The 230,686-nt window shown below is 44.5% G+C and carries 202 protein-coding genes, 3 tRNA genes, 2 pseudogenes and 1 riboswitch (2 of these 208 cut by a window edge); of the genes and pseudogenes, 94 read left to right on the top strand and 113 right to left on the bottom strand.

Annotation, left to right across the window (positions count from 1 at the left end; genetic code table 11):
• Together pstA and K5L93_RS17315 are read right to left on the bottom strand one after the other, a co-directional pair.
• A protein-coding gene (pstA, locus tag K5L93_RS17320) for a phosphate ABC transporter permease PstA (protein ID WP_220720943.1) crosses the window boundary here: on the bottom strand, positions 1-533 show its 5' portion. 1,123 nt of this gene lie to the left of the window's left edge; only the first 533 of its 1,656 coding nucleotides appear in the window; it begins with the start codon at positions 531-533; its stop codon lies beyond the left edge, outside the window.
• A gap of 22 nt (positions 534-555) precedes the next feature.
• Complete coding sequence (locus K5L93_RS17315) at positions 556-2,766, bottom strand: ABC transporter permease subunit (RefSeq protein WP_220720942.1); 2,211 nt, start codon at positions 2,764-2,766, stop codon at positions 556-558.
• A gap of 323 nt (positions 2,767-3,089) precedes the next feature.
• On the opposite strand from K5L93_RS17315, the gene K5L93_RS17310 reads away from it, so the two are divergent.
• Entirely contained in the window at positions 3,090-3,593 is a 504-nt protein-coding gene (locus K5L93_RS17310) for a glycine cleavage system transcriptional repressor (protein ID WP_220720941.1), read from the top strand.
• A 36-nt stretch (positions 3,594-3,629) separates the two neighbouring features.
• The gene (gene ppk1 / locus K5L93_RS17305) at positions 3,630-5,717 is read left to right on the top strand and encodes a polyphosphate kinase 1 (protein ID WP_220720940.1); all 2,088 of its coding nucleotides are present in this window, start codon (positions 3,630-3,632) and stop codon (positions 5,715-5,717) included.
• Positions 5,718-5,803: 86 nt separating this feature from the next.
• On the opposite strand, the gene K5L93_RS17300 is transcribed toward ppk1, so the two are convergent.
• A complete protein-coding gene (locus tag K5L93_RS17300; protein ID WP_220720939.1) occupies positions 5,804-6,442 on the bottom strand; it encodes an HD domain-containing protein in 639 nt (212 codons plus the stop codon).
• Between the two features lie 580 nt (positions 6,443-7,022).
• Between K5L93_RS17300 and K5L93_RS17295 the strand changes: the two genes are divergently transcribed.
• Both K5L93_RS17295 and K5L93_RS17290 read left to right on the top strand, forming a co-directional pair.
• A complete protein-coding gene (locus tag K5L93_RS17295) occupies positions 7,023-7,832 on the top strand; it encodes a glycoside hydrolase family 11 protein (protein ID WP_220720938.1) in 810 nt (269 codons plus the stop codon).
• Between the two features lie 73 nt (positions 7,833-7,905).
• Positions 7,906-8,913, top strand: coding sequence for a hypothetical protein (locus K5L93_RS17290; RefSeq protein WP_220720937.1), 1,008 nt, complete (start codon positions 7,906-7,908; stop codon positions 8,911-8,913).
• A gap of 6 nt (positions 8,914-8,919) precedes the next feature.
• On the opposite strand, the gene K5L93_RS17285 is transcribed toward K5L93_RS17290, so the two are convergent.
• From K5L93_RS17285 to K5L93_RS17275, 3 genes are all read right to left on the bottom strand, one after another.
• A complete protein-coding gene (locus tag K5L93_RS17285) occupies positions 8,920-11,034 on the bottom strand; it encodes an alpha-galactosidase (RefSeq protein WP_220720936.1) in 2,115 nt (704 codons plus the stop codon).
• A complete protein-coding gene (locus tag K5L93_RS17280; RefSeq protein WP_220720935.1) occupies positions 11,031-14,162 on the bottom strand; it encodes a beta-galactosidase in 3,132 nt (1,043 codons plus the stop codon). Before K5L93_RS17280 ends, K5L93_RS17285 begins: the two co-directional genes overlap by 4 nt.
• Positions 14,163-14,402: 240 nt before the next feature.
• Positions 14,403-15,350: a hypothetical protein gene (locus K5L93_RS17275; protein ID WP_220720934.1), complete on the bottom strand. Its 948-nt coding sequence runs from the start codon at positions 15,348-15,350 to the stop codon at positions 14,403-14,405.
• 297 nt (positions 15,351-15,647) lie between these two features.
• Here K5L93_RS17275 and K5L93_RS17270 point away from each other — a divergent pair, with 297 nt between their 5' ends.
• Positions 15,648-16,133, top strand: a complete 486-nt coding sequence (locus K5L93_RS17270; protein ID WP_220720933.1) for a GNAT family N-acetyltransferase — start codon at positions 15,648-15,650, stop codon at positions 16,131-16,133.
• Between the two features lie 315 nt (positions 16,134-16,448).
• Here K5L93_RS17270 and K5L93_RS17265 read toward each other — a convergent pair whose 3' ends face one another.
• The 7 genes from K5L93_RS17265 to phoB all read right to left on the bottom strand — a co-directional run bounded on the left by K5L93_RS17265 (position 16,449) and on the right by phoB (position 25,754).
• Entirely contained in the window at positions 16,449-17,324 is an 876-nt protein-coding gene (locus K5L93_RS17265) for a Dyp-type peroxidase (RefSeq protein WP_220720932.1), read from the bottom strand.
• Positions 17,325-18,298: 974 nt separating this feature from the next.
• Entirely contained in the window at positions 18,299-18,745 is a 447-nt protein-coding gene (locus K5L93_RS17260; protein ID WP_220720931.1) for a tetratricopeptide repeat protein, read from the bottom strand.
• A gap of 583 nt (positions 18,746-19,328) precedes the next feature.
• The gene (locus K5L93_RS17255; protein ID WP_220720930.1) at positions 19,329-20,303 is read right to left on the bottom strand and encodes a PstS family phosphate ABC transporter substrate-binding protein; all 975 of its coding nucleotides are present in this window, start codon (positions 20,301-20,303) and stop codon (positions 19,329-19,331) included.
• A 246-nt stretch (positions 20,304-20,549) separates the two neighbouring features.
• On the bottom strand, positions 20,550-22,013 hold the full coding sequence (locus K5L93_RS17250; RefSeq protein ID WP_220720929.1) for a polysaccharide lyase family 7 protein: 1,464 nt from the start codon (positions 22,011-22,013) through the stop codon (positions 20,550-20,552).
• Positions 22,014-22,176: 163 nt separating this feature from the next.
• The gene (locus tag K5L93_RS17245; protein ID WP_220720928.1) at positions 22,177-23,643 is read right to left on the bottom strand and encodes an MltF family protein; all 1,467 of its coding nucleotides are present in this window, start codon (positions 23,641-23,643) and stop codon (positions 22,177-22,179) included.
• A gap of 113 nt (positions 23,644-23,756) precedes the next feature.
• On the bottom strand, positions 23,757-25,055 hold the full coding sequence (phoR, locus tag K5L93_RS17240) for a phosphate regulon sensor histidine kinase PhoR (RefSeq protein WP_220720927.1): 1,299 nt from the start codon (positions 25,053-25,055) through the stop codon (positions 23,757-23,759).
• Positions 25,056-25,061: 6 nt separating this feature from the next.
• Positions 25,062-25,754, bottom strand: a complete 693-nt coding sequence (phoB, locus tag K5L93_RS17235; RefSeq protein WP_137671459.1) for a phosphate regulon transcriptional regulator PhoB — start codon at positions 25,752-25,754, stop codon at positions 25,062-25,064.
• Between the two features lie 318 nt (positions 25,755-26,072).
• Here phoB and K5L93_RS17230 point away from each other — a divergent pair, with 318 nt between their 5' ends.
• From K5L93_RS17230 to K5L93_RS17210, 6 genes are all read left to right on the top strand, one after another.
• On the top strand, positions 26,073-26,954 hold the full coding sequence (locus tag K5L93_RS17230; RefSeq protein WP_220720926.1) for an HAD-IIB family hydrolase: 882 nt from the start codon (positions 26,073-26,075) through the stop codon (positions 26,952-26,954).
• Between the two features lie 2 nt (positions 26,955-26,956).
• A complete protein-coding gene (locus tag K5L93_RS17225) occupies positions 26,957-28,168 on the top strand; it encodes a glycosyltransferase family protein (RefSeq protein ID WP_220720925.1) in 1,212 nt (403 codons plus the stop codon).
• A gap of 137 nt (positions 28,169-28,305) precedes the next feature.
• Complete coding sequence (locus K5L93_RS20215) at positions 28,306-28,431, top strand: hypothetical protein (protein WP_281422575.1); 126 nt, start codon at positions 28,306-28,308, stop codon at positions 28,429-28,431.
• A 36-nt stretch (positions 28,432-28,467) separates the two neighbouring features.
• Positions 28,468-28,608, top strand: coding sequence for a hypothetical protein (locus K5L93_RS17220; RefSeq protein ID WP_220720924.1), 141 nt, complete (start codon positions 28,468-28,470; stop codon positions 28,606-28,608).
• Between the two features lie 87 nt (positions 28,609-28,695).
• Complete coding sequence (locus K5L93_RS17215) at positions 28,696-29,154, top strand: PilZ domain-containing protein (protein WP_246615123.1); 459 nt, start codon at positions 28,696-28,698, stop codon at positions 29,152-29,154.
• A gap of 169 nt (positions 29,155-29,323) precedes the next feature.
• Positions 29,324-31,447 carry a methyl-accepting chemotaxis protein gene (locus K5L93_RS17210; protein WP_220720922.1) on the top strand — a complete coding sequence of 708 codons (2,124 nt, stop codon included), beginning with the start codon at positions 29,324-29,326 and terminating at the stop codon, positions 31,445-31,447.
• Between the two features lie 50 nt (positions 31,448-31,497).
• Here the strand turns inward: K5L93_RS17210 and K5L93_RS17205 are convergent, their stop codons facing one another.
• The 3 genes from K5L93_RS17205 to K5L93_RS17195 all read right to left on the bottom strand — a co-directional run bounded on the left by K5L93_RS17205 (position 31,498) and on the right by K5L93_RS17195 (position 35,493).
• The gene (locus K5L93_RS17205; RefSeq protein WP_220718135.1) at positions 31,498-32,808 is read right to left on the bottom strand and encodes an IS4 family transposase; all 1,311 of its coding nucleotides are present in this window, start codon (positions 32,806-32,808) and stop codon (positions 31,498-31,500) included.
• Between the two features lie 141 nt (positions 32,809-32,949).
• Complete coding sequence (locus K5L93_RS17200; RefSeq protein ID WP_016401771.1) at positions 32,950-33,510, bottom strand: outer membrane beta-barrel protein; 561 nt, start codon at positions 33,508-33,510, stop codon at positions 32,950-32,952.
• A gap of 264 nt (positions 33,511-33,774) precedes the next feature.
• A complete protein-coding gene (locus K5L93_RS17195; protein ID WP_220720921.1) occupies positions 33,775-35,493 on the bottom strand; it encodes a sugar phosphorylase in 1,719 nt (572 codons plus the stop codon).
• A gap of 421 nt (positions 35,494-35,914) precedes the next feature.
• Between K5L93_RS17195 and galU the strand changes: the two genes are divergently transcribed.
• Positions 35,915-36,739, top strand: a complete 825-nt coding sequence (gene galU, locus K5L93_RS17190) for a UTP--glucose-1-phosphate uridylyltransferase GalU (RefSeq protein WP_220721548.1) — start codon at positions 35,915-35,917, stop codon at positions 36,737-36,739.
• A gap of 17 nt (positions 36,740-36,756) precedes the next feature.
• Here galU and K5L93_RS17185 read toward each other — a convergent pair whose 3' ends face one another.
• Positions 36,757-37,248: a GNAT family N-acetyltransferase gene (locus K5L93_RS17185; RefSeq protein ID WP_220720920.1), complete on the bottom strand. Its 492-nt coding sequence runs from the start codon at positions 37,246-37,248 to the stop codon at positions 36,757-36,759.
• Positions 37,249-37,549: 301 nt separating this feature from the next.
• Here K5L93_RS17185 and rdgC point away from each other — a divergent pair, with 301 nt between their 5' ends.
• The 5 genes from rdgC (at position 37,550) to K5L93_RS17160 (ending at position 42,475) form a co-directional block, all read left to right on the top strand.
• Positions 37,550-38,458: a recombination-associated protein RdgC gene (gene rdgC, locus K5L93_RS17180; RefSeq protein ID WP_016401780.1), complete on the top strand. Its 909-nt coding sequence runs from the start codon at positions 37,550-37,552 to the stop codon at positions 38,456-38,458.
• A gap of 177 nt (positions 38,459-38,635) precedes the next feature.
• Entirely contained in the window at positions 38,636-40,003 is a 1,368-nt protein-coding gene (trhP, locus tag K5L93_RS17175; RefSeq protein WP_016401781.1) for a prephenate-dependent tRNA uridine(34) hydroxylase TrhP, read from the top strand.
• 2 nt (positions 40,004-40,005) lie between these two features.
• Entirely contained in the window at positions 40,006-40,278 is a 273-nt protein-coding gene (locus K5L93_RS17170) for a YfhL family 4Fe-4S dicluster ferredoxin (protein ID WP_152781432.1), read from the top strand.
• A 278-nt stretch (positions 40,279-40,556) separates the two neighbouring features.
• On the top strand, positions 40,557-41,786 hold the full coding sequence (locus K5L93_RS17165) for an ISL3 family transposase (RefSeq protein ID WP_220718231.1): 1,230 nt from the start codon (positions 40,557-40,559) through the stop codon (positions 41,784-41,786).
• A 221-nt stretch (positions 41,787-42,007) separates the two neighbouring features.
• The gene (locus K5L93_RS17160; protein WP_220720919.1) at positions 42,008-42,475 is read left to right on the top strand and encodes a hypothetical protein; all 468 of its coding nucleotides are present in this window, start codon (positions 42,008-42,010) and stop codon (positions 42,473-42,475) included.
• A gap of 392 nt (positions 42,476-42,867) precedes the next feature.
• On the opposite strand, the gene K5L93_RS17155 is transcribed toward K5L93_RS17160, so the two are convergent.
• Positions 42,868-44,022, bottom strand: coding sequence for an IS110 family RNA-guided transposase (locus tag K5L93_RS17155; RefSeq protein WP_220720918.1), 1,155 nt, complete (start codon positions 44,020-44,022; stop codon positions 42,868-42,870).
• A gap of 117 nt (positions 44,023-44,139) precedes the next feature.
• Between K5L93_RS17155 and K5L93_RS17150 the strand changes: the two genes are divergently transcribed.
• Positions 44,140-44,532, top strand: a complete 393-nt coding sequence (locus K5L93_RS17150) for a hypothetical protein (RefSeq protein WP_220720917.1) — start codon at positions 44,140-44,142, stop codon at positions 44,530-44,532.
• 75 nt (positions 44,533-44,607) lie between these two features.
• Here K5L93_RS17150 and ltrA read toward each other — a convergent pair whose 3' ends face one another.
• The gene (ltrA, locus tag K5L93_RS17145; RefSeq protein WP_246615080.1) at positions 44,608-45,939 is read right to left on the bottom strand and encodes a group II intron reverse transcriptase/maturase; all 1,332 of its coding nucleotides are present in this window, start codon (positions 45,937-45,939) and stop codon (positions 44,608-44,610) included.
• Between the two features lie 655 nt (positions 45,940-46,594).
• Between ltrA and K5L93_RS17140 the strand changes: the two genes are divergently transcribed.
• Complete coding sequence (locus tag K5L93_RS17140) at positions 46,595-46,930, top strand: hypothetical protein (protein ID WP_220720916.1); 336 nt, start codon at positions 46,595-46,597, stop codon at positions 46,928-46,930.
• 119 nt (positions 46,931-47,049) lie between these two features.
• On the opposite strand, the gene K5L93_RS17135 is transcribed toward K5L93_RS17140, so the two are convergent.
• From K5L93_RS17135 to K5L93_RS17125, 3 genes and pseudogenes are all read right to left on the bottom strand, one after another.
• On the bottom strand, positions 47,050-47,328 hold the full coding sequence (locus K5L93_RS17135; protein ID WP_220720915.1) for a type II toxin-antitoxin system RelE/ParE family toxin: 279 nt from the start codon (positions 47,326-47,328) through the stop codon (positions 47,050-47,052).
• The gene (locus K5L93_RS17130; RefSeq protein ID WP_220720914.1) at positions 47,325-47,609 is read right to left on the bottom strand and encodes a type II toxin-antitoxin system RelB/DinJ family antitoxin; all 285 of its coding nucleotides are present in this window, start codon (positions 47,607-47,609) and stop codon (positions 47,325-47,327) included. The genes K5L93_RS17135 and K5L93_RS17130 overlap by 4 nt, the downstream gene beginning before the upstream one ends.
• A 320-nt stretch (positions 47,610-47,929) precedes the next feature.
• A pseudogene (locus K5L93_RS17125) lies at positions 47,930-48,334 on the bottom strand (transposase); the annotation flags it as partial.
• Between the two features lie 185 nt (positions 48,335-48,519).
• Between K5L93_RS17125 and K5L93_RS17120 the strand changes: the two are divergent.
• Entirely contained in the window at positions 48,520-48,774 is a 255-nt protein-coding gene (locus K5L93_RS17120) for a type II toxin-antitoxin system Phd/YefM family antitoxin (RefSeq protein WP_005526636.1), read from the top strand.
• Positions 48,767-49,036 (top strand): Txe/YoeB family addiction module toxin, encoded by a 270-nt coding sequence (locus K5L93_RS17115; RefSeq protein ID WP_220720912.1) that lies wholly within the window; start codon positions 48,767-48,769, stop codon positions 49,034-49,036. The genes K5L93_RS17120 and K5L93_RS17115 overlap by 8 nt, the downstream gene beginning before the upstream one ends.
• Positions 49,037-49,130: 94 nt before the next feature.
• Here K5L93_RS17115 and K5L93_RS17110 read toward each other — a convergent pair.
• From K5L93_RS17110 to K5L93_RS17085, 6 genes and pseudogenes are all read right to left on the bottom strand, one after another.
• Positions 49,131-49,605, bottom strand: a pseudogene (locus K5L93_RS17110) (group II intron maturase-specific domain-containing protein); the annotation flags it as partial.
• 227 nt (positions 49,606-49,832) lie between these two features.
• Positions 49,833-51,143: an IS4 family transposase gene (locus K5L93_RS17105; protein WP_220720911.1), complete on the bottom strand. Its 1,311-nt coding sequence runs from the start codon at positions 51,141-51,143 to the stop codon at positions 49,833-49,835.
• 125 nt (positions 51,144-51,268) lie between these two features.
• Positions 51,269-53,434, bottom strand: a complete 2,166-nt coding sequence (katG, locus tag K5L93_RS17100; protein WP_220720910.1) for a catalase/peroxidase HPI — start codon at positions 53,432-53,434, stop codon at positions 51,269-51,271.
• Between the two features lie 418 nt (positions 53,435-53,852).
• A complete protein-coding gene (locus K5L93_RS17095) occupies positions 53,853-55,469 on the bottom strand; it encodes a methyl-accepting chemotaxis protein (protein WP_220720909.1) in 1,617 nt (538 codons plus the stop codon).
• A 271-nt stretch (positions 55,470-55,740) separates the two neighbouring features.
• Positions 55,741-56,418: an LrgB family protein gene (locus K5L93_RS17090; protein ID WP_220720908.1), complete on the bottom strand. Its 678-nt coding sequence runs from the start codon at positions 56,416-56,418 to the stop codon at positions 55,741-55,743.
• Positions 56,418-56,834: a CidA/LrgA family protein gene (locus K5L93_RS17085; RefSeq protein WP_220720907.1), complete on the bottom strand. Its 417-nt coding sequence runs from the start codon at positions 56,832-56,834 to the stop codon at positions 56,418-56,420. The genes K5L93_RS17090 and K5L93_RS17085 overlap by 1 nt, the downstream gene beginning before the upstream one ends.
• A 92-nt stretch (positions 56,835-56,926) precedes the next feature.
• On the opposite strand from K5L93_RS17085, the gene K5L93_RS17080 reads away from it, so the two are divergent.
• Positions 56,927-57,937 (top strand): 2-hydroxyacid dehydrogenase, encoded by a 1,011-nt coding sequence (locus K5L93_RS17080; protein ID WP_016401791.1) that lies wholly within the window; start codon positions 56,927-56,929, stop codon positions 57,935-57,937.
• 91 nt (positions 57,938-58,028) lie between these two features.
• Here K5L93_RS17080 and K5L93_RS17075 read toward each other — a convergent pair whose 3' ends face one another.
• From K5L93_RS17075 to ushA, 4 genes are all read right to left on the bottom strand, one after another.
• Positions 58,029-58,295: a hypothetical protein gene (locus K5L93_RS17075; protein WP_220720906.1), complete on the bottom strand. Its 267-nt coding sequence runs from the start codon at positions 58,293-58,295 to the stop codon at positions 58,029-58,031.
• A 198-nt stretch (positions 58,296-58,493) separates the two neighbouring features.
• Positions 58,494-58,877 (bottom strand): nuclear transport factor 2 family protein, encoded by a 384-nt coding sequence (locus K5L93_RS17070; protein ID WP_220720905.1) that lies wholly within the window; start codon positions 58,875-58,877, stop codon positions 58,494-58,496.
• 57 nt (positions 58,878-58,934) lie between these two features.
• Positions 58,935-59,300, bottom strand: a complete 366-nt coding sequence (locus K5L93_RS17065; RefSeq protein ID WP_220720904.1) for a cupin domain-containing protein — start codon at positions 59,298-59,300, stop codon at positions 58,935-58,937.
• Between the two features lie 466 nt (positions 59,301-59,766).
• Positions 59,767-61,425, bottom strand: a complete 1,659-nt coding sequence (gene ushA / locus K5L93_RS17060; protein WP_220720903.1) for a bifunctional UDP-sugar hydrolase/5'-nucleotidase UshA — start codon at positions 61,423-61,425, stop codon at positions 59,767-59,769.
• 227 nt (positions 61,426-61,652) lie between these two features.
• Between ushA and hutW the strand changes: the two genes are divergently transcribed.
• Positions 61,653-63,017: a heme anaerobic degradation radical SAM methyltransferase ChuW/HutW gene (gene hutW / locus K5L93_RS17055; protein WP_220720902.1), complete on the top strand. Its 1,365-nt coding sequence runs from the start codon at positions 61,653-61,655 to the stop codon at positions 63,015-63,017.
• Between the two features lie 78 nt (positions 63,018-63,095).
• A complete protein-coding gene (locus K5L93_RS17050) occupies positions 63,096-64,166 on the top strand; it encodes an acyltransferase family protein (protein WP_220720901.1) in 1,071 nt (356 codons plus the stop codon).
• On the opposite strand, the gene K5L93_RS17045 is transcribed toward K5L93_RS17050, so the two are convergent.
• From K5L93_RS17045 to K5L93_RS16965, 17 genes are all read right to left on the bottom strand, one after another.
• Positions 64,163-65,572 carry an O-antigen ligase family protein gene (locus K5L93_RS17045; protein WP_220720900.1) on the bottom strand — a complete coding sequence of 470 codons (1,410 nt, stop codon included), beginning with the start codon at positions 65,570-65,572 and terminating at the stop codon, positions 64,163-64,165. The genes K5L93_RS17050 and K5L93_RS17045 overlap by 4 nt on opposite strands.
• 65 nt (positions 65,573-65,637) lie before the next feature.
• Entirely contained in the window at positions 65,638-66,360 is a 723-nt protein-coding gene (locus tag K5L93_RS17040) for a tyrosine-protein phosphatase (protein WP_220720899.1), read from the bottom strand.
• Positions 66,350-66,781, bottom strand: a complete 432-nt coding sequence (locus tag K5L93_RS17035) for a VanZ family protein (protein ID WP_220720898.1) — start codon at positions 66,779-66,781, stop codon at positions 66,350-66,352. The genes K5L93_RS17040 and K5L93_RS17035 overlap by 11 nt, the downstream gene beginning before the upstream one ends.
• Positions 66,759-67,466, bottom strand: a complete 708-nt coding sequence (locus tag K5L93_RS17030) for a hypothetical protein (RefSeq protein ID WP_220720897.1) — start codon at positions 67,464-67,466, stop codon at positions 66,759-66,761. Before K5L93_RS17030 ends, K5L93_RS17035 begins: the two co-directional genes overlap by 23 nt.
• Positions 67,467-67,498: 32 nt before the next feature.
• Complete coding sequence (locus K5L93_RS17025) at positions 67,499-68,566, bottom strand: glycosyltransferase family 4 protein (protein ID WP_220720896.1); 1,068 nt, start codon at positions 68,564-68,566, stop codon at positions 67,499-67,501.
• Positions 68,563-69,777 (bottom strand): polysaccharide pyruvyl transferase family protein, encoded by a 1,215-nt coding sequence (locus K5L93_RS17020; protein WP_220720895.1) that lies wholly within the window; start codon positions 69,775-69,777, stop codon positions 68,563-68,565. The genes K5L93_RS17025 and K5L93_RS17020 overlap by 4 nt, the downstream gene beginning before the upstream one ends.
• On the bottom strand, positions 69,770-70,828 hold the full coding sequence (locus K5L93_RS17015) for a hypothetical protein (protein WP_220720894.1): 1,059 nt from the start codon (positions 70,826-70,828) through the stop codon (positions 69,770-69,772). Before K5L93_RS17015 ends, K5L93_RS17020 begins: the two co-directional genes overlap by 8 nt.
• On the bottom strand, positions 70,815-72,050 hold the full coding sequence (locus K5L93_RS17010) for a hypothetical protein (RefSeq protein WP_220720893.1): 1,236 nt from the start codon (positions 72,048-72,050) through the stop codon (positions 70,815-70,817). Before K5L93_RS17010 ends, K5L93_RS17015 begins: the two co-directional genes overlap by 14 nt.
• Positions 72,047-74,266, bottom strand: a complete 2,220-nt coding sequence (locus K5L93_RS17005; RefSeq protein ID WP_220720892.1) for a GumC family protein — start codon at positions 74,264-74,266, stop codon at positions 72,047-72,049. Before K5L93_RS17005 ends, K5L93_RS17010 begins: the two co-directional genes overlap by 4 nt.
• 74 nt (positions 74,267-74,340) lie before the next feature.
• On the bottom strand, positions 74,341-74,916 hold the full coding sequence (locus tag K5L93_RS17000; protein ID WP_246615078.1) for a polysaccharide biosynthesis/export family protein: 576 nt from the start codon (positions 74,914-74,916) through the stop codon (positions 74,341-74,343).
• Between the two features lie 23 nt (positions 74,917-74,939).
• A complete protein-coding gene (locus K5L93_RS16995) occupies positions 74,940-76,349 on the bottom strand; it encodes an undecaprenyl-phosphate glucose phosphotransferase (protein WP_246615077.1) in 1,410 nt (469 codons plus the stop codon).
• 497 nt (positions 76,350-76,846) lie between these two features.
• Positions 76,847-76,937, bottom strand: a tRNA-Ser gene (locus tag K5L93_RS16990).
• 53 nt (positions 76,938-76,990) lie between these two features.
• Positions 76,991-77,081: transfer RNA gene (locus K5L93_RS16985), tRNA-Ser, on the bottom strand.
• A gap of 183 nt (positions 77,082-77,264) precedes the next feature.
• The gene (locus K5L93_RS16980; RefSeq protein WP_220720891.1) at positions 77,265-78,254 is read right to left on the bottom strand and encodes a Gfo/Idh/MocA family protein; all 990 of its coding nucleotides are present in this window, start codon (positions 78,252-78,254) and stop codon (positions 77,265-77,267) included.
• A 157-nt stretch (positions 78,255-78,411) separates the two neighbouring features.
• A complete protein-coding gene (locus tag K5L93_RS16975) occupies positions 78,412-80,493 on the bottom strand; it encodes a TRAP transporter permease (RefSeq protein WP_220720890.1) in 2,082 nt (693 codons plus the stop codon).
• Positions 80,494-80,551: 58 nt separating this feature from the next.
• On the bottom strand, positions 80,552-81,556 hold the full coding sequence (locus tag K5L93_RS16970; protein ID WP_220720889.1) for a TAXI family TRAP transporter solute-binding subunit: 1,005 nt from the start codon (positions 81,554-81,556) through the stop codon (positions 80,552-80,554).
• Positions 81,557-81,717: 161 nt separating this feature from the next.
• Positions 81,718-82,437, bottom strand: a complete 720-nt coding sequence (locus tag K5L93_RS16965; protein WP_220720888.1) for a substrate-binding periplasmic protein — start codon at positions 82,435-82,437, stop codon at positions 81,718-81,720.
• A 287-nt stretch (positions 82,438-82,724) separates the two neighbouring features.
• Between K5L93_RS16965 and K5L93_RS16960 the strand changes: the two genes are divergently transcribed.
• Together K5L93_RS16960 and K5L93_RS16955 are read left to right on the top strand one after the other, a co-directional pair.
• The gene (locus K5L93_RS16960; RefSeq protein ID WP_220720887.1) at positions 82,725-83,273 is read left to right on the top strand and encodes a L,D-transpeptidase family protein; all 549 of its coding nucleotides are present in this window, start codon (positions 82,725-82,727) and stop codon (positions 83,271-83,273) included.
• A gap of 48 nt (positions 83,274-83,321) precedes the next feature.
• Complete coding sequence (locus K5L93_RS16955) at positions 83,322-83,714, top strand: hypothetical protein (RefSeq protein ID WP_220720886.1); 393 nt, start codon at positions 83,322-83,324, stop codon at positions 83,712-83,714.
• Here K5L93_RS16955 and K5L93_RS16950 read toward each other — a convergent pair.
• The 3 genes from K5L93_RS16950 to ubiT all read right to left on the bottom strand — a co-directional run bounded on the left by K5L93_RS16950 (position 83,711) and on the right by ubiT (position 87,408).
• Positions 83,711-85,630 carry a sensor histidine kinase gene (locus K5L93_RS16950; RefSeq protein WP_220720885.1) on the bottom strand — a complete coding sequence of 640 codons (1,920 nt, stop codon included), beginning with the start codon at positions 85,628-85,630 and terminating at the stop codon, positions 83,711-83,713. The genes K5L93_RS16955 and K5L93_RS16950 overlap by 4 nt on opposite strands.
• Positions 85,630-86,796 (bottom strand): sugar ABC transporter substrate-binding protein, encoded by a 1,167-nt coding sequence (locus tag K5L93_RS16945; protein WP_220720884.1) that lies wholly within the window; start codon positions 86,794-86,796, stop codon positions 85,630-85,632. The genes K5L93_RS16950 and K5L93_RS16945 overlap by 1 nt, the downstream gene beginning before the upstream one ends.
• 123 nt (positions 86,797-86,919) lie before the next feature.
• Positions 86,920-87,408, bottom strand: a complete 489-nt coding sequence (ubiT, locus tag K5L93_RS16940) for a ubiquinone anaerobic biosynthesis accessory factor UbiT (RefSeq protein ID WP_220720883.1) — start codon at positions 87,406-87,408, stop codon at positions 86,920-86,922.
• Between the two features lie 404 nt (positions 87,409-87,812).
• Between ubiT and ubiU the strand changes: the two genes are divergently transcribed.
• Entirely contained in the window at positions 87,813-88,811 is a 999-nt protein-coding gene (gene ubiU / locus K5L93_RS16935) for a ubiquinone anaerobic biosynthesis protein UbiU (RefSeq protein ID WP_220720882.1), read from the top strand.
• Between the two features lie 13 nt (positions 88,812-88,824).
• The gene (locus tag K5L93_RS16930) at positions 88,825-89,697 is read left to right on the top strand and encodes a U32 family peptidase (RefSeq protein ID WP_220720881.1); all 873 of its coding nucleotides are present in this window, start codon (positions 88,825-88,827) and stop codon (positions 89,695-89,697) included.
• 19 nt (positions 89,698-89,716) lie between these two features.
• Here K5L93_RS16930 and nlpI read toward each other — a convergent pair whose 3' ends face one another.
• The 6 genes from nlpI to hemA all read right to left on the bottom strand — a co-directional run bounded on the left by nlpI (position 89,717) and on the right by hemA (position 95,644).
• Positions 89,717-90,586, bottom strand: a complete 870-nt coding sequence (gene nlpI, locus K5L93_RS16925) for a lipoprotein NlpI (protein WP_220720880.1) — start codon at positions 90,584-90,586, stop codon at positions 89,717-89,719.
• A gap of 122 nt (positions 90,587-90,708) precedes the next feature.
• Positions 90,709-91,566: a 3-deoxy-8-phosphooctulonate synthase gene (gene kdsA, locus K5L93_RS16920; protein ID WP_220720879.1), complete on the bottom strand. Its 858-nt coding sequence runs from the start codon at positions 91,564-91,566 to the stop codon at positions 90,709-90,711.
• A 10-nt stretch (positions 91,567-91,576) separates the two neighbouring features.
• Positions 91,577-92,341, bottom strand: a complete 765-nt coding sequence (locus K5L93_RS16915) for a SirB1 family protein (protein ID WP_220720878.1) — start codon at positions 92,339-92,341, stop codon at positions 91,577-91,579.
• 51 nt (positions 92,342-92,392) lie between these two features.
• Positions 92,393-93,232 (bottom strand): peptide chain release factor N(5)-glutamine methyltransferase, encoded by an 840-nt coding sequence (gene prmC, locus K5L93_RS16910; RefSeq protein ID WP_246615076.1) that lies wholly within the window; start codon positions 93,230-93,232, stop codon positions 92,393-92,395.
• Between the two features lies 1 nt (position 93,233).
• Positions 93,234-94,325 carry a peptide chain release factor 1 gene (gene prfA, locus K5L93_RS16905; protein WP_220720877.1) on the bottom strand — a complete coding sequence of 364 codons (1,092 nt, stop codon included), beginning with the start codon at positions 94,323-94,325 and terminating at the stop codon, positions 93,234-93,236.
• 68 nt (positions 94,326-94,393) lie between these two features.
• Positions 94,394-95,644: a glutamyl-tRNA reductase gene (gene hemA, locus K5L93_RS16900; RefSeq protein WP_220720876.1), complete on the bottom strand. Its 1,251-nt coding sequence runs from the start codon at positions 95,642-95,644 to the stop codon at positions 94,394-94,396.
• Between the two features lie 204 nt (positions 95,645-95,848).
• Between hemA and lolB the strand changes: the two genes are divergently transcribed.
• From lolB to K5L93_RS16805, 19 genes are all read left to right on the top strand, one after another.
• The gene (gene lolB / locus K5L93_RS16895; protein ID WP_220720875.1) at positions 95,849-96,442 is read left to right on the top strand and encodes a lipoprotein insertase outer membrane protein LolB; all 594 of its coding nucleotides are present in this window, start codon (positions 95,849-95,851) and stop codon (positions 96,440-96,442) included.
• Positions 96,423-97,301: a 4-(cytidine 5'-diphospho)-2-C-methyl-D-erythritol kinase gene (gene ispE, locus K5L93_RS16890; RefSeq protein WP_220720874.1), complete on the top strand. Its 879-nt coding sequence runs from the start codon at positions 96,423-96,425 to the stop codon at positions 97,299-97,301. Before lolB ends, ispE begins: the two co-directional genes overlap by 20 nt.
• Positions 97,302-97,369: 68 nt before the next feature.
• Complete coding sequence (locus K5L93_RS16885) at positions 97,370-98,311, top strand: ribose-phosphate pyrophosphokinase (RefSeq protein ID WP_220720873.1); 942 nt, start codon at positions 97,370-97,372, stop codon at positions 98,309-98,311.
• 564 nt (positions 98,312-98,875) lie between these two features.
• Positions 98,876-100,090, top strand: a complete 1,215-nt coding sequence (gltS, locus tag K5L93_RS16880; RefSeq protein WP_220720872.1) for a sodium/glutamate symporter — start codon at positions 98,876-98,878, stop codon at positions 100,088-100,090.
• A 555-nt stretch (positions 100,091-100,645) separates the two neighbouring features.
• Entirely contained in the window at positions 100,646-101,470 is an 825-nt protein-coding gene (gene phnC / locus K5L93_RS16875) for a phosphonate ABC transporter ATP-binding protein (protein WP_137672766.1), read from the top strand.
• Between the two features lie 26 nt (positions 101,471-101,496).
• Complete coding sequence (gene phnD / locus K5L93_RS16870; RefSeq protein ID WP_220720871.1) at positions 101,497-102,504, top strand: phosphonate ABC transporter substrate-binding protein; 1,008 nt, start codon at positions 101,497-101,499, stop codon at positions 102,502-102,504.
• Between the two features lie 69 nt (positions 102,505-102,573).
• Positions 102,574-103,362, top strand: a complete 789-nt coding sequence (gene phnE, locus K5L93_RS16865; protein WP_016401278.1) for a phosphonate ABC transporter, permease protein PhnE — start codon at positions 102,574-102,576, stop codon at positions 103,360-103,362.
• 11 nt (positions 103,363-103,373) lie between these two features.
• Positions 103,374-104,072 (top strand): phosphonate metabolism transcriptional regulator PhnF, encoded by a 699-nt coding sequence (phnF, locus tag K5L93_RS16860; protein WP_220720870.1) that lies wholly within the window; start codon positions 103,374-103,376, stop codon positions 104,070-104,072.
• Entirely contained in the window at positions 104,069-104,539 is a 471-nt protein-coding gene (gene phnG, locus K5L93_RS16855) for a phosphonate C-P lyase system protein PhnG (protein ID WP_220720869.1), read from the top strand. Before phnF ends, phnG begins: the two co-directional genes overlap by 4 nt.
• Entirely contained in the window at positions 104,539-105,138 is a 600-nt protein-coding gene (gene phnH, locus K5L93_RS16850) for a phosphonate C-P lyase system protein PhnH (RefSeq protein WP_220720868.1), read from the top strand. Before phnG ends, phnH begins: the two co-directional genes overlap by 1 nt.
• Positions 105,138-106,259: a carbon-phosphorus lyase complex subunit gene (locus K5L93_RS16845; RefSeq protein ID WP_220720867.1), complete on the top strand. Its 1,122-nt coding sequence runs from the start codon at positions 105,138-105,140 to the stop codon at positions 106,257-106,259. The genes phnH and K5L93_RS16845 overlap by 1 nt, the downstream gene beginning before the upstream one ends.
• Entirely contained in the window at positions 106,246-107,145 is a 900-nt protein-coding gene (locus tag K5L93_RS16840) for an alpha-D-ribose 1-methylphosphonate 5-phosphate C-P-lyase PhnJ (RefSeq protein WP_220720866.1), read from the top strand. Before K5L93_RS16845 ends, K5L93_RS16840 begins: the two co-directional genes overlap by 14 nt.
• Positions 107,129-107,953 carry a phosphonate C-P lyase system protein PhnK gene (phnK, locus tag K5L93_RS16835; RefSeq protein WP_220720865.1) on the top strand — a complete coding sequence of 275 codons (825 nt, stop codon included), beginning with the start codon at positions 107,129-107,131 and terminating at the stop codon, positions 107,951-107,953. Before K5L93_RS16840 ends, phnK begins: the two co-directional genes overlap by 17 nt.
• A gap of 24 nt (positions 107,954-107,977) precedes the next feature.
• On the top strand, positions 107,978-108,679 hold the full coding sequence (gene phnL / locus K5L93_RS16830; RefSeq protein ID WP_220720864.1) for a phosphonate C-P lyase system protein PhnL: 702 nt from the start codon (positions 107,978-107,980) through the stop codon (positions 108,677-108,679).
• A gap of 4 nt (positions 108,680-108,683) precedes the next feature.
• Positions 108,684-109,820 (top strand): alpha-D-ribose 1-methylphosphonate 5-triphosphate diphosphatase, encoded by a 1,137-nt coding sequence (phnM, locus tag K5L93_RS16825; protein ID WP_220720863.1) that lies wholly within the window; start codon positions 108,684-108,686, stop codon positions 109,818-109,820.
• Positions 109,820-110,422 carry a ribose 1,5-bisphosphokinase gene (gene phnN, locus K5L93_RS16820; RefSeq protein ID WP_220720862.1) on the top strand — a complete coding sequence of 201 codons (603 nt, stop codon included), beginning with the start codon at positions 109,820-109,822 and terminating at the stop codon, positions 110,420-110,422. Before phnM ends, phnN begins: the two co-directional genes overlap by 1 nt.
• A complete protein-coding gene (gene phnP / locus K5L93_RS16815) occupies positions 110,419-111,171 on the top strand; it encodes a phosphonate metabolism protein PhnP (protein ID WP_220720861.1) in 753 nt (250 codons plus the stop codon). Before phnN ends, phnP begins: the two co-directional genes overlap by 4 nt.
• 16 nt (positions 111,172-111,187) lie before the next feature.
• A complete protein-coding gene (locus tag K5L93_RS16810) occupies positions 111,188-111,841 on the top strand; it encodes a DapH/DapD/GlmU-related protein (RefSeq protein WP_220720860.1) in 654 nt (217 codons plus the stop codon).
• Entirely contained in the window at positions 111,841-113,085 is a 1,245-nt protein-coding gene (locus K5L93_RS16805) for an MFS transporter (RefSeq protein WP_220720859.1), read from the top strand. Before K5L93_RS16810 ends, K5L93_RS16805 begins: the two co-directional genes overlap by 1 nt.
• On the opposite strand, the gene K5L93_RS16800 is transcribed toward K5L93_RS16805, so the two are convergent.
• From K5L93_RS16800 to K5L93_RS16780, 5 genes are all read right to left on the bottom strand, one after another.
• Complete coding sequence (locus tag K5L93_RS16800; protein ID WP_220720858.1) at positions 113,058-113,669, bottom strand: porin family protein; 612 nt, start codon at positions 113,667-113,669, stop codon at positions 113,058-113,060. The genes K5L93_RS16805 and K5L93_RS16800 overlap by 28 nt on opposite strands.
• Before the next feature lie 190 nt (positions 113,670-113,859).
• Complete coding sequence (locus tag K5L93_RS16795; RefSeq protein ID WP_220720857.1) at positions 113,860-126,081, bottom strand: VCBS domain-containing protein; 12,222 nt, start codon at positions 126,079-126,081, stop codon at positions 113,860-113,862.
• A 12-nt stretch (positions 126,082-126,093) separates the two neighbouring features.
• Positions 126,094-127,419 carry an HlyD family type I secretion periplasmic adaptor subunit gene (locus K5L93_RS16790; RefSeq protein ID WP_220720856.1) on the bottom strand — a complete coding sequence of 442 codons (1,326 nt, stop codon included), beginning with the start codon at positions 127,417-127,419 and terminating at the stop codon, positions 126,094-126,096.
• A gap of 2 nt (positions 127,420-127,421) precedes the next feature.
• A complete protein-coding gene (locus K5L93_RS16785; protein WP_220720855.1) occupies positions 127,422-129,473 on the bottom strand; it encodes a peptidase domain-containing ABC transporter in 2,052 nt (683 codons plus the stop codon).
• A 1-nt stretch (position 129,474) separates the two neighbouring features.
• A complete protein-coding gene (locus K5L93_RS16780) occupies positions 129,475-131,127 on the bottom strand; it encodes an ABC transporter transmembrane domain-containing protein (protein WP_220720854.1) in 1,653 nt (550 codons plus the stop codon).
• A 246-nt stretch (positions 131,128-131,373) separates the two neighbouring features.
• Between K5L93_RS16780 and K5L93_RS16775 the strand changes: the two genes are divergently transcribed.
• From K5L93_RS16775 to putP, 4 genes are all read left to right on the top strand, one after another.
• Entirely contained in the window at positions 131,374-132,141 is a 768-nt protein-coding gene (locus tag K5L93_RS16775) for a helix-turn-helix domain-containing protein (protein ID WP_220720853.1), read from the top strand.
• Between the two features lie 420 nt (positions 132,142-132,561).
• Positions 132,562-135,714 carry a bifunctional proline dehydrogenase/L-glutamate gamma-semialdehyde dehydrogenase PutA gene (putA, locus tag K5L93_RS16770; RefSeq protein ID WP_220720852.1) on the top strand — a complete coding sequence of 1,051 codons (3,153 nt, stop codon included), beginning with the start codon at positions 132,562-132,564 and terminating at the stop codon, positions 135,712-135,714.
• A gap of 1 nt (position 135,715) precedes the next feature.
• Positions 135,716-136,414: a hypothetical protein gene (locus tag K5L93_RS16765; RefSeq protein WP_220720851.1), complete on the top strand. Its 699-nt coding sequence runs from the start codon at positions 135,716-135,718 to the stop codon at positions 136,412-136,414.
• An 80-nt stretch (positions 136,415-136,494) separates the two neighbouring features.
• Complete coding sequence (gene putP, locus K5L93_RS16760) at positions 136,495-137,991, top strand: sodium/proline symporter PutP (RefSeq protein WP_220720850.1); 1,497 nt, start codon at positions 136,495-136,497, stop codon at positions 137,989-137,991.
• Positions 137,992-138,103: 112 nt separating this feature from the next.
• Here putP and K5L93_RS16755 read toward each other — a convergent pair whose 3' ends face one another.
• The 3 genes from K5L93_RS16755 to cra form a co-directional block, all read right to left on the bottom strand.
• Positions 138,104-138,433, bottom strand: a complete 330-nt coding sequence (locus K5L93_RS16755) for a YggL 50S ribosome-binding family protein (RefSeq protein ID WP_220720849.1) — start codon at positions 138,431-138,433, stop codon at positions 138,104-138,106.
• Between the two features lie 233 nt (positions 138,434-138,666).
• The gene (locus K5L93_RS16750; protein WP_220720848.1) at positions 138,667-140,103 is read right to left on the bottom strand and encodes a right-handed parallel beta-helix repeat-containing protein; all 1,437 of its coding nucleotides are present in this window, start codon (positions 140,101-140,103) and stop codon (positions 138,667-138,669) included.
• A gap of 733 nt (positions 140,104-140,836) precedes the next feature.
• Positions 140,837-141,817 (bottom strand): catabolite repressor/activator, encoded by a 981-nt coding sequence (gene cra, locus K5L93_RS16745; RefSeq protein ID WP_220720847.1) that lies wholly within the window; start codon positions 141,815-141,817, stop codon positions 140,837-140,839.
• Positions 141,818-142,111: 294 nt separating this feature from the next.
• On the opposite strand from cra, the gene fruB reads away from it, so the two are divergent.
• Genes fruB through fruA form a run of 3 tightly spaced genes read left to right on the top strand, consistent with a single transcriptional unit; the run spans position 142,112 to position 145,984 of the window.
• Positions 142,112-143,245, top strand: a complete 1,134-nt coding sequence (gene fruB, locus K5L93_RS16740; RefSeq protein ID WP_220720846.1) for a fused PTS fructose transporter subunit IIA/HPr protein — start codon at positions 142,112-142,114, stop codon at positions 143,243-143,245.
• A 15-nt stretch (positions 143,246-143,260) separates the two neighbouring features.
• Positions 143,261-144,205, top strand: a complete 945-nt coding sequence (gene pfkB / locus K5L93_RS16735; protein ID WP_220720845.1) for a 1-phosphofructokinase — start codon at positions 143,261-143,263, stop codon at positions 144,203-144,205.
• A gap of 45 nt (positions 144,206-144,250) precedes the next feature.
• Positions 144,251-145,984 carry a PTS fructose transporter subunit IIBC gene (gene fruA / locus K5L93_RS16730; RefSeq protein WP_220720844.1) on the top strand — a complete coding sequence of 578 codons (1,734 nt, stop codon included), beginning with the start codon at positions 144,251-144,253 and terminating at the stop codon, positions 145,982-145,984.
• A gap of 518 nt (positions 145,985-146,502) precedes the next feature.
• On the opposite strand, the gene K5L93_RS16725 is transcribed toward fruA, so the two are convergent.
• From K5L93_RS16725 to K5L93_RS16705, 5 genes are all read right to left on the bottom strand, one after another.
• Positions 146,503-147,462, bottom strand: coding sequence for a GGDEF domain-containing protein (locus tag K5L93_RS16725; protein ID WP_220720843.1), 960 nt, complete (start codon positions 147,460-147,462; stop codon positions 146,503-146,505).
• Positions 147,463-147,723: 261 nt separating this feature from the next.
• Positions 147,724-148,404 (bottom strand): tetratricopeptide repeat protein, encoded by a 681-nt coding sequence (locus K5L93_RS16720; RefSeq protein WP_220720842.1) that lies wholly within the window; start codon positions 148,402-148,404, stop codon positions 147,724-147,726.
• 201 nt (positions 148,405-148,605) lie between these two features.
• Complete coding sequence (locus tag K5L93_RS16715) at positions 148,606-149,778, bottom strand: glycerophosphodiester phosphodiesterase family protein (protein WP_220720841.1); 1,173 nt, start codon at positions 149,776-149,778, stop codon at positions 148,606-148,608.
• Between the two features lie 425 nt (positions 149,779-150,203).
• On the bottom strand, positions 150,204-150,851 hold the full coding sequence (locus K5L93_RS16710) for a tetratricopeptide repeat protein (protein ID WP_016402810.1): 648 nt from the start codon (positions 150,849-150,851) through the stop codon (positions 150,204-150,206).
• A gap of 211 nt (positions 150,852-151,062) precedes the next feature.
• Positions 151,063-152,058 carry an AraC family transcriptional regulator gene (locus K5L93_RS16705; RefSeq protein WP_220720840.1) on the bottom strand — a complete coding sequence of 332 codons (996 nt, stop codon included), beginning with the start codon at positions 152,056-152,058 and terminating at the stop codon, positions 151,063-151,065.
• A 166-nt stretch (positions 152,059-152,224) separates the two neighbouring features.
• Here K5L93_RS16705 and K5L93_RS16700 point away from each other — a divergent pair, with 166 nt between their 5' ends.
• Positions 152,225-152,794, top strand: coding sequence for a lipid-binding SYLF domain-containing protein (locus tag K5L93_RS16700; protein ID WP_220720839.1), 570 nt, complete (start codon positions 152,225-152,227; stop codon positions 152,792-152,794).
• A gap of 61 nt (positions 152,795-152,855) precedes the next feature.
• Here K5L93_RS16700 and K5L93_RS16695 read toward each other — a convergent pair whose 3' ends face one another.
• The gene (locus tag K5L93_RS16695; RefSeq protein ID WP_220720838.1) at positions 152,856-153,536 is read right to left on the bottom strand and encodes a helix-turn-helix transcriptional regulator; all 681 of its coding nucleotides are present in this window, start codon (positions 153,534-153,536) and stop codon (positions 152,856-152,858) included.
• An 87-nt stretch (positions 153,537-153,623) separates the two neighbouring features.
• Positions 153,624-154,007, bottom strand: a complete 384-nt coding sequence (locus tag K5L93_RS16690; protein ID WP_016402805.1) for a VOC family protein — start codon at positions 154,005-154,007, stop codon at positions 153,624-153,626.
• A 493-nt stretch (positions 154,008-154,500) separates the two neighbouring features.
• Here K5L93_RS16690 and K5L93_RS16685 point away from each other — a divergent pair, with 493 nt between their 5' ends.
• The 3 genes from K5L93_RS16685 to K5L93_RS16675 are packed head-to-tail and all read left to right on the top strand — an operon-like array spanning position 154,501 to position 156,380.
• Positions 154,501-155,325 (top strand): AraC family transcriptional regulator, encoded by an 825-nt coding sequence (locus K5L93_RS16685; RefSeq protein ID WP_220720837.1) that lies wholly within the window; start codon positions 154,501-154,503, stop codon positions 155,323-155,325.
• Positions 155,326-155,358: 33 nt separating this feature from the next.
• The gene (locus tag K5L93_RS16680) at positions 155,359-156,081 is read left to right on the top strand and encodes an AzlC family ABC transporter permease (RefSeq protein WP_220720836.1); all 723 of its coding nucleotides are present in this window, start codon (positions 155,359-155,361) and stop codon (positions 156,079-156,081) included.
• The gene (locus K5L93_RS16675) at positions 156,078-156,380 is read left to right on the top strand and encodes an AzlD domain-containing protein (RefSeq protein ID WP_220720835.1); all 303 of its coding nucleotides are present in this window, start codon (positions 156,078-156,080) and stop codon (positions 156,378-156,380) included. The genes K5L93_RS16680 and K5L93_RS16675 overlap by 4 nt, the downstream gene beginning before the upstream one ends.
• Here the strand turns inward: K5L93_RS16675 and K5L93_RS16670 are convergent.
• On the bottom strand, positions 156,377-156,757 hold the full coding sequence (locus tag K5L93_RS16670; RefSeq protein WP_220720834.1) for a SpoIIAA family protein: 381 nt from the start codon (positions 156,755-156,757) through the stop codon (positions 156,377-156,379). The genes K5L93_RS16675 and K5L93_RS16670 overlap by 4 nt on opposite strands.
• A gap of 121 nt (positions 156,758-156,878) precedes the next feature.
• Between K5L93_RS16670 and K5L93_RS16665 the strand changes: the two genes are divergently transcribed.
• Positions 156,879-157,283 (top strand): ribosome recycling factor family protein, encoded by a 405-nt coding sequence (locus tag K5L93_RS16665; RefSeq protein ID WP_220720833.1) that lies wholly within the window; start codon positions 156,879-156,881, stop codon positions 157,281-157,283.
• Between the two features lie 16 nt (positions 157,284-157,299).
• Here the strand turns inward: K5L93_RS16665 and K5L93_RS16660 are convergent, their stop codons facing one another.
• The 3 genes from K5L93_RS16660 to K5L93_RS16650 are packed head-to-tail and all read right to left on the bottom strand — an operon-like array spanning position 157,300 to position 160,657.
• Positions 157,300-159,249 (bottom strand): RecQ family ATP-dependent DNA helicase, encoded by a 1,950-nt coding sequence (locus K5L93_RS16660; RefSeq protein WP_220720832.1) that lies wholly within the window; start codon positions 159,247-159,249, stop codon positions 157,300-157,302.
• Between the two features lie 33 nt (positions 159,250-159,282).
• The gene (locus tag K5L93_RS16655) at positions 159,283-160,023 is read right to left on the bottom strand and encodes a hypothetical protein (protein ID WP_220720831.1); all 741 of its coding nucleotides are present in this window, start codon (positions 160,021-160,023) and stop codon (positions 159,283-159,285) included.
• The gene (locus K5L93_RS16650; protein WP_220720830.1) at positions 159,995-160,657 is read right to left on the bottom strand and encodes a nucleotidyl cyclase domain-containing protein; all 663 of its coding nucleotides are present in this window, start codon (positions 160,655-160,657) and stop codon (positions 159,995-159,997) included. The genes K5L93_RS16655 and K5L93_RS16650 overlap by 29 nt, the downstream gene beginning before the upstream one ends.
• Positions 160,658-161,235: 578 nt before the next feature.
• Here K5L93_RS16650 and K5L93_RS16645 point away from each other — a divergent pair.
• Positions 161,236-162,651, top strand: a complete 1,416-nt coding sequence (locus K5L93_RS16645; RefSeq protein WP_220720829.1) for a polysaccharide lyase family 7 protein — start codon at positions 161,236-161,238, stop codon at positions 162,649-162,651.
• 431 nt (positions 162,652-163,082) lie between these two features.
• Here the strand turns inward: K5L93_RS16645 and K5L93_RS16640 are convergent, their stop codons facing one another.
• From K5L93_RS16640 to K5L93_RS16615, 6 genes are all read right to left on the bottom strand, one after another.
• Positions 163,083-164,291, bottom strand: coding sequence for an MFS transporter (locus tag K5L93_RS16640; RefSeq protein ID WP_220720828.1), 1,209 nt, complete (start codon positions 164,289-164,291; stop codon positions 163,083-163,085).
• 13 nt (positions 164,292-164,304) lie between these two features.
• A complete protein-coding gene (locus tag K5L93_RS16635) occupies positions 164,305-164,496 on the bottom strand; it encodes a hypothetical protein (RefSeq protein ID WP_220720827.1) in 192 nt (63 codons plus the stop codon).
• Positions 164,497-164,729: 233 nt separating this feature from the next.
• On the bottom strand, positions 164,730-166,223 hold the full coding sequence (locus tag K5L93_RS16630; protein ID WP_220720826.1) for a sensor histidine kinase: 1,494 nt from the start codon (positions 166,221-166,223) through the stop codon (positions 164,730-164,732).
• Positions 166,213-166,914, bottom strand: coding sequence for a response regulator transcription factor (locus K5L93_RS16625; protein WP_220720825.1), 702 nt, complete (start codon positions 166,912-166,914; stop codon positions 166,213-166,215). Before K5L93_RS16625 ends, K5L93_RS16630 begins: the two co-directional genes overlap by 11 nt.
• A gap of 82 nt (positions 166,915-166,996) precedes the next feature.
• Positions 166,997-167,704, bottom strand: a complete 708-nt coding sequence (locus K5L93_RS16620) for a spondin domain-containing protein (protein ID WP_220720824.1) — start codon at positions 167,702-167,704, stop codon at positions 166,997-166,999.
• 13 nt (positions 167,705-167,717) lie between these two features.
• Complete coding sequence (locus K5L93_RS16615; protein ID WP_016402777.1) at positions 167,718-168,416, bottom strand: spondin domain-containing protein; 699 nt, start codon at positions 168,414-168,416, stop codon at positions 167,718-167,720.
• Positions 168,417-168,852: 436 nt separating this feature from the next.
• Here K5L93_RS16615 and K5L93_RS16610 point away from each other — a divergent pair, with 436 nt between their 5' ends.
• The 7 genes from K5L93_RS16610 to K5L93_RS16580 all read left to right on the top strand — a co-directional run bounded on the left by K5L93_RS16610 (position 168,853) and on the right by K5L93_RS16580 (position 174,201).
• A complete protein-coding gene (locus tag K5L93_RS16610) occupies positions 168,853-169,641 on the top strand; it encodes a transporter substrate-binding domain-containing protein (protein WP_016402776.1) in 789 nt (262 codons plus the stop codon).
• An 11-nt stretch (positions 169,642-169,652) separates the two neighbouring features.
• Positions 169,653-170,321: an amino acid ABC transporter permease gene (locus K5L93_RS16605; RefSeq protein ID WP_016402775.1), complete on the top strand. Its 669-nt coding sequence runs from the start codon at positions 169,653-169,655 to the stop codon at positions 170,319-170,321.
• A gap of 12 nt (positions 170,322-170,333) precedes the next feature.
• Positions 170,334-170,984: an amino acid ABC transporter permease gene (locus K5L93_RS16600; RefSeq protein WP_220720823.1), complete on the top strand. Its 651-nt coding sequence runs from the start codon at positions 170,334-170,336 to the stop codon at positions 170,982-170,984.
• Positions 170,977-171,699, top strand: a complete 723-nt coding sequence (locus K5L93_RS16595) for an amino acid ABC transporter ATP-binding protein (RefSeq protein ID WP_281422609.1) — start codon at positions 170,977-170,979, stop codon at positions 171,697-171,699. Before K5L93_RS16600 ends, K5L93_RS16595 begins: the two co-directional genes overlap by 8 nt.
• A gap of 40 nt (positions 171,700-171,739) precedes the next feature.
• The gene (locus K5L93_RS16590) at positions 171,740-172,567 is read left to right on the top strand and encodes a MurR/RpiR family transcriptional regulator (protein ID WP_016402772.1); all 828 of its coding nucleotides are present in this window, start codon (positions 171,740-171,742) and stop codon (positions 172,565-172,567) included.
• Positions 172,568-172,692: 125 nt separating this feature from the next.
• Complete coding sequence (alc, locus tag K5L93_RS16585) at positions 172,693-173,700, top strand: allantoicase (RefSeq protein WP_220720821.1); 1,008 nt, start codon at positions 172,693-172,695, stop codon at positions 173,698-173,700.
• 9 nt (positions 173,701-173,709) lie between these two features.
• A complete protein-coding gene (locus tag K5L93_RS16580) occupies positions 173,710-174,201 on the top strand; it encodes an ureidoglycolate lyase (RefSeq protein WP_220720820.1) in 492 nt (163 codons plus the stop codon).
• On the opposite strand, the gene K5L93_RS16575 is transcribed toward K5L93_RS16580, so the two are convergent.
• Positions 174,193-175,077, bottom strand: a complete 885-nt coding sequence (locus K5L93_RS16575; RefSeq protein WP_220720819.1) for a LysR family transcriptional regulator — start codon at positions 175,075-175,077, stop codon at positions 174,193-174,195. The genes K5L93_RS16580 and K5L93_RS16575 overlap by 9 nt on opposite strands.
• A 106-nt stretch (positions 175,078-175,183) precedes the next feature.
• On the opposite strand from K5L93_RS16575, the gene K5L93_RS16570 reads away from it, so the two are divergent.
• The gene (locus K5L93_RS16570; RefSeq protein ID WP_220720818.1) at positions 175,184-175,798 is read left to right on the top strand and encodes a class I SAM-dependent methyltransferase; all 615 of its coding nucleotides are present in this window, start codon (positions 175,184-175,186) and stop codon (positions 175,796-175,798) included.
• Here K5L93_RS16570 and K5L93_RS16565 read toward each other — a convergent pair.
• On the bottom strand, positions 175,795-176,337 hold the full coding sequence (locus K5L93_RS16565) for an NUDIX hydrolase (RefSeq protein ID WP_220720817.1): 543 nt from the start codon (positions 176,335-176,337) through the stop codon (positions 175,795-175,797). The two genes, K5L93_RS16570 and K5L93_RS16565, sit on opposite strands and share 4 nt — an antisense overlap.
• A 280-nt stretch (positions 176,338-176,617) precedes the next feature.
• On the opposite strand from K5L93_RS16565, the gene K5L93_RS16560 reads away from it, so the two are divergent.
• Both K5L93_RS16560 and K5L93_RS16555 read left to right on the top strand, forming a co-directional pair.
• On the top strand, positions 176,618-177,859 hold the full coding sequence (locus K5L93_RS16560; protein ID WP_246615075.1) for a nidogen-like domain-containing protein: 1,242 nt from the start codon (positions 176,618-176,620) through the stop codon (positions 177,857-177,859).
• A 55-nt stretch (positions 177,860-177,914) separates the two neighbouring features.
• Positions 177,915-178,373 carry an invasion associated locus B family protein gene (locus K5L93_RS16555; RefSeq protein WP_220720816.1) on the top strand — a complete coding sequence of 153 codons (459 nt, stop codon included), beginning with the start codon at positions 177,915-177,917 and terminating at the stop codon, positions 178,371-178,373.
• A 97-nt stretch (positions 178,374-178,470) separates the two neighbouring features.
• Here the strand turns inward: K5L93_RS16555 and K5L93_RS16550 are convergent, their stop codons facing one another.
• Both K5L93_RS16550 and K5L93_RS16545 read right to left on the bottom strand, forming a co-directional pair.
• A complete protein-coding gene (locus K5L93_RS16550) occupies positions 178,471-179,559 on the bottom strand; it encodes an alkene reductase (RefSeq protein ID WP_220720815.1) in 1,089 nt (362 codons plus the stop codon).
• Between the two features lie 49 nt (positions 179,560-179,608).
• Positions 179,609-180,280, bottom strand: a complete 672-nt coding sequence (locus K5L93_RS16545; protein ID WP_220720814.1) for a glutathione S-transferase family protein — start codon at positions 180,278-180,280, stop codon at positions 179,609-179,611.
• 157 nt (positions 180,281-180,437) lie between these two features.
• Here K5L93_RS16545 and K5L93_RS16540 point away from each other — a divergent pair, with 157 nt between their 5' ends.
• A complete protein-coding gene (locus K5L93_RS16540) occupies positions 180,438-180,806 on the top strand; it encodes a winged helix-turn-helix transcriptional regulator (RefSeq protein WP_246615074.1) in 369 nt (122 codons plus the stop codon).
• 1 nt (position 180,807) lies between these two features.
• Here the strand turns inward: K5L93_RS16540 and K5L93_RS16535 are convergent, their stop codons facing one another.
• Positions 180,808-182,175, bottom strand: coding sequence for an aminotransferase-like domain-containing protein (locus K5L93_RS16535; protein WP_220720813.1), 1,368 nt, complete (start codon positions 182,173-182,175; stop codon positions 180,808-180,810).
• Positions 182,176-182,341: 166 nt separating this feature from the next.
• Between K5L93_RS16535 and K5L93_RS16530 the strand changes: the two genes are divergently transcribed.
• The 3 genes from K5L93_RS16530 (at position 182,342) to K5L93_RS16520 (ending at position 184,874) form a co-directional block, all read left to right on the top strand.
• A complete protein-coding gene (locus tag K5L93_RS16530) occupies positions 182,342-183,031 on the top strand; it encodes a hypothetical protein (RefSeq protein ID WP_220720812.1) in 690 nt (229 codons plus the stop codon).
• A gap of 189 nt (positions 183,032-183,220) precedes the next feature.
• Positions 183,221-184,108 carry an NAD(P)-dependent oxidoreductase gene (locus K5L93_RS16525; RefSeq protein WP_220720811.1) on the top strand — a complete coding sequence of 296 codons (888 nt, stop codon included), beginning with the start codon at positions 183,221-183,223 and terminating at the stop codon, positions 184,106-184,108.
• Positions 184,109-184,496: 388 nt separating this feature from the next.
• Entirely contained in the window at positions 184,497-184,874 is a 378-nt protein-coding gene (locus K5L93_RS16520) for a hypothetical protein (protein ID WP_220720810.1), read from the top strand.
• A 78-nt stretch (positions 184,875-184,952) separates the two neighbouring features.
• On the opposite strand, the gene K5L93_RS16515 is transcribed toward K5L93_RS16520, so the two are convergent.
• The 3 genes from K5L93_RS16515 to K5L93_RS16505 all read right to left on the bottom strand — a co-directional run bounded on the left by K5L93_RS16515 (position 184,953) and on the right by K5L93_RS16505 (position 186,867).
• Positions 184,953-185,615, bottom strand: coding sequence for a cation efflux transmembrane domain-containing protein (locus tag K5L93_RS16515; protein WP_220720809.1), 663 nt, complete (start codon positions 185,613-185,615; stop codon positions 184,953-184,955).
• A 149-nt stretch (positions 185,616-185,764) separates the two neighbouring features.
• Positions 185,765-185,983 (bottom strand): DUF6500 family protein, encoded by a 219-nt coding sequence (locus tag K5L93_RS16510; protein WP_220720808.1) that lies wholly within the window; start codon positions 185,981-185,983, stop codon positions 185,765-185,767.
• A gap of 8 nt (positions 185,984-185,991) precedes the next feature.
• Positions 185,992-186,867 (bottom strand): WYL domain-containing protein, encoded by an 876-nt coding sequence (locus K5L93_RS16505; RefSeq protein ID WP_220720807.1) that lies wholly within the window; start codon positions 186,865-186,867, stop codon positions 185,992-185,994.
• Positions 186,868-187,261: 394 nt separating this feature from the next.
• Between K5L93_RS16505 and K5L93_RS16500 the strand changes: the two genes are divergently transcribed.
• The gene (locus K5L93_RS16500; RefSeq protein WP_220720806.1) at positions 187,262-188,641 is read left to right on the top strand and encodes a glycosyl hydrolase family 8; all 1,380 of its coding nucleotides are present in this window, start codon (positions 187,262-187,264) and stop codon (positions 188,639-188,641) included.
• A gap of 34 nt (positions 188,642-188,675) precedes the next feature.
• Here the strand turns inward: K5L93_RS16500 and K5L93_RS16495 are convergent, their stop codons facing one another.
• From K5L93_RS16495 to K5L93_RS16480, 4 genes are all read right to left on the bottom strand, one after another.
• A complete protein-coding gene (locus K5L93_RS16495) occupies positions 188,676-189,686 on the bottom strand; it encodes an MBL fold metallo-hydrolase (RefSeq protein WP_220720805.1) in 1,011 nt (336 codons plus the stop codon).
• A gap of 36 nt (positions 189,687-189,722) precedes the next feature.
• Positions 189,723-190,556, bottom strand: a complete 834-nt coding sequence (locus K5L93_RS16490) for a BUD32 family EKC/KEOPS complex subunit (RefSeq protein ID WP_220720804.1) — start codon at positions 190,554-190,556, stop codon at positions 189,723-189,725.
• Complete coding sequence (locus K5L93_RS16485) at positions 190,553-191,014, bottom strand: hypothetical protein (RefSeq protein WP_220720803.1); 462 nt, start codon at positions 191,012-191,014, stop codon at positions 190,553-190,555. The genes K5L93_RS16490 and K5L93_RS16485 overlap by 4 nt, the downstream gene beginning before the upstream one ends.
• 303 nt (positions 191,015-191,317) lie before the next feature.
• Positions 191,318-194,497, bottom strand: a complete 3,180-nt coding sequence (locus tag K5L93_RS16480; RefSeq protein WP_220720802.1) for a diguanylate cyclase — start codon at positions 194,495-194,497, stop codon at positions 191,318-191,320.
• A gap of 292 nt (positions 194,498-194,789) precedes the next feature.
• Between K5L93_RS16480 and K5L93_RS16475 the strand changes: the two genes are divergently transcribed.
• Positions 194,790-195,788: an oxidoreductase family protein gene (locus K5L93_RS16475; protein ID WP_220720801.1), complete on the top strand. Its 999-nt coding sequence runs from the start codon at positions 194,790-194,792 to the stop codon at positions 195,786-195,788.
• The gene (locus K5L93_RS16470) at positions 195,781-196,758 is read left to right on the top strand and encodes a 3'(2'),5'-bisphosphate nucleotidase CysQ family protein (protein WP_220720800.1); all 978 of its coding nucleotides are present in this window, start codon (positions 195,781-195,783) and stop codon (positions 196,756-196,758) included. Before K5L93_RS16475 ends, K5L93_RS16470 begins: the two co-directional genes overlap by 8 nt.
• A gap of 220 nt (positions 196,759-196,978) precedes the next feature.
• On the opposite strand, the gene oppF is transcribed toward K5L93_RS16470, so the two are convergent.
• The 5 genes from oppF to K5L93_RS16445 form a co-directional block, all read right to left on the bottom strand.
• Entirely contained in the window at positions 196,979-197,968 is a 990-nt protein-coding gene (oppF, locus tag K5L93_RS16465) for a murein tripeptide/oligopeptide ABC transporter ATP binding protein OppF (protein ID WP_220720799.1), read from the bottom strand.
• A gap of 1 nt (position 197,969) precedes the next feature.
• Entirely contained in the window at positions 197,970-198,944 is a 975-nt protein-coding gene (oppD, locus tag K5L93_RS16460) for an oligopeptide ABC transporter ATP-binding protein OppD (RefSeq protein WP_220720798.1), read from the bottom strand.
• Positions 198,945-198,959: 15 nt separating this feature from the next.
• The gene (oppC, locus tag K5L93_RS16455) at positions 198,960-199,868 is read right to left on the bottom strand and encodes an oligopeptide ABC transporter permease OppC (protein WP_220720797.1); all 909 of its coding nucleotides are present in this window, start codon (positions 199,866-199,868) and stop codon (positions 198,960-198,962) included.
• Positions 199,869-199,877: 9 nt separating this feature from the next.
• Entirely contained in the window at positions 199,878-200,798 is a 921-nt protein-coding gene (gene oppB / locus K5L93_RS16450) for an oligopeptide ABC transporter permease OppB (protein ID WP_220720796.1), read from the bottom strand.
• 99 nt (positions 200,799-200,897) lie between these two features.
• The gene (locus tag K5L93_RS16445) at positions 200,898-202,526 is read right to left on the bottom strand and encodes an ABC transporter substrate-binding protein (protein WP_220720795.1); all 1,629 of its coding nucleotides are present in this window, start codon (positions 202,524-202,526) and stop codon (positions 200,898-200,900) included.
• Positions 202,527-203,094: 568 nt separating this feature from the next.
• Here K5L93_RS16445 and adhE point away from each other — a divergent pair.
• Both adhE and K5L93_RS16435 read left to right on the top strand, forming a co-directional pair.
• The gene (gene adhE / locus K5L93_RS16440) at positions 203,095-205,767 is read left to right on the top strand and encodes a bifunctional acetaldehyde-CoA/alcohol dehydrogenase (RefSeq protein ID WP_220720794.1); all 2,673 of its coding nucleotides are present in this window, start codon (positions 203,095-203,097) and stop codon (positions 205,765-205,767) included.
• A gap of 123 nt (positions 205,768-205,890) precedes the next feature.
• Positions 205,891-206,643, top strand: a complete 753-nt coding sequence (locus tag K5L93_RS16435; protein WP_220720793.1) for a DUF3108 domain-containing protein — start codon at positions 205,891-205,893, stop codon at positions 206,641-206,643.
• Between the two features lie 49 nt (positions 206,644-206,692).
• Here K5L93_RS16435 and K5L93_RS16430 read toward each other — a convergent pair whose 3' ends face one another.
• Positions 206,693-207,655, bottom strand: coding sequence for a LysR substrate-binding domain-containing protein (locus K5L93_RS16430; RefSeq protein ID WP_220720792.1), 963 nt, complete (start codon positions 207,653-207,655; stop codon positions 206,693-206,695).
• 95 nt (positions 207,656-207,750) lie between these two features.
• On the opposite strand from K5L93_RS16430, the gene K5L93_RS16425 reads away from it, so the two are divergent.
• From K5L93_RS16425 to K5L93_RS16395, 7 genes are all read left to right on the top strand, one after another.
• Positions 207,751-207,969 (top strand): DUF1127 domain-containing protein, encoded by a 219-nt coding sequence (locus K5L93_RS16425; protein ID WP_220720791.1) that lies wholly within the window; start codon positions 207,751-207,753, stop codon positions 207,967-207,969.
• Between the two features lie 373 nt (positions 207,970-208,342).
• Positions 208,343-209,011 carry a PilZ domain-containing protein gene (locus tag K5L93_RS16420; protein WP_220720790.1) on the top strand — a complete coding sequence of 223 codons (669 nt, stop codon included), beginning with the start codon at positions 208,343-208,345 and terminating at the stop codon, positions 209,009-209,011.
• Positions 209,008-209,841 (top strand): SDR family oxidoreductase, encoded by an 834-nt coding sequence (locus K5L93_RS16415; protein WP_220720789.1) that lies wholly within the window; start codon positions 209,008-209,010, stop codon positions 209,839-209,841. The genes K5L93_RS16420 and K5L93_RS16415 overlap by 4 nt, the downstream gene beginning before the upstream one ends.
• A 327-nt stretch (positions 209,842-210,168) precedes the next feature.
• Positions 210,169-211,044 carry a TraB/GumN family protein gene (locus K5L93_RS16410; RefSeq protein WP_220720788.1) on the top strand — a complete coding sequence of 292 codons (876 nt, stop codon included), beginning with the start codon at positions 210,169-210,171 and terminating at the stop codon, positions 211,042-211,044.
• 68 nt (positions 211,045-211,112) lie between these two features.
• Positions 211,113-211,256 (top strand): DUF3149 domain-containing protein, encoded by a 144-nt coding sequence (locus K5L93_RS16405; protein WP_152779542.1) that lies wholly within the window; start codon positions 211,113-211,115, stop codon positions 211,254-211,256.
• 72 nt (positions 211,257-211,328) lie between these two features.
• On the top strand, positions 211,329-211,904 hold the full coding sequence (gene smrA / locus K5L93_RS16400; RefSeq protein ID WP_220720787.1) for a DNA endonuclease SmrA: 576 nt from the start codon (positions 211,329-211,331) through the stop codon (positions 211,902-211,904).
• Positions 211,905-211,917: 13 nt separating this feature from the next.
• Positions 211,918-213,405: a carboxypeptidase M32 gene (locus K5L93_RS16395; protein ID WP_220720786.1), complete on the top strand. Its 1,488-nt coding sequence runs from the start codon at positions 211,918-211,920 to the stop codon at positions 213,403-213,405.
• Positions 213,406-213,483: 78 nt separating this feature from the next.
• Here K5L93_RS16395 and K5L93_RS16390 read toward each other — a convergent pair whose 3' ends face one another.
• On the bottom strand, positions 213,484-213,804 hold the full coding sequence (locus K5L93_RS16390) for a hypothetical protein (protein WP_220720785.1): 321 nt from the start codon (positions 213,802-213,804) through the stop codon (positions 213,484-213,486).
• Between the two features lie 259 nt (positions 213,805-214,063).
• On the opposite strand from K5L93_RS16390, the gene K5L93_RS16385 reads away from it, so the two are divergent.
• The gene (locus K5L93_RS16385; protein ID WP_220721540.1) at positions 214,064-215,158 is read left to right on the top strand and encodes a ketoacyl-ACP synthase III; all 1,095 of its coding nucleotides are present in this window, start codon (positions 214,064-214,066) and stop codon (positions 215,156-215,158) included.
• Positions 215,159-215,243: 85 nt separating this feature from the next.
• Here K5L93_RS16385 and K5L93_RS16380 read toward each other — a convergent pair whose 3' ends face one another.
• From K5L93_RS16380 to cobT, 4 genes are read right to left on the bottom strand one after another with little or no spacing between them, the layout of a single operon-like run.
• The gene (locus tag K5L93_RS16380; RefSeq protein ID WP_220720784.1) at positions 215,244-215,678 is read right to left on the bottom strand and encodes a lysozyme inhibitor LprI family protein; all 435 of its coding nucleotides are present in this window, start codon (positions 215,676-215,678) and stop codon (positions 215,244-215,246) included.
• Positions 215,659-216,243, bottom strand: coding sequence for a histidine phosphatase family protein (locus K5L93_RS16375; protein ID WP_220720783.1), 585 nt, complete (start codon positions 216,241-216,243; stop codon positions 215,659-215,661). Before K5L93_RS16375 ends, K5L93_RS16380 begins: the two co-directional genes overlap by 20 nt.
• Positions 216,240-217,043, bottom strand: a complete 804-nt coding sequence (locus K5L93_RS16370) for an adenosylcobinamide-GDP ribazoletransferase (protein ID WP_220720782.1) — start codon at positions 217,041-217,043, stop codon at positions 216,240-216,242. The genes K5L93_RS16375 and K5L93_RS16370 overlap by 4 nt, the downstream gene beginning before the upstream one ends.
• A complete protein-coding gene (gene cobT / locus K5L93_RS16365; RefSeq protein WP_220720781.1) occupies positions 217,030-218,070 on the bottom strand; it encodes a nicotinate-nucleotide--dimethylbenzimidazole phosphoribosyltransferase in 1,041 nt (346 codons plus the stop codon). The genes K5L93_RS16370 and cobT overlap by 14 nt, the downstream gene beginning before the upstream one ends.
• Before the next feature lie 140 nt (positions 218,071-218,210).
• Here cobT and K5L93_RS16360 point away from each other — a divergent pair, with 140 nt between their 5' ends.
• The 3 genes from K5L93_RS16360 to purU all read left to right on the top strand — a co-directional run bounded on the left by K5L93_RS16360 (position 218,211) and on the right by purU (position 221,113).
• On the top strand, positions 218,211-219,692 hold the full coding sequence (locus tag K5L93_RS16360; protein WP_220720780.1) for a DUF3369 domain-containing protein: 1,482 nt from the start codon (positions 218,211-218,213) through the stop codon (positions 219,690-219,692).
• A gap of 94 nt (positions 219,693-219,786) precedes the next feature.
• A complete protein-coding gene (locus tag K5L93_RS16355) occupies positions 219,787-220,248 on the top strand; it encodes a YchJ family protein (protein WP_220720779.1) in 462 nt (153 codons plus the stop codon).
• 28 nt (positions 220,249-220,276) lie between these two features.
• Positions 220,277-221,113, top strand: a complete 837-nt coding sequence (purU, locus tag K5L93_RS16350; RefSeq protein ID WP_220720778.1) for a formyltetrahydrofolate deformylase — start codon at positions 220,277-220,279, stop codon at positions 221,111-221,113.
• On the opposite strand, the gene K5L93_RS16345 is transcribed toward purU, so the two are convergent.
• Positions 221,110-221,640 (bottom strand): VC2046/SO_2500 family protein, encoded by a 531-nt coding sequence (locus K5L93_RS16345; protein WP_220720777.1) that lies wholly within the window; start codon positions 221,638-221,640, stop codon positions 221,110-221,112. The two genes, purU and K5L93_RS16345, sit on opposite strands and share 4 nt — an antisense overlap.
• Positions 221,641-221,804: 164 nt before the next feature.
• Here K5L93_RS16345 and K5L93_RS16340 point away from each other — a divergent pair.
• The 4 genes from K5L93_RS16340 (at position 221,805) to bamJ (ending at position 225,784) form a co-directional block, all read left to right on the top strand.
• A tRNA-Tyr gene (locus K5L93_RS16340) sits at positions 221,805-221,888 on the top strand.
• Positions 221,889-222,176: 288 nt separating this feature from the next.
• A riboswitch (cyclic di-GMP riboswitch) is annotated at positions 222,177-222,260 on the bottom strand.
• A 169-nt stretch (positions 222,261-222,429) separates the two neighbouring features.
• Entirely contained in the window at positions 222,430-224,082 is a 1,653-nt protein-coding gene (locus K5L93_RS16335) for a response regulator (protein WP_220720776.1), read from the top strand.
• Between the two features lie 134 nt (positions 224,083-224,216).
• On the top strand, positions 224,217-225,197 hold the full coding sequence (locus tag K5L93_RS16330) for an ion channel (RefSeq protein WP_220720775.1): 981 nt from the start codon (positions 224,217-224,219) through the stop codon (positions 225,195-225,197).
• A 107-nt stretch (positions 225,198-225,304) separates the two neighbouring features.
• A complete protein-coding gene (bamJ, locus tag K5L93_RS16325) occupies positions 225,305-225,784 on the top strand; it encodes a BamJ family beta-barrel-assembly machinery protein (RefSeq protein ID WP_220720774.1) in 480 nt (159 codons plus the stop codon).
• A gap of 63 nt (positions 225,785-225,847) precedes the next feature.
• On the opposite strand, the gene K5L93_RS16320 is transcribed toward bamJ, so the two are convergent.
• The 6 genes from K5L93_RS16320 to K5L93_RS16295 form a co-directional block, all read right to left on the bottom strand.
• On the bottom strand, positions 225,848-227,083 hold the full coding sequence (locus K5L93_RS16320; RefSeq protein WP_220720773.1) for a cystathionine gamma-synthase family protein: 1,236 nt from the start codon (positions 227,081-227,083) through the stop codon (positions 225,848-225,850).
• Between the two features lie 87 nt (positions 227,084-227,170).
• Positions 227,171-228,319, bottom strand: a complete 1,149-nt coding sequence (iadA, locus tag K5L93_RS16315) for a beta-aspartyl-peptidase (protein WP_220720772.1) — start codon at positions 228,317-228,319, stop codon at positions 227,171-227,173.
• A gap of 49 nt (positions 228,320-228,368) precedes the next feature.
• Positions 228,369-229,088: an ABC transporter permease gene (locus K5L93_RS16310; RefSeq protein WP_220720771.1), complete on the bottom strand. Its 720-nt coding sequence runs from the start codon at positions 229,086-229,088 to the stop codon at positions 228,369-228,371.
• Between the two features lie 10 nt (positions 229,089-229,098).
• Positions 229,099-229,797, bottom strand: a complete 699-nt coding sequence (locus K5L93_RS16305) for an ABC transporter permease (RefSeq protein ID WP_220720770.1) — start codon at positions 229,795-229,797, stop codon at positions 229,099-229,101.
• 57 nt (positions 229,798-229,854) lie between these two features.
• On the bottom strand, positions 229,855-230,619 hold the full coding sequence (locus K5L93_RS16300) for a transporter substrate-binding domain-containing protein (RefSeq protein WP_220720769.1): 765 nt from the start codon (positions 230,617-230,619) through the stop codon (positions 229,855-229,857).
• Positions 230,620-230,678: 59 nt separating this feature from the next.
• Positions 230,679-230,686, bottom strand: the end of a protein-coding gene (locus tag K5L93_RS16295) for an ABC transporter ATP-binding protein (RefSeq protein ID WP_016403704.1). The gene runs 763 nt beyond the window's last position; 8 of the gene's 771 nt are visible here — the last part of the coding sequence; its start codon lies beyond the right edge, outside the window; the stop codon is at positions 230,679-230,681.

Genomic DNA, 230,686 nt, shown 5'->3' with positions numbered 1-230,686 from the left:
TGCAGCGAGTCGGCTTGATCAATAATGCCATTAGAGCGTTCTAATAACGCAAACAGCTTTTGGTGATCAGCATCATCAGCAGCATTAATGGTGGTGTCACCTTTAACAATACCTTCAACGTAGCCGTAAAAGTTACCGTTGGTGCGACGCTCAACCACCGCAATGCCTTCAGGCTGCTTCTTCGATAAGATTTCATTCTCAGTTAACCAACGAAAATCTAAGTTTACGTATTCACGGTTACCAGTCTTAATCAAAAAGCGCTCTACAAAGTCGCCGTCTAAGCCTTCCAAATTTGCACCAGAGGCTTTTAAGCGCTCAATAGGCACAAGCTCGGTGTCATACAACTCGCCAATCACAGTTTGCGTTTCACCAAACTGTTTGACTTCCATTTCAAGTACCGGACTTGGCCAGAAATAGACCAGACCGCGTGCGGCGATTAATAGCAGCAAGCCAATCACTGCTACTAAGCTTATGCTTACCGCACCCGCCGTCATCCATATCCACGGGTTACCTGATTTAAACCACTTATTCATCGGTTAGTTCCCATATCCCTATTTACAGCGAGCTGTATTTGTCGCGCAGACGTTGGCGCACAAATTCAGCAATGGTGTTAAATGCAAAGGTAAATACAAACAATACAAAGGCTGCTAGGAACAGCACTCGGTAGTGTGAGCTTCCCACTTCAGACTCTGGCATCTCTACCGCAATGTTTGCCGACAAGGTACGCATGCCTTGGAAGATACTCCAATCCATTACTGGGGTATTACCGGTGGCCATAAGTACAATCATGGTTTCACCCACTGCACGGCCAAGGCCCATCATTACCGCCGAGAAAATACCGGGGCTAGCAGTTAAAATCACCACTTTAGTGAGGGTTTGCCAAGGCGTAGCACCCAATGCTAAAGAGCCATTACTCAAATGCTTTGGCACCGAGAAAATCGCATCTTCTGCAATAGAGAAAATCGTAGGAATAACCGCAAAGCCCATGGCTAAACCCACCACCATAGAGTTACGTTGGTCGAAGTTAATGCCTAGCTCGTTAGTTAAGTATAAACGTGCATCGCCGTCGAACATCCATTGCTCAAGCGCTGGACTAATTTGGATACAGCCCCAGCCAATAAACAACACTACTGGAATAAGTACAATTGCATCCCAACCTTCTGGCAGCAACTGGCGTACTTTCTTGGGCATTTTTGACCAAGCAAACGCAGTGAGCAAAAAGCCTACCGGTAGCAACAACATAATGGCAATTACGCCAGGCAAGTTGTCTTCAATTAATGGCGCTAACCATAAACCCGCCAAAAAGCCCAAAATTACCGTGGGTAAAGCTTCCATAATTTCTACGGTTGGCTTAACCACTTTGCGCAGTGGCGCTGACATAAAGTAAGCAGTGTAGATAGCTCCAGCTAAAGCGATAGGCGCAGCAAACAACATTGCGTAAAAAGCAGCTTTAATGGTACCAAAAGAAATTGGCACTAAGCTGAGCTTAGGCTCAAAGTCATCACTGGCTGAGGTTGATTGCCATACATATTGCGGCTCAGGGTAACCTTCGTACCAAATTTTGCTCCACAAGGCGCGCCACGTTACTTCTGGGTGCTCATTATCTACGTGATAAAACTCAAGACCATTTTCGGTCTCAGTGAGTAGACCACTGGCTCGCGGAGAGAAAGCTAAACTAAAGGCTTTAGCATCGGTCATCTCACGGACTAAACGGCCACCGCCGGTTGTGTGGAATATGGTTATAGAACCATCATCTCCGCTTACAGCAAAGCCTTTACGGAAGTACTCAACACCAATTTCGTTTACTTTAGCGCCTGCATCAAACTCACGAATTTTGGTAAGCTTACGCACCCCATCTTTTGCCACATCAAACCACTGGCTTACTTTGCCATTGTCGTTTGCAACAATTAATGAACTTGCACCGGTTAGTAAGGCAATATCGGTAACATTGCTGTCGGTGCTATTAATAAAGTCCACTGAATTTAAGCGCACATTGTCAATATTTTGGATATTGTAGTTAGCCAACTGATTGCCGTTACGAATGTATAAACGGCGTAAGTCTGGCGTTACCAAAATTTGATCGATGTTACTTGGCAAACTAGGAATGTTAGCCGTCTCGGGCAGCCATTCCAAAGACTCGCTAAACATGTCTTCTTCAGCTTCGTAGCGTACCAACAAGCCTCGGCCATCGGCGGTAACTGCTGCCACCACTGCCGACTCTTCTTGACGTTCAAAAGCCAACTGCTCAATGGCTTGGCCTTGTGGGTCAATCACTAGCGCTTGCTCACCCATCGGGTAAGCTATGCCAGGCGTAATTAAACGCTTGTCGTTAGGGTAACTAATACCAAATTTAGGTGAAACTATATAAGCCAAGCCATCACTGGTACCGTAAGCCACCAAACCTTGGTTTGGCACTGTGCGGTCTGACGCAGTAATGTCTGCTTCAACTTGATAGTCTTGAAACTCGCGCTGGCTATCGATTAGGTTAAAAAAGCGTAACTGCCCGTCTTCATTAAAGCGGTAGGCAATTTCGTTTTGCTCTTCAACACCAATAGCCACTGTGGCACTGCTATCTTGTAACGGAATCGTTTTAGATTTTTCTAAACTCGCGCCGTAGAAGATAGGTGCAACTACATATAATAAATAGAAGAAAATTAAGATCAGTGCTAAAAGAACAACAATCCCGCCAGCACTTACACTGTAGCGGGTTAGTCGGTCCTTAATTAGCCGCTGAGCACTACTATTAAATGACACTGACTGCGTCATATATCCCTCACAATTTAATAGGTCTGGCGAAAGTATATGGCAGTTTTATGACAGTATTGTTACAGGGTGAAATACTAAAAAAAAAGTCACAATTGGGTGGGATAAAAAACCTTCACCAACTATGATTAACAAGTGTATGTTACATTTGTATGTACCTAATATTACAAAGAAATTATATTGCATGCTTGGCTGGATTTTTATCCAAGCGCAGCTTTTAGTAGCTTCCTAATTACTTAAAAGCTATGCATACTTTAAACCCTCGGAAATATCGCCAATAGTTTGCTGTCATAAAACTATTGTGCGCTAGGCTATGGAGTAACAAGATGAAACAACTCGTAGTAAGTGTAATTGGCAAAGACCGACCTGGTATCGTTGATCAATTATCCTCATTAGTGGTTCAACACCAAGGTAACTGGCTGGCCAGCAGCCTAACCGAACTCGCTGGTCAATTTGCCGGAATATTGCACTTAGAAGTTGATGAACAGCACCTCAACGCACTTAGCCATGATCTACTTAACCAAGAAAACCTGTTGGTAAATATTGCAGAGGGCGATAGCAGTAACAGTGAAGAACAACAGCAAGTAGCAATAACCGTTACCGCGAATGACCGCGTGGGCATCGTGCAAGAGGTGACTCAGGCGCTAAATACACTGGGTGTAAGCTTAAGCGAGATTAATACTCATGTTGCTAGCGCTCCCAACTGGGGAGGCCTAATATTTACCGCTAACCTAACAGTGCCATGCGCCAACGATGAACAACTGGGAGCAATTCAAGAGTCTTTAGAGTCACTAGCCGACGATCTCATGGTAGATATCGAACAAGACTAGTTTCCTACTTTAAGAAATCAGTACCAAAGGTGAACAATGAGCGACAGTCTATATATAGAAAAAGAGTTAAGTTGGCTTTCGTTTAACCAACGGGTCTTGCAAGAAGCCCAAGACCATTCAGTACCAATTATCGAACGCGTTCGATTCTTAGGTATTTTTTCCAACAACCAAGATGAGTTTTATAAGGTAAGGGTTGCCGCCTTAAAGCGCCGTATCATCCTTAACGAACTTAAATCTAAAGATGATGGCTCAATCCAACTGCTCAATGACGTGCAGGCCAAGCTGGCCGAATTACAGCAAGATTTTGACGATACCTATCGCGAAATCATTCTCACTCTTGCCCGTCGAAACATCTTCTTAATTAATGAAGACCAGCTTAGCGATAACCATCAAAACTGGGTAAGAAAATACTTTAAAGACAAAGTATTGCGTCATATTACGCCGATCGTATTAACCAAACGGACCGACTTAGTTCGCTTTTTAAAAGACGAATACACCTACCTTGCTGTAGAAGTGAAAAAAGCAGATAAAGAAAGCCACTTATTAATTGAAATCCCAACCGACAGCCTACCGCGCTTTGTTGTACTGCCGCCCGATGGCTCAAAAACCCGTAAAACCTTGATAATATTGGATAACATCATCCGTTTTTGTTTAGATGATTTGTTACGTGGTTTCTACGAATACGACTCAGTGGCAGCCTACTCAATTAAAATGACCCGAGACGCTGAGTACGACCTTACCGACGAAGTAGACCAAAGCCTGTTAGAAAAAATGTCTGAGGGTATTAAGCAGCGTTTAACCGCCGAACCAGTGCGCTTTGTTTACGATAGAGAAATGCCCAACAGCATGGTCAAGCGTTTAAGTAAAATGCTGCACATTTCTAAACTTGACCACAGCGTAAGTGGTAGCCGCTACCATAACTTTAAAGACTTCATTGGTTTTCCAAATGTTGGCAGAAAGTACTTAGAAAACCCTAAGCTGCCTGCTCTAAACTGCCGTGACTTCGACAGCTTTGATACGGTATTTAATGCCATTAGCGCGCAAGATATTTTGCTCTACTACCCATATCATAAATTCCGTTACATTTCGGAGTTTGTGCGCCAAGCGTCTTTTGATCCCAAAGTCACCAGCATCAAAATCAATATCTACCGCGTGGCGAAAAAGTCTCACTTAATGAACTCGCTAATTGACGCCGCTAACAACGGCAAGCGAGTTACCGTGGTTATTGAACTACGCGCTCGTTTTGATGAGGGAGCCAACATTGGCTGGGCACAAATGCTTACCGACGCTGGTGTAAAAGTTGTCTTTGGTGTTCCTTCGCTAAAAGTACATTCAAAGTTATTATTGGTAACCCGCAAAGAAGACGACCAACGGGTGTATTACAGCCATATTGGTACCGGAAACTTCCACGAAAAAACGGCCAAAATTTACACCGACTTTGCTCTGTTCACCAAAAACCAAGAAATTGGCCAAGAGGTGGAAAACGTATTTCGCTTTATTCAACAGCCCTATCGTCGTTTTAAATTCCAGCACCTTATTGTATCGCCCAACGATACACGCCGACGCTTGTTTAGCTTAATAGATTACGAAATCAATCAAGCTAACGCCGGTAACCCTGCGGCAATCACAATTAAAGTGAACAACTTAGTCGACAAAGGCGTGGTCACTCGCTTGTATGCGGCCAGTAAAGCTGGGGTTAAAATCCGTATGATTATTCGGGGTATGTGTTCATTAGTGCCAGGGCTTGAAGGCAACAATGACAATATAAAAATCATCAGTATTGTTGACCGCTTCCTTGAACATCCTCGAGTGTTCCACTTCCATCATAGCGGCGAAGATCAGGTTTATATTGCCTCTTTTGACTGGATGACCCGTAACATTGAAGAGCGTGTTGAAGTTGGCGTGCCCATCTACAATGAGGAGCTAAAACAACGGGTGATTGACCTGTTAGACCTACAGTTTGCTGACACCACCAAAGCGCGCATAATCGATGCCAAACAACAAAACAAATACGTTCAGCGTGGTAACCGTCGTAAGATCCGCTCCCAAGTTTGGACTCACGATTACCTAAAAGCGATTGAATCTAAGCCGCGACGCAAGGTTCAAGAAGAAGACAGTAACTAAGAGTATTGTTACCGAAAAGGCCGCTAACTAGCGGCCTTTTTTATTGCGCAAAGCCGCTAGTTTTATTAACAAGCCGAAATTGAAACTTAGTGCGGTGGTTCTAGTTCGTTGCTTAACTGGGCTAAATACGCCCTCATAAATTGACTACGTTTTTCAGCCTCGCGCTTAGCCGCTGTGGTGTGCACCGTATCTGCAATGTTCAGTAATTTAGCAAAGAAATGGTCGATGGTGTATTGACTATCATCAGGCACTCTTGATTCACACATTGGGTCATCACGATGATAAAGTGGGCGTTGTAAGCCAGTTCCTACTTGAATACAGCGACTAATACCAATGGCGCCTAGCGCGTCTATACGGTCTGCATCTTGGACTATCTTTGCTTCAAGACTGATTGGCTTAATATCTGCGCTGTAACTATGGGCTTCTATTGCATGATGAATTTCACTTAAATACTCAGCTGGATAAGCAATTGACTTAAGAAAATCAATTGCCTTATCTGCCGCTAAACTAGAGGCCAGCCTGCGCTGAGGGTGATTTTTAGGCAATGATACACAATCGTGTAACCAAGCGGCTGGGACCACTACTTCAAGCTTGCCCTCTTCTTGTTTACACAGATAGGTAGCCAACTTAACCACTCTTTCAATGTGGTTGATATTGTGGGCAGCATCGCCGGTTTTCAGCCCCTGCAAAAACTGCTGGCACTGAAACTCTAAATTCTTAATCATAAAACCTGGCTGATAAAAACAGATAATTTAGGCACGCTAACTAATAAGACTTGACCAGTCAAAAGCGAAACAAGCATATAACATGATGAAAGTGGCTAAGTCACAAATATAATGAAACAGCAAAGCCAAGGTGGTTAAAAAAAACCCCAAAACCAAACAAGTACAGAGTCTTAAGTGCATTGGTATATTAATAATTACTACCATATCAATTTAGTACGAATCTCCTCTTAAGCCTCACTGAGCAGTATAAAAACGGGGCAATAGGTAAACCAAAGTTCACAATTAGAACATTCCCAATAGTATTATCATTAGGTAAACAACACTAAAATCAACCATGTTTTTTCACTGTCAAGTTCACTTTTTACCAAGCTATTGAATTTCTTGGTTTAATTTGACCAATTCTTGAGTTTTCACTATTCGATTTGACCTAAAAATTATATCAATCCAATACTAAGGCGTAACAAAAAATACACATTAGAATCACGTTGATAAACGTGCTCTTAACGAGTGGTATAGTCACGCTACAGGAAATCATGTGTGACTAGTTCGTTGGTAACTTTAACGGAATAGGGACACCTAAATGAAAACTCCATTGTTAGCGCTAACATTAACGCTAAGCTCTTTACTTTTAACCGCTCCAAGCACGGTAAGTGCGGCAAGCATAGGCAAAACCATCTGCGACCCAGCGGCAGACTCCGGCAACGGTTATGGCTCTGGTTACTACCGAGGTAACTTCTACTCTTGGTTTGAATTGAGTCAAAACGATATTAAAACCTGTAAAGTGAAGCTTGGTTTATATAACGAAGCCGGCCGCCACTATCGCGCTGAATGGGATATGGCAAAATCTTGGGGTGAAGATGCCATTGGTGGACTTGGTTGGGATAAAGGGGCGAGATATCGCAAAATTGGTTACAACGTTGGCGAGCTCACTAGTAACTCCAATATTCAAAAAGCCTTAGTAGCACTATATGGCTGGTCATGTAGCGGCAGTACCTCACAGGAATACTATGTTGTAGATACCTGGAAAGGACCAGGCAAATTTGTACCTTGGGACGAAACCGCTGGCGCGCCAGCAAAAAGCAAAGGTACCGTTAAAGCCAACAACGCCACCTACGACGTATACTTAGTTGATCGGGATGGCGCACAATTTTGCGGTAGCGGAAACAGTCGTAAATTCAAACAGTTTTGGAGCGTACGCCGCTCTCCTACTGCTAAGGGTAACAACCATAACTTGGATTTTGGACCTCACGTAAATCGTTGGGACAACTCAGATTTAGGTTTTAAAGCTGATGGAATATCGAACGGTTACCAAATTCTCGCTATTGAAATATTTGGTGACGCTAACATCAATCACAAAGGCGCTGTAGATATCTCTCTTTGGCCACGATAACGCTTAACCTAAAATGAAATAAAGCCAAGTGTTGAATAACACTTGGCTTCAAAAGGAATAGTAGGAAGCAACGATGAAAACTTATGGATGGGTACTCTCTTTAGCTGGCACCTTTATCGCAGGCTACCTCGTTGCTGTTATCTACCATCCAAAACCGAGCACTAGGGCTTTCTATCATGAAAACTCACAAACAGATTTAGCAACACTGGAAAACCCTGTAAATAGCAGTGCTAAAAATACAGATTTATTATTTAGAAATAATCACTTAGAAGATAATTTCGCCAATCAGCCTGTTAGCAAACCAGCACAGGTTCTCGTTAAACACACTCCAGATAACATAGAGCTAAGCAACAAAGCACATAATGAAGCTATACCAAATAAAGCAGCGCAGTTCGATGCACTAAAGCACGCTATACAAAATAATCCTACAAGCTTAGCGAACTCAATTGAGCAACTAGCAGCGCTTAACGTAGACCACCCTGATTTTGATTTACTACTCTCTGCTATTCAAAGCAGCGCCAACCCAAGCAGTAAACAAGCCTTGCTGGGCTTAGCAGAGCAGTACGCCATGCTCAGTGATGTCCAGTCTCAGCAGAAGTTTCTTTCGCTGCTAAGCAGCGCTTCGGACATTCAGTCCCCGCTGCTGGTACAAGGCTTAGTAGACCTAGCAACACTAGAACAAACCGGTACCAATACACGAGTAGAAGCCTTAAGTTTGTTAAAGCCTTATAAAATCTCAGATCCAGAGCGACAAGTAATTACCAGTGAATTGGAACAGCAAGTATTAACAGCCGATGCTGATGAAGCAGAAATGTTACTGTCTCAATTAATGCGCTTTAGCCATAATCAACAGCGCTCTGCCATTGCCAGTGATATGCTTTACAACAGTTCACAACCAGTCCAACTAGCAGTACTAAACAACATTAATAGCGGCAGCATTCCTGCAGCGGATGACTTGAAAACCAAGCTATTAGATATGGCCAGCGATCAACAAGATTCCTTGTGGTTTGAAGCACAACAAACCCTACTCACCTCTTTTGATTTAAGCCAACAAGAATACGCACGCCTTAGCGCTAACTAACTTAGCTTAAGCTTGGCGCGTTACTTTAATCAACATCGCGGTTTCTGGATCCATAATGGGTAACTGTAAGCCTAAGTTCATTAAACTCTCACCGCTAAGCAGACATGTTTTCTCAAGCCAGTTAGGAAACTTTTTCATAATGTGTTTAAAGTCTGGTTTATCCAGTACTTCAACTTTATAAAGGGCTTGAGACTGTAAGTTTATTAGCTTTAGTCTGCCCGGCAAGGTGTAAGCTGGCATAGATAATTGCACCGCCCAGTAGACGCCTTCGCCTTTATCTTGGTCTAACACGCCATAAGCTTGCCAGCTATTATCACTAGCATTTAACTGATGAAAAGTGCCGGAGTGCAACAAGGGCCTTAGTGATTTATGTAAGGCAATATAGTTCGCAAATTGCTGTCGCTCTTTGGCATCAACCGCAACTGGATCTAGCTCTACCCCCATATGTCCAACCAATGCGGTTAGCCCCCTAAACCCAATGCTATGTTGTCGATAGGTGGTGTGGCTATGAGCAGGGCCAATGTGTGAGCCCATCACCTCTGGTGGGAAAAAGTACAACATCGCTGGCTGCATAATTTGCCGCTCTAATGCGTCATTGCTATCTGAGAGCCAGAATCGGTGGCTGCGCTTAAGCACTTCGTAATCAATCCGACCGCCGCCCGAAGAACAGCTTTCGATTTCCAGCTCGGGGTGGCGTTTAGCCAGTTCGTCCACCAAAGCATAAAAGGCTTGAGTTTGACCATGCACTGCCGCTTCACCTAAGTGGCTTGGTTGAACTAGCTCGCGGTTCATGTCCCACTTAATATAGGCAATAGCATACTCACTTAACAGGCTATCTAAGCGCTCAAGCAAATAGGCAAACACCTGAGGATTTTGTAAATCGAGTACATATTGATAACGACCCGTTTTTTGTTGATAACCGGCCTGCCCCAATACCCATTCAGGGTGTTTGCGGTACAAATTTGAGTCAGGGTTAACCATCTCTGGCTCAAACCACAAACCAAACTCCATGCCTAGTGCATGCACATGGTTTATCACCTCTTCTAAGCCTTGCGGATACTTTTGGTTATCTAAAAACCAATCCCCCAAACCGGCTTTATCGTGCTCTCGACCAATAAACCAGCCATCATCAATAATAAAGCGCTCTACGCCAATATCTGCTGCTAAGCTGGCCATTTGCTTAATATAAGCGGGGTCGTGGTCAAAATAGATCCCTTCCCAGGTGTTAAGGTGCACTGGTCTCGCTTTAGCTGCTTCAGGAAAGCGAAGAATGTGGCTACGCACATAATGGTGAAAGTTAGCGCTCATCGAGTTTAAGCCAGTGCTGGCATAAGTCGCCATCAACTCAGGGCTTTGGTAACTTTCGCCTTTAGCCAAGCGAACTTCACCACTAAGCAATAACTCTTCGGCTTGTAACCAACGTCGGCCATCGGTTTTAACACCGCTTTGAATACGGTGATTACCACTCCAAGCGAAATGAAATCCAAACACTTCTCCCACTTGGTGAGAAAAACCTTTGCTGCCGATAATCGCTCCCGGAAAATACTGGTGAGAAGTACGCCCACGACGATTCTCTTGGCTAATGATTCCCCGCTCCAAGGGCTGACGGTGTTGCTGAAACTCTTTAGTCCAGCGGCCATGTAATGATAACAGTTCATCACAATAGGCTGGCAAAGGCAGAGTAAGCGCCAAGCGCTGCAAGTTATAAACTTGTTCACCATGGTTAGTTACCTTACTTTGCAAGGTAAGCACATCACTCGCCTCATCAAGGCTTACGCTCAAGCTAAGCGCTAATTCAGCGCGGCTATCTACGGCTTCTACAGTTACCTTGCTATGACCTTCAAGGGTAACGTTAGCGGTAAAGCTTGGGCACCAATCTTTACCGGCGCGGTTTCCCTCAAGGCCTGGGCTAGAGAACCACCCTTCGCTGGCCTCTGGGCAAAGGGTTAACGGCACGTCTTCATCTAAGCTTGCTTCAGGGACTGGTCGGCTAATAGCATCCTGCAAGGCTTCATCAATGGGACCATTAAGCTTTGCGCCCCAATAAATGATTTCTGGTAGGCTGTTAGTTTGCTTTAACAGCAAGCTACTGCTTCGCCCGAATAAATGAAACAAGCTCATAGCAACGATCCTTGTGCGGTAAAATCAATGTGGTAACTAAAGTAGTTGTCTAATACCTGATGTTTAGGGTGTACCGAAGGACTCCAAGAGTCATCTCCCCCCACTCCTTGATGGGCAACATCTAAATGTACAAACACACTGCCACTGTCTTTAAGCTGATAATTATGTGTTGCGTCGCTTAAGTCTTGCTGGCTAAAACGACTCGCTGTCATTTGCAAACTAGGTTGGCAGTGCAGCTCTACATTCAACTGCTGTTCATGCTTAAGAGACAACTGCCTGACCTCTCCCCTCCCGCCATTTTCGCTAGGGAAAATATAGGGGGTATGCAAGTTGTCGACAGTTTCACTATAGCGGCTGACGGTAGCAGCGGCTAAACGGTCTCGGTAATTTTCATGTGGTCCCAAACCAAACCACGACAACTCACTAAATTGTTTGTCTAGACTTAAGCTAAGCCCTACCCTTGGCAGAGGCGGCAAGTAAGCTGCGGCGTGCACCTCACAATCAAAAGCTACCTTGTCGGCGCTAATCACATAGCGGTGTAACACCTTAAAAGCAGTTTTCTGTTGATGGCGATACTCGCTGCTGCATTCCACAAGCCAGCATCCGTTACTAAGTTGAGAGAAACTAAAATCTAAAGCTTCACGTTTGAGTTGATGAAGTCCAGCGCTTTGCCAACGGGCAATCCACGAGTTGGGATCCATTTGGCTGGCTTCGCTTACGCCAATATCATTATCGAGCGGAGCACGGTAAAAATTATCAACCGGTGCAGCGGTAAATAACTGCTTTTCATTTACCGTCCAAGCTAGCCATTGCGCGCTAACACAATCAAATTCAAGCAGCTGTTTTGGGCTCTCAAAGCGTATTATGCGATCTTGCTGCGTGCATTTAACTTCGGCTTTATTTATAGGTTTAGGGCTATTTAAACCACCAAAGGCTAACTTAAACTGCTGTTTTGCCAAACTATGGCCAGCCGGTGCCCAAGCAGTAGCCTGTTGCAATTTAATGTTTATAGTTAGCCAGAACTCACCACTAGTTTGGGTAGTTAAACCTTGCATGGCTGGCTTTGGCAAACATATTATTTGCTGCTCGCCAGCTTGCAAACTTAAGCTAAACTCGCCTTGGCTAAATAGCTCACCATTGCGCTCTATTCGCCACTCCCCTGCGGTGTTGCTACTATCGTTTACTAAGTGCTCATTACTAATTAACAGCTCGCCCTTGGCTAGATTTTTCGCACTTATCTGCCAGTATTGCTGCAAATACTTAATCTCATACAAACTGGGGTGTGGGCTGCGATCGGGGAAAACCAGCCCGTTAATGCAGAACTGGCGATCATTAGGATTGTCGCCGAAATCGCCCCCATAGGCCCAGTAAGTTTCTCCAGAGTCGTTTTGCTTGGTAATACCTTGGTCAACCCAGTCCCAAATAAAACCGCCCTGCAAACGAGGATGCAAACGAAACGCTCGCCAGTACTCTTCAATACTTCCCAAGCTGTTGCCCATAGCATGGGCATACTCACACAAAATAAGCGGACGCTGTTCCTTAGGATCGGCAATATGCGCGGTAATCGCTCGCTTAGGGATCCCCTCTCCTGCGGTGTCCCAACCTACTCGGGCATACATAGGACACAAAATATCTGTAGCGGGAGTATCGGCCCCACCACCTTCGTATTGAATCGGGCGACTTGGATCTGCCTGTTTCAACCAGCCATACATAGCATCGTGATTACAACCATAGCCAGACTCATTGCCTAAAGACCAAATAATGATCGACGGATGGTTTTTGTCGCGCGCCACCATGCGAGTCACCCGTTGCATGTAAGCGTGCATCCACTGCGGATCGTCCGACAAACGTTTCATTGGAAACATGCCATGGGTTTCTAGGTTAGTTTCATCAACTAACAATAATCCGTATTCATCACAGAGTTCATACCAACGTGGGTGGTTAGGGTAATGTGCGGTGCGTACAGCATTAAAGTTATTTTGCTTAAGTAACTTTATGTCTTGCAACATGCTGGCTTCGGTCATTACATGACCAAGTTCAGGATCATGTTCGTGACGGTTTACCCCACGAATTAACACCGGCTTGCCGTTGAGTTTTAATAAACCCTCGCTAATTTCTACGCAGCGAAAGCCCACCGAGCTTTGCTCCACTTCCAGCAAGGTTCCTTGAGCATCCAATAAACTTAAGACCGCTCGGTACAAATTAGGTTGTTCGTCACTCCATAGCTTAGGCGCAGCAACATCGGCATTTAAAAACACCCTATCAGCAAAGCCGCCTTTTTCATCCACCGACAAATTGTTGGTGGATTCTCGCACTGGATTAGCTAACACCGCGCTGTCACCGTCATAAAGCTGCAACTCTATTTGGTAGCCGTCTAACTGGGCTAAACTAGCACCAGCCAGTTGTACCTCTACTTGCAACTGCGCATCTCGATAGCAAGCGTCCAGTTGGCTATTGATGTGAAAATCTGCAATATGAATTTGCGGTTTAGCGTAAATGCTCGCGTCACGAAAAATACCGCTTAACCACCACATGTCTTGATCTTCTAGGTAACTGCCGTCACTCCAGCGATAAACAATCACACACAGCTGGTTGGCCCCTGCTTGTAAAAAAGGCCCAATATCAAATTCGCTGGCTAAACGGCTGTCTTGTCCGTACCCCACTAACTGCCCATTTATAACAACGTGAAAAGCAGAGTTAACCCCGTCAAGACGCAAGCGTACTTGTTTATTGGCCCAAGCAGCTTGGTAGTTAAACTGAGTACGATAAACCCCCGTTGGGTTATCACTAGGCACGTAGGGAGGATTCACTTCGAAGGGATAAATTACATTGGTATAAATGGCTTTATCAAAGCCCTGCAACTGCCAATTACCAGGCACAGCTATACTTTTCCAACTACCCTTGCTGCCTGCAATCAGCGCATCACTCAATTGCTCAGGCTGTTTTAGCAAACAAAAATTCCACTGCCCATTTAAACTGAGATGATGCTCTGCCTGCTGTAGACTTAAGGCTGCATCTAAACTGCTATATGAGGCTAAAGGGACATGCGAGGGTAAGCGATTACGCTCAGTAACAGAGGGATTTTCCCAATCCTTTTGGGTTAACAGTGTGGCGCTTACTCGCGTCATTCTTATCTCCATAAACCAAGTAGTACATTGTAGGCGCTTGTTATCTAACTACTAAGCTCTAGCAAGCAGATATACCAGTTACAGTGATAACAAGTTTATTGGCTGATTTTAGTTGGGCTACCTCAGCAAAAATGAGAGCGTACTCACGAAAGCAGGAAAACGTTTACACAAAAGTAAATGAAATGTAACCACTAGCGAGTAGTTACATTTGGTTTAGCAGAAAAACAAAGCGTAAAGCGCTTAGGAAACTTGAGTATTTTTGCGTGCTAGTCGCGCACTAATCACACCAAGTATGGCCAATATGAATATGCCAAAGGTACTTGGTTCATTGATATGCGTAATAGAAGGATCGGAAGGGTCTCGCGCCCAAACGTTTAAGTGCGATATGGCCTGTGTACTATTCCCATTCGGATTAAGAAAATCCCCAGTATTTAAACTACCAGATAGCTTATATGGGGTATTAAAGTTTAAACTTGAAGCGGGATAGTCACTTAACTCCTGGGCAAAAATATCAATAAAGTCGAAGTCGTAAAGGATAAAACCATTACCTGCTTTTATCGAGAACACAAGGTGGTCGAAAGTCGCCTCACCTAACAACTGAGAGACTTGGTCAATAATACTTGGATCGGTTTCTATAACCCAATCTACTGCTTTGCACTCGCCGTTATCATCATCCACACAAGTAAACGTCATGTTTAGCAGAGCGTCGATATCAAGGAATAATCCACCACTGGTAACTGGCCCTGCCTGATCGTAGTTCACCGCTAATTGGTCATTCTGCCCTATCGCGCCACCTACACTAGCCAAGTGAATCCAGCCGGGATCATCGGCAATGCCAGCAGGAAAGTCATCTAAATTTTGCAGCTCTTCTGGTTCAATAAAAAACAAAGAGTCATCAGGCCCATACTTAGTATTGAGCAGACCATCGTCTTTTTGCCCAATATTCACCTGAGGATCGTTCGCATTGCCGTCATCATTTCCATCAAACACCAAACAAGCGCTGGCAGAATAAGATGGATTAACGCCTCCCAACAATTCACTTGCCTCTCCTGATTCCATAATAGAATTTAAGGTAGCACGAGAGGTGTCGCACACTCCGCCCACCACGAAGCTGGTTACCGGTGTAGCCCAAAGGTTGAAGGAAGATAGAATGGCAAACAAGCCGGCCACAATAGGCAAAGTTTTCATAAAACTAACGCTCTTTTTGGTATAGCCAATACTGATAACGATACCAATAAAGTCCCATTATTAGTGATATCTATGTAAAAGCATAAACTAAGCCACCAGTTATAAATAACTTCATTTCAATAACTTGAATTATCCAATAAAAAACTAAATTATCAGCATGTAAAAAACTTAGACAGTTGTAACAACTATTTTACACTGATAATTTTATCTAATAATCAGTTGCTTACTAATGAGATTTAGATAGAGCGCTACCACTGCAATTGCTACACTGCGCAAACAATTGCAATAGGAAAAACAATGACCACCGTATACTACCTACAACAAACTCAGCTTGAGCAACTCAAGGCTAAGCCCCTTCCTGAACATCTAAGAATTGAAGAAATAGCAACAAATCAGGCTGAGCTAAGTCGCCAGTTTTATAGCGAAGTAGGAAAACACTGGCAATGGAACGATAAGCTTGTGTGGACCGAGCAACAATGGGTCGACTATACCCAGCCAGCAAACCTACGGACCTTTGGCGCTTATTCAGGTGAACAATTTGTTGGTTACTTCGAGTTAAATAAACACCGAGATAACAGCGTAGAAATCATCTACTTTGGTCTAGCTAAAGCATTTTATGGCCAAGGCTTGGGCGGCGGTTTACTCAGCCAGTGCATTAAAACAGCATGGCAATGGCAAGCAACACGTGTATGGGTACACACCTGTGATTTAGACCACCCGGCAGCACTTGCTAACTATAAAGCTCGAGGTATGGCGCTTTATAAAACCGAGCTTGAAGAATAAAAATGACGCTCATCCTGTTTCGATGAACGCCAACTAGGGTCTGTTGATCTTTGGTGTTGAAATTTTGTTCGAGATAAGCGGGCTTTAATCGCGGCGAGCACTTAGAAGCCTAGGGGGCTAAGCAAGAAGTGCTTAACAAAGAGTAAAGTTCGCTTATCCGAACCCTTCGGGCAGCATTTCTTAGCCATTTATTCAGCGTTAGTGAGTGATTATTAAGCCCACTTAACTGCACACTCACTGCCTTGCCTAAATGGCTAATAAATTGCTGCAAAAACCATCAGCAAAGATCAACAGACCCTAATAAGCTTGGTTAAACTAAAGCTGTAGGTAGCTTAAATCTAGCTGCTCACCGTCTACTGGTGGGCACCAGTAATAAGCAGTGCTTAGTGGGCGGCTAAATTCAAACAAGCCATCTTCAATACCATCTTCACAGCCCAGCATTCGTTTTAGCTGCGCCTCAAAAGGGTAAAAGCTGTTAGCAAAACACACAAAGTTTAAACCACAATCTTGCTGCTCTATCCAAGGTAGGCTGCGGCGTAACATAAAGGCTTCTGGAGTAAAACTCTCTTGAGCCGTACGACGCACGTGAGCTGAAGGTGGCGACTCTGGAAATTCAACATTATCACTTTTGCGACGACCAATAATATCGTCTTGATGTTTGCTAGGCAGACTATTGAAATGTTTAAGCTGATGTTGCCATTTTTGTACTGCCAGCATGCTTGAACCAGCAATACCCTTCTCGCCCGTTAAGGCTACCACTTGCTCAGCGTTGTCTTCTGGATTTTCGGTGCCATCTACATAACCCGATAGATCTCGTCCTTCTCGGTGACAAAAACCATTTACTTGTTCATTTAAACTAAAGCTTGGCACTAAAACATCTAACCACTCTTGCACACGCAGCATCACTTCACCCGGATCGCTGCCACTCACTCGCAGCCATAAATCATCTTGGTTAGCTGGACTGGTGCGTTTTGGCCCTTGAATGCTCTCGGCACTTTTTACACCTTCTACCACAGTATTATTCATAGCGAGCAATGGCTGGCCAAAACCAATCACCGTATCTTGCGCGCGGTAAAGAACTTGGATTTGACTTAAACAATCAGCAAGGGCTTCACGGTCAACGAGACTAAAGCGCAAAAAACTAGCATGATGCTGTTGAGACTCGAGAATAAGAGGTTGAACTAACGACATAAAAATTTCTCATTTAACAATCACTGCCTAGCAGTATAAGTAATTTTGTCGGGAAGTAATTTGATGCGGGGTAATTATTTTTTAAACGAAAAATGCCTGATGCTTTAAAGCTATCAGGCATTTTAGAACATTTGACTCATAGTGTATTCTCGCTCAGTTTACTGTCACGCTCTCGGCATTGCGAAAGGCTAAGTGCTAAGCCCACATGTTCAAATGTGAGGATTAACGGTGTAGATTGTTAGAATCTGTTGCTTTGTAATCCGCAGCTTTAGTGAAATAGTAAGTTGTATATAAAGAACCAAAGTAATCAAACATAGTGTTTCTCCTAGAAAACATAAAAGTGTGAACCAGCTCACGAAAAGAATAATAATGTGACATACATCACATTGCAAGCGTGTTTTAGATTTTTTGCTAAAAAAATTTGTTCAAGAAACGAACAAGACGGGAAGCGCGGGGAAAAGAATAAAAAATGCCTGAAGGAGCAAGCTCGTTTCAGGCACTGGGGTTAACTTGATTCATTACAATTATCTCTGCTGTCGTTTACCTTGCTCTAAGCACCCGAAACGAACATAAGTTGATAATGCTGAACCAATGATCGGATGAAGAACCATATATCCACCTTTAACTTATATTATCGGTGAATATCTTTGCGAGTTTCGCAATAAAAGTTGTAATCATCAGCTTTAGTAAAATAATACGATGAGTAAAGTGCACCAAAGTAATCAAACATAATCTTTCTCCTAAGTATTTAATATCATTAGTGTCTCAAATCGAATGTGATCCAAGTCACACCTATAATTTAATGTGACATCAGTCACATTTCAAGTGACATTTTGATTAAAATCAAAGTTCACCTAGATATGTTGCTGAAAGGATTTTCACCACTACTAAATCGCTATAAATCACTAAATAAACTGCATTCTCAAAATTTACCACCAAAGCTAACACGTCGCCGATTAGCGACAAAATCTATATTATTCAGAAAGATAGCGAGAAATAGCCGATTCTAACTGTTGCTGTTCTTGGCAGTTCCCACAATATTGCTCTAAACGCGCTAAGTTTTGTTCCGCTCGCGCTAGCTCTTGCAAACTCAAGTAAAGTTCCCCTGAATACTCTAAAGCGCCGAGATGGGAAGGTTTGATAGATAAGGCTTGTTGATAAGCATATAAAGCCTGCTGATAGTGGCCTTGCTTACGTAAGCTAAAGCCTAGTAGGTTCCAAGCATCGGCTGAGCGGCGACCCTTTTTGCTTTGCAAATAGTCACTGAGCCATTCGCTAGCTTGAAGATAGTTTTGCTCACTAAGCATGGCTTCAGCAGCGCTAAGCGGCTTACTGCTCTTTTGAGATTCATATCGGCCACTTCCAGCAGCATTCACTTGTGAAGCCAAAAACAGACCAAGCAGCAAAATAACAAGTTTCATAGTTATTTCCTTTTTTTATACCAACCGTACTAAATAACGGGTCATTCAATCTGCTTAGAAAACTCGATAACTGCGCTAGAATTTTTGATTGTAGAATAACTACTTATCGAAAATTTCTGTCTTATTATCGAGTATTTTTGCTGCGCTATTTCTGATCACTTACTTAGTCTGATGGACATTAGAGATGTATCTAAAGTACGGCGGCAAGGCTTGAGAAGTTCAATAAAATTGCTTGCAGGTAGCGCTGATGGCGAGCTTTTGTGGAGACTTAAAAGCAAAAAACCCCGCCGCAGCGAGGTTTTATTTAGGGTCTGTTAATCTTTCGAGCTGATTTTTGCAGCAGTTTGTAGTTTATTTATACAAGGCAGAGGCTTTGACGTGTACTTACCTACATGAGAAGCCGATAACGCAGTAGAAATGAACTACAAACGCTGCCCGAAGGGTTCGGCTAAAATCGTTTTATGCTTTGTTAATGAGTGTTTCCCTAAACTGCTAGGCTACACACTCCTTGCCTCACCTAAAACGATTTTATCTCGAACAAAACTTAACCGCGAAAGGTTAACAGACCCTAGCTACTCTCAGATTATAGAGAGATACCTAACTTTTCTAGGTCAGCCATAACTACTTTTGAAGGTAGTGGTACGTAACCGTCTTTAGCAACAATTGTTTGACCTGTTTTAGACAGAATCATTTTTAGGAACTCACGCTCCATTGGTGCTAATGGCTTGTTAGGGTGCTTGTTAACGTAAACGTATAAGAAGCGAGATAGTGGGTACTTACCAGAAGCAGCGTTATCTAGGCTAGCTTCGATGTAGTCGTTACCTTTCTTAGCTAAAGCAACCGCTTTAACACCAGACGTTTTGTAACCGATACCTGAGTAACCGATAGCGTTCAAAGAAGAAGATACTGACTGAACAACTGAAGCAGAACCAGGCTGTTCGTTTACAGTGTTCTTGAAGTCACCCTTACAAAGTGCTTTCTTCTTGAAGTAACCGTAAGTACCAGATACTGAGTTACGGCCGAACAATTGAATGTCTTTATCAGCCCAAGAACCTTCTAGGCCAACTTGGCTCCAACGGTCAACAACAGCGTTCTCACCACACTTAAGGGTAGAAGAGAAGATAGCGTCAACTTGAGCTAGGTTTAAACCTTCGATTGGGTTGTCTTTATGAACAAATACAGCCAATGCGTCGATAGCTACGCGAACTGGAGTTGGCTTGTAACCGAAGCGCTTTTCAAAAGCTTCTACTTCTTTGCTCTTCATTTGACGGCTCATTGGGCCGAACTGAGAAGTACCTTCAGTTAACGCTGGAGGAGCAGTAGAAGAACCAGCAGCTTGAATTTGTACGTTTACGTTAGGGTATTCACGCTTAAACTCTTCAGCCCACAAAGTCATCATGTTGGCTAAAGTATCAGAACCTACAGATGAAAGGTTACCTGAAACACCAGTTGTTTTCTTGTATTCAGGAAGAGTGGCATCCAGGCCAGCTGCAAGTACGGTAGTTGTTACCAATGAGGCAGAAATAGCTACTGCACTAAGCAATTTTTTAAATGTCATCTTTATCTCCATAAATGACGCGTTGAGTTATTTTCGTCATGTAGTATTGGTGAATTCGATGACAATTATATTTCTACAGTGTGACAGTTATATGTCAGTCTATTATTTTCGTAAAAAAACTGTCTTTTTTACCAGACATTGAAAATAAGTGATTGAATTAGCGAATAATTAAATACAGAAAATAATAGCGTTTTTTTGTTCAAGCAGCTGGAAAAGCTCGGTAGATAGTCTACCGAGCCTCTACTTTTAAGGATTATAACCTTGGTGAGAATTACTCAAAGCATAAAAAGTGGCTTGCACGTAGTCGTCAACATCGCCAGATTTATTTTGATTGTATACCCCAGCTTTAAAGTACATATATTGGTCTGGGTCGTCGTAAGCGCTGTCGCTCATATCATAGCTAGCAGAAACATCAGCTTTCCCCTCACGAAGAATGGTAACGCTTAGGGTATTAGCGACAACTTTAATCCGATAGCTAAATTTCTCATCTAGCGCGATACCATCGGAAGGATTGCTCGCGGTATCACTTCGGCTACCAATCATTTCCACCCAATCATCATCAGATTGATTTCGTGACTCGTGAGCAAAATAGATAGCCCCTTTATCATTGTTAGGCAACTTACGGTAATAAAGACGAATCGGTTCATCATCATTAGCATGAATTTGACCAATGATTACTCGACCAATTTGATAATCTTCCCCGGTAGTGGTGACATGGTTTACCGCTAATGTGGCAAACAGTTCACCGTTCACTCCACCCGCATTATTTTGCGCGCTGCTAGGCGCACTAGAAAATACCCAGTTATTTTTATTTACACCTTGGGTACTAATGCTGGTATCACCACGTCGTAGCATTTCACGTAACTCGGTACGAACATAAGTAGTATTAGCGGAGGTTTTATAACCATAGATAGGGGTTTTGAATACCATGCCACCATCGGATCCGGTGTAGAAATACTCACTGTTCTCATAACCGTTGTTTAGATCAGACTCTTTAATCGAGTCTGCTGTGCCAGAGTTATCGGTATCAGTAGGTATGCTCAAGTACCAATCTTGTAAGTCAAAGTTGCCTGATGGCGGTAAAGATGGGTTAAGATCTTCAACCGGTTCGGCAATGACTTCGTCATTACAGCCTTCTGCAGTCACTTCAATAATACTATTCCAATTACTCTCTGAGTTGCCGTTACCGGTTAAGCGTAAGTATTGAACGTTTTCAATTAACTCTTCTGTAAGCGTAATTACTTCTGCACTGCCGGTAGCTTTGTCAGACATTCCGCCTGTCACCACATCCTGCCACAGCAGATTATCGGTAGAAATCGCTAAGTCATAATAGGCAAACCGACTGGTATTGTTCAGCCAATAAAGGTTGATACTCGTAACAATTGAAGGACTACTTAGGCTGTAGGTTATTTGCTTACCAATCCCTTGCGACGACCAACGCGACTCGCTGTCATAGCTACCGTCAATAGAGTTCTCCGGCCCATAGCCCACTTTATGGTTTCCATCATCACTGGCTTTGCTAATGCTTAACACTTTAGGACTAAGGCAACTTGGATCTATTGGGTCAGTGGGTGGCTCAGGAGCCGTTGGCTCTTCGGGCGTACTTGGCTCATTGCCAGGATCAGTCACTCCAGCGGTATCCGCAGAACCACCACACCCGGCCAAAGATAACAGCAACACCAAGCCAAGGGGCTTTCCAATCAACTTCATACTAAGTATTGTCCATAACAACTTCAAATGTATTACAATACTATATTTATGAAATAAGATTGGCAATCTACTCGCTAAAACAATTATCCAGCTTGTGAACCAGCTAAAAAAAGCGAGCATTTCTGCTCGCTTTCCGATTAACTCACTCACCCAAAAGCAGGCGCTACTCCTCTTTTCTGTCGCCCTCTAAATCTAAGGCTAAGGTATAGGCGATGTAATACTTGTAAACGTTGGAGACATAACGCACTGTTTCTCTACCAATAATACGCCCTGCTGCTATTTCCACATTGCCAAACCATAGGTTGGGATCCAAGTTCATTTCTTTAGTGAGTCGGCGCATTTTGTTCATTTTAGTGGGCCCAGCATTGTAGGCCGCCCAAATGAGGGCCATGCGCTCACTGTCTTCTATCCCTTCTTCATTAATATAATGTTTACGTAACCAGTCTAAATATTTAATTCCAGCGGCAATGTTTTGCTCAGGATCACTTAAATCGTTATAGCCCATCTGTTTGGCAGTAGAAGGTAGCAACTGCATAATGCCTCGCGCCCCACGATGGCTAACTTTTGAATTATCTAGACCTGACTCTTGATAACCTTGAGCAACAATCGCTAAGTAATCAAAGTCATACTCATTGGCGTACTTTTTAAAAAATGGTACATAACGATTAAAACGCCTTCGATCTTCAGAATTGGCTAAGCGATTGATCCAAGCGGTATGGTCGAAATAGCGATTAAGCAAAGTATTACCTAGCAAGCTTCCCTGCTTAACTTGTTTATCTACAAATTCTTGTAAGTTTTCTTGTAGCTTCGGATTGGTTTTTCTTACCGCCCAACCTAAGCTTTGATTGCGACTGGTAGTAAGTTGCTCATTTACCCGAATGTCTTTAAACACCTTTTCCCACAAGTGTGCTTTGTAATCATCAATAATGGTATAAGGCATCACTCCCGCGTTCACCAGCTCCAAAATATCTTCAGACAACAAGTTACCATCGGCTTCAACTACTTTAATCGGTTTAACGCCGCGCAGCTTTAAGGTGAAGTTAAGGGCTTTCAAATGCTCGGCATAACTACTACCATCCATCACGTAAACCTTTTTACCCGACAGTTCTTCCCAGCTGTTTACCTTAGGTGCATCTTTATTGCTCACTAATACTTCACTCACCCCTTCTGCATTACCTAAGGCAAAACGCAGTTGTTTCTTACGCTCGGGTGTTGCGGTTAAAAACGCGGCAACCACATCTCCTCGGCCCGCTTCTAACGCGGGAATAAGCTGGTCAAAATGCACTGGTACAATTTTAACTTTGGTTTTATCTACATCACGCCTAACACCTTGATTGAGAAACTTCTCGTACAAATGCAGCAACTCGATTTGAATGCCAAGCGGACGACCATCGGCTAAATGAAAATCTGACTTTCCGTAGGTGACCAGAGCACGAATGATTTTGCGCTGCTTAATTTCAGGCAAATCACCAACAAAAGGCTCGCGGATGAAAAAAGGAAATTGCAGTAAATCGCTACTCTCTGGAAGCTCCACCTCGTCTTCCACCGCTGCACTAGGCAAGGTGAATAAGACGAGCCAAGCCATGCTCAGCATTAAGATAAAATTGCGTAAAAGACCCTGTAATTTCAAAGGAATACCATTACAAATCAAACTTATACTTCAGTATAAGATCAATTGTTCAAAAAGTATCTGCAGAATTGAAAGCTGTGAAGCCAAACAATTTGCTGGCTTCACCAAGTGGATTATTGCTGGATAAACAGTTTACGAGGAATGATAAAACTAAAGGTACTGCCCTTGCTCACGCTGCTCTTGATTTTAAGCTGGCTATCATGGTGTTGCAGCGCATGTTTAACAATAGATAAACCAAGGCCAGCACCACCAGTATCGCGAGAACGCGCTTTATCTACACGATAGAAACGCTCGGTAAGGCGTTGTAGGTGTTTACGTTCAATACCCGGGCCTGAGTCTTTAACCAAAAACAACGCGCCCTGCGGAATCAACGATAAACTTACTTGGATTTTGCCGGGTTGCCCGCAGTACTTAATGGCATTACTCACTAGGTTGCCGCAAGCACTACGCAACTGTTCACGATCACCTTTTATCTCGATCTCTGGGGCAATATCAAAACTAAAACTTAACTGTTTACCTTTTGCCAAACCGGCCACTTCTGCCTCTAGGTTAGCCACCATGCTCGAGAAGTTGATGGTCTCTTGATTATCTTCCACTGAGGCTGATTCGATTTTGGCCAGAGTAAGCAGTTGATTAACCAAGTTCTCCATGCGGCAACTTTGGTCCAACATGGTGTTGCGCGCTTTGCCCCAAATCATTGGGTCAACTTCATCTTGGTCGAGCATCTCTAAATAACCACGCATTACCGTTAATGGTGTGCGTAACTCGTGGCTAACGTTAGATACAAAACGTTTACGCATCTTTTCAAGTTTACGTAACTGGCTTACATCCCGAATCACCAAAAGCAACTGTTGTTGGCTATAGGGCATGGCGCGAAATTCTAACCACACATTACTTTGCACAGGACTAACTATTTCAAGAGGTTGGTCGAAACGGGCGTTACGCAGGTAATTAACAAACTTTGGAGTACGAACAAGGTTGGTTAGGTGCTGCCCAGCATCGGCTGGCCACTTTAAACCAAGCATGCCTTGGGCTAACTGATTACACCACAAAATGGCGCCATCTTGATTAATCACAACAATGGCATCGGGTAAAGCTTCGGCGCCCAAACGAAAGTACTTCATCAATTGGGCTAGCTCTCGTTCACGGCCTAAACGGCGTTTAAGCATGTTATAAATGCCGTGGAACACCGGCTCCCAGCTGCCTGAACCATGCGGAGGGGATAACTTTCGTTGGTTATATAACCAATCAAGCAATTTATGCTGTTGGGTGTACATCCATACAATATGAATGACCGCTGCCAACAAACACATTTCTAGGGTATAACCGGTAAACATACCCAGAACAAATAAAGGCGAGTACACCAAGGCCACTCGCCACATTACTCGTTGCCAAGAGAAAGGCACAAACATCCGTATTTACTTCACCCTAGTTGAAAAACGGTAACCGGAACCTCGTACAGTTTGAATTAAACGGTCATATCCTTGAAGGCCAATAGCTTTACGCAAGCGACGAATATGCACATCCACTGTCCGATCTTCCACATACACGTTAGTACCCCAAACGTTGTTGAGCAACTGCTCACGACTATAAACACGCTCAGGGTGAGTCATAAAGAAGTGCAGTAGCTTAAACTCTGTTGGCCCCATATCCAAGGGTTCATTTTCAACGCTAACACGGTGAGAAACCGGATCAAGGCGTAAACCTTGTACTTCAATGGTTTCTTCTAATGAAGTAGGTGATATGCGGCGAATTACCGCTTTAACACGCGCCATTAACTCTTTAGGCGAAAATGGCTTAGTTAAATAATCATCTGCACCAGCTTCTAAACCTTGAACCTTGTCTTCTTCTTCACCTTTGGCGGTAAGCATAATCACCGGAATTTGACGAGTAAGGTCGTGGCGACGCATGTGCTTAATAATTGAAATACCACTGCCACCTGGCAACATCCAATCTAACAGTGCTAACTCTGGGTAAGGTTCTGTTAGTTTAGCTATAGCTTGGTCATAGTCGGCGGCTTCAATCGGCTCATAACCATGCTGCTCTAATACAAAGCATAGCATTTCGCGGATTGGAGCTTCATCTTCTACAACGAGTATCTTCCTGGGCATCACATTCATCTCAATCTAAGAAACTGTGGCAATTATGCGACGTATTAATGACAGATTTATGACAACAACAAGTGTAAATCAAAGGCTTAACTAAATACAGCAGCTAGCCATATTGGTGCAAAGTAGCAACAAACTCTTAAGCTTGCACCAACAAAGGGCGGTGAGCCACTGCCTCTCAGCTAAAATGATGAACACAAAAGCCTTAACAACCTACTGATAAATATGAGTTTATACAGTTAAAGGTATAACTTTTTTACCTGTCTGGCATTGCTCGTGCTTCGTTTAATGAAAATTCACTCAGTTAAATTTAGGGGCAGCATGCAGTATTTAGCAAAGCAACTATCGTCAACAGAGCTATACACCACTGCCAGTAGCTTACTGGTTTTTACGGATTTAGATGGCACCTTGTTAGACCATGATAGTTATAGTTTTGAGGCTGCGATACCCAGTTTAAATCAGTTAAAACTTTTAAAAGTGCCGGTAATTTTTAATACCAGCAAAACCTTTATGGAAGTATTAGAGCTTCAGAAGAAAATGGCTTTACAGCAACCTTTTGCCATCGAAAACGGCTCTGCTGTATGTATTCCTGCTGATAGCCCAATTCAACACGAACAGTTAACCCCGATCAATGTTGGTAAACAGCATTGGAAAATTAAGACCTTTGGCCCTAGCTACCCAGATATTTGCCAATATCTGAGCGTTTTACGTCAGCAATATCACTTTCGCTTTCAGGGCTTTAACGATATGAACCTAAGTGAAGTACAGCTTAATACTGGTTTGGCAAAATACGAAGCGCAATTAGCAAAACAACGAATGGCCTCAGAACCATTGTTGTGGAACGACAGCGATGCTCAGTTAAAAGTATTTACCGAAAAGCTTGCCGATCACAATCTGGCGGTAGTAAAAGGCGGTCGTTTTTATCACGTAAAGGCCAAGTTTGATAAGGCTGATGCCATGCACTGGCTAAACAAGGTTTACCAAAGCCATTTTAATCGTAATTTCACCAATATTGCTCTCGGTGACAGCGAAAACGACCTAAGCATGCTAGAACAAGCCGACATCCCAGTTGTCATCCCTCGTAAACATGTTCAAGCGCTAGTAATTAATCACCCCAATTCTTGCCTAGCACCTCACCCAGGTCCGCATGGCTGGCATCAATCAATGCAACAAATTTTAAATTCCTTACTTAATGGAGCATAACCATGGCTGATTTTTATCAAAACGGTATTGTGACTACCTTGCATAACCTAACTGACCGCCCACTTGAAGAGTTAGAACAGGAGCTCATAGCGTTTTCAAAAGTTAGACCTATGAGTTTGGTTCTACCTTCGTTGTTTTCGGAGTTGGAACGCCCGGCATTGGCAACCATTGTTGAAGAATTGGCAAAGGTGCCTTACCTAAGCGAAATCATCATTGGTTTAGATTGTGCCACCGAAGAGCAATTTGCTTACGCTAAAGAATACTTCTCGGGCTTACCGCAGCACGTGCGCATCTTATGGAACGATGGCCCTCGCCTACGCGCCTTAGACGCCCAACTGGCTGAACATAACCTCGCTCCTAAAGAGCCAGGTAAAGGACGCAATGTATGGTATTGCTTCGGTTACGCCCTCGCCTCGGGTAAAAGCAAAGCAGTAGGTCTGCACGACTGTGACATTATTACCTACGACCGAAGCATGCTAGCTCGCCTGATGTACCCGGTAGCCAACCCACTATTTAACTACGAGTTTTGCAAAGGCTTTTATGCCCGACATGCAGACGGTAAACTAAATGGCCGCGTAGCTCGCTTATTAGTGACTCCACTATTAAAAGCTTTGAAGAAAATTGAAGGTTACGACGATTATTTAGAATACCTTGATAGCTTCCGCTACTCTCTAGCGGGTGAGTTTTCGATGCAGTCAGACGTACTAAATGATTTGCGTATTCCATCAGACTGGGGATTAGAGATAGGCGTGTTATCTGAAATTTACCGCAATCACTCCACCAACCGAATTTGTCAGGTAGATATTGCGGATGTTTACGACCATAAGCACCAAGACTTAAGCCTAGACAACTTAGACGCAGGCTTAGCTAAAATGGCTACCGATATTAGTAAAGCGGTGATCCGTAAACTAGCAACCCAAGGACATACATTCAGCCCCGGCAAACTACGTACATTAAAAGCGACTTATTACCGTATGGCCTTAGATTTCATTGAGAACTACCATGCAGACGCATTAATCAACGGTTTAACCCTAGATCGCCACTCAGAAGAAGATGCGGTAGAACTGTTTTCCAAAGCGGTAATGCAAGCCGGAGAAACCTTCTTAGAAAATCCTTCAGCCACACCATTCATTCCAAGTTGGAACCGAGTACAAAGTGCAGCGCCAGACTTTTTGGAACGTTTATACCAAGCCGTTGAAGCTGATAACTGCTAGATTTTCAGATTAACGCTTAATAAAAAAGCTTGTTCTTTGAACAAGCTTTTTTATTGCCCCCGCATTCGTAAAAAGTCAATTTAAAATCCTATCCCTTATTACAATCACTACAGATAAACACTCTGGAAGTAATGAAAATGAATCGTAAACGAATGGCCGCAATGATCGTTTTTTTAGCCACAGTATTAGCGCTAGATTTTGAGATTATGACTGAAGAATGGTTAAACACGCGCAGTAGCCAAAGTTCGCAATTTAATCAGTAAAGTAACGCATAGGGCAATAACAAGAGGGTTCACAGCTTGAGTAGGCATCAAATCACCAGTGATAGAACAACCGTTGTAAATACCCTAACTAAGTTAAGTCCTGGCGCAATGGTCGACATTCAATGGTCTGCAAACAAGCAACAACGTGTTAAGGCCAAATTGGTGGGTTATCAATAAGGCGCTTACTTTGCTTTTTCGCTGCCTCAACGCATTTATGCCCAGCAACAAGATCGTATATTTGAAGGTAAGAGCTATGTGATAAGAATGATCGTAGAGGGTGATGCAGGCTTATGTGTGGCCTTTAAAACCAAGCTCATCACCATAAACAAAAAGCCACAAATTATGTTATTTGTTGAATACCCAGAGCAGATCGAGTTTATTCAGCTTCGCCACGAAAGCCGTATTAATACTCACCTACCAGTAGTTATTAGTGAGCAGCAAGCATCCAGCAATATGTTGGAAGGCGTGGTACTAGATTTGTCGGAAGGAGGCTGCCGCATAGAATTAGCAGCGCCATCTCAAAGATTAAGCATGGTATTTGTACAAATAATCTTACGTTTCCCACTTACCCCAGAAAAGCCAATAGTGTTAAACGGCGCCATTAAAAGCCAGCAGCAAACCAGCGACAAATTGAGAGTGGGCATTCAATTTGATGCCAATAAACAGCTAAAAGCGATTTTCAACAAGCTTAATATGTTTAATCACCCAAGCTTTGCCGTCTAGAGGGTTGCACCAAATGGGCACGCCCGCACCACTTTACGGCGTGAAATTTTTCGTAATTAGCTTAGTAAGCCCCCGTCACACCACGAGCACCAGTATAGAGCCCCATATTTATGCAAAGGCATTATTCTTGCTTAAACATGCAAAAATAATATAAATGGACTTAGACTCTATGCAATTAACACAACAAGAAAAACACTGGTTACCAATTTTTGGTAACAGCGGAAAGCTAGCGATGCGTAAAGCGAGCTGGTTAAACCGAAAACGCAAACCACAACTAAAACAAACCTTTGAAAGCATCTCGAATACACGAGTAAAACTCTTACAAGGCTGGGCTAATACCCAATGGGACTTTCTTCAAGATGCTATGTTTTATCTCGCCACCAAACCCTTAGAACAACAACCGGAAGTTCTGTCTCAGTTACTAAGCCGCAATAGTGACTTCTCTGAACTGTTTATTGTTGATTCTCAAGGCAAGGTTAGCGCCAGTAGCTATAAGCCACATACCGGACAAATAGCCGCCAGCAAACAAGCCCTAGAGCAAGGCCTTAGCCAGCAATTTTTGCACGGCCCTTATCAAGATCCACGCACCTTGGCCCCTGGCCCGTCTAGCTCAAAATTTCATGACCAAGTTACCTTAATGTTCTACCAGCCTTTGGAGGTTAACGGTGAAGTGGTGGGCTGCTTATGTGGCCGAGTGCCTAACGATGTATTAGGTGACTTAATTCAGCGTGAAGCAGGCCATATATATAGTGAGTCGGGTGACAATTACATCTTCATGGTGGATGCTAATTTTGACCAGACTATTAAGCCAGGTACCGCATTGTCTCGTTCACGCTTTGAAGACAATACTTTTTCTCATGGAGAAAACTTAAAGTCTGGTGTGAGCACCGACTGGGGCACAGTAAAAGTAGCCAAACATACCGAATTTGAAATTAGATTTACTGATCCAGCCACTAATGAGCTCCACCCAGGCGTGAGAGAAACCATCAAAAATGGCAGTAACCTGTTTATTGATTACCCCGGCTATTCGGATTACCGACACATTCCGGTCATTGGTAAAGGCACTACCTTTCAGCTGCGCGGTTCGCTTGATCGCTGGGGTATGATGTGTGAAGCCGACCTTGAAGAAGTATATCGCCACCGCTCACTAAGCCATAAGTTAAGCAACAAATACTTAATAAGCTCACTCTTTAGCCTTGTACCTCCTTTAGTGATAGCTCAACAATTCGCCCTTAGCTTTAATCAACTTGCTGGGCTACTGGTGTTATTTTCAGCCCTTAGCTTCTTTGGTTTTAAACAAGTCGTAGCCAAACCCTTGGCGAGACGTTTAGAAAACATGAGTGGGGTGATTCAAACCATTGCCGAAGGTGATGGCGACTTAAAACGTCGCTTAGATGCTAATAAGTTTAAACCCGACGAAACTGGCGATTTAGGCCGTTGGATTAACAGCTTTATTGATAACCTTGAAGGCGTAGTTGGCGGTATCATTTATGCCTCTAACGAGGTTAAACAAGTGAGCAGTTCCATGTTGCGTCGCTGTGGAGTGGTTGATAATTGTACTCAACAAACGTCTAATTCCATCGACTCACTGCTTAGCTTAGCGCAACACCAACAAAGCGATATTGTTAAAGCCACTCAATCTGCTGAAAACCTACAGCAAGTAATGACCGACATGGTAGAAAACGCCGAAACCGAATACCAGCATGCCGTAGAAAACACGCAAGAAATCAAACGCATTGTTGAGGCTTCAGCCAAAAGCGTTAACCAAGTTAACGATGAAATGAAGCAAATCGAAGACATAGTGAAGCTAATTACCGAGATCACCGAGCAAACCAACTTACTAGCGCTAAATGCCGCCATTGAAGCAGCACGCGCTGGTGAACATGGTCGTGGCTTTTCGGTCGTGGCCGACGAGGTAAGAAATCTTGCCACGCGAACCTCAGAAGCTGCCAAACACATTGGCAACACCATGGGTAAACTGCGTGTTAAAACTGAAACGGCAGTCGATTACATGGAACAAGGCGTTAAAAATGTAGACCAAAGCTCTGCCCTGCTAGACTCTGGCAGCCGCAGCGACGAACTACAACAAGCGGTGGAAAGCATGTTCACCATCATTAATATGATTGCCGGCAACAGTGAACGCCATAGCGAAACAGCAGAACAGGCTCAAGTGACGACCTCTTCCTTAGAACTATCATCACAGCAACTAACTCGCCGAACCACGCTAGTGAAAAACTCAATTATTCGCCTGCATCAACTGGTCGAGCGCTTTGAAGTAACCAAAGCCGCATAAGCAACCATCATCCCTAAACTAAAAAACCAGCGCTTGGCGCTCAATGCCGTTCACTTAAGGTGAACGGCATTTTTGTTTCTAGCGTATCGCTGCGGTCTGGGCTTTACGCATCTTGGAAAGGTTCGTTCTCGCCTTGGCGGAAGAATGAGGCTTTCTGCCATCCCATAAAAATGCTTGAGCTGCCGAGGAATTGCCCCTGGGCTGGAATAAGGCAGTCCTACCAATAACCTCATGACATGCGCTAACGCGCCATTGAAACTCAGCTGGTAAGGTAAGTAGCTCCCTTTCAACACAAAGCACATTTCAACCATTTGATACCGTATCAAATTATAGCTCAGCAAAATGCCCCATAGCTCTTGGCGCACCAGCTCCGGTTTACGGCTTCTGAGTGTCAAACGCCTTCCCAACATAAACTGTTTTTGCTCTCGGTATCCCAGTTCGATTTCCCAACGGTGTCCATACAATGAACCAATATCTGCTGCTGGAAAGCGCATCGGGTCAATCATGGAGGTGAGTACCTCAAATGTCTTGCCATTGATTTTGCGGGTCACGAGACGAGCTGTCATCGTTTCGGATAGTTCTGGCCATAACTTACGCGCTCTAGGATTACTAGTAAGGGTGACAAGTTTATCGTTACGCCCAAAGCTTCTCTGCACGGTATATTGAGTGTTTTTCTTTAATGGCAGAAGCCAGTGGCGCTCTGTACCTGCACTCTGCCAAGCATGCAGTAACCCCATCGAATAAAAGCCACGGTCGAACATCGTTAGGCTATGGTCTGGCGTATCTTTAATCAGCTTTTCGGCTAACACCATTTCGTTGACGTTGTAGTCGTCGAAAGCACTGGCGGTGATGAGATGTGTGCTTAACTCCATCTGACACACCATGCGCACTTGTGGGTATTGTGTGCCTTTAGGTCGAGAAAATGCATCGCTGTTCTCTTTAGAATCATCAGTACGCCAAGTGACACCATCAACACCGAGTAATGTTAAACCATTCCAGTGAGCGAAGTTGGCTTGTTGGCACCAGCGCTTTGACATGAGTTGAAAGACATCGTGTATCGCTTGTTCGCCTAGCTGTTTACGCCGTTGCGTGAGTGCACTTGGCGCAACGAAAGGCTTACCTTCACGGTCAACAATATCGAGCTGATTCACGATATTGGCTATCGATTTGTCATTATAAAGCGCCATTCCAACAAGCAACCAGACCAGTGACTCAAGCGACAGCTTGCGTTTTCTCAGCGTAACCGTATCGGACAAAGCATAGGCATCATTGATGAGCTCAAGGGGTAACAAATCAGCCAGTGTTTCAATTTGATTGGGCTTCCAGTCATTGATGATGTTGAGTGCTTGTGAGACGTCCATAAACGAAAAAATCCGATGCCATTAATGACATCGGATTTTGCTATACCTAGAAAGATCGTCAATGGATCTGTCTTAACTGATCGGCATTAGCGCTTGGCGCTGGTTTTTTATTTAGCTAAATATTTTAAACTAAGCCCAAGCCTAGAACTTGTATTTAGCGCCAAAATAAAAGCTAGAGTAATCAACTGATAGACTATCTATATCTGCAGCAACATTTTTATAGCCTAGCGCTAAACCGAATCTGTTTGCATCGTAACCCGCTTCAAGACCGTAGGTAAAACCTAATCCATCATCTTCAGCTTTAATAGAGCCTTGGTCGTCTCTAACTTCAAGTTCTACGCTATATGAGCCTACACCGACCAATCCAGCTAGGTACAAGCCACTATCTGAAAACTTGTAAGTAGGTTTTACATTTAACGACAAGCCTGAACCAGTTGTTTCCATGCTAAGACCATTATTACTCATCGTGTTGCTTCCCATATATAGGTATTCGATTTCGCCGTCGATAAGCCAACCGCCATCCAAATCGAAGCGCTTACCGAAAGCGAACGATGCCCCTAAATCAAGATCTTGACTCAGAGCGTCAATGTCAATTGTACCAGTAGGAAGTAAGTTTAGACCTACGTAAAAATCTCGAGGAGCATCAGATGCATTGGCGCCAAATGCCAACAAACTTAGGCCAATTAATGCTGCTTTTTTCATTGCATATCCTTATACATAAATTGCAGAAATCGTTTTGCGAAGTCTTAGGCCTTTCATACTTTAAAAGTAAAATAAGGCAAAAGAACAACGGCGGATTAAACAGCAAATTGGTGAACCAATCAAGAGTGAGATTTATCTTTTTGTAGACAAATCCCTCATCTTTGATAAAAGATTCAATAAAGTATAAAAACCATACAAAACAAACAAAAGGAATGAAAAATTTAAGCAACACAATAGTAAAGAAACAACTATTGGTATACCAATTTACAAATCTGGCACTAACCACAGCACCTGATAAGGTTTGAGCTTATAGTCAGCCAGTATCACTTTTTCATCACTGAGTAAGTCTTCACATTGTTGCTGGTAGGCGTGCGGAAGCTGTGCATAATGCTCAAGTTGTTGAGGGTGTTTAGTAAGATTAAACACTGCTAACAAGCCATTGTGCTTAGCGCAATCGGCTTCTCTAGGCGCGTCGCCTCGCTGCAATACAAATAGAGAATCACCGCAATCATATACTCGTTGGGCCGATTCGGGGTGAAAAGCGGGAATGGTTTTACGTAAAGCCAGTAAATCGCGGTAGCGCTGAAAAACCAAAGCTTGCGAGCTATGCTCTTGAGCTAACAATGTTTCAAACTCTTGACGATCCCAGCGATGACGGTTAATCGAGCGAGTTCGACCTGTTTGCTCTACCAAAGACTGATCATTTTCGGTAGCAGTTAAACTGTGGATATAGATTCCAGGAATACCTCGCAAGCTCAACAACAGTTTTTGGCTACATAAAAAGCGCTCAACTTGCCATTGGTCAGAGCCAGTACGCGTGCCCTGCAGCGCATCAAATAAAGAGATGTTTAACTCGTAAGGGTTTTGTGTACCGTCTCCGTTAGACTTCATGCTTACAAAGCCACCAAAATTGTGTACCGATTCAGCTAAGTCTGCAATTTCATGTTTAGGAATAATTTGTTCAACCGCCCTCACCCCAATACCATCGTGCGACGCAACAAAGTTGAAGTAGTTACAGCCTTTAGGCAAAGCCACTAAATCCCTAGCCCATGCTGTTAGGTAATGGCCATTGCCGCGGTTTAAAGCGTGCAGCAACAAAGGCGGTAGCGCGAACTGATAGACCATGTGTGCCTCATCGCCTTCACCAAAATAGCTAATGTTTTCTTGGTGGGGCACGTTGGTTTCGGTAATCAACACCATATTGGGATCCAGCTGCTCCATCACCCAACGTAGCAATTTAACAATGGCGTGAGTTTGTGGCAGGTGAATACAGTTTGTACCCAGTACTTTCCAAACAAAGGCCACGGCATCTAAACGAATAAAACGAGCACCATGCTTCAAATAGAACAAGAAAATATCCACAAAGGCTAACAGCACTTTAGGGTTAGCAAAATTTAAATCTATTTGATCATCGCTAAAGGTAGCCCAAACATGTTTTAAGCCTTGGCGGGTATAAACATCAACAATTAAAGGGCTAGTTCGCGGCCGGGTTACAGCGCTGTAATCAAGCGAAGGATCGGACTCAACAAAATAATCCAAGCCCTCTCCAGATCCATTTACAAAATCATTAAACCATAGGCTTTGCCGTGAGCAGTGGTTCATAACTAGATCGAACATCAACTCAAAGTCTTGATTTAACTTGGCGATATCGGTCCAGTCACCAAGGTTATAGTTAACTTGATAGTAATCAATCACCGAGAAACCATCGTCGGAACTAAAGGGAAAAAATGGCAAAATATGCACCGAGCTCACTAAGCCCGATAAGTACTCGCGTAAAAACTGATGCAAACTTTGTAAAGGCAATTGCTCTTTACTTAACACGCTATCACCGTAGGTGATTAATATCACATCTTGTTCAGACCAAGCCTGATAGCGGGGAAAGCCCGCTTTGGCTTGTTCAATCTTTTGGAGGATGTCTTCGCTTAAATTGGGATCTAGGGATGTTCCATATACTTGCTTAAGTAATAACTCGAGTTCTTCCATATAGGCTCCCACCGTGGCTTGCTTAGCATTATGTTAATAAAACATTTCCAATAACTGTGCCAAGGCTTGTGAAATAAGACACTCTATTCCATTCCAAAATAAGCGTTTGTTTTATATAGACAAATACTTATAAAAATTCTAGATACTTTCTTATTGCTAAATAGCAACGCTAAAAATCGCGCATTAGCAATGTGCCATTTTAAAGCAGCATTAAGCTAGTCATCATAAATTCGCACCAAAACAGTGCAAGGCGAATAAGATCCGTGGGGTAACAAAGTCAAAAATAAACCCATTATTTATAAACAAAACAATAATTTAGCTACGATGTAAGCATTCACGGCATCGCTCTTGCTCTAGTTATTACAGGTTTTAACCAACCACATTCAACAAGATTGTAGGGTTACAAGGAGTTCCAATGACCATAATTAAGAAATGCTTATTTCCTGTTGCAGGCTATGGCACCCGCTTTCTACCCGCTACTAAGTCTATGCCTAAAGAAATGTTGCCCGTAGTAAACAAACCTCTAGTTCAATATGGCGTAGAAGAAGCAGTAGCTGCTGACATGAGTGATATGGCTTTCATTACCGGCCGGGGTAAACGTGCCATTGCCGATCACTTCGATATTAGTTATGAACTGGAGAACGAAATTGCAGGTACAAGTAAAGAGGCTTACTTAAAAGAAATTCGTCACTTAGTAGACAATGTAAACTGCACCTTTACTCGGCAAAAGAAAATGATGGGCCTTGGTCACGCAGTGTTATGTGGCGAAACCTTAATTGGTCAGGAACCCTTTGGCGTAGTGCTAGCCGATGACTTATGTTTTGGCGATGATGGCGGCGTGCTGGCTCAAATGACCAAACTTTACGAGCAATTCCGCTGCTCGATTATTGCAGTAATGGAAGTACCACCAGAAGAAGCTCACAAATATGGGGTGATTGAAGGCGAAGCGCTGCGTGATGACTTATTCCGAGTCACCTCAATGGTAGAAAAACCAGCCAAAGGTGAAGAGCCATCCAACCTTGCGGTAATCGGTCGTTATATTTTAACGCCGGATATTTTCAGCCTAATTCGTGATACCAAGCCAGGCAAAAATGGCGAAATTCAACTTACCGATGCACTCCTTACCCAGGCCCAAAACGGCTGTGTTATGGCCTACAAATTTAAAGGTAAGCGATTTGACTGCGGTAGTGTTGAAGGTTTTGTTGAAGCGACCAATTACTGCTTCGAGAACCTTTACGGCAAGTAACTAACTCACTGCGTCAGTTAAGCGACTGGCGCAGTATTTTCTACAAACATAGGCTGCGGGTTAAAACCCATAAATACCAAAGGGTACCCTGTGTAGCGTTCTGGCCGTTTCCACAACACTTCAAAACGATGCCTTAAATAGAAGTTAAACGCTTTAGCATTATCGGCAAATAAGTGCAGCTCTAATCGCGAACGTAAGCTCTTTGCCAACTCCAACAGTTGCGAGCCAATTCCCCGGCGCTGCCAGCACGGCGCAACAAACAAAGCAATAAGCTTGCTTTCTACCAAGGCTAAAAATCCACATACTTGGCCCTCTACTTCCGCTACCCACACTTCTGATTTATATTGATACAAGCGTTGCAAGGCATCTTGGCGCTCCCACCAATATTTACTGGGTAAAAAATCATGAGCACGCAAACTGGCAGAAAGCCAAATCTCACCAATATCTTCGTAATCACCTAGCTCTGCTTTACGCAGGGTTAAGCCCGCAGCATTAGTAAAAGAGTTCAATGAGTAAAACCATCGCCATAAACACCAGACCATCAGTATGGTAATTAACACAAATTCTCGGTGTGAATTAGATCGTATTTTGTCCGCTTATGCTGGACATGGCTCACAAGGTATTAACAAAATTTATTGCGTGTAAATGTTAAACAGTAGTTTTAATATGCCGACTGACGCAATATTCACCACGCAGCAGTATTTTAATTGGCTGAGCTTACGACAGCTTCAAAAAAACGTAATTGCCGCCTGACAAGTCAAACAGTTTTGGTAGAATAGCGCCCCAAATTTATTAAAGAGCTATTCCGTTATGTGGTTTAAAAATCTAATGTTGTTTCGTATTACTAAGGAACTAGAACTCGAGCCAGAGAAGCTAGATGCAACCTTAGGCGAGCTAAGCTTTACCCCTTGCGGAAGCCAAGACTTAAGCAAATTTGGCTGGGTGACTCCCATGGGTAAATTTGGTCAAAGCCTTACGCATGTGATTGGTAACGAATACTTGGTATGTGCTAAAAAAGAAGAGAAGATGCTACCTGCATCGGTTATTCGCGACACCTTAGCCGACAAAATTGAGCTGATTGAACAAGAGCAACAGCGCCCATTAAAAAAAGCCGAGAAAGATGCCCTTAAAGAAGAAATCGTGATGACTCTTCTACCTCGTGCTTTCTCACGCACCAGCCTAACCTACGCTTGGGTAAGCCCAGATAACAACTTAATTGCGGTTGATGCCGGTAGTGCTAAAAAGGCTGAAGAAGTGATTTCTTTATTACGTAAATCTTTAGGCAGCCTGCCTGTTACACCAATTAAATTGGCTAATCAGGCTGACGTAACCATGACCGACTGGTTAAACGAAAAAGCCATTCCAGCCAACTTTGAATTAGGTGAAGAAGCCGAGCTACGCAGTGCCTTAGAAGGTGGCGGTATTATTCGTTGTAAAGAACAAGATTTGTTTAGCGACGAAATTAAAGTGCACTTAGATGCCGATAAGTTTGTGACCAAGCTAGAGCTTACTTGGGCTGACTCAATTCGCTTTTTAATTAGCGAAGACATGAGCATTAAAGGGGTTAAGTTCACCGATACCATCACCGAACAAAATGAAGACATTGATAAAAGTGATGTAGCAGCACGTTTTGATGCTGACTTTGCCCTAGCCAGTGGCGAACTCACTAAGATGATCCCCGATTTAATCGCAGCCTTAGGCGGCGAATTAACCAGCTAAGTCCTCACAGTTACTTACCTATTTCACCAACCATTAACAAAGTTTCAGATACTTGCTAAAGGTTGGTGATTTTTTAAGCAAAACCATTGCAAGCCCCGCTCGCTACGCGTAAAATGCGCGCCCTTATTGTGCTGCTCGCAGCCTTCCTCAATGATTCGACTAAGACCCGGAGCTTTGATGTTTACACCTGAACTACTGTCACCTGCTGGCACCCTAAAAAACATGCGTTATGCCTTTGCCTATGGCGCCGATGCGGTATACGCGGGCCAACCTCGTTACTCGTTGCGTGTACGTAATAACGAGTTTAACCATGAGAATCTTGCACTAGCGATTAACGAAGCGCATGCGCAAGACAAAAAACTCTACGTGGTAAGCAATATTGCCCCGCATAACGCTAAGTTAAAAACCTACCTGCGCGATATTGAGCCAGTGATTGCCATGAAGCCAGACGCCTTGATTATGTCTGACCCAGGCATGATTATGATGGTGCGCGAAGCCTTCCCCGATCAAACTATTCATTTATCGGTTCAAGCCAACGCAATTAACTGGGCTACGGTTAAATTTTGGCAGCAACAAGGTGTAGAGCGAGTGATTTTGTCACGCGAGTTATCGCTAGACGAAATCGAAGAAATTCGTATGCAAGTGCCAGAAATGGAACTTGAAGTGTTTGTACATGGCGCATTATGCATGGCCTACTCTGGCCGCTGTTTGCTGTCGGGCTACATTAATAAGCGCGATCCAAACCAAGGCACTTGCACTAACTCGTGCCGCTGGAAGTACAACGCGCACGAAGCCAAAGAAAACGAAGTGGGTGATATTATCGCTGCCCAACCGCAAGTAGTTGAACCTACCTTGGGTGCAGGCGCGCCGAGCGACCAAGTATTCTTATTGCAAGAGCAAGGCCGCCCTAACGAGTACATGCCAGCCTTTGAAGATGAGCACGGCACTTACATCATGAACTCAAAAGACTTACGTGCTATTCAACACGTAGAGCGCTTAACTAAAATGGGGGTGCACTCACTTAAAATTGAAGGCCGTACTAAGTCTTTCTACTACTGTGCGCGTACTGCTCAAGTGTATCGCCAAGCAATTAACGATGCAGTAGCTGGCAAACCCTTTGACCCAAGCCTAATGGGTACCTTGGAAAACCTAGCCCACCGCGGTTATACCGAAGGCTTCTTACGTCGCCATACGCATGATGAGTACCAAAACTACGACTATGGTTATTCGGTAAGCGATACCCAACAATTTGTGGGTGAAGTGGCAGGGCGCAACCAAGCAGGCCTTGCCGAAATCACTGTAAAAAACAAATTTGTACTGGGTGATACGCTGGAGCTTATGACACCGCAAGGTAACCTTAACTTCAAACTAGAGCACCTAGAGAACAAAAAAGGTGAGCTAATTGACGATGCTAAAGGCAGCGGCCATACGGTATTTTTACCGGTGCCAGAAAATGTAGATTTAGAGCACGCACTTATAATGCGCAATCTTCAATCTGGCCAAGATACCCGCAACCCGCATCAAGCTGCAGAAGTTAAGGCTTAAACATGGCCTTGCTAATCAGCAAAAAATGCATCAACTGTGATATGTGCGAGCCAGAGTGCCCCAACCAGGCTATCTCTTACGACGGCATTATCACAGTGATTGATCCAGAGCGCTGCACCGAATGCAAAGGCCATTACGACCGCCCTACTTGCATAGATGTTTGCCCAATTGACTGCATTGCCGTAGACCCAGCGCATAAAGAAAGCGAAGAGCAACTGTACGATAAGTTTGTTGCCTTACATGGCGACATGCTAATTGCCAAAGGCTCCGCTTAGCGCTTTAAAGCCCGATGCTAAAACTAACAAGCCGCAGCCACAAACTGCGGCTTTTGTTTATCAACTACACATGGCAGACAATAGACTCACTTCCACGTTTCTAACCCTTTACGTATTAAAAAGCTGAACTAACCCACCTATCTGCCCATGATTTTTCTATCTTTGGCTGGGTAAAAAACACTGTAATGATATGGCTCTTCACCGAATGTAGTGGAAACACTTTCAACAAACATTAATGAGCGCGATAATCAGTAAACGTTCATCAATGCCCCGCCACTATGCAAGACACGATGCTTTATCAATCCATTCTTGGATTAACTCATCCTTGGGCTGTTTCATCGGTTGAACTCAATGAGTCTACCCAAACCATCACCGTACGCGTTGACTATGACCGAGCGTCATTAACGGCTTGCCCCTCTTGCGATAAGGCTGTACGTCGCCACGATACTCGGCGGCGGGTTTGGCGACATTTAGATACCTGTCAGTTTGAAACACGCATTGAAGCTGAAGTACCTAGGGCTGATTGCCCAGAGCATGGAGTACAAACATTTCAAGTGCCTTGGGCAACGAGTAACAGTCGCTACACAGAGTTGTTTGAGACTCACGTTATAGACATGCTTAAAGTCAGTTCCTTATACGCGGTGAGTAAAACCTATCGGCTTAGTTGGGGAGCTATTGACCGCATTATGGCGCGAGCCGTTCAACGCGGCCTGACAGCCAGAACCACCATTAACCACCAAGACCTGTTGGTCGATGAAACGGCATTTAAGAAAGGCCATGACTATGTCACGGTATTATCCAATCGTGATGGCCAAGTGATATCGGTTGAAGACGGGAGAGCAGGCCTAAGCCTATCTGCTTGCTTTAAGGCATTGCCCCTTGAATCAAAAGGGGCTACGCGCTCTATATCAATGGACATGAGCAGAGCGTATATAAGCGCAACCTATGACTATTTTGGTGAGCGGGCTAAGCAGATGATAGCTATAGACCATTTTCATATCGCCAAGGTCCTCACTAAAGCGGTAAATGAAGTGAGAAAAAGCGAACTCATGGATTTACCCCACCAATTGAAAAGAGAGTGCCACCAAACACGGTATGGCTGGTTAAAAAGAAATAGTTATCTACAAGGGACATTGAGAGAAAGAGTGAATGCATTGGCTAAAGTGATGCTAAAGACAGGGCTAAGCTGGATATTTAAAGAACAAGCCAGAGCCATTTGGTATGGCAATGCAGGACAGGCCAAAGCAGCTTGGAATGATTGGTTAGCACTGGTAGAGGTCAGTCAAATCAGGCCGATGATGATAGCAGCAGAAACCGTGAAAACGCACTTAAACGGCATCATCAATGCGATGCGTTATAGGGTATCAAATGGCTTGGCGGAAGCGATAAACGGAAACATCCAGCGCCTAAAAATACGTGCAATGGGCTTTAGAAATAAAGAGCGCTTTAAGCGAGCCATTCTATTTCACTTTGGAGGGCTTGATATGACTTTCCACCAAGAACGGTGAAGAGCCAATGATATACAGGAACCTGTGATTCCTACTTTCTACATGTGATTGCATACTTTCATGCTGATGTTTTTGTTATTTTTCGAGCTAGGTGGCTGATGTAGCGTAGGAAAGATGATAGCCTTGGTTTTATCAAATGTATGATAAGAGGAAAAATTCCGTGTTTAAACAAGGAAATTTTCCTATTAATAAACTGTTAGCTTTCTAATCGAATCGAGCGTATGGAAACAGTCTACCAAATTTCTTTTTTACCTAGTTTTGAACAAGTGAACGTCCTTTTAATATTTTCAGTGTTAGGACCAGCGGCACTGTTTTATGCATATAAAAATAAAAATTATGCGAAAAGACGTTTTACTATGTTTTGGGGTGGTACAGTCTCAGTTACGGCTCCAATTATTTTGCTTTATATCATTATTAATCATGTTTCAACTTACATGTCTTTTCAGTCAAAAGAGTTTGAGATCATAAGAGGAAAAGTTAGTGTGCTACGCACCCAACCAAAAGAAGGACATGCTCCTGGCGATTTGATTAAAATAGCTAACAAAGAAATCGAAATTGATTATTACGTTAATTCGCCTTGCTACCACCAAACAATTTCAAATGGTGGCGTTTTAAAATCAGGCAAGTTAGTGGCTTTATACGTATCGAATAATTGCATTTTAAAAGTCGAAGTTAGTAAAGAAAGCTAACAAGGCCATCATGGCAATTGGACGCAAAACGCTTGGCTTGCGCTCCTTCGTCGCTAAGTTTAGCCAAGCATTTTCGCGCCCCATATGGCGGCGTTGGTATGACTCCCCATGTCAAGTTGAGCGCCTAAATCCCTAGCTCGTGTGAACCATTGCTCTTTGCCTAAAGGGCGAGTTAATGCATGAGCTTGAAGCAAGTAAGTTCGTCGGTTTTCATGCTGATATCCGTAGATTACCCAAACTGCGGGTAGCGCTAACCTTACTTATTCCGTCGTGGCACCTGTCTTCAGTCTATGCTCGTGGGTCAATTACCTGTCGATAACTGCCATCCTAACGCCGTCGGTGGTTGTGCCACAGCCGATGCTTAAGCACATACATTAACTCTATTCTTGTCATTATGCGGGGACCCTAGCTAAACGATGTTTGGGGTTAACGTCTATTAACACCACTTGCTTTGCTATTGCCCAGATATAGGCAATCATTTCACGTGCAATGGCGGTGACTACCACATTGTAATGTTTACCTTTGTGCATTAAACGCTGGTAACGGCGGCATAAACGTAGTTGAGCTTGCCACGCCTTATCAACAATGGCTTTGGGTAAACCTTCTTGCCTTAGCTGTAAATCGGTAGAGATGTTTGCCGGATAACGGTAGCTATGGGCCCCTTCAATCAGTAAACGCCTTGCTCTGCCATTACCACACTTAGTGATGGCACCTATGCGCCGCTTATCACCAGTTGAGTGTTCCCTAGGCACTAAACCCACATAAGCCATGAGCTTACGCGGATGGTCAAACCGACGTATATCACCGAGCTCTGCTATCAAGCCAGTAGCCACTAATAATCGAACCCCACGCATGGCTTGTACGGCTTTCACTACTGGGTAATAACGCCATGCTTGTACCTGATGCGCTAATTCATTATCAAGACGCTTTAGGCGAGCAATACGTTCATTAATAGTGTGTAAGTATTCTTGTAGCGCAATTTGTTGTGCTGGGTGGGGGAGCACCAACTCGGTGAGCCAGCGTAAGTGCTTAGCCGACCAATTGGCAGTGCCCGCATAGTTAATGTTATTACGTAGTAGCAAGGCTTTTAACTGATACTTAGCATCTTTTAAGTCTTTCATAGCGGTCTCACGCGCACGTGATAAATCCCGCACAGCTTCATCTTCAGGCTCTGGGACGTAAATAGGTGTTAGGTCTTCGGTTTTTAGTAATTTGGCAAGTTTGAGTGCATCACGCTTATCGGTTTTTATCTTATCGCCTGGCTTTTTAGGGATAAGTGATGGGGCGACTACATAGCAACAATGGCCAAGGCTAGTGAGCAGGCGGTATATCCAGTAACCGCAAGGCCCTGCTTCATAGACAAAATGTAAGGTGGCTTGTGGGTATTTAGATTGAAACTGTTTGGCCAGTTTCACAATGGCGGTTTTAGCGCTAGATATTCTGCCAAAGTGCACCGCTTGCGCACCCCGTTGGTCTTCAATATAGGCGACTTCAACAAATTCTTTGTGAGTATTTAGGCCGATAAAAAGTATGTTATGTTTATTCATGCTGATCTCCAATCTAGTTTATTATCATTAACTATTATGGCTCTGGCTTTCAGCTAACCCACGAAGTTGGAGATCAGCACTTTCTTGGGGAGTCATTATGTCTATGTTTGAGAACCTATGAACTACCACATTGATCGATCAAAATGGCAAAAACCTTCATATGGTGGTCACTACGATGAGCGTGCCACTGAATATGAAGGTATTAGGTGTAAGTGCCAAAGATGCGAGGTTTCGTTCGTATTTGAGCCTGAAGAGCAAAAAAGACAATTTGAATCGCTTGGTCGTTTTCCGTTTTGGGTGCCTGGATTATGTGCTAGCTGCCAAAGCGAGTGGGAAAAAATTGGCCCTAAATTAAAGCGTTTCGAAGCGGCATGGCAGAACAAAAAATTGGAGGCATCAGATCAAGATGAACTCAAAGAATGGTTAAAGTTAATTGAGCAATCCACCAGTTACCGTAAAAAAGATTACGGCTCTAGAGCAAATATGCTTAGGAAACTATTATCAAACTAAAACATAATCGGGTAGCCGGAGGTATCTAGCCTCCAGCCCCCACAACACCCTGCATGCGGCTCCGCACAGGGCGTTTCACTTAGAATGATGAAGCTTTATCCATCCATCTCGTAGCGCAAATAGACCTTGGGATTTCAAGTAAGCATTCGATAATGCCTGTTGTATCCCCGGTGTTTTTGAGCTCCTCCATGGGCCTTTACTGGTGATACCACACGCCACTGCGGCTTGAACATGTACCCCTCGGCGCATGAGATTCCTCACTTTGGTTCTAGGCTTACGCCATTGTCGCCAATAGGCCATTCGTACTCTGCGTCTTATCCAGTGATCTAGATCGACGCACAGTTGGTAGCAATTGGCGATCCCAAAGTAGTTTATCCAGCCTCGGAGGTATTGACTCACTTTAGCGAGTTGATAAGTCATCGAGACGCCCCAGTTCCGGTTGGTAAGGCGCTTTAGCTGTTGTTTAAAACGGAGTAGCGTTTTTACGTGAATTTGTAGCCGTCCCGCTTTGAAGGTAAATCCTAAGAACTTACTCTTCGCCGTTTTAACTACCTGACTTTTGCTTGTATTAACTACAAGTTTTAAGCGCCGTTGCAAGTATCGACTAATGCTGGTTAGCACCCGTTCGCCCGCACGCTGACTGCTCACCAAAATGGTAAAATCATCGGCGTAACGAGCAAACTTGTGCCCTCGCTCTTCCAGCTCTTTGTCTAATGGGCCGAGCATGATATTGGCCAACAAGGGCGATAATGGTCCCCCTTGCGGTACACCTTCTCGACTTTGCTGATAGCACTGGTTATGGATAAAACCCGCTCTCAGGTATTTTCCAACCAGTGTCAGTAGCCGTTTATCTTGCACGCTTTGTCCCAGTTGACTCATTAATAGATCATGGTTAACTCGGTCAAAGAATTTAGATAAATCGACATCAACCGCAAAACCTCGGCCTTGCTTGATGATGCTTTGCACTTGTTTCACCGCTTGTTGCCCATTCTTGTTTGGCCTAAATCCAAAGCTGTTCGCTGAGAAGCTAGGGTCAAAGATAGGCGTTAGCACTTGGGCAATGGCTTGCTGGATGACACGGTCGAGCACGGTTGGGATCCCCAGTAGGCGCTTCCCGCCATCGGGTTTATCTATCTCAACACGGCGTACCGGTTTAGGTTGATACTGGCCGCAGCGCAGTTCCGCCGCCACCTGTTTCCAGTGTGCTTTTGCCCAAGCAGGGAAGGCGTCAATGGACATGTTATCTACGCCAGCCGCCCCTTTATTGGCTCGAACACGCTGCCACGCACGCAGAATATTTTCACGTTGTAGCATGTGTTCAAATAGATGTTGGCTAAAGGCTGGCTGCGGGTTAATACGCTGAATCTCATCTACGCCGGCCGGCGAATGGGTGTTCAAGTTTAACAAGGCTCCTCCTTTATTCTAAGTGTTCAGGCCTTCACCGTGTCCCAACCATTACGATGGGCGTTGGGCTACTATGCCGTCTGCTGACTTCTGCTTAATCACCAATTGAGTTGTCCCAACTAGCGCTATCGTTGTTCATCGAGTTTGCTCACTTAAGTTGATGAGGCTTAAGCGCCGGGCCTGTTGAACTAGCGGCCAAGCTAGTGAGTTAAACGATCGCAAGTTAAGCAGAGCTCCCCACTCTTTGTTTATAAGAAGTAGAACATGCACTTTCTCTTTTCTCTGCACTGCTGCATCATTTACGGTGGCCGTTAGATCACATGGCTTCGTTGTCTTGTGCCAACTCGCCTCCAGCCTACGCCTCATATGATGTTCTTGTTCATCAGCTCGCCCTCTCTTTAAATAAAAAGGCGTCCGGCTTCCTTCAGACATTCCCTCGCAGTTATGCCCTTGCCATTCGCTAGTAGTTAGCGTTTAATCATCAAAGTGTTATTAATCGGTGACCTTCCTACAGAGGACTTTCACCTCATTAGTTCATGCCCATGCTGGGCGTACACAAGCGCATGAAATATCGCGCGTTTAAAGACACCGCTTCGCGGTACGCGCTGGACTCGCAACAAGTTGCTCGCCATTTATGCGGGCGTTACATGTCACCAGTATGAGAAAGATCGCTAAAGTAGTAGGCAACGAAGAAGTGAAACGTATTATGCTCTACGAGTGTGAAGATGGCGTTTATCTCTTCGAGTACAACAAGGAAGTTGATTCATCAGCTACAGCTGACTATCTGCAAGATACAGCTGAAATTGTCTATGAAATAGCGGAAGAAGATTATGGAGTTAAAGCTAGTGATTGGGAAGAAATTTCTGACCCAATGGAGTTCTGCCAACATGATAGAATTGAACGGGTAAGAGTGGTTGGCAGAAACACTGGTAATCCACAATGGGGTAACTTAGAAAAGCTAGTTGCCGGTAGCTGGGTGCCATTAATTGAGTAAAACATGTAACAAGCCCAGTAAGGCTCGCCAATGCGCGGCTGGACAAATTTAAACGCAGCTTCGCTGCTAAAAACTAAATTTGCCCGCTGCGTCGGGCGTTAGTTGCCCACCGTTTACAATCAGTCGGTAGGAAATTTCTGCTTCTGGTGTAGCACTCGCATTACACGGATTATTGAACCGTCAACCCAGTAGGAAATGATCATTGAGATTTCGGGGATAATTAGTAACCGCCCTCGAATACCATCACGTTGAACGCCCATAAGTGGTTGCTCAAGTAAATTGTCTACTTTTTCTTCGATGATTTCGTCAGTTTTCTCAGCAGCGTCAGGGTTGAAGTCATAAAGAAACTCAAAGATCTTCTCGCGATCATTCAGTGATTTTTCTTCCCATAAAATCATTGTTGACCTTGGCTACGAATCTTAGCTTTTCGTTCTGCCATTCGTTCTTTTGCAGAGTCATGGTCAACAAATGAGGCTTTTCCTGAATCAAACTTCTCAAATGCTAAGTTTACTTGTTCAGTTAACCATGTGTCGTGAGATAATGCTTTTCGTTGTTGCTCAGCCATTTGCTCGGTAAGTTCACGGCATGCATCGCTAAGTGTGCGTCCTTGGCTCTCTGCCATTTGTTGAGCCAAGCGTTTAGTTTCGTCATCAACACGAAATTGAATTCTAGTGTCCATGAGTAACCCCAAAAAACCAATGTGTGCACAAATGTTAGCACTAGCATTGGGCAAGGGCAACTAACAAATAAGAATAGGTGTCGCGCAGCCGACACCTTATTCGGGTGTTGAACAAGCCCGATGCTCCCTTCTATAGTAAATAACGGTGTTGATGTTGGCGGGGCCAAGGTCCTGTTACTTTTTACAAGACGAGTTTGGCTAAGACGAGGTCAACGGCGTTAAGCCCTTACCCGTTTGGCGTAGCGCTAAGTTGTTATTTTTTCTGTGTTTTCATCCTCGTGTGAAGCCCTGCCATTTTCCTTATACTGTTCGCCTTTCGGCTAGCTCGTTCGGCTAATGCCTGTGCAGTGCATGGGGTGTTGGCAGCAAGGGCATGGCCGGGTCGTGTTTTTATCGGTTTGGAGCGCGGCGAGGTTAACGCGTTGAGGCACCCGCAGGAGTAACTGAATGCGCCGCAATACCTGTTTGGCGTTGCCCCGTAAGAAACCATAATCTCTCACCCGCTGTAATCCCTTGGGTAATACATGCTGCAAGATAAGCTTTAAGAATTGCAAGGTAGGCAGGGTGCGGATTTTGGTGGTGTGGCTTTGGCTATCTTGATACCTAAAACTCACTTGGCCGTTATGAGTACTGATGATGTCCTTATCGGGCAAGACCCCTCGATACAAGTAGCGAGATAAGTACTGTAGCGCGGGCAGTCTAAAACCTACGCTACGACAATCTAATTTAGTTTAATGCCATTAACTATTATGGCTCTGGCTTTTAGCTAACCCACGAATGTTGGATATCAGCACCTTCTTAGGGAGTCATTATGTCTAGTTGCCTTATCAATATCGCATGTTCAACTTACTGTACATGTAGAGTGGTGAAGACTATACTTGTTCCATAAATTGTACATGTGGAGATTCTTATGAGAATCGTATCTTTTACTGAAGCTAGAAATGGTCTTAAAGCTGTTTTAGACGGTGTAGTTAATGATGCTGATACAACAGTTATTACACGCCGTGATTCTGAGGATGCAGTGGTTATGTCTTTAGACTACTACAATAGCCTTATGGAGACAGTTCACTTACTACGCTCTCCTCAAAACGCTGAACACCTAAACCGTTCGATAGCACAGTACCGTGCTGGTAAAACAACAGCACGAGAGTTAATTGATGAGTAGTAGCCAACGTTTATTGTCGTGGACAGATGACGCTTGGGATGACTACCTGTATTGGCAAACTCAAGACAAGAAAACACTCAAGCGCATCAATAAACTCATCAAAGATGTTAAGCGCTCTCCATTTGAGGGTATCGGTAAACCAGAGCCATTAAAAGAACACTTATCTGGTTTTTGGTCTCGTCGTATTGATGATACTAATAGGCTTGTTTACGCAGTCGATGACCAAGCGATAACAATAATTTCCTGTCGTTACCACTACTAAATCAGGTTCAGCGATCTGGCAGCTAATCGGGTAGCCAGAGGTATCTAGCCTCCAGCCCCCACAACACCCTGCATGCGGCTCCGCACAGGGCGTTTCACTTAGAATGGTGAAGCTTTATCCATCCATCTCGTAGCGCAAATAGACCTTGGGATTTCAAGTAAGCATTCGATAATGCCTGCTGTATCCCCGGTGTTTTAGAGCTTTTCCATGGGCCTTTACTGGTGATACCACACGCCACTGCGGCTTTAACATGTACCCCTCGGCGCATCAGGTTTCTCACTTTGGTTCTAGGCTTACGCCATTGTCGCCAATAGGCCATTCGTACTCTGCGTCTTACCCAATGATCTAGATCGACACACAGTTGGTAGCAATTGGCGATCCCAAAGTAGTTTATCCAGCCTCGGAGGTATTGACTCACTTTAGCCAGCTGATAAGTCATCGAGACGCCCCAGTTCCAGCTTGTTAAGCGCTTTAGCTGTTGTTTAAAACGGTGTAGCGTTTTTGCGTGAATTTGTAGCCGTCCAGCTGAAGGTAAACCCTAAGAACTTACTCTTCGCCGTTTTAACTACAGGCACGGCTCTTTACGAGAAGCATTAGCTCGAGTTGGTAGACCATGCAGACTATATACTTTTCAGGAAAATCGAGTAGCGAGGCGATTTTATGAAAAGCAAGGGTTTGAAGCGATTGAATTTAGTGATGGCTCGGCGAACGAAGAGAACGTTCCCGATGCTTTATATGAACTTGTTTAGGACGGTACACATCAAATAAAAAAGCAGCGCCTAAGCGCCAATGCCGTTCACTTAAGGTGAACGGCATTTTTGTTTCTAGCGTATCGCTGCGGTCTGGGCTTAACGCACCTTGGAAAGGTTCGTTCTCGCCTTGGCGGAAGAATGAGGCTTTCTGCCATCCCATAAAAATGCTTGAGCTGCCGAGGAATTGCCCCTGGGCTGGAATAAGGCAGTCCTACCAATAACCTCATGACATGCGCTAACGCGCCATTAAAACTCAGCTGGTAAGGCAAGTAGCTCCCTTTCAACACAAAGCACATTTCAACCATTTGATACCGTATCAAATTATAGCTCAGCAAAATGCCCCATAGCTCTTGGCGCACCAGCTCCGGTTTACGGCTTCTGAGTGTCAAACGCCTTCCCAACATAAACTGTTTTTGCTCTCGGTATCCCAGTTCGATTTCCCAACGGTGTCCATACAATGAACCAATATCTGCTGCGGGAAAGCGCATCGGGTCAATCATGGAAGTGAGTACCTCAAATGCCTTGCCATTGATTTTGCGGGTCACGAGACGAGCAGTCATCGTTTCGGATAGTTCTGGCCATAACTTACGCGCTCTAGGATTACTAGTAAGGGTGACAAGTTTATCGTTACGCCCAAAGCTTCTCAGCACGGTATATTGAGTGTTTTTCTTTAATGGCAGAAGCCAGTGGCGCTCTGTACCTGCACTCTGCCAAGCATGCAGTAACCCCATCGAATAAAAGCCACGGTCGAACATCGTTAGGCTATGGTCTGGCGTATCTTTAATCAGCTTTTCGGCTAACACCATTTCGTTGACGTTGTAGTCGTCGAAAGCACTGGCGGTGATGAGATGTGTGCTTAACTCCATCTGACACACCATGCGCACTTGTGGGTATTGTGTGCCTTTAGGTCGAGAAAATGCATCGCTGTTCTCTTTAGAATCATCAGTACGCCAAGTGACACCATCAACACCGAGTAATGTTAAACCATTCCAGTGAGCGAAGTTGGCTTGTTGGCACCAGCGCTTTGACATGAGTTGAAAGACATCGTGTATCGCTTGTTCGCCTAGCTGTTTACGCCGTTGCGTGAGTGCACTTGGCGCAACGAAAGGCTTACCTTCACGGTCAACAATATCGAGCTGATTCACGATATTGGCTATCGATTTGTCATTATAAAGCGCCATTCCAACAAGCAACCAGACCAGTGACTCAAGCGACAGCTTGCGTTTTCTCAGCGTAACCGTATCGGACAAAGCATAGGCATCATTGATGAGCTCAAGGGGTAACAAATCAGCCAGTGTTTCAATTTGATTGGGCTTCCAGTCATTGATGATGTTGAGTGCTTGTGAGACGTCCATAAACGAAAAAATCCGATGCCATTAATGACATCGGATTTTGCTATACCTAGAAAGATCGTCAATGGATCTGTCTTAACTGATCGGCATTACTCCACAAGGAGCCCTTAGTTAGTTATCGTTTGAGCTTATACATCGAAGCGATCGGCATTCATTACTTTAGTCCAAGCGGCAATAAAGTCTTTGGCGAACCTTTCTTTATTGTCGTCTTGAGCATAAAACTCAGCATAAGAACGTAATACCGAGTTAGAACCAAACACCAAATCAACCCGTGTTGCTGTCCATTTAACTTCTCCACTAACACGCTCACAGATATCGTAAGAGTTTCTGCCCGTTGGCTTCCAGGTGTTAGCCATATCGGTAAGGTTTACGAAGAAATCATTGCTTAGTGTGCCAACCTTGTCGGTAAACACTCCCGCTTCAGAACCCGCATAATTGGTGCCCAATACTCGCAAACCACCAATTAGCACGGTCATTTCTGGCGCACTTAAGCCCATTAACTGAGCGCGGTCGAGCAGTAACTCTTCTGCGGTAACCACATAGTGCTTCGGCAAGTAGTTACGAAAACCGTCTGCTTGTGGCTCCAATACTTCAAAAGACTCCACATCGGTCATCTCTTGGCTTGCGTCACCGCGGCCAGCCGTAAACGGTACAGCCAAATTTAAACCCGCTGCTTTAACGGCTTGTTCAACACCCACATTACCAGCAAGTACAATGACATCGGCAAGGCTTGCACCTGTATCTGCAGCAATCGCTTCCAATACACTTAATACTTTTGCCAGTTTCTCAGGCTCGTTAGCCTGCCAATCCTTTTGCGGAGCTAGGCGGATCCGCGCCCCATTGGCTCCACCACGTTTATCAGAGCCACGATAAGTACGGGCGCTATCCCAAGCGGTAGTCACCAATTCAGCTACGCTTAGGCCGCTAGCAGCAATGCGTTGTTTTACTGCATCTGCATCATAAGATGTTGAACCTGCAGGAATAGGATCTTGCCAAATAAGATCTTCAGTTGGAATATCTGGCCCAACATAAACAGACTTAGGCCCCATGTCGCGATGGGTTAATTTGAACCAAGCACGCGCAAAGGTTTTAGAGAAGTACGCTGGATCATTCTTAAAGCGCTCAGAAATCTTGCGATACTCTGGGTCTACTTTAAGCGCCATATCCGCGTCGGTCATTACTGGGTTATAACGAACACTTGGATCTTCAACATCGGTAGGTTTGTCTTGCTCTTCTATATCTACAGGCTCCCATTGAACAGCGCCTGCAGGGCTTTTTGATAACTGCCATTCATAACCAAACAGCAACTCAAAATAGCCATTATCCCATTGGGTTGGATGGGTAGTCCACGCACCTTCGATACCGCTAGTAACGGTATCTCTGCCGATGCCACGCTTGCTATGGTTATTCCAGCCTAAGCCTTGTTCTTCAATGCCCGCGCCTTCTGGCTCTGCACCCAACAAAGAAGCATCGCCGTTACCGTGACACTTACCGACGGTATGACCACCAGCAGTTAAGGCAACAGTTTCTTCGTCGTTCATCGCCATACGCGCAAAGGTAGTACGCATATCTTGAGCGGTTTTAAGTGGGTCTGGCTTACCATCTACGCCTTCTGGGTTTACGTAGATCAAACCCATCATTACTGCAGCCAATGGGTTTTCTAAGTCGCGTTCACCGGAGTAACGCGACCCTTCTCCGCCACTTTCTGCTAGCCATTCTTTTTCAGCACCCCAATAAATGTCTTTTTCTGGGTGCCAAACATCTTCGCGCCCAAAAGCAAAACCAAAGGTTTCTAAGCCCATTGATTCGTAAGCCATATTACCAGCTAGCAGCATTAAGTCGGCCCAGCTAAGTTTGTTGCCGTATTTCTTCTTGATTGGCCATAATAGGCGACGCGCCTTATCTAAATTGGCATTATCTGGCCAAGAATTTAACGGTGCAAAACGCTGGCTACCACTAGCACCGCCCCCGCGGCCATCTGCCACACGATAGGTACCAGCCGAGTGCCAAGCCATACGAATCATCAAACCACCATAATGCCCCCAATCTGCTGGCCACCAATCTTGGCTGTCGGTCATTAAGGCTTTTAAGTCTTTTTTTAAGGCTTCTACATCAAGGGTTTTGAGCGCTTCGCGATAACTAAACGCCTCACCAAAAGGGTTGGTTTTAGTATCATGCTGATGAAGAATATCTAGGTTCAGTGACTTGGGCCACCAATTCATATTTGCCGCTTGTGGGGTGGTTGCTCCGCCGTGCATCACCGGGCACTTTCCAACAGAACTATCGTTGTTCATATTCATTCCTTAATTATCGCGTTTACATTATTTTTGTATCGGCTTTACAAAAAGCCGTAGACTAATTTTCAACTCAAGAATAAGCGTATTACCTTATCGTTGAGCTAGCCAATTTGTATTAACTATCGCAGCGATAAGCCGCATTAACCCTTAAAGAATATATGGTTATTATTTGTTTTAACGTAAAACAAATAGGGAGAGCTAAGAACTTTACAAAACTTTACTTTATGGAGGGCTTGGTAATGGATTGGCGGCTAGCTTGCTTCTAGAATAATTGCGTCCGATAACTGGGCATGGCCGTAACAGAATTTAACAACAACTGAGGCGGCTGTAAGGCCAAGCGTATGAGTAAAACAATCAGTCCAGAGCAAAGCCACCTACTTTTGCAATGGTTAATCAATCAAACAAATTTATAGTGTTACACCTTGTAACTGTTAACCATGCTTCTTAATTGGGCAGCTAACGCCACTACTCGGTCGGCTATCACACTATCTTCTCCAGCGTCTTTGGCGGTCAACTCAGCGATATCTTGAATATTAGTCACATGCACATTTACTTCACTAACCGCCTGATTTTGTTGTTCTGCTGACAGTGCCATTTGCGAATTTAACTGCGCAATTTCTGCACTATGGCTGGCAATGTTATCTAAGATATTGCACAACTCAATAATGTGGTCTTCCGAGTCGTGCGCTGAACGATTAGCTTTGTCCATCACATCAACCACTTTATTTTTCTGAACATTTAGCTGTTCGTTAATCGCTTTAATTTCATCGGTAGACTGACGGGTTCTACTTGCCAAAGAACGAACCTCATCTGCCACAACGGCAAAGCCCCTTCCTTGCTCTCCGGCACGGGCTGCTTCAATGGCTGCATTTAAAGCCAACAAATTGGTTTGTTCGGCTATGGCTGAAATAGTATCAACCATCAGGTTTACTTTTTCGCTTCGCTCACCCAGCTCTACCAAACTTTGGTTAGCCTGATTAACAATACCAACCAAGGCTTGCATGTGGGTCATAATTTGTTGGGCTTTATTAGCACCAGACTCCACTTCTAAGTTAGCTCCCTGAGTACGCTCAGTGGTGTAATTAGCATTTTGCTTAACCTCATTAGAAGACGCTTCAATCTCCAATAAAGTTGCAGCGACTGAATCGGTCCCTGATTTAAGATTAACCACCGACTTCTCGGTTGACTCAGCAACACTTTTTACTCGCTCTGCCGCATGATGCAACTCTTCACTGCTACTAGATATTTGCACCAGATTATTTTTAAATGATGTGATTAAACTTTGAATAGAGGCATACACGCCACCAATTTCATCATGCTTTTGGTCTGAGAAATCGACACTTAAATCTGAGTGAGTAGCAGCCTCTAGCAGGCGACTTCGCAACAGGTTTAAACGTTTTGCCACTGCGCCACGGAATATAAGCCCAAGCATTAACATGCCAACGAAAAACACAACAGCTAACAATCCAGCCTGTTTAAACAACGCACTATTAATCGCTTGTTGCGCATTTGCCAAGGAAAACTCCACTTGAATAACAGCAGCGACCTCTCCTTCTTTGCTGGTAGCGTGACAAGATAAACAATCTATTCCGCCGTGGTCAGTACTCATAAATACTGGTTGTAGTGCTCTTATAATTGGCTGGTCGTTAACACTAGTCGCTATTGAAAAGCGCTCACCATTAAAAGCCTGCTGCTGTATATCAGTTAAAGTCGGCAATGGCTCATTGGGATGAAACATGCTTTGAATAGCTGGTGCGGGGATTAAGCGGATATCAATGATATTATCTTGACTTAACATCTTCTTATGAAGCAGTTGCTTATTAGCCATTGCGCCCGATAACATCAGGGTATTTAGGGCTTCGAAATAACTATCGCTTAAGGATGTAATCTGTTGATTAGCCATATTTCGAACCAATGCCTGTTCGTGGCGGTAAGTGAAACTAAGGGTAATAATCAACAGTGATATACCAACAATAACCATAGTGATATATAGTTTTGTAGCAATCGACCAACGATGAAAAATCGCCTGCATAGATATCTCCATATCGCAGATGTGAATCCATTCAAAACCTCTATTTAACAATAGTTTAAAAATGTCGAAAATAAACTGACAATATTAATTAAATAATACCGGCGAGGCTCTCTCGTTGATTAGAGAATTCTACAAGGAGTTTGTCTAAGTCATCGACTGACTCATTCTAATGGACTGCTCTTCGTCTTTCCAAAGCAATAAACGAAGGACTAGAACGGCATAGTTTCAAGCCAAAGGTGATCATCAGCACCGCTAAAAGCTGCGGTTAACTTCAAGTAAACAGCGGCACAATGAGTGGACAAAGCATTGCACTAAAAGTAGCGCTGAGCACTAGGGCTAGCGCGCCATAAGCACCTTGCTGATGCCCCTCTTCAGCAATACGAGCAGTCCCCAAAGCGTGACAGGCGGTGCCCATGGCAATGCCTTGCGCCTTAACTGAGTGCACCCCACATAATTTAAGTACCGGAATTCCTGCCACCGCCCCCACTAAGCCAGTTATCAATACAGCAATAGCCGTTAATGCAGGCTCCCCAGCCACTTGTTCACTAATTAGCACCGCAATAGGCGTAGTGACTGATTTAGGCGCTAAAGACGCCGCAATTTCAGGCGATGCCCCAACCACCAGCGCCAAGCCAACTGTAGTAGCAATAGCCACAACTGCCGCAACAACAATAGTAATAGCAATACGTGGTAGTTCTGCTTTTATATCGTATAACTGCTTATATAAAGGAACACCTAAGGCAACCACTGCTGGCTCTAGTAGCTTACTTAGCCACCCACTATATTGATTGTAATCGTCAAAAGAGATGTCAAAAGCCAACAAACTAACCACCAATATGCTCAAGGTAATTAGAACGGGATTAAGCCAGGTAACCGAAAAACGTTGTTGCAGATGTTTTGCGGCAATAAATAATCCAATGGTTAGTGGCAGGTAAAGAAAATTCACCATTATTTTGCCTCTCCATCTAAAGATTGTGGCTGAGTAGCCTTAAGTTCGTGCTTTCGCTCCCAGTGTTGGTAAGCTTTGCCAACCACTACCAGTAAAATCAGAGTCGCCAAAGCACAAGTAAGCAACATTGCAGGCAAAGCCTGTAATAAAGTTTCAATATGCTCTACTAAACCAATACTAATAGGTACAAACAAAAGTGACATCCAGCGGACAAATTGATTAGCAGTTTGCTCTACCCAAGCCAGTTTAATCCAGCGAAACTGTAAGGCCATGGTTAACAGAAGCATACCTACAATACTTGCAGGGAGAAGGTTTCCGCTAATTTCACTTAACCAACGACCAGCCCACAACGCAGCGTAAATCACCGCTAATCCAGAGGCCATTTCTAGAACAACTGATTTCTGAAACTTTCTCATAACTCTTGTCGACTTTTGTTATTCAATGACGCTATTATGTAATAAAATTACAAAACAAGCTATCGTTAGCTAACATTGTTTTAGGAGACGCTATGAAGATTAGTTTTTTCAGCGCTAAGCGCTACGACCGCGAACATTTTGATGCCCAAAATACATCTTCAGCTTTTAGCATCGAGTATTTCGATACCGCCCTCTCGGCAAAAACTGCCCGCTTAGCCCATGGCGCTGATGCGGTATGTGCCTTTGTAAATGATGACTTGTCTGCCGCAACTTTGGAAGCCTTAGCCGAACACGGGATCCAACTTATACTGTTACGTTGTGCAGGCTTTAACAATGTAGACCTCGCCAAAGCAGAGCAACTAGGTATTACCGTTTCACGCGTACCGGCTTACTCGCCGGAAGCAGTGGCCGAACATGCCATCGCGTTGATGATGACTTTAAACCGTCGTATTCACAAAGCCTACCAACGTACCCGCGATGCCAACTTCTCTTTAGAAGGTTTAACTGGCATGAACATTTTTGGTAAAACCGCTGGAGTAATAGGCACCGGGAAAATCGGCTTAGCCACCGCGCGCATACTCAAGGGTTTTGGTTGCCGAGTAATTGCTTTTGACCCTTACCCCAATGACGCAGCTAAAGAGCTAGGCATAGAGTACGTAAGCATGGCAGAGCTACTGGCGCAATCAAACATTATTACCTTGCACTGCCCGCTTACCCCTGAAAATACTTACTTAATTGGTAAATCGGCCTTTAGCCAGATGAAAAAAGGCACCTTGCTGATCAACACCAGTCGCGGCAAACTGGTAGATTCTACGGCCTGTATTGAAGCACTAAAAGACGGGACATTAGGCGGCTTAGCTTTGGATGTGTATGAACATGAGAAAGAATTGTTCTTTGAAGATTTATCCGCCGAAGTCATTCTGGATGACGTGTTCCGCCGTTTGTCGGCTTGTCACAACGTTATCTTTACTGGTCATCAGGCCTTTTTAACCCAAGAGGCCTTGCAAAGCATTGCTGATACCACCTTGCTAAACGCCAACGCATTTAGCCAAGGACAACGTAACGGCAATGAAGTAACCGCTGAAGTGGTAGACAACAGCTAATCTAGATCTTGGTTAAAAACCAAAACAAGCCATAAACTAAAGGCAGCATAAAAATGCTGCCTTTTTAGATTTAGAGTGAAATAGCTAGATCTTAACCTGCTGTGCGCTCACTTTTACGTTTTCCGCTATATATACACATGGCCGAGTTGTAGTCGTTGTAAGCCACTGCATAATTAAAATCACAATAGTAAGTCGGCTCTTTAGTAGCAATAGCGTCACCCGCCTTACATTGCCCGTCTAAACCTTCTACAAGGGAGCCACCACGTGCTCCCATGCAAGCCTGCCCGGTAGGCTTAGCTTGAGAATTGCATCCGCTTATTGCCAAAATACTAATGATTAATAGTACTGCTTGTTTCATTAAAATCCCTATTTATCAAATAAAGCAAAGCTACTTTAGCAACAAAAAAGATATGCCAAAATGTGCTAAATCAACGAGTTAACGCAAAGACCAAAGAGTGTTCAATTCTCTTAATAATGCCCCGACAACAAACACTGCTCTCAGAAACAATAAAGCCGACTTTTAGTCGGCTTTATACCCAATGCAGCTCCTTTTTGATTAGAACATACTATTGCTATTAGCACTGCCTTCTGGCACTTCTTGAATACTGTCCCAATGCTCTACAATTTTGCCATTCTCATCAAAGCGGAAAAAATCCATGGTGACATATTGGTCATTTTCCGGCCAAATTTGGTGAGTATGTAACGCCACCATGTCGCCCTCGGCGATACAGCGTAGAAACTTAATTTGTTTGTTGGGATAGTCGCGCTGCATTTCATCGAAATAATTAATAAAACCTTGTTTGCCATTTGCGACCACGGGGTTATGTTGAATGTATTCGTCACCAACAAACATCTCTACAGCTTTGGCTGGCTCACCCAAATAAGCCATTTGATAAAATGCCACTGCGTTAGCTTTATTCTGCTTTAACTGGCTGGCCATATTTGCTCCCAAGCAATCAAATGATGTTATCTCAATAGTAGAACAAACTAGCCAGCATTAGCTTAACGCTTGGCTTGGATAAGACACTTCCAACACCAAACACTCTTGCTCACACTTAAATGGGCCATGAACCTCGCCCGGTGGACGGCTAGCGTAGTGCCCTGCTTCCAACCACAGGTCAAAAGCCGCGTCATACAAACGGCCAGAGATAATGTAGATCTCCTCTGGATAAGTATGTGATTTAGCGCCAAAGGCGTCGGTATTTGCTCCAGCTTTAAAGCGAGTTAGGCGTGTATAGTCACCGGTGCTGTCATCTATGGCTAGGGTAAGCTGATGTAACTGCCCATCACTGCCCTCTATCTCTTCCCATTGGTTAGCACTATTTGTAGCTAATACATTCCAGTATTGCGCAGTGGTTTTCATTAGCATCCTTAACAATTAAGTACTTAATGAACATAAACTAAAAGATAGCGAGCTAATACAATTTCGCAATCAACATCTAGTAAATTACAGCCACCAAAACCAAGTATTTGATTGAAGATTTATCAGGGGTGTAGCTAGGGTCTGTTGATCTTTGCTGATGGTTTTTGCAGTAATTTATTAGCCATTTAGGCAAGGCAGTGAGTGTGCAGTTAAGTGGGCTTAATAAACACACGCTAACGCTGAATAAATGGCTAAGAAATGCTGCCCGAAGGGTTCGGATATGCGAACTTTACTCTTTGTTAAGCACTTCTTGCTTAGCCCACTAGGCTTCTAAGTGCTCGCCGCGATTAAAGCCCGCTTATCTCGAACAAAATTTCAACACCAAAGATCAACAGACCCTAACCACTAATCCTCAAATACAGCCAATAAAAAAAGCCTCTTAAAGAGGCTTTTCTATATCGTGCAACTACTGGTAGCTAATCTCACCTTTATCATCATAATCAGCGGCATTAACTGGGCTTTGCTGCTCTAAGTAAGCCTTAAGCACTTCGGCATCGACAAAGCCAGTATCAACAAAGCCACTATGGTCAGTGATTGTAGGATAACCATCACCGCCAGTCGCATTAAAGTTTGGAACGGTGAAACGGTACATACTGGCTTCATCTAAGGGTTTGCCTGCAATCACTACATCGCTGACCTTGCCATCAATTACTTTCATGCTAATGCCAGCAAATTGCGCGTAAGCACCGGTATCCACAGGCATAGCCGCAACTACCGATAAATACTCCATCACTTCTGCACCATTCATATCAACATAGGTAATGGTGTTAGAAAAAGGCTGTACGGTAAGCACGTCTTTATAGCTGATATCCCCTGCCTCAATAGAGGCTCGAACACCGCCAGAGTTCATTACTGCAAAATCAGCATTTACGCGTTCTTTATGGGCAGACGCAATTAATCGCCCTAGATTGGTTTGGCCAAAACGTACTTTGTCACGGTCACCCACTAAGCGGCCGTTTAGTTCAGCAACCTTAACATTAAGCTGCGCTTGGCCTTGTTCTTGGTAAGGGGTTAACAAAGCCAGAACTTCGGGATTGTGGGCAATTTCCTCTTGCACAAACACCCGCTGTTTTTTGCCGTCTACTTTGATTTTTTTCTTTAAGTTAACCGGGATGAGTTTGTAGCTGTCTAAAGTAAACTCGCCGTTTTTAAAGGTGTAATCGGCGCGCCCTACATATTTACCCCATTCATAGGCTTGGACGATCCAAGTGCCATTTTGTTGATCGGGTTTACATTCATCACCAGGCTTAAAAGTTTGGGTGTACATATTAGGACCTTCCATGCACACCGGCTCTTGCGAGTGGCCACCCACAATTAAATCTAACTCACCTTCGTTAAGTGACCGCGCTAAACTTACATCTCCCGGCGCATTAACGCCATGTTTAGCATTGGCATAGTGGCCCATATGAGTAACCGCAAACACTAAGTCGGGTTGGTGCTGCTGGTTAATCTCGGCAATCACTTTTTTAGCTTCTACTTTAGGATCTTCAAAGACTAAATCGGCAACAGTATCTGGCAGTACCAGTTTATAGGTGTCTTCGGTAGTGAAACCGATCACCGCCACTTTCACGCCTTGCAAGTCAAACATTTGATAGGCTTGAAACTTACGTTCTCCAGTGGATTTTGAATAAATGTTGGCGGACAAGAATGGAAAATTAGCCCACTGTTGCTGCTTGGCTAACACTTCTAGGCTGTTATCAAACTCGTGATTACCTATCGCCATGGCATCATATCCCAACATATTCATGCCTTTGAAGTCTGGCTCAGCGTCTAATAAGTCAGACTCAGGCACGCCGGTGTTAATGTCACCTCCGGATAACAACAACACACTGCCCCCTTCGGCGGCCACTTCCTCTCGAATACTATCAATTAAGGTCTTCCGCGCAGCTAAGCCATACTCACCATATTTGTTGTGCCAAAAGCGGCCATGATGATCGTTAGTATGTAGTACGGTGATTTTATAGCTTTGATCGACTTGCCAAGTTTGCTCGGGGCTTGAGCTACAGGCTGCGAGTAAGCCAGCCAATACAGAGGGAATAAATACGCGATAAATGAAAGGCTTCATCTTTCTTCCTTGATTCGATGGTTAGTAGGCTAATCATAGTTCAATAACAATCACTTACAAACATAACAACCAGCATTAAAATGCCTAATTAGTGGCCTTATTTTGCATCTTAGCCAAAGGTGTTGATAACAAACATTTAAAAGATGAGAAACGCAAACTTGGCTTAGATCAAACAAACGCAAATGATAATGATTTACATTAAGGTTAAATAGTTATTTGAGTACAGCATGTCTACCATTGATCTCGCACCACCACAGCAATTGCCCGAAGCATTAACCGGCCAAGCCAGCCCTTCTCCATTACAATTTGCCTTCACCAAAAAAACTGGCGCGCATGCAAACCATGGCAAGCGTGAGTCTTTAAATGGCGAGCAAGCACACCAGATGCTAAGCAAGCAATTAAGCCAAAGCAAAGCGAGTCAGTTACCTCGCGCTATTTACATTCACATTCCGTTTTGTCGAGTTCGTTGCACCTTTTGTAACTTCTTCCAATACGCCAGCAATCAACAGATGATAGATGATTATTTTACTCTGTTGGAACAAGAGCTGATTGCTAAATCTCACTACCCTTGGACACAAGCAAGAAGCTTTGATGCAGTCTATGTAGGTGGTGGAACACCCACTGATTTAAACCCAGATCAACTTAACCAGCTTGGGCAGCTTATTCATCGTTATTTTCCCTTAAGCGACAGCTGTGAAGTAACCCTAGAGGGTAGATTAAATCGCTTTGACGATAACAAGTTTGAGGCCGCTCTTGCCGGTGGTTTCAATCGTTTTTCTTTTGGTGTACAAAGCTTTAACTCCAAAGTTCGCCGTGCTGCTAAACGCCTTGATAAGCGAGACTACATTGTAGAGCGCTTAAGCCAACTAACAGCCAGTAATCGCGCGACCATTGCGATAGACCTTATCTATGGTCTCCCCTTCCAAACGCCAGAGAACTGGCAGCAAGACTTACAAGATGTGTTAGATACAGGCGTGCACGGTGTAGATTTATATCAATTGCTTACCTTTGGTGGCAGCGGCTTACAACGCAATATTGATGCGGGCCGTGAAGCCGTTCCATTGAGCACCAGCGACAAAGCGTTAATGTACCAACAAGGGCATCAGTTCTTCGCCCAAAACGCTTTCCGACAGCTTAGTTATTGCCATTGGGCAAATGGAGAACAAGAGCAGAGCCGCTATAACTCCTTAGCCAAACAGGGAGCCGAAATTTTGCCGATTGGCGCAGGAGCCGGTGGCAACATCAACGGTTACGCCTTAATGCAAACTCGAGATATAGATACTTGGCGCGCAGGCATAACAGAGAACTACTGGGCTTTTGAGCAGCTAAGTTTGCCCGCTAACAATGCCCAGCTAAAAGCAGCAATCACCAGTGCTTGTGATCAGGGGCTGATTGATGCAGATAAACTTCCCGATGGAAGAACGCTTTTTGAACATTGCCAACCCTTGTTTAAAGCTTGGCAAACAAATGGTTTAGTCAGTTTAACTGGCCAACAAGCCGCATTAACCATAGCGGGGCAGTTTTGGTCGGTGAATTTAGCCAATGCCATGACCCAGTATATGCAGATGTACCCTTTATCTAACGGCCAGTAAACTATTAATTTGTTACTAGCTTGTTATTAACCATTTAAGCTGCCAAGCTGTTTGTTCTAACATTTTACGAGTAGCAATATGTTTGGCACGGTAAGGACACTGTGGGCATTAATGGTAGTATTTGGGCACTTGTTTTGGCTTAGCGACTTCGGTCGCTTTGCAGTGTTTGGCTTCTACATTCTTAGTGGATATTTGATGACCTATGTAATGCAGCAGCGTTACGGTTATCAAGCTTCAGGCAAGAAGCGATTTGCCCTTAATCGATTTTTACGCCTTTATCCAGGGTATTGGTTTGCTTGCCTATTAAGTTTGCTTTTGTTGCTGGTCTTTAATCGCTACTTTCCTCTAGCGGGCTTTTCAACCATTGCGATACCAAGCAATGCCGCTAGTTTGTTGGGTAACCTCACCATGGTTTACCCAAGCTGGCTACCCCACTCTATTACGCCACGTTTATCTCCAGCGGCATGGGCACTTACCGTAGAAATATTCTTCTATTGCGCCATTTGCTTGGGCATATCTAAAACATTACAACGCAGCCTTATTTGGTTAGCCTTATCGGTGCTGTATGTTGTTGCTAGCTACATCGGCGACCTATACTGGCATGCCCGTTACTTTTCCATTCCAGCAGGCTCACTGCCATTTTCCATTGGGGCCATTATCTATTTTGTCGTACAACAGAATAAAGTGCCGATTAGCTGGCAAGTTATACTAAAAAAACCAGCATTGATATTGCTGGTTATGGTCACTATTTCTGGTTTTACCGCCTGGCAAATTAATCAAGGTTTGCACTTAATTACCGCTGAGATACTGTTTTATACCAATATGCTAATTAGTGCGATGCTAGTATTGAGTTTAGCCTTGGGGCATAGCCTAAATAACAAAATGTCTGCTGGCTTCGATAAGTTTGTTGGCGACTTTTCCTACCCAATTTACCTACTTCATTACCAAGCGAGCATCATCGCAAGTGTGCTGCTGTTAGGCGAAGTAAGTAAATTTAAACAACACTTCAGCTTTGCGGCCTTGCTGCTGGTAGGCCTAATACTGGTAGTGCTTTCGCTATTGGTTATCAAATGTATCGACCTACCCGTTGAGCGCTTACGCAAGTCAATTCGCGATAAAGCCAGCGGCCAATATAAAGCCGCTAGCTAAACCACTTGATAGCCTTGTTTAGGCATTTTGCTGGCAATTAGAGCTAAGCTTAACACCACCACAAACGTGGCTGCGTTAGCGGGCGCTTGCAAGTTAAAATCAACACTTATGTGTATCAGCATGGCGGTGATGGCCATAAAGCAACCTAAGGCTGTGCCTTTCATTAAGGGGTCGTTACGTTTTCGCAAAGTACGTAAGCAGCGATAGGCTACCCATAAAACCGCTGCTCCTAAAAGCAAAGTAACAGGCAAGCCTGACTCAATGGCGAACTGTAAATAGTCGTTATGGGTATGGTCGAAAAAAGCACTGATAGGCTGAGGTAAATAGGCTTGAAACACCGAATAAAAGCTGCCGGCACCACTGCCCCAAATCGGGAAATCTTTGAGCATGTTCAGCGCCCAATCGAAGATATAAATACGCCCTTCGTCTACCAATACCGTAGAGCTCAAACGCTCTCTTACCTTACTTAATCCAAACAGTGAACTCACAATCAACATGTCGATAATAAGAATACTCACCATTAATATGGTAAGGCTTTTTGGCCGCTGCTTATAAAGCAATAATGCCAATATACCGCCAATAACAGTAGTTGCAAAAAACGCACTATTGCCCATGCGTGAACGCGACATAACCAAGCCAATAACCATAATAATCATGCACATGCGTACTAGCATTTTGGGGCTTAGAGCAGCTTCTAGCAAACCGGAAAGACGGGCCTGCCAAGTCTCTGCTCCCGTTAGTTTTAAGTCGGCGACAATCAGTGCTAAGCCCATCATCAAGCTGAGTAACAAGTAGTTAGCAAAGTGGTTTTTATAGATGTAAGAGCCTGTAGCCACCGGACCAATATCGGTACCAAACACTGGGCTTTGCTCAACATTACTTAATAACAGCATCGCTCCATAAAAGGCCTGAAAAGTACCACTTACCACAATAGCAATTAACACTGCACGAATACGTTCTGGGCGGTTCACCAGCAGCAAGGTATTCAATGCCAGCAACAAATAACTCACACCTTTTAATAAGCTAATTTTACTTTGCTCTGGATCTAGCGAGAGCGGTGCAAAGCCTTTGACTGCTTCGCCAGATAAACTAGCAACGCCGCGCAACTCAGCATTTTGCGGTGCAAGCCAAGCCAGTAAACCGGCAGGTAACGGCACCAATTGCAGCAAAGTAAAAAGTTGAAATATTGCCAACGCTGCTAATAACCACCAACCAGGGCGCAGATACTGCCAAGGGATTTTTGCTCTAAAACAGTACACCAAGCCAATACTTTGTAAGGCAATGATCACTTCCATTATTGACCATGCCCAAGGGCGATTACTGCCTAAGGGGATGGGCAACCAAACTAGTAAAAAGATAAAGCTGGCAAAGATTATCGCTTCTAATCTTCCCGTCGATACTCGCATAGTCGGCGCTTCCTTGTCATTTCAGGGCAAAGCCCGGAAAAATCTAGTGATTAAATTGCTGCTTGTTAGTGTTTGCCTAGCATTTGCGCCGGGTTATCCCATAGCAAACGTTTTGCGTGCTGTTCACTGCTTAGTAGGCTTATCTGTTCAAAGGCTTCACGTAAATCGGGGGTACGTTTTTCCAAATCATGGGCATCACTAGCTACAATGTGAATCGAATCTGCCTTAAGTAAACTCTCTGCAATATTCTGTGCTTGTTGGCGAAAGCGCCCTAAAAATGAATCAGCGGTCACTTGAAACAAACACCCTAATTTGAGTAATTGAGAGAGCTGGTAAGGATTCTTCCAAATACCATGGTTACGCTCTGGATGAGCAATCATGACTTGAATATTGTTGTTGTGTAGCCAGCGCACTAAACTGGTTGTTCCCTGAGGGACACTGCTATGTGGTAGCTCAAGTAACAACAAAGACTTATGTTGATACTCTCCAATAAAAGGCAGCAGGCCTTTTTCTGCCCACAGCATCACCTCTGGGCATAAATGCACCTCAGCTGCACTGCGAAGCTCGATGTCTAGTTCGCGCTGAGTTACCGCATGTTTAAGCGTGTTATAGGCGGCCTCTATGGTAGCAGGATTATTGTTGTAAATTCCTGGGTGCATGTGTGGTGTAGCCACCATCACTTTGGTTCCACTAGCTATTGCCATCTCTACCATTGCAATGGCATGTTTTAGGTTTTGCGCGCCATCATCAATTCCTGGCAATATATGACAATGCAAATCAATGAACATTTTCTTCTCCTGCTACTTGCCATACATGTGGTCGCCGCAAGCGCCAAACTAGAGCGCCAGCGCAGATTAACCCTGCATAGTTAAAACCCAAGTCGCCCCAGGAAAACTGCCGATGAACAGAAAACAACTGCAACCCTTCATCAACCGCAAACACTAAGCACAACATGACAAATACCAGTGGCAATTTAACTAGTTTTAAGCGATACAACTTGTCACTCACCGCCATCATCACCAAGGTGCTAACAATAAATGCAGCAGCAAAATGCACCACGCTATCGCCACCTAACAAAATTTCTAACTCAACAAAAAACACGCGGTTATTACCTAGGCTCTTTAAGCTACTCGCAAGTAATAACAACACTGCAAAGATGCAGCAAGCGATACGCCAATATCGCTGTTTAGGTATTGGCACAAGCGACATAATCTATCCCGGCTAACAAATACAAAGCACAGGCGCGTTGTTTAAATTGCGCTTGCCTCATCGCTTGGCTTAAACCTTTATGCATAAAGGAGTGTTGTTCAATTTTAAGTAAGGCTTTAGCCACCGTTGTACGCTGTTCAATACTTAGCTCGGGCCACAAACTTAAACCAATCTCTACATAGGCAAATAAAGTCACGGGGGCGTTCTCGCCCACCTTTGCAGCAAGCTCCAAATAAGCCATCGCCTCTTGGCTACTGGCTTGGCGATAAAGGGCGTTTTTAGCTAAATCAACGTAGGTATTTGGCCAAGTTGGCCTAAGTTCAGCAGAGCGTAGATAGAACTGTTGAGCTTTAAGCAAGTTCTGCTTTTTTAACAGGGACTTGTTCGCAGTATCGGAGCTAATAACCAAGCTGTAAAAATTACTCCATTCTACTTGTTTGGCAGCCAATACTTGATAATGAGGGTGATTGGCTTGCCAAGCTAACATGTCGCGAGTGACGTGCTCGGCTACCGCTAAATTAGTTTGCGTGAGTTGCTGATTAAGATCTTTCTGCCAACGTTGATGCCAAGCGCCAACCGCATAGCTGTTTGCATTGGCTAAACCATATTGCACCGCAACAACAGCTACCCATAGTGCGGTGCCTAATAGCCCAAATAAAAATAGCTTATGTTTAACTTGGCTCATCAATGCTGTCCTCCCGCACATTTATACATAAGCTAATCGGCCGCTGCATACAGATCGGTTAATTGAGTATTTAAACGTTTAGCCTCGAAGCGGCTTACAAATACTTCACGACATTGTTTAGACATTGCGCTAAGCGTTGCTCTATCGAGTTGGCCAATGACTTTGGCAAGAGCATTGCTATTACTGTTTTCAAACACATAACCGGTGCTTCCCTCGGCGACTAGACTGGGCAAAGCACCTGCATCACTCACGACAACCGGCAAACCTTGGCGGAATGCTTCTATTACCACCAAACCAAAACCTTCCCAGCGTGAAGGCACAACCAGCGCATCTACACTGGCATACAGCTCACGAAGTTGTTCTTGGCTACACCAACCATGTTGAATCACTCGGCAATCAGATAAATTAAGTTGTTGCTTAGATACCACACTGGCTCCGGCGATGTGCAGTTCTACTTCTGTTTCTACTTGGCGAATGGCTTCAATGAGTAAATCTACGCCTTTTTGTTTGTCTAAACGCCCGACAAACAACAGCTTTAACATGCCTTGGTTTTCGGCTCGCTGTATGTCTTGATCCAAATCATCTAAAGCGTTCTCAAACACCACCATTTTATGCTCAGGAATTTTTTGCTGGCGGGCACTTTCAAAATCATGATGAGAAATATTAATCACCGAGCTGACTCGGTAGGCCAATACCTTTTCGATTAGTGAGAACACCTTAGCTTTAATGCCGCTGTAACCATCAAAGCACCAGCCATGGGAACAATACACCACCTTCCGGTGACTACGTTTGTTAATTAGGCCTGGGATCCGGCAAACCACACCAGCAAAAGTACTGTGGATATGAATTACGTCGGGGTCAAAATCGATAACCGCTTGCTTAAACAACTTAGCTAAACTTGCACATGAACCTAGGCTGCGGCTTGGGCGATCAAAGCAGCGATAATAGGCCTTTAAGGGCGCGTCTTCCGCTACGTGTTGCTGCGGCGCTAACACCAAAATATTGTCGGTGCCATAGCACTCTGCTTGGTAAGGGATAATGGTGTTTAAGTAAGTTTCTACGCCGCCAACCAAGGTTTCGGTTACATGTAATATCTTCATGATAACTGGCTCTCCGCTTGATACTGCTCTAAGCGTTGCAGCATATCTCTAAACTCTACATCCCAAGCGTTTACTACCTTGTGACGAGCTTGAGCAACTTGTTGCTGCAGCTCGGGCATGTCGGCTAATTGAATGGTTTCGCTATGTTGTTGCATGCCTTCGCGGCTAAAATCAAACAGCATTGAAGTGGGTAATTTCACCGCTTCAACAAAGGCGCTCACTTTGCTGTCCCAGCTCATTACGGTAAACGGTACCGAAAAAGAAAAGGCACTAATTGCCGAGTGAAGCCTAGTAGCAAATACACATTGCGCCTGGCTAACTACTTTAACCAAATCATCGACTTGCTCTACACTTACTATCTTTGCATCGGGCAAGCTGCTGGCAATGTCTTGCATATATTGCTGGTCTTCTTGGGCGCCATTGGTATAAAGCACCGGTAACAAACCAGCAGCCTTAACCTTAGCCACACACTGGCTGATCCATTGCTGGTAGTCTTGCTCGTTAAAACTCACATCGTTGTCAGAATTAACCATTAATACCACCGGGTTCACAATGTTAATGGCGGCGTATGCTTGTTTACTAAGATCGGAGTGTGGCGCTTCACTGTAACTAAGGTTCAGGTTCACAGCGGGGTCTATGCTCACCACCACCTTGTCGGCAATCTGCGCGCCAAACAAGTAAGCGATATTGTCTTTACTGGCAGCATCGCGTACCGAAATATACAAACACTGCTTAGCCGCAAACAACCGCTTGAACAGCCAGCGCCCTGGACCAGACATACGCTTAGCCACCCCAACATACACTACCGCGTAGTTGGTATTAGCGAAGTAGCAAAACAGTGATAGAAAATAAAGCTTAAGCGGGAAGTTAAGATAAACATCGCTAATTAGGTTACCGCCGCCCATCAACACCACATCAGCGGCCTTCACTTTACTCATCCAATTACGGTAGTTTTTAACGGCCACCAGCATACTATTGAGAGGGATAAATAGCTGGCGTACCCATTCAAAACGGCTTTTCAAGATCTTGTCTTTAATTGCATTTTGCTGAGCACTGCGCTCAAAGTTATGCCTTCCAGCAATATCTAAGGCCTCACTGGAGATATCATAATTTTCTAGCTTCCATGCCAGCGAATTATGAATTAATGCATCACCAAAATTATCACTATAAGGAACTGCAGCAATAAGGTAATGGGTGTCCTTTTTAGTCATCTAAGACTCCTTGTCGAGAACTACCAAAAATAAGTGAATAAGCGGGGAGTAAATAAATAGCTGCCGATAAAATATGCCTAAAGTAACTTCCCTGATCTGGCTCGAATAGCAGCAGTACAAACATGTGAGAGCAAAACAAGGTAAGTAACAAGTCTCCCTGTTTACGCTTAATCATTTTTCCGCAAATCATCAAAACGCCCACGCTAAACAACAGCAGTAACAGTTGATTAAGGCCTTGGGCAAAAATCAGCGGCAAGCTCAGTTGTAACAAGGCCCAGCCAAAATTAATAATAAAGGGCAAACCACGTGCTACATCCACTAAATTGTCGAAAGCAGTTACGTTAAAACTACCCTCTAACTTGGCGTAGTTATTGGAAATATCTCGCTGGCCTTGAGACATTTGATAAAAGGCATCAGGCAACAAAAAGGCTAAACAAACAAAAAAGGCAAGAAAATACCAAGCAGGTTTAAAACTAGCGAGTTTAAACGCAGTTCGATTAAGGCTATTACGCATAGGAAAGCCCTTATCGCTAAAATACTGCATGACATAGCCAGCTAGAAATACCCCTAGAATAAGAAAATAGTAGGAGCGAACCTGCATCGCGTAACTCACGTAAAGCACTACAACGCTTAAGATAAAAGCTTTACGGCTAAAATAAGTGGAATAAAACACCAGCAGACAAAGCGCCATTACAATGGTTTCTTTAGCTGGCCAAATAACATTGAGCAGCATACTAGGCAGGGTAAATAAGCTCACTACCAGTAAATCTTTAAGTGTTACTACATACTTTGAAATAACCAGAAGCCACAAAAACCCAATGGTAGCGGTGCTCAGCACTGCGCTTTCACGTCCTAAAAAATAGAGTAATTCACGGGTGGCTAAAAAGGAGCCGTCTAGTTCAAAAAATACAAAGCGCCCTTCTATCTTCATTGCATCGTAGCCCCATTTCCAGGGCAAAAAATCTTTACCAACAGTCATCAGCAATAACAGCATCAGCGACCAAAATAGTAGGTAGCAAACACCGAGTTTAGTGCGTTTAAACTCGACCATAGTGCCCACCTAAAGACTGGCTATCGGCATAAATTAGAGAGACTAGCCAAGTAACTAGGTAACACGCTGCTAAACCTAGAGCGCCAGTTGATAATGACAAAGCAAGGCCGGAACAAAGCACGCAAACTAACACCGTTAGCACACAGTTGGTATATACCTGCTTGTCGGCCGAGAATTTCACAAAAATGTGGTAAACCGGACCAAAATACAAACGAACACAGGCCGCCAAAGCAAACAGCGACCAAATTACCAAGGTGTTTGAATCTAAGTCTGCAACAACATACACCACTACTACAGCCAGTGAAGACACAATCAAGCCAGCCACGCTTAAAGGCACGCTGTCTTTACGGACTTTGAGATAGCTTTGCTTGATATCTTGTGAGGCTAAAATCTCCGGTACTTGCACGCTGTTGCGAATAGCCAAGATAAATACAAACAACTGGAAGATCCGCCCACCCCAGGCAATAACGCCAGTATCGTATTCGCTAAGGGTATAACCACTAATTAAAATGATGCCCCAAAACAATACATATTCACTCAAAGTAAAAGCTAAAAACTTAGAGTCTTGTTTTAAACTCTGGCTAAGCTTTATGCCTTCGCTTTCATCTGAAAGCTTAAAACCCTGCAGCAACTTTTTATTACCAAACAGGCTAAATAAACAAAAGTAAGCGAGTAAACATGCGCTTAACACCACAAATACATCGTTAATATTGCCCAACAAGGCCAGCACTAAGAAGATCAGCGAGCTGAAGACAAAAAACACACCCGCTTCAAACAAATAGGACCGGTAAAACTCTTTGATCACTCGGTGAGACAAAGACACCATTTGAATAATCGCAAAGCCAACAATATACAAAAAACAAAATACGATTATCTCGATGCTACTAAAGCTTAAGGGCACGACTACAACAGCTAGGCTTAAACTTAAAATCAGTGACAAGCGACACTTTTCAAACAATACGCGCGCCGCTTTATCAGTTTCGCCTTGGCTTGATAAGTCGAAATAGCGGCCAAAAAATGAATACTCAGATCCGTAACGGCCAATCACCAAAATTAAGTTGGCAATTGAAATAGCAAAGGAAACCTGACCAAAACTGTCCATGCCATAAAGCCAAGTGATTACCGACGAAAACAAAATTAAGCCGGTCGCACTAAAAGCTCGCAGCAGGGTAATGCTGCCAAAGCGCTTAACTAAGGACTCTATGCGCTTTAGCCCACTCATGCGCTTACTCCGTATTCACGGTAGTAACCATAACGTGTTTCGTTTTTGGCGTTTACTCGATTCAAGATAACCCCATCGACCACTACTTTGTGATTAATCATCTGCTGCAAGGTATGTTCAATTTGATTTACCTTGGTGCGCCCAGCATTTACAACCACAATGCTTGATTTGGTGATTTGACCAATAATCAAGGCATCACTTACCGCCGCAATTGGCGGGGTATCGATAATAATTTTGTCATAATGCTCGCTGAGCTCTTCGATAAGTGCTTTAAACTTTGAGCCTGCCAATAGCTCTTGAGGGTTAGCGGTTTGCATACCCGCAGGTAATAAATCAAGGCCAGAACGCTCGTGATGAACAACACAATCATCTAACTCAGCATCCATCACTAACAAGTTACTTAAGCCCGGATGAGCGCGGTTAAGATTAAAGCGTTCACCCAACGAGGGTTTACGTAAATCACCGTCAATCAACAGAGTTTTCTCCATACTGGCCATAGCAATCGCAAGGTTGAGCGCGGTTGTGGTTTTACCTTCATTAGGTACCGATGAGGTCACCGACAAAAGCTTACGCTGTTGGTTCATCATGTTCAGCATTACTGAGGTACGAATGCTGCGTACCGCCTCACTAAAGTTAAGCTGTTTCTCATCAAAGAACTGTTCTAGCGGCAAATTATCTTTATTAAAGCGAGAGCGTTTAACCAAAGGAATAACCCCTAGCGGAGTAAGACGTAACTTGTCTTCAATGCCACTCGCGCTTTCAATAGTATTATTTAGCGATTGGCTGACTAAGGCGAGCACAATGGCAAGAGCCAAGCCAAAGGCTGCAGCCAGCACAATGATGATGCCTTTCTTTGGTTTGGCTGGAAATAGTGGCGTAACAGCCCTGTCAGCAAAGCGTGCTACAGCGGCTTGAAAATCACTGGTGGCAGTGGTTTCTTTTTGGCGTGTCACAAATAGATCATAGAGATTTTGGTTGCTGTCTACTTCACGCTTCAAGGCATCATAAGTTGCCCGCTTAAGTGCAATATCTTGAAACTCAGCCTTTTTGTTTTCCATCTCGGTGCGGATCGCGTTTTCTTGAGCACGAGCGCTACGCAACTCTTTTTCAACACCTGAAGCGAGCACTCTAAGCAGTACTTCGGAGCGCTCTTTCACCGAAGCCAACTGAGCTTGAGCACGGATCATCTTGTCGTGTTTAGGCCCATAGCGTTTGCTAAGCTCAGAAACCAATCGCTCTGCTTCAATTTGTGCTAAACGCACATCACGTAGTTGCGGGTGGTTAGAGATTGCCGTTACCGAAGATAGCTCTGAGATAGCGGTATTTTTATTGTCTTGCAGTAAGTAGTAAATAGACTCAGAAGCTGTGCGGCGATCTTGCGCATCAGCTAAACGGCGGCTTAAATTGCCAAGCTCAGAGCTCGCCAAACTATCGATACCGCTTACATCAACAAGTTGTTCACGCTGCAAGAAGTCGCTTAAGCGTCCTTGTGACTCCATTACCGCAGCCTTTAATACACCGATTCTATCAGCTAACCAATTGGTGGCTTCTTGGTTAGCAATAATACGACTTTCACGGTTAGAGTTGATGTAAGTTTCTCCTACCGCATTGGCAATTTGGGCCGCTAGTTTAGGATCCCTAGAGTCAAAACTAATATTTACTAACTGGGTCTTTTTAACCGGATTAATGTGTAGATTACGCTGAAAGGTTTTCATTACTTTTTGGCGCGCAATTTCTTGCTGCTGCTCTAAATCTGGAAGCTCTTCTACGGGCATAAAGCTTTGTATAAGAGGCACCGAGCGCAGCAAACTTTTAAGGCCAGCGGCATTAAAGCCCTTACCATCGTTTGCGCCGTTAAACTCAGGGTTGTCATAGAGCTGAAATTCGTCAATCACTCGTTGAGCAATGCTTCGCGATTTAAGTAACTCGAACTGCGTGAGGTAATACTCCTGCTTCGAGGTGTCGATGCCAATCACATCATCAATCGACACCGCTTTACGCTGCTCAGCTTCAATCAGTAATACCGCAGTTGCCTGATAGGTTGGCTTAATCGCAAAAACCAGCAATATGGCCAGCAAAACACTGATAAATGTAAAACCCAAAATCATCAGCCAACGCGACTTCAAAATCGACAAATATTGCATGATGTTAATAAACTCATCATCTGCATTATTGCCGTTGCGTATTAGAGCTGCATTATTCACTGTTGTTGTCATTAACTAAACACTTCCCTGTTAGCAAACTTACGGAGTATTACTGTTGGCACCCTTGCCGTAAAAGAAGCTAGGCCTTAAAAGAAACTGGCCTTAACCACAATAATGTCTCCCGGAGCGATGCGGTGCTTTAACGCTGCTTTCACTAAGTCATTAGTGCCATTTCCGGGAGTAATATTGATATTTGTTTTCGACGCTCGCTCGGTAAAGCCACCCGCTAAAGCTATCGCCTTTTCAACCGTGAGACCGGGTTGGTAAGCGTAACCACCAGGGTGTTCTACCTCACCGTTAATAAAGATTTGTCGGTAGCCAATAATGTTTACCGCTACCTTAGGGTTAATCAGATAATCACCGCGTAAACCCTGCTCAATGTTATCTCTAAGTTGCTGGGCAGTAAGGTTAGTAACCGGAATACGCCCCAAGTAGGGATAGTCGATTTTGCCGCTATTGGTCACTAGCAACTCCATCGACAAATCACTCTCGCCGTATACCACTATTTGGATGCGATCACCTGCGCCTAAACGGTAGCTTTGCTCTAGGTCATTGGCCTGAGAAGCAGCGCTAAATCCGCCGCACATCAACACCACTATTAGCAAATACCAGGCGTGTTTGGTGTTACACAATCTAGCCAAGAGAGAACCATCCCTATTCATCACAACTCCTTGAACAGCTTTACTTAATAGGCAGTTTTACCTACAAATCCTTTAAAGATAGTGAGGAATACAATCTTGATATCCATCCAAAGCGTCCACACACGAATGTACTCAAGATCGTATTGCACCCGCTTTTCCATTTTTTCTAAAGTGTCAGTTTCACCACGGTAACCATTGATCTGCGCCCAGCCGGTAATACCAGGCTTCACTTTATGACGCAGCATGTAACGGTTAACGATTTGACGATATTCTTCGTTGTGAGATACCGCATGAGGGCGCGGCCCAACAATAGACATGCTACCCATCAACACATTGAAGAATTGAGGTAACTCATCTAAAGAAGTGCGACGAATAAAGGCGCCAAACTTAGTCACACGCGGATCGTTTTTGGTTGCTTGCTTCACAACAGCACCATTATCTTGGGTGCTCATTGAGCGAAACTTCCAAACACGGATTTTCTTACCGTCTAGGCCATAGCGATCTTGCTTAAACAAGATGGGACCAGGAGAAGAGCGCTTAACACCAATCGCCACCGCCAACAAAATTGGGCTAATCAATAAAATGATAATCGATGACAATACAATATCTTGGATGCGTTTAACCAACATGCTGCCGCCACGGAATGGACTATCAAATACGCTGACGGTTTGAATATCACCCAGCGAACTCCAACGTGAATGCAGTAAGTTGTAGGTAAAGAAATCTGGCACGATAAAAGTGGTGGTAGTGGTATCTGACAGTTGTTGCAAATAAGCTGTGATACGGTCTTTTGCATGCATAGGCAACGCAATATACACGTGATCGACTTCACCGCGTTTAGCCATTTCAAGGGCGGTATCAACCTTGGCAACAGGCCCAGTATAGCCACTATCTTCTAAACGAGAAACATCCCTATCATCAAAAAAGCCAACAAACTGAATACCTAGCTCTTCTGAATTTTCGAAGGTTTCTTTTAGTTGTACACCATTGGGTGAGACCCCAATAATGGCAGCTCGGCGAGTGTTATAACCAAAGCGGCGCATTACAGCCAAGCTCTCGCGGAATACCAGACGCCAAGTGATAAGTAACATCGGCGTAGCCACCACCCACGAACCAACCACCACCCGCGAGTAGGTTGCCGAGATTTTTAGGAAGTAATTAACAGCGAACAACAAGGCAATGCTGATAATCCAAACCCATAGGTTAACCATGGCTTGTTCCTTGAGAGAAGAAACCCGCCACGAACGGTATAAGTTGAAGGATTCCGCTACGACCAAGTAGATGGCTGAGAGGCCAACACCCATTAGCTGAAAGGCCAAATCGAAGGAACCGTTTTTAAGCCAAGACAAGCCAGCTAAAACGGCAATAATGATAAATACATCTGAAATTCGGTAGACAACAGCAAGTTCAAATTCGTTAGAACGAACTACGCCATTTTGTTTCTGCATATCCATTGCACACCCCTAGTATCAAGCTTAAAAATTCCATGTATTGCTTGTATATCTCTGTATCTTACGGGTGGTTACTAAACCAAAATTTGGCGTTTACCGCTCTTAATTTTGATTCTTCATAAACAAAAAAACTAACCTGACAAATATCACAAAATTTAATTGGTAATATAAATTAAAGGTGACACAAGCCTCAAAACAAGAAAAAACATTACTCATTTATAAGTAGCTGAATAGTGTTTGTCAACACAAAACAATCAACAAACTCAACTATTTTTCAGCTGAAAAGTTGACATATTTTTTAGCAAAAACTGAGCTTAAGTAGAATCAATTTCATTTGTATTACGCTGGCGTTTCAATAAAAAGATCTAAGATGAGAAACAGAAAAACAACAGAGAGAGCTTAAGGGATTGATATTTTAATTATTAATATCAGCAACTTAAGTTTTGAGTATTGTCTAGGATATAAAACGAAAAAAGCCACGCTAAGCGTGGCTTTAAAAATGGCGGAGGAGGAGAGATTTGAACTCTCGAAGGGCTATTAACCCTTGCCGGTTTTCAAGACCGGTGCATTCGACCACTCTGCCACCCCTCCGCAGGGGTGTTGCTGCGATTAAAAAAACCATGCAGTGCATGGCTAAGTTAATATGGCGGAGGAGGAGAGATTTGAACTCTCGAAGGGCTATTAACCCTTGCCGGTTTTCAAGACCGGTGCATTCGACCACTCTGCCACCCCTCCGCAGCGGTGTGAATATTACGTTTATGATTTTCGAATGTAAAGACCCATTAAGTTTAACCGCTCGCAAATCAGACAATTATCCACAACTTTTTTAAGGCAAGATGATAATTTGTCCAAATCTATAAGCTTTGAGGAAAGCGATTAAGCACTAAAAACCCTTTTTACAGCAAAAAACCAATAACTTTACTCACCTAAAAAAGGATATCTCACACCTATTTGGGAGCGAATTTCATCCATAATCTGCATGGTTTCAATACTCTCTTGCCAGCTCATCACTTCACTTTGTAATTTACCAGCAGCAACACAACTCATCACTTCTTCTATTTGGTACTCAAAGCCCGATGCACGAAATGGAAAATCTTCAACTATATCTGGCTCGCCATGCACACTCAGACAAGCTTGTGTCCCAACCCAGAACATACTCGGTACGCGAATATGCCCTTTTGAACCAAAAATGGTGAAGCTGTTTTCTGTATTAGCCAAAAAGTTACAGGTAAATTGGCTGGCGCAATGACCATAATTCATAATCACACTGCTGCGCTCGTCTACACCGGTGCTACCAACAAGGCCATCAGCTACAATTTTATTAGGTTTGCTTTGGGTAACAAACTGAGACATAGATACGTTATACACTCCCATGTCTAATAGGCTACCACCGGCTAACTCGCGGTTAAGCAAACGATCATCTTCATCACGTGGGATGTTAAAACCAAAACTGGAACTGATAAGTTTAATCTCACCAATTTTTTGCTGCTCAAGCCAAGATTTTACCTGCTGCCAAGCGGGCTGAAAGCGAGTCCATAATGCTTCCATAAGGAACACATCGTTAGCCTTTGCTAAGGCGACTAGCTCTTTAGTTTGCGCCGCGTTTACAGTGAGTGGTTTTTCACACAACACCGGCTTGCCTGCTTCTAGGCACATTTTAATACTGTCGAAATGAAACCGATGAGGGTTGGCAATATAAATTGCATCCACCTTAGGATCGTTGGCTAACTGTTGATAATTATCCAGCGCTATTTGGCCATCAAACTCCTCAATAAAGTCCTGCGCGCGTTGCAGATTAGAGCTAGCTACAGCATATAAAGTAGCTTGAGGAATAACCGCTAAGGCTTCAGCAAAGTTACGCGCAATACGACCAGGAGCAATGACTCCCCAATTAAACTGTTCTGTCATTTTTATTCTCTAAGGCGTTGTCATTTGATTCATAGTAACCCGATTGAAAAGACATTCTAGTGAGATATTCAGAGACAATTCACTTCCATTTCAAACTGTGAGCTGGATCTAAACCTGATTGATAACAATGAAATTATTTATAATGTGCAACTAAAAATCACAAAGCTAACTCACTGGTTTGCTTACTGCTATGTCCAATATAAAACACTGCTGCCAACAAGCAAACTAAGGCAGCTACCTGCCAAGCCATTGGCACAGGGCTTAACAATACAAGCGCTATTACCGCCAGGGCTGCCCGCTCCCAATGCTTAAGCAGGCGTTTTTGCCAACCCTGCATGACCAAAGTAAAGGCATATAAACCCGGTAAAGCAAAAATAAACACCTGAAAAGCGGCTAGCCAGTCTCCTTGAGCAAGCGGTGTATAAGCAAACAATATCGGAATAATGTACAGGCCTTTAGCAATTTTCCATGAGGTGAAGCCGGTTGCCATTGGAGGAGACTTAGCGATCGCAGCAGCGGTAAAGGTACACAAACAAACTGGCGGGGTAACGTTACTGTCTTGAGAGAGCCAGAAGATAACTAAATGTGCCGCTAATAGCAGCATAGACAACTGATTTTCATCAAGTAGCATTGGCCGCAGTAAGGCCATCATTTCATCTGGCATATCGTTTATTAATGCTTGGGCTTGGGCAACACTCATCGCACCTTGCTCTGGACTAACCCCAACCAACATTAGAATAGCTTGCACATCTGCACTCAAAGCACCAGAGCTTAAAGCGTTCACTAGCTCTACATTCGCCATTAATTGTAATAGCGCCGGAGCAGACAAAGTAGCCAACACGATATAAGAAGCGGTTACTGGCAGACCCATGCCTAGCACTAACGATGCTACAGCAACCAGCAGCAGCGCCACGAGCAAACTCCCACCAGACCATTCGGTAATCATCAAAGAAAAAGTATTGCCAATACCAGCAGTGGCAATCACATTAACAATCAAACCTACTGAACATAACAGTACTGCGGTTACCACCATATTGCGCGAACCGAGCGCGAAGGCATCAGCAATTGCCGTTAGCCCCATTTTGTTTGGGGTAAACCATGAGCTCACAATCACCGCGATTATTGCAATAACAGCTGCGTAAGTGGGTGTGTAGCCCATTACCAGCAATACAATCAATAGTGTCACCGGCACAATAAACGACAAGCCCTCACGCATCACCATCGGTAGCAGAGGAGGAGCTTGTTCCATGGTTCGGGTTAACCCCGCTTTGTAAGATTCTGTTCTCACATAAAAAACCAGCGATGCAAAATACAAAATGGCTGGAAGAATACTCACCATTACAATGGTGCTATAAGGAATTTGCGTATAACTAGCCATGACAAAAGCCCCTGCCCCCATTATTGGCGGCACAATTTGCCCACCAGTAGAAGCCGACGCTTCTACCGCAGCGGCAAATCGCGGGCTAAAGCCTGCGTTTTTCATCAAGGGAATCGTCACAACGCCAGTAGACGCAGTGTTGGCGACAGCGCTGCCAGAAATAGTGCCAGTAAGTCCAGATGCAATAATGGCCACTATTCCTGGCCCGCCAACCAAGCGGCTAGCAATGCTTTTAGACAAATGAATAACAAAATCACCCGCGCCAGAGCGCAGCAAAAAAGCGCCGAACAGGATAAACATGAAGACAAAACTTGCAGAAATTCGTGCGATATTGCCAAAAATAGCATCATCGCCATAAATGCTTCTAAACAGCAGTGTCTCTAAGCTCAGCCCCTTGAACTGAAAGACCCCCGGGACAAAATTTCCCCACCAGGCGAGATAGGAGATGGCCGTTACAATTAAAATAGGAATCACCCAGCCAGTGGCGCGACGGGTCATATCAATTGCCCCCAAAATCACCAACGAGCCACATAACCAATCTAAGGGGACTAAGCGCACGCCTCGTTCATAAATGAGGTCTTCAGCGAACAATAGATAGATCGCCGAGAAGGCAATAGCCAGCACCCACAATTTGTCCATAATGGCCAAATGGCGCTGCGAACTTAATGGTTTTAATAAGCCACACAACAAAATAAAACCAGCAAAATGAAGAATGTTTTGCTGTAGCACGGCAATATCCGCAAAAATATTGAAGTAGACATGCGCCAAACTAATAATAATGCCTAAAACGTATATAAGAGGTACAGCACGAGTATCTTCAATTTCTTGGCGAATACTGTCAGGTACGGCATTCCATTGCATAGTGATGAATCCTGAGGAGAATAAAGGAGACCTAGACCCGAAGGCCTAGGTAAAAAAACTATTGTGCAACTAAGTTATCGGGAATGTTTAAACCTGCTTCACGGTAGTAACGTGCAGCACCAGGATGCAATGGAGCAGGTAAACCTGCCAAAGCTTTATCTAGGGCCATTGCATTGGTCGCTTTATGAATAGCTTGTAAAAAGCCTAAGTTTTCATAAATGGTTTTGGTAAGCAAATAGACAAATTCCTCGTCTACATCTGCATGTACTGCCAAAAAGTTAGGCTGCGCCATGGTGTTCCAATCTTTATCAAGATTTGGATAAGTACCCGCAGGGATAACATAACGGGTCCACAGACCTAAACCACCATTAGCTTGTTCCATTTGCTCATCGGTTACATCTAATGGGCTCACATCCTTTGCCGCTGCGGCAAACAGTTTGGTTACTGCGCCAGTTGGCGCACCGGCTGGAGTATTAATGGCTTCTACTTGCCCATTTTGTAGCGCTTCTGCGGAAGGACCATAACCAGCAGAAAACAGCTCCATTTGTTTATCAATGTCTACGCCTAAGTTACCTAATAAAAAGCGGTTAGAACCAATGGTGCCAGAGTTCTTTTTACCAAAAGCGACTTTTTTACCCGCTAAGGCCATTAAGTCACTTAAATCACCATTTTTAGCATGCTCATTTTTAACCACAAACTGCTCTACGTTTTGCCACAACATGGTGATTGAACGTAAATGAGTTTGCTTGCCTTCTTTCTCTAAGGGGCCACTGCCATTCACCGCATAAGAACCATATAAACCTTGAAGAATGGCGAATTGAGCTTCTTTATCACGTAGCAATTTAATATTTTCGCCCGAACCAGCTGAGTTTATCGCAGACACACTCACCTTGTGTTTTGGCTGAATTTTCACCTTAGTTAATGTTGCCAGCGCAACACCAACCGGATAGTAAGTTCCGCCAGTGCTGGCGGTAGCCAAAAGGTAGTTTGTCCCCGTGTCGGCCTGTACTGAAAAAGATAAAGCACTAGTGATTAGCGCAACCTTGCATAACCAATGACGCATGATGTTACTCTCCTTAGTAAACAGCCCTGCTAGCGCGAGAGCCAAACAAATAGGCAATTAGCCAATCGTAATGATTTTATTGAATTTTCATCCTAGACACAGTTACGGACATTAACAAGTTATTAACAAGCCTAGTAAGACTAAAGTTGCAGCCTTGAGGCTTAATAGAAGTATTTTTGATAGAGCTGTTGAAAAGCTTCGGTTTGTCTTACCTGCGTCAGTGCATGTTGAAACCTTGCTAATTCTTGCTGGCTAATTGAACGATTGAAAGCAAAGCAGTAATCATTTTCAAACAGAGTATATAAAGGCTTAAAGCTAGACAGATGTCCTTCCAAACTTTGTTCAGTTAACGCTATTAAATCCACTCTTCGCAGCGCTAACAACTTAAAAGCTTGCTCAACACTCTTCACCGGCACCAGCTCAGCGGCAAAATCAGATTTAGTTAAAAATCCGTCAATGGCTTGTCCCTTCATAATCGCAATTTTCAAGTTTTCAGCATCCTTTAAAGAGCTGATCTCAAGCTTGCTATCACTTAAACCATAAAACTTTCCGCGACTCACGTTGATCGGGCACGCCCATTTAAACTTATTTTTGCGCGGCTCAGTTTTAATTGTTGAAAATAAAACGGTATAGGCTTGTTGTTGCAAGATGGCGTAACCGCGCGTCCAAGGCACAATTTTCACCGTTGGCGCGGGACTATTTAGCTGGGCAAAAATAAGTGTCAGTAATTCAACAGAAAAACCAGCCGCTTGTCCGTCTTCAACATAGTTATAAGGAAAAAATTCTTCACTGTAATAGTCTAATTGCTCAAGCGTGCGGGCGCTCAGTTGGCTAAAACAAAGCAAGCTAACGGTGAATACAACAAGCTTAAAACCTAGCAAATAAAGTCCTCCTCTTGAGATATAGATTGAGTAAGTATCACGGCTTTCATTCACATTAAAGCGTCAACTATGGCGCTCACCAGCAACTACAAGTACACTTCTCTCTCTCTTAATCGATAGAGTATTAACTTTTGCGTTTTTATCGACTGTGCAGCACTGCACTTATGGCTTGCTGCAGCTTTTCACTGTTTGCTAGCAATTGGTCTGAGCCGTCTTCTCTGCCATCGAGCAAACGGTCGATTAAACAAGTAATTAACACTTACCATAACGATAGTCTAAAGCGACTTTTGCCGCTATTTGTGGCGGCAAAAGTGGATTACCCGCCACAAAAAATCACCTTGTTAGCCAGCAAGCACTCGCGAAGATTAGAGTTATGGGCCGATTCTGGAGAGGGATATAAGTACATTCATACTTATTGGATACGCCATGCAAGCGGAACCGCGGGCCCAAAATTACGTGAAGGTGATTTACAGGTCCCAGAAGGTATCTATGAAATTGAAGCCCTAAACCCTAACAGCAAATTTCATTTATCGATGAAACTTAACTACCCTAATAGCTTTGATTTAGCCATGGCCAAAAAAGAGCAACGCCATCAACCCGGTTCCAATATATTTATTCACGGTAAAACATCCTCGGTCGGCTGTTTAGCTATGGGGGATCAAGCTATAGAAGATTTGTTTGTATTGGTTGAGCGCATTGGTCCGGGCAACAGCCAAGTTGTTATTGCCCCACATGACCCTAGACTATTACCGCTTTTCCCGGTACCAGATCATCTCCCAGAGTGGACCGCTGAGCTATATCAACAAATTCAACAACAATTTGAACAATTTAAGTAATGCGTTAGGCTAGAGGAAAGTAATAACAAACAGTGGGAGAAGCTGTAAATGCCAATCGTGCATATTCGCTCCTTAGCCTTACCCAACGCCATTGATATGCCTAGCCTACTAAACAAGCTAGCCAATGCTTTTGCCCAACAAGCCAAAATTCAACTGGAGCATATCAGCATAGAATGGAATTACATTCAGCCGGGTCACTACTTTGTAAACCAACAAGTTCATCACCAGCAACAAGCTAATCAGCCGCCGCTTATGGTTGAGCTGCTTATCCCTGATGTACATAGCGATAAGCGCCAACAACAACTAATTAGCGTTTTAGCTAAGGTAATCCATCAACATAGCCATATCGCCTTAGATAACATTTTTGTCTCTTTGAGGGTCGCTCAATCAGGCAGCATTTTTGATAACGGGCGCATTGTCACTTGGCCTAAGAAAGGTTAACCAGGGTGAGTATTCCCATACTCACGCGGTAAGCGAATAGTAAAACCCAAACCTTGAGGTTCAGCATTAAAGGTTTCTACGCTACCTAACAGGTGTTGATGAACCAAGTTGTATACTTGATTTAGGCCTAAGCCCACATTTCCAGAACTACGGCCGGTGGTATAAAAGGGATTGAAAATAAGGTTTATATCTTCATTAGAAACGCCGCTGCCATTATCTTGATAGTTGATTTCTACCATTTCTTGGTTAGATTCAATATCTACCTTTACATGCGGATAGCTATGGCTGGCAAAACCATGTTGAATGGAGTTGTCAATAAGGCAAGACAACACCAGCTCTAGCGCCCGTTGGTTGACTAACATACTTGGGTTACTACCAGAGACGGTAAGCTGTATATGTAAATCGGTAAAAGGCTGTAAAAACATCTGTAACTGCTGCTCCAGCCACGTTTTTAAATTAAGTCGTTGTAGACTAGAGTCAATATCACTGCCCGCCAGTGCTTTAAAGGTATTTACCAATGCCGCAGAGCGTTGCAAACTACTCTCTAATAATTTTCCACCTTCAACTCCTTGCTGGAGCATACTTTCAAGCTCAGTACGCGCCAAGGTGCCGTTTTTAAGTTGTAGTTCAATGGTTTGATAATTATTGATTAACTGTGATGCTGCTGTTATACCCACACCCAAAGGCGTATTAAGTTCATGGGCCATGCCCGCAACTAAGCCCCCCAGCGCCGCCATCTTCTCTTTTTCTACAAGCTCAAGCTGAGTATCGTTTAATTTCGCTAAAGTATGCTGCAAGGTAGAGTTAGTCTGCTCTAACTCCTGAGTTCGCTCTGCTACCCGTTGCTCTAACTGTTCTTGGTCTCGGATAACCTTCTCAGCCATGCTTTCAAGTAATCCACCAACCTGATTAAACTCATCGTAGGCTAGCGACGGTACTTTTGTATCGTAACGGCCCTTCGAATAGTTACTCACCAAGTGACTTAAATGCTCCAAAGGTTCAATAATCCGTCGCGTCATCGCCACCGCGATAATAGCCACCAGAACAAACACCACCAATAGAACGATCACCACATTTGATTGTCGTTCCACCAACAGTCCCCACAGAGAACGACTTTGCGCACTTAATGACAGCGAGAGAGGCTCTGCCATATTAGCTAAATCCAAATCGACATCGATATAAAAGCGTCGCTTAGGTTGCTCGCCTTTGGTTCCTTTAAACAATAAACGTTGCGAGTGGAATAACTCTAAAGACCCTTGATGAGAGATCCGCGAGGCAGCTTCTCGCCATATTGACTGCATCGGCAAAAAAACCACCAAAGCACCGACTTGCTGGCTATCTTCAATAGCATTCAAATTCTTCTGTAACAGCGGCTGCATCAATAACAAACCCGAATCACTATCTATACCATCAATGTTCGCAACCAGTTGAGCAAACTCCGAATCTTGATAAACTTCGATTAGTGCTTCTTTATTACCTTGTTTAACCTGTTGGTTTAAACGTTGAATTGCCGCGTAATGCACCTGTAAATCTAATATCTCCGCCTGAAGCGGCGCACCTTCAATAATTTGCCCCTCTAAATCAACAATATAAATAGCCGAAGCCCAGCTATTTTGCTGCAGTACTTCACTAATTAGCTGGTTAGAATGGAAGCCAAAAATGGCAGAGGTAGGAGTAAGCACCACGTCATTAACTTGCGCAAGACTATGTAAATCGAGCAATAACTGCCTTACTTGATATTGAATGCTTTGCGCAATATTGTTGGCTTTAAGATACAAAGTTTGCGTAACTGCTTGCTGATCCTGTGCCGAGATTTGCTTCAGAAGAAAAGAGCCAATCAAAATACTGGGCAATAAAGCCCCTAATAATATACTAAGCGCTAAAGTGGTTCTAAGCTGGTTAGCCTTTATCATCATTACTTTTGGGTCTGCCTATAATCTCTCTCAGCAAATTGCTGCATATATTCGCTGGCTTTAGCTGCATCTAATACCCCTTTGCTAAACAATTCAAAGCCTTTACGCAAGCCTAACCATGCACTAGCTTGAGCGGCCTCTGCCGACATAGGAACAGCCTGATCTAACTGAGCTAACATCGCGGCTTCATTAGGGTTTGATTGTTGTTTTACTTGATTCAGCAAATTTGTATTTACTGGCAAAAATCGTGCTTCTTGATATAAACGGCGCTGCACCGCTTCGCTTTGTAAAAACCTACTAAGATCTTGCAACGCTTCTGCCTTTTCTGACGCTAAACTATTGTTAGGAAATATCAATACTAGGCTTGAAGAAAGTGGCTTAAATGCGCGACTACCAATGTTCGGAATTAAGGCAATGCCTAAATCATCTCCTAGGTGTTGCTCAAAGTCAGCCACTGCCCATTCGCCATTAATTGCGTAAGCTACCTTACCCTCGATAAAGTCTTTGTAGCCGCAATCATAAGTACATTCAGCACTGACTAAACTACGTTTGGCTAAACTCTTATAAAAATTTAACGCATCTTGCATAGCTGTTTCTTCAAGCGTTATTTGCTTTCCTCGTGTCATTCTACCACCGAAGGTATTGTAGAACCCTGCAAACCAGTACATCTCAGAGTAATTCCAGCCAATAGTTGCAATACCAAGCTTATCAAAGTGTTTTTTTTGCTCTAATAATTGTTGCCAAGACTTAGCCGGTTGGTCAACTAAACGACGGTTATAAAAAAGCATGAGGTGGTTTCCCTGCAAAATAGGGATCCCGTGTAACTGTTCGTCGATGGTCGCAGTATGCAGCAAAGTACTACTAGTGTATGGGTCGATTAACTCTTCTGGAACGGCCGACAACTTCGCTTGCTCTGCAATGCCAATAATATCGGAAGGGGCAAAAACGATATCTGCTGCAGAGCCTTGCAACACTGACTTAATAAGGGCAGGTTTTAAGCTTTCGGAAGTTATTTGATAAAGGCTTACTTGATGCTGACTTTGTGCTGAAAACTCATCCATCAAGCTTTGAAAAATCGCCTTCCCTTGCTCTCTATAATAAAGAAAGCTTAATTGCTCAGCCTTAGCATTTGCCGTCACTATCACTATCAATAGCAGCAAAACTCGCATGCAACCCCCTCCATCATCTACCTTGTTTTCAGTGTAGTTCAAAAGTACTAAGTTGCGCTTAAAACGCGTTTAGTATTCGGGAGATAGCATGCATTTAAGCCATTGAATTTTTATAAATAAGGTCTACGCTACACGATATTCAGATACCATTGCAGCTCCGTGCTTCAGCGGCTCGCTCATCCAGCTTGGTAGATCATCAATATCAAGGTTATCCAAGAGGTTTTTTAACTCTAAACCTAGCTCAGTATCACCTTCAATCTTTAAGCGACGCTGAAAAAACAGTGTATCGGGGTCTTCTTGACGCCCCATCATCAGCACAAAGTCATTGAGCTCACCAGAGAAACTCACATCAACTTGCGGTGCGTTGGCTTGCACTTTTAAACGCTCATCATCAAAAGTGATATACCAGCTCGCGGCTAAATCACTCACGGTAAGTTTTAACCAACGCTGTTCTAAAAAATCTAAATCACCCTCTTCAATCGCTTCTGAAAAACTTAATGCCAGTGCTTTTTCCATGGCCTTGCCTTGCAGCACAAAGGGACACATTTTAACTGGCAAACTTAACAAACGTGGCATGTCTTTGACTAAAGATTGTTTTAAGCGAGTAAGCACTAAAGACCTCATAAAATTAACAAATAAAGCTAGGGTCTGTTGATCTTTGCTGATGGTTTTTGCAGCAATTTATTAGCCATTTAGGCAAGGCAGTGAGTGTGCAGTTAAGTGGGCTTAATAATCACTCGCTAACGCTGAATAAATGGCTAAGAAATACTGCCCGAAGGGTTCGGATAAGCGAACTTTACTCTTTGTTAAGCACTTCTTGCTTAGCCCACTAGGCTTCTAAGTGCCCGCCGCGATTAAAGCCCGCTTATCTCGAACAAAATTTCAACACCAAAGATCAACAGACCCTAGTAAGTGACTCAGTTTACGCAGTTTTCCCTTGCGCAAAGCTGCGCTGAGTCAATATCCCATCTAACTAAGCCCAGTAGAATGACAAAAAATCTCGAGTAGAGGGAAATATGGAATTACTTTGCCCAGCAGGCTCTTTGCCTGCAGTTAAAGCGGCGGTGGATCATGGTGCCGATGCCATCTATATTGGCTTTAAAGATGCCACTAATGCCCGTCATTTTGCTGGTCTCAATTTTGACGGGAAAAAGCTCGATAAAGCAGTAGATTATTTAAAAAAACACCAACGTCAATTACACATAGCAATCAATACCTTTGCTCACCCAGACCAGCATCAATTATGGTATTCAGCCATCGACAGAGCGGTAGCAATTGGTGCAGATGTGGTTATTTTGGCTGATATTGCTTTGTTAGAGTACGCCAAAAACACCTACCCAGATTTAACCGTTCATTTATCGGTTCAAGCTTCTGCCACCAATGCTTCAGCAATCGCATTTTATCAGCGAAACTTTAATGTTAAGCGAGTGGTATTACCGCGCGTTCTCTCTATTCATCAAGTTAAACAATTGTCTCGAGCTTGCCCTGATATGGAACTAGAAGTATTTGCCTTTGGTAGCTTATGCGTAATGGCTGAAGGGCGCTGCTACTTATCGTCTTATCTTACTGGAGAGTCCCCCAACACCGTAGGTGCTTGTTCACCCGCCTCATTTGTTCGCTGGCAAGAAACTGAACAAGGCTTGGAATCTCGTTTAAACGATATACTCATCGACCGCTATGGCCCCAGTGAAACAGCTGGTTACCCGACACTATGTAAAGGCCGTTTTGATGTTGATGGGCAACGCTATCACGCGCTCGAAGAACCTACGAGTTTAAATACCCTTGAATTACTGCCCGAATTATTTGCCGCCAATATTTCTGCGGTAAAAATTGAAGGTCGCCAACGCAGTCCAGCCTACGTTGCTCAAGTCACCCAAGTATGGCGCGAAGCGATTGATAGCTATCAAGCGCAGCCGGAACAGTACACCGCTAAACAACAATGGATGGGGCAACTCGCTAAATTGTCAGAAGGTAGCCAAACTACATTGGGTGCTTATCACAAAGCTTGGCAATAACTATAGGTAGATTATGAAGTACTCACTTGGGCCAATCTTGTATTATTGGCCAAACCAACAAATTGAAGAGTTTTACCATTTAGCCAAAGCCAGCAGTGCCGACATTGTTTATTTGGGCGAAACGGTGTGCAGTAAGCGCAGAAACATGAAGGCGCAAGATTGGATAGACCTAGGGCAACAATTGTCTCAAGCAGGCAAGCAAGTGGTTATTTCCACTATGGCTTTGCTAGAGGCACCCTCAGAGATCCGTAACTTAAAAAAACTCATCGACAATGGTGATTTTACCATTGAAGCCAACGACTTTAGTGCGGTAGAAGAAGCCCATAAAGCGAAACTGCCTTTTGTGTGCGGCCCAGCAATTAATATATATAACGCTTATGCCCTTAAAGTATTGCTCGACCAAGGCATGCAACGCTGGGTAATGCCAGTGGAGCTGTCTCGTGATTGGCTGCAAAAGCTGAGTAATGAATGTTTAGAGATGGGCATAAGAGAGCGTTTTGAAATAGAAGTATTTGCTTATGGTCACCTACCACTTGCCTACTCAGCTCGCTGCTTCACTGCCCAATCAGAAGGCAAAAGTAAAGACAACTGCGAAACCTGTTGTATTAACTATCCAACAGGCCGAGTGGTAAATAGTCAAGAAGGTCAGCCATTGTTTGTACTAAATGGTATTCAAACGCTTTCTGGTGAATGCTACAACTTAATTAATGACCAACAAAGCATGAAAGGGCTGGTTGATATTGTAAGAATAAGCCCTTTAGGTGAAGAGAGTATTGAACACTTAGAGGCATTTCGCTTGAGAAGTAACACTAACGAGCATTTTCCAACGCCCGATAGTGTGAATGGATATTGGCATCAAATTGCTGGCATTCGCCAGCAAGATTAACTTAACTTGCGAGAGCCAACTAAATCTGGCTCTCGTAACGATTTAGTTCAAACAAAGCCAAACGGTGCTCAACAAAGTCATATACGTTATTGGCCAGTGAAAGCTTAAAGTAACTACTGGCTAATTGTGGGTCGCCAGCACGCTGCGCTAACTTCGCCATATAGAAATACGCTTCACATAGTCGCTCAGCCAAGGCGCGGTTATCCCCTTGCACATCCATAGTGGTAGCTAGGAAAGTTTGTTGGTCAATCTCGCCAGCGTATAAACGCACAATCTGCCAACCCCAATCTTCATTGCGGTAGGTTTTTAAAGCTTCAACCAGCTCATTCTGGGCTTCGGGCTCACCCGCCTCTAGCTGAATAAGATAACGCCACAGCACTCGGTATGGGTCGTTAGGCGCTTGGTCGGCATAATGATTTACATCGGCCATAGCAAGCTGCGGCTTGTTGGCGTAATTAAGCGCTATACCACGGTAGAAATAAGCAAAGCTATAATCCGGCGCCAGTTCAACGGCGGAGTCAAAGGCTTCAAAAGCGCTATCGAATTCTTCCGCTAGGGTGAAATACACACCCAAAAAGTTGTAGGCTTCAACAAAATCTGGCTTTAACTGAATTGCTCGATTAAAGTCAAAACGCGCTAAAGCGCGCAAGCCTACTCGGTCAAAAACAATGCCGCGCTCATAATACAATTGCGCCATTTGCTCTTGATTGTACTCACCAGAGTTAAGCATTTGCCCAAGGCGAGCCAAAGCAACTTCGGATTGATAATTAACTTGCAGAGGTTTTGCCAACACCACGGTTTGTGGAGCTTGACTCGAAGTGCTAGCACAAGCGCTAAGGTAACCAAACGTTACTAACATGCACCCTGTGCGCAAGGCTTTTATTAACATATCACTTCCATTTTTCTTCTAGCTTGAGCCAAAGCAAGGCTTACCTTGGCTCATCATTGTTATTAACCCTAACAAGAGTGCTGGCTTAGGGAAACCTAAACTTAGCATTATCGATAAAATTCTTATTTTGAGTGGGTATCTAGTTCAGCAAAGGACTTAACCAAATCATCCAAGGCTTTAATTTGAGTAAGAAATGGTTCTAACTTAGATAAAGGCAAGGCACTTGGACCATCACACTGCGCGTTATCTGGATCAGGATGAGCTTCCAAGAACAAGCCCGCAAGGCCAGTTGCCATGCCAGCCTTTGCTAACTCACCAACTTGCTCACGGCGGCCACCCGATGCAGCACCCAGTGGATCACGGCATTGCAGAGCATGAGTTACATCAAAAATAACCGGTGAACCTTTGCTTACTTTTTTCATGGTGCCAAAACCTAAGGTATCTACCACAAGGTTATCGTAACCAAAGTTACTACCACGCTCACATAAGATGATTTTTTCGTTGCCACATTCTGCAAACTTATCAACGATATTGCCCATTTGCGAAGGGCTTAAAAACTGAGGTTTCTTAACGTTAATTACCGCACCGGTTTTTGCCATTGCTTCCACTAAGTCAGTTTGGCGCGCCAAAAATGCAGGTAGCTGAATAACATCGGCAACTTCTGCCACGGGTGCAGCTTGCGCAACTTCATGCACATCGGTGATAACCGGAATTGAGAACTGTTGTTTAATCTCTTCTAATAAACGCAGGCCCTGCTCCATGCCTGGACCACGATAAGAATGAATAGAAGAGCGATTGGCTTTATCAAAAGACGCTTTAAAAACGTAGGGAATGCCTAGCTTGTTGGTCACTTCTACAAAGTGCTCGGCAATGCGCATTGCCAAATCACGAGATTCCAATACATTCATACCAGCGAATAAGGTAAATGGCGCATCGTTAGCCACATTTATTTTGCCGATATTAACGATTTTTTGCTGCATGCTTTTCCTCTTAATGCAAAATTGCAGGCTGCGAGTCCATCGAGTGGATCTGCACCTTTAGTATCTTCGATAAGGGGTCATCGGGACACTGTTCAATAAAATATTCAAAGTCGTTAATTGCCACGTTGTTGCAATCTAACTGTTGATAAATAAAACCACGGTCGCGCATTTCATGCGGGTCACCAGGCTTTAAGCGTAGTAATACTTGAGAAACCCGCAACGCTATTTCAAAGTCATCTTCACGTAAACAAGCACTCTTAAGCTCTGCCAACCAACGCTCGGTCATTTGTGCGGAAGAAATAGGTTCTAAGTCATCTTGTGATAAACGAGCCAGATTACCTTTGTGACCTCGATGAATAACTTCGAGTTGAGCTAAGCTGCACTCTTCACCATTACAGGCATCAAAATAAACAAAGCGCTGCGACATTTTAAACACGAGGATAGTTTGGGCGGGAAATGCAATAGCATGACATTCAATATCTAACTTGCGAGCAAAGTAATGCAATAACATCGCAAGGCTGGTTGCATTGCCGCAACGTCGACTAAGCGACTCACCAATCAATAAATTTTTACTGTGATAGTATGCTTGCCAATCACTGGTAAAGCCGAGATCAACATAAAACAGCTTTTTAAGCTGTTCAAAGCGCAGCTCAACCTTCTCTTCAAGAGGGTTAAGTTTGAGCCAATCTAACCATAGTCGATGCAAGGTTTTACGCACCAGCACCATAGGCTGCCCAGAGATTTCTTCTTCAATACCTAAAATTCGAAAAATCACTCAAGCTTTTCCTTTACAATCTTGTACTAACAACACACCTCGTGTATTGCCTTATTCTTTAATACGGCCACCGGTAACCCGATCCATACCGCCATAGTCTTGCTCGGTAAACACCTCAACAAACCCCTTGGCAGTGAGCAGCTGTTGTACTGCATCCTTTTGGTCGAAACCGTGCTCTAGCAATAGCCAACCACCGGCTTTTAAATAGCTTGGTGCCTGACTCACAATATGGTCGATATCGGCTAAGCCATGCTGCTCTGCCGTTAATGCTGAGCTTGGCTCAAAGCGCACATCGCCCTGCGACAAATGCGGGTCAGCCGGATCGATATAAGGCGGATTACTCACCACTAAGTCAAACGTTTGCCCAACAAAAGGGCTAAACCACGATCCTTGTTTAACCTGAACCCGTGATAAACCTAACTCACTCGCATTGTACTTCGCCAAGTTTACTGCATCTTCGTGCAAGTCGCTGGCAAATACTTCCGCTTTTGGAAGTTCGCTAGCTAAAGCCAGCGCTATTGCTCCAGTGCCGGTTCCTAGGTCAACTATATGGGTATCGGCGTGGTTAAGCACTTTCTTTAGTGCTTGCTCAACTAAAACTTCAGTATCTGGGCGCGGGATCAAAGTTGCAGGAGACACTTTTAATGATAAAGACCAAAACTCTCGCTCACCAATAATGTAAGCCACCGGCTCACCCGCCACACGTTTAGTCACTAGCGCTTGGTAAAGCTGCCATTGTTCTGCACTTAAGGCCCTTTCGGGCCAAGTGAGCAAATAGGTTTGGTTGCATTGCAATACATGTTGCAGAATAACCTTAGCATCAACCTTGGGCGATTCACCACCTGCAAGTTGCTGCTTAGCCCAATGCTGAGCCTCGACAATGCTGGGCAACTTAGCCTTCACCTTCTGCTAAGGCGGCAAGTTGGTCGGCTTGGTATTCTTGCAAGATTGGATCAAGCAAGGCCAGTAACTCACCTTCAAGGATGTCGTTTAAGCGGTACAAGGTTAAGTTGATGCGATGGTCGCTCACGCGCCCTTGTGGGTAATTATAGGTACGAATACGCTCACTACGGTCACCACTGGCTACCAACTCGCGGCGCATACCAGTTTCTTCTGCGCGGCGTTTTTCGTCTTCTGCAGCTTGTAAACGAGATGACAATACCGACATCGCTTTAGCGCGGTTTTTATGTTGCGAACGCTCTTCCTGACACTCAACCACTACGCCACTTGGAATGTGGGTAATACGAATTGCAGAATCAGTTTTGTTTACGTGCTGACCACCCGCGCCCGATGCACGGAAGGTATCAACCCGTAAATCACCCGGATTAATTTCAATTTGTTCGGCTTCTGGAATTTCTGGCATCACGACCACAGTACACGCCGAAGTATGAATACGTCCTTGCGACTCAGTTTCAGGTACTCGTTGTACACGGTGACCACCTGATTCAAACTTCATCAAACGGTATACGTCTTCACCGTCAATTTTAGCAATAAGCTCTTTATAGCCGCCTTGCTCACTCTCGTTACACGACATAATAGTCATTCGCCAACCTTGGCTCTCAGAGAACTTGCTATACATTCTGAATAGGTTACCTGCAAAAATGGCAGCTTCATCGCCTCCTGCACCGGCACGGATTTCTAAGAAAACACTGCGCGAATCGTTAGGGTCACGAGGTAACAATAAAAGCTGAAGCTCTTCTGATAAGGTCTCCATGCTTTGTTTAGCTTCGTCAATTTCCATCTCAGCCATTTCACGCATTTCAGGATCATCGTCCTGTAGCATTTCATTTGCTGACTCTAAATTCTCTTGAGCTTGTTGGTAGGCAGTAAAACAATTTACTACTTCTTCAAGCTGAGAGTATTCCTTGGTTAATCCGCGAAACTTGTCTTGGTCAGAAATAATGTCTGGCTCGCCCAGCAAAACCTGAACTTCTTGATAACGCTCTTGCAAGGTTTCAAGTTTGGATAAAATTGACGCTTTCATGCTTTCTCTCTGTTAAACGCAACACTTCGCTTGCTAACGCTAGCAACGAAGTATCGACCACAATCGGGTTATTTTCTAAGGCCAATGGCCTCTCGTATTACCGCAAGCTCTTCAAATCGGCCATCTCGACCAGCTTTATTAATGGCTTCGGTAGGAGCGTGAATAAGTTTGTTGGTAAGCTGAAACGCAGTTTCGCGGATCACCGTGGCGGGATCTTTACCATTTGCCAAAGACTCAAGGGCCTTTTCAACAGCAGCGTCGCGAACGCGCTCGCTATGGCTACGATAATCTCGAATGGTGGTGACCGACTCCAAAGAGCGTAACCAGCCCATAAAGTCTTCACTTTGCGTTTCTACTATAAACTCAGCTTGTTCAGCTGCTTCTTGGCGTGATGCAATGTTTTGTTCAACAATTCCTTGCAAATCATCCACCGTGTAAAGGTAAGCATCGCGCAGCTCACCTACTTGTTCTTCTATATCTCGTGGCACTGCAATATCAACCAAAAACATCGGTTGAAAGCGGCGTTTTTTAAGTGCGGTTTCAACCATGCCTTTACCAATAATCGGTAACGGGCTAGCGGTAGAGCTAATTACAATGTCTGACTCGGCCAAATGATTAGGTATTTCGTTTAGGGTTATCACTTCAGCGCCAAAACGGTCGGCCAAAGTTTTAGCCCGCGACACGGTGCGGTTAGCCACCATTAGTTTGTTTACGCCTTGGTCTACAAGGTGTTTAGCAACCAGTTCTATGGTTTCACCAGCTCCCACTAACAATACCTTTGAGTGAGTTAAATCATCGAAAATTTGTTTGGCTAAACTTACCGCGGCAAAAGCCACCGACACCGCGTTTACTCCAATATCGGTATCTGTTCGCACTTGCTTAGCAACAGAAAACGCGCGTTGGAAAAAACGTTCCAATACACTCCCCACAGACCCCGCTTCGCGTGACTCAGTATAGGCTTGTTTTATTTGCCCCAGAATTTGCGGCTCGCCTAAAATCAACGAGTCCAAACCACTTGCTACCCTCATCAGATGAGCCACAGCTTGCTGCTGTTGGTATTTATAAAGGCAAGGTAATACTTCTTGCTGATTTAAGCCCTTATAGCTAATCAACCATTGCACAACATCATCGCAACTTACTTCACCTAAGTTACAATAAAGCTCGGTACGATTACAGGTTGATACGATCACCATCTCTACGCCAAGCTGAGTACTAGCATGGCTTAAAGCCTGGTTAACCTGTTCTGGACTAAACGCGACTTTTTCACGCAGGCCAACGGGAGCCGATTTGTGATTGATTCCTAAGACTTGCAGAGTCATCGTAGTGGGGCTTTGTTGCGCCTTTTCCTAATGGGGTAAAAAAGCAAATTGTACGGGAATATAGGGCTAAATAAAAGAAACTCGCACGTTAAGCCGCGCCTGATTAGCTAATATTTATCGCCTAAAGCGACACATCTTTGCTTTTAAGCAATTTACAGCCGCTACCTTGAACTTTTATACTGCAAAAAAACAATCGGAATTGCTGTGCGTCATCTAGCTGCTCTATTCATTTTGGTACTTGGCCTAAGCGCATGTACCTCTCCTCCGCCCATTACTACGCAAAACAGTGAATGGGGCCAGCACTTAAGCGAACTTCAACAGATAAAAAATTGGCAGCTAAGCGGCAAGATAGCCTTTATTAATGACAATGAAAGGCAAGCCGCCAACCTATTCTGGCAACAAAACAACAATAAAAGTGTGCTGCGTATTAATGGGCCACTTGGCATGCAAGGTATCGAGTTGCACTACCAACCAGGCAAAGTATGGGTAAAAACCAAAGATGAAGAGTACCAAGGCAGCGATGCGCAATTGTTGGTATACCGTTTAACAGGTTGGCAAGTACCGGTAGAACAACTTCCCTCTTGGTTGCTTGGCATTCCAACTCAAAATGATTACCAGCTTAATGCTCAAAACCGTTTAGCCGAATTCACCACTAAAGAGCAATGGAAGATTGATTACTTAAACTATGGGCAATATAACCAACATACCCTGCCCCGTCAGCTAACACTTCGCTCGGCCGACAACCTACTAAAATTAAATATTCACAAGTGGCAAATTAATGACTCAACACCCCATTAGCGGCCCATGGCTCTCACCAGCCAAGTTAAACCTGTTTCTATACATCACAGGTCAGCGCGACAATGGCTACCATGATTTACAAACCCTGTTTCAATTTATTGACTGTTGTGACCAGCTTTATTTTCAGCTAACAGACGATGGCGTAATTAATTTACAAAGCCAACTAGATTTCCCAGCCGAAGATAACTTAATTGTAAAAGCTGCGCGTTTGCTACAGCAACACTGCGCTATTAGCCAAGGCGCGAATATTAAACTAGACAAACAACTACCAATGGGTGGCGGTATTGGCGGTGGCTCTTCAAATGCTGCAACGGCCTTATTAGTGCTAAACCGCGTATGGCAATGCGATTTGAGCTTAACCGAGTTAGCCCAGCTAGGTTTGCAACTTGGCGCCGATGTGCCTATTTTTATTCATGGCCATAGTGCATTTGCCGAAGGTGTAGGAGAACAAGTTAAAGCAGTAGACATTGATGAACCTTGGTATGTTGTTTTGCATCCCGAGGTGCATGTTTCTACGCAAAGTGTATTTGGCCACCCAGAGTTGCCAAGAAATACGCCTAAAAGAACATGGCAGCAGCTTTTGAACGATAATTGGCAAAATGATTGCCAAGAAATTGTGGCTAAAGTTTATCCGGAGGTTGCACAAGCTCTTAGCTGGTTGGTAGAATACGCGCCGTCGAGGATGACAGGAACAGGTTCATGTGTTTTTGCCGCCTTTGCAACAGAGCGTGAAGCCTTGTCAGTGCTGAATCAACGCCCTAAAAATATTTCTGGTTTTGTGTGTAAAGCCTGTAACCAGTCGCCGCTTCATCGGCAATTGGCTAACGAAAAAACACTCGTAAACACAGCAGGTTTTTAAGAAATTTCATTCTTTCAAACTTAAAAAACGTAACGCTCTTTTGACCCGATAAATCTGAGGTTTCCATCGTGCCAGACATGAAACTCTTCGCCGGTAACGCCACGCCCGAACTTGCCCAGCGTATTGCTGACCGCCTCTATACCACCCTAGGTGATATATCTGTAGGTAGATTCAGTGATGGCGAGATTAGTGTACAAATCAATGAAAACGTTCGTGGTGGAGACATTTTTGTTGTCCAATCCACTTGCGCTCCAACTAACGACAACGTGATGGAGCTGATTGTTATCGTTGATGCTCTACGTCGTGCCTCTGCGGGTCGTATTACTGCAGTAATTCCTTACTTTGGCTACGCTCGTCAAGATCGTCGCCCGCGCAGTGCGCGTGTGCCAATTACAGCAAAAGTAGTGGCCGATTTCCTATCAAGTGTAGGTGTTGACCGTGTACTAACTGTTGACCTTCATGCGGAGCAAATCCAAGGCTTTTTCGACGTACCTGTTGATAATGCATTTGGTAGCCCAGTATTGCTACAAGACATGCTTGACAGAAACTTGGAATCGCCAGTTGTAGTATCACCCGACATCGGCGGTGTGGTGCGTGCTCGCGCAGTAGCTAAAATGTTAAACGACAGCGATTTAGCAATTATCGACAAACGTCGTCCTCGCGCAAACGTGGCTCAAGTTATGAACATTATTGGTGATGTTGATGGCCGTGACTGTATCATGGTTGATGATATGATTGATACTGGCGGAACACTTTGTCAGGCAGCTGCAGCACTTAAAGCAAAAGGTGCTAAACGTGTGTTTGCTTACGCTACTCACCCAGTATTTTCTGGAAATGCTGCAAACAACATTACCGAATCAGCATTAGACGAAGTAATTATTACAGACTCTATTCCGCTTAGTGAAGAAATGCGTAACGTTGAGAAGGTTCGTCAACTATCTCTAGCGCCAATGCTTGCTGAAGCTATTCGTCGCGTAAGCAACGAAGAATCTATTTCTGCAATGTTTTAAACAACATTGGCAAAGATAAATAAAAAGCGAACCAAGTGGTTCGCTTTTTTGTTTAATGCACATTATTTATAAATAACTCGAGCAAATGACTACACTTAAAGCTAGCGTGAAAATTCGGCTTTTGGCGAATATGCTCGTTATATTGCAAGTTACAAGGTCCTACCACAAACACTTCAAAAGATTCTATCACTCTCAAACGCCCTGTATTAGCTCTAGCAATTTTTTAGCGCATATCATTTCTCATTAACCAACATTTAAAACAATATGCAAGTGCTTGAAATAGCCTCTCATCTCGTTTTATACCAATGATCACTCTGCTATTTTAATTAATAGCTCTAAGTTCTTGTAAATAAGGATTTTAAGACTAGTCTAACCATGGCAATGATCTTCAGCAGCAGTCAACCAATGGACTAATGGTAGATATTGTATAAAATAACAATTAAACACCCGCAGAATAAAAGCAATAGACAGACTTAGTTCAACTCTGTCTTAGACAAAAACAACAATTAAGATGTATGGATACTCTTTTATTTAACAGCTTCAAATCAGGAAGATAATTTCGTTATGACAGAAACTCTTGTACCACCATTGCTCTCGTTTACGATTGCTATCTCACTTCTTTTTGTCGGTAAAGGCTTCATTGAGCGTTCAGCCGTGCTGCAAAAATATTCCTTACCAGAACCTGTCATTGGAGGTTTTGTATGCGCAGCAACTGTCGCAGCACTTTATTATCTGTTTGATATTCAAATAACATTTAGCTTAGATGTAAGAGATTTTTTGCTCCTCTATTTCTTTGCCGGTATTGGTTTACAAGCCGACTTTAAAACGCTGATAAATGGTGGGCGACCACTCTTCATTTTGCTCTGTTTAGCCGCCAGCTTCATTGTAATTCAAAATTTGGTTGGCATGGCGGTCGCCTCTGGATTTGGAATGGACGCAAAAGCAGGCCTGTTATCTGGCTCAGTGAGTTTAATTGGTGGAGTAGGTACAACCTTAGCTTGGGCACCAACGTTTATAGAAGAATTCGGGATCAGTAATGCACTTGAACTAGGTGTTGCTTCCAACACGGTAGGCTTAATTGCAGCCTGTGTTATCGGCGGACCTATAGCCAATTACTTATTGGCAAAACACCGTATAGCTCCGTCTAATGAGAATGACGTGACCATTGGCTCTTTTCATGAAAGTGAAGAACGTGTTGAATTGAGCCATTATGGAGTGCTTTGGGCATGGCTTTGGCTCAACGTTACACTCATGCTTGGATATAGCGTAAGTGAAGCTATTGAGGCAATTGGTTTGAAACTCCCCATGTTTGTTAGTTGTCTTATTGCCGGTATTTTGGTCGGTAACATTGGTCGCGCACTGTTTTCTAAACGTCGTACACAAATAAAAATTGAGCAAGGTCGCAAAGGCTTAGCGATGATCTCGAACATTTGCCTAGGTATGTTTTTAACAATGGCACTGATGGGACTTCGCATTTGGGATTTAGATGGCTTATTTACCTACATCTCTGTGATTATGGCTATACAGATCCTAGTCTCTTTATTATTTACAGTACTGGTTGTTTATTACCTTATGGGGCGTAATTATGACGCTGTTGTTGTGTGTTCTGGCTTTGGAGGAATCACACTAGGTTCAACGGCAACAGCTATTGTGAATATGACCGCTGTAACCAATCGCTATGGCGCCAGCCCTCAGGCTTTCATCGTTGTGCCATTAGTATGTGGCTTCTTTGTTGATCTAATTAATGCTTTAGTGATTAGTTACTTTGTAGGAATGTAAATTGAGGGACACTGTTTGGTTAAACTCTGTTTATTATTTTATAGTAAAACTATCAACTCGAGGCTGTTTCTAAACAGCTTCAAGCTATAAACATCTTTACGATCTGATCGCTTAAGGTAATTAACTAAGCGTTCAGATCGTGGGATATAAAAAATCCCAATTAGTAGCAAATCACAAGGCTTGAGCTAACTGAGGCGCAATTGCCTTGGAACAACCGATGTTGTGACTCAAACTTGCTGTTCCAATGATCACAACCTTAAATAAAGCAAAGCTAAACCACATCTGAAAACGTTGGTGATTAGAGCCAACGCAAACCAAGACTAGCTTCCTCACTAGCCAAACAGTACAAAATCGCTTATGAGGAAATACACCATTATTAATAACTTAACACTCATACAGTTATCCTGAACAATCATCTAGCCCGCATTGCTAGTAAGCCCTGAACGCTTTGTAACCAAATCGCCACAAATAAGTCACCCAACTGACATGTCTAGATAAGCTAACTGTCACATTACAAGCCTAAGTTATTGTTCAAAACAACGGCAGGATCCTGTAATGAACAATCAAGTAATCACAGTCAAGCAGCTGAACAAACACTTTGAAAACAACCACGCCCTTAAAAGCGTAGATTTAAGTGTTCAGCAAGGTGAAATGGTGGCATTACTTGGGCCGTCAGGCTCAGGAAAATCAACTCTATTACGCCACTTAAATGGCTTGGTTAGCAGTGACAAAAACAGCAAAGGCTACATCGAAGTTCTTGGCATGCCAGTGCAACGTGACGGCAAGTTTTGTAACACTGTGCGTAAAAGCCGCAGCCAAACAGGTTACATCTTCCAGCAGTTTAATCTGGTTTCACGCCTTAGCGTTTTGCAAAATGTTTTGATTGGCGCACTAAGCGCAACTCCTAGCTGGCGTAGTCTTACTGGCCGTTTTACTTTTGAGCAAAAGCGCCAAGCCTTAGCGGCCTTAAAACGCGTAGGCCTTGAGCAATTTGCTTTACAGCGCGTTTCAACACTATCTGGCGGACAACAACAACGCGTAGCGATTGCTCGCGCCTTAATGCAACGCGCCAAGATCATTTTAGCCGATGAGCCGATTGCTTCCTTAGATCCAGAGTCGTCGCGCATCGTGATGGAAATACTCACCGACATCAATAAACAAGAAGGCATCGCAGTAGTGGTGACCTTACACCAAGTTGACTACGCCAAACGTTATTGCCCACGTGTTGTGGCGCTAAAACTTGGCGAAGTATTTTACGACGGACCTAGCGAGCAATTAAACGAAGCCAAACTTGCAGCGTTATACGGCTCGCAAGCTCAACTAACAACCACCGAAAACCAAGACCAAGCAGTACCACAACTTTGGCCACAGATGGCCTAAACCCAACTAACAAGGAGATAGATGGCATGTTAAAGCTAATCAAGCAGACAGCCTTTGCAACCGCAGTTGTTGCGACAGCGTTAAGTTCAACCATGGTTTCAGCTGCTGAAAAAGCGATGGACACCATCAACTTTGGGATTATTTCTACTGAGTCTCAGCAAAACTTAAAAACCACTTGGACACCGTTTTTAAAAGCGATGGAAGAGAAAACCGGTTACAAGGTAAAAGCATTTTTTGCTCCAGATTACGCAGGCATCATTCAAGGCATGCGTTTCGATAAAGTAGACGTAGCTTGGTATGGCAACAAATCAGCCATGGAAGCAGTAGACCGCGCCGGTGGCGAAATCTTCGCCCAAACCGTTGATGCTACAGGTAACCCTGGCTACTGGAGTGTATTAGTTACGCATAAAGATAGCCCGCTTAACAGCCTTGAAGATGTTATCGCCAAACGTGCTGACCTTACTTTTGGTAACGGCGATCCAAACTCAACCTCTGGCTTCTTAGTACCTTCGTACTACGTGTTTGCGCAAAACAACATTTCAGTGTCTGACTTCAAACGCAGCATGAACTCTGGCCACGAAGCGAACGCTTTAGCCGCTGCAGCGAAACAAGTAGATGTAGCAACCGGCAACACCGAAAACATGGACCGCTTAAAAATTACTGCACCTAAAAAGTTTGAGCAGTTAAAAGTTATTTGGAAGTCACCACTTATTCCTTCAGACCCAATTGTATGGCGTAAAAACCTACCAGAAAGTGTGAAAGGCGAAGTATATGACTTCTTCATGGAGTACGGCACCACTGGTGATGCTCAAGAACTAGCAGTATTAGAAGCGTTACAGTGGGCCCCGTTCAAAGCCTCTAGCGATTTGCAACTACTACCTATTCGTCAATTGGTACTGTTCAAAAACCGCATTGTTACTGAAAACGACACCAAGTTGTCGAAAGCCGAAAAAGCCGCTGAGCTAGCAGTAATTGACGCCCAACTTGCTGATTTAAATCGCCAGCAAAGCGCCATTACCGCAATGGCCCAATAGCGAACGATAAGCTGGGTGCAAACCCAGCTTTTCTTTAGGCTACTTATCTAGACATGTTGAGAACCTTAAATGACTACCGAAGCCGCAATTCTTAACCAAAACTCCAAACCATCTTGGTTAAGCCTACTTTTTTGGGCCATCGCCATCGCCGGTTTAACTTGGAGCTGGCAAGGCGCCGAAATTGCCCCGATGAAGATCTATAACGATGCTGGCAACATGGCCGAGTTAGCCAGTGATTTCTTTCCACCAGATTTTACCGACATTAATTACTACCTCGAAGAAATGTTAGTGACCCTGCACATCGCCATTTGGGGCACCATTTTCTCAATCTTTTTATCAGTTCCTTTTGGTTTGATGTGTGCCGAAAACATGGTTCCAGCTTGGGTATATCAGCCTATGCGTCGACTAATGGATGCAGCCAGAGCAATTAACGAAATGGTATTTGCCATGCTGTTTGTGGTTACCGTTGGCTTAGGCCCCTTTGCTGGTGTAATGGCCTTGTTTATCCATACCACGGGCGTGCTGGCTAAATTGTTTTCGGAAGCTGTAGAAGCCATCGATCCCGGCCAAGTAGAAGGGGTAAGAGCTACTGGCGCAAACAAGCTGGAAGAAATTGTTTATGGAGTCATTCCGCAAGTACTGCCACTGTGGATTTCATTTTCCTTATACCGCTTCGAATCGAATGTTCGCTCGGCCACCGTTGTAGGCATGGTAGGCGCTGGCGGCATTGGGGTAATTCTGTGGGAAAGTATTCGCGGCTTTATGTTTCCCCAAACCTGCGCAGTGATGATCATCATTGTCGTCACCGTAAGTCTGCTCGACTTTATCTCTCAACGCGTTAGAAAACTGTTTATTTAAGCGAGCTTAAGATGCCCCGTTACCAAGAAATCGCGCTAAGCCTAGAAAAAGAAATTAGCCACGCTTACCAAGCAGGCCAATACTTGCCGCCCGAGCAACGCTTGGCAGAACGCTACCAAGTAAATCGCCACACCTTGCGTCGCGCCATCGACGAACTCGTGCTTAAAGGTTGGTTACTGCGCCAGCAAGGTAAAGGGGTAATGGTATTAAGCAAACCGGTTCGCTACCCACTTCATGCCGGATCCAAGTTTACCGACAACTTGCTAAATGCCGGAGCAAAACCGATTAGCCGAGTACTAAGCTTTGGCCGCGCCAACGCCAATCAGCAGGTGGCTAAAGGATTAAACATTGAATTAGCCAGCCCCATTTTGCAGCTCAAAACATTGCGTTTCATCGACCAAATGCCCATTAGCATTGTTTTTCACCACTTGCGCATGGGCGAGCATGAAAATCACTTAAGCCAATATCAGCAGGGCTCACTGCACGGTTTTTTACAACAGCATTGCCAGCTTGAATTACGCCGACACCACACGGTAGTGGGTGCGCAAATGGCTAATCGAGAAGACTGCGCCTGTTTGCAAATTGATGGCAGCACGCCCTTGTTAACCCTACAAACGGTTAACGTAGACCAGCAGCAACAGCCTTTCGAATTTTCAATCTCCCATATTAGAGCCGAGCTCGTAGAGCTAAGCTTGGAGCACCCCCAATGACTACCCAACAATCTACCCAAACGGCAGATGTAGCCGCGCGCCAACACTGGATGGCAGTATTAGCCAAGGCTTCTTATCAAGACTTATCTAGTCGCTGGCAACAGCTAAAGCTAGATCCAGAATGTGAAATTATTCGCCAACCAGAGATCGGTTTAGCCAAATTGCAAGGCCGGGTCGGTGGCAATGGCGAACGCTTTAACTTAGGTGATACCACCATCACTCGCGCTGCTGTGCGCTTAAGCGATGGCACCTTAGGCTACGGCTATTTACGTGGACGGGCCAAACAACACGCCCTGCTTTCAGCCTTAATTGATGCCTTAATGCAAAACGGCGAGCATGCGCCCAGTTTACACGAAGCGGTGATTCAGCCTTTGGCTGAGCAACAACAAGCTGAACAAGCAAAAACTGCCGCTCAAGCAGCAGAATCAAAAGTAGATTTCTTCACTGTGGTTCGAGGAGAAGACTAATGCAAACAATTGAAGCAGGCTTTCCAAACAGCGTACACAACGCTCAACAGTGTTTTAGACAAATACTCAAAGCGCTTAGTGAACCAGGCAGCCAAATAACACTTGAACACCACTTAGGTTTTGCGCCGCTTAATGCCGCTGCTAGCCAAGTTATTATGAGTTTATGTGACCAGCAAACTGCGCTTTACCTAAGCGCTGCTTTAGCAAAAAACTCAGAACAGCCAATTGAACAAGCCTTACACAACTTAGCCTTTCATAACGGCCTTAGCCCGGCGCCCATTAATCATGCCGATTTTGTTGTAGTTGACGCCCAAGAAGAGCTGGATTTAAGCCAGCTAAAAGCCGGTACAGATTCCAGCCCAGAACAAAGCGCAACCGTGTTAATTCAAACCAACAGTTTGCGCACCGGGCCAGTCTTTCAACTATCTGGGCCAGGCATCAAACATAAGCTTGACCTGCAGTTAGGCGAGCTAAGCACCAGCTTAGTTGATTACCTGCTAAAGCCGAGCCACCGCTTTCCACTGGGTCTCGATTTTATGTTTTGTCATCAACAATCACTGGTGGCGATTAGTCGCACCACTAAGCTGGAGTTACGCTAATGTATGTAGCAGTAAAAGGTGGCGAAAAAGCCATTGCCGCAGCCCATAAACTGCAAGCTAAACGTCGCCGCGGCGACATCAATGTTGCCGAGCTTAGCGTTGAGCAAATAAGCCAACAACTTAGCTTAGCGGTAGAGCGAGTTATGACCGAAGGCGGCATTTTTGACCGTGAGTTGGCGGCCCTGGCAATCAAACAAGCCAGCGGTGACCAAATAGAAGCCATTTTTTTACTTCGCGCCTATCGCACTACGTTACCGCTGTTAGCCACTTGTCTCCCTTTAAACACCGGCAACATGCAGGTACAACGGCGAATTTCGGCCACCTATAAAGATTTACCGGGCGGGCAGCAGTTAGGCCCAACCTACGACTATAGCCACCGCCTATTAGATTTCAGCTTATTGGCCGAGCAACAAGCGGAGCAAGGTCAACCAAACCAACACTCAATCTCGCAACCAACCCCAAGCGAAGATGAAGCCTTAACTAGCAACAAGCAGCAAGCGTTTAGCAAGGTGTTTTCGTTGCTAGAACAACAAGGTTTAGCCGAGCCTGAATCAGACAGTGGCGCAGAACCCGCCGACATTACTCAGCAAGCCATTAGTTACCCTTGCTCACGGGCTGCGCGTTTACAACAACTAAGCCGCGGCGACGAAGGTTTTTTACTCTCTATGGCCTACTCCACCCAACGTGGATATGGGCGTAACCACCCCTTTGCTGGCGAGATTCGTAGCGGCGAAGTAGCCATCGAAATCTGCCCAGAAGAGTTGGGATTTGAGGTTGAAATAGGCAGCATTACCCTCACCGAATGTGAAATGATAAATGGCTTTGTTAGCCCACAAGATAAAGACGCTCACTTCACCCGAGGTTATGGCTTAGCCTTTGGCTTTAGCGAACGCAAAGCTATGGCGGTTGCCCTACTCGATCGCTCATTGCAAACCGAGCGCTATAACGAGCCAGTAAGCAGCCCTGCGCAAGATGAAGAGTTTGTGCTAGCCCATGCCGACAACGTAGAAGCCGCCGGCTTTGTTTCTCACCTTAAATTGCCCCATTACGTCGACTTCCAATCGGAACTTGAACTGCTACGAAAAATGCGCCAGCAAGGAGCCAGCCATGACCAGCTTTAGCCAACAGGCTACTGCACTAGATGATAGTAGCCAGCAATACAATTTTGCTTACTTAGACGAGCAAACCAAACGGATGATCCGCCGCGCAATCTTAAAAGGTGTCGCCATTCCTGGTTATCAAGTTCCCTTTGGTGGACGCGAAATGCCAATGCCTTACGGCTGGGGAACCGGCGGCATTATGCTTAGTGCCTCGATTCTCGGCCAGCAAGACGTACTTAAAGTGATTGACCAAGGCGCCGACGACACTACCAATGCGGTATCTATTCGTCACTTTTTCAGCAAAGTTTGCGACATTGCCACTACCGAAAAAACCGAACAAGCCAGTGTTATTCAAACCCGCCACCGCATTCCAGAACAAGCCCTAAGCAATAACCAAATTCTGGTTTTTCAGGTGCCTATTCCCGAGCCGCTGCGCTTTATTGAACCGCGTGAAACCGAGACCCAAAAAATGCACGCTTTGGAAGAATATGGATCGATGCAGGTAAAACTGTACGAAGACATTGTGAAGTATGGCTACATCGCCACCAGCTACGCTTATCCGGTAACGGTGCATGGGCGCTACCTTATGGACCCATCGCCAATTCCTAAATTCGACAATCCAAAGCTACATCAATCGGAAGCCTTAATGATTTTTGGCGCTGGGCGAGAAAAACGCATTTACTGCATTCCTCCCTACACCGATGTGCACAGCCTCGATTTCGACGACCACCCCTTTAGCATTCAGCAGTGGGATGAGCCTTGCAGCCTATGTGGTAGCCACGACACCTTTCTTGATGAAGTGCTGATCGACGACCAAGGGCAACGCATGTTCATTTGCTCAGACACCGACTACTGCCAAAAGCAACAAGCCGCGCAACTAGGAGCTGAACATGACTCAGTTAGCTAAGCAACTTGAAGAACCTCGCGCAAACGCCGCGAACCAAGCCGAGCCTGCCCTACTCCAAGCCCAAAACTTGAGCATGCTGTACGCGCCAGGCAAAGGCTTTGAAGACGTGAACTTAAGCCTTTATCCCGGAGAAGTGTTGGCCATTGTGGGTGAATCGGGCTCTGGTAAAACGACCTTGCTCAAAACCTTATCGGGTCGCCTTGCTCCACAAACCGGTAGCATTAGTTTTCAAAGCGATAGCAACACTGCAGAGCTATACCAAATTAGTGAAGCGGAACGTCGCAGCTTAATCAGACAAAACTTTGGCATTGTGCATCAACACCCACTAGATGGGCTTCGCCCAAGGGTGTCGGCGGGCGGCAACATTGGCGAGCGTTTAATGGAAAACGGTTGGCGCAATTACGCCGAGATCCGCCAGCAAGCACTCACTTGGCTAAAAGCGGTAGAAATAGATCAAAGCCGAATTGACGACATGCCTCTTACCTTCTCCGGCGGCATGCAGCAACGCCTGCAAATCGCGCGCAATTTGGTTACTCATCCGCGTTTGGTATTTATGGACGAACCTACTGGCGGCTTAGATGTATCGGTGCAAGCGCGTTTATTAGATTTAATTCGTAATCTCGTCACCGAACTGCAACTCGCAGTGGTTATTGTTACTCACGACCTAGCGGTAGCAAGGTTGTTGGCGCACCGAATCATGGTGATGAAGCAAGGCCAAGTGGTAGAAAGCGGCCTTACCGACCGAGTATTGGATGACCCTAGTCACCCCTACACGCAATTGTTGGTTTCATCGGTTCTTCAACAATAAACGCCTAGCTTACAAGGATTCATCATGAAACCCGTCATGATCGCTAAAAACATCAACAAAACCTTTGTATTACACAATCAAGGGGCTGCGCGTTTACCAGTTTTACGCCAGCAAAATCTAGAGATTTTTGCCGGAGAGTGTGTGGTGCTTAACGGCAGCTCAGGCTCTGGTAAATCTAGCCTATTACGTTCCCTTTATGGCAACTATCAAGTTGATGAAGGTGAACTGCTGATTAGCCAAGGTGAGCAGTGGCTAGATTTAGCTACCGCTCAAGCAAGAGAAATTATTGCGTTACGCCGCAATACCATTGGTTGGGTAAGCCAGTTTTTAAGGGTTATTCCACGTTTATCGGCCTTAGATATCGTAATGCAACCGATGTTAGAAAATGGCATTAGCGATAGCCAAGCCAAAGCTAAAGCCGAAACCTTATTAAGCCACCTAAACGTGCCTGAGCGCTTATGGAGTCTAGCACCCGCGACCTTCTCTGGTGGCGAACAACAACGGGTCAACATTGCCCGCGGTTTCGCCCTCGATTACCCAATATTGTTGCTAGACGAACCAACCGCCTCACTAGACAAACACAACGCCCAGCAAGTGGTTGAATTAATATTGGCCGCCAAGCAACACGGCGCAGCCATTGTTGGCATATTTCACGATGTTTGGGTGCGCGATTTAGTCGCAGACCGCTTACACAACATGCAACAAGCAGCACAATTAGCAGGATAGTGTGATGATTATTACCAATGTAAATATGGTTCTGGAACATGAAGTAGTAACAGGGTCACTAGAAGTTCGTGAAGGCCGCATCGTGGCGCTTAGTGATACCCGAAGCCAGCACAGCAGTGCCATAAATGGCGACGGCGCTTACCTGCTGCCAGGCCTTATTGAATTGCATACCGACAACTTAGAGAAGTTTTTCACCCCACGGCCTAAGGTTAGCTGGCCCAGTGGTTCGGCCATGGCCAGCCACGACGCCTTAATGATTTCCAGCGGTATCACCACCGTGCTTGATGCCATTGCATTAGGTTACATTAACGACCACGGCACTCGCCTTGCCAACCTTGAGCGGATGCTACACACCATTGTGAATAGCCAGCAACGCGGCGTTAATCGGGCCGAGCACATGCTGCACTTGCGCTGCGAACTGCCGAATGCTGATACCGCCAACATATTCGAAACTTTGGTTGAACAGGGGCCAGTAGCCATGGTGTCGTTAATGGATCACACACCTGGCCAACGCCAATTTGTAGACAGCGAAAAGTATCGCACTTACTACATGGGCAAATACGGCTTAAACGATAAAGAAATGGCAGCATTTGAAGCCGAGCAAACTGCTGCGTCCGAGCAGTGGTCAGACGCTAATCGCAAACACATAGCGGCCTCTGCCCGCGAGCGAGGCATTGCCTTAGCCAGCCATGACGACGCCACTCTTGAACACGCCCTAGAGTCTGCATCATTAGGTTGTGCCGTTGCCGAGTTCCCTACCACTGTTGCTGCGGCTAAAGCCTCGCATGAAGCGGGTTTACAAGTAATGATGGGCGGACCAAATATTGTGCGTGGCGGCTCTCACTCTGGCAACGTAGCCGCGGCAGAGCTGGCTCGCGAAGGTGTGCTGGATATTTTGTCGTCTGATTACTACCCAGCCAGTTTACTCGATGCCGCATATATGGTGGCTAACATGGAAGATAACAACTACGATCTTTGTCAGGCCATTCAAATGGTTAGCCTAACTCCAGCCCATACCTTAGGCATGGACGACCGAGGCAGTATTTGTGAGGGTAAACGGGCCGACTTGGTATTAGCCAAACCCAATGATGAGCGCTTGCAAGTACTGCAAGTATGGCGTGAAGGAGAGCGAGTATTTTGATGACTTCGCTAACTGCCAGTGAACTAAACGGCGAAGCCAAGTTGTTTTACTTGGTGGGGCCTTCTGGCTCAGGTAAAGACAGCATAATTAATGGCTTACGTAGCCAGTTGCAAGCGGACAGCAACCTGCTGATTGCTCATCGCTACATCACCCGCGCGGTAGATGATAGCGGTGAAAATCACATTGCCTTAAGCGTGCCAGAGTTCACCCATCGTAAACACAGCGGCTTATTTGCGATGGACTGGCAGGCCAATGGCTGCAATTACGCAGTGGGTAACGAAGTAAATACTTGGTTGAGCATGGGGTTCTCGGTGCTTTTCAACGGCTCTCGCCAACAGATCCCCTTAGCTGAAGAGTTATTTGGGGAGCGCTTGCGAATAATCGCCTTAGAAGTAGACCCCAGCATATTGGCCGAACGCCTGCGCAAGCGCGGTCGTGAATCTGAACACGATATCTCAGCACGGCTGCACCGCAGCGAACAATATCAGGCTTCTCTACCAGAAAAGTGTTGGCGCTTAGACAACAACCGCAATCTAGACAGCACAGTGAGCAAACTGCTCAAATACATTGAAACCGAAACTACCGAGTTATATATCCAATGAAACTAACCCTACTTGGCACCGGTAATGTAACAGGCTGCCCAGTTTACGGCTGCGATTGCCTCGCCTGCCAGCGAGCAAGCTTAGACCCCAGCAAAGCAAGATTGCTTTGCTCAGCGGTGCTAGAGGTAAACGGCCAACGAATACTCATCGACGCCAACCATCCGCAGTTACAAACCCGCTTTCCAGCTGGGTCTATTGATGCCATGTTACTCACCCACTTTCACATGGATCATGTACAAGCTTTATTTGAATTACGCTGGGGAGTGGCCGAGCCAATTCCGGTTTATCACCCAGATGATCCCTTAGGGTGTGATGACCTATTTAAGCACCCTGGTTTACTAGATTTTCAGCCAGCTAGGCAGGCCATACATAGCTTTTCCTTAGCAGGTATCAACATAACTCCCCTAGCGTTAAATCACTCAAAACCTACTCTAGGCTACTTGTTTACCAGCGAAAATGGCCGGATTGCCTACTTAACCGATACCTTAGGGATCCCAGACCAAAGCTGGCAACAATTGCTGCGCCAGCCGCCAAAATATGTAGTGATTGATTGCAGCAACTCTCCCCTGCATCGTTCGGGCAATCACAATAATCTTAGCGACGTACTTGAGTTAGCGCATGCTCTGCCAGACAGCACTTGGGTGCTCACTCACATTGGCCACGATTTAGACGAATACCTCATGCAACACCCCAACTGCTTATCCAGCAATGTGCTGGTTGGGCATGATGAATTATGCCTAAGCCTATAACTTCAAAGGAATAACCATGGCGATAGTAGACCCCGGCGCAAATTTAAACAGCCAGCCCAGCGTAGCTAATAGCAGTAAAATAACCAGCTCTGAGCTAGGCAGCTGGACTGAAATTGGCGAGCGCTGCCTATTAGACAACGTGCAATTTGGAGATTACAGCTACGCCCAAAACGACGTAGATATTGCTTTATGCGAAGTAGGAAAGTTTGTCTCTATTGCTTCAAGCGTAAGGGTAAATCCCAGCAACCACCCGTGGTGGCGGCCAAGCCTGCACCACTTTAGCTACCGCCCGCAAAAGTATGGAATGGCAGCAACGGTAGACAAACAAGTATTTGATTGGCGCGCAAATAACAAAGTGCAGATTGGTCACGACGTATGGATTGGTCACGGCGCGATTATTATGCCGGGTGTAAACATTGGTAATGGCGCCATTGTTGGCTCTGGCAGTATTGTTACTAAAGATGTACCCGCTTGGCACATCGTAGTGGGTAACCCTGCCAAGGTATTAAGGCCGCGCTTTGATGAACCAAGCACTGGCGAGCGCCTAGAAAAACTCGCCTGGTGGGATTGGTCGCATGAAAAGCTTGCCGAGGCTCTACCCTTGTTCCAAGAAGACTGCTTAAGCTTTCTAGAGCATTATGAGAAACAACTGTTAAGCGAAAGCGTTTAGTGGCACTAGCCCAAACGAAAGTTCGCTTAGCCACTCATGGAATGGCCATTGCCCAAACACTGCTTTGGGCATGCCTTTACTATAGCTTTCCTGCCATGCTGCTCACTTGGCATCAGCAGCTTACTTGGTCGATTGCTGATGTTTCATTAGCATTCACGATTTGCTTAGTCGCCTCTGCACTTTGCTCGCCATTTATTGGCCGGTTAATCGACAAAGGGTTTGGCCCAAGGGTTTTAAGCTGCAGCGCTCTGCTGGGCGGAATAGCTTTGCTGGCGATTAGCCAGGTGCAGAGCTTATGGCAGTTTTATGTTGCTTGGTTAGTGCTAGGCTGCGCTAGCGCAGGGTGTTTATACGAACCTTGTTTTGCTTTTCTTACCCGTTATCGCGGGGACAACGCTAAATCGGCGATCACCAAGGTCACCTTATATGCTGGCTTTGCAGGTACCCTAAGCTTTCCACTTTGCCATTACCTTATCGACCTCTTAGGCTGGCGAATAACGTCCGTGAGTTTGGCCTTGATTGTTTTGCTCATCGCTACTCCATTGCTGTTTATTAGCGCCAAGTTAATTCAAGGGGCCCAAAGCTCAGCGCTTCGCAAAACGAAAGCCATCGCAGGCACTCAGCAATCGAGCGCGCCAAATGCTCAGCTTAAAAACGCAGTGTTCTGGTTTATTGCCTTAGCCTTTTCACTTAGCGCACTTAACCATACGGTATTAGTCAACTTTTTGTTACCAAGCATGCACGCTCTCAACTTTAGCGCAGATAATGCCGTATTAGTCATGGCGATGATTGGCCCAATGCAAGTACTTGGGCGCATCGCCATGATCAGTGTAGATAAACGACTATCGAATACCCTTATAACCATGCTGTGTTTTGGCAGTTTGCTCGTTGCCGCCGGTTTGTTGTGGCAACTCGAACAACTTCAGCACCTTATTTGGCTGTTTGTCGTGTTACAAGGGAGTGCTTATGGCGTGACCAGTATTTTGCGGCCAGTGTTAACCAAACAATTACTCGGTGAACAAGGTTTTGGAGCGATATCGGGAATGTTGGCCGTGCCCTATTTACTCGCCAGCGCAAGTGCCCCGTTTCTTGGTGCTTTTGCTTGGCAGTTAAATCAGCAGCAGGGTATTTTTGGTTTAGTCAGCCTTAGTGCAGGCCTAGGGTTTGTAGCAATGGCAGCCTGTTGTTTGCAACAAACTGCCAAAATAACTCGCTATCAGAAGTTAACAGCTAAACCTAAGTAAGCGCCGCTATTACTGGTGCTGTAGCTACGTGTTGCAATATCTTCGTACTGGTAACCCGCAGAGATATCAATGGTGCTCGCCACTAAATCAAACAGTTCGTAGTTAACACCCGCGCGGAAACGGTTAGCTTTGTAATCTTCATCGGTAAGCGACAGTTTTAAATCACTTTCCAAACCTAAGCCAGAACCAGGGAAACGCCAAGCCACACGCCCTACAGCGTATACTTGCTCACCGTCATCAGAGCCAGCTAAGGCAGTGTTGGCACTGTCCCAACGCTCGTAACCCGCACCCAAATCTAGATAAAGGCCTGCAGTATCAAACAAGTTGTAATACAACTCACCTTGGTAGCTAGAACCATCTGCCGCATCACCTTGCTTACGTTTGTTAGCACCTACTGCCACATTTGGAATTAGCGGGATAGGATGCTTAAAACGCAGCTCTAAATCACCTTGCCAAGCCGACGAGGCTTTTGGGTCAGTATTGGTTTGAGCGATATGGCTAGCCAGTGTTAAACCTAGTAGATCGGCTTGAGCAGGAAGAGCAGCGAACATAGCAGCGCCAACAACAGCGAGGCGTAATTTCATGTTGAGTCCTTTAACTAAACAACTTCTTATGAGGGTAAGGCGGCATTTTGCCACGCCACTTAGTGAACACCAAGAGAAAAAACTAAATATGCAACCCTATTCAGTTTATTTTACTAAAATAAACTGAATAGCCACATTTAATCTAAATTCAAAGCAAATAGCCATGAAAGATTAAGCATAAACTCAATATTTACCACTGATTATGCATATCGTTTAAAGCTTGATGTAATAAGTCATCATCATTATCTTGATTCACCTGATGCTGAACGAGTGTGTCATCGTGTATGACTTGCTCATTAAGCTTATGTTGCTCATGTTTATCTTCATCTAGTGGATTTTCAAACGCGTCGATAGGCTGACTATCAAACAATTCTTCATCTTGGTTAATCTGTGTTGCTGCCATATCAGGTAAGTCTGTCGTCAAAGGTACCTCAGAAGCCGGCGTAATATCGGCATGACTTACGCCAACCATTTGTAAATAGTGATCGATGGGCGAGCTGGCCTCCGACTGATTTAGCGGGTCTAAATGCACCGACTGGTGAGGAGTACTTTCATCGGCAGCGCCAATATCTGATACTACATGGTCAAATGATGATTCATCTTCAGTGATGCTTGCGCTAAAAGCCATTATGTCGTCAGGTGCGTCGTGCATGTCCGCTGCAGGTGGCATAGCCACAGACGTGTCAGGTGTGACGGTCATAGCAACAAGATGAGTAGACGTTTGATTATGACCGCTATGTCCATGAACATAAGTCACATCTAGATTAACTTTGACATCGACATTTGACGCATGCGCATCATGATAAACAACTTGAAATACATCATGATGCTCTTCTGATACTGTTTGCCCTGCCCAATGGCTGCCTCCAGCAGCCTTGTTTCCTGGGGTTGGCGCTTGACTATAAACATAATCAACGTGACCGGTATCAGGGTCGATAGTTAAGGTGCCATATTGGCCATGTAGGCTGGTTGAGGTATGACCCTTACCATCTGTAATTGCCCAACCTCCGCTGGGTAAATTAGGGGTGAGTTGTTGTATTAACGGGGGGACGACCAAATCGCCAGATATGTGCGAGCCAATACTGCCACCGCCTGTAGGTGTCGGTGGCGCTTTAAAGCTCAAGCTCGGTACTGGATTAGCACTATCTCCAACGAATAAAGGACTGTGTATGGATGCTAAGTTACCAGCAAGATCGTGAACCGAGGCGGTAACATCAACCGTGCCTCCCGGCAGTGCTTGCACCTCTACTGCGGTTAAGGAAGTACTCCAGGCGCCATGAGCCACAACAGCTTGGTAGTGATGACCGCCAATGGAGACTGTAACCACTTGTCCATCTTCAACCCCAGACACGGTACCAGCGATATCAATCGCTTGGTGGTGTTCACTCGCTTCAATAATATTGTCTCCGGAAATGGGGTTAACCCGAATGCTTGCGCCTGTATCTATGCTGTAGTGATGGTTATCTGTCGCGGTGGCACTGTTTCCGGCTTCATCGGTTATAGTGATTGATGCCATGATATTGGTGTGACTGCCCAGTTGGTCGGCGGGAACGTCAATAGAGAATTGATGATTAGCATCAACTGCACCGGTGTATGTGCGTGCCCCCAGCGTAAGGGTAACCTTATCTCCTACATTGACCTCGCTGCTCACTGTCCCAGTGACCGCTAGATTAGCACTAAGCTCTGTTTGATTAAGCACGTTATCGGCGGTAACAGGATCAAGACTAATATGTGGCGAAGGTGATTGGGTGTCTAGGGTGAAACTAAGACTGCTGGCTGCTGAAGCATGCCCAGCACCATCAGTCTGTCTCACCTGTAGCTGATTGACCCCTTCAATTGGCGAAAATTGAGTAGTCCAATTTTTGCCGCCGTCAATAGAATACTCTACCTGCATTCCCGCTGTTTGGCCTGAGATGCTAAGCGTCCCATCCTGAGTGACTAAATCTGTAGCCGAGCTACCGGTATCATTTGCCAGTGCTACCGTTAACGGTGCAATAAAGGGAGGCTGGTATGGATCTATATGAATACTCAAGGTGTTCTGGCTATTATCCGCATAATCACCGTGCGTGTCTGTTACTCGATAGATAAGAGAAGGCACTTGCCCACTAAAAGAGTTGTTTGGAGTAAAGCTGTAGTCGCCATTGGCTGAAATCGCAATCATCCCAACACCGCTAATGTTGTGAGTTTGCCCCGCTTGAACCGTCACGTAGTGCTGCGTTACAGGATCTTTATACTGCACATCATGAAGCTCTAAGTGTGCACCATCATCCACATCTGTTGCGCCTTGGAGTAGATTCCCTGTAACCGGGCCATTGTTTTGTGGCGAATGCGGGCTAAAGCTGTGAATAATCGGTTTGTCGCTGGTGCCAGTGATAACTACTCGTGCTTGCTGCTGCGAGGCTTGTAGGTTGCTGCCCGCGCTTTGTTGTAACTGATACTTAATGTCAATGGTTGAGGCAATGCCGTTAGCTAAGTGGTTGTAGCTATTGTGGGCGGGGTCGACCTGCAAGGTATGCCCGTCTCTGGCAAGCATAAAACCATCGGGCACCCGATTAGAAAAGTGGATACCGTCAGTTGAAAATTGCAATTTTCTCACGCCCGTAGCATTAAGCCCGCCAAAGAGATCGAGTGACTGCTGTGCTTCCCCTTCGTTGAGGCTGAGGCTAGGGCGATCATCATGGCCGTGAACTTGAATGTTGATGGTGTGGCTAGCGGTGCCGTCGGGTGAACTAAAGGTAAAGCTATCGGTGACCATTTGGCCTGCCTTTAAGGCATTGGTTGCGGCTAAGTTGTTGTTTAGGCTATATGCCCAGTGGCCATCTGCTTCTAAATTTATTTCACCATATTGCCCCAGTAAATGAGCTTGTGGCACAAAGTTGGCTTCGCCACTATCGACATCGGTCAGTGCCAGCAGCCCCGTAAGGCGGTTTGTAGCGCTATCTTCGAATATATTGACGTTCGATGATGCTTGTGACTGACCATTGATATGGGCCGCATCATTCACCGCCATTAAGGTTGTACTTGCGCTGGTATGGGTGACACCGCCATGACGATCGGTGACGTCATAACTAAAGTGAACATCGCCGTTAAAGTCTTTCTCAGGGGTAAAGGTGAAGCTGCCATCGGCATTGGTGCTGATTGTCCCATGATCGGCTGTTAAGTGGGTGGCGCTTAGCCAGCCTTGATCGTTGCGGTCACTATCACTGGCATGGGCTAACAAATCCTGTTGGGTTAATATAACCTGTTTATCTTCACTGCCTTGGGTCAACACAAGTCCACTTGTCACAGTTGGAGCATCGTTACTACCGTGCACGACGACAGTGACCGTTTTACTCACTTTGCTCCCATCAGTTGATAGCGATTCAATGGTGAAATGCTCGTTCCACTCATCACCTTGCCCCAAAGCACCTGCTTTTGCTTCATCTACCACGTAGTGCCAGTGACCATCGGTATCAACTGAAAACTCACCATATTTACCAGCAGTTTGGGTAATGGCCCAGCTCACTGAATCATGAGTATCACTATCATGGGCCTGTAGCTGACCACTGACTTGTGCGCCTGTTGATTGATGCTCAATCACATCGCCAAGATGATTGGGGGCATCAATAATCACATGATCTTCTGTGCCTTTTATCTCTACAGACAGTGCTTGGCGGGTGCCGTCTGGCGCAACTAAAGTGATACTTTCGTGTAAAGATTCCCCTTCTTTTAAACCTTGAATCGATGGGTTGCGATTATCACCGTTATACAACCAAACTAGCTCGCCCTTGTGCGGGCCATGGGAATATGTTGTTAGTTCGAACTTGCCATAATTGGTTTGGATATCAAGAGGCGACCCGACTTGCCAAGTAACAGTTTTTCCACCAAACTCAATGTCGATTTGATCAACCTTACTGTCTGTATCCGTAATCGTTAGTTGATGCCATTGGGTACCAGCAAAACGGCTGCCACCAAAGTTGCCATAAGAGTTGGCACCAGGGTCGATGTCTTCTTTAACAGAGTCAGTTGTAACGCCGCCAAATACAGTTTTGTCGTCAACTGCAGCTAGGTTGATGGATGCACCTGTATGTGTAATACCACCGTGGGCATCTTTCACATTGTAAGTAAAATGCACCTCGCCGTTATAGTCTTTTTCTGGCGTAAACGTAAAGGTGCCATCGGTATTTAACGCAATAGCGCCATGATCAGCCTGTAGGTTTTCAATGGATAATTTTCCAATATCGTTGTCATCAATGTCGGTAGTATTGGCAAGCAATTGTGCAGAGGTGAGAACAATTTTGCTATCTTCTAATCCATTCGCTAAACGTACTTCAGCTGTTGCGACGGGGGCATCATTGGTGCCGTGAACGGTCACTGTGATATCTTTATGTGCACTACCATCGATAGATTCCACGTTAAATATTTTTTGATAGCTTTCGCCAGCACCTAGATGTTGTAACTTGTCATTATCAATCGTGTAAGCCCAATGACCTTGTGCGTTGATATTGAAATGTCCACCATCGGCGGTAGTGATATTTTGCGCGATAAAACCGGCTTGGTCATGATCTGGGTCGATCACCTGTAACGTGCCGCCTGCACGAACTTGGTTAGGCGTACTTCCTGGTGAAAGCTTGTCTTCATAAGCATTTTCATTAAAGCTTGAATATTTGCCAACTTCTATTTTTGCTTTATCATCTTCACCAATCACTTTAACCATTATGGTGAGTTTTTGACCATCGCTAGTAATAAACTCATAAGGGATTTCCATCGACTCACCAGCATGTAGGCTACTAATGAGATCATCTGCATGGCGATTAGTGCCTGCATTTAACATGAATTGATAAGAGCCATCAGGCCAGATATTAAGATGCCCAGGCTCAAATCCTTGGCCTAAATAAGTACCGCTAAACTGAGAGAACTGTGTGTGATCACCACTATCAGGATCGATAAGCTGAAGGTTGCCTTTATAGGTTGTAAACTGACTATCGATCGCTTGTGTTTCGGTTAATTGAATAACATTAGATACCAGTGTGGCCTTATCATCAGTACCTACTATAGTGAGCGTAGCGGTTTGCTGTGTACTCCCACCATGACCATCTTCTACTTGATAGGTGATAGCCACCTTTTGCGACTGACCATTTGCTAAATGATTAAATGCGGCATCAGTGGAGTCAACAATCAACGTATGCCCATCAGCGCCTAAGGTAATGCCCGTTGGAAGTTGGCCCGACTGAGGCTGACCATCAATAGCATATTCCAGATGGCTGATGGTTAACGCGTCGCCCTCTTTATCTGTGGCACCTAATAGCAGATTCAAGGAATGGTGGTTGTCAGTACCTTCAGTAACACTGTCAGTTAGAGGCGTCACATCCGGGTTATCGTTAACCGCCGCAAGAGTCGTACTCGCGTTGGTGTGGGTTATTCCGCCGTGGGCATCTTTGACGTCATAGCTAAAGTGCACCGCGCCGTTGTAGTCTTTCTCTGGTGTAAAGGTGAAACTGCCGTCTTGATTATGCTTAATGGAACCGTGGTCGGCACGCAGGTTCTCAATGCTCAGCAGCCCAGCATCATTTTTATCTACATCAACCGTGTTTTGTAGCAATTGCGCGACTGTAATAGTTTGGCGAGTATCTTCAGTGCCTGCATTAAGTTGCACTTCTGACGAACAATAGGGGCGATCATTACTGCCATGAATGGTGATAACAATGTCATGAGAGGTGCCATCTTTTGAATAAACTGTAATGGTATCGGTCAGGCTCTGTCCTTCACCGAGCTGGTCAATTGTCGATCCTCTGTGGGACGCGTAGCCACCTTTAATGCGCACACCGCCAGCATCAGCATAATAGGACCATTGACCATTTTCTTGCAGCAGTAGATCACCAAATTTACCCGAGTAGGTAAAGCCGACCCCGTGAGTGTTGAAGGCTGCTTCGCCGGAATCCAAGTCCGAAATGGTTAAGGTGCCACTGGCATACAGCGGGTTACGGCCAAGGTGAGCCATACCCGGTTGCGCATAGTCAGGTGACATATCTTTACCGGCGGAATTTTCGGTAACACTGCCGATATCGACACCGCCAATGACAGCGGCGTTATTAACTCCAGTAATACTAATAGTAAGGTTTTGAGTAGAGCTGGCATTATGCTCATCGGTTACAGTGACCGGGATGGTAAGGTTTTTTGTGACGCCAGATGCTAAGGATTGATAACTTGAGTTGCTCGGATCGAAGCTATAGCTGCCATCAGTGTTAAATATCAGTCCATCAATTTTGGGAGTTGAGTAATGCAGTGTTGCGCCAGTATCAATATCTTGCCCACGCATTTGCCCATATATGAGGGCACCACCTTCAATAACCGTATGCGACTGTGCAGCAATCGTGGGTCTGTCATTTGTACCGTGAACCGTCATTTCAATGGTATGAGTGGTGCCATCCGCTGAGCGAATAACAACCGAGTCTTTTATCGCTTCTCCCTCTGCCAGGTGTTGAATGTTTCGATTGTCCAAGGTGTAGGTGTAATGACCATTTTGCATTAGCACCACATGGCCGCCTAGCTTAGTGTCATAACCAATACCTTGGTTGGTTTGTGGGCCAATATTTGGATCAAATTTAGCTTCACCGGCATCTGGGTCTTGGATGTTCAGTTGGCCGTTATAATTAAGTTTGTAGTGAGTATCGATATAGCCGCGATCTTCAGTGACACCCCGTAAGTTCGGGTTTGTTTGGGCGTCGGTAATAACTGCATTATCGGGAGATGCTGCTAGGTCAAATTTGGCTTGGGTACTAACACTGCCACCTTGCCCATCTACTACGTTATAGCTCAAGCGAACTTCACCATTAAAATCCTTATCTGGAGTGAAGGTGTAGCTGCCATCGTTATTGTTTATGAGGTGACCATGGGAGGCTTGCAAGTTCTCGACTCGCAGAGTATCAGTGGTATCAATATCGCTTGCGTGTCTGAGTAGATCTGCGATTTGAATTATGACAGGTTTGTCTTCTGTTCCGGCTGCTAGTTGAGCCCAGGCAGTGACAATAGGCTTATCATTACTCCCCGTTACATCAACAACAACTTTATGTGGTATAGCCACTCCTGAAGAGTCAGTTGCCGTTACCCAAAATGTCTCTTGTTGCTGTTGACCTGCAGCCAGCTTATCTGTCGTGCCACCTGTTGAATTATCTAACTGATAACGCCAGTTTCCTTGCTGATCGATTGATAAATTACCAAATTGACCTTGAGGTTGACTAATCGCCCACTGAATACTGTCAGTTGAGTCAAGATCAGTCGCAATAAGGGTGCCAGTCGCATTCGCTTTCCCAGTAATATTTTCTCCCTGTTCAATAACGTTTCCTGAGGATACTCCTGAAATAACGGGTAAGTCGTTAGAGCCGTTAATGGTGACAGTGATCTTTTGCTCGGTGCCATCGATACTATGAACGACTAAGGTATCTGTAACCGATTCACCAGTTTTCAGCCCTTGAATAACGGTTTGAGAATTATCGGCAGTGTAAGTCCAATGGCCTAATTGATTAATCGACAAGGTACCAAATTGGCCTTGCAGTGTTGTGGCCGCAAACTGGTTTTGCCCTGCATCGGGATCGGTAACAGTGAGTGCACCTTCGACACGAAGTAGGCCATTATGAACCTCTTTATCTTCTGTGAGGTTTGCAGTAGAAGCGCCTGCAATTTGAGCTTTATCATCAGTCCCGTTAATTGTGACAGTGACTTGTTGTTCAGTGCCATCCACAGAATGAACCAGCAGGGTATCAGTTACTGACTCACCGCTTTTAAGGCCTTGAATTGCAGTCTGAGAATTATCGGCAGTGTAAGTCCAATGACCCAGATTATTGATACTCAGCGTACCGAATTGACCTTGCAATACACCTGCTTGGAATTGGTTTTCTCCAGTATCAACATCGGTAACAGTCAGCGCCCCATCAACACGAAGTTGACCCTGATGAACCTCTTTATCTTCTGTGAGGTTTGCAGTAGAAGCGCCTGCGATTTGAGCTTTATCATCGGTGCCGTTAATGGTGACAGTGATCTTTTGCTCGGTGCCATCGATACTATGAACGACTAAGGTATCGGTAAGCGATTCACCAGTTTTTAAACCTTGAATAGTCGCTTGTGAATTTTCGGCGGTGTAAGTCCAATGACCTAATTCATTGATTGAAAGAGTACCAAACTGCCCTTGTAATGAGGTCGCGGTAAATTGTGCCTGACCATTATCCGCATCCGTTACCGTCAGCGCCCCATCGACTCGAAGCTGCCCCTGATGAACCTCTTTCTCTTCAGTTAAACTTGCTGTTGCTGTGCCAGCAATCACGGCTTTATCATCAGTGCCGTTAATAGTGACAGTGATTTTTTGCTCGGTGCCATCGACTGAATGAACGACTAAGGTATCGGTAAGCGACTCACCGCTTTTAAGGCCTTGAATTGCAGTCTGAGAATTGTCAGCAGTGTAAGTCCAATGACCCTGATTATTGATACTCAGCGTACCAAACTGCCCTTGTAAAGATGTTGCTTGGAATTGGTTTTCTCCAGCATCAACATCACTGACAGTCAGCGCACCATCAACGCGAAGTAGACCACTATGAACATCTTTATCTTCTGTGAGACTGGCGGTTGCAGTACCTCCTATCACAGCTTTGTCATCGGTGCCGTTAATCATAACAGTGATCTTTTGCTCGGTGCCATCAGCAGAGTGGACTAGCAGCGTGTCGGTGAGTGACTCACCCGTTTTAAGTCCTTGAATAGCAGTTTGTGAGTTGTCAGCTGTGTAAGTCCAATGGCCTAATTGATTAATCGACAAGGTACCAAATTGGCCTTGCAGTGTAGTGGCCGCAAACTGGCTTTGCCCTGCATCGGGGTCGGTAACAGTAAGTGCACCTTCGACACGAAGTAGACCACTATGAACCTCTTTATCTTCAGTGAGGTTTGCAGTAGAAGCGCCTGCGATTTGAGCTTTATCATCGGTGCCGTTAATGGTCACGGTGACTTGTTGTTCAGTGCCATCAGCAGAGTGGACTAGTAGCGTGTCGGTGAGTGACTCACCCGTTTTAAGGCCTTGAATAGCAGTTTGTGAGTTGTCAGCGGTGTAAGTCCAGTGACCCAGATTATTGATACTCAGCGTACCGAATTGACCTTGCAATACACCTGCTTGGAATTGGTTTTCTCCAGTATCAACATCGGTGATAGTCAGCCCCCCATCAACGCGAAGCTGTCCGCTGTGAAGATCTTTGTCTTCGGTTAATGTGGCGGTTGCAGTACCTCCTATCACAGCTTTGTCATCGGTGCCGTTAATCGTAACAGTGATCTTTTGCTCGGTACCATCCACCGAGTGCACAAGCAGGGTATCGGTGAGTGACTCACCCGTTTTAAGTCCTTGAATAGCAGTTTGTGAGTTGTCAGCTGTGTAAGTCCAATGGCCTAATTGATTAATCGACAAGGTACCAAATTGGCCTTGCAGTGTAGTGGCCGCAAACTGGCTTTGCCCTGCATCGGGATCGGTAACAGTGAGTGCACCTTCGACACGAAGTAGACCACTATGAACGTCTTTATCTTCAGTCAGGCTTGCGGTGCTGGTGCCTGCTATCACGGCTTTATCATCAGTGCCGTTAATCGTAACAGTGATTTTCTGTTCGGTGCCATCGACGCTGTGCACCAACAATGTATCGGTAAGTGACTCACCGCTTTTAAGGCCTTGGATCGTAGGCTGAGAATTATCGGCAGTGTAAGTCCAATGACCTAATTCATTGATTGAAAGAGTACCAAACTGACCTTGAAACGAGGTAGCAGCGAATTGGTTTTGGCCTGCATCGGCGTCAGTGATAGTCAGCGCACCATCAACGCGAAGTAGGCCATTATGAACCTCTTTATCTTCTGTGAGGTTTGCAGTAGAAGCGCCTGCGATTTGAGCTTTATCATCAGTGCCGTTAATGGTGACAGTGATTTTCTGTTCGGTGCCATCGACGCTGTGAACCAATAACGTATCCGTTAATGATTCACCAGTTTTAAGGCCTTGAATTGAACTTTGTGAGTTGTCTGCGGTGTAGATCCAGTGACCCAGATTATTGATACTCAGCGTACCGAATTGACCTTGCAATACACCTGCTTGGAATTGGTTTTCTCCAGTATCAACATCGGTGATAGTCAGCACCCCATCAACGCGAAGTAGATCACTATGAACCTCTTTATCTTCAGTGAGGTTTGCAGTAGAAGCGCCTGCGATTTGAGCTTTATCATCGGTGCCGTTAATGGTGACAGTGATTTTCTGTTCGGTGCCATCGACGCTATGCACCAACAATGTATCGGTAAGTGACTCACCGCTTTTAAGGCCTTGGACCGTAGGCTGAGAATTATCAGCGGTGTAGGTCCAATGACCCAGATTATTGATACTCAGCGTACCGAACTGGCCTTGCAATACTTCTGCTTGGAATTGGTTTTCTCCAGCATCAACATCGGTGATAGTCAGCACCCCATCAACGCGAAGTAGGCCACTATGAACCTCTTTATCTTCAGTCAGGCTTGCGGTGGTGGTGCCTGCTATCACGGCTTTATCATCAGTGCCGTTAATGGTGACAGTGATTTTCTGTTCGGTGCCATCGACGCTATGCACCAACAATGTATCGGTAAGTGACTCACCGCTTTTTAGGCCTTGGATCGTAGGCTGAGAATTATCGGCAGTGTAAGACCAATGACCCTGATTATTGATACTCAGCGTACCAAACTGCCCTTGTAAAGATGTTGCTTGGAATTGGTTTTCTCCAGCATCAACATCAGTGACAGTCAGCGCACCATCAACGCGAAGTAGACCACTATGAACATCTTTATCTTCTGTGAGACTGGCGGTTGCAGTACCTCCTATCACGGCTTTATCATCAGTGCCGTTAATCGTAACAGTGATTTTTTGCTCAGTGCCATCGACTGAATGAACGACTAAGGTATCTGTAACCGATTCACCGCTTTTAAGGCCTTGAATAGCAGTTTGTGAGTTGTCAGCTGTGTAAGTCCAATGACCCAGATTATTGATACTCAGCGTACCGAATTGACCTTGCAATACACCTGCTTGGAACTGGTTTTGACCACTATCCACATCAGTAACTGTTAATACACCATCTGCATGCAGTTGCCCTTGATGAACATCTTTGTCTTCGGTGAGAACGCCACTATACCCTCCGCCAATGATCGCCTGTTCATTAGTGCCAAGAACTTGAATGGTTAAGTCTTGCTTAACTACTTCACCAGCACTGTCGGTAACACTAACAACAAAGTGCTCAACCCCCTGTTGCCCTTCGGTTAACGCAAGGGTTGCTGGTTGCTTGTTATCAAGCTGATATTGCCACTGCCCATTATCAGGGTTAATAGTTAATCGGCCATATTGGCCTTGAGAGTGGCTAACTGCCCATTGTAGTTGCTCACTATGGTCTGGATCTTTAGCAAATAACTGACCATCAACTTCTGAAAGTGCAGACATCTCAGTAACGTTGGCGTGGTGCAAACCAGAGATTTGGGGTTTATCATTACTGCCCTCCACCTCTATTGAAACCACCATCTTGATTTGATGCTGCAGATTATCTTTAACTACAACAACAAATTGCTCACTATGGTGCTCTCCTTCAGCCAAAGCATTAGTCGTATCTAGTGTATTATCTAACTGATAACGCCACTGCCCGGTATGAGAGTCTACAACCAGCTGGCCATATACCCCATTTCCTGACTCAACTGCCCAGCTTACTTGGTTAGCGTCAACACCAGAAACATGCAACTGACCGCTCACCTCGCTCACTTTATCTTCTTTTACTGATCCGCTTTGTTGCTGTGCCCCTTCAGCATGAATAACCGGTACTTGCTGCTGATCAGTTTGAGAGTGATTAACTTTAGTAAGCTGTTGTACTGTCACACTGGGCTTATAATGATTACCCTCAACATTTGCCAACTGGTTGCTCGTTAAACCCTTAACCCCAACATGATTAAGAAGTGAATGTGTAGCAAACCAATGAGAGTTGGCACTGCTACCCCCTCCTTTACCCACTCTTGCTGTCGCTTTGCTGCCATCAATTAAGGGAGCTTCCACCAAGGCAGCGCCAGCAACGGCTTTTGAAGTGTCATCGGATTCGGAGGATTTAGCATTAGCAGATTCCCCACCTCTACCAGTTTCCGAAATTGTCTCTGACGGATTTGTGGCTTCTGACAATAACCCCTCATCTGGTATAGCCTGCTGCTCACTTAGCAGTTGCTGATGAGATTTATCAGCAACTAAATCTTGATTGCTTAAACCTGCGGTTTTTACATCCCGTAACTCTTTTGCCTTAAGCCGTGCTACATCTTCATCAATACGCTTGGCTTTTTTTATGCCTTTATCTTTGTCGACACTGTTACTGCTTTTAGTAAGTTTACTTTTCGCTTTTAGGGATGATTTGTCTTGCTGCTTAGTCATAACAAACCTCTCTTAACGTTCACCAAAGGCAGTGGTTATGTTGGTAAATACCGGTTTCCATAAGTATTGAAATACCGTTTTATCACCCGTCACAATATCTACCTCACCTGTCATCCCAGGAATAAGCCCAAAGCGCTCGGGATCATCGTTAAAATAGGGTTTTTCTATGCTAATTTTTACCTTGTAGAAAACGCCCCCCTTTTCATCGGTATCAGTAGAAGGAGAAATCCTTTGCACAATCCCATCTAAAGCCCCATAACGACTGTAATCAAAGGCATCTATTTTTACTCTTGCCGCTTGGCCTTCTGTGACAAAACCAATATCACGCGGAGATAACTTTGCTTCAATGAGCGCTTCTTTGGTGGTTGGTACAATCACCGCAACCGTTCCGCCGGGAGCAATAACGCTGCCAGAAGAGGTTGTAGGAATAGATTGCACAATCCCGTCAACCGGCGCTAAAACGGTAGTTTGAGAAACTTGAGAACCGGAAGATTTTAAGCGAGCCTCAATGCCTAACAACTCAGCTTGCGCCTCGGCACGTTTTTCCCCCACTTGGTTAAACAAGGCTGCGTTCTTTTGCTCTAATTGCTTATTTAAGTTTGTTAGCGTTTTACTTAATACCTGCTCTTTGCCTTCTAACGATTTTAATTCTCGCACGTAAGAATCTAGCTTTTGTTGAGCCTCTAAAACTTGAAGCTTAGACACCACTTGAATGCCACCAGGAGACTTCATCATGTTAATCGTTTTACGCGACGCGGCAATTTGGTCGCTCAAGGCTGGCACCTCATTTTCAACCGCGGTTAATTCTGCTTTTGCTTTCGCTATCTCTGATTCAGTAAGTGCTGAGGTTGCCTCTAACTCATTATTCATTCTTTTTAGCGCTGATTGATGCTGCTGCACTAATTTAGGGTATTCACTTTCAAACGCGGAGAAATCAGCAGCGCGCTGCTCAACAAAAGCGTTGTAGCGCTCTATGCGCAACTCTAAATTAGCTTGCTTACTCGATAGTTCTTCTTCTAAAGACTGGCTGTCGATAGCAACAAAATTAGCGAGAATATCTCCTTGCTTGACCACATCACCTTCTTCAACACTCACCGACGCCAATGTTCCACCAAGTTGGCTTTGGATCACTTGCCTATGTCCGAGCGGAACAACCTGTCCTTTTGCTTTAGCAATTTCTTCAACGGTAGTAAAAATTGACCACAACAGCATCCCCAATACTGAAACAGCGATAAACCAAGTAATGCGACGAATAAGTTTGCGTTCAGCTGGGGCTTCAATAGCATCAGTAAACTCATGCTCTGGCCAAACTCGCTTAGCCAATTGACGTTGTTCCATACTTACTGCTCCGTTTGGTTATTAGCTTGAGGTTGTTGCGAAGGAATAGGACCGACATAAACCGCAGCGCCCTTGTCTAAAATAATGACTTTATCTGCCAATTTTATTAATTCTTGGTCGTGACTAGAAAACACTATAGTAGCCTTACCTCGCAGGCCTTCTAGTGTGTTAATTAGCTGGTGCTTAGCAGCCGGGTTTCGATTTGCTAAAGGCTCATCAAGTAATAGGTAAGGAGAGCCTTTTAGCAATGCTCTCGCTAGGCTAATATAGCTTCCCTCTACCGCAGAAAGCATTGCGCCATCTCCGCTGGTTAATGGGGTATCAAGCTGCTTATTTAATGTATTAAACAACGCCTCCCCTCCAGCCGCATACAAGGCATCAATGAGTTGCTGGTCGCTAGCTTCAGTATTTGCAATACGCAGATTGTCAGCTAGAGAACCTGGGAATAAATCTGGCTCAGCCGGGCAATAAGCAGCCCAAGATCGCACTAGCTCAGGATCGTACTGGCGAATGTTTTTGTTGTTTATCGCTACATAGCCAGCTTGAGGTTCAATTACCCCTAAAGCGGATAGCAACAATGAGGTTTTACCACAACCATTAGGACCTATAACCGCCACCATATCCCCGGCGTCTATATCGGCATTCACAGCCGACAACGCGGGCTCCATGTCGGCACTGTAACGCAGGGTTAAATGCTGGAACGACAAACTGGGAGGGCGTGTCATATCCGGCACATCTAAACGCAATTCACTGTTTTCGGTTTTAACCTGCATGAACCGGTCAAATTGCTCAGCGGCCCCCTTTAGCAAGGCGAACTTTTGCGTGGAACTAAACGCCAATTGAGCGGGGCCAGTGATTCGCCATATCAGCATGACACAGGCAATCAACGCCCCGGCTGATATTGCTTGATTAAGCACCAAGAAGATACCGCAAAACACGGTCACTAAAGCAGTAGATAAGCTCAAAGCATGAGCAACAGCAGCCAGTAGCCCATTGCGCGCGGCATAACGAAAGTTCTGCCGGCTATTCTCTCGGCATAAACGAGCAAACTTAGTAGTCCAAGCACCTACTTGCCCGGCCGCTTTTAGCTGAGTGAGATTTTTTGCTAATTCGTTAAGCGCATTTTGATATTCACCGGATACTGTAGGAGACGCGCTTTGAATATAGTTATGCATTAGGCGCATAACTAAATAAAACACCAGTAACATCAGCAGCGGCACCAGTACTAACCAACCACTTAACAAGGTAATGGTAGCTAGGGCAATAAAGGTAAAAGGTAAATCGATTAAACCGCCTGCGGCAGGGCCAGATAACACCGTGCGAACTTTTTCTGCATTACGCATACGCGCCACATGGTTAGCGATACCCACTCGCGACAACACCATTAATGGCATGTTTAGCAAACGTTGAAAGGTAACTTCAGATAAGTCCCTGGCCATGTGGTTACTCGCTGCAGACATCACTTTGGCTCTAATCAAGCGTGATGCAACTAAAATACTTAAGGCTAACGCCGCACCTAAAGCAATACTGGGCAATACCTCAGGTGTTTGACCGCCAATTACACGGTCATAAACTGCCATTGTAAATAGCGGCACGGCTAATCCCATCAAGCTAGACAATAAACTGAGCCAAAATACCGGCCGATACCATTTACTTCGCTTGCTCACTTGCTCAGCAAAAGCTTTCGCAGATGAGCCCTGCTGAGGCAAGCGCTCAATCATTATTAAGTGGGCATCTTCGCCAATAAATGCGGGATCACAGGCTTGCCAACGCTGATCGAACTTTTCAAGCTGTTCTCCATGACGCCGCAATAAAACGGGTGCTTGTTGTTCTGATATCAGCACAAAAGGGTGGGCACTTTGTTCTACCAAAGAAGGTAGATGACGATGAACTGAAAAGCCTACATGATGCTTTTTGAGTAACTCGGTAAACGCCAACACCCCAAGCGAGTCCAAACGCTGATCTTCGGCAACATTGTTAGCCTGAGAATACAAACCTAGCTGTTGCAGCAAAGTGATTAATAAAGGTCTTAAATCAATAGCTTGATCTTCCATATCAAGCCTCCTTAGCTAGCTTTTGTAGGTTTAACGAACCATCTTCCGCAACATTAATTAGCACATCGCTATGCGCTTTAACCTCTTCGAAATGCGAAGCAATCAACACCGTCATATCATCACCTTGCTTACTCAGCAAAGCCAGTAAACGCTGTTGAGCATCCGCATCTAAAGACAGCATCGGTTCATCAAGTAGCAGAATAGATGGTTGCTGCGCTAACGCGCGCACCAAGGCGATAAGTTTAATCGCTCCCTTGTTAAGCATTTGGTTGCCACTGTCCCCCACACGAGTTTGGTAACCCGCTGGCAACAAAGCAATAGCAGCACTTAAACCCAACTCTTCTGCTAACACCATGGCATTGGCTTCTAGTTCAGGTCGAAACAGGGTCATGTTTTCCATCAAACTGCCAGCAAACAAGGTAGGCCAAGGTGCTAAATACACTACAGATTGTCGATACTCATTTGCGTCATGCTGGCCAAGTTCAACACCCGCAATATCAATACGGCCTTGCTGTGGCTGATGAAAGCCAGCTAGCATACTTAACACTAAACTGGCATGACTAAGAGGATTAGATTGCAGCACTGCAATACTGCCAGCCGGCACAGAAAAATCCCCCTGATGAATACGCGCCACAGAAGTTTCGGCACTGACCTGACTAAAACAAATTGGTCCTGTCGGTAACTTTTGTTGATAGCAATGCTCAGCGCTAAATCTTTCGCTTTCTAGATCGACAAGTTGTTTTACTTGCTGCATAGCAGACTTGGCGGTCAACATTCTAGAACGCAAACTAATAATGGCACTTAAAGGAGCAACTGCTCGACCCGCCAGAATAGAGCATGCTGCTAACCCCCCTGTTGTTAACTGGCCATCCAGCACCATTAAACACCCCAATAAAACCAACACCAAGGTTGTCCCTTGCGACGCACCTTGAATCAACTCTTGTAACTTGGCAGATAACCAATCAACGCGCTGTTGTTGTTGTAGGCGTTTGTAGTTTATCTCTCGGTAATAATTGGAGATGCCCTGTTCCATCGCTAACGCTTTTGTTGTAGTAAGGCCTGATAACACATTAAGTAGTAAACGAGAGCGCTCAGCTTCACTTAATGCCAACTCCTGAGTAGCCAGGGCAAGTTGCTTACCGATTAACGCGACCAATAAGCCAATTAACGCCCAAACTACGATAGGAATAAAAACCAAAGGCCCACCGATATAGGCAACCAAAGCTAAAAAAATAACAACAAATGGGAAGTCAATCAGGGCCAAGGCCGCCTGACCAGAATATAGGTCTCGCATACCAGCTATTGAACTTAAGCCATTAAATACCCCGCCCCTGCCAAGTTTCGCGATAGGTTCAAAACTGCTGGCGAGTAAAGCTTTCACCGCGTCAATAGTGGTATGCAACTCAAAGTTAGCGGCTGCCGAAGCCAATAACCAGCTACGTATATATCGCAACACTAGCTCTAGTATAATAGCCACCGCTACACCGAGCATAAGAACCGTAGCCGTGCCGTAGCCTTGGTTAGGTAATATGCGGTCGTAAATCTGCAACATAGCAAAGGGCAACGCGAGGGAAAGAAGGTTAATAAACATAGAAGAAAGCAATACATCGATTGCTGACCGGTTTCGAAACAATAGGCTTAACGCATACCTCATTTAGCTGGCTTCCTTTCTCAATAAACACTGCGATGAGTTATTGATAAGCCTAGCAAATAATCGAAGTTTTTCTTTTTTGGTGAGTTTTTATTTAAGCCTGCGAATAGGGCTCAACATATTAATTAACAAAATTGACACAAATACAAAACTAATTCACTATCAGTGAGCGTTAATCTAGCTCATAATTTCAGCATTACTGTATATGTTGTCATTTAAATCTATTTATTACTTTTTAAACAAACAGATATGAATGAATCAGCCAACTTAGCTCAAGTGCTGGCATTACCCAGCCACTCTCATCACCATAGCCATCAGTATTTTCAGGTGGTGATTGGCGTGCAAGGACAAACCGAGTTTGACATTCAAGGTCAAGCTAATTTGGTTGGGCCAGGTCAAGGTTGCTTAGTGCCCGCTTCTGCAGATCATGCTTTTACCGGGGTAGGCAGAAATCAAATCTTGGTTATTAATCTGGCCGATACACAACATGCTAGTTTGCAGACCAAAATCGAGCTGTTGTTCGAACATCAATCCTACTTCAAGCTAGCCAACCAATCGCAAGTTCTCGTCAATGCACTTTGTCAGGAAATGCTAACTAAGCCGCAAGACACCATGCTAGCCGAGGCCTGCGCCAATACCCTGTTGTGTGTACTGCAAAATCACCTAGCTCAAAGCAAACAACACCAAGCTAAGGTCACCCGCCTGCAAATGGAGCATATCGACCGCTACATTCAACAACACTTGCAGCAAAAAATTACCGTTGCGCAACTTGCGGGTTGCGTGTTTTTAGCCGAAAGCCAATTTCATTTATTGTTTCGCCAACAAACTGGATTAACCCCGCACCAATATTTGCTACGCAAACGTTTTAACGCGGCTAAACAGCTTTTAGCTACACCGCAATTAAGCATTGAGCAAATATCGCATCGCTGTGGTTTTGCTAGCCAAAGTAGCTTTACCAGTGCCTTTAGCACTTTTTATGGCATCACGCCTGCTCGCTACCGCAAACAAGCCAGCTAAAGCTAACTCGCCCCGCCTAGGCTGACTACACTATAAATAAGCAACATGAATAACCTGAGCTCGGGAAAATAAACCAGTTTGTAAGGGCTGTTTTTACTTATTTAGGTGTCGAAGCCACTTGCAATAGGCTAGAGATTGGCGCGCAGCTTCGCCTAGAACTAAGCAAAACTATCTCGCTAGAAACATGAAGCTAGATTAAGTACTGGGTAGTAGAGTTATCGTCACTCTCTCATCCCAAGTTCAGGTTAAATAGATTGTTAAACGCTTGCTTCGCTTTTTGTTCATCAACAGAGAATTTCGAAAAAAACGCGGAGTTTTTCGAAATACGCGACGCCCAAAGCGCTCTACAATCGGCCTCTAAATAACAAAGCCGTAACATCCTCTGTCCCCTCGCAGAGGATGGCAACACGAGGATCCAGCATGCACAACACTATGCAACTCGATGCTAAGGCCATGACCCAAGCTTCGTTTATTGAGCAGCCTTTAACCAAAGTTTGGCAATACATTTCGCCGCTTTACGCTGTAAACGAGTCAAGCTGGTTAAGCCAACTTATCCCACTCGCTAAACCTAGCCCAAGTGAGTTAACCCAAACTACGGTGTTGGCCACTCAACTTATCGAACGGGTTCGCGCCGACAAAAATGCCGTGCAAATGATCGACGCCTTACTGCTTGAATACAGCCTAGATACCCGCGAAGGTATTCTGCTTATGTGCTTGGCAGAAGCGCTAATGCGCATTCCCGATAGTGCCACCGCCAACGCGTTAATTCGTGACAAAATGAGTGTGGCAGATTGGAAGTCTCACCTTAGAAACTCAGACTCACTGTTTGTAAATGCTTCTACCTGGGGCTTGATGCTAACCGGTAAAGTAGTGAGTTTAGATACCCCGCAAGATGGCCAAGCCAGCAAGGTGCTCAACAAGCTAGTAAACAAATTCTCCGAGCCAGTGATACGCCAAGCCATGCATCAAGCCATGAAAATAATGGGGCATCAGTTTGTACTAGGCCGCAATATTCAAGAAGCCTTAAACAATGGCGAGCCTTTGCAACAACAAGGCTTTGCTTATTCTTTTGATATGCTGGGCGAATCGGCCCTTACCCGCCAAGATGCTCAAAAGTATTTTAACGACTATCACCAAGCTATTAGCGTTGTGGCTAAGCAACGTTCAAGTACTAGTGAAGCTCACCCTGCGGCCTCGGTATCAATCAAGCTCTCGGCCTTGCATCCTCGCTACGAAGCAGCCAACCACGAAAAGGTACTACAAGAGCTATTTGATACGGTTTTGGCATTGCTAAAACATGCCCGAGCACAGGATGTTGCCATTACCATTGATGCCGAAGAAGCCGGCCGCCTAGAAATTTCCTTAAAGCTATTTGCCAAGCTCTACCAGCACCAAGCAGTTAAAGGCTGGGGCAAATTTGGTTTAGTGGTACAGGCCTACTCGAAACGGGCATTAGCGGTAATTGCTTGGTTGGCAACACTGGCCAAGCAGCAAGGCGATATCATTCCCATGCGCTTAGTAAAAGGCGCCTATTGGGACAGCGAGTTAAAGTTGTCTCAACAACATGGCCACCGCGGCTACCCAGTATTTACGCGCAAAGAAGCCACCGACGTGAGCTATTTAGCCTGTGCGCGTTTATTGCTTAGTGAGCATATTCGTGGGCTTATTTATCCGCAGTTTGCTAGCCATAACGCACAAACTATTGCCGCGGTGTCGGCCATCGCGACTCACCAAGACTTTGAGTTTCAGCGCTTACACGGCATGGGCGAAGCGCTATATAGCCATGCCAAACAACTGCTAAATAGCGAAGTACGCATTTACGCCCCAGTGGGCAGCCATAAAGATTTGCTGCCTTATTTGGTGCGCCGCTTATTAGAAAATGGCGCTAATAGCTCGTTTGTTCATCGCTTAGTAGATGCCCGTTGTCCGGTCACTGATTTAACCGTGCATCCGGTAGATTTATTGCAATCACGCAGCTGCTTACATAACCCCAAAATAGCCCTGCCGCCACAATTGTTTGGTGAGCAAAGGCAAAACTCCCAAGGCATTGCCACCGACATAGAAAGTGAATGGCAGCCCTTTGAACAACAAGTCAGCCAGTTTTTGGGCAACCACCAATGGCAAGCCAGCTCAATTATTGAAGGGCAAGCTCAAAGTGGCGAACGCCATCTTATAACAGCGCCTTACCAGCGAACTCGGCAGGTTGGAGAAGTAAGGTGGGCCAATGCAGAACAAGCCTTGCAAGCGATTAATGTAGCAGAACAAGGCTGCCAACTATGGCAACAAACGCCAGTAAACCAGCGTGCCAACTACTTGCTGCAATTAGCCGATAAGCTTGAAAAAAACATGCCTGAGCTTGTGGCCTTGTGCCATCGCGAAGCGGGCAAAACAGTATTAGACAGCATTGACGAAATTCGCGAAGCGGTAGATTTTTTACGCTACTACCCACAGCAAGCCATTCAACACTTTAGCTCGCCGATGCAGCAACGCTCGTTTCGCGGTAAAGCGCAGCAAGTAAGTTACCAAGGGCGCGGCATATTTGTGTGTATAAGCCCGTGGAATTTCCCCTTAGCCATTTTTATCGGCCAAGTATCGGCCGCCTTGGTTGCCGGCAATTGCGTCATCGCCAAGCCTGCCGAGCAAACCAGCCTTATCGCTGCTCGCTGTATAGAATTGCTACTAGAAACAGGCATTCCTAAGCAAGTTATCCAACTCATACTGGGCAATGGCGCGTTGCTAGGTCAAACCTTATGCAGCGATAAACGTATCGCAGGTGTTGCCTTCACCGGCTCAACGCCAACTGCGCAAGCCATTAACAAACAGCTGGCTAAACGCGATGCCTTACCTGTGCCGCTGATTGCCGAAACTGGCGGCCAAAACGCCATGATCGTAGACAGCACCGCCCTGCCCGAGCAAGTAGTAAGAGATGTACTACGCTCAGCTTTTGCCTCGGCGGGCCAGCGCTGCTCGGCGCTGCGAGTATTATTTATTCAAGAGGATATTGCCGAACGCGTCTATTCGCTGATTGCTGGTGCTATGCAAGAACTGGCCATTGGTAATCCAGAAAAACTAAGTACCGATGTAGGCCCGGTGATAGACCCACAAGCTCAAACAAAACTGCTGGCTCATGTTAGCTGGTTAGAAAAGAATGCTCAGCTCATTTACCAAGTAGCGCTTCCGGAAGATTGCAGCAAAGGCAGCTTTGTTGCGCCGTGCGCTTATCAAATCGAAGACATTGCTCAATTAACACAAGAACACTTTGGCCCTATTTTGCATGTGATTAAATATCAATCAAATCAACTTGATAGGGTGATCGATCAAATAAATCAAAGTGGATTTGGTTTAACCTTGGGCGTGCATAGTCGTAATGAAAGTACCTATCGGCATATCGAGCAGCGTGCTCGAGTGGGTAATTGCTACGTAAATCGAGATCAAGTAGGTGCCGTTGTAGGGGTACAACCTTTTGGTGGTCAGGGTCTTTCAGGCACTGGTCCTAAAGCGGGTGGCCCGCACTATTTGTACCGTTTTGCTAAGGCGAACATAAGCACCACCCTTGCCCAGCAGGAGCACTAATATGACCACGACTAACAAAGTATTAAAACAAAGTCTTGCAATGCAAGATGCTTGGCAGCAACACACGGTGGCTCAACGTAGCGAGTTACTGCTCGCTTGGGCGCAACTGCTTGGCCAACGAGACCAAAGCTACCACGAATGTGCAGCAATGATCCGTTTTCAATGCCAACAAGCCCTAGCGCTTATTGCTAACGAGCATGAGCTACAAGGGCCTACGGGCGAAAGCAACCAGCTATATACCGCTGGCCGTGGCTGTTTTTTGTTGGTGGCCGATGAAACTGCCAGCAACGAAGCCCTAGTAGGTTTAATGGCCGCAGCGTTGGTGGCTGGTAATACCGTTATTTGTTGTGCTGCAAATAGCCCTATAGACGAAGTACTGAGCGACCTACTGCGTGCCGGCTGCCCAGATAGAGTGGCACAGCCCTTGGCTTATACCTTGGGACCGCAACTTGCACAAAACAGCCTGGTTGCGGGCATTGCATTAGCAGGCACTAAGCAAAATTGCATCCACTACAACCAGTTGGCAGCAGAACGAGATGGCCAACTTGCGCAGTTCATATATGAAACCGATATGTGTAACCTTAGCCAACTCAGTGAACCAACACTTTGTTTGCGCTTTATAACCGAGCGCACACGAACCATAAACATTACCGCCGTTGGTGGTAACGCCAGCTTGCTTGAGCTAGGCAGCGGCGAATAAACCTAAGGGCCTGGTTAGCCATTAGCAGCGACAACCCAAATAAACCAACATGCTGAACTCAGCAATAAAAGGAAAAAGGAATGATTGAAAATAGCTTTGCTATCAGTGCTACATTTATAGCCTATCTAATCGTTATGCTATCAATTGGCATTTACGCCTATAAACGCACCGCCAACTCAGAAGATTACTTCTTAGGTGGTCGCTCACTAGGCCCATGGCCCGCAGCCTTATCGGCTGGTGCATCAGATATGAGTGGTTGGTTACTGCTTGGTTTACCTGGCTACGCATACGCAGCCGGTATCGAGGCCATTTGGTTGGCCGGCGGCTTACTCGTTGGCACCTGGTTAAACTGGCTTATTTGCGCCAAACGCCTACGCACCTACTCCATCGTGATGGATAACGCCTTAACCATTCCTGAGTTTTTTGCGCGCCGTTTTGAAGATAAATCTAAATTACTGCAATCAATCTCTGCCTTCTTTATCTTGCTGTTTTTCTTGTTCTATACCAGCTCTGGCTTAGTGGCTGGCGGCAAACTGTTTGAAACAGTGTTTGGTTTAGACTACACCACCGCAGTTATTGTCGGCACCATTTGTGTGGTGTCTTACACCTTATTTGGTGGCTTTTTAGCAGTATCTTGGACCGATTTAGTGCAAGGTTTATTAATGGCCGCCGCCTTAATGATCGTGCCAATTGCCGCAATGGAAGGCTCTTTTGGAGACTTAAGCCAAGCCCTCACCCTTAAAAACCCAGAGCTACTAAACCTATGGACCGACGTTAAAGGCGAGCCTTTATCGGCCATTGCCATTATCTCGCTAGTGGCTTGGGGTTTAGGTTACTTTGGTCAGCCACATATTTTGGCGCGTTTTCAGGCCACTCGAAGCAACAAAGACATCGGCACCGCCCGTCGCATCGCAGTAAGCTGGACAGCTCTTTCTATGGCTGGCGCGCTGCTTATTGGTGTAGTAGGTATTTTGTATGTAGATTCTCACCTAGGTGGCGATATTAAAGATGGCGAAACCATCTTTATGCTGTTGGTAAATGCTATTTTCCACCCAGTAATTGCCGGCATACTATTAGCAGCTATTTTGGCTGCGATTATGAGTACCGCCGACTCACAATTATTAGTATCGTCGTCTGCCTTAGCCGAAGACTTCTACAAACAAGTCTTTCGCCCGCAAGCCAGCCAACAAGAGATTGTTAAGGTTGGCCGTATCGCCGTAGTCGCATTGTCGATAGTAGCTTTAATTCTGGCTATGAACCCAGAAAGCTCGGTACTAGGTTTGGTGTCTTACGCATGGGCAGGATTTGGCGCAGCCTTTGGCCCTGCACTACTACTTAGCTTGTTCTGGAAAGACATGAACCGCAACGGCGCTCTAGCCGGCGTAGTGTTAGGTGGCGTAACCGTAGTAGTTTGGAAACAACTAGGTGGCGGCTTGTTCGACATTTATGAAATTGTTCCCGGCTTCCTGTTCGCCAGCATTGCCATTATTGCAGTGAGCAAAGCCACAGGTGGCGCAACACCAGCAATTCATAGCATTCACGCTAAATACGAAAAACAGCTGGTAGAATTAGACTAAGCCGTTAACCGCAAGGCAGTTAAATACAGCTAAACAAAAAGCCGTTTACCCAAGGGTAAACGGCTTTTTTACAGCAATGCGATTTGGCTGTTAATACCAATTACAACTCCTGCTACATACCGTAGTTCGCATCAACTAACTCACCCACTACAACCTTAGAAGTACCCTCTTGGGCACCTAACCATTGCTCAACAGCCTGTCGGTCTTCTTCAGTAGCCGAGCCATAGCGTTGCTGCGAAGCCACAAATGCTGCGAATTCCTTAGCAGAACCACCACCGCCAATAATAAGCCCGCGCGCTTCAACCACTTCGACAAATTCATCTAAAAACACATCAAAACCAGCTTCTGTTTCATCTAACTCGCAAGCGCATTCAAATCCAAATACTGCGAACTCTTCAAGATATAGCTTCTTGCGCAATCTGCGACTTGTTGTTTTATTCATGATGTTCCTTAGGTGTAATGCCTAACATAAGTTGCGCCCTATTTAACCAACTAAACGCACCGAACTCCACACCAAAAATGCACAGTAAAAAGTGTCAACTTGATGTTTTTGTTATATGTATTCAAACAACCTATCTGGTGCATAATAGAAAAGGCCAGCTACTGGAGCTGGCCTAAAAACTTTCAACTTACCTTAAGATGGAATAAACCTATCTTACGACGGGTCAACTAAGCCTATTGGCAAGTATAACCTGATACAACGTTACCGTTTTTGTCGTAGTACTGCGGCGCATTGCCGGTACCGTTAAACGAGCTTTGGTTGTAACGAATATTGTTGTTAGTACCACGTGCAGTGCTGGTACTTAAACCACAAGGCACATTGTAAAAAGACGCCGTTACTTGGTAAGGGTTACGCGTGGTAAACTGCGAGGCATTGTTGTCTTCAACCACTAAGTTAGAGAAGCCAAAGGCTAAAATGGTGTTCTCACCCGTTCCTTTAAAGATGTTTCTAACCAAAGTAATGTTGCTGCTAGCTTGAGCATGATTTAGCGGCGCGTGGTGATCTTGAAAGGCCAATACGTTAATACCCGTAGCAAAGTTGCCTGAAGCCCCCACGGTAATAGTATTGCTATCTACCACAATATCGCGGCTATTATGTTCAACATTGATGCCTGCTGTGAAGTTGTTCTCGATATCGTCAGACGAGTTAATATCATCTTCCGTTGTACTCACTGTGTTACCCGCCACAGTAACATTAGCCACAGTAGCTAAAGCAATGCCAAACTCGTTGGCCCCCTCTACAGTGTTTGAGTTAATTTGCGAACCATTGGCAAACACCACCGGTTTATCACTAAACTGAGCGCGGGCTGCTGCATCATAAAACGGAATATTGGTAAAGCTTGGCGGTACGTAAACCCCGTCGTTACCCGCATCTACAGAGATCCCTAAACGCACTCGATTACCACGAATCCGGTTATTTGAAATGTTTAGTGTTCCGCCGTTAAGCACTACGTTGTTGGCACTTACATTCCACACGTTGTATACCCGGCCAACATCTCGTAGCAGTTCTACACTGCGATTCACTTTAATAAAGTCATTGTTGGTAATCGACAAATTACGTGGAATTAAACCCGAAGACGCCACACCAACAGCGGTGTTTTCAAAGGTATTGTTTTCGATGGTGATGTTAGCAATTTGCTGGTAAGCGTCTTCGTAAGGAATGTTAATTAAGCGCGCATTAGAGTGGTCGTTACCTGCTTCACTGGCCACTTGGGTATTAGTATTTTGGCCCTTCTCGTCAATAAGCAGCAAATTACGAATAGTCACATTCGAGCTTTGAATATTAAACAAAGGTTGAAAACCGTCGTCAGAAGTACGAATGATACGGCTTACGCGAAACCCAGCTGCACCTTGAATAGTTACCGGAGTTTGAATATCAATTTGCTGGTCGGTAAATATGCTGCCTTGAATGGTAATAACATCTACGCCGTTGCCGTTGTTGGCTGCATCTTGCAAACGAGCACTTAGCTGGCTGGCATTGCTGGCCGTATAGTTAGCGGCATTTGCACCGCTAGCCAAAGCAACGGTTGCTAGAACCGCAATGGCCGAAGGCTTTAACAAAGCCACTAATGATGATGAAACCTTCCTTGAAGCTTGGTGGCGCTTTAACATGAACTGCATCTCCTTGAGTTAAATTCAAGGCAAAGCTAACACCACACATCAACAAATAAAACACAATTGGATTACCAATTTTATCTTTTGTTAACCTGTCTGCATAAATTTTTATTTGTCTATTGCATTAAAAAACCTGAGACAAGGATCACTATAAAAATCTAAAAACAATGCCAAGAAAAGCCTTTCTTTGGCAATTAAAACTGCATTAAGCCAGCTTTAAAACAATAACACTTTACATTTTTAAGAGGTAATACCAGAGGAGTAACCTTAGCGGTCGACAAAATATTCAAACATATCGATTTAACAAAAGCCGAATATTTAACAATTAAACAAGAAATTGGTTAACCGTGAGGATATTTCTAGCGCTGGCAACTTTTATGACGATACATTAACTGATCAGCTTGCTCTAACGCACTGTCGATAGAGCCATAACGCTTAAAATCTACTTCGAGTAGCCCAAAGCTAAAGTACAAGAAGTTAGCCAAGCAAATTGGTTTACTAACTCACCCGCCTCTGAACTTCATAGCTATAGCGTTACTCTCTCCCAAGCGTTCGCCTTTGCGGAAAAGCTCATCTTTTAATTGAAACTTTTAACGAGTCCCTTTCCAACAATACCAATCTAAACATATACGGCAAATGAGTGTATTGATAAGCCACCACAGATAGCAAGGTGATATAAGTAGCGACTACTATGATGCTATTTACTGCCTTGTTTGCCAAATCGAGCTTGCTATCTCCTGAAGTTAACCTTTCGAGGGATCATTTCGACTCCTGGATTGTAACGCTTTGCAGTAGCATTTAAGGCTAGCTCTAAGGCACTGTCACAAATTTGCTCAAATTGTTGGGGCAAGGAATTAACTTTAATCGGCAAGAAATCAAGTAAGCGATTATCACCAAATGTCGCCAGTTTAATCTTGCTCATCAGCTCTGGCTTATCAATCAGTACGTCCAATAAGCCTTCCAACAGTGTATACGACGTTGTCACGACAGCATCTGGAACGGTATTAGCATCTATCCATTCCAAGAACAGCCGCTTACCTTCGCTACTATTAAAGTGTTCTCCGTAGCTAATCTTGGATAGTAAGCCCGAGCTTTTTATAGCTGCATCAAAACCGAGTTGGCGTTCTTTAGATATATTCAATTCGGGCAGCGCTCCAATCAAACCTACAGTGTTGCAGTTTGAATCAATAACCGAGTTGGTTAGCTCTAAGGCTGCACTATAATCTTCGCTCACAACACAACAAAAATACTCATCATCCAACGATCGATCTATAGCTATAACTGGGGTACCGCTTTGCTGAACTTGCAAATAGTACTCACTGGCATGAGGAATAGCGCTCGCTACAAACAGTGCATCAATACGTCGAGATAACAAAGCATCAGCTACCAACATTTCAGTTTCAGGATCATCATCTGAACACCCAATCAGTATTTGAAAGCCGGCTTTTCTTGAGTTTTGTTCAAGCAGTTTTGCTATACGCGCATAACTGGTGTTTTCCAAATCAGGGATAATCAACCCAAATGAACGACTATGGCCTGCGCGTAATGAAGATGCTGCATGATCTGGGCGATAGTTATGTTGTTCAACAACCGCCATTACCTTCTTTTGAGTCTTTTCAGAAATGCGATATTTCTTAGCCTTACCGTTTATTACATAACTAGCTGTGGTCTTTGATACGCCGGCTAACTTGGCTATTTGGTCTAACGTCATGAGACGATCCTTTTTGTGCGATGGATCATATAAATTAATTCCGGCCTATTCGATAAGTTGAATTATATGCTGAATCGGTTCAGTATCAAAGCTGAAAGGATTCAGCAAGGTCACATATTTGAATACTGACCTATATTAGATAAGTGACTGAGCTATAGCTAAGACAACACTACAGCAAAACCAATAGGTGAAATGCTTTGCTGAATTTTTTTGTAATTTTGCTGAATCGATTCAGTTAAGCCTAAAGCAAACACTGTTCGATTCGATAACGAGAACCAATGTGGGTAAGCAATCATGCTTCAACTAAACAACGACAATATCAAACTTAATCAATCATCAAACGACAAACACTCTGCCATTAAAGTGATCGCCGCAGACCTAAGCGACAAGGGGTTGGTCCAAGAGGGATATCTGGACGGAATGCTTTGTCGTGAAGAGCAAAGTTCTACGTTTTTAGGTAACGGTATCGCTATTCCCCATGGCACAACAGACACTCGTGACCGAGTAAATAAAACCGGTGTAAGTGTGCTTCACTTCCCCGATGGCGTTAACTGGGGAGACGGCAATATTGCTTATGTGGTTATTGGTATCGCTGCTAAATCTGACGAGCACCTTGGCATACTAAAACAGCTAACCAAAGTGCTTTCAGCCGATGGTGCAGAGCAAAAGCTTAAACACGCTAAATCAGCGGAAGAAATCATTGCAATTTTAAGCGGTGAAATGCAACTAGACACCGACATTAATACCTCACTCATCCAACTGAACTTTCCAACCAATGACATGGTTCAAATGGCCGCAGTAGCAGCAGGGTTGTTGAAAAACACCGGCAATGTAGATACCGAGTTTGTTGCTGAGTTGGTAAGCAAGTCTGCTACTCACTTAGGTAAAGGGCTATGGTTAATAAGCAGCGACAAAGCCGTTACTCGCACTACTATGGCGCTAGTGTCTGCTGCATCCCCATTCGAGCAAGAAGGCAACCCAGTGCACGCCCTTATTGCTATTGCTGCTTGTAATAATGCTCACCAAGCCATCTTAGATAAAATTACTGAGTTGGTATTTAAACAAGAACAAGAAAAGCTTTTTACTTTAACCGAGGCGCAAGTGCTTAGCTTTTTTACTGGCGAGGAAATAGCAGATACTGCTTCGAGCGACAGTAACGTAGCGGTATTTAAAATTAGAAATGCTCATGGCCTACATGCTCGACCAGGCGCCATGTTAGTTGCTGAGGCGAAAAAGTTTGAAGCAGTAATTAAAGTGGCCAACCTAAGTAGCGACGGTAAGGTGGTCAACGCGAAAAGCTTAATGAAAGTTATTGGGCTTGGCGTAAAACATGGCCACGAACTTCAATTTACTGCTGAAGGCGCCGACGCAACGGAAGCTCTAGCAGCTATTGGCAAAGCCATTGCGTCTGGCCTTGGTGAGCATTAAGGAGTAACTAGAACAATGCAAACAACCAAAGTAGTTACCATCACCTTAAACCCAGCACTCGATTTAACTGGTAGTTTAGACAAGCTTCACACCGGTGCTGTAAGTTTAGTAAATAGCGGCTCATTACACGCGGCAGGTAAAGGTGTTAACGTTGCTAAAGTGTTGAGTGACTTAGGTGCAGAGGTCACTGTCACAGGTTTTTTAGGCAGTGACAACCAAGAACTATTCGGCCAACTCTTCAACACCATGGGTGCTCAAGATAAGTTTATTCGCGTAGCAGGTTCAACCCGTATCAACGTAAAGCTAGTTGAACAAAGCGGCAATGTTAGCGACATTAACTTTCCCGGAGTATACGTTGGCAGTGACGCCATTCAACAATTCGAAACAGTACTCGGTGAATTGATGCAGTCACATGACTACTTCGTTTTCGCCGGAAGCCTGCCCCAAGGTATTAGCGCTGAACAATGTGCTAAGTGGGTAAGCTGGCTCCAACAAAATGGTAAACGCGTGTTGTTCGACAGTAGTCGGGACGCCTTGGCTAAAGGGCTGGACTCTAAGCCTTGGCTAATTAAACCAAATGATGAAGAACTCGCTCAATTTGTTGGTCGCCATTTAGATAATCAAGAGCAATGCTTAGAAGCTGCAGAATCACTAACAAGCAAAGGCATAGCAAACATTGTTGTTTCAATGGGCGCAGAAGGCGTTTTATGGCTTGAAAACAACCAATGGTTACAAGCTAAACCTCCAAGAATGAATGTTGTGAGCACTGTGGGTGCTGGCGATACTCTGGTTGCAGGCCTATGTTGGGGCCACATGCAATCATTAGCCAAGGAAGAGTTACTCTCTTTTGCTACCGCGCTATCAGCACTGGCAGTTGGCCAAGTTGGTGTTGGCGTACCAAATATCGAAGAAGTTAAATCCCTACAACAAAAAATCCAATTACAAGAGCTGAGTCGCTAAAGTCGAATACTTTAGGTGGCATACATGGACATAAAGGTCGAACCTATGAAAATTTCAATGATTACAGCCTGCCCTAGTGGGGTAGCAAATAGCATCATCGCAGCCGGATTGCTGGAGCAAGCGGCTAAAGCACTTGGACATACCGCTAACATTGAGTGTCACTCGAGTGTAGTTGAAACACAAACACTTACAGATGCGCAAATAGCAGAGTCAGAAGTGATCGTTATTGTGACAAATACCCCAGTTGATACGCAGCGTTTCGTTGGCAAAATGGTGTATCAAGCCCAGATATCTCAATGCACCAGTGACCCTAAAGCATTTTTGAGTCAAGCAATTGAAGAAGCCAAAACGCTTGAGCAAGGTCATTCCGTATCCCCGCTTGCTGCTGATAAATCAAGTACTACTAAAAAAATTGTTGCGATTACGGCGTGTCCAACAGGCGTAGCACATACCTTTATGGCAGCAGAGGCACTAGAGGAACACGGCAAACGTTTAGGTCACAGCATTAAAGTGGAAACTCGTGGCTCGGTAGGCGCAAAAAACCAACTTACAGAACAAGACATCGCAGACGCAGATTTGGTAATTATTGCAGCAGATATCGAGGTTCCTCTAGACCGTTTCAATGGTAAGCAACTTTACAAAACCAGCACTGGTTTAGCACTTAAGAAAACAGAACAAGAGCTAGATAAAGCATTTACATCTGCCACTACCTACTCGCATGTTGGTGGTAACAAGCAAGCAGGCGCAGCCGAGGAGAAAAAGGGAGCGTATAAACACTTAATGACAGGAGTGTCTCACATGCTCCCTGTTGTGGTTGCGGGAGGTTTAATTATTGCGCTTTCCTTTATATTTGGTATCGAAGCATTTAAAGAAGAAGGCACACTTGCGGCTGCGCTAATGACCATTGGTGGCGGAAGTGCATTCGCGTTGATGATCCCGGTGTTAGCGGGCTTTATTGCTTTTTCAATTGCTGACCGCCCTGGGTTAGCTCCGGGTTTAATTGGTGGTATGTTGGCAAGTTCAACAGGTGCTGGATTCCTTGGCGGTATTGCTGCGGGTTTCATTGCCGGCTATTCAGCAAAATTGATTGCTGATAAGGTTTCTTTGCCTCAATCGATGGAAGCACTTAAGCCTATTTTAATCATCCCCTTCTTGGCGAGTTTGTTTACGGGCCTAGTAATGGTCTACATCGTTGGAGGGCCAGTAGCTGCTGTCATGGCGGCAATGACAGACTTCCTTAACAACATGGGCAGTGCAAACGCAGTACTACTAGGCGTAATTCTCGGAGCCATGATGTGTTTCGACCTTGGGGGGCCTGTGAACAAAGCCGCATACACATTTGGGGTAGGCTTATTAGCTTCGCAAACCTACGCACCCATGGCAGCAATTATGGCCGCTGGGATGGTACCCGCCCTTGGTATGGGCTTGGCAACTTTCCTTGCTAAAGACAAATTTGAAGCCGGTGAGCGAGAAGCGGGTAAGGCATCATTTGTGCTAGGTATGTGTTTTATCTCTGAAGGCGCAATTCCTTTTGCAGCAAAAGATCCAATGCGAGTGATACCTTCTTGCATGATTGGCGGTGCATTAACAGGTGCGCTATCAATGCTGATAGGAGCAAAACTAATGGCACCACACGGTGGGCTGTTCGTGCTGCTAATTCCTGGGGCTATTTCACCAGTGCTAATGTATCTGGTTGCTATTACTGCAGGTACAGTATTAACTGGCTTTAGTTATGCTTTTATAAAACGTCGTCAAGAGAGTATTGAAGCTACCGCTTAATAGCCATCAAGCCATCAAGCCAGGTGAGTAAAAATTCACCTGGCTATAAACTACTAACTCAAGACATAGTACGTTTGAAGCAGTTTCCCCTATCGGAGTAAAATAGTACTTTCGATAACGCGCCCGATATCTGCACACATCAACAACTTTTCGGTAATTAGCTAAATATAAGTACCGAAGAGTTTGCTCTAAATTTTGTTCAGTTAACCTGAACTCGGGATAAGGAAGTGACGATAACTTTGCAACCAAGTACTTAATCTAGTGTCATGTTTCTGGCGAGATAGTTTTGCTTAGTTCAAGGCGAAGCTGCGCGTCAATAGCTAGCCTATTGCAAGCAGCTTCAACACCGAAATAAGTAAAAATAGCCGCTAGAAGCCGGTTTATTATCCCGAGCTCAGGTTAAGTTACATATTGTAAGGTTTAAGCAGGTACTAGATTACTTTTATACCGCGGTATTAAGTGGTATTGCGATTAAAGGCAGTTTAATCGTCGCCAACGAAAATGGGCTAAAGCATAAGCTAGCGCTGGCAACTTTTATGACGATACATTAACTGATCAGCTTGCTCTAACGCGCTGTCGATAGAAGGATATTGAGTAAAGTCTACTTCCAACAAACCGTAACTAAAACATAGAGGGTAAGCGAGCTTATACTGCTTGGCAGCTGCACTAAGATCGCTGGCGAATCGTTGTAGTATTTCGGTTGCATCCGCTTCGTTGGTATCGGTAAACATCACTACAAACTCGTCTCCGCCCATGCGGCCAAACAGATCAGACTCTCGAAATGAAACACGCATTTGCTCGGCAAATAAACGCAAGGCATTGTCACCTTCAGCATGACCATATTGATCATTAATGGGTTTAAACTGGTCTAAATCCATATAGGCAATAGTAAGTGGGATAACTTGCCTGCGGCACATGGCGAACGAGTAATGTGCCAGCTTCATAAAGCCACGACGATTAGAAATACTGGTTAATTCATCGGTAATCGCCATTTGCAGTGCAGCCAGTTCTTGCTCCACCATTACCGCTAAATCATCCAGTGCAATTAGGTCATCTTTAGTTAGGCTTTTTGGCTTAGTATCGATAATGCATAAGGTGCCTATCTTCTCTCCATCTGGAGTAGTAAGTGGGTGGCCGGCATAAAAGCGAATGTGCGGGTAGCCAGTTACCAGTGGGTTATCTGCAAAGCGCGGATCTGCCAAAGCATCTTCAATTTGAAAGGTATCGTCACCCAAAATAGCGTGACCACAAAAAGAGATGTCACGAGGCGTTTCACTGGCATCAACACCAAAACATGATTTAAACCATTGACGATTTTCATCAACCAAACTCACTAAAGCAATTGGCACATCAAATAGCCGTTTGGCCATTCGTGTAATCCGATCAAAGCGCTCTTCTGGCATGGTATCCAAAATATCGAGATCTTTTAATGCTTTAAGGCGACTCACTTCGCCAATAGGTGTACTTGGTGCTTGCATAGGTAACTTCTAGAAGAGCAAAAAGTAAACTATAAGCTGATAAATCAAAGCCCTAGAAACTTTGTTGCTGTTAGCAATTGTTCAAATTTAGTATCTATGGCAACGCTGTAAATGGCAAGTTGAGAAGTAACAAATTTATTTTTATTCAATCACAAAAGCGTTGGTATCGACCTATATTAAGCCAGTTAACCTTCAATCAATACCAACTCGTTATTATTGTGATGACAGTGAGTTCATCTAAGATTTAGTAGCGCATTACGCCTACCAAGGCACCTCGATGCCCATTTCTTTAATTAATCGATCGACTTCTTTCCAAGCCGCTTTTTTCTGCGTCATGTCTAGCTCTTCGCCGATTAAGAAGTCGCGATCGCCAGGTGCATTACCATGGCCTAACAGCGCAGCAATCGACATCCACACATAGGCTTGCTCTGGATCTTCATCCATATTTTCGCCTTCGAAGTAATACAAACCTAATAGGTAAGCAGCTTCTTTGTGTTTGTTTAATGCAGCTTGGTTATACCAAAATTCGGCTTTGCCAAAATCTTGCTCCGCGCCTATGCCATTCCAAAAGTTTTCTGCTAACAGAAACTGCGCTTCTGCATCTTGCAGCTTGGCGGCAACCATTAGCCACTCAACCGCCAGCTCAGGCTTACTGCCTTGGCTAGTTAAGCCCTCTTGGTATAACACCGCAGCTTGCGTCATGGCAGCTACATTGCCTGCTTTGGCAGCTTTTAAATATTCTGCCAAGGCTGCATCGTAGTTTTGCTCTACGCCATCACCGTGGTGTAGTTGCTGAGCACGAGTAAACTCTTGCTCGCCACACACGCCGCTACATACAACTGCGGCTGGTGTTTCACTAGTACTAGTTTGATTGTTGCTGCTACAGCCAACGATAAACGCGGCGGCAATACAACTTGCTAAACAATAAACTGATTTTTTCATTATTATTCCTTTGTTGACCACTGCCTAATGACCAAAGAAGGCAGCGGCAGCAACGCTACCACACAATCGCTCGAAGAAAATAGTGAATAATTATTTTGTTGCGATTAATCAATTGCAGGGGAAATACAGAAAAAAATGCTATTGCGATCACAAAGTTGCTGCTAATACGCATTAACAGCAACAGTTCGATGAATATAGTGACTATTTTATGCAGTTATCGAAGAAGGTCACAGTAGCTGGCCAATCAGAAAATACGCCAACTAACTCAAGATCTTTTTTTAGTACATTAAGTACTTCAAATTCATGCATTGAGGTGTACTTGCGCTCGATGGTCCAAGTAATTAAATCTAAACCCGCGTCTTTTAGCTGCTTGGCATAGTCGGTAGCAACTACTGCTCCATCTTGCTCTTCAACAAGCGCAGTATAAATGGGCGCAACAATATTGATGTTTTTAGCGGCAATTTCTGTTGGGCTGGGCACACCATCAAGCAAGTAAATAAGGTAAACGGCTTGCTCCCCAAACTCTGGGGTGTTGGCAACCCAGTATTCAACGTCGTCAATTGAGAAAGATTGAGCGTAAACCTCGCTAGGCTCAATGCCTGCTTCAATGTATTCATCAATCATTTTTTGGGCAAATTCTTGCTGGGTAATCCCTGCTGCTGCTAGGTCTTGCGCAGCGGGTGTTTTAAGCTCTGGCGTCATTTTTACGCCTAGCTCCTTAAACAGCGCAATGCTTTCTTTATGCGACATTAATGTGCCAACTTCAGCGTAAAGATCGGTACGGAAACTTGGCGTTGCATCCATGTATTCTTCAACTGTGGTTGCTTGTTTATTTGCTGCGTCCATTTTTCCGGTAAGGCTTTTATATTCAGCCAAGGTAAAGTCCGAAGTACGACACTCGGCAGTGGCCTCTACGCCATTAGCAGTGTCTGCCGGAGTGAAGGGAACTGAACATTTAGCAGCTAACTCTGGCACTGCCAGTACGTTGGTAGTGGTGTGTAAATCGGCATGTGAGTGGCGACAAACTAATTCGCCATCTTTAGTGAAGGCTACATCACACTCAAGCACACCTGCTCCCATACGCGCGGCAGCCATATAGCTTTCTTTGGTATGCTCTGGGAACATCAGTGGCGCGCCACGGTGACCAATAGAGAAGTCACTTACGCTGTAAGTTGTCATGTTATCTACACACGCTTGCAAGCTTGTTTTTAGCTCTCCGTCGGCGAGCTGATCAACTAAGAATGCTGGACGAGGCCCCAATTGCACTTTTGATATAGCCCCAGTGTTGGCTGCTTGAATAGGATTGTCATCGTCGCTACAGGCGCTTAAAAGTACAAGTGGGCAGAGAAATAGCCCTAGCTGAGAGAATTTCATTGGTTAACGTCCTTATTGTTGGTGAATAACATCGATTTAAGAGCTAACCAGTAAAGATTCATCGGGTGACAAAGTGATGAAAAATTGATGTTAGATTTATGTCACGAAGATGAACGGCTTGTAAAAGTAGCAAAGCCAGCAATAACTACGCTGGCTTTGTTGATTCTAGGGTCTGTTGATCTTTACTGATGGTTTTTGCAGCCATTTATGCAAGACAGTGAGTGTGCAGTTAAGTGGGCTTAATAATCACTCGCTAACGCTGAATAAATGGCTAAGAAATGCTGCCCGAAGGGTTCGGATAAGCGAACTTTACTCTTTGTTAAGCACTTCTAGCTTAGCCCACTAGGCTTCTAAGTGCTCGCCGCGATTAAAGCCCGCTTATCTCGAACAAAATTTCAACACCAAAGATAAACAAACCCTAGTAACTAGCGATAATCAGGAATGCTGCGATTCCAGGTCACTAACTTTTTATCATTAGCTTTGTTGCGCCAATAACTGGCTAAGCGCGGGTTAGGCTCGGTGGCCAAGCCTACTTTATAGTAGTAAGCCAACGTACTAGCAGCAGGTTTAGAGCCTTTATCAGCGGCCAAACTAAACAGTTCAAAGGCTTTGTTATAATTTTGCTCAACTCCACGACCGTAATGGTACATGCGGGCCAGTGCCCAAATAGCTTGTGGGTTACCCTGCTCGATAGCTTGTTCAAATAAGCGTTGCGCTTTTGCGAAATCTCGCTCACCACTTATTCCGTGGTAGTAGAGCAAACCTAGCTCACGGCTGGCTGCTGGGTGCATTTCTTGGCTGGCTACTTGGTAATAACCAAGCGCCTTAGTTAAATCGGCTGCTTCAAACATGCCTCTTGCACTAGCTTTACCTATCCAATAAGCCGACTCTGGCCTGCCTTGCTCCGCTAACTGCTGGTGTAAGTTATAACAACTCTGCTGTTTTTTAAGCTGGGTGCACCAAGCACTTAAACGCTGATCTTCATTAGTAGCGTTTGGCTTTGCAGAAGCCACAAAGCTATTACTCAAAGCTAGACTTAACCCGGCCACACACCAAATAAGTAATTTTTTCATGATTTTCATCCTTGGCTGGTTACGACAACTTAGGAGTTAAATTCACTCCCTTGTGATCTGTGTCGCATTTTGCGTGCCAAATATAAAAACCATATATTTCAAAGTAATGACAGAATCTAAATTCTTAATCACACCACAATGAAGCAATAATCACCAAATTGAATCACCAAAACAGTAATTATGAAAAACAATAATAAAGAAAACAGATTTATTAATAGCCTTTCGCCGATTTACGCCATTGCAGTGGCGTTTGCTTGAACCACTTTTTGAAGCTGCGGATAAAAATGGCCGGTTCTTTAAAGCCCAATTGCAGCGAGATATCTGCAATTGATAGCTGACTATCAACTAAAAAGTCCACTGCCATGGTTTTTCTGGCGTCTTCTAACAAGCTTGAGTAGCTAGTACCTTTGGCTTTTAAGCGCTTTTGCAACACCCGAACATGCACTCCAAATAACTCCGCTACATGCTCAATACTGGTATTTCCATCGTAGATTAATGGCGGCAAAATCTGATAAATAAGATCATCCAAGTCTTCAAGCCGCTGTAAGGTTTCGCTACTTTGTTTACGCAGTGCTTCTGCAGGGTAAACTTGCGCGCCAGTAACGTGGGCCCAACGCTGTTCAAACACAATAGCATTAATAGCTTTATTGTCTTTTACCGGGCAATTAAGAAGCTGGGATAGCGCTTTAGTGTGACTAAAACTATGCATTAACCACACTTCGGTCGCTCGCCATGACTCTCCAAATAGTGTTTGGAAAGTTTTAAATAAGTTACACAGCATCGCCCTATGCATAGAGTCACAGTTCAGTTGATCAGCAAAACGTAAACTAAATTCGGCTCGAACTAAGTCCCCTTCCTTCACCAAATCTAAGTCAGTTCCGCTCGACTGAGCATTCAAGAATGCCTTCAACATTTGGATCATCGCTTCTAGATTAGGCATGCTTTGAACCGCAATGGCTAATACTCCTTGCTTACGCAAAGGCATCGACAAGCCACAACGTGCGCTGGCCAAAGGCTGTTGACTAGCGCGGTCTGCAGCTGTCATTAACTTTGCCACTTTAAGCTGACTAATTAAGCCGCTGGTTTGACGCAATAAACTCGGCGAGATATCTGCAGCGGCTAACAGTCGATGCCTGTCTATACCTTGCTGCTCCATGATGTCTACAACCCACTTTAAGGCTGGTAACTGAAATTGATATTCCTGCATCTCGCCGCCACTTCCATAAGAACCATAGTCACTATTTTTGCAGTTGTTCGCAAAATGTCAATTTACCCCCATGGTTTGATTAAAATAGCAGCAAGTTGAAAGGCCGAGTTGTATTTCAGATTGTTAATTTTTGCTGGCTATACCCAGCACATATTTAGGATCAATAATGACAAAATCACTTAAAGCTATTTTCGCCATCGCACTTTTAAACATGACTATCAGCATGCCTGCATTTAGTAAAAGCGCAGCAGAAGAACGTGCCGAATCAGACCAAATGGTTCAAGAAACCTTGGTAGACTTTAAGAAAGAAAATAGCGACATTGCCGGCAAAATCAACGGCGCAGTAGGTTACGCAGTATTTAGCAATGCCGGTATCAACTTATTTGTTATCTCTGCTGGCGGCGGCCATGGTGTTGCCATCGACAACCAAAGCGGCAAACGCACTTATATGAATATGGGTGAAGCAGGGGTTGGTTTTGGCGCTGGCGTAAAAGACTTCCGCGCATTGATGATTTTTAACACCCGAGAAGCTTACGACAAGTTTGTAGATTCTGGCTGGTTGTTTGGCGCGCAGGCTGACGCATCTGCTAAAGCTGGCGATAAAGGTGGCTCTGCAGAAAGTGAAGGTGCTATTGGAGATGTAACTATCTATCAAATGACCGAAGCTGGCTTATCGTTAGAAGCGACCGTAAAAGGCACTAAGTTTTGGAAAGATAAAGATTTAAACCAAAGCTAGATTTAAGCACTTCGCTAACACAAATTATAAAAAGCTTGGCTCCACTGGCCAAGCTTTTTGCCTAGTGCCCTTCTTGCTCCATTTTCTCTACAAAGTCATCAAGCTCTTTTCCGGGGCTGTGGCTAAACACCCGTTCTTTGTGGTGCAATTCGGTTATTCGGTCGACCCGAAAGCTGCGAAAATCGTCACGTAATTCGCACCACGCTAACAAGGTCCAGGTGCCTCGCCAAAAATAAATGGCCAGTGGGCGAATTTCTCGTTTGGTGCAGTCTGCTTTGGCATCTTGGTAGCAAATCTCTAGGTATTCACGCTGTTGCGAAGCAATACGCAAGGGATCTAAATATTTGAATTGGTCGCTGTCGATATAAAAATCGGGGGCAAACATTAAAGATTGATAGGCTTGTAGTCGTTGTGGCAATACCGCTTCTACTTTAATCATGGCTTGCTTGGCAGCCGAAGACAGTTCTTTGCCTGCCCAGGTTTGCACCATACGCATGCCAATTTGAATGGCCTCTAGCTCCGCTTCATTAAACATTAGCGGTGGCACGCTAACTTCTTGGCGCAACAAATAGCCTACGCCAGCTTCTCCTTCAATGGGAATGCCACTTAAACAAAGATCTTGTACGTCACGGTAGATGGTGCGAGTTGACACTTCTAAACGCTCGGCTAAATCTTGGGCAGTGGTGAGTCGCCGCATCCGCAGAATTTGTACTATCTGAAAAAGCCTGTCTGCTCGTCTCATAAATCATCCCTGCCAAAGTGCAGAGCAAACACTAGCCCAGCTTTAAAGGCTGAGCTAGCTAAATTTGCTTGCATAACCACGTCGATATTACTGGAACTTAGACCACAGACCTATTTTATTACCTTCACTATCCACAAATAAGGCGAAGTAACCATGCTCGCCATCTTGAATGGCAGTAACAGGCATTAGGATTTGCACGCCTGATTGAGTAATTTTATCCACCAATGGGCTAAGTTTTTCGCTTAAATGCAGATAAACGGTGCTGCCATCCATGCTTGGCTTCATCATTTCATGCTGACATAAACCAAAACTAGCAGCCTCTGGATCTTCGGTTTCTAAAATGGCCATATCCATATCGCCCATATTCTCGCGGCGAAAGGTTAGATCAAAGTGCTCGGCGTAAAAAGCTAACGCGCGGTCCATATTGGCAACGGCGATCTCTGCCCATACTAAAGGTGCAACTGCTAACATAACTATCTCCTTGCTGTTACCGGCTAGCCCCCATGGCCAGCCAGTGAGATAACTATAATCCCCTGCTACTGACACCTACCTGTCAGTAGGGTTTCAGTAGTTGAAATTAATTTAACCTGAACTGCGGATAAGGAAATGACGATAACTCTGCAAGCCAGTACTTAATCTAGCTTGATGTTTCCGGCGAGATAGCGGTGCTTAGTTGATAACTTCGCACGTTGTAGATATATACTCAGCACATTAAGCCCAAAGCGAACAATTTTGTACAAAACCTTCTGCTAAATCTGCGCTATGATGACAGCTTATACCAATCACACTAAGTAAGTGATCAGAAATAGCGCAGGAAAAATGCTCGAGAATAAGGCAGGATTTTTCGATAAGTAGTTATTCTACAATCAAAAATTCTAACGCAGTTATCGAGCATTTTAACCAGTTAGAATGATCAGTTACTTGGTACGATTGGTATTCTTCCGGCCAGTAAGGAGGCAAGCCAATGACAAAAGAACAAGCACGTTATCAGCTTGCCGACGAGTTAGGCGGTATAGAAATACTAAACGCCCGCTATCAACGGCAAAACTTTTCGCGACATAGTCACGAAGGCTACACCATTGGTGTGATTGAAAGTGGCGCGCAACAGTTTTACCGCACCGGTGGCAACCATATAGCCCCGCAAGACAGTATTATTTTAGTGAACGCCGATGAAGTACATACTGGCTGCTCGGCCTCGGAAGGAGGCTGGTCCTATCAGGCCATGTACCCCACTCCTGAACAATTTGAACAACTCAGCCAAGCTCTAGGCATTAAGCAACAAGGCGCGCCTTATTTTAACCAAGCAGTGGTGCAAGACTCGGTGGTTGCTGGCTCTTTACGCGCTACCCTTGCATTACTGGCTAACTCTAACAATCGTTTACAACGTGAGAGTATGGTTTACGCGAGCTTGAGTTTGTTAATGACTCGGCACGCTAAAACTCGACCAACAACCACTTCTGCCTTTAATGAGCGCAATCACCTTAGTTTAGTGAAGCAGTTTTTGGATGAGCAACCACAAGCCAATGTCTCGCTTAGCGAACTGGCTAATTTGGTCAATTTAAGCCCTTGTTATTTAGTGAAGCAGTTTGTAAAGCGCTACGGTCTTCCGCCACATGCTTACCAAATTCAAGCGAGATTACGCTTAGCCAAACAACTGTTGCGCCAAGGTAACAAGCAATTGGATGTCGCCTTAGATTGTGGCTTTCATGATCAAAGCCATTTTAGCCGCCACTTTAAACGCGCTTTGGGTGTATCTCCTGGCCGTTATGCCAAGGAACTTGCAGCTTAGCTAAGCCTGCCTTTTACCCTCTCAAGGAAAATTGTGAACAGTACAGACTATATAAACCATCTAACTTGGTCTAATAAACTCACCGCATTTGCCAAAGGCACCTTAGCGGTATTGCCGCTCACCATAGCCGTGGTGCCTTGGGGAATATTAGCAGGCTCTTATGCAATGGAGGCGGGCCTTAGCCCTTTACAAAGCCAAGCTATGTCGGCCATTTTATTTGCGGGTTCAGCCCAATTGGTAGCTACTGGCATGTTTAAGCTAGGAGCTGGCCTGTTAAGCATGCTGGTTACCACCATGCTAATTACTTCGCGCCACTTTCTGTACAGCATGGCTATGCGCCCCAAAGTTAGCGGCTTACCGCTAAAGTGGCGTCTGTTACTGGGTTATTTGCTTACCGATGAATTGTTTGCCATTGCCAATCAAGACAAAGCTGAACGCTTTGATCGCTGGTACGCATTAGGGGGCGGTTTAAGTTTTTATCTTGGTTGGAATATCGCTTCTGCGGTGGGCATTGTGGCTGGCGCAAATATCGAAAACCTAGACAGCTGGGGGCTAGACTTTGCCATCGCAGCTACTTTTATTGCCATTGTAGTGCCAAACATAAAACATGGCTCGGGCTTACTGTGTGTGCTTATCGCTTTAGTAAGTTCGGTAGCGTGTGAACTTTATGCAGTGCCTGGCGGCCTGCTCATCTCAGCCTTACTAGCTATGGGTTTAGCCACAGCTTACGCTAAGTGGCGCGGAGAACAACAATGATTTGGTTGACTATTTTCGCCATGGCCGCAATTGTGTTTGCCAGCCGTTACCTGTTCTTAGAGCCAAAAATTCCGCTTAGGTTGAACAAGACAACGTTGCAGTTTTTAAGCTACTCAGCCCCTGCAGTGCTAACGGCCATATTTGCTCCGATTGTATTTATTCGCGATCAACAATTGGCATTATCCTTAGACAATCCCTATCTGCTCGCCGCCGTGCTAGCTGCGCTATTAGCCTACTTCACCCATAACGCGCTAATTACTACGGTGGTGAGCATGGCAGTATTCTTTTTGATTCATTAATCTTCTAACCAAGCCAAGGCGCTTTGCTCATCTTCAAATACTTGCACTTCGCCAGCAATAAACCAATTGCCTACTTTAGAGGCCCACTCTAGCCATTGTTGGTGGCCTAAAATAGCCACTTTCTCAAAGTCTTGGCCATGCTTTAAACCGAGCCTTAAATCATCCCACGCAGCTCTTAGCTCCCAGCCTTCTAACTCACTAGCATCAAAAAAGGCACGAATTTGTGGATGTTCAACCTCAGCTAAGGCTGATTCAATGATGGGAGTAATGGTTTGATAATCTTGATGAGTAAGTGTGCCGCAGGCTTTAAACGAAACCAATAAGCGGGTTTCTACTCGCTCAATGCCCACTGTAATGCCGTGTCTGCGAATTGCCATACTGAGTCCCTTATTAATTCAAACTTGCCCTACCAGTATGGTCGAGATTTACTCACTCACAAGCTTAATTAAATACAATTAAATCTACCCTCATTTGGCGATTGTATTTAAGCTAGTTTGAATGCAAAATTCGCCTATGAAAGACTCAGAAATCATCACTCCCCTGCCTTCATTGATTCACCGTATTGGTGGAGAGAATACCAAACATGCTAAACAATTAGCGCTTGAATCGGGTTGCCAACTAAAGCGGGTTCGCCGTTCTAGAAACTGGCAACTAATGGGAGAACTGTCAGCCTTAAACGGCTTATTACAAGACTTGAAAAACCTAGAATCTGAGGACTTCAGGTATCTAACCACTAAGCTGGAACAAGGCTTAGCCCACTATCAAGACCTACTAGAGCCTAAAGCGCAACGCTTAAGCCGGATCTTAAAAGATAAGCCCAATGCCACCTTAGCAGAGCTAATCGCCCTAACCGATTGCACTATGGCAGAAGCACGCCAAGCACGATTCGACGCAGAAATTTAAGTCACAAGCCGCAAATTTAGCCGAGCTGAGGCCAAAGCCGTTCCACTTGCTGCAAGGTATTTGCGTAAGGCTGTTTTTCACATTGTGCAAAGCCTGCCAACTGGCGAAGTTTAAACTTTGTAGACCACGGACTAGTCACCCCAGTTAAAAATCGACAGGCCATTATGGGGCTAAGTAGCGCTTGTTGGCTGGCATTTAAATGTTGTTTAAGCTCTTGTAAGTAATTAAACACTTGGGCATCGTCTAGCAGCTTAAGCGGCGCAGAATAACTCAACTTAGCCACTTGCCCGCGGCATACACTACAATGGCCACATTGTGCGGGCGCGTTGTGGTCATCAAAGTAACGCGCTAGTTGGTAACTTAAGCAAGAATCTAGTTCAAAGAAACGAACCAATTGGGCAATCCGTTTAATCTCTTTAGTTTGCGTATCGTTGAAGTACTGGCTTAAACGGCTGGCAAGTTGAGGGTCGGCCAAACCCGTTGCGTTTACTTGATATACCTCGGTAATCTTCTTGGTTTCTAACTCGATTAAGCCCTGCTCTGCCAAGTACTCTAGCGCAGCCACTACTCTGGAGCGCTCTGCTTGATACTGCTGATGCAGGCCATCAAAGTTAAGGCTTCCCCATATTTTTTTCATTTGAGTATGGGAGAAAATCGCTTCAATAAACTGTAAGCGTTCGCCAGAAAAGCGCGCCAGCACCGCGCTTTTGTCTACTAAGAACTTGTACTTAAAATCAGCATAATAGGCATATAAGGGCTTAATAAGACCTTGAATCTCTAATTGCACCAATAGCGTTTTTAGTGGCAGTTGGCGAATATTAGTAAGGCTCGACAGGCTGTTGATTTGCACTTCCCATTGCTCACCTTGAGATTCAGCCTGAATGTTTGCCAACAAGGCTTCTATGCCACTTTGCTCAGGCGTATCGCCGTATACAAAGTTCTCGACCGTGGTTAAGCCGTCTAAATTCGCCAAGGTTAAACAGTGCGAAAGCTGACCATCGCGCCCTGCTCGGCCAATTTCTTGGCTGTAGTTCTCGATAGATTTAGGCAAATCAAAATGCACTACAAAGCGAATGTCGCTTTTATCTACCCCCATACCAAAAGCTATGGTGGCCACCACCACCTGTACTTTGCCCGCCATAAAATCATCTTGCGTTTGCTGGCGTTGCTCATTGGCAAAACCGGCATGATAGGCAACTGCATTTATACCTTGCTGCTGTAAAAAGCTTGCCACCTGTTCGGCGCTGTTTTGCAAGGTAACGTAAACGATGCCAGCACCCGTTTGTTGACGAATAAATGCTAATAGCTGTTGCTGCTTATCGTTGCTACTGCAGGCTTGCACACTAAGATCTAAATTGTTTCGATAAAAGCCTGTTTGCACAATGTCTTCTTCTGCTATAGCAAAGCGCGCGGCCATATCGAGTTTTACTTTTTTAGTGGCCGTGGCGGTTAATAACAGCACTAAAGGAATGTTAAGTTCTTGGCGATATTGCGGCAGCTTTAAGTAGTCGGGGCGAAAATTATGCCCCCACTCAGAGATACAGTGCGCCTCGTCTACCACCAACATAGACACAGCTACCGATTCAATAAACTGACGAAAACGCTCGTTCTTAAAACGCTCAACCGAGACCATTAATATTTTAGTTTTACCGCTGCGCACCTCACTCATTACCTGCTTACTTTGCTCAGCAGTTAAGGTGGAATCTAAACTGGCTGCAGCAATGCCTTTAGCCTGTAAAAAAGCCAGTTGATCTTTAATCAATGCCAATAAAGGAGACACCACCAAAGTAAGATGTGGCAGTTGCAAGGCGGTAAATTGATAACATAACGATTTACCCGACCCTGTGGGGAAAATCGCTAAACAAGAACGCTGAGCCAATAAGCGCTCCACCACCGGTGCTTGCCCTTGACGAAAACCGTCAAATCCAAAATGTTGTTTTAACTGAGCAGATAAATCTTGAGGCATGTAGGTAAGCTCTTAGTGGTTAAATAAATTAAACTATAGGGCGTGGTATAAGGCATGTGCAGCCAAGCCAATAAACACGCTGGCGGCAACACTAAGCAACGTACCCAGCATTACATATTCGGTAAGTTTTCGATCGCTATGATCTTTTAGGTCGCCAAAACGAAAAATCGATTTGGCGGTAACAATAAAGCCAATTGCGGCAAATTGATTGAGCAATACACAAGTGAGCACCAAGCTACGCTCAACCATGCCAATCGCCTGCCCAGCCATGGGTAAATTTTGCTTTGGCTGTTCAGTAAGTGGGCTCCAGCGCTGCAAGATTAAACCAAGCACCTTTGAACATGGTCCCCAAATAAGTAAATAAGCAAAAGTAATTACTAATACTTTGGCCTGCATCGCTTGCTCGAAGAGCACACTCACTAGCGGCCAGGCTTGGCTTAGCTCCACCACCAATAGCAACAATACTGCAAGCTGGGCTAGTTGCTGGCCAAGGTAATAACGGCTTCTATCGGGCAAGTAAGCACTTACCCCAGCAATTAACACACTGGCGATAAACAATGCCGCTATAGCCGCTAACAAAGGGCCAAGTGCTGATACAAACAACATGCTTATGCCTGCAAACAACAGCGTGATAAGCAGCGCGCGAAAATACAAACCACCAGCTGCAAACTTACTTTGCTGAATGGCCTCGAGCCAAGAGTTTGGTAAACAATAAAACTCTAACAACAGATAAGCTAAGCCAATACTAAAAGCGAATTGCGCCAGTGTTTCCATAATAAAACTCTTCCATAAGTTGGATAAAAAACAGTTTATATTCTTCTAGCAATTGGTACTGAGACTGATTGAGCAACTTGGTGGCATTTACCCGTGAACTATTAAGTTGCGCCGCCAGTGCTGCGTGGCTTGGCTCAGTGAGCTGCCAGTATAACGACAAGGCTTGCGCTTGTTTAATGGTAAGATCTTGCACTTGATGATCGGCAAATTTAGTTAGCAATTCAATACGTTGCGTAAACTTAGTGTCGTTGCTAAATATTCCCAAATAGTGACGTTTAAGACTATCTAGTCCGCGCCCAGATAATACAAAGGCTTCACCATTTGAGCGTGACACAAATTCTGCCAAAGGATCTATCTCGCCAATACCGATCCCAATACGTGCATCAAAGGCTAAGTGTTTATCGCCAGAGGCTTTTAAATCTAAACGAATGGCTAAAGCACATTCTAATGCTTGGCGTGGATCATTTAGCACCAGCTGAAAAGCATCACCGCGAAAAATTTCGTAGCGACATTGGTAGCGTTCGCTGGCTAAAGCCAAACTAGCGCTCAATCGCTGCAAAATTTTTGCAAAATCTTGGCTGTTTAACTCGCTAGAGCCAACTAAGTCCCCAGTAAGAACGGCTACCTGCTGCATAGTATTATCCTCTTCATTGAGAACAAGGTAACCCAAATTAGTTACTTTGTAAAATGTAACCCAAATAAGTTACATACCATAAAGTAACTTGCTTATTACCCGCTAAGCACATCGACCAGCATTCAACAAACTTAAAGCTCATATAAATCATACAATTTTAGATTTTTGTATAGGTGAAAAAAGAGCCTTCAGTTCAAACTTAACCAGTAATACAGCTAAAAAAGGCTAAAACCCCACCAAAAAAGGCTAAAACGGGTAAACTTTGCTTTAGCTTAAAAAACAAGCAAAGCAACATTTAATTTCATATTTGTATGACTAGTTCACAAAATAACAACAATTGTATTATAAAAACACATTATTGCAGTTCATCGCTGATTTTTTCATCATCAACAAAGCTAACATCAAATTTCATAAACAAATCATCACGTTTATGAACGCTGTTGGTCATTTACTTTTAAGCAGTTGGTAAGCCGTGGCCTGCAGAAGGCTGGGCAACTAAGGATAAACCCGCTCGTCTTAGTCTGCCTTAATGTAACTTCACAATAAGCAACAAGGTTTTACAAATAAGGAAATGAGTAATGAAACCTATTAAACCATGCAATAAAACAGTTAAAGCCAATGGAAAGCGGAACTCAGTTAAACAATCCCTTGGATTTGCCGTTCTTGCACTCTCCGCATCGCTAACTCAAGCCGCTACGCTAGACATACAAAGCGCAAGTGACTGGGGAGGTGCTCACTCAAGCTACCCTGCCTCCAAGGCCATTGATGGTAACACTGCTTTCTCTTCACGCTGGGCGGCGCAAAACCAACCGGTTAACTTAGTGCTCGATTTAGGCTCGGTACAATCAGTAACTGATGTTGGCATAGCTTGGGGGCGAGGCGACCAACGAACTTACCAATTTGAAGTGCGAGCTTTAGCCGATGGCAGTTCAAACTCGTGGACTAAAGTCTACTCTGGCAGCAGCACTGGCAATACGGCTGACATAGAAAGCTACGATGTTGATGACATCCAAGCCCAGTGGATCAGAATTAAAGTATTCTCTAACAGTGCAGGCAGCGCTTGGACTGATATCACCGAAGCAGAAGTTTATGGAAACAGCGACAACGGTGGGTCGAACGACCACAATCTTGATGCGTCTAAAGCACCTTCTGGCAACTTTGATCTATTAGACTGGTACCTAAGCATTCCAGTAGATGAAGGCGACGGTTACGCCACTTCAATTAAAGAAGTAGAGCTAGCGGCAAGTTACGAAGATAACTACTTCTACACCGGCAGCGACGGCGGCATGGTGTTTTATACACCAGTTAAGGGAGTAACTACCTCAAGTGGTACCAAGTTTGTACGTACCGAACTACGTGAAATGCTACGCCGTGGAGATACCTCGTATTCAACTAGCGGTAAAGACAATAACTGGGCATTCTCAAGCATACCAAGCAGCAGCCAAAGCGCCTTTGGTGGCATTGACGGTGTACTAGACGCCACCCTTGCGGTAAATCACGTGACCACAACAAGTTCAAACAACGAGCAAGTGGGCCGAATTGTAATTGGCCAAATTCATGCAGAAGGGAACGAACCTATCCGCCTTTACTACCACAAACTACCGGGTAACAGTAATGGCGCGATTTACTTTGCCCACGAAACGTCGAAATCAGACGGTGGTAACGAAACCTGGTACAACCTACTAGGCAGCATGGTGAGTTCAAACGGTGATTTAAACAGCACCGCTAACCCATCAAGCGGTATCGCCTTGAACGAAGAGTTCTCTTATACCATTACGGTGAATGGCGACTCACTTACTGCCAAGATCAGCCAAAATGGCAGCCAGCTCGCCAGCAAAACTATCAACATGTCTGGCAGTGGTTACGATGATTCCAGTAACTACATGTACTTTAAAGCCGGCATCTACCTGCAAGACAACAGCAGTAACGATAGCGACTACGCAAAAGTCACATTCTACAAATTGACCAATACCCACGATAACTACAACCCATAAGTTGAGTTGTCAGGGTATCTAACAAGCAGATAAAGGTCGCTAATTGAGCGGCCTTTTTAGTTTTGGAAACAACAAATTGTTAATGATTAGGTTTAGCTAAGGTAATGGATAGCTCGTTTATGCCCCTTTATGTGTTAACTATAGAGTAAAGGCTTTCGCCTGCGGCGACGTCATTAAGCTTCAACGAGCAAAGCTTAGCTAAGCAAAAAGAAAGCTCGCCCTGCATCTTCTTAGATCCTCCGTTGCGCATTCACAAGGGAGTTGAAGTAACTCGCTACGCTCAAACAGACTTCAACTCTGCTCCCTTGTTCATTTGCGCTACTCGGCGAAGATAATGGGATTGAAAAGCACAGTCTTGGCTATCGAATGTGTGAAACGTTTTTGTCCAAAGACGTGTTAGGAAGAGGTAAATCTATATCACCATGATAGGATCAACTCGCAGCTGCCAAACGCATTACCGGTTTATCATTAATCGGCAAATGAATCAGTGCGGCGATAAAAGCCAGTGCCACAGTTGACCACCATATAGGTTCGTAAGAGCCGTAATAATCATAAATACGCCCACCAACCCAGGCACCTAAAAAACTGCCTATTTGATGCGTAAAAAACACTAAACCATACAAGGTAGATAAGTAGCGAGCGCCAAATATTTGCCTAACCAAACCAGAGGTAAGCGGCACAGTACCTAACCAACAAAAGCCAATAGCGCCACCAAATAATGCTGCTGTGCTCTCGGTCACTGGCAAACTCACAAAACCAGCGATGACCACTGTTCTCATAAGATACAAGGCCGACATAACATGGCGCTTGCTAAATCTGTCGCCCATTACGCCCCAAAAATACGAGCCAAAAATATTGAAGATGCCCACGTAAGCCAAAGCCATGGCCCCGGTTGTGGCACTTAAATTCTTATCGGCGAGGTAACTAGGCAGGTGAGTGGCAATAAACATCACATGAAAACCACAGACAAAAAAACCAGCATGAATAAGCCAATAACCTTTATGGGAAAACGCCTCTTGTAAGGACTCTTTAAGGGTTTGCTTATCGTCTACTACCGCTTGCTCTTCAGTGCTAGGTTTAGCGGTTTTCATAAACATGGCAAACGCCACCATTAACGCGCATAACAAAGCAAAAGCTTGCAGAGCTTGCTGCCAGCCCATTTGGCTTAACATAAGTTGCGCGCCAGGAATCATTGCAAACATACCAAAGGAGCCTGCCGCAGTGGTTAAGCCAAAGGCCTTTGCAGCATGTTTAGCAGGTACTACTTTAGCAACTGCGCCTAATACAATCACATAGCTCGTGGCACTAAGCCCAAGCCCCACCAATGCGCCTAAGGATAGATACAACATGCTAGGCAGCGTAGCGATTGAGCTTAAATATAAACCCAGTGCATAAGCTGCCGCTCCCAGCACTATCACTCGTTTTGCTCCCCACTTATCTGCGGCCATACCCACAAAAGGTTGGAACATACCAAACAGCAAATTTTGCAAGGCAATGGCAAAGCTAAAAAACTCTCTACCTAACTGAAAGTGCTCTGATACCGGCATCATAAAAATACCAAAGGACTGGCGAATACCGAGCGAGATAACCAAGATACCAATGCCTAGCCAAACCAATGCAGGAAAGCGAAAAATACTCATGTAAGCCTCTTACTTAATGATGAGAATGGTGGTGAGAGTGATGTTGATGCTGTGAGGCATCATCATTAATTTGATGGCAGCCGCTATTCATAGCCTGTTCGGCCAACAGCTTTAATAAACCTGGCGAGTGATGCACCACAAGCAGCGTTAAGCTTAATAACAGCAGTATTCTCAGCATTTGAGCCAGAATAGATTGCGAAAACATAGGGTATTTTATTTGCGGGTAACCAAAAGAAGCGCGGAGTGTACGCAGTTCTGTTTCCTCAAACTAATGAATTTAACTCAGGGAATATATGCACAAAGCGCATAGCTTAATCAGCAGTTTTATTGTGCAACAAACAGCAACAACAAGAAGTTAAAAACTGCACAAGCCAGCGCCTAGCTATCAACATTCACTGGGCTACACCGATAAGCGCCAGCCCAGTGAAAAGTGCAGAATTACATAGGTTTATCTAAGGTAAAACTAAAACGGGTGCCTTCGCCTAAGGTGGACTCAACGCTAATTGATGAACGATGCAGTTGCACTATTCGTTTAGCAATGGCCAACCCTAAACCACCATGCGAACTTTTATCTTTCGCTCGATTGGCTGCTCGATAATGGGCGTCGAAGATATGTGGTAAATCATCGCTGGGGATCCCGGTGCCAGTGTCACTTACGGTAATGGCTAATTTTTTGCCCAGCTCCGCTTGATCGATGGTTACTTTAATCTCATCACCTTCGCTGCAGTGACGGATCGAGTTCTCCAACAAGTTGGTAAACACTCGCTCAATACGTTGAATATCGGCGCAGGCGACTAAGGATGGGTCTTGCGGCTCGACACTCATTACCACTTGCTTTTTCTGGGCGGCTAACTGCAGTTTTTGGATCACGTCTTGCGCCAGCTCCGCAATCGCTACGGGTTCTTCATTTATGGTGGCCGAATCACTGTCTAAGTGGGCTAGCTCGAATAGCTGCTCTACTAAGCTAGAGGTTTTGCGTGCGCTGCTTAAGGCCACTTTAATTAACTGCTCACCTTCTTCAGGGGATAAATCTCGGTGCTTTAACTGCCACGTTTCTAAGTAACCTTGCAGCGATGCCAGCGGTGTTCGCAGGTCGTGAGAAACATAAGAAATAAGCTCTCGGCGCAATTGGTCGGTGTCTTTAACCTTTTGATATTGGCCCTTAATGGTGGTGGCCATATCACTAAATGCAGCGCCTAGCTTTTGCACTTCATCGTGAGAGTTATTTTGCCAATGCCCTGCAATGTTGGCGGTTTGCTCCAAACCAACCTGCTGAAACTGATCAATATCCTTGGCTAGGCGACGCAGTGGTTTGGTAAGCAAACCGAAGATAAGAAATACCACCAATAAACTAAAACCTAAAATAAACAAAAGCCCTAGCATGCTTAATTTCATAATGTGGCTGCTTTGCAACAGCTCGGCAACACTGTCGTAGATCTCCCCACCAATAATGATGTACAGATATCCTTTAAGAATATTTCCTTCACGAATTTCAGCTACCGAAAAAATCTTACGCCTTGAAGGTGAACGCGGATCGTCACCAACAATCGGCATCGCTCTGGCACCATCGATAAAGTCTTGAATAGGCTTTAAATCCAATTGTTTGCGTTTAATTTTGCTAGGATCTGCTGAGTAGGTCACCACCTTGCCCGCGGTATCAAGGATATAAAACTCAAAACTTGGGCCCAAAATCATCATCGAATGAAATGCTTGCTTTATGGCCTTAGGATCCAGTTCACCATCGATAAATAGCTGGCTGTCATGTACTAAGTGTTCAGCTAACTGTAAATGCAGCTTTTGCTCTATTTCGTTTTGATATTGCTGCGAGCTTTGATGAGCCAAGCCCAGTAGCAAGCCACCGGCTAAAATAAAACACACCACCACAGCCAGCATCAGCTTGCTGTAAAAAGAACTGATGAATCTAAACATCATTAAACTTGTACCCTACTCCCCACACAGTTAGCACGTATTCAGGATTAGAAGGGTCGCTTTCTAACTTGGTGCGTAGTCGATTGATATGCGAATTTACGGTGTGCTCGTAGCCACTGTGTTTATAGCCCCAAACTTGGTCTAATAGCTGGGCTCGGCTGAATACTAAACCCGGTGATTTGGCCAGATGCAGCAGTAAATCAAACTCGGTAGAAGTAAGCTCCACCGCCTGATTACGCACCGATACTTGGCGACGACCAATGTCGATGGATAAGTCTTTCCACTGCATGGTAGTGGCGTCGGTTTGTTGCTGGCTTTGCACTAGCATATCAACGCGGCGCAACATGGCTTTCACTCTTGCTTGCAGCTCGCGCACGCTAAAGGGTTTAGTGAGGTAGTCATCTGCGCCCATTTCTAAACCCACTACCCGATCGGCCTCTGAGTCGCGTGCGGTGAGCATTAAAATTGGCGTATTGTGTTGCTCGGCGCGAAGATGCCGACAAATGTCTAAACCGTCCATGCCGGGTAGCATTAAATCAAGCACGATTAAGTCGAAGTTATCGCTGCTGGCTTTGGCATAACCTTGCGCGCCATTCTCACAGCTTTCCACTTGATACATCATGTCGTTTAGATTCATGGTGATCAGGTTATTAATATCGTGGTCGTCTTCAATGACCAGGATCCGCGGGGACATATAGGCTCCTTTCCTTGTAATGAACGACCACAATGAATAAGGCACTCACCCGCACCTAAGTACGGGTGTAGTGTTCTCTGCGCTAGTTGGTACGAGTAATCACTACTCTTCCCACTGTGCCAGACAATCGATGATCTGGCCGCAATACTGACGCAGGGTCGTCGGCTTGTGTAACTAGACCGGGATGACGCGAAACTTTATTCATTACATCATCACGTGCCGCGTTAAACCCTTCACCGCCGTCGGCTGGGCCAGGAATAGTTCCCACCGCTTCGCTGTTTTGCTCGGTTCCAGCATCATAGGCTGGCAAGCTGTAGGTCATGCTATCACCTACCATTAAACCACCAATATCAATACCATTTAGCCCAGTAAATGCATCGTTAGTGTTCACCATCATAGTGGCTAGTGATAACTGCATGTCGCTGCGCTCAGCAGCACTTATCATTAAGGTTTCATAAGCGCCTGGGCCAATAGCGCCAGCACCTGTAACAGCAACATTATCTCCGGTAAACATGTCTGCTAACTGGCTAGCATCGCCGCCTTCAGCCATGGTTTCTAGAGGAACGCTAGCAGAAGTTCCCAATGTCCATAAACTGATGGTTGCACTATGAATACCCACTACAGCTGGTGATAAGGGCTGCGCCGAGGTGTCGTTATAAATGGTTACTTCATACCCTAACGTATCTGGCTCAACTACGACGATTTGTTCATCATCACTGCCACATGCACTTAGTCCTGCCGCCATTACCGCTACGGCCAAGGCTCTCTTACTAAAACTTGAGATAGCCATAGATCCTCCTTAATTACTTAACGGTAACAACCACTTTTGCAACTGGGTTTAACCAGCGGTGAATACGGCTGTCTAGGTCACTCATGCCGCCCGTTGCATCTTGGTCACCCACATTACCAGGGTGAATATGAATGTTGGTATTGCTTGATGCTGTAGCTACGCCACTGCCGCCAGTTCCACCATTCATGCCAGGGTTTGCTGGAATACCGGGAGTACCAGAAGCTCCGCCGCCGTTTACAATCTCATCGTTGGCTTCGGTGCCAGCGTCGTAACCATTCATGTAGAAGGTATAAGTGCCTGCTTCACTTGGAATTTCCCAGCTGTCTTTACCTACAAAACCATCATTGGTTGGCAATAACATCGCCACAATACTCAGATGGGTGTTACTGCCAGTATCTAGGTCACTCACCATCACGTAATCGGTTGGTGCTAACAAACCAGCTGCTGGATTGGCTGATGAAACAGCACCAATACCGTCGGCAATTGTGACTAAACCAGAGATGTCTCCACCCTCTGCCATCATTTGCAGGGCTGGCGATGCCGCTGTACCTACTTCAAATAGGTGGGCGTCAGAAGTATGTGCAGTTACCAATAAAGGGGTGTAGTAAATACCTTGCGTTAAGTTAGTAATTTTAACGTCTACTACCGCGGCTTGGCTTAATGTACTTACAGCAATAAACGGCATTGCTAACAGAGATGACTTGAGATCCATGGTTCGCTCCTTTTGCGGTCCTTATTTAACAGTCAAATCCAGTATAAGAAGCACATGTCCCAACCAATTCACGAACTTATCACTTTTCTATCACAGGCATTAAAGCCCATTTAAAACAAACAGTTAAACTTAAAAAATTGTTTCAAAAAACGAGATTTAGACAAATACTTGCGATTTGTTTCAAGCAAATACACAAATACCACTTTAGTAGTAATTCATGCACCAAACAGATCCCGAACAGCACCAAGATGGGTAAATATTAAACACCCTCCGCTAGATCATCTTCACCCCCCTATCAAGTTTCAGGCTATAACCTTATGTATTTAAAGGAATTATTAAATACTTACTTCATCGCTGGCTTAATGGCTCGTACGTTGCAAATGAAAAATAAAAGATTCATTCGTTTCACCACCAGCAAACTCGCTAAGGAAGCTTTATGTATACCTTCAAAAAACTATTTGCTAGCGCAGCCATTTTACTTTGCGCTCTAAGCAGCACCGTAAGCCATGCCGACCAACTAGCTACTTTAATGGAGCGCGGCGTATTAAAAGTAGCCGTGCCACAAGATTTCCCTCCGTTTGGCTCGGTGGGGAGTGATTTACAACCCATGGGTTACGACATTGATATGGCTCGCTACCTAGCAGAGCAACTGGATGTAAAACTAGAATTAGTGCCAGTAACTAGCGCTAACCGCATTCCCTACTTACAAACCCGCAAGGTTGATTTGGTTATTTCTAGCCTAGGTAAAAACGCCGAGCGTGAAAAAGCCATCGACTTCAGTGATGCATACGCACCATTTTTCCTTGGTGTATTTGGTGCCGCAGAGGTTAGCGTTGATTCTGCGGAGCAACTGGCAGGTAAAACCGTTGGTGTTACCCGTGGCGCAGTTGAAGACATAGAGCTAAGCAAGTTGGTGGATAGTTCTACCACCATTAAACGTTTTGAAGACAATAACACTACCCTGTCTGCTTACTTATCAGGCCAAGTGGAGCTTATTGCCACCGGTAATTTAGTTGCCACAGAAATTGCCAAACGCGTTCCAAACCGTAAGCCAGAGACTAAGTTCTTACTTAAAAACTCTCCGTGTTATGTAGGTGTACTTAAAGGCGAGCCAGCTCTGGTTGCCAAAGTAAACGAGCTAATTGCTAAAGCAAAACAAAGTGGTGAGTTAGAGAAACTCTCGCTTGCATGGTTTAAAACATCGTTACCTAAAGAGTTGTACTAAAGGAGCGCGCCATGAGCTACCAACTAGACTTTAGTGGCTTACTGCCCTACATGCCTGAGCTTGCCAAGGGCTTACTCACCACTGCCGAGCTCACCTTGTATTCAACCTTTGCTGGGATCTTACTCGGTACTGCGGGGGCTGCGGGTAAAATAAGTAATAAAGCTTGGTTGCGCTGGCTCATAAGCGCCTATGTAGAAGTCATTCGCAATACACCGTTTATTGTGCAGTTATTCTTCATCTTTTTTGGCTTGCCAGCCTTGGGTGTAAAACTAAGTGCTTGGCAAGCGGGCTGCTTGGCCATGGTGATTAACCTAGGCGCCTACCTCACCGAAATTATTCGTGCAGGTATAGAGGCCACCCCTAAAGGCCAGTGGGAAGCGGGTAAAACCTTAGGCTTAAGCCACTGGCACATTTTTAGCCGCATTGTATTACCCACTGCGTTTCAACGTATCTATCCAGCCTTAGTTAGCCAATGCATTATCGTGATGCTGGGCTCGGCGGTGGTCTCGCAAATCTCTGTCGAAGAGCTCACGTTCTCAGCCAACTTTATTCAGTCGCGCAACTTTTTAAGCTTTGAATCTTACTTGCTCACCGCACTGATTTATTTGCTGCTAGCCATTGCCATGCGCCAACTGTTTGAGCTGGCCGCTCGTCGCCTTTTCAAAAACCCTGCATTGTAGGAGTAGTTCAATATGATGCAATTTACCGATTGGGACATCTTACGCAACTTGCTACTGGCAGCGCGTTGGACGGTCTTGTTATCACTTATTGCCTTTGCCAGCGGTGGCTTAGTTGCCCTTTTGCTAACCTTTATGCGCATAAGCAAAAACCCAGTGTTAAGCGCCTTGGTTAAAGGCTATGTAGAGCTGTTTCAAGGCACACCTCTGTTAATGCAGCTGTTTGTTACCTTCTTCGGTTTATCACTAATTGGCATTGACGTGAGCGCCTGGAGCGCTGCCATCATTGGTTTAACCTTATTCACCAGTGCCTTTTTATGTGAGATTTGGCGCGGCTGTATCGAGTCTTTACCCAAGGGCCAATGGGAAGCATCTCGCACCTTGGGTTTGAGCTTCTTTCAAACCATGCGCTACGTTATTTTGCCGCAAGCACTCACCGTAGCCATTGCCCCTACCGTTGGCTTTTCGGTGCAAGTGGTGAAAGGCACTGCACTCACATCCATTATTGGTTTTGTAGAGTTAACTAAATCCGGCACCATGCTTAACAATGCCACCTTCCAACCCTTTAAAGTGTTTGCCTTAGTGGCAGCGCTGTACTTTTTGTTGTGTTTCCCGCTGTCTTTATACAGCAAGCATTTGGAGAAGAAGCTCAATGTCACTGGTTAGTATTGAACAAATTCATAAGTATTACGGCCAACACCATGTGCTAAAAGGCATAGACTTAAAAATAAAGGCTGGCGAAGTTATCTCTATTATTGGCCGCAGCGGTTCTGGGAAAAGCACTCTATTGCGTTGCATTAATGGTTTAGAACCCTTTCAAAGTGGTGCCATTATTGTAGATAAACAAGCGGTAAGCGAAGACGAAAAACAGCTTAGGCTACTTAGCCGTAGTGTAGGTATGGTGTTTCAAAACTTTAACCTCTTCCCCCACATGACCGCTGGCGAAAACATTATGTTAGCGCCCAAGTTAGTACTGGGTAAAAGTCAGCAAGAATGTAGCGAGCTAGCAAAAGAAGTGCTAGAAAAAGTGGGTTTAGCCGACAAGTTTGATCAATACCCCACTAGCATGTCGGGCGGCCAACAACAACGCGTGGCCATTGCCCGCTCTTTGGCTATGTCGCCTAAAGTATTGCTGTGTGACGAAATCACCTCGGCCCTCGACCCTGAGCTGGTAGGCGAAGTACTCAAAGTATTGGAACAACTAGCCGCCGAAGGCATGACGCTAATTTTAGTCACCCACGAAATGAACTTTGCTCGCGACGTTGGTGATAGAGTGGTCTTTATGCACCAAGGAAAGGTGTGGGAAACCGGCGACAGCAAACAGGTGTTTGCTCAGCCCCAAACCACCGAGTTACAAAGCTTTATTTCTGCAGTGTTATAAGCTGTAAGCAATAATGAAATTAAAAGGACCTTAAGTAATCATGACAAAATCGGCCTGTGCATTTAACCAACGTATTGTTGAACACTATCCACAGCTTTCGGCCAAAGCGCGGGTAGTAGCAGATTACTTGCAGCATCATCCCGATAAAGTATTGATTCAATCAACCGCCGAAATCGCTAGCGCTTGCCAAGTGTCCAAAGCCAGTGTGAGCCGTTTTTTCCGTCAACTGGGTTACCAAGATCATCAACAAGTCTGTGACGAGCTCCGCCAAGAGCGCGAATGGGGACAACCACTGTTAACCAGTGAAGCGAGCGATACTAGTGAACACAGCGATTTAGCCGCCATTAGTCAGGTATTTAAGCAGCTAGAACAGATTGATTGCGAGGCTTTAGTGAAGCAAATTAGCCAAGCCAAACGGATAACTATTATTGGCTATCGCAACAGCTATCCACTGGCTTTGCACTTTCGCCAGCAATTAATGCAGTGTCGCAAACAGGTGTATTTATTGCCGGTTCCGGGTCAAAGCATTGGTGAAGAGCTAGCGCAACTTGGCGATAAAGACTTAGTGATAGTGATAGGTATTCGCCGCAGACCCAAATTATTTACGGCACTTATAGAGCAATTACAAAATCTTAATTGCCTGCTAATTACCGACCAAAGTGGCCAATGCTATCGCACTCAAGTAAGTCAATTATTGGTCTGCCCGATGAGCAATCACTCTGCCTTAGACAGCTATGCAGCGCCGATGAGCTTGCTCGCCCATTTAAGCAACAAGGTCTACGATTACTTAGCGCATTCAGCCCAAACCCATAGCAACCAAGTCAGCAATAATTATCAATTACTTGATGAGCTAGAAGCTCACCACTAAACATTACCTCACTGTTGTTTACAGAACCCAATAAGGGGAACCACTAAGCAGCAGTGAAACAATTGAACCAAACAAGTAGACAATGAGCCAATTAGCGCATTCTCTCAACAAATTTAAGGATAACTATGAGCCAAGCCATAACTGCCCCAGCTGCCACCGATGCGCCAGCCTTTAGCCAACAGTGTGTAAACTTAGCCGACAACCGTTTAGGCAGCCAAATCATCGCAGTGAGTGACGATTTTTTTGCCAAAGCCGAGCGCATGCTCAACCACTTGCCGGCGCTGTTTTACCCAGACAAATATGATGATAACGGCAAATGGATGGACGGATGGGAAAGCCGCCGCCGTCGTGATGCAGGCCACGACTGGTGCATCGTAAAACTAGGGGTTGCAGGCAAGGTTAAAGGACTACAACTAGATACTAGCTTTTTTACCGGTAATTTTGCCCCAGCGGCCAGTGTTGAAGCCTGCTACTGCGAGCAAGATACACCACCAAGTGATACCCAATGGCACAGTATTCTCTCTGCCAGTGCTTTAAGTGCCGATAACCACCACTTTTTTGCAGTAGACACTGAGCAGCCGATTAGTCATCTAAAAATTAATATTTTCCCCGATGGTGGCATTGCCCGTTTACGGGTATTTGGCCACCCCATCCCACAACACTCAAGTGAGCAAAGCATTGATCTAGTTGCCCTTAAAAATGGCGGCAGAGTCATTGGATACAATGATGCGCATTACGGTACGCCCAGCAATCTACTTGCGCCAGGCAAAGGCGTTAACATGGGCGATGGTTGGGAAACCCGTCGCCGCCGAGAGCCGGGTAACGATTGGTGCATTATTGCTTTAGGCCAAGCTGGCGAGGTTGATAAAATTGAAGTGGCCACCACTCACTTTAAAGGTAACTTCCCCGACAAACTGTCGATACAAGCCGCCAATATTCAAGATCCTAACGATTTAAGCTTGATCAGCCAGAGTATGTTTTGGCAGGAGTTATTGCCCGCTAAGTCACTTAGCGCCGACAATGACCATCACTTTAACGAGCTAAACTCGCTTGGCACCATCACTCATATTCGAGTGAATATTTACCCCGATGGCGGCATCAGTCGCCTGCGCTTATGGGGTAAATCAGCTTAAGGAATGGCAATGAAAAAACTCAGCTTACAGCCGCTTACTCAAGCGGCCTTTGCGCCCTTTGGTGATGTGGTGGCCTGCGACCGAGTCTCGCCTTTTGCAATCAATGGTGGAACCACCAGTCGCTTCCACGACTTGGCAGAATTACAAGCCAGTGGCAGCCAAGCCAAGCTGATTGTCTCGATATTTCGCGGTCAAGCCTTTCAGCTGCCACTAGCCATAGATATGCTGGAACACCATCCCTATGGCAGCCAGCTATTTATGCCCTTGTCCCAACGCCCCTACGTGGTAGTGGTGGCAAAACCTGGTGAGCTAGATGAAGATAGCATTTGCGCTTTTTGGGCACAGCCTGACCAAGGCGTTAACTATCACAGCGGGGTATGGCATCACCCTTTGATTAGCTTGCAGCAAACTAGCGACTTTTTGGTGATTGACCGAAGCGGCGAAGAAGCCAATTGTGTAGAACAGCAACTAAGTGAAAGTATAGAATTACAGCTAGCTTAGTTGCTCGGCCAAAAAGTCATACACCATACGCAGTCGTCGGCTGGTATTTAGCTCTCGATGAACCACCAGCCAAGATTGTGTAGCGATTGCAGCTAGAGAAGGAAAGGCGCGCTCCACCAAGGGCTCGCTGTCGCCTACTTGCTCTAACATAAAGCCAATACCAACGCCCTGTTTCACCAGCTCCCACTGGACTAAATGGTTGCTAACTACCGCCGGAAAGTTACTTTGCTTAAGTGAGAAACCAAGCTTAGCCAGCTCATTAATCAACTCATCGTTTTTATCGAAAGCGAGAAACTTTGCATCAGCCAAACTTTGAATAGTGCGAGGCTGTGGCCACTTTGCTAAGTAGCTTTTAGCCGCATATAAATGCACATCAATATCTGCAACACGGCGAGCGATTAACTCCAATTCGGTAGGTTGATATGCCCGAATGGCAATATCTGCTTCTCGGCGTAATAGGTCGCTAGAATCATTGCTGGCAATAATCTCTACTCGCACACCTGGGGCATGTAACCGTAGTTTCTCAACAATACTCGGCAGAACAAAAGCTGCCACGGCCTCCGAAGCTGAAATGCATACATCACCTTCAATGGCTTCTGCCCTACCTGAAGCAGATAAAGACAAATTATTCGCCGCTTGGCCCATGGCTTGAACATGTGCCAATAACTCTACACCACTGGTGGTGAGGCTTAGCCTGCCCCCCACTCGCTCGAACAAGGAAACCCCTAGCTCTTGCTCTAAGGCCGCCACTTGGCGACTTAAAGTAGGCTGAGTCATCGCTAATGCGCGTGCAGCAGCGGATAAAGAGCCTTCTTCAGCGGTGACCAAAAAAGCCCGAGCCCTATTCCAATCAAAATTTATAGAACGCCTATCCATACAAATACGTATACCTAAGATGCATTATTGATTATTGCTACCTGTTTTAAGCATGATTACTATTCACTCAATCAGCGCTAAACGCAACTCATTAGGGAAAATGTTGATGGATACTCGCAATAAGTTTTGGGACAAACATGCTAGCTCTTACGCTAAGCGCACTATTTCAGATATTCCCAGCTATGAGAAAAAACTGGCACTTAGCCGCGAGTACTTTTCTAAAGATGCTACGGCCATTGAAGTGGGCTGTGGTACCGGCTCAACCGCATTACTACATGCCCCTTATCTAAAGCATATTCTCGCCACCGATATCTCAGCCGCAATGTTAGATATTGCAGAGCGAAAACGCCAAGAACAGCAAATAGACAATCTAAGCTTTCAGCAAGCAACAGTCGAAGAATTAGTGGTAGATGAGCCAGTAGACATCGTCTTTGCACTTAACCTGATTCACCTATTGGAAGACAAAGAAACCGCTATAGCGACCATAAAAAGTTGGCTAAAACCAGGTGGGGTGCTAATTAGTAGCACTCCTTGTTTGGGCGACAGAATGAAATTTTTTAAGCTAATTGGCCCAATTGGTAAAGCACTAGGCCTGATGCCTTTAGTAAGAGTGTTTACCGAGCAAGAACTGCTGAATAGCTTTCAACAGCAAGGCTTTAGCATCGACACCAAGTGGCGACCAGAGAAAGCTCTATCAGTGTTTTTGGTGGCGCGCACTTAAACCGCCTGCTTAAGTGGCGAGTTGATCAAACATTCCGCCACCACTTTTTGCAGTAAAAAGGTCTCGCGCTCAACCGACATACCCGCTTTAGGATTACTGGCGATAGTCTCTAGGTTATGGGCGATGGAGCTATGAATGTTCAACCAGACGGGCTTCATTCCATTGTTGATTTCGTAGTCTTCTAAGGCATTTTCTGCAAGTTCATCATCAATTTTGCACAAGTAGCAATAGGACAGCATATGCATGTAATCAGCATCATCTTTATACCAGGGGCGATATTCTTCATAGCAGCCAAAGGCCTGAATATCGCGTATATTCTGAGCACCAGTTTCTTCACTCAGCTCCCGCTTTAAGCCTTCAATCAGATTTTCGCCTTGGTCAACACCGCCGCCAGGCAAGGTGTAATCGTTATAACGCTCGGTATACATTAACAAAATATCTTCCCCCTTTAGCACAATTGCTCTTGCAGCAACTCGCTCTAAAACCTTGCCATCAAGGGAACTGAGATCAGGGTGAACAGTAGACTTTAATAAACGCATAGCACCAAACGGTAGAAAATTGGCTGGCGAATTTAGCAACAAAGCAGGTTACAAGCAACTGATACCTTACCTAGGGTTTATAAAGCGTTATGTTTATAAACTTTTATGTCGATAAATTTTACAACTGCTACTCTAGAGGTCCAAACAATCGAGCATAAGCTTATGAATTATAAAGACTAGTTAAGACAGGCTCGATTTTTGCTATCAATAGTTCCGAAAATATTATTATAAAACATCAGCTTAACTAAACATATTTGTAACATATTAAAGGAATATACTTGTGCAAAAGACATCTTTGGCGTTATTTACAACAGCCAGCCTATTATTAGGCTCCTTTGCTGCTCAAGCCACTATGTTAAGTGGATTTGGCGGCGATGCCGGCTACGGCGAGTTGGCGATGGGCAGAAATGATGATGGCTCTTCTAATCTGCTAGATCTACCGTTTCAAATTAACTATTTTGACAATAACTATGATAAGTTTTTCATAAACAACAACGGTAACATTACCTTTGAAAGTTCATTGTCTGGCTTTACTCCAGTTGCCTTCCCTATCGCTGAACAACCAATAATTGCGCCATTTTGGGCGGATGTTGATACTCGTTGTAATGGCTGTGGTGAAGTATACGTTGGAAGCCCTAGTGATGGGGTAGTCGCGGTTACTTGGGATAACGTTGGTTATTACAGCTCAAATGATTCTAAAACCAATAGCTTTCAAGCAGTTCTGATTGACCGTTCAGACACTGGTGCTGGCAACTTTGATGTTGAGTTTCGTTACGACCAATTGCAATGGACAACTGGCGATGCTTCAAATGGTGAGAATGGTCTAGGCGGCACTCCAGCCCAAGCGGGTTATGACGCAGGTGACGGCGAAAACTTTTTCGCTTTGCCGGGCTCATTCAGTGAGGACATTTTAGATTTAGTATCTAGCTCAAACACTGGCGAAGACGGTGTTTGGCGCTTTGCAATACGCGAAGGCGCATTACCTGGCGCTACCCCAGAGAACCCAATTATGCCAGTAGTAGTTGATGGCGGCTGGTCATTCGATTTCAATGTAAACGCTAATGAACTAGTGTTTATTGATCCAGACGTTGCTGTAGGTTACGACTACATCGTAGATCAAGGTCAAAACAGGATCCGTACGGTTACCTTACCAATTGGTTTTGATGACGACATGTTCTTTATTTGGCTTTGGAATGGTGTTGAATGGGAGCAAGTTGCTAATGTTGCAGCAGGAGCCGCCTATGATTTTGGTATTGATGGCGTTGACCGTTTCCGGGTTACTGGTATCGATATTAGTAACGAAGTAGATCCAACAGACACCGCAGCTTTTGTTACAGGCCTAACCTTTACCGAAGACGGCAATGTGACAATGCGCCAACTGCCAATTGTAGAATTTGTACCTGGGCCGGGTGCTTCAGTACCAGAGCCTAGCACTTGGTTATTGGTATTAGTCGCAGTAGTATTGTTGCTAAGCTCTCGCAAGCGCAGCAAATCTGCGCCATCAACTCTATTGCCAGCATAAGATTGATGTTCTAAACAAGGGAGCTTATGGCTCCCTTTTTTGTTATGGAAAACTGATGAAATATCTAATTTTAACTCTGTGCTCTGCTTTAATATCTTTTTCTAGCTATGCTGAAGACTTTGAAGCTTGGACAGTAAAATGCCCGGTAGGAAAGCCTTGTGTTATTACCCAAATGGTAATGAAAAAGCAAGGCGATGCTGCCGATGTCATCGCAGGCGTAAGCTATTTTGATCACAGTGAACAACCTATTCTAAAAATTAGAATTAGTGCCAAAGCAGATCCTAAAAAGGGAATTGGTTTAAAGATAGATGAACAAAAACCATTACATCTGCCTATTACCAACTGCGATAAAAAGCTGTGCGAGGTAAATGTTGTAGCGGATAAGAAACTAATAGAAGACTTACAAAGTAGCCAAATAATGTCGGTGGCTTACATTGTTAAAAGCAGCCAGCAACAAACTGCATTTCCAGTGATTCTTAATGGTTTTCAGCAAGCTTATCGCTCGATTCAATAACACAAAAAAGGCCTCGCACGCGAGGCCAAACACCACAGGGAATTGTGGACTTGCACAAACATTTCTTGCTTAAGCTTTTTCGCAAAGAAATGAAAACTTAAGAGCTTACACTCATTAGAAAGGGGTAATCGGTATAACCTTTCGCTCCACCACCATATAAAGTGTCTTGGTCCAACTCATTCAACTCTGCACCTTGTTTAAAGCGCTCGGGTAAATCAGGGTTGGCAATAAACGGAGAGCCAAACGACACGAGGTCGGCATTGTCTTCTGCAATGGCTTGTTCCGCGCTGTTCGCGCTATAACCACCATTTGCCATGTATGCGCCCGCGAAGCGGCTGCGTAACTGAGTAAAATCGAAACCCTCGCTGCTGGCTCCAGCAAAATTTTCTACTACGTGGAGATAGGCAAGCTTCATGGGGCTAAGCTGCTCAACCAAGTAATTGAACAAAGCTTGAGGATTACTATCAGACATAGAGTTAAAGGTGCCGGTTGGCGAGATCCTAATCCCTACTCTACCCGCTCCCCATACCTCGGTCACCGCTTGGGTTACTTCCAGGCTTAAGCGCGCTCGATTTTCTATTGAACCACCATAGATGTCGTCACGCTGGTTGGTACCGTCTTTGAGAAACTGATCCAGTAAATAGCCATTGGCAGCGTGAATTTCTACCCCATCAAATCCGGCCTTTTTAGCGTTAATAGCACCTTGTTTAAACTGCTCAACTATTGATGCTATTTCTTCTGTTTCAAGCGCTCGTGGCGTTTCAAAATCTAAAAATCCCTGTTCAGTAAAAGCTTGCCCTTCTGCAGCTATCGCCGACGGCGCAACCGGCAATTCACCATTTTCTTGGATAACCGAATGGGAAATACGGCCAACATGCCAAAGTTGCAGCACAATTTTTCCGCCCTTGGCGTGCACAGCATCAGTAATTGCTTTCCAACCGGCAATTTGTTGTTCACTATGAATACCCGGCGTAAAGGCATAACCCTTGGCCTGAGGTGACAATTGCGTAGCTTCGCTAATAATAAGAGCAGCACTCGCTCGCTGTGAATAGTATTCCACATTAAGCTCATGAGGGTAGTCGCCCGGTTGGGCAGAGCGAGAACGGGTAAGCGGCGCCATAACGACACGATGTTTCAGTTCTATATCGCCCAGTTTGATTGGTGTAAACAGTTGGCTTAGAGACATATCTTTATCCTTTAAGATCATTAAAAGTAATAAACAAACGTTTAGCGAGCTACTTAGTAAGCCAACTCTCGGCATTACCTAAATAGTCAGCAAACAATGAGTTAAAGTTCTCAACTACCGAGCCCGATACTTCCGGCAAGGCTAGCAAGCGTTGCCCTAGCGCCTTTAGCTTGGGAAAGTTTGCAAGTAAATCGCGCTCAAACAAGCTTTCTATCGCCGCAAAACGAGTAAACAATGGCGCTAACGCGGTGTCGATTAAGGCTAAGTCTTCGCCATTAAAAAAGCCCTTATCACTGGTTAAAGCTTCTAGACGCGATAGCTTGTCGTTTAGCCCAGCTTCTGCTTGAGCAAAGTCATCCTGATTTTTGGCTAATGAGGTTTGATACTGCGCCATTAATACTTGGCTTGAGAACTCTATCCATGCGCGATCTTTGGCTTTTTGTAGTGGATCACTTGGCATTAAAGAACCTTCGGTTATTTCATCCAAAAATTCGTTTATCACCGCAGACTCAAACAAGACATCGTCGCCGTACTTAAGCACCGGCACTTTGCCTAAAGGAGATAGTGCTAAAAACCAGTCTGGTTTGTTGGTCAAATCAATGTACTTAATCTCAAAATCGATACCTTTGTGTAATAAAGTAATCACCGAGCGTTGTACAAAGGGGCAAAGCTTAAAACTTATTAGTTCAATGGTTTGGTCCGGCTTATAAATGGCTGACATCGAGTGATTCCTTGTATAAATTAACAAATATGCGCTTGGCCAATCGATATAACTTTTGTATCCAAACGAAACATAGTATCTTTTGGTAACTATAAGAACGCTTTTAGCGAACTACAAGTACGCACTAATTAGATATTTAGTTTCCTCGAGGTGCCTAATGTTGGATTCAGCGGCTTCTAGCCGAGAAAAAAATTGTGAAGTTTCTTTGACAGAGCAAAAGCATGAATGCCCTGTTTCGACCGCCATTGAAGTAATTGGTGGTAAATGGAAGGTGATTATCTTGTATCAACTACGTGGTAAAACGCTACGTTTTGGTGAACTAAAACGAGAGATCCCAAAAATCACTCAAAAAACCTTAACCCAACAACTGCGTGATTTAGAAAAAGATAAGCTGATAGAACGCAAAGTATTTGCCGAAGTGCCACCAAGGGTTGAGTACACCCCAACCGCTTTAGCCGAGCAGTTAAATCCGGCCTTAGATTTGCTTTGTGACTGGGGAAAAGCCTATCAAAAGGCCCACGAGTAGCTTAAATTCGCCGTAGCAAAACATCACGAATTAAACCCAGCGCATATTTTAGATCGGATAGACTTTGCGTGGCCATGAGGCTAATGCGCACTGCCGGTCGCTGTTCTCCTTCAACACTAAAATGTTGCTCACCGCTCAGATGAATATGATGGCTGAGCATCACCTCTACAAAGGCTTGGCTTGTCCAGCCATGTGGCAAATATAGCCACAGATGGTAGGCGCTATGCTCAGCCTGATACTGATTAACAAACTCTAGTTCGCTGAGTATATTTTTTGCCAAATTCTGTCGCGCCAAGGCTTGACGCTTCTGCCATTGGGTTATTTTGGCTACAGCTCCATTGCTAATTAACTGACAAGCTAGCTGCATAAGTAAGGGCGAAGGCAACCAAACCGTTGTTCTCACCAAATTTATATAATCGTCACGACTACTTTTAGGTACCACCAACAGCCCTAACCGCAAACTCGGCGATACACACTTAGACAAACTCGTTAGATAGATGCTTTGCTGCGGGGAAAAATGATAAAAGGGTTTGATCTCTTCTGCAGCCAAAAAGCCATAAATATCATCATCTATCACTTGAATAGCGCAACGTTTAACCACCTTAGCCAGTTGCTCACGCCGCTGATTCGGCATTACCGTTCCGGTTGGGTTTTGACACGAAGCCACCAGCATTAACGCCCGTATAGTTTGTTGCTTATGCTGCCGCTCTAAAGAATTCGGCAGTAAACCCTGTTCATCAAGCGCCACTGGCACAGGTATTCTGCCAGTTTGGCGAAGCACCGAGAGGATCCCTGGGTAACACAAACTTTCTACTGCAACCCTATCCCCTACTTGAGTGCATGCCAATACCGCTACCAATAAAGCATGCTGCGCACCATGGCAGGCAATTACTTGGCTCTGTTCACAGTCAATGCCTTGAGCTTGCAGCCATTGATGCAGAATCGCCAACTGCTCTGGGTTACCTGCATCCGCTTCATAGTCGCAATAGGCACTTAAGTCGGCAATGGCAAGCGCGCTTAACTGAGCACTTAAAGGCTTAAGTAAGGGGCCATTTAACGGTGTAACCAAGGAAAGGTTGAACTCATTTTGAGTACGCCCTTTAATGCCAGCGCTAAGATTTACGTTAAAAGAAACGAAAGTACCTTTGCCAACCCCAGAGCTTAGCAGCGCTTTGCTTTCTAATTCTTGGTAAGCCTGTCGCACCGTTACCGCACTGCTGCCAATTTCACTGGCGAGAGTTCGATGTGATGGCAGCTTATCTTGATAGGTTAGCTGCCCCTTCAAGATGGCATTCTCGATGCATCGAGCAATTTCAAGATATAGAGGTCGAGATTTTGGGTTAAAACCTAGCAGTAATGTGTCTAGCAACTCTACGCTCTCTCACTTGTTTACATTTAACAGAATATAGCTATCTGCATGATATTTATAGAATAAGCACTTTTCAAAAAATTCGACCTTAAAGCAGCACTATTTATTGTCACTGAGCAGACTATAAGTAACTACAATTAGCTCTATTACCTCAAAAGGAGGCTCTATGTGCAAAGAAAAGATCCAGCTAGAGTTTCTTACAGACTATTTGCTGCAAGCCCGTGTTGACATTGTGAGTGACAAACTTGCGCTCACTCGCATCACTTATATTAAGGTTGCACTTTTTGGTTTACTGCTTACCCAGGTATCAAAGCCAGCAGGAATGTTTGCGATCATTTTCCTGCCTTTTGCTTTATACATTGTCGATAGCATTCACTTAAGCAAACTAAGACAAATATTTGTACGCTGGCAATACATAGTTGAACAGCTGATTCCCCAAATAAGTAAATTACAGACAACTCTAAAATTAGACTCAGACTTAGTTTACTTAGAGCAGGAGATTGTAGCCAAGCAATCGAGTTACTTTATAAACGAAGCCTTTCAAAGAACCCTGTTCCAAGTTCCAGCTCTGTTTAACTCTCTAATCTTTTTGCTAGCGTTTTGCCATCAAACTTTAGAAATGCCAGCGCCTAAAGCATACGAGATCGCCTATTGGTGGTGTTTTCTAGTATTGCTCTTTGCAGGTATGTTCTTTTTGCACAAGCGTTTTACTGGCAAAGATACCTGTATTTATCGATGGCGCTGGATAGTTCTAGGCAGTGGCTTAACGTTAGTATTTTTATCCTGGGACTCAATGATCACCAATAACAATCTATTGCTTGAACTTAGTAAACACCTATTGAAGTTCAGCGCTTAATGGCAATAGCTAAACAATTTACAGTCTCTGGCGTTTAAACAAACAGATTGAACTAGCAAAACAAGTCAATTATTGAGTAATGGTTAAATATACGCTCAAATAATTGCCAATGAACTAGTTCAATGCAACTATCGTTAATAAATCAGCACAGGTTGCTGCACTTAGTTTGACTTGTTAAGGACAACCGTTATGACATCACCTTCAATTACCGTTGCGTTTATAGGCTTAGGAACAATGGGCTTTCCGATGGCTGGTCACTTAAGCCAGCAAGGCTACCAAGTGGTGGTTTATAACCGCACCGATGCCACCGCTAAAAAGTGGCTAGCTAAGTACCAAGGAAAACAAGCATTTACTCCGGCAGAAGCCGCTAGCCAAGCAGATGTTATTTTAAGTTGTGTAGGCAACGATCAAGATCTGCAGCAGGTTTATCTTGGTGAACAAGGCATTATTGGCGCTGCAAAACCAGGCAGCATTTTAGTTGACCATACCACTGCCTCGGCAGAAATTGCCAGTGAGCTAGATAGCGCAGCCAAAGCCCATCAACTTGAATTTCTTGATGCACCGGTATCTGGTGGTGAGGCCGGCGCCGTAAACGGCTGCCTAACAGTAATGGTAGGCGGAGAGCAATCTACCTTAAGCAAAGTAGCAGCTGTTTTTGATTGCTATGCCAAAGCCGTTAACTTAATAGGGCCGGTAGGCTATGGTCAGCGCTGCAAAATGGTTAATCAACTTTGTATCACTGGAATCTTACAAGGTTTATCCGAGGCCTTAAAACTAGCAGAAGCCACTAAGCTAGATATAAACAAAGTGGTAGAAGTACTACAGCATGGCGCAGCGGGAAGCTGGCAACTAAGCAATCGAGCTAGCAGCATGACCGCCAATGAGTTTGACTTTGGCTTTGCCATTGATTGGATGAGAAAAGACTTAGCAATATGTTTTGATGAAGCCGACAAACTGGGCGTTGCCTTACCATTAGCCAAACAAGTTGATAATGAATATGCCAAGTTACAACAACGTGGCTATTCTCGCGCCGATACTTCGGTACTGATCAAACAGTTCGACGATGAGCAGCGCTAGTTGCCCCTTCGCTGCTTATCATTAAGCAGCAAACTGCAGACAAAAAAAACCTAAGGCCAGTGGCCTTAGGTGGGAGTCACGCGAGAACGTGAATACTTAAAAATAATAGAAGTTCAAATGAAACGAAAAAAGCGCAGCGGCTCAATCATAACGACAACTTTTTCGCTAGCACCGTTTAATATTAACCCATCTCAGGCAAAGCAAGCTCAATTGGTAAAACGTGACTGTAAGCTTTGATGTACAGTGATTTATGCTAGTACAAAAATAGCTAGAGTCTCAGCTTTAGCTTGCGCCAATGCAGCAGCTAGACTAAGCTCGCGCTCAAACAGCTTGGCACAAAAATATTGCCTAGCTGAATCCAATGACTATTTTCCACTAGGTACTTAAAATGACTGTTATCTCTGTTCCTGATTTAGCCAAGCCACAAGTTAAAAGCCACCATAAAGCCCGCCACCTAAAAAAGATGGCGATTGGACCTTTCGCACAAACCTGTGCCGAAATCCGTTTTGTAGCAGACATTGAAAAATTTGATGACGTAGATGCTGAGCTAGCCAATACCCAACAGCAGCAAGGCTGGGAGCTGTTTATCGCCTACTTTAACGAACAGTACCATGTAGCCATTAACTTCTTCACCGAACAGGCAGAGTTAGATGCGGTGATTGAGCTGGCCAATGCCGCCATTGTTAAAGTACTGGGTGAGGTTGAGTTGCAAGTTCTTGCCGGTGACGCAAACTACGGCGATTGGGATAGCTGCTACAGCAACTAAGCCAAACAAAAAAGGCGTAAGTTATTACTTCACGCCTTTTTGCTCTCGTTTTACCAAGTATTAACAGCTCGCTTCCGACTAATAACTAAATTCAAGCTTTCTAATACTGTTTAGCTGATTTAACGCGCGTAAGGTCATTTTAAGCGGAACCCAAACGAAATAAGCTGAGGCAATAATCACCATTGTCGGATCGGCGTAAACAGCAAATGCAGCATAGGCGCTCTTGCTTAATAGCATAGCCACCACAAAACCGAGCAGCACCGCCCCACTTATCACACTGTCCATTAACCATTGTTTCGCTTCTGCATCCAGTAGCAAAGACTGTTTACTGGCTTTTGTTAGTATCAGGTAAGTCGCAACACAACCAACAACATTAAGCAGCCCAAACAGCAAAGCTAAACCAGTGTCCACATCGCGGCCTCCATTTACTATAGCCAAAACCGCAGATCCAAATGAAAACAAACACATAGCACTAATAGCTAAACCTTTGAAGGCGACTACCGCGGGCTCTATCATTAATGCTTTATTGGGCTGCTCTTCAAATACAGGGTGTTTTCTAAGCGCTAGGGAGCCCAGCGAAACCAGCGTTAAGGCTAGACTCACTAATGAATAGGCGCCATCAAATACAATCACCAAAGAACCGGCCCACAAACCAAAGCTGATTCCGAGTAAAGCAAACAAAAAGGAGGAAAAACTAGAAAAACTTAACAGCGTTTTTTCTGTTACAGTGGAGCAAAACATTTAACTACTTGAGATACCTTTTGGCACCACAACCTTCTATAAAATAATAAAAGTTCGCTATTGTAGTGGTTAAATAATCCACATTCAAGCCGAAGTCTCCGCTGCAAAATCAGCAGTAGAGACCCGAAACACCAGCCTACAAGTGAGCCTTAATTCTCAGACTCAACTAATGCTTTAATTTTATGCGCTTTTTCGAAATGATCGAGCTGATGAGTTTCAATCCACCACTTGGCAGCTTCCATTAGTAGCTCGGGATTATCATTTTTATTGGCAAAAAACGCATAGAAAGACAAACCTACATTACTGCCCTTAGCGTCAATTTTACTTTGGCAAACCTCAATAACATGGCTGCGTAAGCTTGCTCTCATCGTTCTTGTTAATCCTCTGACTGCCAACCTGGCGCAATGCTTAAGCCAGCTACATTTGCCAATACCTTGCTGTCTTTTAAGGCTAATTGATATTCACCACCACTCAAACTGTGCTGTTTTGAACAATCAACATTCCATTGGCGTAACAAATACCCCGCCAGCGCGGCGCGTACTTCAAGTTTAAGCGCCCCTTCATGCATCGCATAATCAAGTTCAATAGCCTGTGGGTACTGCAAACTTGGATGAGCCACCAGCTCCAACTCCACAATGTGATTCCACTGTTTGTCATAATCACGCGCTTCTAGCGTAGCAATTGACTGATCGAGTACTTCGAGTTGGGTAAAGCGAGTACATACAAAATCTCTAAAGCTCCCACTTACTCTGTCAAAAGCTCTAACATGCCAACGGTGACCATTGTTCACTAAACTGTGAGGCACTATTTCTCGGCTGCTTTCGCCAGAGGATATAGACAAGTAGCTGCATTTTAGCGGCACGCGGTGATGAATAGCGCGCATAATCGAGGCAATATAATCGGCCTTTGGGTGCACCAACCTCACCGCATCAAAGCATGTATCGCTGGGCTCTAGAGGAAACGACAAGCCATCACCAAAGCCATGAGACAGCCCCGTTAAAATCGCTTCGGGATTATGAGAAAACAAAGGGGAGAACTTATCTCTGCGTAAATACCTGCGCGCCTTATGGTCTAAAAAAGCATTATTAGGTGCAAGTTGCTTATAGCTGGCTAAATCACGAGTCGCAGCTGCAAGGCCGGTTTTAAATCGACTAATTAAGTCGGCACGACTCACTTCGCCAAAGTACTCTAAGCTAAAATCAATAAAAGCTAGTCGGCTTCTTTGTCCATGGTTCAGTTCGTTCAAATCCATTTTCACTTCGCTCTGTTCATCTTGAAAAACAAATACTAACAAGCAGTTCAGGTATAGGCAATCATTATGATTAGGTATAAAGATGGCTGTGATATAAACCGATTTTTAAGTAAAAAATCCCTTATAAGACGAAGCGAACAATTATTTTTTTTCACAAGCTAAGTAGCTATTTTTTAGCAAATAGCTTCCAGCCTCTCAAAAGCAGCAAACGCCATGAAATAAATCAATCCTTTTTTATCAACAACTTAACAAATTACTATCAACCAATGTCACACATCTAGATCACATTCACTAAGACCAAAGCGCATCCTGAACACTTTTTGATCAGCACAAAATATAAACTATGACGGTTAGCGCTAACAAAAATAATAATGATCAATTGTAAGGATGAACAATGACAGTTTTTTCAACTACCCGCCCTCTGCTCAGCTGTGCATTAATCAGTTCGGCATTAATGTTAAGTTGCGCCAGTTTTTCGGCCAGTGCGGCATTAACTAAACAGAATTTAGCGAACTCTGGATATTGGGGCGGTATTTTGCTCCCCAACAACACAGCCATTAACGCATCAGAGCTAAACACCATATATAACCGCTTTGTAAATAACTACATCGTTGATGCCGGTACCAATATGGCGCGTGTAAAGTGGGGTTCGGGCGGAGCACTACGCGATGGTAGCGGCAATGTAAGTAAAGATGCCTACGCAACGGCCTCTGAAGGAATGGGTTACGGTATGCTAGTTACCGCCTACGGTGATGACAAAACTCGTTTCGACAAACTGTTCCGATTTTATCGAAAAGCCTTGGATGATAACAATGCTGATTTAATGCCTTGGTTAGTTTGGAGCAATGCCTCTCCAGTAACCAACCAAATTTGTTATGGCATTGTTGGTCAAAACCAAACCTGTTTTGGTGCGGGTGGCGGTGGCCCAGCCACTGATGGTGATATTGATATCGCCATGGCACTGTTTGTTGCCGCAGATAAATGGGACAACCCAGATATTGATTATCGCGCAGAGGCGATTCACATAGTTAATGAGCTGCACGATAACTGGTTACATTGGTGCGCCGATGACGGCGGCACGTGGGTGGTAAAACCTTATCAAAAATCTAATTTCGACCCGTGTAAAGATGAAATCGATGCTTCTTATTCTATACCCGCATTTTTCCGCTACTTTGCTGAAGTGGCTTCAGTAGACAGCTCGGTAAAAAATGCCAATGACCGCTGGAATTCGGCCGCGCGTGATCTTTACAGCAAATTACTCGACAAACAAAAAGCTGGCCCAAATGGGGATAAAACCTTTGTTCCCGATTGGATGAAGTTAGATGGAAGCGCGGTAACTGGCAGAAGTACTAACTATGGCTCAGATGCCTCACGCATTCCTTGGCGAGTAACCATGGACTATGCCTGGTATGGAACCAGTGAGTCGCAAAACTGGACTCGTCGTTTAATCAACGACTTGGTAAACAACTCCAATAATGGCGGCATTGCCGATATTAACGCAGATATTTCCCAAGCGACTGGTAACTCGGCTGGTTATAATGGCCGTTCCTTCTCTGGTGGTTTCGCGGTGGCGGCAATGCTCTATAACTGGTATCCAGATAATGCTAACAATTACACCGAGCATTGGGTTGATGAAACCTTAAATGGCAGCCTGCCTTGGAACATTGGGGCTAACGGTTATGAAAATGCCAATAACGATTACTACGGGATGGCACTTTCGGCTCTATACGCGCTAACTCTAACCGGAAACACCTATAAACCAGCGCTAAATTAGGCTTAAATACTAGGGTTAGTTTAGCGGTATAACCCTAGTCCAATAACAAGGTCTCACCCATTTTCATGGTAATAAACGGTGCCGATGTGGCTTGTTTGGCGGTTAAATCTTCTAACAACTCGGCAGGCTCCATAACCGGCTCCGCTGTAAGCGGATAAGTTCCCCAGTGCATGCCAATCGACAGTTTAGCTTTTACATCTTGGTGAACTTTAATCGCCTCAGGCACGTTAACGTGTTGATCTTTCATGAAGCCACGTGGTGAGTAAGCTCCAATAGGAATAAAGGCCAAATCGATTTCTTCCGCTCGTTCACCTATTTCTTTGAAGTCATAGGGGTTATAACCCGTATCTCCTGCAAACCAATAACGCTTATCTCTAAACTCAATCAACCAACTCGCCCAGTGGCTTTTATTGCGATCAAACAAGCCACGTGCCGACCAATGTTGGCTAGGCGTAGCAGTGATTAAGGCCTCGCCCTTTTGCTGCGAGCCCCACCACGGCAATTCGGTAATATTGCTTGGTTTAATATCCATTTTTTCAAACCAAATACCTAAGCCTTCGGGCACAAAATAATGGGTAGAATTACCAAAGTGCTTAATGGCTTTTTTATCCAAATGATCGTAGTGATTATGAGAAATCACTACAAAATCCACGCTAGGTAGGTCTTCTGGTTTAAAGGTAAGTGGCACTAAACGTTTTGGCCCGGCAAAGCTCACAGGCGATACTCGTTCACTAAAAACCGGATCGGTAAGAAAGGTTAACTCTGGCAGTTGCACTAAGAAACTAGAATGACCTAACCAAGTCACCTTTATACCTGAGTGCCCATCTTTAAGTAGCGCTAGATCAACGTCTTGGCGTGGTACGCGGTAAGCTTCGGCCGCTTGATCAGACCAACTAGTATCACCAAAATAACGAACATAGAAGAACTTAAAGGGGTTTTTCGCAATTGGTTCAAGATGGTTATTTTGGTACTCTTTATCCGACGAACTACAGGCAATCACTAAGCCAATTGCTGACAAAACTAATAACTTTACGAATAACTTCACACTTTAGATCCCTTCAAGGAAAGTTAGATACTCATTTTATTGATGATGTTGCTTTGTATGCTGGTCTTCTTTATCGGTAAATACAGGCCGATCCGCCTTTTGTGAGCCATCCAAATTTTCTTTAGAGGCTATCTCTTCAAGCTTTAGCGCTTGCTCTATAACTCTTGCTGTGAGGATTATTTGCTTAGACAAGCTATTGTTTTTAAAGCGCAAAATAAGCCTTGGCAACCAATGTAAATAGCGATACCAACCTAGTAATTTTTCCCAGTATTGGCAGTCTTGGCTGTGAGCTTGGGCAATCCAGTACCTAACTAGTTGAACTCGAGTCTGCTGGCTGACTGCCCGTAAGCAATATGAGTCAACCAATAATAAAGTTGCGTCGCGACTTTTCAGGGTTTGAGACTGAGTGTGTCGTGCCTCCTCTAAATCAATATAAGTTAATTTTCCTTCTTCGTTGACCAATATATCGCGCATGGCGGGGCGACCATGGATCACATCAGCTTGATGAAACTGTCCAAGTAAGTCAAAAGCTTGCGTAAGTAGCGCCTTATTTGGAAAGGGCTGAGGTCTAGTTAACTGCTGCCCTGCAGCCTTAGTAATAAAGTAATCATTGGTCGCTTCAACCAGTTGCGGAACCGGCAAGCCTAGATCGGAGAATTCACGCAAATGTTGCAGCTCTAAATCAAACCGCTGTTGTGGTGGCATCGCTGAACGAATTTCAAGGAAACTTAATGCCTTAAAGTGCTTGGCTAACCAAAATAAACTACTACGCAACAGATTGCGTTTGTCTTCACCTTGGCGTTTAACCCAGCAAGCGGTGCCATCTACAGTAGTAGGAAAAACGAATTTTTTTACCTCGCTATGCTTCATGATAGAACATCCATGGTGGGGCCTTCTAACTGCTTAAAATGTATTATGCCTGTGCTCTGTTGCCGATATAAAACCAAAATAGCCACTGTATAACAGTTAACAAGGCCCTTGATACATAAAGTGCCTAGACACCACCTTAGAGCAGATCTAATTACTGAATCAACTTTAGAACCCAAATGAGAAGAGGCATATTGATGGGTAGACAAACGAGCCGCTTTCCATGACGCCACTGTGCTTGCAGGGAGATCAATAAGTGTTATTTGTTTGAAAGCTTTAGTTGCAATTAAAAGGATGCTTTTGCAGGCAGGTTGGAGCTTAGTAGCAAATAAATAGCGTTCGTGCCAGGCTGTATAAAACATACGGTGAGTACGATAACAGGAATTTGCCTGAATAGTTGAGCTTGCAAATTCCTTATCTTTAGGATTAAGCCGACCTAGGCTGGCGTAATCTGCTTCCATTACTTGTTATCCATTGATCTTCGATTGAGGACTTAGATGTGAAGTACCTGAACAACGCAACGGGATATTTGACACTACTTTAAAGCTTATGCAAATTGAGCTTGAAGGACACTTCAATAAATCATCAGCATAATAGAATAATTATTCTGGGTAGTAAATAGCCCTAAATATTACTCTATCAATACCATTGAGAAGCCAGCACGAGAACATAATGCCTTGCCAGTTAAGTTAAGCACTAATACAGTTAAGACAATAAAAAAGTGTTGCTACCACATATCAACGCTTTTTCGTCTCATTCCTTTTCTAGTCCAGCTCAAACTCTTTACTTAAACTCATTACACTCACCCGACCTTTACCTTCTGCCTTCGCGCGATATAAAGCTCGGTCGGCTTGTTTTAATAGCCAATCTTCATTTAAATCACTGTGTTCTACCCCACCGCAATCGGTAATACCAATTGAGCAACTAAGGTCGGGTAAACTATCCACTAAATCAGGTTTTTCAGCCCAATCGCGTAACTGGTCTTTGAAGTAGTTTTTCTTGTGTAAATTAGCTAATAAGCGCTCAGCAGTAAGTTTGGCTTGATCGTGCTTAGCGCTAGGGAACACCACCACAAATTCATCTCCCCCCCATCGAGCAACTATGTCGCCAGCGCGCATGGTATCTACCAATAAATCTGAAAATGCGCTTAACACTTTGTCACCAACATCATGACCTAATAAGTCGTTTACAATTTTAAAATTATCTAAATCGATGTATGCCAAAGAACAATGATAAGTGTCGGCTTGCTGCTCAAACATCACCAGTTCTTGTTCTAATCGGGCTAATAAGGCTTGCCGGTTTAACAGCCCGGTGAGCGAGTCGGTAGTTGACATTTTAAGAAGATTTTCGCGATGCTTTAACTGCTGTAGTTGGCTACCTAACTGGCGACTAATTAGATTGAGCGTATCTTGGTCTTGACGGTCAAAATAACGATTGCTGTTAAAATTACATAACGTTAAGGCGCCGTATAAATGCTCATCTACAAATATTGGCAAACAAGCAACCGAGTTATACGTAGCACGTTTACCGTCTTCGCCCTTTGAACTAAAGCTATTGTTAATCCAAGTGCTGTGATTATCTTTAACATGCGCTAAGTATTGCTCTACTTGCTCTCTACTTAGTAACTTCCCTACATGTGCCCATTCATCCCAACCTTCACTAGCGAGATGGTGTACCATTCCCACTTGCACCGTGAAGTTACCACACACCAATTTAAGACTTTCTACCGCTAAATCAACAGTACTCTCAAAGCGTTCAGGCAATGATTGCATACGACTAATTAATTGCATTTCTCGCAAGCGCTGTTGCACTTGGCGCAGCTGCGTATCTTGCTTAGCATTGCGTACTAAGTCATCTAGATTCAAATGAATCGGTGCCAGCGGGTATTTATCAATGTCTTTAGCGTAAAACTCTTCGCGTTTATCAATTATTTTTTTTATACCATTAAAGATCTCGGTGAAGCGCGGTAGAAGAAGCACTTCACACATGGCTAAGCTATTGCCTAACAAATTATCACAAGCTTGCCATTTACCCCGGCGGCTATACACCTCTAATAGCTCGGTGCTGCATTGCGGCAACAAACGGCTATCCATGTCGACCACTTCGCCGAGTAAAGCAGGCGCTTCTTCAAATATTTTCTCAGCACTGGTCAAGCGACCGTCTGCAACTTCTAACGCACCTTGTAGCAAGGCTTTTAAAAATGCACCGGTACCTGAGGGCTTAAAAGGTAGCCCTTGCATACGTTCTAAACACTGCTGAGCACGAGCTCGCTCTCCTAGCTTAGAATGACAAAAACCTTTTAGGCTAAATACGTCATAAAGATTTCTAAATGGAAAATGGGTCATTTGTCTAATTCGACAAATTCTCACCAGCTGCTCTAACACATCACAAGCTTGTTGGTAATCTCGGGTACAAAAATATAACCAAGCAAAGTTATATAAGGTCACAACCAGTTCAGAGTAATCGCCGGTATGGCGAGCGATATCATAAGCGGCTAAATACTGTTGTTGAGCTTCTGTATAATTTTCTAGCAGAGTATTGAAGTAACCAGTGCCGTTATACATGCGTACTCGTTCGCTACCTTCACCAAGCTCTTCACGAATTCGCGAACTGATGGCAAAACACCTGAAGGTTGCATGGTAGCGGCTGATATAAGAGTAAATAATACCCTTACTATGATAGCTGGCAGCGATACCTTGTCGGTGGCCGATTCTGCGCGCTAGCTTTACTGCTTTTTGGGTAAAATCTAATGCAATACTTGAATCTAGATCTTCGTAAAAACGTAAATAGGTGTAGTAGTTGCGTAAAGCATAAAGACGCGAGCAATCCATGTTGTATTGCTGTAGTTCTCTGTCTAGATGCACAAACGCATCCAGCTTAAGAGGGGTAGAAGACTTATCATGCGCATAAAAATTAACAAACAGTGACTGTGCTACCAAATGCCCATTAGTCGCCTGATTAGCTTGCTCTAATGCCGCTTCTGAGCATTGCATTGCCTCTTCAAAGCTCTGCTGCTGCACTAAGATAACGCTGAGCAGATTTAACAAGCGAACCTTATCATAAGTATTATTTAGCGACTCTTGGAAAACTTGTAATAGCTCTAACTCAGTCACCGCGGCGTTTAACTCTCCTTGATAAAGTAAAGCCTCTGCCAGTGATAACTGCAGCCTTACTTTTAAACTGCTTTCCAAGTCGCTGGACTCTAACATTAAGCGTGCGGCCACTTCAGCCTCTGGCCATGCCATGAATGCAATGTTTTCAGCCACTAAAGACTCAGCACTTTTTACGCAGTCTCGATAGTGCCAATGAACTTTAAGAGGAGATTGACTAGCAGGCACTTTATGCAACAAGGTGCTATCGTCCAACCAATCTAAAAAACCTTCCCAAGCTTCATCATCTTGGCGATTCGCTAAGGCATATTGGGTATCAACAGAGATAAGCACTAATACCGGTACACCAAGTTGGCTAGAGACTAAAGCTTGTAGCATTTTAATCGCTGAAGCTGAAGCAAAGTGCCAACCACTTACCACCACAATAGCGGGTTCAACAAATAACTTAGCCACTAAAGCAATAATCGCTTTTTCAATAGACTGTTGCTCAAAGTACAGATCATCAACCAGCACCAACTCACTGCGCTCATAACGCTCGCCCTTCAGCATTGCGCATAAACTCTGTTGAAGTGGAACAAAGTCAGTCACACTGGCCGCCAGCTCTTCCGCGCTTAACTTGGATTGTTCAAAACGACGAATAAGCAAAGAGAATAACGAGCTATACGGAGAATAAGCACTCAAATTATTAAGGCTTATCATATATAAGGGAATACCTTGCTGTTCTGCGAAATCAGAGGTACAACGGGCTAAATCGTCGGGATCCGAGCTCTGGAAGAAGCTAAAGCTAGTTGCTCCCCCTAACGCGCGCTGCCAATCAATTGACAAGCGCTTCACAAAACTGTCCATTTCGGGCATGGTTGAAATCGCCCTCCTAGGCTAAATTTACCGCCGACATACTAAATTATTTACCTTACTATCGATGCCGATAAGGTCACATAAAATGGCCGAAAAATCTTTGATAAACAGGGATTAGGCAAAAATTGATAGGTTGGTCAATATTCTTATACTATAAATAGACAATAGCAATTTCGATAAGCCATCGCTACCCCAAAATATTAGCGAATAACTCGATATTGTCTTGCAGCTTGTCGTAACATAGCCTCTCAATCTAAACTGTAATATTTTAATGTTTTTAACTCATCAACAACAAGCAAAACTTAAGCAGCTAAATTCAGCAAGCTGTATTACTCAAGTAGACGCTATTCAGTCACTCTGGGGCGGATATGGCGAGCTACTTCGAGTGACATTTGAACACGGCGTTTACCCAAGCTTGGTGGTTAAAAACATACGTTTCCCTCAGCAAACTAAGCATCCTAGAGGATGGAACACCGCTCGCTCTCACCAACGTAAGGTTCACTCTTATCAAGTAGAGTTAGCCTGGTATCAACAGTTTGCCCAAGACTGTGACCAGCATTGCTATGTGCCACAGCTCATTGACTCAAGCCAACATAATGACCAACAAAGCATTATATTAGAAGATCTACATAGCTTGGGTTACAACCAAGTAAAACAACACATAGCGCTAGAGCAAGCGTTAGTTTGCGTACGTTGGCTCGCTTATTTTCATGCGCGCTTTATGCAACGCTCAGCGCCGACACTATGGCCGCAAGGGGGCTATTGGCATTTAGCCACCCGCCCCGATGAGCTTACCGCCATGGCCGAGTCCCCTCTTAAACAAGCGGCGTCGGCAATTGACCAATACTTACAATCAAGCAATTACACTTGCCTTATTCACGGAGACGCCAAGCTGGCTAACTTTTGCTTTAATCAAGCACTAAACCGCGTTGCCGCGGTAGATTTTCAATACGTTGGTAAAGGCTGTGGCATCCAAGACTTAGCCTTATTTATGGGTAGCTGTTTAAGTGAGCAACAATGCCTTGAACAGCAAGAAAATATTCTTGATTACTATTTTAAGATGCTTCGACAAGCTCTTGAACACTATGCTATTGCTGATGTTAACGTCATAAAACTGGAGCAGCAATGGCGTGATTTGTATCCTTTTGCTTGGGCAGACTTTGAGCGCTTTCTCGAAGGCTGGAGCCCTGGCCATTGGAAGTTAACGGCATATAGTGAGCAACAAACCCAGCTGGCACTCAATATTTTGGCAAAAAACACCAATGAATAAACTCAAGGTACACAGCCCATTTAGCTTAGCGGAAATGCAACAGTTTGTAGATATTGCCATTAATGCCGCCAAACAAGCTGGTAAATACATTGCCACATACCCAAGAGAGCAACTAAAGGTTGAGCATAAATCTGCGGCTCTAAGTTTAAGTGCTCAAGTAGTAACTCAGGTAGACAGACATTGCGAAGCAATAATTTTAAATACACTAAAACCGCTAACTAAACAGCACCAACTCGCAACTCTCGCCGAAGAAAACACCGAAGGCTTCAATTTAACTCAACATCCGCGTTGTAGCTGCAAAGCATTTTGGGCGATAGACCCATTAGATGGCACCCTCCCCTTTATCGAAGGCGGCGATGGTTGCGCTGTATCAATTGCTTTAGTGAATAAAGCCGGTCAAGCACTTCTGGGCGTATGCTACCTCCCCTTTAGTAACACGCTATATCACAGCTACTTTAATCCACAATCCCAGCAGTACCTTAGCGATAAACAGAACAATCTTAACCAGCCACTGGCTTTTAAACGTAACGATGCCACTCCATTACCCGGCCTAAACGCAAGCCCACTTAACTTTTACTGCGATAGAAGCAGCCTAAAACTCCCTTACTTTTTACAACTTAAACAACAACTAGAACAACTAGCCGAACACTTAGGTTATGCTGAGCTTAAAGTAATCAGTGAGGCCGGTGCGGTAGTAAACGCTTGCTCTGTTCTGGAACAACAACACGCCTTTTATCTAAAACTTACCAAACAAAGTGAAGGTGGTGGCAGTATTTGGGATTTTGCAGCCACTGCTTGCATAGCTAATGGCTGCAATGCTTGGGTGAGCGACAGCTACGGCCAAGCCTTAGAACTAAATAACCCAACTAGCAGCTTTATGAATCAAAAAGGCGTGCTGTATGCCAGCAATGCATGCTTAGCGAAGCAATTACTGGCTTTAGAGTTAAACCAACAATTTTGCGATATCTAAAATCGCCCAAGCAACCAAGTAGATACAACTTTCCAGCTTTTGGCCAGCTAGAAGGAGCCAAGTTAAGGGTGAATAAATTTATAACTAAGGCCATTTAACACCTAACGGTGCGAAAATGGATTGAGCAGAGAAGCCGGTGCTGCTTAGCTCTGCGCCGCACATTTACATTTTTGAAAAAAAAGCCAGACTATTGTCTGGCTTGTTAGTGGGTAAAAAACTCTTACACCGAGGTGTGTATACAACTTACCGAATGCTCGTCACTACCTGTTAACGCAGGCTTAGTTTTAGCACATTGCTCGGTAGCAATAGGACAACGGGTGCGGAATACACAGCCAGAGGGCGGGTTAATTGGCGAAGGTAAATCACCCTCTAGCAGTTCAATGGTTTTGCCGCGCTCTAAATCCGGATCGGGAATAGGCACTGCCGACATCAACGCTTTGGTATATGGGTGCGTGGGTTTATCAAACAGGGCCTTAGCCGTGCCTAATTCAACCGAGTTACCCAAGTACATTACCAGTACGCGGTCGGAGATGTGCTTAACTACCGAAAGGTCGTGAGCGATGAAAATAAGGCTTAAGCCCATTTCTGCTTGCAGCTCTTTAAGCAGATTAACCACCTGCGCCTGAATCGATACGTCTAGCGCCGATACAGGTTCATCACAAATAATCATCTTTGGCTCTAGGATTAACGCTCGGGCAATACCAATACGCTGACACTGCCCACCCGAGAATTCATGCGGATAACGGTTGATTACGTTTGGCAACAAGCCAACCCGCATCATCATTTTTTGCACTTTTTGTTTTACTTCGGCTTTGCTAAGCGCAGGGTAAAAAGTACGCAGTGGCTCGGCAATAATATCGCCTACCGTCATTCTTGGGTTTAGTGAAGCTAGCGGGTCTTGGAAGATCATTTGAATCTCTTTGCGTTTTTCGCGCAGATTCTTCTGATCAAGTTCGGTTAAGTCTTGCCCTAACCACACTACTTTGCCTGCTTCGGCTGGCACCAAACCAATCACCGCACGGGCAAAGGTAGATTTACCACAACCTGACTCCCCCACTACTCCCAAGGTTTCACCTTGGTAAAGCTTAAGCGACACGCCGTCTACCGCTTTTAAGGTGGCAGCAGGTGTCCATGGTAGGGCTTTGGCATTCTTAATTTTGAAATAGACTTTTAAATCCACTACATCTAGCAATAAGGCTTTATCACTCATCTTATTGGCCTCCGCTTAAGTGGAAATCATCGTGACAAGCACGCTGACGCTGATTAGCAAAAGTGCTTAGTTCAGGGCTTTGCTGGCGACAGTGTTCGCTCACTCTATGGCAACGTTCTTGGAACGGGCAGCCCGGTGGAAGCTTAAGTAAGTTAGGTGGATTACCCGGAATAGTCGGCAATATTTCACCCTCGGTATCCAAACGTGGGATCGCTTTTAACAAACCTTCGGTATACGGGTGACTAGGTTGGTAAAACACTTCTTTAGCGGTGCCATATTCCATGGTGCGGCCAGCGTACATAACCAACACTTTGTCACAGATACCGGCAACTACACCTAGATCGTGAGTAATCATAATAATAGCGGTATTAAACTCACTTTTAAGCTCGTTAAGCAAAGTCATGATTTGCGCTTGCACGGTTACATCTAAAGCAGTGGTTGGCTCGTCGGCAATTAATAGCTGCGGCTTACACAACAAGGCCATGGCAATCATTACTCGCTGGCGCATACCACCCGAGAACTCATGGGGGTACATGGCCATGCGCTTTTCAGCTTCTGGCATTTTAACAGCATCCAGCATACGCACGGCTTCAACATGAGCTTCACGATTGCTCATGCCCTTGTGTAAACGCAATACCTCTTTTAACTGCTCACCCACTTTCATGTAAGGGTTTAGCGAAGTCATGGGATCTTGGAAAATCATCGAGATTTTCTCGGCGCGTATGGCGTTTAACTGCTGCTCTGGCAAGTTAAGCACTTGCTGGCCGTTAAACAAAGCTTGGCCGCTAATAGTACCGTTTTTTGCCAGTAAGCCCATTAAGGCAAAAGCGGTTTGGCTTTTACCTGAGCCAGACTCACCAACAATACCTAAGGTTTGCCCAGCTTCCAGTGAAAAAGTTAAATCATTCACTGCGGTTACGCTGCCTTCGGGGGTAGAAAACTCTACGCGAAGGTCTTTAACATTTAATAAACTCATTACTCTGCCCCTGCCTTAGCGATCTTTTGGATCTAAGGCATCACGTAAACCGTCGCCTACATAGTTAAAACTAAACAAGGTAATTACCATAAATGCAGCTGGGTATAATAGCTGCCAAATGGCAATTTCCATGGTTTGCGAGCCGTCTTGCAACAAAGCACCCCACGAGGTCATTGGCTCTTGTACACCTAAACCTAAGAAGCTTAAAAACGATTCGGTAAGAATCATTTGTGGCACTAGCAGCGTGGCATATACCGCCACAATGCCTAATACATTAGGCACAATGTGGCGAGTAATTATTTTCCATTTGGATACCCCACACACTTCGGCAGCTTCAATAAACTCTTTGTTTTTAAGGCTTAAAGTTTGGCCACGAACAATACGCGCCATGTCTAACCAAGACACTGCGCCAATGGCAACAAACACCAAGAAAATATTGCGGCCAAAAAAGGTCACCAGCAAAATTACAAAGAACATGAATGGAATGCCGTAGAGGATCTCTAGCAAACGCATCATTACTCGATCTACTGTGCCGCCTAAAAAGCCAGAAGTAGCGCCATAAAGGGTACCAATAAGTACCGCGACAAAAGCGCCCATTACACCTACCAGCAACGAGATTTGTCCGCCCAATAAGGTACGAACAAACATATCTCGGCCTAACGAGTCGGTACCAAAGTAGTGGCCGCTTTCAATAGATGGTCCATGGTGCATGGCACCCCAGTCGGTATCGTCAAAGGCAAACTCACTAAGATGAGAGCCAAACATTACTAGCAAAGTAATGAATACTAAGATGGCTAGGCTTACCATAGCTGCACGGTTACGCATGAAACGCATACGCGCATCTTGCCACAAACTGCGGCCTTCAATTTCTAACTTATCTGCAAATTCACTAATAGCGTCGTTGTTTTGTTTGTTAACTAACATTGCAGCCTCCTAGTAGCGAATTTTGGGGTCGATGAAGGCATACAAGATGTCTACAATCGCGTTGAAAACAATGGTAAAAGTACCAATTAAAATGGTGAGACCTAATACTAAGGAGTAGTCGCGGTTAAGCGCTCCATTCACAAACAACTTACCAAAACCAGGCAAGCCAAAAATGGTCTCAATCACCACCGAGCCAGTAATAATGCCAACAAAAGCTGGGCCCATGTAAGACACTACTGGTAACAAAGCTGGGCGCAGCGCGTGGCGCACAATAATGTAACGATATGGCAAACCTTTGGCTTTAGCGGTACGGATAAAGTTAGAGCTTAATACTTCAATCATGCTACCGCGCATAATCCGCGCAAACGAGGCCACGTAAAGCAGTGACATACCCAACATAGGTAGAATAATGTATTGCCACTGCCCCCCGTTCCAGCCCCCTGCGGGTAACCATTGCAACTTAATTGCAAAGATATAAACCAAGGTGGGCGCTAACACAAAGGAGGGCATCACCACCCCGGCCATTGCCGTGGACATAATGCTAAAGTCCATCCAGGTGTTTTGTTTTAGTGCTGCCAGCGTGCCTACAGATACGCCCATCAACACTGTAAAGATAAAGGCAATAGAGCCGATTTTTGCTGACACCGGCAGGGCTTGCGCCACAAGTTCATTCACGGTGTAGTCTTTGTATTTAAATGATGGCCCAAGATCGCCTTGTGCCAAGTTGCCTAAGTAGGAGAGGTATTGCTCCAGTACTGGTTTATCCAAACCATACTTAGCCTCGATATTGGCTAATACTTCAGGCGGAAGTGAGCGCTCACCAGAGAATGGGCTTCCCGGGGCAAAACGCATCATAAAGAAGGTGATAGTAATCAATACCAATAGCGTAGGTATTGCCTCTAGCATTCGTTTTAAGATGAACTTAATCATTCGTTTTTCCAGCTTATGTTTATTGCTGTAATTGAATTAGCGTAGCTAACAACAAAATAAGGCACCTTAAGCATAAGGTGCCTTACAAAAGACCATCAACTATTTGGCAATAATGTATAGATCTTTAGTGTAAATTTTGTCTTCGGCGTTGTTCATTGGGTAGCCACCAACTGTTGGCTTAACCAAACGCGCATTTACGTAGTGGTAGATTGGAGCAAGCGGCATATCTTGAGCAAGTTGTGCTTCTGCTTGGCGGTAGTTATCGCCACGAACAGCATCATCAACCGCTGACATAGCGGCATTCATAAAGCCATCGTAAGCTGGGCTGTTGTAGAACTGATCGTTGTTACCATTATTGCTCTGCATTAACGATAGGAAGGTTGACGCTTCGTTGTAATCACCACACCAGCCGGCACGGGTTACATCGTAGTTACCGTTACGACGATTATCTAGGAAAGTTTTCCACTCTTGGTTCTCTAGGTTTACTTTAACACCAAGAGTTTTCTTCCACATAGAAGCTACTGCAATAGCGATTTTCTTGTGGTTTTCACTGGTGTTGTACAACAAGGTAAACTCTAGTGGCTTGTCTTTTCCGTAACCTACTTCGGCTAGCAGCTCAGCAGCTTTTGCATTACGCTCTTTTTGCGACCAAGTAGCGTAATCTGGCGTATCTACTTGTAGGCCAGCCACTTTTTGGTGTGCAAAGTTGTAAGCTGGTAGCTCACCTTTACCGACGATAAACTTAGCTACTGCGTCACGGTCAATAGCGTAAGACAAGGCTTTACGTACGCGAACATCATCAAATGGTGCTTTTTTGTTGTTAAAGCCGTAGTAGTAAGAACATAAGTAAGGCGTTACTTTTAACGAATCTGGCTGCTCTTTTTGCATGCGCTTAAAGTGCTCGTTAGCCATTTCGTAAGTCATGTCAATTTCGCCCGCTAGGAAGCGGTTCATATCAGTAACTTGGTTTTCAATCGGCAGGTAAGTCACTTTGTTGATAACAGTTTTGTCGTTATCCCAGTAGTTTTCGTTACGCTCCATAACGATTTTTTCATTCACTACCCATTCAGATACTTTGTAAGCACCGTTACCCACAAAGTTAGCTGGTAACGTCCACTTATCACCGAACTTTTCAACAGTAGCTTTGTGCACTGGCTTCAACGTAGTGTGCGAAGTCATCGCAACAAAGTATGGCAGCGCTTGCTCTAGTTTAATTTCTAAGGTGTAGTCATCAAGCGCTTTAACGGCTAATTCAGAGGCATCTTTCTTACCATTGATAATGTCTGCAGCATTTACCATGGTGGTCATTTCTAGATACCATGAGTATGGTGCTGCTGTTTTTGGATCAACCGCACGTTTGAAACTATATTCAAAGTCGTGAGCGGTTAACGCATCGCCATTTGACCATTTAGCATCCTTGCGAAGGTGAAATACGAAGGTAAGGTTGTCTTCAGTTTCCCAAGATTCTGCTACACCAGGCACTAAGTTTCCGTCGCCATCTTGATTAACTAAACCTTCAAGTAGCTCACGAATCACGTTAGATTCTGGCACGCCTTCGGTTTTGTGAGGGTCTAGGGAAGCAGGCTCGGTGCCATTACCACGCACCAACTCCTGTACTGGGGCTAGTTTAACGCCAGCTGGAACATCAGCAGCAAAAGAAGCAGTGGTGAAAGAACTCAGGATCGCAGCACTAACTAGGCTAGCAGCTAAAGTTTTAGCAGTTTTCATTTTCATCTCCATATTGACACAATTGGGCATAAACTAAGCCTTTGTGATATTTCCATTCACTTTACATGAATATTAAATCAGTACAATATTCTAACAAAATGCATATCAACGCCAGATGCTACACTCGAATCACAAAAACAACAAATAATAAGTTGCCTTTTGTGAGTAGCTGTTCCTGATTATTCTCAAGAATTATTAGGTTTTTATTGTGAATTCACTAGGTTAAGCTAGCATCTAAAAATTACATCAAAACTTAACGTTAACCTAGACAAGTTAACTGGAAAGCACAAATTTGATCGGAGTAGCAAAAATGGTAAAAAATTTACACTTTTTGCCTGAATACTGATTGATTCCGTAAAATTAGCCGAAAATATTTCGTGATTTTTTTACATTTGTAACTTAGCAACACATGATCTGGATCAAGTTGTACCACTAAAGGGCTACCTATAATCGCTGGTGAAAGTTAATTACTAAACCACTAGAACGGTGATTTACGGTCTATACTGAGGCGGTTTGAACAATCAGTGTTGGTTTACTAATTAGTTTTAGTTTAAATGAGGAGAACAGGATGCCTGTAGGTAATATTGATGAGTTAAACGCAATGGTTGCTCGAGTAAAGGCAGCGCAAGCTGAATTTGCATCTTACAGCCAAGAACAAGTGGACAAGATTTTCCGCGCTGCGTCACTCGCTGCTTCTACAGCACGTATTGAACTAGCTCGTATGGCGGCTGAAGAGTCTGGCATGGGCATAATGGAAGACAAAGTGATCAAAAACCACTTCGCTTCTGAGTTCATCTACAACAAATACAAAGATACTTTAACTTGTGGCGTTATCGAACGTAACGACGAAGGCGGTACTATTACTATCGCTGAGCCAGTAGGTATTGTTTGTGCCATCGTACCAACCACTAACCCAACTTCTACCGCTATCTTTAAAGCACTAATCAGCCTTAAAACGCGTAACGGTTGTATCTTCTCTCCACACCCACGTGCTAAAAACGCCACTAACTTTGCGGCTAAACTAGTACTTGATGCAGCTATCGCTGCTGGTGCGCCAAAAGACATTATTGGCTGGATTGATACTCCTTCTGTAGAACTATCTAACGCACTAATGAAGCACGACGACATCGCGCTAATTCTTGCTACTGGTGGTCCGGGTATGGTTAAAGCTGCTTACTCTTCAGGTAAGCCTGCAATTGGTGTTGGTGCGGGTAACACGCCAGTAGTAATTGACGAAACTGCCGACGTTAAACGTGCTGTTTCTTCTATTCTTATGTCTAAGACTTTTGATAACGGTGTTATCTGTGCTTCTGAGCAAGCAGCTATCATTGTTGAATCTAAGTACGACGAAGTAATTGCTCGTTTCGCTAAATACGGCGCAGCAGTACTAAGCAAAGCAGACGCTGATAAAGTACGTAAAGTACTTATGATTAACGGCGCGCTTAACGCTAAAATCGTTGGTCAACCAGCATACAAAATCGCTGAGCTAGCTGGTGTTACTGTACCAAAAGCCACTAAGATCTTAATTGGTGAAGGCCTAGAAGCATCTTACGATGACGAGTTCTCACACGAGAAACTATCTCCAACCCTAGGTGTTTACAAAGCGAAAGACTTTGAAGACGCTGTTCGCCAAGCTGGTATCGTATTAGACATCGGTGGTGTTGGTCACACGTCTGTGCTTTACACAGACCAAGACGCAAACGCTGACCGTATCGCTTACTTTGGCGACAAAATGAAGACTGCACGTATTCTTATTAATACGCCTTCTTCACACGGTGGTATTGGTGACCTATACAACTTCGAACTAGCACCTTCTCTAACGCTAGGTTGTGGTTCTTGGGGTGGTAACGCGATTTCTGAAAACGTGGGTCCAAAACACCTTATCAATAAGAAAATTGTTGCGAAGCGAGCTGAGAACATGTTGTGGCATAAACTACCTAAGTCAATCTACTTCCGTCGTGGTTCATTACCAATCGCTATGGACGACCTTGATGGCAAGAAACGTGCGATGGTTGTTACCGATAACTTCTTGTTCAACAACGGTTACATCGACGACCTACGCGCCATCCTAAAAGACAAAGGCATGGAAGTGGAAGTATTCCACGACGTAGAAGCTGATCCTACTCTGTCTATCGTTAAGAAAGGCGCAGAAGCTTGTCATAACTACCAGCCAGACGTAATTCTTGCTGTTGGTGGTGGTTCACCAATGGATGCTGCGAAGATCATGTGGGTAATGTACGAGCACCCAGAAACTGACTTCGAAGACCTATCAATGCGCTTTATGGACATCCGTAAACGTATTTACAAGTTCCCTAAAATGGGTTCAAAAGCTGAATTAGTATGTATTACTACTACTTCAGGTACTGGTTCTGAAGTTACACCTTTCGCTGTTGTAACCGACGATACTACTGGTCAAAAATACCCACTAGCTGATTACGAACTAACACCTAACATGGCTGTTGTTGATGCTAACCTAGTAATGGATATGCCTAAGTCACTATGTGCCTTCGGTGGTTACGATGCGGTTACTCACGCTATGGAAGCTTACGTTTCTGTGCTAGCTAACGAATACTCAGACGGTCAGGCTCTGCAAGCACTTAAGATGCTTAAAGAATACTTACCAAGCTCTTACCAAAACGGTAAAGCTGATCCAGTAGCTCGTGAGAAAGTTCACAATGCTGCAACTATTGCTGGTATCGCGTTTGCTAACTCTTTCCTAGGTGTGTGTCACTCAATGGCTCACAAACTAGGAGCAGAGTTCCACGTACCACACGGTTTAGCTAACGCATTATTGCTAACTAACGTAATTCGTTACAACGCAACTAACACGCCAACTAAACAAACTGCGTTCTCTCAGTACGACCGTCCTAAGGCACGTGCTCGTTACGCAGAAGTTGCTGAGCACTTAGGTTTCCGTGAAGGTAATACCGAGGCTAAGTTAAACGCACTTCTAACTTGGTTAGACGAGTTGAAAGTTGAATTGAACATTCCTCTATCTATTAAAGATGCAGGCGTGAACGAAGCAGACTTCCTAGCTAAAGTTGATGAGTTAGCGGTAGACGCGTTTGATGACCAATGTACTGGTGCAAACCCACGTTACCCACTAATTGCTGAATTGAAACAAGTTCTACTTGATTCTTACTACGGTCGCCCATACACCGAAGCAGCAGATAGTGCAGACACTGAAGCTCAAAAAGCTAAAAAACCAGCTGCTAAAAAAACGACTAAAGCAAAAGCTTAATCACTAAACAGCACTGAATACTAAGGCTCCGTTTACGGAGCCTTTTTTTTATTTTCATTTTCGCGCTAAGCTTTGTCATACTATGGCAGCTATAATTAGGTGAAGATGTTTGGGGTTAATGTTATGTCGTTATCAAAAGCTATAGCACTTTCAGCTTTGCTAGTTGCCACCACCAGTATTGCTGAAGTACTGCCCTTTGAGGCCGAGTACCGTGCAAATTTTAAAGGTATACCTATTGCCAAAGGCTATCGCCAACTGATTGATTTAGGTAACGATACTTTTCAGATTAAAAGCATAGGCACAGCTCTCGCCGGCGGCTTAAAGTACGACGATACCTCCCGCTTTACCTATCACCAGAAAAACGTAAAAACCTTAGGATTTGTGCACACACAAAGTAGCTTTTTCTCCACTACACGGGTTACTGGACACCCAGACCGTAAAGGCGGTCTAATCGTTGACATTGATGGTGAAAGACACCATTTTGAAGCACCGGATAACGTGCACCAGTTAATGGATGCCGCAGGCTTTTCCGTACAACTGCAAAATGACTTAAAAAAAGGCTTAAGAGAATTAGATTATCACTACAATGTTATTGATGAAGTTGATAACTACAAATTTACCGTTGTTGGCGAAGAAACTATAGAAACTATGCTTGGCAGTTTTGAAGCATTAAAGGTGGAACAAAAAAAACGAGAAGGCCGCAGCACTTGGCTTTGGTTAGCCCCTGAATTAGATTATCACTTGGTAAAAGCAGAAATTATCCGCAATGGTAAAAGCTGGGCCACCTTAGAAGCCACCCGAATAGATATTGTTGAGCCAGATAAGCCAATGTTAGCTAAGCAACCGCCTAAGAACCAAATAAAACTTAGCAACTAAGCAACTCAGACCACTAAAGCCCTTGTTTACGCATAGGGCTTTTTTGCTTTCAGCACTTAAGTTCAGCCTTTTTAAGTGGTGCTTCAACTATTGTACTAGCGCTGCGCTGTGACTCACTCTCTAACCAAAACTGCTGAGCTTGCTGATTAATCCACTCACTAAATTGCTTTATTTTCTCTCGTTTAAAATAAGGTTGAGGGGCAACCAAGTAATAACGATATCGAGGTTTTACTTCTACATCGCCTAACTTAACCAGTAAACCTTGTTGGAGATACTTCCAGGCTAAGCTGTGCCTCACCAATGCTATCCCCTGCACCGCTAAGGCTCCTTCAATCACTACATGAGCTCCTTGATACAATAAGTTAGCTTTAGGCACACTTGAATTAAAACCAGCCAACTCTAGCCAATATTGCCAGTTCATATCGGGCCTCGCGTCGTCAATGAGAGTGTGCTTACTTAAATCATTTAAACACACCTCTGGATGTTGCTCTAAATACAATGGATGACAAACTGGATAGAGATGATCATCCATTAGCTTAGCGGCATGTAAACCTGGGTAATCCCCCAAACCATAACGCACACATAAATCGACCCTATCTTGGCGAAAGTCTATCAAACTATTTTTTGGCATTAGCATTACCGATAGATTTGGGTGTAGCTGGCTAAACTCACCTAAACGAGGCACTAGCCAATGCTGGGCAAAAGACGGCAGAACCGACAACGACATACTGTTAGGGTCAGGATCAAGGCTTACTTGGCGAACGCCGTCCTGTAGGGTTCTAAATGCTTGTTTAGCGTAATGATGCAAGGTTTCACCCTCAGCGGTTAACACTACTCTACGATGCTGACGCTCAAACAGCTGTACATCTATTCTCTCTTCTAGCTGACGGATCTGCTGGCTCATAGCCGCGGCACTTACAAATAACTTTTCTGCAGCTGCTTTAAAGCTGCCCATCTCTGCAGCCAAGTAGAAGTAATAAAGCCCTTGCAAGGGCGGCATTCGCTCACTCACTTAAGTTTTCCTTAACTAAGAGTCAATTTAAGTCGTTTGTCAGTGAATCCCAATATAGCGTACTTTTTAATCGTCAGCAGCAAAGGAGTTTAGAGATGAACATTATCAGCCATACAAAAGCAGACCCGCAACGCCAAGGTTTAACTTCAATTAAACTAAACCTAAGGCTTATCATTGGAAAAATAGATGCTCTACTGTTACGCCGCAAAACCCGTCGCGAGTTAGCTAAGCTTCCCGACTATTTGCTAAAAGACATTGGGGTGAGTAGAGTAGATGCGTTACGCGAGGCCGAGAAATCATTTTGGCAGTCTTAGTGCCACTTAAACCGTTCAATAGGGGTGTATTGCCAAAGCTTGACTAGCCGTAGCTTTAAATTGTTAGCGCAATTTGAAGCAAGCAATACCCCCTATTCTAAGCTCGCGCTAACTATTCTTTTTAATGACGAATAGTTTACTTACTAACTACGCTAAAAACCTTTCTAGCCACTACTAATACTAAGGTGTTGATGTAGCAAAGCTTTATCTAGGCCTTTCAACTATTGACTTTTAAAATAATAAAACTTGTTCACTCCAATCAATTTTCAAGATGTTTTTTTGACAATTAATCCGCTAGAATCTGCGAAACTGATCACATATCGAAGTGGTCAAACCGGAATCACCGCACCAACGGATTTGAAGTTTTACCTTTATGGATCAAGTACAGTTTCACAAAGTGCCGCCAAACTGCGGAATTAGTCTTAGTATTACCACCCGCTTTAAAAAGGCCGCTGACTATAAAGGCTACTGGATAGGCGTAGACAAAAAGAGCTACATTATTTGCCGTCTTAATGGTGCCGACTCCAGCACTGGCATCAACCTTATTAGTGAAGGCTGTGAAGTAAATGCTCGCTTTCACTGGGACGGTAAACTCATCGCCTTCCGCTCTGAAATTGTGGCTCTAATTAATGAACCTGCGCGTTGGATGATTTTACAATATCCACAAAACGTTATGTCTATGCCGCTGCGTAAATATGACCGTTATGAGTGTTATCAGCCAGCAACCTTACACCTTGATTCAAAACACGTGTTGCGTGGAGTATTAAAAGATATCTCTGAACGTGGTTGCAAGTTTGTGCCAAGCGCCGCCAACAAGTTCAACATTAGTGTATTAAAAGACAAAAATTTACAACTACAAACCCGCTTTCCTAAGCGCGATGAGCCAGTGATTCTTACCTGCCAAGTCAAAAATACCCCTAACGAGCGAAATGAATTTGCACTGGGCTGTCAATTTGTTCAAGATTACGAGCTTGTTAATCAGCAAATTGAATATCAACTTGTTGATAAAGCCTACGAAAAGAAAATACAGGGCATTGCTTGAGCAAACCAATCAATAGCATTTTAATCACTGGGTGTAGTAGCGGCATTGGCCTTTATTGCGCTCAAGAGTTACAACAGCGCGGCTACACTGTTATCGCCTCTTGCCGTAAAGCTGAGGATGTGAAAACACTACAAACAAGTGGCTTGCTATGTGTTGTATTGGATTTAGATAACCAAAGTTCTATTGAACAAGGCTGGCAACAAGCCCTAACCTTGGCTAATGGTAAAATAGATGCTTTGTTTAACAATGGTGCCTATGGCCAACCCGGCGCGCTGGAAGATCTGCCCACCCAAGCACTACGCCAACAGTTTGAAACCAATCTATTTGGCTGGCACCACTTAAGCCGCTTAGCCGTAGCTCATATGTTACAGCAGCAACACGGGCGAATTATTCAAAACAGTTCAGTACTTGGCTTGGTGGCGATGAAGTACCGCGGAGCCTACAACGCCAGTAAATTCGCACTAGAAGGCTACACCGATACCCTACGTTTAGAATTAGCCAATACCCCGTTACATGTTTCGCTCATTGAACCAGGCCCTATTACCAGCTTGTTTAGGCAAAATGCTAAAGCCGCCTTTGAACAAAACATTGATGCCAACAATACTCGCCACCAAAACGCTTACCAGAAAACGCTAGAACGCTTAGAGCAACAAGGCCCAAGCAGTAAATTTACGCTACCCGCTAGCGCGGTGTATAAAGCACTGTTGCACGCACTGGAACAACCAACACCTAAAGCGCGTTACTACGTTACCTTCCCTACCCACTTGTTTGCTTGGCTTCGTCGAATATTACCGGTTTCATTGCTCGATAATATCCTTAAAAAAAGCTAAAGCCAGGGGCTGTTGAACTTTCACGGTTAAATTTTGTTCGAGGAAAATCGTTTTAGGCGCAGCAAGGCTTGTGTAGCCTAGCATTCTAGGTAAATACGCCTTAACAAAGCATAAAACGATTTTAACCGAACCCTTCGGGCAGGGTTTGTGGCTTATTTATCCTACGTTATCAGCTTCTCATTTAGGCTAGCTACACTTTAAAGCCTCTGCCTTGTATAAATAAGCCACAAATTGCTGCATAAGTCAGCTCGAAAGGTCAGCAGTCCCTTGTCACCACTTAAGCGACTCATGCTAAAGTAGTTTTCTGTTCCTAAACATGGATAAACTATGAAACCTTGGCTTAATCGCTTAAGCACTTTATTGCTGCTGTTCTCTAGCAGCCAAATAACTGCAGAACCCTCTCTTTGGCTAGCCAGTAAAGATCAGCAACAACTCTACTTGTTTGGCTCTATTCATCTAGGTAGCGAAGCATTTTATCCCTTGCCTAAGCCCTTTATTGAAGCCTTTGAGCGCAGCGAGCGCCTGGTGGTAGAAATGGACCTATCGTCTGTTTCCAGCAGCGACCAAAAGCTATTGCAGCACGTTAGCCAATTGCCGGGCGGTGAGAAATTAGCGGACAAAATAAGTGCTGATTATTTAGACCAACTTAAGCAACGCAGCCAACAGCTTGGGATCTCACCTACTATTTTCGAAAACATGCAGCCCTGGTATGTAGCAGTGGTACTTAGCCAGTTGCAAATGCAAGCCCTCGGCTTTGAGCCTGAATTAGGGCTTGATCTACATTTCATTCAGCGGGCGCAACAAAGCCAGCTTTCGGTTCATCAATTAGAAAGCTTTGCCGATCAAATAGAAGCTTTAAGCAGCCTAGCCAGTATTCAAGTACCTTTGTTGGAGCAAACCTTGGATGACTTTGAGCAAGTACCAAGCTTATTCAATCAACTGGTAAGCCACTGGAATAATGGTGAAAACCAAAAGCTACTGGCTTTACTTAACGATGATCCAATGTTCCAACACGATGCCGAATACGTATTGGATAAGTTGCTATTTGAGCGCAACCACAAATGGATGCAACAACTAACTAGCTTAAGCAATACCAGCTTTGTAGTTGTTGGTGCAATGCACTTGTACGGAGAACAAGGTTTGCTCGATGAGCTAAAAAAGCTGGGTTACTCAATCCGTGAAGTTGATCCGGCGACAAATTGACCAACATCAATTTGACCTTTCCTTGAGCAAATTATGCTGATTACTCCTACTTAAAAGGAGTATTAGCAATGGAACTTTGGTTAGACTTACTCTTTGGTAATAGCATTGGATTAATGTCGGTGACGGTGATTGCCACCACCATTGCTTTGATGGGATTTTATACATTTTATTTCTTGAAAAAAATCCGCCAAAGCGACCCTCAGCAAAAATAAGCTTACGCAGCGGTTGCACCGCTGTCTGCTCTCATCTATAAAGAAGGAACTTCGTTGTTCAGGAGTTCTTTTATGTCTGATGAATTTGATCTGTTCCAGCAGGAAGTGGCTGGAATAAAACCCTTAAAGCAAGATGCGGTAGTATCAGCTGGCGACAGCCTTAACGAAGCTGCCAAAAAAGCTAGGCAAAAAGCAGCTGCAGAGCACCTTGCTACATCTCAAGATTATCTTTCTTTAGAGAATGTTACCTTACTGCACCCCGACGATGTGGTGTCTTTCAAAAAGTCAGGCTTACAACAAGGCGTGTTTAAAAAACTACGCTTAGGCAAATATGAAATTCAAGCCAAATTGGACTTACATAAATTTCGCTTAGAAAAAGCCCGCAGCGAAATAATTAGTTTTATTAAGCAATGCCAAAAACTCAATATCCGTAGTGCATTAATAATTCCGGGTAAAGGCCATAACAGTGACCCACCAGCACTACTAAAAAGCTATGTGAGCCAGTGGTTACCACAAATAGACGCGGTGTTGGCCATTCACAGCGCCCAAACGATGCACGGTGGTACTGGCGCCATTTACGTACTACTCAAAAAAAGTGAGTTACAAAAACTCGATAACCGTGAGCGTCATGCTCGCCGTTTAGCCTAAGCTAGGAATAACTATGACTAAGCAAACTGCTTATCAACAGCTCTGTGAGCACTTTAAACACCTGTCAAAACTCTCTCACTTAAATTCGATTTGCGGCTGGGATCAGGCCACCATGATGCCAGATGGTGGTAACCAAGCTCGCGCCGAAGCCTTAGCAGAACTAGCGGTGATTATTCATGAAAAGTCCACCCGCCCAGAAATGGAGCAATGGCTAGAACAGGCACGGCAAGAAAACCTTAACCCAATGCAACAGGCTTCGCTTCGAGAAATGTCTCGCAGCTGGCGCAATCAAACCGCCCTTCCCGCCGATTTGGTTAAAGCTAAATCGCTCGCCACTGCCCGCTGTGAGCATGCTTGGCGTGAGCAACGCGGCGCCAATGATTGGAAAGCCTTCCAAGTTAACTTGCAAGCAGTAATGCAGCTAGCCATTGAAGAGGCGCAAATACGGGCAGATAAAACCGGCTTAAATCCTTACGATGCCATGCTCGATCTATACGAACCAGGCATGCAAATGCGGCGCTTAGATAAAGTATTTGGTGAGCTGCAATCTTGGCTACCGGACTTGATAACTCAAGTGGTCGACAAACAAGCTAATTGGCCGGAGTTAAGGTTAAATGGCCCCTTCCCTAGTGAACAGCAAAAGAAACTAGGTTTAGCGGTAATGGAAAAACTGCAATTTGACTTTAAGCATGGCCGACTAGATGTAAGCGCTCACCCGTTTTGTGGCGGAGTGCCCAGTGATGTACGTATAACCACGCGTTACGAAGATGAAGATTTCACCCGTTCATTAATGGGCATTGTGCACGAAACTGGTCACGCAAGGTATGAGCAAAACCTTCCATTAGATTATCTTGATTTACCGGTGGGACAAGCCCGTTCTATGGGTATACACGAGAGCCAGAGTTTATTCTTTGAAATGCAATTAGGTCGCAGCCAAGCCTTTGTTGAGCAACTATTACCCTTAGTTAATCAGCACTTATGCCAGCAGCAGCCAATGCAACTTGAAGAACTTAAGCAGCACTATTTAAGTGTTAAGCCGGGTTATATTCGAGTAGATGCCGATGAGCTGACTTATCCTGCCCATGTGATGCTGCGGTATGAGCTAGAACGCGACCTAATCAACCAAGATATTAAAGTGGCAGATATCCCTGAGTTGTGGGATCACAAAATGCAGCAATATTTAGGTTTGTCTACTAAAGGAAATTATCGCTATGGCTGCATGCAAGATGTACATTGGCCTGCAGGCTTAATTGGCTACTTCCCTTCATACTCGCTAGGCGCAATGTACGCCGCACAATTTCATGCGGCTTTAGTTAAAGCCAAACCCGACTCCCCCAAAGCGGTAGCAGAGGGCAACTACAATGAAGTATTTGCTTGGCTACAACAAAATATTTGGTCACAAGCCAGTATTTACGATACCGATGAGCTGGTAAGCCGTGCTACAGGTGAAACCCTAAATACTCGCTATTTTGAGCAGCATTTACGCAATCGTTACCTTTAACCTTAGCCCGATAGAGCTGAAGTAAATCACTAAGAGCTTAACCTAAACGAATTGCGGTTAAGCTGTCTCTTTAACAACTTATTGCTCGTTTGCGTTCAGCAATAACCAGTCTTGTGGCTTAGGATTTACTGGGGCTTCTACTTCATCGATAGCAGAAAATGTCCAAATAAACATAGATTTGAAAAAGGCTTCTTCATTATCTATTTGGCCATTTACAGCCACCAGTTTTTTAGGTGGAAGGTTGCCAATAACATCGCCACCAAAAGCTAAAAGGCTTAGTGAATCTGCGTAGAAATCAACGGTTAATTCAAAAAAACGCGTATTATCAGTAAAACTAGATATTTGAGTATTATCATCACCAGGTGGAGACAATACAGAATTGTGTTGTTGCGCAGCCATAACAGACCCCATTTACGTAATCCAGAGAGTAATTGAGCGTCCCTGTTACATAAATTGACCTACATATTATTAGGTCTAGTCCATCAATATGGGCTGATTATGGCACAACTTGACCAATAAAACACCAGCTAAAGCTAAAATGTGAGCTTTAGCTACAAAAAGCCACTGTTTGAGACTAATTCTTGTTCTAGTTTGGTTATTTGCAATGCATAAGGCATAATCCTTGGCAACTTCAATTAGCCAGAGTTTTAAGCACGCTATGTACAATGCTGAAATTACCGGTTGGGGCAAATGTATGCCACCAGCACGACTCACTAACCACGACTTAAGTACTTTTCTAGACACATCGGACGAGTGGATTAGTAGCCGGACAGGCATAAAAGAGCGCTGTGTTTCTCATGTAGATATTGCTGAACTCGCAGCTACCGCTGGCTTACAAGCTTTAGCTGCTGCGGGGCTAAAAGCAGAACAACTCGATGCGATTATTTTGTGTACCTGCACCCCTGGTACATCAGTACCTAGCAGTGCCAGCCGAGTACAACAACTACTTAAAGCAGAACAAGCCGCCGTATTCGATATGAATGCCGCTTGCTCAGGTTTTGTTTACGGCATGCAAACAGCCTCTGCCTTAATTCAAACCGGAGCGATGAAACGCATTCTGTTGATTGGCGCCGAGCGATTAACTCAATTACTCGACTGGACTAAACGCGATACTGCAGTATTGTTTGGCGACGGTGCTGGCGCAGTGATTCTAGAAGCAAACGACCAAGCGGAAAAAGTAGGATTTCTTGCAGCAAAACTAGGCTGCGATAGCGAGAAACGTGAGATCCTGTTTATTTCAGATTTTGGCACTAACCGTAAACGTTTTTCAGGCGTAGATACGCTTTACAATTTTCAGTTCGAAGGACCTGAGATTTTTAAACGTGCGGTAAAAGGCATGGGTGAAGCAGCAAGTAACGTATTAGAGCAGGCTAACATCGCCAACAATGAGCTCAACTTCATTGTGCCCCACCAAGCCAACTTACGCATTATTGATGCCCTAGCCAAACGTATTGATGCTCCTTATGACAATATTATGGTGAACATTGAAAAATACGGAAACACTTCAGCTGCCACTGTTCCAGTAGCCTTATGCGAAGCCTTAGAACAAGGTCGAATAAAGCCTGGCGATAACGTATTGCTGGCCGCTTTTGGTGCTGGACTGACATGGGGAGCGGCTGCGATTCGTTGGGGACAGCGAGTCACGCCAATAGCGGAATCAGACGCTAGCTTAAGCCCTTGTGAGCAAACAGCTTTAGAAATTTTGGCCCCCGCCATTAAAGGCTGCCAAGAAGCTCGTGCTGCAGAAGCGTAAATGCCCAAAGGCTGTTTATCTTTCCTGACAGCTTACCAACAAACAGCCCGCTAAAAGCGGGCTGTTTGCTATCTAAAACTCAAGGTTACCACTGGTGCAAACGGCTTAACCAATGCTGAGTAAGCTCTATCTCACAACTTAAATACTGGCTAGCCGAACCGCTGCCGCCAGCCATCATTAAGCTCTCCCAAGCACACAAAGACTGACGAAACTCACTAAACTCCACTTTGGCTTTTTCTAATGCCTGAACAGCGCCTTTTGCACCCTCACTGATGGACTCTAGGTCCATTGCTTGTTTATGCAGAACTACCAAGCGTTGCCTTACTTGGTGGTCAAGTTGCGCCAAACTATTCTCCAAGCATGTATTTACTTCTGGTTTGGTCGCACGCTGCCAGCACTTACCAATAATGTTTACTTTAGGTTTATTGGCCGAGGTACTTTCTTCACTGGCTTGAGCTTGCCCCAGAGCAAATGTTAAAGGCACACATAAGATAACAAGTTTAGCGATTAAGGTATTCAATGGCGGCTCCATTAGAGGCAAATGTTATACAAGTTAAGGATCCAAATTTTAGTGCTATTTTGCTGGACTCAGCCACAGGTAAAGCTTGAATATCTCCAACAATGGTACGAATAACCCCAGCATGAGTGAACCACACTTGGGTAATATTCGCTTCGCTAATAGTAGATAAGCGGGTTTGCCAAAAGCCTAGTACGCGTTGGCTAAACTCTGCAACGGTTTCGCCAGATTGACCAAGGCGATAGCCCTCTAAATGATCAGCCCAAGCGTCCAGTTGATTGCGGGGAATGTCATCCCACTTACAGCCTTCCCATTGACCAAAACTTATTTCCTTCAGAAAGTCTTGATATGCAATATCCTCCGGCATAAAAAGACTTTCGGCCAACTGGCGACAACGTAACAAAGGGCTAGCATACACTTCTGCTACCGAGTACTCGGCCAATAATTTTTGTAATCGTACTGTGGCTTGTTGTAGTTGTTCTGGTTTTGCTGGCATATCTAGCTGGCCATAACAACGGTTACTAGCAATATCTGGTTGGCTGTGGCGCACCAATAGCACTCGATTCACAGAATCAGGCCTGTATTAATAGCTGCAAGCAAACTGATATAAATGGCCACTTCGCTCAACTGCTGCTGTGCCCCTAAGGTATCCCCTGTATAGCCGGCTAATTTAAGCTTTAGGTAGCGAGCCCACAGTAGCGTGACTAGCAAGCAACTTAACACCGCAAAAGCTAACATATTTAGCTCTAATAAAGCTGCTGGCACTGCAACCCAAAACAAGGCTAAAAGAAGCTCTTTAGAACCAATCGACTGAGCAACAGCTTTGGCTTTACTCGGCTCAGACGGCTCACGAACGTAATCAAGTTTCCAGATAATAAGCACCGCGCTAAAGCGACTTAAGCTATGCGCTAGCCACAGCACCAATAAGAGATCCGTGGGAATTAGCGCCTGACTAAGGCTCAATAAGGCGCTAAATTTAATCGCCAATAGACTGCATAAACCTAGCACCCCATAGGTGCCTAGGCGGGAGTCTTTCATAATGCGCAGCATTTGCTCTGGCGTATAGCCACCGCCAAAGCCATCACAGCAATCGGCAAAGCCATCTTCGTGAAATGCCCCGGTGAGCCAGCAGCTGGCTGCCATAGAGAGCAATATAGCTAAGGGCGCTCCCAATATAGGCATTAATAGCAAGATTAGCCCAGCACTTACTAAACCAACAATCCAGCCAACCAAGGGGAAATACGCCACACACTGGCTGAGACTTTGGCCGCTATATCTCACACATTTCGGAACCGGGATCCGGCTAAAGAAACTGAGTGCATTAAACACTAAGTTCATCTCGTGTTTGGCGCGTTCAATCACGCTCACGGCTCACGCCAGCTGAGTCAAACGAGGCCATTTCTTTTAAGAACACCAGCGCAGACTCAACCAGTGGATAAGCCAGCACGGCGCCACTTCCTTCACCCAAGCGCAGTGCTAAATCCAGCAAAGGCTTAGCCTCTAGCGCTTCAAGCAAGCGCTGATGAGCATGCTCTGCACCTTGGTGACAAAAAATCATGTATTGTGTTACTAAGGGGTTTATCTGGCTGGCCACCAAGGCAGCCGCAGAGCAGATAAAGCCATCTACCAAAATAACGATGCGCCGATGAGCGGCTTCTAGCATCGCTCCCACCATAGCAGCAATTTCAAACCCGCCTACTTTGGCTAGCCATTGCTGCGCGCTGTATTCACCTTGATGGTATTGCATCGCTTGCTGTAATACTGCCCTTTTATGCTGTAAGCCTTGATCATCTAAGCCAGTTCCGCGGCCAACACAGTCGCTAACATCCAGACCTAAGCAGCCCGCCATTATGGCAGCAGCACTAGCCGTGTTAGCAATGCCCATTTCGCCAAAAGCCAACAAATTCGAACCTTCACGTGCAGCTTGGGCAACTCGCTCAGCGCCAACGTCGATTGCTTGAAGACATTGCTCTTTGCTCATTGCATCGGCATTCACAAAACTCTTGGTGCCGTTTGCGACCTTACATAATTGTACCCCTTGCTCAGACAAAAGCTGGCCCACCCCAACATCAACGATCTCGAAGTCCAAACCATGTTGACGGCAAAATACATTAACGGCGGCTCCACCGTTAACAAAATTTTGTACCATTTGAGCGGTAACTTCTTGTGGGAAGGCGCTCACACCCTCAAGCGCAATTCCATGGTCCGCAGCAAATACAATCATTTTCGGCTGGCGAATTTCAGGCTCTAAAGTCTGTTGAATTTGCCCTATTTGGCAAGCCAAACTTTCCAGCTGGCCAAGAGAACCTTGTGGCTTAGTTTTTAAATCAATCTTATTGATTAAGGCTTCAGCTAAGCCTTGGTCTAGCGCTTCAATGACGAATTTATTATGCAAAATCAATTTCCTAGCGACATAAGTGCAATTGCTTAAGCTTAGCGTGTTTAATATCCAGTTTTAAGAAAAATATCCTAAGAGTCGCCAGTAATTTCCTATACTGATGATAGAGGCCTTATTAACGAGTGAGGACAGTAGCAATGGATGATAGTGCTGAACTATTCCTGTTTGATGAAGAAGACGATATCGCTACCGAAACCCTAGAGCCAGCTCCCTGGAAGGTGCTAATTGTTGATGACGACAGCGAAATGCATACGGTCACAAAATTAGTGTTAAACAACTTTTCTTATCAAGATCGAAAACTCAGCTTTATTGACGCCTATAACGCTGCCGAGGCTTATCAATTACTCAGTGAACACGGCGATGTTGCGATTGCCTTAGTAGATGTTGTTATGGAAAGTGACGATGCTGGCCTATTGCTTATCGATGATATTCGCCAACGCCTTAACAACCACAAAATAAGACTAATTTTGCGTACCGGGCAACCCGGCTTAGCGCCTATTAGAGAGGTGATTCGCCGCTACGATGTGAGCGACTACAAAAACAAAACCGAGTTAAGCGATGTAAATTTAGACACCTTAATGTGCGCCTCCCTTCGTGCCTACCAAGAAATTACCGAACTGCATTCACAACGCAATAACCTGCGTGCGGTCATCAATTCCTCCAGCCATATTGAAAACTGCAAAAACGAGCAAAACTTAGCTATAGGCGTGTTGAATGAGCTAATTGACTTGTTAACCCAGCAAGATGCCAAACTTACCCTCAGTGGCTTAGCCTTAAGTGTTTACCGCTCCAAGCTTAAAGTACTGCATAGCGAAGGGAAGCTGGCCTATTTAGAAGAAGTTCGCAGCTTACATGAGCTACCAAGCCGAGTTCAGTCATTGCTTAACCAAGCGCAGCAAAATCAACAGCACAGTTTTGGCGAGAACAACGCGGTGTTTTATTTGCAAAATACTGATAGCGAACCTTTGATGTTCTACCTAGAAGGATGGAACGACACCCAGCAATTACAGCTAGAACCACTTAACTATTTGATCCAAACTACGGCTGTGCGCCTAGAAAACCAGCACTTGCAAAAACAACTAGCTCACGGTCAACTGCGCCTGGTAGAGTTAATTTATCAAGCCATTCAAACCAAACAGTATAATACCGAGCAGCTTAGCAATATAGAACGCTATTGCGCTGAACTTGCTGTGGCTTATTCGCTAAGCGACCAACAATGTGAAGCATTAAACCAAGCCGCTAGCTTTTATGACCTAGCTAACCACGGCTTACCCGACGTGCTCCTTAGCTGTAACATGTTAAGCCAAGGGAGTTGGCAGCGCATTGCCGAACATTGCGAGCTACCAGATGCACTTAAAGATCCCGCAGTACAACTGCAAATCGATGCAGCCCTTATCGTAGCTAATCAAAGCCAAGAACACTGGGATGGTAGTGGCCGACCACTAGGCCTAAGCGGTGAAGCCATTCATGTTTACGCCCGTATTGTGGCTTTAGCGGTATTCTTAAGTGAGCAAACAGATCAACAAGCAAGTTTGGCTCAGCTTGATTTAGCCAACAACCCACACTTTGATCCTCAATTAACCACATTTACGGTTAAGCACATGTTAAATCCTGATTAATAAGGCCAATTTGGCCAAACTATCACCAAGTTTCAGCTGCCTTATCGGCAGCTTCTTGCTACACTTCGCCCTTAGTCAAATTTGAGGTTTCCCTGTGTTAGTTTGCCCCTGCGGTAGCGGCAACGATTTTCTTCAGTGCTGTCAGCCCATCATCACCGGTGATTGCTTACCAACAAGTTGTGAGCAGTTAATGCGTTCTCGCTACACCGCGTTTACGCTGGGCGATGCTAGTTATTTATGGCAGACGCACCACCCAGACTATCGACAAGGCGATGCCCCGCAATCTTCAACTAAAGAAGATTTAGGGCAATGGGAAAAGCTACAAATAATCTTTAGCTGTGACTTTAAAGATGGCCAAACAGGCATAGTGGAGTTTAAAGCTCATTATCGCGAACAGGGTCAACGACAAATTTTGCACGAGCGCTCTAACTTTAAGAAAGTTAACGAGCGTTGGTTTTATACTGATGGAGAGTTCGCCCCAAAAGCCTTGGCGCGTAATTCAGCTTGCCCCTGCGGAAGCGGCAAAAAGTTTAAACAGTGCTGTAATAAATCTTAACTTTAAAACTGAATAAATCGAAAACACAATGGAAAGAAAAATTCTATTAACCGAATGCCCAGACGCAAAAGGTTTAATCTCAAGCATTACCAATATATGTGCTAAGCACCAGCTTAACATTATTAAAAACAACGAGTTTGTTGATAACGATGCCAATCGCTTTTTTATGCGTACAGTGTTAGAAGGCTACTTTAACGACCAAACTTTACTTGCCGATTTAGATGGCGCACTTCCAACTGGGAGTACCCGTCGCTTAGAGAGTGCCGGACGCAAGCGTATTGTTATCATGGTAACCAAAGAAGCGCACTGCTTGGGCGATCTACTCATGAAAGCCGTTTATGGTGATATGGATGTAGAAATTGCTGCAGTAGTGGGTAACTACGACAGCCTACGTACCTTGACGGAAAAATTTGATATTCCTTTCCATCATATTAGCCATGTAGATTTAAGCCGCGAAGAACATGAGCAACAAGTGATTAAGGTGGTGCAACAGTACCAACCTGACTACGTAGTACTTGCCAAGTATATGCGTATTCTTACACCAGCTTTTGTCGAAGCCTTTAGCAACAAAATCTTAAACATTCATCACTCGTTTTTGCCAGCATTTATTGGTGCTAAGCCTTATAAACAAGCTTACGACCGAGGCGTAAAAATTATTGGTGCCACCGCCCACTTTGTAAACAACGATTTAGACGAAGGGCCAATCGTAGAGCAACATGTAATTCATGTTGATCATACCTACAGCGCCGAAGAAATGGCCAAAGCTGGCCGTGATGTAGAAAAAGCTGTATTAAGTAAAGCCCTACAACAGGTGCTTGATGAAAAAGTATTTGTATACGGAAATCGTACCGTGGTGTTTCGTTAATTAAAGTACTTAACGCTAAGTGGCTTAGAGTAATCGAAGTCACTTAGTAGCTTGTACATCTCACTCCCTTTCACTTCTTTATCTATTTCTTGTTGCTGCTTTGGCTTAGCTACTTGGTGTTTTACCCGACTGAGTAAGTCAACGTTGTTCATTACCTCATGTGGTAAACCGTCGACACTGTCTTCTGCACACGCCGCATAGCCGCCTAGAGCCTGTTCTAAACGAATTCGTGACGGCTCACCAGCATGCAGGTGCTTGCTCCAATTAGCTTGCACAGGAAACTCATCATCTAGCGCTTTAAGAGCACGAGCTTGAGCCAGTTGAAACTTATCACGTAAGTCTTGCTGAACTTGTTCATGCTGTTGCTTTTGCATTGAAAACTGCGCTTGATCGCACACGTTTTGGCTAAGCATGCTAAGCAATAAATGAAAATGAGCCTGATCACCCTGCAAGGCACTTTGGTTAAGCCTATCGCCCAACTGTAGTTCATCACACAAGCTACTTTGTCTAATTTGCTCAACTAACATATTGCTCCTCCATTACCTTTAAAGCTATCGGAAAAGCAGGCTAAAACTTTAGCAAATTTCGGCCAAATGCACAGATAATAAGCAAACAGTTATCTGCCAATAAAAATGTCGCTGTTTTTACTTTACAGCCCAGCAAGTTCTGGTAATATGCCGCTCCACAAGCAGGAGGGGTTCCCGAGTGGCCAAAGGGAACAGATTGTAAATCTGTCGCGAAAGCTTCGGTGGTTCGAATCCACCTCCCTCCACCATATCGATAAAAAAAGACATCTTAAGATGTCTTTTTTTATGCCCGAAATTTGCCTTAGATATGCAATTAGCGCATAGCAAAATACTTAGTTGAGCAATAACGAGTAGATTTGGAAGTCTTAGGAGTAACAGCATTTAGAAACAAATGCTTAACAAGATAAGGCAGCGGAAACAAATACGCCAAGCTAATTTTAGCTTGGCGTTCCAACCAAATACGGAAAGTAATAAACGGTAAATAGACTAACTTACTAAGTAGAAAGATGTACATTGTGCAAATCTAACCACTCAACTAAGGCGGTCCAGCCATCTTAAGGTTGCCCTAAAGACCTGTAACTTTCCGACCTTGGATCACTCCAAGTTTGGCTTTGACTCAGCGCTGATGAGACCAAAAGACTCACCAACGCCTCAATATTAAATCAAACTTAACTATTTTTGCAAGGTTTAATAGAAGATACTACTTAGGTGCTAACTGTCTATACTTACACTACTTTATCGCTTGGTAACTTATGCTAGGATAAGCCAAAAGGATTAGAACACTCAGTAATGGCAACGCAATACAATTATAGCGACAAGCAAATACTCATTGTTGATGACCAACGAGCTTTCCAGGTTATGCTTAAGGCCATGTTGCAAAACTTTGGCGCAACCGATGTTTATTTTGCGAACACTGGTGAAGCAGCAGTAAGAGCGTGTAGAAAGCGCAAATTCGACATTCTTTTAGTAGATTATAACCTTGGTACTGGCAAGAATGGTGGCCAGCTTTTAGAAGAACTTCGTGTTAGCGAGTTGTTAGAAGTTGACGCGCTGTTTTTTATTATTAGTGGTGACAACAATAAAAGCATGGTGCTTAGTGCTCTAGAAATGGAGCCAGACGAGTTTATAACCAAACCATTTTCTCAGTTTCAGTTACACAACCGCCTAGCAAGAGCCCATGTAAAGCGTCAAAGTTTGCGCGAGGTGTATCACGCATTATCTAAAAAACAGTATCAGCAGGTTATAGAGCTGTGTGACAAACAAATTGAAGCAGAGAGTCGTTACAGTAATTATTGCCGAAACTTACGTGTTGAAGCGCAAATCGCCTTAGGTGAATACCAAGCCGCTAAACAGGCTTTAGAAGCCATATTAGAACAACGCAAACAAACCTGGGCCAAAGCCACCCTTGGTCGCGTTCATCTATTGCTAAAAGACCATAAAAACGCCATCGAAACACTTAGCCGTTCTATTGCAGAAAGCCCATTACTACTCACCGGCTACGATTGGTTAGCTCGCGCTTACCGAGCCAACGGCGAGCTAGACAAAGCCTTAGAAACCGTACTAAAAGCCTCTAAGTTGGCAGTAAATAGTATTGAGCGACAACAGTTACTCGCCGAGCTTGCGATGGAGGCTGGCGATTTAACCCTAGCCAAAGAAACCTTTTCTACTATTTTGCAGCTTGCTAGGCGCTCTATTCACCGCGGCCCCCACCACCTTTGTAATTATGTGCGCAGCTTGATTGATGAAGCACAAAACGAAGATGATTTATATCGGAAAAATCGCTTACTTCAAGAAGTAAACTCAGTGTTATTTCACGCAAGACGCGAAGAGGGTAAAGATGATGATTTTAATTTTGATGCCTTTGAGGGCATAAGCCAAGCACGGGTGCATGCCACCAAAGGTGAGCTAAACAAAGCCAAACGATTGCTGTTTGATAGCCACGACGGTTTATTAGATGCCCCCAGTAAAGTGAGTGGCGAGTTGTTGCCTGATACCTTCCTAACCCTAAATTCCGTGGGAGAGTTCGAGTACGCAATGCCCTTTGCTGAAGAGTTAGAAAAACGCGATGGCATTGACCCGATATCGCTGTCCTCTGCCCACAAGGTGCTAAAAGCCGAAGATTTTGAGCTAAAGCTTGGCCAGTTTCGCGAATACAACAAAATGGGCATTGAAGCCTACGAAGAGAATCGCTTCCACGAAGCCACTAGCTATTTTGATAAAGCCTTACAAGTGGCTCCTGGTAATACTGGTGCAATCTTAAACAAAATTCAGGCGATTTTGAAACAACTCAATCAGTCGGAAAAAGGCCTAAGCGGTCAATTATTATCTGACTGTAAAATAACCATTAAATTACTCGACGGGCTGAAATTAAACGATAACCACGCCGAACGTTATTCAACCTTAAAAAGTGAATTCCAGCAGCTAGGCAGCAAGAAAAAGTAACTCCTTGCCTCTACACTCCAGCCACTAAAGAGTACTCGCAAAATTTTTCTTTTGAAATACACTTATCTTAAGGCCAGTGAATAAAACTGGCTAATAATCAGATTGTTGGTTAATAGCCGGAGAGTTAGCAAAATATGGAGAAATGCTGCGAATGCTTGTATCAAGAGAGTTCTGGTGCCAGCTGCAAACAACCAGCCTTAGAAAGCGGTTTGTGTTTTTGGCATGATCCTGACGTAGATAAATCCAGTGACGAGATAAAAGATCAGCTAGAAAGCCATGCCAAAAACGGCGGTATGTTACGTGGTATAAGTCTAAAAAAAGCTAAGCTCGCAGGAATAGATTTAGTTCGCTATAACAGTAAGCAAGGTTACGACTTATCTGGTGCTGATCTCTACCGATGTGACCTGAGAGGGGCCCACCTTTTTAATATTAACCTGCAAAGCGGCAGTTTAATGAAAGCCGATTTACGGGGAGCCAATCTTAATCACGCAAATCTAACAAAGACCAATCTGCTGGGAGCCAAAATGGACCAATGCAAATGCGACAGCCTTTGCGTTGGCGAAAAAGTACTTCAAGAGCAATTAGGTAGCGCAGCAGAGCAGCAACAAGATAAAGAAGCCATGGCCGACTATTACCAACAAGCCGAAGAAGTGTATCGCGGCCTGCGTAAAACCGCCGAGTCGGAAGGTTTGTTTACTACTGCAGGCGTATTTTTACGTAAAGAGCTCACCATGCGACGCTATCAAATGCCCAAGCTTTCTTATCGGCGCGGAATATCTAAGCTAGTTGACTTAGTATGCGGTTATGGAGAGTTGCCAATACGCGTAGTGTATACCTCACTCTTTATCATTTTAAGCTGCGCCATCATTTACTTTTTTACTGGCATCCATTTCAACGGTAACATTGTTTCTCTCGATATTAATCAAAGCCTTGGGCAAAACGTTGTGGCTTTTTTTGAATGCTTGTATTACAGCGTGGTCACTTTTACCACTCTTGGTTACGGCGACTTTACCCCAGTTGGACTTTCCCGTATGTTCGCTGCCATAGAGGCCTTTAGTGGCAGCTTTATTATTGCCTTGTTTGTTGTGGTATTTGTAAAAAAAATGACCCGCTAGTGCTGTTGAGGCGACTTTTCTTAGACAAGCAGTGCTTTTTAACTAGCACTTTCGTAAAGTTAGATTAACATTTACTTTTTACTCAACCCCCTAGTAAGGAATCGACTTTGAAATTTGTGGTTCTCGCTCTACTCGCTATTTTTGTGATTTTATTTATTCTCCGCGCCAATAATAACGCCAAAGCGGTTAAACAAAACCGTCAGTTAGGCCACGACTTTCTTGCTGAAAACGCTCAAAAAGACGGTGTGATAACTACAGAGTCTGGGTTGCAGTATCTAATCCTTGAAGATGTTGTAGAAGGTGCTGAGAAACCTTCTGCAAACAGCACTGTAACCGTTCATTACCATGGAACACTGTTAAGCGGCTTAGTGTTTGATAGTTCGGTAGAACGTAACCGCCCTGCTCAATTCCCACTAGGGCAAGTTATCGCGGGCTGGACCGAAGGCTTGCAATATATGAGTGTAGGCGAGAAATTCCGTTTCTTTATTCCCAGTCAATTGGCCTATGGCGACCGCAGCGTAGCGTCAATTCCTGCTGGCTCTACCTTAATTTTTGAAGTGGAGTTGCTATCAATAGATAGTAAGTAAATATTTCGGGTAAATGCAAAAAGCCTTGGCGTGACCAAGGCTTTTTTCTATCAATTTTCTTTACTAAGAACTGGCTAACGCTTGCTCAAAGTCCTTGAGTAAATCTTCAGTATCTTCAATACCAATTGAGCAACGGATCATTGTTTCACTGATTCCCGAGGCTTGACGTGCCTCTAAACCCATTTCAAAGTAAATGGTTTGGGCAACAGGCAAGGCTAAAGTTCGATTATCCCCTAAATGGGTCGCATTAATTACGATATTGGTTTTATCTAAAAACTCTGTGCTGTTGATCCCATCAACTAAATCAAAGCTAACCAACGCGCCATAGTGCTTAAACAAGTCACTTGCTCGTTGATGCTGAGGGTGAGAAGCCAAGCCTGGGTAATACACCTTAGCCACTTTAGGGTGCTCATCTAACATCTTGGCTAAGGCTAAGGCATTGGCACACTGGCGCTCCATACGCAGGGCCATGGTTTCTGCCCCTACCGAAAGCAAATGCGCAGCTTGCGAGCTCAAGGCTCCACCAAAGTCTCGCAGGCCTTTTTTCTTAATTTGGTTAATGCCCCACATCTTAGGATCGCCACTGCGATAACCTTCAAAAATATTGGGATAAGCACTCCAATCAAATAAACCTGTATCACTTACCGAGCCACCCAATGCATTACCATGGCCGCCAACATACTTTGATAATGAGGTAATGATTAAGCTCGCACCTACAGACTTAGGCTGAAAAAGGTAAGAAGAGGTTAAGGTATTATCCACTACGTAAACTAAACCTCGTTGCTCACATAACTTTCCAATCCCCGCTAAATCAACTATCTGGGTGGCAGGATTAGCAATGGTTTCAACAAACACCATTTTGGTGTTGGCTTGGCAAGCCTGCTCTACTGCGTCACTGCTTGTGGCATCCACTAAGGTCACCTCAATGCCATAACCTTTTAGCGTGCCAAATATGCTGCTGGTGTTACCAAATAAAAAACGACTCGCTACGATGTGGTCACCAGCCTTTAGCAAGGTTAAGAACACCGTACCAATGGCCGCCATACCGGTACCAAATACTAAACTGGCAACACTCTCATCAAGCATGGCAATTTTGCGTTGTAAGTAATCGAGAGTAGGCGTTGATTGGCGCGCATAAGCATGGCCAACTTGCTTGCCTTGAAATACATCCACCAAGTCTTGAGTGGCAGCGTATCCATAAGGTACCGAATTATGAATTGGCGCATGAACAGCGCCATCCTCTACGCCAGCTAAACGGTCGCAGTGAACCAGCTGTGTTGTGAATCCTTTAAAGCTCATAGGGCTACTTCTAGTAAAAACCAAGTGCCGCTATTATGCCTTAGCCAAGGTCTAAAAACGAGCAGCCCTCACTAAGCTAGTTCTGAGCTAGATTTTCTTAGCCCAAATACTGCAACCTTTGGCAAATACTTGCTTAATCGCTAACGACTGCTGGTCAAGAACGACTAAATCGGCATCAAAGCCTGCTGCTAATTGACCTTTATTTTTTAAGCCCAAAATCTTGGCAGGGTTACAACTAATCACCGACAGCGCTATGTCTAAAGGCACTTGATAAGACTGAACTGCTTCTTTAGCAGCCAGGTATAAACTCTCTAGTTTTCCCGCTTGCATACCCACTAACTCACCAGCATCATCAAACAGCGGTAAACTCGCATTAGCATCTGAGCTAAAGCTCACTCGTTGCCAATCTAAGCCCTTATCAACAATGGTTTTAAGCGCTTGAGGGCAGCTTACCTCACCGTCTTCGATAAACTGCGGAATAGTGCTAGTGGTGAAATCGATAGCTCCGCCCTCACTCAAAAACGCTAGAGCGTCGTTAAACAGGGCCTGATTACGATTACAATGGGTAGGATAGAGCTGAGTGATTGATAAGTCAGATTGCTTAACAATCTCTCGCAGTAGATTTAATTTTCCTTTTCCATCACCAACGTGGAAAAAGCTAATACCTTTTTTACCCGCCAACAAGCCCGCAACGCGCGCCTCGGCAGCCACTTCGGTAAAAGCCTGTACTGAGGCCTGACTAGCTCGATGATCAGCAATGGCTAGCTCACCTACACCTATCATCTCAGGGATTAATACAATGTCTTGCTCGATGCTTCCGGTGATGGTTTTAACCGGCAGATGATAGGAGCCGGTGTAGCAATAGCAACTTAAACCCATGGCGCTTAACTCTCGTGCTTTACCTAATACTTGCGCTGGAGTGCGGGTAACACTATCTGTACCTAATGCGCCTACTAAAGTAGTAACTCCAGTGGGTGCGGCATCTTCAAAACTAAGCTCTGCAGTGCGATAAGCAAAGCCCCCTTCACCACCGCCGCCGGTAAAGTGGACTAAGGCATCCACAAAACCAGGGGCTAGGATGCTGCCTGATAAATCAATACTGTCTACTAAGCCATGACTGGCCTTAAGCTCAATATTCGGTGCAAGCTGCAAAATGCTACCATTAGCCAACAAAACATCCATTAAGCCTAGGGCTTCTGGTGCGTAAACCTGTGCATTTTTAAGTAAAGTGAGCATAGCTATCTTCTTAACTCCAAAAAAAGGGGCCTAGGCCCCTTTGTAAAACTTAACTTAGCGGCCGTAAGTGGCGATGCCAGCGTTTTTCCCAATGCTTAAAGCCATATACCAGCAAAAAGGTCACCGATAAGTAGATAAGCGCGGCAAAGGTAAAGGCTTCAAAGGGTGCATAGTATTTAGCATATACATCACGAGCAGCACCAGTTAGGTCAATAATCGTTACCACACTCGCAATCGAACTAGCATGCAGCATAAAAATCACTTCGTTACTGTAAGCGGGTAATGCTCGGCGAAGCGCACTTGGCAAAATAATCCGGCGCATCGCCTTACCATTAGACATCCCATAGGCCTTAGCAGCTTCTATCTCACCACGCGGCGTTGCGACAATGGCACCTCGGAAAATCTCAGTGGTATATGCCGCTGTGTTCAATACAAAGGCCAATAAACAAGGATAAAACGCTTCTCGCACTATCGGCCAAAACATTGAATCCTGAATACCCTCAATATAGGTCACGCCATAGTAGATGATATAAAGCTGAATCAGTAAGGGAGTACCACGAAATACGTAGGTAAATACCCAAACACTGCGGCTAATTAAAAAGTTGTCTGAGGCTCGCATAATGGCAAGGGGAATTGCCAGAATTAGACCTAATATTAGCGACAGAAATACCAATTGAACGGTCATCACTAAACCGTCCCAGTACCCTAACACAGTGGTTAAAGTAAAAATGTCATTATTGGCGAGTAAGTTCTCGATAGTTTCATACATAATTAAGCGCTTACCTCACCGTTCCAGCACTAAAACGAATTTCTAATCGTTTTAGGAAAATTTCAGAAACACTAGTAAGTGCAAGGTATACAAAGGCCACTGGAATAAAGAACAAAAATGGTTCATGTACCGCACCTGCAGCTTCTTTGGCTAGGCGTACCATATCGGCTAGACCAATCACCGAAACCAGTGCTGTCGTTTTCACTAATACCAACCAATTGTTCCCAATGCCCGGAATGGCGTGACGCATCATTTGCGGTACGGTAATACGACGAAATACCTGCAAGCTACTCATACCATAAGCTTTACCGGCTTCAATTTGGCCATTATCTACAGCTAAAAAAGCACCGCGAAACGTTTCGGCCATATAGGCACCAAAGATAAAACCAATAGTAGTAACACCTGCGACAAACTCGTTGATATTAATGTAATAATCGATATCAAAGTTGTCGTATAACCAATCAGAAAACACATTCATCATGATTTGAGCGCCAAAGAAAATAAGCAGCATTAACACTAAGTCGGGCACACCGCGAATAACGGTGGTGTAAACCACAGCAACGCCATTAGCAATACGGTTTCTTGATAAACGCGCCACCGCTGCCAACATACCTAAAATTAGCGCTACAGCCAATGATAAGAAGGCAACTTCAATAGTGACAATCGCCCCCATAAATATTGAAGGGCCGTAACCATGAAGATCTAACATAATGAGTCTCTTAGAAAGTTAACCCGAGCTAAGCTCGGGTTAATGGTAGTGCAAGGTTTACTTCTTAATACTGTAATCGAAGTATTTTTCGTTGATTTTGTCGTATACACCGTTGGTTTTAACGGTAGCTAAGGCTTTGTTGAACATTTCAATCAGTTCGCCATCACGCTTACGAGCAGCAACACCTACACCTTCACCCAACTGTACGTTGTCGCCTAACACTTTAAAGTCTGCGCCTTTCTCAACTTCAATAATCGTGCTAACGCCTACAGGGAAATCGATAACTACAACATCTAAACGGCCACCGTGAAGATCTACAACTAGGTCATCACCGGTTGTGTAACGTTTAATTTCAGCTACTTTCGAGTAGTTGTCTGTTGCGTAAGTATCTTGAATAGTACCGCGCTGAACGCCAACCCGTAGGCCTTTTAAGGTTTCTGGTTTAGCTGGGTCAACTTCACTGGCTTTAGGGCCAAAGAAACCGGTTGGCGTGTTGTAGTAAGGTTCTGAGAACAATACCTTTTTCGCACGGTCTTCGTTAATTGACATAGAAGAGAAAATTGCATCGTACTTACGTGCTAGTAGGCCAGGAATGATGCCATCCCATGCTTGAATTACCCACTCACACTTAACTTTCATTTCTTCACAAACCGCGTTACCTAGGTCAATTTCAAAACCGGTTAGTGAGCCATCAGGTGCTTTGTACTCAAATGGTTCGTAAGGTACGTCTACTGCTAAACGAACTACTTCCCAATCTTTTGCTTCAACAGCTGTAGTACTTAGTGCAACTGCACCTATCATCGCGATTAATGTTTTTTTCATTTTTTACTCCGTGTTGTTTGCTTTAAGCGAGTTAACGCTTGTCTTCCATAGTTATAATTTTAGTATT

Origin of the sequence: Agarivorans litoreus (assembly GCF_019649015.1) — a bacterium.
Taxonomy (GTDB): domain Bacteria; phylum Pseudomonadota; class Gammaproteobacteria; order Enterobacterales; family Celerinatantimonadaceae; genus Agarivorans; species Agarivorans litoreus.
Note: the sequence above shows the minus strand (reverse complement) of the source record. Positions and strands in the feature narration are given on the sequence as shown.

Bases quoted from the DNA above. Each gene is read 5' to 3' on its own strand.
- K5L93_RS17315 (WP_220720942.1), bottom strand. From the start codon at position 2,766: ATGACGCAGTCAGTGTCATTTAATAGTAGTGCTCAGCGGCTAATTAAG.
- K5L93_RS17310 (WP_220720941.1), top strand. From the start codon at position 3,090: ATGAAACAACTCGTAGTAAGTGTAATTGGCAAAGACCGACCTGGTATC.
- ppk1 (WP_220720940.1), top strand. From the start codon at position 3,630: ATGAGCGACAGTCTATATATAGAAAAAGAGTTAAGTTGGCTTTCGTTT.
- K5L93_RS17300 (WP_220720939.1), bottom strand. From the start codon at position 6,442: ATGATTAAGAATTTAGAGTTTCAGTGCCAGCAGTTTTTGCAGGGGCTG.
- K5L93_RS17295 (WP_220720938.1), top strand. From the start codon at position 7,023: ATGAAAACTCCATTGTTAGCGCTAACATTAACGCTAAGCTCTTTACTT.
- K5L93_RS17290 (WP_220720937.1), top strand. From the start codon at position 7,906: ATGAAAACTTATGGATGGGTACTCTCTTTAGCTGGCACCTTTATCGCA.
- K5L93_RS17285 (WP_220720936.1), bottom strand. From the start codon at position 11,034: ATGAGCTTGTTTCATTTATTCGGGCGAAGCAGTAGCTTGCTGTTAAAG.
- K5L93_RS17280 (WP_220720935.1), bottom strand. From the start codon at position 14,162: ATGACGCGAGTAAGCGCCACACTGTTAACCCAAAAGGATTGGGAAAAT.
- K5L93_RS17275 (WP_220720934.1), bottom strand. From the start codon at position 15,350: ATGAAAACTTTGCCTATTGTGGCCGGCTTGTTTGCCATTCTATCTTCC.
- K5L93_RS17270 (WP_220720933.1), top strand. From the start codon at position 15,648: ATGACCACCGTATACTACCTACAACAAACTCAGCTTGAGCAACTCAAG.
- K5L93_RS17265 (WP_220720932.1), bottom strand. From the start codon at position 17,324: ATGTCGTTAGTTCAACCTCTTATTCTCGAGTCTCAACAGCATCATGCT.
- K5L93_RS17260 (WP_220720931.1), bottom strand. From the start codon at position 18,745: ATGAAACTTGTTATTTTGCTGCTTGGTCTGTTTTTGGCTTCACAAGTG.
- K5L93_RS17255 (WP_220720930.1), bottom strand. From the start codon at position 20,303: ATGACATTTAAAAAATTGCTTAGTGCAGTAGCTATTTCTGCCTCATTG.
- K5L93_RS17250 (WP_220720929.1), bottom strand. From the start codon at position 22,013: ATGAAGTTGATTGGAAAGCCCCTTGGCTTGGTGTTGCTGTTATCTTTG.
- phoR (WP_220720927.1), bottom strand. From the start codon at position 25,055: ATGTTTGTGCCTTTCTCTTGGCAACGAGTAATGTGGCGAGTGGCCTTG.
- phoB (WP_137671459.1), bottom strand. From the start codon at position 25,754: ATGCCCAGGAAGATACTCGTTGTAGAAGATGAAGCTCCAATCCGCGAA.
- K5L93_RS17230 (WP_220720926.1), top strand. From the start codon at position 26,073: ATGCAGTATTTAGCAAAGCAACTATCGTCAACAGAGCTATACACCACT.
- K5L93_RS17225 (WP_220720925.1), top strand. From the start codon at position 26,957: ATGGCTGATTTTTATCAAAACGGTATTGTGACTACCTTGCATAACCTA.
- K5L93_RS20215 (WP_281422575.1), top strand. From the start codon at position 28,306: ATGAATCGTAAACGAATGGCCGCAATGATCGTTTTTTTAGCCACAGTA.
- K5L93_RS17215 (WP_246615123.1), top strand. From the start codon at position 28,696: ATGATCGTAGAGGGTGATGCAGGCTTATGTGTGGCCTTTAAAACCAAG.
- K5L93_RS17210 (WP_220720922.1), top strand. From the start codon at position 29,324: ATGCAATTAACACAACAAGAAAAACACTGGTTACCAATTTTTGGTAAC.
- K5L93_RS17205 (WP_220718135.1), bottom strand. From the start codon at position 32,808: ATGGACGTCTCACAAGCACTCAACATCATCAATGACTGGAAGCCCAAT.
- K5L93_RS17200 (WP_016401771.1), bottom strand. From the start codon at position 33,510: ATGAAAAAAGCAGCATTAATTGGCCTAAGTTTGTTGGCATTTGGCGCC.
- K5L93_RS17195 (WP_220720921.1), bottom strand. From the start codon at position 35,493: ATGGAAGAACTCGAGTTATTACTTAAGCAAGTATATGGAACATCCCTA.
- rdgC (WP_016401780.1), top strand. From the start codon at position 37,550: ATGTGGTTTAAAAATCTAATGTTGTTTCGTATTACTAAGGAACTAGAA.
- trhP (WP_016401781.1), top strand. From the start codon at position 38,636: ATGTTTACACCTGAACTACTGTCACCTGCTGGCACCCTAAAAAACATG.
- K5L93_RS17170 (WP_152781432.1), top strand. From the start codon at position 40,006: ATGGCCTTGCTAATCAGCAAAAAATGCATCAACTGTGATATGTGCGAG.
- K5L93_RS17165 (WP_220718231.1), top strand. From the start codon at position 40,557: ATGCAAGACACGATGCTTTATCAATCCATTCTTGGATTAACTCATCCT.
- K5L93_RS17160 (WP_220720919.1), top strand. From the start codon at position 42,008: ATGGAAACAGTCTACCAAATTTCTTTTTTACCTAGTTTTGAACAAGTG.
- K5L93_RS17155 (WP_220720918.1), bottom strand. From the start codon at position 44,022: ATGAATAAACATAACATACTTTTTATCGGCCTAAATACTCACAAAGAA.
- K5L93_RS17150 (WP_220720917.1), top strand. From the start codon at position 44,140: ATGAACTACCACATTGATCGATCAAAATGGCAAAAACCTTCATATGGT.
- K5L93_RS17140 (WP_220720916.1), top strand. From the start codon at position 46,595: ATGAGAAAGATCGCTAAAGTAGTAGGCAACGAAGAAGTGAAACGTATT.
- K5L93_RS17135 (WP_220720915.1), bottom strand. From the start codon at position 47,328: ATGATTTTATGGGAAGAAAAATCACTGAATGATCGCGAGAAGATCTTT.
- K5L93_RS17130 (WP_220720914.1), bottom strand. From the start codon at position 47,609: ATGGACACTAGAATTCAATTTCGTGTTGATGACGAAACTAAACGCTTG.
- K5L93_RS17120 (WP_005526636.1), top strand. From the start codon at position 48,520: ATGAGAATCGTATCTTTTACTGAAGCTAGAAATGGTCTTAAAGCTGTT.
- K5L93_RS17115 (WP_220720912.1), top strand. From the start codon at position 48,767: ATGAGTAGTAGCCAACGTTTATTGTCGTGGACAGATGACGCTTGGGAT.
- K5L93_RS17105 (WP_220720911.1), bottom strand. From the start codon at position 51,143: ATGGACGTCTCACAAGCACTCAACATCATCAATGACTGGAAGCCCAAT.
- katG (WP_220720910.1), bottom strand. From the start codon at position 53,434: ATGAACAACGATAGTTCTGTTGGAAAGTGCCCGGTGATGCACGGCGGA.
- K5L93_RS17095 (WP_220720909.1), bottom strand. From the start codon at position 55,469: ATGCAGGCGATTTTTCATCGTTGGTCGATTGCTACAAAACTATATATC.
- K5L93_RS17090 (WP_220720908.1), bottom strand. From the start codon at position 56,418: ATGGTGAATTTTCTTTACCTGCCACTAACCATTGGATTATTTATTGCC.
- K5L93_RS17085 (WP_220720907.1), bottom strand. From the start codon at position 56,834: ATGAGAAAGTTTCAGAAATCAGTTGTTCTAGAAATGGCCTCTGGATTA.
- K5L93_RS17080 (WP_016401791.1), top strand. From the start codon at position 56,927: ATGAAGATTAGTTTTTTCAGCGCTAAGCGCTACGACCGCGAACATTTT.
- K5L93_RS17075 (WP_220720906.1), bottom strand. From the start codon at position 58,295: ATGAAACAAGCAGTACTATTAATCATTAGTATTTTGGCAATAAGCGGA.
- K5L93_RS17070 (WP_220720905.1), bottom strand. From the start codon at position 58,877: ATGGCCAGCCAGTTAAAGCAGAATAAAGCTAACGCAGTGGCATTTTAT.
- K5L93_RS17065 (WP_220720904.1), bottom strand. From the start codon at position 59,300: ATGAAAACCACTGCGCAATACTGGAATGTATTAGCTACAAATAGTGCT.
- ushA (WP_220720903.1), bottom strand. From the start codon at position 61,425: ATGAAGCCTTTCATTTATCGCGTATTTATTCCCTCTGTATTGGCTGGC.
- hutW (WP_220720902.1), top strand. From the start codon at position 61,653: ATGTCTACCATTGATCTCGCACCACCACAGCAATTGCCCGAAGCATTA.
- K5L93_RS17050 (WP_220720901.1), top strand. From the start codon at position 63,096: ATGTTTGGCACGGTAAGGACACTGTGGGCATTAATGGTAGTATTTGGG.
- K5L93_RS17045 (WP_220720900.1), bottom strand. From the start codon at position 65,572: ATGCGAGTATCGACGGGAAGATTAGAAGCGATAATCTTTGCCAGCTTT.
- K5L93_RS17040 (WP_220720899.1), bottom strand. From the start codon at position 66,360: ATGTTCATTGATTTGCATTGTCATATATTGCCAGGAATTGATGATGGC.
- K5L93_RS17035 (WP_220720898.1), bottom strand. From the start codon at position 66,781: ATGTCGCTTGTGCCAATACCTAAACAGCGATATTGGCGTATCGCTTGC.
- K5L93_RS17030 (WP_220720897.1), bottom strand. From the start codon at position 67,466: ATGAGCCAAGTTAAACATAAGCTATTTTTATTTGGGCTATTAGGCACC.
- K5L93_RS17025 (WP_220720896.1), bottom strand. From the start codon at position 68,566: ATGAAGATATTACATGTAACCGAAACCTTGGTTGGCGGCGTAGAAACT.
- K5L93_RS17020 (WP_220720895.1), bottom strand. From the start codon at position 69,777: ATGACTAAAAAGGACACCCATTACCTTATTGCTGCAGTTCCTTATAGT.
- K5L93_RS17015 (WP_220720894.1), bottom strand. From the start codon at position 70,828: ATGGTCGAGTTTAAACGCACTAAACTCGGTGTTTGCTACCTACTATTT.
- K5L93_RS17010 (WP_220720893.1), bottom strand. From the start codon at position 72,050: ATGAGTGGGCTAAAGCGCATAGAGTCCTTAGTTAAGCGCTTTGGCAGC.
- K5L93_RS17005 (WP_220720892.1), bottom strand. From the start codon at position 74,266: ATGACAACAACAGTGAATAATGCAGCTCTAATACGCAACGGCAATAAT.
- K5L93_RS17000 (WP_246615078.1), bottom strand. From the start codon at position 74,916: ATGAATAGGGATGGTTCTCTCTTGGCTAGATTGTGTAACACCAAACAC.
- K5L93_RS16995 (WP_246615077.1), bottom strand. From the start codon at position 76,349: ATGGATATGCAGAAACAAAATGGCGTAGTTCGTTCTAACGAATTTGAA.
- K5L93_RS16980 (WP_220720891.1), bottom strand. From the start codon at position 78,254: ATGACAGAACAGTTTAATTGGGGAGTCATTGCTCCTGGTCGTATTGCG.
- K5L93_RS16975 (WP_220720890.1), bottom strand. From the start codon at position 80,493: ATGCAATGGAATGCCGTACCTGACAGTATTCGCCAAGAAATTGAAGAT.
- K5L93_RS16970 (WP_220720889.1), bottom strand. From the start codon at position 81,556: ATGCGTCATTGGTTATGCAAGGTTGCGCTAATCACTAGTGCTTTATCT.
- K5L93_RS16955 (WP_220720886.1), top strand. From the start codon at position 83,322: ATGCCAATCGTGCATATTCGCTCCTTAGCCTTACCCAACGCCATTGAT.
- K5L93_RS16950 (WP_220720885.1), bottom strand. From the start codon at position 85,630: ATGATGATAAAGGCTAACCAGCTTAGAACCACTTTAGCGCTTAGTATA.
- K5L93_RS16945 (WP_220720884.1), bottom strand. From the start codon at position 86,796: ATGCGAGTTTTGCTGCTATTGATAGTGATAGTGACGGCAAATGCTAAG.
- ubiU (WP_220720882.1), top strand. From the start codon at position 87,813: ATGGAATTACTTTGCCCAGCAGGCTCTTTGCCTGCAGTTAAAGCGGCG.
- K5L93_RS16930 (WP_220720881.1), top strand. From the start codon at position 88,825: ATGAAGTACTCACTTGGGCCAATCTTGTATTATTGGCCAAACCAACAA.
- nlpI (WP_220720880.1), bottom strand. From the start codon at position 90,586: ATGTTAATAAAAGCCTTGCGCACAGGGTGCATGTTAGTAACGTTTGGT.
- kdsA (WP_220720879.1), bottom strand. From the start codon at position 91,566: ATGCAGCAAAAAATCGTTAATATCGGCAAAATAAATGTGGCTAACGAT.
- prfA (WP_220720877.1), bottom strand. From the start codon at position 94,325: ATGAAAGCGTCAATTTTATCCAAACTTGAAACCTTGCAAGAGCGTTAT.
- hemA (WP_220720876.1), bottom strand. From the start codon at position 95,644: ATGACTCTGCAAGTCTTAGGAATCAATCACAAATCGGCTCCCGTTGGC.
- ispE (WP_220720874.1), top strand. From the start codon at position 96,423: ATGACTCAACACCCCATTAGCGGCCCATGGCTCTCACCAGCCAAGTTA.
- gltS (WP_220720872.1), top strand. From the start codon at position 98,876: ATGACAGAAACTCTTGTACCACCATTGCTCTCGTTTACGATTGCTATC.
- phnC (WP_137672766.1), top strand. From the start codon at position 100,646: ATGAACAATCAAGTAATCACAGTCAAGCAGCTGAACAAACACTTTGAA.
- phnD (WP_220720871.1), top strand. From the start codon at position 101,497: ATGTTAAAGCTAATCAAGCAGACAGCCTTTGCAACCGCAGTTGTTGCG.
- phnE (WP_016401278.1), top strand. From the start codon at position 102,574: ATGACTACCGAAGCCGCAATTCTTAACCAAAACTCCAAACCATCTTGG.
- phnF (WP_220720870.1), top strand. From the start codon at position 103,374: ATGCCCCGTTACCAAGAAATCGCGCTAAGCCTAGAAAAAGAAATTAGC.
- phnG (WP_220720869.1), top strand. From the start codon at position 104,069: ATGACTACCCAACAATCTACCCAAACGGCAGATGTAGCCGCGCGCCAA.
- phnH (WP_220720868.1), top strand. From the start codon at position 104,539: ATGCAAACAATTGAAGCAGGCTTTCCAAACAGCGTACACAACGCTCAA.
- K5L93_RS16845 (WP_220720867.1), top strand. From the start codon at position 105,138: ATGTATGTAGCAGTAAAAGGTGGCGAAAAAGCCATTGCCGCAGCCCAT.
- K5L93_RS16840 (WP_220720866.1), top strand. From the start codon at position 106,246: ATGACCAGCTTTAGCCAACAGGCTACTGCACTAGATGATAGTAGCCAG.
- phnK (WP_220720865.1), top strand. From the start codon at position 107,129: ATGACTCAGTTAGCTAAGCAACTTGAAGAACCTCGCGCAAACGCCGCG.
- phnL (WP_220720864.1), top strand. From the start codon at position 107,978: ATGAAACCCGTCATGATCGCTAAAAACATCAACAAAACCTTTGTATTA.
- phnM (WP_220720863.1), top strand. From the start codon at position 108,684: ATGATTATTACCAATGTAAATATGGTTCTGGAACATGAAGTAGTAACA.
- phnN (WP_220720862.1), top strand. From the start codon at position 109,820: ATGACTTCGCTAACTGCCAGTGAACTAAACGGCGAAGCCAAGTTGTTT.
- phnP (WP_220720861.1), top strand. From the start codon at position 110,419: ATGAAACTAACCCTACTTGGCACCGGTAATGTAACAGGCTGCCCAGTT.
- K5L93_RS16810 (WP_220720860.1), top strand. From the start codon at position 111,188: ATGGCGATAGTAGACCCCGGCGCAAATTTAAACAGCCAGCCCAGCGTA.
- K5L93_RS16800 (WP_220720858.1), bottom strand. From the start codon at position 113,669: ATGAAATTACGCCTCGCTGTTGTTGGCGCTGCTATGTTCGCTGCTCTT.
- K5L93_RS16795 (WP_220720857.1), bottom strand. From the start codon at position 126,081: ATGACTAAGCAGCAAGACAAATCATCCCTAAAAGCGAAAAGTAAACTT.
- K5L93_RS16790 (WP_220720856.1), bottom strand. From the start codon at position 127,419: ATGGAACAACGTCAATTGGCTAAGCGAGTTTGGCCAGAGCATGAGTTT.
- K5L93_RS16785 (WP_220720855.1), bottom strand. From the start codon at position 129,473: ATGGAAGATCAAGCTATTGATTTAAGACCTTTATTAATCACTTTGCTG.
- K5L93_RS16780 (WP_220720854.1), bottom strand. From the start codon at position 131,127: ATGAGGTATGCGTTAAGCCTATTGTTTCGAAACCGGTCAGCAATCGAT.
- K5L93_RS16775 (WP_220720853.1), top strand. From the start codon at position 131,374: ATGAATGAATCAGCCAACTTAGCTCAAGTGCTGGCATTACCCAGCCAC.
- putA (WP_220720852.1), top strand. From the start codon at position 132,562: ATGCACAACACTATGCAACTCGATGCTAAGGCCATGACCCAAGCTTCG.
- K5L93_RS16765 (WP_220720851.1), top strand. From the start codon at position 135,716: ATGACCACGACTAACAAAGTATTAAAACAAAGTCTTGCAATGCAAGAT.
- putP (WP_220720850.1), top strand. From the start codon at position 136,495: ATGATTGAAAATAGCTTTGCTATCAGTGCTACATTTATAGCCTATCTA.
- K5L93_RS16755 (WP_220720849.1), bottom strand. From the start codon at position 138,433: ATGAATAAAACAACAAGTCGCAGATTGCGCAAGAAGCTATATCTTGAA.
- K5L93_RS16750 (WP_220720848.1), bottom strand. From the start codon at position 140,103: ATGTTAAAGCGCCACCAAGCTTCAAGGAAGGTTTCATCATCATTAGTG.
- cra (WP_220720847.1), bottom strand. From the start codon at position 141,817: ATGACGTTAGACCAAATAGCCAAGTTAGCCGGCGTATCAAAGACCACA.
- fruB (WP_220720846.1), top strand. From the start codon at position 142,112: ATGCTTCAACTAAACAACGACAATATCAAACTTAATCAATCATCAAAC.
- pfkB (WP_220720845.1), top strand. From the start codon at position 143,261: ATGCAAACAACCAAAGTAGTTACCATCACCTTAAACCCAGCACTCGAT.
- fruA (WP_220720844.1), top strand. From the start codon at position 144,251: ATGAAAATTTCAATGATTACAGCCTGCCCTAGTGGGGTAGCAAATAGC.
- K5L93_RS16725 (WP_220720843.1), bottom strand. From the start codon at position 147,462: ATGCAAGCACCAAGTACACCTATTGGCGAAGTGAGTCGCCTTAAAGCA.
- K5L93_RS16720 (WP_220720842.1), bottom strand. From the start codon at position 148,404: ATGAAAAAATCAGTTTATTGTTTAGCAAGTTGTATTGCCGCCGCGTTT.
- K5L93_RS16715 (WP_220720841.1), bottom strand. From the start codon at position 149,778: ATGAAATTCTCTCAGCTAGGGCTATTTCTCTGCCCACTTGTACTTTTA.
- K5L93_RS16710 (WP_016402810.1), bottom strand. From the start codon at position 150,851: ATGAAAAAATTACTTATTTGGTGTGTGGCCGGGTTAAGTCTAGCTTTG.
- K5L93_RS16705 (WP_220720840.1), bottom strand. From the start codon at position 152,058: ATGCAGGAATATCAATTTCAGTTACCAGCCTTAAAGTGGGTTGTAGAC.
- K5L93_RS16700 (WP_220720839.1), top strand. From the start codon at position 152,225: ATGACAAAATCACTTAAAGCTATTTTCGCCATCGCACTTTTAAACATG.
- K5L93_RS16695 (WP_220720838.1), bottom strand. From the start codon at position 153,536: ATGAGACGAGCAGACAGGCTTTTTCAGATAGTACAAATTCTGCGGATG.
- K5L93_RS16690 (WP_016402805.1), bottom strand. From the start codon at position 154,007: ATGTTAGCAGTTGCACCTTTAGTATGGGCAGAGATCGCCGTTGCCAAT.
- K5L93_RS16685 (WP_220720837.1), top strand. From the start codon at position 154,501: ATGACAAAAGAACAAGCACGTTATCAGCTTGCCGACGAGTTAGGCGGT.
- K5L93_RS16675 (WP_220720835.1), top strand. From the start codon at position 156,078: ATGATTTGGTTGACTATTTTCGCCATGGCCGCAATTGTGTTTGCCAGC.
- K5L93_RS16670 (WP_220720834.1), bottom strand. From the start codon at position 156,757: ATGGCAATTCGCAGACACGGCATTACAGTGGGCATTGAGCGAGTAGAA.
- K5L93_RS16665 (WP_220720833.1), top strand. From the start codon at position 156,879: ATGCAAAATTCGCCTATGAAAGACTCAGAAATCATCACTCCCCTGCCT.
- K5L93_RS16660 (WP_220720832.1), bottom strand. From the start codon at position 159,249: ATGCCTCAAGATTTATCTGCTCAGTTAAAACAACATTTTGGATTTGAC.
- K5L93_RS16655 (WP_220720831.1), bottom strand. From the start codon at position 160,023: ATGGAAACACTGGCGCAATTCGCTTTTAGTATTGGCTTAGCTTATCTG.
- K5L93_RS16650 (WP_220720830.1), bottom strand. From the start codon at position 160,657: ATGCAGCAGGTAGCCGTTCTTACTGGGGACTTAGTTGGCTCTAGCGAG.
- K5L93_RS16645 (WP_220720829.1), top strand. From the start codon at position 161,236: ATGAAACCTATTAAACCATGCAATAAAACAGTTAAAGCCAATGGAAAG.
- K5L93_RS16640 (WP_220720828.1), bottom strand. From the start codon at position 164,291: ATGAGTATTTTTCGCTTTCCTGCATTGGTTTGGCTAGGCATTGGTATC.
- K5L93_RS16635 (WP_220720827.1), bottom strand. From the start codon at position 164,496: ATGTTTTCGCAATCTATTCTGGCTCAAATGCTGAGAATACTGCTGTTA.
- K5L93_RS16630 (WP_220720826.1), bottom strand. From the start codon at position 166,223: ATGATGTTTAGATTCATCAGTTCTTTTTACAGCAAGCTGATGCTGGCT.
- K5L93_RS16625 (WP_220720825.1), bottom strand. From the start codon at position 166,914: ATGTCCCCGCGGATCCTGGTCATTGAAGACGACCACGATATTAATAAC.
- K5L93_RS16620 (WP_220720824.1), bottom strand. From the start codon at position 167,704: ATGGCTATCTCAAGTTTTAGTAAGAGAGCCTTGGCCGTAGCGGTAATG.
- K5L93_RS16615 (WP_016402777.1), bottom strand. From the start codon at position 168,416: ATGGATCTCAAGTCATCTCTGTTAGCAATGCCGTTTATTGCTGTAAGT.
- K5L93_RS16610 (WP_016402776.1), top strand. From the start codon at position 168,853: ATGTATACCTTCAAAAAACTATTTGCTAGCGCAGCCATTTTACTTTGC.
- K5L93_RS16605 (WP_016402775.1), top strand. From the start codon at position 169,653: ATGAGCTACCAACTAGACTTTAGTGGCTTACTGCCCTACATGCCTGAG.
- K5L93_RS16600 (WP_220720823.1), top strand. From the start codon at position 170,334: ATGATGCAATTTACCGATTGGGACATCTTACGCAACTTGCTACTGGCA.
- K5L93_RS16590 (WP_016402772.1), top strand. From the start codon at position 171,740: ATGACAAAATCGGCCTGTGCATTTAACCAACGTATTGTTGAACACTAT.
- alc (WP_220720821.1), top strand. From the start codon at position 172,693: ATGAGCCAAGCCATAACTGCCCCAGCTGCCACCGATGCGCCAGCCTTT.
- K5L93_RS16580 (WP_220720820.1), top strand. From the start codon at position 173,710: ATGAAAAAACTCAGCTTACAGCCGCTTACTCAAGCGGCCTTTGCGCCC.
- K5L93_RS16575 (WP_220720819.1), bottom strand. From the start codon at position 175,077: ATGGATAGGCGTTCTATAAATTTTGATTGGAATAGGGCTCGGGCTTTT.
- K5L93_RS16570 (WP_220720818.1), top strand. From the start codon at position 175,184: ATGGATACTCGCAATAAGTTTTGGGACAAACATGCTAGCTCTTACGCT.
- K5L93_RS16565 (WP_220720817.1), bottom strand. From the start codon at position 176,337: ATGCGTTTATTAAAGTCTACTGTTCACCCTGATCTCAGTTCCCTTGAT.
- K5L93_RS16555 (WP_220720816.1), top strand. From the start codon at position 177,915: ATGAAATATCTAATTTTAACTCTGTGCTCTGCTTTAATATCTTTTTCT.
- K5L93_RS16550 (WP_220720815.1), bottom strand. From the start codon at position 179,559: ATGTCTCTAAGCCAACTGTTTACACCAATCAAACTGGGCGATATAGAA.
- K5L93_RS16545 (WP_220720814.1), bottom strand. From the start codon at position 180,280: ATGTCAGCCATTTATAAGCCGGACCAAACCATTGAACTAATAAGTTTT.
- K5L93_RS16540 (WP_246615074.1), top strand. From the start codon at position 180,438: ATGTTGGATTCAGCGGCTTCTAGCCGAGAAAAAAATTGTGAAGTTTCT.
- K5L93_RS16530 (WP_220720812.1), top strand. From the start codon at position 182,342: ATGTGCAAAGAAAAGATCCAGCTAGAGTTTCTTACAGACTATTTGCTG.
- K5L93_RS16525 (WP_220720811.1), top strand. From the start codon at position 183,221: ATGACATCACCTTCAATTACCGTTGCGTTTATAGGCTTAGGAACAATG.
- K5L93_RS16520 (WP_220720810.1), top strand. From the start codon at position 184,497: ATGACTGTTATCTCTGTTCCTGATTTAGCCAAGCCACAAGTTAAAAGC.
- K5L93_RS16515 (WP_220720809.1), bottom strand. From the start codon at position 185,615: ATGTTTTGCTCCACTGTAACAGAAAAAACGCTGTTAAGTTTTTCTAGT.
- K5L93_RS16510 (WP_220720808.1), bottom strand. From the start codon at position 185,983: ATGAGAGCAAGCTTACGCAGCCATGTTATTGAGGTTTGCCAAAGTAAA.
- K5L93_RS16505 (WP_220720807.1), bottom strand. From the start codon at position 186,867: ATGGATTTGAACGAACTGAACCATGGACAAAGAAGCCGACTAGCTTTT.
- K5L93_RS16500 (WP_220720806.1), top strand. From the start codon at position 187,262: ATGACAGTTTTTTCAACTACCCGCCCTCTGCTCAGCTGTGCATTAATC.
- K5L93_RS16490 (WP_220720804.1), bottom strand. From the start codon at position 190,556: ATGAAGCATAGCGAGGTAAAAAAATTCGTTTTTCCTACTACTGTAGAT.
- K5L93_RS16485 (WP_220720803.1), bottom strand. From the start codon at position 191,014: ATGGAAGCAGATTACGCCAGCCTAGGTCGGCTTAATCCTAAAGATAAG.
- K5L93_RS16475 (WP_220720801.1), top strand. From the start codon at position 194,790: ATGTTTTTAACTCATCAACAACAAGCAAAACTTAAGCAGCTAAATTCA.
- K5L93_RS16470 (WP_220720800.1), top strand. From the start codon at position 195,781: ATGAATAAACTCAAGGTACACAGCCCATTTAGCTTAGCGGAAATGCAA.
- oppF (WP_220720799.1), bottom strand. From the start codon at position 197,968: ATGAGTGATAAAGCCTTATTGCTAGATGTAGTGGATTTAAAAGTCTAT.
- oppD (WP_220720798.1), bottom strand. From the start codon at position 198,944: ATGAGTTTATTAAATGTTAAAGACCTTCGCGTAGAGTTTTCTACCCCC.
- oppC (WP_220720797.1), bottom strand. From the start codon at position 199,868: ATGTTAGTTAACAAACAAAACAACGACGCTATTAGTGAATTTGCAGAT.
- oppB (WP_220720796.1), bottom strand. From the start codon at position 200,798: ATGATTAAGTTCATCTTAAAACGAATGCTAGAGGCAATACCTACGCTA.
- K5L93_RS16445 (WP_220720795.1), bottom strand. From the start codon at position 202,526: ATGAAAACTGCTAAAACTTTAGCTGCTAGCCTAGTTAGTGCTGCGATC.
- adhE (WP_220720794.1), top strand. From the start codon at position 203,095: ATGCCTGTAGGTAATATTGATGAGTTAAACGCAATGGTTGCTCGAGTA.
- K5L93_RS16435 (WP_220720793.1), top strand. From the start codon at position 205,891: ATGTCGTTATCAAAAGCTATAGCACTTTCAGCTTTGCTAGTTGCCACC.
- K5L93_RS16425 (WP_220720791.1), top strand. From the start codon at position 207,751: ATGAACATTATCAGCCATACAAAAGCAGACCCGCAACGCCAAGGTTTA.
- K5L93_RS16420 (WP_220720790.1), top strand. From the start codon at position 208,343: ATGGATCAAGTACAGTTTCACAAAGTGCCGCCAAACTGCGGAATTAGT.
- K5L93_RS16410 (WP_220720788.1), top strand. From the start codon at position 210,169: ATGAAACCTTGGCTTAATCGCTTAAGCACTTTATTGCTGCTGTTCTCT.
- K5L93_RS16405 (WP_152779542.1), top strand. From the start codon at position 211,113: ATGGAACTTTGGTTAGACTTACTCTTTGGTAATAGCATTGGATTAATG.
- smrA (WP_220720787.1), top strand. From the start codon at position 211,329: ATGTCTGATGAATTTGATCTGTTCCAGCAGGAAGTGGCTGGAATAAAA.
- K5L93_RS16395 (WP_220720786.1), top strand. From the start codon at position 211,918: ATGACTAAGCAAACTGCTTATCAACAGCTCTGTGAGCACTTTAAACAC.
- K5L93_RS16390 (WP_220720785.1), bottom strand. From the start codon at position 213,804: ATGGCTGCGCAACAACACAATTCTGTATTGTCTCCACCTGGTGATGAT.
- K5L93_RS16385 (WP_220721540.1), top strand. From the start codon at position 214,064: ATGTACAATGCTGAAATTACCGGTTGGGGCAAATGTATGCCACCAGCA.
- K5L93_RS16360 (WP_220720780.1), top strand. From the start codon at position 218,211: ATGGATGATAGTGCTGAACTATTCCTGTTTGATGAAGAAGACGATATC.
- purU (WP_220720778.1), top strand. From the start codon at position 220,277: ATGGAAAGAAAAATTCTATTAACCGAATGCCCAGACGCAAAAGGTTTA.
- K5L93_RS16345 (WP_220720777.1), bottom strand. From the start codon at position 221,640: ATGTTAGTTGAGCAAATTAGACAAAGTAGCTTGTGTGATGAACTACAG.
- K5L93_RS16335 (WP_220720776.1), top strand. From the start codon at position 222,430: ATGGCAACGCAATACAATTATAGCGACAAGCAAATACTCATTGTTGAT.
- K5L93_RS16330 (WP_220720775.1), top strand. From the start codon at position 224,217: ATGGAGAAATGCTGCGAATGCTTGTATCAAGAGAGTTCTGGTGCCAGC.
- K5L93_RS16320 (WP_220720773.1), bottom strand. From the start codon at position 227,083: ATGAGCTTTAAAGGATTCACAACACAGCTGGTTCACTGCGACCGTTTA.
- iadA (WP_220720772.1), bottom strand. From the start codon at position 228,319: ATGCTCACTTTACTTAAAAATGCACAGGTTTACGCACCAGAAGCCCTA.
- K5L93_RS16310 (WP_220720771.1), bottom strand. From the start codon at position 229,088: ATGTATGAAACTATCGAGAACTTACTCGCCAATAATGACATTTTTACT.
- K5L93_RS16305 (WP_220720770.1), bottom strand. From the start codon at position 229,797: ATGTTAGATCTTCATGGTTACGGCCCTTCAATATTTATGGGGGCGATT.
- K5L93_RS16300 (WP_220720769.1), bottom strand. From the start codon at position 230,619: ATGAAAAAAACATTAATCGCGATGATAGGTGCAGTTGCACTAAGTACT.